This window comes from Lysinibacillus sp. BPa_S21, assembly GCF_023337795.1.
Taxonomy (GTDB): Bacteria; Bacillota; Bacilli; order Bacillales_A; family Planococcaceae; genus Lysinibacillus.
Genome location: NZ_JALIRS010000003.1, coordinates 1 through 230,686, shown reverse-complemented (window position 1 = coordinate 230,686; position 230,686 = coordinate 1). Strand labels below are relative to the sequence as shown.

At 38.1% G+C, this 230,686-nt stretch carries 215 protein-coding genes, 1 pseudogene and 1 other annotated feature (1 of these 217 cut by a window edge); of the genes and pseudogenes, 197 read left to right on the top strand and 19 right to left on the bottom strand.

Annotation, left to right across the window (positions count from 1 at the left end):
- From murD to ileS, 18 genes are all read left to right on the top strand, one after another.
- On the top strand, positions 1 to 1,257 hold the 3' portion of the coding sequence (murD, locus tag MOK21_RS07010) for a UDP-N-acetylmuramoyl-L-alanine--D-glutamate ligase (RefSeq protein WP_249073226.1). It extends 93 nt beyond the left edge of the window; 1,257 of the gene's 1,350 nt are visible here — the last part of the coding sequence; the start codon falls outside the window, past its left edge; the stop codon is at positions 1,255 to 1,257.
- A 40-nt stretch (positions 1,258 to 1,297) separates the two neighbouring features.
- Positions 1,298 to 2,377, top strand: a complete 1,080-nt coding sequence (ftsW, locus tag MOK21_RS07005; protein WP_249073225.1) for a putative lipid II flippase FtsW — start codon at positions 1,298 to 1,300, stop codon at positions 2,375 to 2,377.
- A gap of 21 nt (positions 2,378 to 2,398) precedes the next feature.
- On the top strand, positions 2,399 to 3,214 hold the full coding sequence (locus MOK21_RS07000) for a cell division protein FtsQ/DivIB (RefSeq protein ID WP_249073224.1): 816 nt from the start codon (positions 2,399 to 2,401) through the stop codon (positions 3,212 to 3,214).
- Positions 3,198 to 3,920, top strand: a complete 723-nt coding sequence (locus MOK21_RS06995) for a DUF881 domain-containing protein (protein WP_249073223.1) — start codon at positions 3,198 to 3,200, stop codon at positions 3,918 to 3,920. The genes MOK21_RS07000 and MOK21_RS06995 overlap by 17 nt, the downstream gene beginning before the upstream one ends.
- Before the next feature lie 114 nt (positions 3,921 to 4,034).
- Positions 4,035 to 4,754: a DUF881 domain-containing protein gene (locus tag MOK21_RS06990; protein WP_249073222.1), complete on the top strand. Its 720-nt coding sequence runs from the start codon at positions 4,035 to 4,037 to the stop codon at positions 4,752 to 4,754.
- A 3-nt stretch (positions 4,755 to 4,757) separates the two neighbouring features.
- Positions 4,758 to 5,129 carry a small basic family protein gene (locus tag MOK21_RS06985; RefSeq protein WP_249073221.1) on the top strand — a complete coding sequence of 124 codons (372 nt, stop codon included), beginning with the start codon at positions 4,758 to 4,760 and terminating at the stop codon, positions 5,127 to 5,129.
- A gap of 96 nt (positions 5,130 to 5,225) precedes the next feature.
- Positions 5,226 to 6,509 carry a cell division protein FtsA gene (ftsA, locus tag MOK21_RS06980; RefSeq protein WP_249073220.1) on the top strand — a complete coding sequence of 428 codons (1,284 nt, stop codon included), beginning with the start codon at positions 5,226 to 5,228 and terminating at the stop codon, positions 6,507 to 6,509.
- Positions 6,510 to 6,908: 399 nt separating this feature from the next.
- Positions 6,909 to 8,066, top strand: a complete 1,158-nt coding sequence (gene ftsZ, locus MOK21_RS06975; RefSeq protein WP_249073219.1) for a cell division protein FtsZ — start codon at positions 6,909 to 6,911, stop codon at positions 8,064 to 8,066.
- 516 nt (positions 8,067 to 8,582) lie between these two features.
- Positions 8,583 to 9,416, top strand: coding sequence for a sigma-E processing peptidase SpoIIGA (locus MOK21_RS06970; protein WP_249073218.1), 834 nt, complete (start codon positions 8,583 to 8,585; stop codon positions 9,414 to 9,416).
- A 13-nt stretch (positions 9,417 to 9,429) separates the two neighbouring features.
- Positions 9,430 to 10,137, top strand: coding sequence for an RNA polymerase sporulation sigma factor SigE (sigE, locus tag MOK21_RS06965; RefSeq protein ID WP_049668349.1), 708 nt, complete (start codon positions 9,430 to 9,432; stop codon positions 10,135 to 10,137).
- Positions 10,138 to 10,251: 114 nt separating this feature from the next.
- Positions 10,252 to 11,025 (top strand): RNA polymerase sporulation sigma factor SigG, encoded by a 774-nt coding sequence (gene sigG, locus MOK21_RS06960; protein WP_004227313.1) that lies wholly within the window; start codon positions 10,252 to 10,254, stop codon positions 11,023 to 11,025.
- A gap of 599 nt (positions 11,026 to 11,624) precedes the next feature.
- Complete coding sequence (locus MOK21_RS06955) at positions 11,625 to 11,861, top strand: YlmC/YmxH family sporulation protein (RefSeq protein WP_249073217.1); 237 nt, start codon at positions 11,625 to 11,627, stop codon at positions 11,859 to 11,861.
- Positions 11,862 to 11,998: 137 nt separating this feature from the next.
- The gene (locus tag MOK21_RS06950; RefSeq protein ID WP_283164639.1) at positions 11,999 to 12,703 is read left to right on the top strand and encodes a YggS family pyridoxal phosphate-dependent enzyme; all 705 of its coding nucleotides are present in this window, start codon (positions 11,999 to 12,001) and stop codon (positions 12,701 to 12,703) included.
- Positions 12,687 to 13,184: a cell division protein SepF gene (locus MOK21_RS06945; protein WP_249073215.1), complete on the top strand. Its 498-nt coding sequence runs from the start codon at positions 12,687 to 12,689 to the stop codon at positions 13,182 to 13,184. Before MOK21_RS06950 ends, MOK21_RS06945 begins: the two co-directional genes overlap by 17 nt.
- A gap of 20 nt (positions 13,185 to 13,204) precedes the next feature.
- Entirely contained in the window at positions 13,205 to 13,486 is a 282-nt protein-coding gene (locus MOK21_RS06940) for a YggT family protein (protein ID WP_249073214.1), read from the top strand.
- Positions 13,487 to 13,717: 231 nt separating this feature from the next.
- Positions 13,718 to 14,506: a YlmH family RNA-binding protein gene (locus tag MOK21_RS06935; protein WP_249073213.1), complete on the top strand. Its 789-nt coding sequence runs from the start codon at positions 13,718 to 13,720 to the stop codon at positions 14,504 to 14,506.
- 95 nt (positions 14,507 to 14,601) lie between these two features.
- A complete protein-coding gene (locus tag MOK21_RS06930) occupies positions 14,602 to 15,126 on the top strand; it encodes a DivIVA domain-containing protein (RefSeq protein ID WP_249073212.1) in 525 nt (174 codons plus the stop codon).
- 162 nt (positions 15,127 to 15,288) lie between these two features.
- Positions 15,289 to 15,508, top strand: a binding site (T-box leader).
- Positions 15,509 to 15,744: 236 nt separating this feature from the next.
- Positions 15,745 to 18,513, top strand: coding sequence for an isoleucine--tRNA ligase (gene ileS / locus MOK21_RS06925; protein ID WP_249073211.1), 2,769 nt, complete (start codon positions 15,745 to 15,747; stop codon positions 18,511 to 18,513).
- A 154-nt stretch (positions 18,514 to 18,667) separates the two neighbouring features.
- On the opposite strand, the gene MOK21_RS06920 is transcribed toward ileS, so the two are convergent.
- Positions 18,668 to 19,846 carry a helix-turn-helix transcriptional regulator gene (locus tag MOK21_RS06920; protein ID WP_249073210.1) on the bottom strand — a complete coding sequence of 393 codons (1,179 nt, stop codon included), beginning with the start codon at positions 19,844 to 19,846 and terminating at the stop codon, positions 18,668 to 18,670.
- 237 nt (positions 19,847 to 20,083) lie between these two features.
- On the opposite strand from MOK21_RS06920, the gene MOK21_RS06915 reads away from it, so the two are divergent.
- From MOK21_RS06915 to MOK21_RS06905, 3 genes are all read left to right on the top strand, one after another.
- Positions 20,084 to 20,419 carry a hypothetical protein gene (locus MOK21_RS06915; RefSeq protein ID WP_249073209.1) on the top strand — a complete coding sequence of 112 codons (336 nt, stop codon included), beginning with the start codon at positions 20,084 to 20,086 and terminating at the stop codon, positions 20,417 to 20,419.
- A gap of 26 nt (positions 20,420 to 20,445) precedes the next feature.
- Entirely contained in the window at positions 20,446 to 22,014 is a 1,569-nt protein-coding gene (locus MOK21_RS06910; protein ID WP_249073208.1) for a sodium/solute symporter, read from the top strand.
- An 85-nt stretch (positions 22,015 to 22,099) separates the two neighbouring features.
- On the top strand, positions 22,100 to 22,276 hold the full coding sequence (locus tag MOK21_RS06905; protein ID WP_249073207.1) for a hypothetical protein: 177 nt from the start codon (positions 22,100 to 22,102) through the stop codon (positions 22,274 to 22,276).
- 460 nt (positions 22,277 to 22,736) lie between these two features.
- On the opposite strand, the gene MOK21_RS06900 is transcribed toward MOK21_RS06905, so the two are convergent.
- Entirely contained in the window at positions 22,737 to 22,958 is a 222-nt protein-coding gene (locus MOK21_RS06900) for a hypothetical protein (RefSeq protein WP_249073206.1), read from the bottom strand.
- Positions 22,959 to 23,070: 112 nt separating this feature from the next.
- Here MOK21_RS06900 and lspA point away from each other — a divergent pair, with 112 nt between their 5' ends.
- The 13 genes from lspA to MOK21_RS06835 all read left to right on the top strand — a co-directional run bounded on the left by lspA (position 23,071) and on the right by MOK21_RS06835 (position 36,846).
- Positions 23,071 to 23,550 carry a signal peptidase II gene (gene lspA, locus MOK21_RS06895; RefSeq protein WP_249073205.1) on the top strand — a complete coding sequence of 160 codons (480 nt, stop codon included), beginning with the start codon at positions 23,071 to 23,073 and terminating at the stop codon, positions 23,548 to 23,550.
- Complete coding sequence (locus MOK21_RS06890) at positions 23,547 to 24,458, top strand: RluA family pseudouridine synthase (RefSeq protein WP_249073204.1); 912 nt, start codon at positions 23,547 to 23,549, stop codon at positions 24,456 to 24,458. Before lspA ends, MOK21_RS06890 begins: the two co-directional genes overlap by 4 nt.
- Positions 24,459 to 24,700: 242 nt before the next feature.
- Positions 24,701 to 25,243 carry a bifunctional pyr operon transcriptional regulator/uracil phosphoribosyltransferase PyrR gene (pyrR, locus tag MOK21_RS06885; RefSeq protein ID WP_249073203.1) on the top strand — a complete coding sequence of 181 codons (543 nt, stop codon included), beginning with the start codon at positions 24,701 to 24,703 and terminating at the stop codon, positions 25,241 to 25,243.
- A 20-nt stretch (positions 25,244 to 25,263) separates the two neighbouring features.
- On the top strand, positions 25,264 to 26,574 hold the full coding sequence (locus MOK21_RS06880) for a uracil-xanthine permease family protein (protein WP_249073202.1): 1,311 nt from the start codon (positions 25,264 to 25,266) through the stop codon (positions 26,572 to 26,574).
- Positions 26,575 to 26,779: 205 nt separating this feature from the next.
- On the top strand, positions 26,780 to 27,658 hold the full coding sequence (locus tag MOK21_RS06875) for an aspartate carbamoyltransferase catalytic subunit (RefSeq protein ID WP_249073201.1): 879 nt from the start codon (positions 26,780 to 26,782) through the stop codon (positions 27,656 to 27,658).
- Between the two features lies 1 nt (position 27,659).
- On the top strand, positions 27,660 to 28,937 hold the full coding sequence (locus tag MOK21_RS06870; RefSeq protein ID WP_249073200.1) for a dihydroorotase: 1,278 nt from the start codon (positions 27,660 to 27,662) through the stop codon (positions 28,935 to 28,937).
- Positions 28,937 to 30,037 (top strand): carbamoyl phosphate synthase small subunit, encoded by a 1,101-nt coding sequence (locus MOK21_RS06865; protein ID WP_249073199.1) that lies wholly within the window; start codon positions 28,937 to 28,939, stop codon positions 30,035 to 30,037. Before MOK21_RS06870 ends, MOK21_RS06865 begins: the two co-directional genes overlap by 1 nt.
- Positions 30,030 to 33,227, top strand: coding sequence for a carbamoyl-phosphate synthase large subunit (gene carB / locus MOK21_RS06860; protein ID WP_249073198.1), 3,198 nt, complete (start codon positions 30,030 to 30,032; stop codon positions 33,225 to 33,227). Before MOK21_RS06865 ends, carB begins: the two co-directional genes overlap by 8 nt.
- A gap of 1 nt (position 33,228) precedes the next feature.
- A complete protein-coding gene (locus MOK21_RS06855) occupies positions 33,229 to 34,002 on the top strand; it encodes a dihydroorotate dehydrogenase electron transfer subunit (RefSeq protein WP_249073197.1) in 774 nt (257 codons plus the stop codon).
- Positions 33,999 to 34,913 (top strand): dihydroorotate dehydrogenase, encoded by a 915-nt coding sequence (locus MOK21_RS06850; RefSeq protein ID WP_249073196.1) that lies wholly within the window; start codon positions 33,999 to 34,001, stop codon positions 34,911 to 34,913. Before MOK21_RS06855 ends, MOK21_RS06850 begins: the two co-directional genes overlap by 4 nt.
- Positions 34,910 to 35,614 carry an orotidine-5'-phosphate decarboxylase gene (gene pyrF, locus MOK21_RS06845; RefSeq protein WP_249073195.1) on the top strand — a complete coding sequence of 235 codons (705 nt, stop codon included), beginning with the start codon at positions 34,910 to 34,912 and terminating at the stop codon, positions 35,612 to 35,614. The genes MOK21_RS06850 and pyrF overlap by 4 nt, the downstream gene beginning before the upstream one ends.
- 2 nt (positions 35,615 to 35,616) lie before the next feature.
- Entirely contained in the window at positions 35,617 to 36,246 is a 630-nt protein-coding gene (pyrE, locus tag MOK21_RS06840; RefSeq protein ID WP_249073194.1) for an orotate phosphoribosyltransferase, read from the top strand.
- A 180-nt stretch (positions 36,247 to 36,426) separates the two neighbouring features.
- A complete protein-coding gene (locus MOK21_RS06835) occupies positions 36,427 to 36,846 on the top strand; it encodes a hypothetical protein (RefSeq protein WP_249073193.1) in 420 nt (139 codons plus the stop codon).
- Positions 36,847 to 36,948: 102 nt separating this feature from the next.
- On the opposite strand, the gene MOK21_RS06830 is transcribed toward MOK21_RS06835, so the two are convergent.
- Complete coding sequence (locus MOK21_RS06830) at positions 36,949 to 38,478, bottom strand: cardiolipin synthase (RefSeq protein ID WP_249073192.1); 1,530 nt, start codon at positions 38,476 to 38,478, stop codon at positions 36,949 to 36,951.
- Between the two features lie 866 nt (positions 38,479 to 39,344).
- On the opposite strand from MOK21_RS06830, the gene MOK21_RS06825 reads away from it, so the two are divergent.
- Genes MOK21_RS06825 through MOK21_RS06805 form a run of 5 tightly spaced genes read left to right on the top strand, consistent with a single transcriptional unit; the run spans position 39,345 to position 45,027 of the window.
- Complete coding sequence (locus MOK21_RS06825; protein ID WP_249073191.1) at positions 39,345 to 40,358, top strand: ABC transporter ATP-binding protein; 1,014 nt, start codon at positions 39,345 to 39,347, stop codon at positions 40,356 to 40,358.
- On the top strand, positions 40,355 to 41,302 hold the full coding sequence (locus tag MOK21_RS06820) for an ATP-binding cassette domain-containing protein (protein WP_249073190.1): 948 nt from the start codon (positions 40,355 to 40,357) through the stop codon (positions 41,300 to 41,302). Before MOK21_RS06825 ends, MOK21_RS06820 begins: the two co-directional genes overlap by 4 nt.
- Positions 41,303 to 42,265, top strand: a complete 963-nt coding sequence (gene opp4B, locus MOK21_RS06815; RefSeq protein WP_249073189.1) for an oligopeptide ABC transporter permease — start codon at positions 41,303 to 41,305, stop codon at positions 42,263 to 42,265.
- Between the two features lie 35 nt (positions 42,266 to 42,300).
- Positions 42,301 to 43,203 carry an ABC transporter permease gene (locus tag MOK21_RS06810; protein WP_283164638.1) on the top strand — a complete coding sequence of 301 codons (903 nt, stop codon included), beginning with the start codon at positions 42,301 to 42,303 and terminating at the stop codon, positions 43,201 to 43,203.
- Positions 43,204 to 43,218: 15 nt separating this feature from the next.
- Complete coding sequence (locus tag MOK21_RS06805) at positions 43,219 to 45,027, top strand: oligopeptide ABC transporter substrate-binding protein (protein ID WP_249073188.1); 1,809 nt, start codon at positions 43,219 to 43,221, stop codon at positions 45,025 to 45,027.
- 290 nt (positions 45,028 to 45,317) lie between these two features.
- On the opposite strand, the gene MOK21_RS06800 is transcribed toward MOK21_RS06805, so the two are convergent.
- The 6 genes from MOK21_RS06800 to MOK21_RS06775 all read right to left on the bottom strand — a co-directional run bounded on the left by MOK21_RS06800 (position 45,318) and on the right by MOK21_RS06775 (position 53,745).
- A complete protein-coding gene (locus tag MOK21_RS06800; protein ID WP_249073187.1) occupies positions 45,318 to 46,244 on the bottom strand; it encodes an ABC transporter ATP-binding protein in 927 nt (308 codons plus the stop codon).
- The gene (locus MOK21_RS06795) at positions 46,237 to 47,292 is read right to left on the bottom strand and encodes an ABC transporter ATP-binding protein (protein ID WP_249073186.1); all 1,056 of its coding nucleotides are present in this window, start codon (positions 47,290 to 47,292) and stop codon (positions 46,237 to 46,239) included. Before MOK21_RS06795 ends, MOK21_RS06800 begins: the two co-directional genes overlap by 8 nt.
- Before the next feature lie 14 nt (positions 47,293 to 47,306).
- Positions 47,307 to 48,227 carry an ABC transporter permease gene (locus MOK21_RS06790; protein WP_249073185.1) on the bottom strand — a complete coding sequence of 307 codons (921 nt, stop codon included), beginning with the start codon at positions 48,225 to 48,227 and terminating at the stop codon, positions 47,307 to 47,309.
- The gene (locus MOK21_RS06785) at positions 48,227 to 49,156 is read right to left on the bottom strand and encodes an ABC transporter permease (protein ID WP_249073184.1); all 930 of its coding nucleotides are present in this window, start codon (positions 49,154 to 49,156) and stop codon (positions 48,227 to 48,229) included. Before MOK21_RS06785 ends, MOK21_RS06790 begins: the two co-directional genes overlap by 1 nt.
- Positions 49,157 to 49,272: 116 nt before the next feature.
- Positions 49,273 to 50,925 (bottom strand): peptide ABC transporter substrate-binding protein, encoded by a 1,653-nt coding sequence (locus tag MOK21_RS06780; RefSeq protein WP_249073183.1) that lies wholly within the window; start codon positions 50,923 to 50,925, stop codon positions 49,273 to 49,275.
- Positions 50,926 to 52,047: 1,122 nt separating this feature from the next.
- Positions 52,048 to 53,745, bottom strand: coding sequence for an Rqc2 family fibronectin-binding protein (locus tag MOK21_RS06775; RefSeq protein WP_249073182.1), 1,698 nt, complete (start codon positions 53,743 to 53,745; stop codon positions 52,048 to 52,050).
- A gap of 820 nt (positions 53,746 to 54,565) precedes the next feature.
- On the opposite strand from MOK21_RS06775, the gene MOK21_RS06770 reads away from it, so the two are divergent.
- The 15 genes from MOK21_RS06770 to spoVM all read left to right on the top strand — a co-directional run bounded on the left by MOK21_RS06770 (position 54,566) and on the right by spoVM (position 69,353).
- A complete protein-coding gene (locus MOK21_RS06770) occupies positions 54,566 to 55,441 on the top strand; it encodes a YicC/YloC family endoribonuclease (protein WP_249073181.1) in 876 nt (291 codons plus the stop codon).
- Between the two features lie 43 nt (positions 55,442 to 55,484).
- Positions 55,485 to 56,102 carry a guanylate kinase gene (gmk, locus tag MOK21_RS06765; protein WP_132357484.1) on the top strand — a complete coding sequence of 206 codons (618 nt, stop codon included), beginning with the start codon at positions 55,485 to 55,487 and terminating at the stop codon, positions 56,100 to 56,102.
- A gap of 4 nt (positions 56,103 to 56,106) precedes the next feature.
- The gene (rpoZ, locus tag MOK21_RS06760) at positions 56,107 to 56,334 is read left to right on the top strand and encodes a DNA-directed RNA polymerase subunit omega (RefSeq protein ID WP_053483349.1); all 228 of its coding nucleotides are present in this window, start codon (positions 56,107 to 56,109) and stop codon (positions 56,332 to 56,334) included.
- Between the two features lie 127 nt (positions 56,335 to 56,461).
- Positions 56,462 to 57,472, top strand: a complete 1,011-nt coding sequence (gene coaBC / locus MOK21_RS06755; RefSeq protein WP_249073180.1) for a bifunctional phosphopantothenoylcysteine decarboxylase/phosphopantothenate--cysteine ligase CoaBC — start codon at positions 56,462 to 56,464, stop codon at positions 57,470 to 57,472.
- Positions 57,469 to 59,874 (top strand): primosomal protein N', encoded by a 2,406-nt coding sequence (priA, locus tag MOK21_RS06750; RefSeq protein ID WP_249073179.1) that lies wholly within the window; start codon positions 57,469 to 57,471, stop codon positions 59,872 to 59,874. The genes coaBC and priA overlap by 4 nt, the downstream gene beginning before the upstream one ends.
- Before the next feature lie 466 nt (positions 59,875 to 60,340).
- Positions 60,341 to 60,835 carry a peptide deformylase gene (gene def / locus MOK21_RS06745; protein WP_249073178.1) on the top strand — a complete coding sequence of 165 codons (495 nt, stop codon included), beginning with the start codon at positions 60,341 to 60,343 and terminating at the stop codon, positions 60,833 to 60,835.
- A 1-nt stretch (position 60,836) separates the two neighbouring features.
- Entirely contained in the window at positions 60,837 to 61,778 is a 942-nt protein-coding gene (gene fmt, locus MOK21_RS06740) for a methionyl-tRNA formyltransferase (RefSeq protein WP_249073177.1), read from the top strand.
- Positions 61,775 to 63,136: a 16S rRNA (cytosine(967)-C(5))-methyltransferase RsmB gene (gene rsmB / locus MOK21_RS06735; RefSeq protein ID WP_249073176.1), complete on the top strand. Its 1,362-nt coding sequence runs from the start codon at positions 61,775 to 61,777 to the stop codon at positions 63,134 to 63,136. Before fmt ends, rsmB begins: the two co-directional genes overlap by 4 nt.
- Positions 63,136 to 64,278 carry a dual-specificity RNA methyltransferase RlmN gene (rlmN, locus tag MOK21_RS06730; protein WP_249073175.1) on the top strand — a complete coding sequence of 381 codons (1,143 nt, stop codon included), beginning with the start codon at positions 63,136 to 63,138 and terminating at the stop codon, positions 64,276 to 64,278. The genes rsmB and rlmN overlap by 1 nt, the downstream gene beginning before the upstream one ends.
- A 6-nt stretch (positions 64,279 to 64,284) precedes the next feature.
- Positions 64,285 to 65,034 (top strand): Stp1/IreP family PP2C-type Ser/Thr phosphatase, encoded by a 750-nt coding sequence (locus MOK21_RS06725; protein WP_249073497.1) that lies wholly within the window; start codon positions 64,285 to 64,287, stop codon positions 65,032 to 65,034.
- 2 nt (positions 65,035 to 65,036) lie between these two features.
- Positions 65,037 to 67,016 carry a Stk1 family PASTA domain-containing Ser/Thr kinase gene (gene pknB / locus MOK21_RS06720; RefSeq protein ID WP_249073174.1) on the top strand — a complete coding sequence of 660 codons (1,980 nt, stop codon included), beginning with the start codon at positions 65,037 to 65,039 and terminating at the stop codon, positions 67,014 to 67,016.
- Between the two features lie 11 nt (positions 67,017 to 67,027).
- Complete coding sequence (gene rsgA, locus MOK21_RS06715) at positions 67,028 to 67,912, top strand: ribosome small subunit-dependent GTPase A (RefSeq protein ID WP_249073173.1); 885 nt, start codon at positions 67,028 to 67,030, stop codon at positions 67,910 to 67,912.
- Between the two features lie 2 nt (positions 67,913 to 67,914).
- Positions 67,915 to 68,583 carry a ribulose-phosphate 3-epimerase gene (gene rpe, locus MOK21_RS06710; RefSeq protein WP_249073172.1) on the top strand — a complete coding sequence of 223 codons (669 nt, stop codon included), beginning with the start codon at positions 67,915 to 67,917 and terminating at the stop codon, positions 68,581 to 68,583.
- Positions 68,580 to 69,233, top strand: coding sequence for a thiamine diphosphokinase (locus MOK21_RS06705; RefSeq protein ID WP_249073171.1), 654 nt, complete (start codon positions 68,580 to 68,582; stop codon positions 69,231 to 69,233). The genes rpe and MOK21_RS06705 overlap by 4 nt, the downstream gene beginning before the upstream one ends.
- An 18-nt stretch (positions 69,234 to 69,251) precedes the next feature.
- Positions 69,252 to 69,353 (top strand): stage V sporulation protein SpoVM, encoded by a 102-nt coding sequence (gene spoVM, locus MOK21_RS06700; protein WP_139376952.1) that lies wholly within the window; start codon positions 69,252 to 69,254, stop codon positions 69,351 to 69,353.
- A gap of 212 nt (positions 69,354 to 69,565) precedes the next feature.
- Here spoVM and rpmB read toward each other — a convergent pair whose 3' ends face one another.
- Both rpmB and MOK21_RS06690 read right to left on the bottom strand, forming a co-directional pair.
- Positions 69,566 to 69,754, bottom strand: a complete 189-nt coding sequence (rpmB, locus tag MOK21_RS06695; RefSeq protein WP_079560418.1) for a 50S ribosomal protein L28 — start codon at positions 69,752 to 69,754, stop codon at positions 69,566 to 69,568.
- Between the two features lie 284 nt (positions 69,755 to 70,038).
- A complete protein-coding gene (locus MOK21_RS06690) occupies positions 70,039 to 70,776 on the bottom strand; it encodes an IclR family transcriptional regulator (RefSeq protein ID WP_249073170.1) in 738 nt (245 codons plus the stop codon).
- Positions 70,777 to 70,999: 223 nt separating this feature from the next.
- On the opposite strand from MOK21_RS06690, the gene MOK21_RS06685 reads away from it, so the two are divergent.
- The 9 genes and pseudogenes from MOK21_RS06685 to sdaAA all read left to right on the top strand — a co-directional run bounded on the left by MOK21_RS06685 (position 71,000) and on the right by sdaAA (position 81,606).
- The gene (locus MOK21_RS06685; protein WP_249073169.1) at positions 71,000 to 71,872 is read left to right on the top strand and encodes a dimethylarginine dimethylaminohydrolase family protein; all 873 of its coding nucleotides are present in this window, start codon (positions 71,000 to 71,002) and stop codon (positions 71,870 to 71,872) included.
- 16 nt (positions 71,873 to 71,888) lie between these two features.
- Positions 71,889 to 72,650 (top strand): dimethylarginine dimethylaminohydrolase family protein, encoded by a 762-nt coding sequence (locus MOK21_RS06680; protein ID WP_249073168.1) that lies wholly within the window; start codon positions 71,889 to 71,891, stop codon positions 72,648 to 72,650.
- A 305-nt stretch (positions 72,651 to 72,955) separates the two neighbouring features.
- Entirely contained in the window at positions 72,956 to 74,389 is a 1,434-nt protein-coding gene (locus MOK21_RS06675) for an amino acid permease (protein WP_249073167.1), read from the top strand.
- 41 nt (positions 74,390 to 74,430) lie between these two features.
- Positions 74,431 to 76,035, top strand: a complete 1,605-nt coding sequence (locus tag MOK21_RS06670; protein WP_249073166.1) for a M20/M25/M40 family metallo-hydrolase — start codon at positions 74,431 to 74,433, stop codon at positions 76,033 to 76,035.
- Between the two features lie 285 nt (positions 76,036 to 76,320).
- Positions 76,321 to 77,514 (top strand): annotated as a pseudogene (locus tag MOK21_RS23875) (GGDEF domain-containing protein).
- 120 nt (positions 77,515 to 77,634) lie between these two features.
- Positions 77,635 to 77,997 (top strand): Asp23/Gls24 family envelope stress response protein, encoded by a 363-nt coding sequence (locus MOK21_RS06660; RefSeq protein ID WP_249073165.1) that lies wholly within the window; start codon positions 77,635 to 77,637, stop codon positions 77,995 to 77,997.
- Positions 77,998 to 78,015: 18 nt separating this feature from the next.
- Complete coding sequence (locus MOK21_RS06655; RefSeq protein ID WP_249073164.1) at positions 78,016 to 79,665, top strand: DAK2 domain-containing protein; 1,650 nt, start codon at positions 78,016 to 78,018, stop codon at positions 79,663 to 79,665.
- Positions 79,666 to 80,017: 352 nt separating this feature from the next.
- Positions 80,018 to 80,680, top strand: coding sequence for an L-serine ammonia-lyase, iron-sulfur-dependent subunit beta (gene sdaAB, locus MOK21_RS06650; protein ID WP_079560428.1), 663 nt, complete (start codon positions 80,018 to 80,020; stop codon positions 80,678 to 80,680).
- A 14-nt stretch (positions 80,681 to 80,694) separates the two neighbouring features.
- Positions 80,695 to 81,606: an L-serine ammonia-lyase, iron-sulfur-dependent, subunit alpha gene (sdaAA, locus tag MOK21_RS06645; protein ID WP_249073163.1), complete on the top strand. Its 912-nt coding sequence runs from the start codon at positions 80,695 to 80,697 to the stop codon at positions 81,604 to 81,606.
- 175 nt (positions 81,607 to 81,781) lie between these two features.
- On the opposite strand, the gene MOK21_RS06640 is transcribed toward sdaAA, so the two are convergent.
- Complete coding sequence (locus tag MOK21_RS06640; RefSeq protein WP_249073162.1) at positions 81,782 to 82,072, bottom strand: hypothetical protein; 291 nt, start codon at positions 82,070 to 82,072, stop codon at positions 81,782 to 81,784.
- Positions 82,073 to 82,517: 445 nt separating this feature from the next.
- On the opposite strand from MOK21_RS06640, the gene recG reads away from it, so the two are divergent.
- The 19 genes from recG (at position 82,518) to MOK21_RS06545 (ending at position 102,446) form a co-directional block, all read left to right on the top strand.
- Positions 82,518 to 84,563, top strand: a complete 2,046-nt coding sequence (recG, locus tag MOK21_RS06635) for an ATP-dependent DNA helicase RecG (protein WP_249073161.1) — start codon at positions 82,518 to 82,520, stop codon at positions 84,561 to 84,563.
- A gap of 128 nt (positions 84,564 to 84,691) precedes the next feature.
- Positions 84,692 to 85,270: a transcription factor FapR gene (gene fapR / locus MOK21_RS06630; protein WP_049668746.1), complete on the top strand. Its 579-nt coding sequence runs from the start codon at positions 84,692 to 84,694 to the stop codon at positions 85,268 to 85,270.
- Positions 85,267 to 86,259, top strand: a complete 993-nt coding sequence (gene plsX / locus MOK21_RS06625; protein ID WP_249073160.1) for a phosphate acyltransferase PlsX — start codon at positions 85,267 to 85,269, stop codon at positions 86,257 to 86,259. Before fapR ends, plsX begins: the two co-directional genes overlap by 4 nt.
- A 134-nt stretch (positions 86,260 to 86,393) precedes the next feature.
- Entirely contained in the window at positions 86,394 to 87,347 is a 954-nt protein-coding gene (fabD, locus tag MOK21_RS06620) for an ACP S-malonyltransferase (RefSeq protein ID WP_249073159.1), read from the top strand.
- Positions 87,340 to 88,086: a 3-oxoacyl-[acyl-carrier-protein] reductase gene (gene fabG / locus MOK21_RS06615; protein ID WP_249073158.1), complete on the top strand. Its 747-nt coding sequence runs from the start codon at positions 87,340 to 87,342 to the stop codon at positions 88,084 to 88,086. The genes fabD and fabG overlap by 8 nt, the downstream gene beginning before the upstream one ends.
- Positions 88,087 to 88,144: 58 nt before the next feature.
- The gene (gene acpP / locus MOK21_RS06610) at positions 88,145 to 88,381 is read left to right on the top strand and encodes an acyl carrier protein (protein ID WP_036124798.1); all 237 of its coding nucleotides are present in this window, start codon (positions 88,145 to 88,147) and stop codon (positions 88,379 to 88,381) included.
- A gap of 316 nt (positions 88,382 to 88,697) precedes the next feature.
- Positions 88,698 to 89,462 (top strand): ribonuclease III, encoded by a 765-nt coding sequence (rnc, locus tag MOK21_RS06605; RefSeq protein WP_283164636.1) that lies wholly within the window; start codon positions 88,698 to 88,700, stop codon positions 89,460 to 89,462.
- 3 nt (positions 89,463 to 89,465) lie between these two features.
- Positions 89,466 to 93,047, top strand: coding sequence for a chromosome segregation protein SMC (gene smc, locus MOK21_RS06600; RefSeq protein ID WP_249073157.1), 3,582 nt, complete (start codon positions 89,466 to 89,468; stop codon positions 93,045 to 93,047).
- Positions 93,044 to 94,261, top strand: coding sequence for a signal recognition particle-docking protein FtsY (gene ftsY / locus MOK21_RS06595; RefSeq protein WP_249073156.1), 1,218 nt, complete (start codon positions 93,044 to 93,046; stop codon positions 94,259 to 94,261). Before smc ends, ftsY begins: the two co-directional genes overlap by 4 nt.
- Positions 94,262 to 94,743: 482 nt before the next feature.
- Positions 94,744 to 95,079 (top strand): putative DNA-binding protein, encoded by a 336-nt coding sequence (locus MOK21_RS06590; RefSeq protein ID WP_249073155.1) that lies wholly within the window; start codon positions 94,744 to 94,746, stop codon positions 95,077 to 95,079.
- Positions 95,080 to 95,091: 12 nt separating this feature from the next.
- Positions 95,092 to 96,450 (top strand): signal recognition particle protein, encoded by a 1,359-nt coding sequence (ffh, locus tag MOK21_RS06585; protein ID WP_249073154.1) that lies wholly within the window; start codon positions 95,092 to 95,094, stop codon positions 96,448 to 96,450.
- A gap of 94 nt (positions 96,451 to 96,544) precedes the next feature.
- Complete coding sequence (gene rpsP, locus MOK21_RS06580; RefSeq protein WP_049668417.1) at positions 96,545 to 96,817, top strand: 30S ribosomal protein S16; 273 nt, start codon at positions 96,545 to 96,547, stop codon at positions 96,815 to 96,817.
- Positions 96,818 to 96,832: 15 nt separating this feature from the next.
- Positions 96,833 to 97,066, top strand: a complete 234-nt coding sequence (locus MOK21_RS06575; protein WP_004269410.1) for a KH domain-containing protein — start codon at positions 96,833 to 96,835, stop codon at positions 97,064 to 97,066.
- 812 nt (positions 97,067 to 97,878) lie between these two features.
- The gene (gene rimM, locus MOK21_RS06570) at positions 97,879 to 98,394 is read left to right on the top strand and encodes a ribosome maturation factor RimM (RefSeq protein ID WP_249073153.1); all 516 of its coding nucleotides are present in this window, start codon (positions 97,879 to 97,881) and stop codon (positions 98,392 to 98,394) included.
- Positions 98,394 to 99,131, top strand: coding sequence for a tRNA (guanosine(37)-N1)-methyltransferase TrmD (gene trmD / locus MOK21_RS06565; protein WP_249073495.1), 738 nt, complete (start codon positions 98,394 to 98,396; stop codon positions 99,129 to 99,131). Before rimM ends, trmD begins: the two co-directional genes overlap by 1 nt.
- 117 nt (positions 99,132 to 99,248) lie before the next feature.
- Complete coding sequence (gene rplS / locus MOK21_RS06560; protein WP_010858422.1) at positions 99,249 to 99,593, top strand: 50S ribosomal protein L19; 345 nt, start codon at positions 99,249 to 99,251, stop codon at positions 99,591 to 99,593.
- Positions 99,594 to 99,699: 106 nt separating this feature from the next.
- Positions 99,700 to 100,269, top strand: a complete 570-nt coding sequence (lepB, locus tag MOK21_RS06555; RefSeq protein WP_249073152.1) for a signal peptidase I — start codon at positions 99,700 to 99,702, stop codon at positions 100,267 to 100,269.
- 251 nt (positions 100,270 to 100,520) lie between these two features.
- Positions 100,521 to 101,396 (top strand): ribosome biogenesis GTPase YlqF, encoded by an 876-nt coding sequence (gene ylqF / locus MOK21_RS06550; protein ID WP_249073151.1) that lies wholly within the window; start codon positions 100,521 to 100,523, stop codon positions 101,394 to 101,396.
- 291 nt (positions 101,397 to 101,687) lie between these two features.
- Positions 101,688 to 102,446: a ribonuclease HII gene (locus MOK21_RS06545; RefSeq protein WP_249073150.1), complete on the top strand. Its 759-nt coding sequence runs from the start codon at positions 101,688 to 101,690 to the stop codon at positions 102,444 to 102,446.
- A gap of 57 nt (positions 102,447 to 102,503) precedes the next feature.
- Here MOK21_RS06545 and MOK21_RS06540 read toward each other — a convergent pair whose 3' ends face one another.
- Positions 102,504 to 102,719, bottom strand: a complete 216-nt coding sequence (locus MOK21_RS06540; RefSeq protein WP_249073149.1) for a hypothetical protein — start codon at positions 102,717 to 102,719, stop codon at positions 102,504 to 102,506.
- A gap of 165 nt (positions 102,720 to 102,884) precedes the next feature.
- On the opposite strand from MOK21_RS06540, the gene MOK21_RS06535 reads away from it, so the two are divergent.
- The 53 genes from MOK21_RS06535 to dxr all read left to right on the top strand — a co-directional run bounded on the left by MOK21_RS06535 (position 102,885) and on the right by dxr (position 153,392).
- The gene (locus tag MOK21_RS06535; protein ID WP_249073148.1) at positions 102,885 to 104,780 is read left to right on the top strand and encodes a hypothetical protein; all 1,896 of its coding nucleotides are present in this window, start codon (positions 102,885 to 102,887) and stop codon (positions 104,778 to 104,780) included.
- Entirely contained in the window at positions 104,777 to 105,073 is a 297-nt protein-coding gene (locus tag MOK21_RS06530; protein ID WP_249073147.1) for an EscU/YscU/HrcU family type III secretion system export apparatus switch protein, read from the top strand. Before MOK21_RS06535 ends, MOK21_RS06530 begins: the two co-directional genes overlap by 4 nt.
- Positions 105,074 to 105,239: 166 nt before the next feature.
- Positions 105,240 to 106,400 carry an ADP-forming succinate--CoA ligase subunit beta gene (gene sucC / locus MOK21_RS06525; protein ID WP_249073146.1) on the top strand — a complete coding sequence of 387 codons (1,161 nt, stop codon included), beginning with the start codon at positions 105,240 to 105,242 and terminating at the stop codon, positions 106,398 to 106,400.
- Between the two features lie 17 nt (positions 106,401 to 106,417).
- Positions 106,418 to 107,320 (top strand): succinate--CoA ligase subunit alpha, encoded by a 903-nt coding sequence (sucD, locus tag MOK21_RS06520; RefSeq protein ID WP_249073145.1) that lies wholly within the window; start codon positions 106,418 to 106,420, stop codon positions 107,318 to 107,320.
- Positions 107,321 to 107,644: 324 nt separating this feature from the next.
- Positions 107,645 to 108,541: a DNA-processing protein DprA gene (dprA, locus tag MOK21_RS06515; RefSeq protein ID WP_249073144.1), complete on the top strand. Its 897-nt coding sequence runs from the start codon at positions 107,645 to 107,647 to the stop codon at positions 108,539 to 108,541.
- Between the two features lie 92 nt (positions 108,542 to 108,633).
- Entirely contained in the window at positions 108,634 to 110,712 is a 2,079-nt protein-coding gene (topA, locus tag MOK21_RS06510; protein WP_249073143.1) for a type I DNA topoisomerase, read from the top strand.
- A gap of 18 nt (positions 110,713 to 110,730) precedes the next feature.
- On the top strand, positions 110,731 to 112,044 hold the full coding sequence (gene trmFO, locus MOK21_RS06505) for an FADH(2)-oxidizing methylenetetrahydrofolate--tRNA-(uracil(54)-C(5))-methyltransferase TrmFO (protein ID WP_249073142.1): 1,314 nt from the start codon (positions 110,731 to 110,733) through the stop codon (positions 112,042 to 112,044).
- 347 nt (positions 112,045 to 112,391) lie between these two features.
- Positions 112,392 to 113,291, top strand: coding sequence for a tyrosine recombinase XerC (gene xerC, locus MOK21_RS06500; protein WP_249073141.1), 900 nt, complete (start codon positions 112,392 to 112,394; stop codon positions 113,289 to 113,291).
- A gap of 20 nt (positions 113,292 to 113,311) precedes the next feature.
- Positions 113,312 to 113,857, top strand: a complete 546-nt coding sequence (gene hslV / locus MOK21_RS06495; RefSeq protein ID WP_249073140.1) for an ATP-dependent protease subunit HslV — start codon at positions 113,312 to 113,314, stop codon at positions 113,855 to 113,857.
- On the top strand, positions 113,857 to 115,254 hold the full coding sequence (gene hslU / locus MOK21_RS06490; RefSeq protein WP_249073139.1) for an ATP-dependent protease ATPase subunit HslU: 1,398 nt from the start codon (positions 113,857 to 113,859) through the stop codon (positions 115,252 to 115,254). The genes hslV and hslU overlap by 1 nt, the downstream gene beginning before the upstream one ends.
- 87 nt (positions 115,255 to 115,341) lie before the next feature.
- Positions 115,342 to 116,121: a GTP-sensing pleiotropic transcriptional regulator CodY gene (gene codY, locus MOK21_RS06485; RefSeq protein ID WP_249073138.1), complete on the top strand. Its 780-nt coding sequence runs from the start codon at positions 115,342 to 115,344 to the stop codon at positions 116,119 to 116,121.
- Between the two features lie 1,142 nt (positions 116,122 to 117,263).
- Positions 117,264 to 117,656: a flagellar basal body rod protein FlgB gene (gene flgB, locus MOK21_RS06480; protein WP_249073137.1), complete on the top strand. Its 393-nt coding sequence runs from the start codon at positions 117,264 to 117,266 to the stop codon at positions 117,654 to 117,656.
- 3 nt (positions 117,657 to 117,659) lie between these two features.
- Positions 117,660 to 118,121 carry a flagellar basal body rod protein FlgC gene (flgC, locus tag MOK21_RS06475; protein ID WP_249073136.1) on the top strand — a complete coding sequence of 154 codons (462 nt, stop codon included), beginning with the start codon at positions 117,660 to 117,662 and terminating at the stop codon, positions 118,119 to 118,121.
- Between the two features lie 23 nt (positions 118,122 to 118,144).
- On the top strand, positions 118,145 to 118,450 hold the full coding sequence (gene fliE, locus MOK21_RS06470) for a flagellar hook-basal body complex protein FliE (protein WP_481817343.1): 306 nt from the start codon (positions 118,145 to 118,147) through the stop codon (positions 118,448 to 118,450).
- A 254-nt stretch (positions 118,451 to 118,704) separates the two neighbouring features.
- The gene (gene fliF, locus MOK21_RS06465; protein ID WP_249073135.1) at positions 118,705 to 120,297 is read left to right on the top strand and encodes a flagellar basal-body MS-ring/collar protein FliF; all 1,593 of its coding nucleotides are present in this window, start codon (positions 118,705 to 118,707) and stop codon (positions 120,295 to 120,297) included.
- Between the two features lie 15 nt (positions 120,298 to 120,312).
- A complete protein-coding gene (fliG, locus tag MOK21_RS06460; RefSeq protein ID WP_249073134.1) occupies positions 120,313 to 121,326 on the top strand; it encodes a flagellar motor switch protein FliG in 1,014 nt (337 codons plus the stop codon).
- On the top strand, positions 121,319 to 122,107 hold the full coding sequence (gene fliH / locus MOK21_RS06455; protein ID WP_249073133.1) for a flagellar assembly protein FliH: 789 nt from the start codon (positions 121,319 to 121,321) through the stop codon (positions 122,105 to 122,107). The genes fliG and fliH overlap by 8 nt, the downstream gene beginning before the upstream one ends.
- A 5-nt stretch (positions 122,108 to 122,112) precedes the next feature.
- Positions 122,113 to 123,438, top strand: a complete 1,326-nt coding sequence (gene fliI / locus MOK21_RS06450) for a flagellar protein export ATPase FliI (RefSeq protein ID WP_249073132.1) — start codon at positions 122,113 to 122,115, stop codon at positions 123,436 to 123,438.
- A gap of 1 nt (position 123,439) precedes the next feature.
- Positions 123,440 to 123,889, top strand: coding sequence for a flagellar export protein FliJ (fliJ, locus tag MOK21_RS06445; protein ID WP_249073131.1), 450 nt, complete (start codon positions 123,440 to 123,442; stop codon positions 123,887 to 123,889).
- A 4-nt stretch (positions 123,890 to 123,893) separates the two neighbouring features.
- Positions 123,894 to 124,499: a MotE family protein gene (locus MOK21_RS06440; protein ID WP_481817345.1), complete on the top strand. Its 606-nt coding sequence runs from the start codon at positions 123,894 to 123,896 to the stop codon at positions 124,497 to 124,499.
- A 24-nt stretch (positions 124,500 to 124,523) separates the two neighbouring features.
- Positions 124,524 to 125,804, top strand: coding sequence for a flagellar hook-length control protein FliK (locus MOK21_RS06435; protein ID WP_249073129.1), 1,281 nt, complete (start codon positions 124,524 to 124,526; stop codon positions 125,802 to 125,804).
- A 2-nt stretch (positions 125,805 to 125,806) separates the two neighbouring features.
- Positions 125,807 to 126,484, top strand: coding sequence for a flagellar hook assembly protein FlgD (gene flgD, locus MOK21_RS06430; RefSeq protein ID WP_249073128.1), 678 nt, complete (start codon positions 125,807 to 125,809; stop codon positions 126,482 to 126,484).
- A gap of 15 nt (positions 126,485 to 126,499) precedes the next feature.
- Positions 126,500 to 126,874, top strand: a complete 375-nt coding sequence (locus MOK21_RS06425; RefSeq protein WP_249073127.1) for a TIGR02530 family flagellar biosynthesis protein — start codon at positions 126,500 to 126,502, stop codon at positions 126,872 to 126,874.
- A gap of 79 nt (positions 126,875 to 126,953) precedes the next feature.
- Positions 126,954 to 127,916, top strand: a complete 963-nt coding sequence (locus MOK21_RS06420) for a flagellar hook-basal body complex protein (protein WP_249073126.1) — start codon at positions 126,954 to 126,956, stop codon at positions 127,914 to 127,916.
- 152 nt (positions 127,917 to 128,068) lie between these two features.
- On the top strand, positions 128,069 to 128,290 hold the full coding sequence (locus MOK21_RS06415; protein WP_249073125.1) for a flagellar FlbD family protein: 222 nt from the start codon (positions 128,069 to 128,071) through the stop codon (positions 128,288 to 128,290).
- Entirely contained in the window at positions 128,280 to 128,711 is a 432-nt protein-coding gene (gene fliL, locus MOK21_RS06410; protein ID WP_249073124.1) for a flagellar basal body-associated protein FliL, read from the top strand. Before MOK21_RS06415 ends, fliL begins: the two co-directional genes overlap by 11 nt.
- 31 nt (positions 128,712 to 128,742) lie before the next feature.
- On the top strand, positions 128,743 to 129,738 hold the full coding sequence (gene fliM / locus MOK21_RS06405) for a flagellar motor switch protein FliM (protein ID WP_249073123.1): 996 nt from the start codon (positions 128,743 to 128,745) through the stop codon (positions 129,736 to 129,738).
- Positions 129,731 to 131,005, top strand: coding sequence for a flagellar motor switch phosphatase FliY (fliY, locus tag MOK21_RS06400; protein ID WP_249073122.1), 1,275 nt, complete (start codon positions 129,731 to 129,733; stop codon positions 131,003 to 131,005). The genes fliM and fliY overlap by 8 nt, the downstream gene beginning before the upstream one ends.
- A gap of 22 nt (positions 131,006 to 131,027) precedes the next feature.
- The gene (locus MOK21_RS06395) at positions 131,028 to 131,390 is read left to right on the top strand and encodes a response regulator (protein ID WP_049668450.1); all 363 of its coding nucleotides are present in this window, start codon (positions 131,028 to 131,030) and stop codon (positions 131,388 to 131,390) included.
- Between the two features lie 10 nt (positions 131,391 to 131,400).
- Positions 131,401 to 132,066, top strand: coding sequence for a flagellar biosynthetic protein FliO (locus tag MOK21_RS06390; RefSeq protein ID WP_249073121.1), 666 nt, complete (start codon positions 131,401 to 131,403; stop codon positions 132,064 to 132,066).
- Positions 132,063 to 132,728, top strand: coding sequence for a flagellar type III secretion system pore protein FliP (gene fliP / locus MOK21_RS06385; protein ID WP_249073120.1), 666 nt, complete (start codon positions 132,063 to 132,065; stop codon positions 132,726 to 132,728). Before MOK21_RS06390 ends, fliP begins: the two co-directional genes overlap by 4 nt.
- A 13-nt stretch (positions 132,729 to 132,741) precedes the next feature.
- Positions 132,742 to 133,011: a flagellar biosynthesis protein FliQ gene (gene fliQ / locus MOK21_RS06380; protein ID WP_053483288.1), complete on the top strand. Its 270-nt coding sequence runs from the start codon at positions 132,742 to 132,744 to the stop codon at positions 133,009 to 133,011.
- A gap of 4 nt (positions 133,012 to 133,015) precedes the next feature.
- Positions 133,016 to 133,792, top strand: coding sequence for a flagellar biosynthetic protein FliR (gene fliR, locus MOK21_RS06375; RefSeq protein ID WP_249073119.1), 777 nt, complete (start codon positions 133,016 to 133,018; stop codon positions 133,790 to 133,792).
- A gap of 1 nt (position 133,793) precedes the next feature.
- The gene (flhB, locus tag MOK21_RS06370; RefSeq protein ID WP_249073118.1) at positions 133,794 to 134,882 is read left to right on the top strand and encodes a flagellar biosynthesis protein FlhB; all 1,089 of its coding nucleotides are present in this window, start codon (positions 133,794 to 133,796) and stop codon (positions 134,880 to 134,882) included.
- Between the two features lie 23 nt (positions 134,883 to 134,905).
- On the top strand, positions 134,906 to 136,939 hold the full coding sequence (gene flhA, locus MOK21_RS06365) for a flagellar biosynthesis protein FlhA (protein WP_249073117.1): 2,034 nt from the start codon (positions 134,906 to 134,908) through the stop codon (positions 136,937 to 136,939).
- Entirely contained in the window at positions 136,936 to 138,129 is a 1,194-nt protein-coding gene (gene flhF / locus MOK21_RS06360) for a flagellar biosynthesis GTPase FlhF (protein WP_249073116.1), read from the top strand. The genes flhA and flhF overlap by 4 nt, the downstream gene beginning before the upstream one ends.
- Positions 138,126 to 139,001 carry a MinD/ParA family protein gene (locus MOK21_RS06355; RefSeq protein ID WP_249073115.1) on the top strand — a complete coding sequence of 292 codons (876 nt, stop codon included), beginning with the start codon at positions 138,126 to 138,128 and terminating at the stop codon, positions 138,999 to 139,001. Before flhF ends, MOK21_RS06355 begins: the two co-directional genes overlap by 4 nt.
- Positions 139,002 to 140,156, top strand: coding sequence for a protein-glutamate methylesterase/protein-glutamine glutaminase (locus tag MOK21_RS06350; protein ID WP_283164635.1), 1,155 nt, complete (start codon positions 139,002 to 139,004; stop codon positions 140,154 to 140,156).
- A gap of 14 nt (positions 140,157 to 140,170) precedes the next feature.
- Positions 140,171 to 142,237, top strand: a complete 2,067-nt coding sequence (locus tag MOK21_RS06345) for a chemotaxis protein CheA (protein ID WP_249073114.1) — start codon at positions 140,171 to 140,173, stop codon at positions 142,235 to 142,237.
- A gap of 27 nt (positions 142,238 to 142,264) precedes the next feature.
- Entirely contained in the window at positions 142,265 to 142,711 is a 447-nt protein-coding gene (locus MOK21_RS06340; RefSeq protein ID WP_249073113.1) for a chemotaxis protein CheW, read from the top strand.
- 8 nt (positions 142,712 to 142,719) lie between these two features.
- Positions 142,720 to 143,352, top strand: a complete 633-nt coding sequence (locus MOK21_RS06335) for a chemotaxis protein CheC (protein WP_249073112.1) — start codon at positions 142,720 to 142,722, stop codon at positions 143,350 to 143,352.
- The gene (locus MOK21_RS06330; protein ID WP_249073111.1) at positions 143,353 to 143,853 is read left to right on the top strand and encodes a chemotaxis protein CheD; all 501 of its coding nucleotides are present in this window, start codon (positions 143,353 to 143,355) and stop codon (positions 143,851 to 143,853) included.
- Positions 143,853 to 144,227: a hypothetical protein gene (locus MOK21_RS06325; RefSeq protein WP_249073110.1), complete on the top strand. Its 375-nt coding sequence runs from the start codon at positions 143,853 to 143,855 to the stop codon at positions 144,225 to 144,227. Before MOK21_RS06330 ends, MOK21_RS06325 begins: the two co-directional genes overlap by 1 nt.
- 528 nt (positions 144,228 to 144,755) lie before the next feature.
- Complete coding sequence (locus MOK21_RS06320) at positions 144,756 to 145,526, top strand: FliA/WhiG family RNA polymerase sigma factor (RefSeq protein ID WP_249073109.1); 771 nt, start codon at positions 144,756 to 144,758, stop codon at positions 145,524 to 145,526.
- Between the two features lie 36 nt (positions 145,527 to 145,562).
- Positions 145,563 to 145,871, top strand: coding sequence for an RNA polymerase subunit sigma (locus MOK21_RS06315; RefSeq protein ID WP_249073108.1), 309 nt, complete (start codon positions 145,563 to 145,565; stop codon positions 145,869 to 145,871).
- Positions 145,872 to 145,880: 9 nt separating this feature from the next.
- The gene (locus tag MOK21_RS06310; RefSeq protein ID WP_249073107.1) at positions 145,881 to 146,474 is read left to right on the top strand and encodes a hypothetical protein; all 594 of its coding nucleotides are present in this window, start codon (positions 145,881 to 145,883) and stop codon (positions 146,472 to 146,474) included.
- A gap of 157 nt (positions 146,475 to 146,631) precedes the next feature.
- The gene (rpsB, locus tag MOK21_RS06305) at positions 146,632 to 147,351 is read left to right on the top strand and encodes a 30S ribosomal protein S2 (protein ID WP_249073106.1); all 720 of its coding nucleotides are present in this window, start codon (positions 146,632 to 146,634) and stop codon (positions 147,349 to 147,351) included.
- Between the two features lie 101 nt (positions 147,352 to 147,452).
- Positions 147,453 to 148,340, top strand: coding sequence for a translation elongation factor Ts (gene tsf / locus MOK21_RS06300; protein WP_249073105.1), 888 nt, complete (start codon positions 147,453 to 147,455; stop codon positions 148,338 to 148,340).
- 317 nt (positions 148,341 to 148,657) lie between these two features.
- Complete coding sequence (pyrH, locus tag MOK21_RS06295) at positions 148,658 to 149,383, top strand: UMP kinase (protein ID WP_249073104.1); 726 nt, start codon at positions 148,658 to 148,660, stop codon at positions 149,381 to 149,383.
- Positions 149,383 to 149,940 (top strand): ribosome recycling factor, encoded by a 558-nt coding sequence (gene frr, locus MOK21_RS06290; RefSeq protein WP_249073103.1) that lies wholly within the window; start codon positions 149,383 to 149,385, stop codon positions 149,938 to 149,940. The genes pyrH and frr overlap by 1 nt, the downstream gene beginning before the upstream one ends.
- A 548-nt stretch (positions 149,941 to 150,488) precedes the next feature.
- Positions 150,489 to 151,283 carry an undecaprenyl pyrophosphate synthase gene (locus tag MOK21_RS06285; protein ID WP_249073102.1) on the top strand — a complete coding sequence of 265 codons (795 nt, stop codon included), beginning with the start codon at positions 150,489 to 150,491 and terminating at the stop codon, positions 151,281 to 151,283.
- Positions 151,280 to 152,080 carry a phosphatidate cytidylyltransferase gene (locus MOK21_RS06280; protein WP_249073101.1) on the top strand — a complete coding sequence of 267 codons (801 nt, stop codon included), beginning with the start codon at positions 151,280 to 151,282 and terminating at the stop codon, positions 152,078 to 152,080. Before MOK21_RS06285 ends, MOK21_RS06280 begins: the two co-directional genes overlap by 4 nt.
- A 166-nt stretch (positions 152,081 to 152,246) precedes the next feature.
- A complete protein-coding gene (gene dxr, locus MOK21_RS06275; protein ID WP_249073100.1) occupies positions 152,247 to 153,392 on the top strand; it encodes a 1-deoxy-D-xylulose-5-phosphate reductoisomerase in 1,146 nt (381 codons plus the stop codon).
- Between the two features lie 6 nt (positions 153,393 to 153,398).
- Here the strand turns inward: dxr and MOK21_RS06270 are convergent, their stop codons facing one another.
- Complete coding sequence (locus MOK21_RS06270; RefSeq protein WP_249073099.1) at positions 153,399 to 153,656, bottom strand: hypothetical protein; 258 nt, start codon at positions 153,654 to 153,656, stop codon at positions 153,399 to 153,401.
- Positions 153,657 to 153,875: 219 nt separating this feature from the next.
- Between MOK21_RS06270 and rseP the strand changes: the two genes are divergently transcribed.
- The 17 genes from rseP (at position 153,876) to MOK21_RS06185 (ending at position 175,088) form a co-directional block, all read left to right on the top strand.
- Complete coding sequence (gene rseP / locus MOK21_RS06265) at positions 153,876 to 155,138, top strand: RIP metalloprotease RseP (RefSeq protein WP_249073098.1); 1,263 nt, start codon at positions 153,876 to 153,878, stop codon at positions 155,136 to 155,138.
- Positions 155,139 to 155,349: 211 nt separating this feature from the next.
- A complete protein-coding gene (locus MOK21_RS06260; protein WP_249073097.1) occupies positions 155,350 to 157,056 on the top strand; it encodes a proline--tRNA ligase in 1,707 nt (568 codons plus the stop codon).
- A 209-nt stretch (positions 157,057 to 157,265) separates the two neighbouring features.
- Positions 157,266 to 161,597 (top strand): PolC-type DNA polymerase III, encoded by a 4,332-nt coding sequence (locus MOK21_RS06255; protein ID WP_249073096.1) that lies wholly within the window; start codon positions 157,266 to 157,268, stop codon positions 161,595 to 161,597.
- 944 nt (positions 161,598 to 162,541) lie between these two features.
- Positions 162,542 to 163,012 carry a ribosome maturation factor RimP gene (gene rimP, locus MOK21_RS06250; RefSeq protein ID WP_249073095.1) on the top strand — a complete coding sequence of 157 codons (471 nt, stop codon included), beginning with the start codon at positions 162,542 to 162,544 and terminating at the stop codon, positions 163,010 to 163,012.
- 31 nt (positions 163,013 to 163,043) lie between these two features.
- The gene (gene nusA / locus MOK21_RS06245) at positions 163,044 to 164,183 is read left to right on the top strand and encodes a transcription termination factor NusA (protein ID WP_249073094.1); all 1,140 of its coding nucleotides are present in this window, start codon (positions 163,044 to 163,046) and stop codon (positions 164,181 to 164,183) included.
- Between the two features lie 175 nt (positions 164,184 to 164,358).
- A complete protein-coding gene (gene rnpM / locus MOK21_RS06240; protein ID WP_068983119.1) occupies positions 164,359 to 164,637 on the top strand; it encodes an RNase P modulator RnpM in 279 nt (92 codons plus the stop codon).
- The gene (locus tag MOK21_RS06235; RefSeq protein WP_249073093.1) at positions 164,634 to 164,942 is read left to right on the top strand and encodes a YlxQ family RNA-binding protein; all 309 of its coding nucleotides are present in this window, start codon (positions 164,634 to 164,636) and stop codon (positions 164,940 to 164,942) included. The genes rnpM and MOK21_RS06235 overlap by 4 nt, the downstream gene beginning before the upstream one ends.
- A gap of 14 nt (positions 164,943 to 164,956) precedes the next feature.
- Entirely contained in the window at positions 164,957 to 167,212 is a 2,256-nt protein-coding gene (gene infB / locus MOK21_RS06230) for a translation initiation factor IF-2 (protein WP_249073092.1), read from the top strand.
- Entirely contained in the window at positions 167,212 to 167,490 is a 279-nt protein-coding gene (locus MOK21_RS06225; protein WP_249073091.1) for a DUF503 domain-containing protein, read from the top strand. The genes infB and MOK21_RS06225 overlap by 1 nt, the downstream gene beginning before the upstream one ends.
- Positions 167,491 to 167,589: 99 nt before the next feature.
- The gene (rbfA, locus tag MOK21_RS06220) at positions 167,590 to 167,931 is read left to right on the top strand and encodes a 30S ribosome-binding factor RbfA (protein ID WP_100543905.1); all 342 of its coding nucleotides are present in this window, start codon (positions 167,590 to 167,592) and stop codon (positions 167,929 to 167,931) included.
- 465 nt (positions 167,932 to 168,396) lie between these two features.
- Positions 168,397 to 168,576: a hypothetical protein gene (locus MOK21_RS06215; protein WP_249073090.1), complete on the top strand. Its 180-nt coding sequence runs from the start codon at positions 168,397 to 168,399 to the stop codon at positions 168,574 to 168,576.
- On the top strand, positions 168,573 to 169,484 hold the full coding sequence (truB, locus tag MOK21_RS06210) for a tRNA pseudouridine(55) synthase TruB (RefSeq protein ID WP_249073089.1): 912 nt from the start codon (positions 168,573 to 168,575) through the stop codon (positions 169,482 to 169,484). Before MOK21_RS06215 ends, truB begins: the two co-directional genes overlap by 4 nt.
- A 13-nt stretch (positions 169,485 to 169,497) precedes the next feature.
- Positions 169,498 to 170,454 (top strand): riboflavin biosynthesis protein RibF, encoded by a 957-nt coding sequence (gene ribF / locus MOK21_RS06205; RefSeq protein WP_249073088.1) that lies wholly within the window; start codon positions 169,498 to 169,500, stop codon positions 170,452 to 170,454.
- A 291-nt stretch (positions 170,455 to 170,745) separates the two neighbouring features.
- On the top strand, positions 170,746 to 171,015 hold the full coding sequence (gene rpsO / locus MOK21_RS06200) for a 30S ribosomal protein S15 (protein WP_249073087.1): 270 nt from the start codon (positions 170,746 to 170,748) through the stop codon (positions 171,013 to 171,015).
- A 267-nt stretch (positions 171,016 to 171,282) separates the two neighbouring features.
- Complete coding sequence (pnp, locus tag MOK21_RS06195) at positions 171,283 to 173,397, top strand: polyribonucleotide nucleotidyltransferase (protein ID WP_249073086.1); 2,115 nt, start codon at positions 171,283 to 171,285, stop codon at positions 173,395 to 173,397.
- A 269-nt stretch (positions 173,398 to 173,666) separates the two neighbouring features.
- On the top strand, positions 173,667 to 173,810 hold the full coding sequence (locus tag MOK21_RS06190) for a hypothetical protein (protein ID WP_249073085.1): 144 nt from the start codon (positions 173,667 to 173,669) through the stop codon (positions 173,808 to 173,810).
- Between the two features lie 54 nt (positions 173,811 to 173,864).
- Entirely contained in the window at positions 173,865 to 175,088 is a 1,224-nt protein-coding gene (locus MOK21_RS06185) for a M16 family metallopeptidase (RefSeq protein WP_249073084.1), read from the top strand.
- Between the two features lie 257 nt (positions 175,089 to 175,345).
- Here MOK21_RS06185 and MOK21_RS06180 read toward each other — a convergent pair whose 3' ends face one another.
- From MOK21_RS06180 to MOK21_RS06160, 5 genes are all read right to left on the bottom strand, one after another.
- On the bottom strand, positions 175,346 to 175,753 hold the full coding sequence (locus MOK21_RS06180; protein ID WP_249073083.1) for a hypothetical protein: 408 nt from the start codon (positions 175,751 to 175,753) through the stop codon (positions 175,346 to 175,348).
- Between the two features lie 169 nt (positions 175,754 to 175,922).
- Positions 175,923 to 176,537 (bottom strand): ABC-2 transporter permease, encoded by a 615-nt coding sequence (locus tag MOK21_RS06175; RefSeq protein WP_249073082.1) that lies wholly within the window; start codon positions 176,535 to 176,537, stop codon positions 175,923 to 175,925.
- Positions 176,538 to 176,552: 15 nt separating this feature from the next.
- Positions 176,553 to 177,176, bottom strand: a complete 624-nt coding sequence (locus MOK21_RS06170; RefSeq protein ID WP_249073081.1) for an ABC-2 transporter permease — start codon at positions 177,174 to 177,176, stop codon at positions 176,553 to 176,555.
- A gap of 2 nt (positions 177,177 to 177,178) precedes the next feature.
- Positions 177,179 to 178,021, bottom strand: a complete 843-nt coding sequence (locus MOK21_RS06165; protein ID WP_249073080.1) for an ABC transporter ATP-binding protein — start codon at positions 178,019 to 178,021, stop codon at positions 177,179 to 177,181.
- Complete coding sequence (locus MOK21_RS06160) at positions 178,022 to 178,399, bottom strand: GntR family transcriptional regulator (protein ID WP_249073079.1); 378 nt, start codon at positions 178,397 to 178,399, stop codon at positions 178,022 to 178,024. It abuts the gene before it with no gap.
- A 140-nt stretch (positions 178,400 to 178,539) separates the two neighbouring features.
- On the opposite strand from MOK21_RS06160, the gene MOK21_RS06155 reads away from it, so the two are divergent.
- From MOK21_RS06155 to MOK21_RS05935, 45 genes are all read left to right on the top strand, one after another.
- Entirely contained in the window at positions 178,540 to 178,803 is a 264-nt protein-coding gene (locus MOK21_RS06155) for a YlmC/YmxH family sporulation protein (protein WP_053594254.1), read from the top strand.
- A gap of 9 nt (positions 178,804 to 178,812) precedes the next feature.
- The gene (locus MOK21_RS06150) at positions 178,813 to 179,592 is read left to right on the top strand and encodes a dipicolinate synthase (protein ID WP_249073078.1); all 780 of its coding nucleotides are present in this window, start codon (positions 178,813 to 178,815) and stop codon (positions 179,590 to 179,592) included.
- A complete protein-coding gene (locus MOK21_RS06145) occupies positions 179,586 to 180,176 on the top strand; it encodes a dipicolinate synthase subunit B (protein ID WP_249073077.1) in 591 nt (196 codons plus the stop codon). Before MOK21_RS06150 ends, MOK21_RS06145 begins: the two co-directional genes overlap by 7 nt.
- A gap of 82 nt (positions 180,177 to 180,258) precedes the next feature.
- Positions 180,259 to 181,296 (top strand): aspartate-semialdehyde dehydrogenase, encoded by a 1,038-nt coding sequence (locus MOK21_RS06140; protein WP_249073076.1) that lies wholly within the window; start codon positions 180,259 to 180,261, stop codon positions 181,294 to 181,296.
- A gap of 13 nt (positions 181,297 to 181,309) precedes the next feature.
- Positions 181,310 to 182,227 (top strand): 4-hydroxy-tetrahydrodipicolinate synthase, encoded by a 918-nt coding sequence (gene dapA, locus MOK21_RS06135; protein WP_249073075.1) that lies wholly within the window; start codon positions 181,310 to 181,312, stop codon positions 182,225 to 182,227.
- Positions 182,228 to 182,721: 494 nt separating this feature from the next.
- Positions 182,722 to 184,389 carry a ribonuclease J gene (locus MOK21_RS06130; RefSeq protein ID WP_249073074.1) on the top strand — a complete coding sequence of 556 codons (1,668 nt, stop codon included), beginning with the start codon at positions 182,722 to 182,724 and terminating at the stop codon, positions 184,387 to 184,389.
- 309 nt (positions 184,390 to 184,698) lie between these two features.
- Positions 184,699 to 186,987 (top strand): FtsK/SpoIIIE family DNA translocase, encoded by a 2,289-nt coding sequence (locus MOK21_RS06125; RefSeq protein ID WP_249073073.1) that lies wholly within the window; start codon positions 184,699 to 184,701, stop codon positions 186,985 to 186,987.
- Positions 186,988 to 187,174: 187 nt separating this feature from the next.
- Complete coding sequence (locus MOK21_RS06120) at positions 187,175 to 187,903, top strand: GntR family transcriptional regulator (RefSeq protein ID WP_249073072.1); 729 nt, start codon at positions 187,175 to 187,177, stop codon at positions 187,901 to 187,903.
- Positions 187,904 to 187,957: 54 nt separating this feature from the next.
- Positions 187,958 to 189,049 (top strand): BMP family lipoprotein, encoded by a 1,092-nt coding sequence (locus MOK21_RS06115; protein WP_249073071.1) that lies wholly within the window; start codon positions 187,958 to 187,960, stop codon positions 189,047 to 189,049.
- Positions 189,050 to 189,587: 538 nt separating this feature from the next.
- Positions 189,588 to 191,135 (top strand): ABC transporter ATP-binding protein, encoded by a 1,548-nt coding sequence (locus tag MOK21_RS06110; protein WP_249073070.1) that lies wholly within the window; start codon positions 189,588 to 189,590, stop codon positions 191,133 to 191,135.
- Positions 191,135 to 192,181 carry an ABC transporter permease gene (locus MOK21_RS06105; protein WP_249073069.1) on the top strand — a complete coding sequence of 349 codons (1,047 nt, stop codon included), beginning with the start codon at positions 191,135 to 191,137 and terminating at the stop codon, positions 192,179 to 192,181. Before MOK21_RS06110 ends, MOK21_RS06105 begins: the two co-directional genes overlap by 1 nt.
- A 1-nt stretch (position 192,182) precedes the next feature.
- Positions 192,183 to 193,142, top strand: a complete 960-nt coding sequence (locus tag MOK21_RS06100; RefSeq protein ID WP_249073068.1) for an ABC transporter permease — start codon at positions 192,183 to 192,185, stop codon at positions 193,140 to 193,142.
- Positions 193,143 to 193,401: 259 nt separating this feature from the next.
- Positions 193,402 to 194,673 carry an EF-P 5-aminopentanol modification-associated protein YfmF gene (yfmF, locus tag MOK21_RS06095; RefSeq protein ID WP_249073067.1) on the top strand — a complete coding sequence of 424 codons (1,272 nt, stop codon included), beginning with the start codon at positions 193,402 to 193,404 and terminating at the stop codon, positions 194,671 to 194,673.
- Positions 194,670 to 195,971 carry an EF-P 5-aminopentanol modification-associated protein YfmH gene (yfmH, locus tag MOK21_RS06090; protein WP_249073066.1) on the top strand — a complete coding sequence of 434 codons (1,302 nt, stop codon included), beginning with the start codon at positions 194,670 to 194,672 and terminating at the stop codon, positions 195,969 to 195,971. Before yfmF ends, yfmH begins: the two co-directional genes overlap by 4 nt.
- Positions 195,968 to 196,696, top strand: a complete 729-nt coding sequence (ymfI, locus tag MOK21_RS06085; RefSeq protein ID WP_249073065.1) for an elongation factor P 5-aminopentanone reductase — start codon at positions 195,968 to 195,970, stop codon at positions 196,694 to 196,696. The genes yfmH and ymfI overlap by 4 nt, the downstream gene beginning before the upstream one ends.
- A 44-nt stretch (positions 196,697 to 196,740) precedes the next feature.
- Positions 196,741 to 196,998, top strand: coding sequence for a DUF3243 domain-containing protein (locus MOK21_RS06080; RefSeq protein ID WP_249073064.1), 258 nt, complete (start codon positions 196,741 to 196,743; stop codon positions 196,996 to 196,998).
- Positions 196,999 to 197,225: 227 nt separating this feature from the next.
- Positions 197,226 to 198,014: a DUF3388 domain-containing protein gene (locus MOK21_RS06075; protein WP_249073063.1), complete on the top strand. Its 789-nt coding sequence runs from the start codon at positions 197,226 to 197,228 to the stop codon at positions 198,012 to 198,014.
- Positions 198,015 to 198,030: 16 nt separating this feature from the next.
- The gene (locus MOK21_RS06070; RefSeq protein ID WP_249073062.1) at positions 198,031 to 198,951 is read left to right on the top strand and encodes a helix-turn-helix domain-containing protein; all 921 of its coding nucleotides are present in this window, start codon (positions 198,031 to 198,033) and stop codon (positions 198,949 to 198,951) included.
- A 50-nt stretch (positions 198,952 to 199,001) separates the two neighbouring features.
- Positions 199,002 to 199,580 carry a CDP-diacylglycerol--glycerol-3-phosphate 3-phosphatidyltransferase gene (pgsA, locus tag MOK21_RS06065; RefSeq protein ID WP_249073061.1) on the top strand — a complete coding sequence of 193 codons (579 nt, stop codon included), beginning with the start codon at positions 199,002 to 199,004 and terminating at the stop codon, positions 199,578 to 199,580.
- Between the two features lie 17 nt (positions 199,581 to 199,597).
- Complete coding sequence (locus MOK21_RS06060) at positions 199,598 to 200,854, top strand: competence/damage-inducible protein A (protein WP_249073060.1); 1,257 nt, start codon at positions 199,598 to 199,600, stop codon at positions 200,852 to 200,854.
- A gap of 387 nt (positions 200,855 to 201,241) precedes the next feature.
- Positions 201,242 to 202,306, top strand: a complete 1,065-nt coding sequence (gene recA / locus MOK21_RS06055) for a recombinase RecA (RefSeq protein WP_249073059.1) — start codon at positions 201,242 to 201,244, stop codon at positions 202,304 to 202,306.
- Between the two features lie 561 nt (positions 202,307 to 202,867).
- Positions 202,868 to 204,427 (top strand): ribonuclease Y, encoded by a 1,560-nt coding sequence (rny, locus tag MOK21_RS06050; protein WP_249073058.1) that lies wholly within the window; start codon positions 202,868 to 202,870, stop codon positions 204,425 to 204,427.
- 326 nt (positions 204,428 to 204,753) lie between these two features.
- Positions 204,754 to 205,524 (top strand): tyrosine-protein phosphatase, encoded by a 771-nt coding sequence (locus tag MOK21_RS06045; RefSeq protein WP_249073057.1) that lies wholly within the window; start codon positions 204,754 to 204,756, stop codon positions 205,522 to 205,524.
- Between the two features lie 185 nt (positions 205,525 to 205,709).
- On the top strand, positions 205,710 to 207,416 hold the full coding sequence (locus MOK21_RS06040; protein ID WP_249073056.1) for a phospho-sugar mutase: 1,707 nt from the start codon (positions 205,710 to 205,712) through the stop codon (positions 207,414 to 207,416).
- A gap of 178 nt (positions 207,417 to 207,594) precedes the next feature.
- Positions 207,595 to 208,578: an ATP-grasp domain-containing protein gene (locus MOK21_RS06035; RefSeq protein ID WP_249073055.1), complete on the top strand. Its 984-nt coding sequence runs from the start codon at positions 207,595 to 207,597 to the stop codon at positions 208,576 to 208,578.
- A 334-nt stretch (positions 208,579 to 208,912) separates the two neighbouring features.
- Positions 208,913 to 209,887: a glycosyltransferase gene (locus tag MOK21_RS06030; protein ID WP_249073054.1), complete on the top strand. Its 975-nt coding sequence runs from the start codon at positions 208,913 to 208,915 to the stop codon at positions 209,885 to 209,887.
- Positions 209,872 to 211,359 carry a lipopolysaccharide biosynthesis protein gene (locus MOK21_RS06025; RefSeq protein ID WP_249073053.1) on the top strand — a complete coding sequence of 496 codons (1,488 nt, stop codon included), beginning with the start codon at positions 209,872 to 209,874 and terminating at the stop codon, positions 211,357 to 211,359. Before MOK21_RS06030 ends, MOK21_RS06025 begins: the two co-directional genes overlap by 16 nt.
- Positions 211,356 to 212,597, top strand: coding sequence for an ATP-grasp domain-containing protein (locus MOK21_RS06020; RefSeq protein WP_249073052.1), 1,242 nt, complete (start codon positions 211,356 to 211,358; stop codon positions 212,595 to 212,597). Before MOK21_RS06025 ends, MOK21_RS06020 begins: the two co-directional genes overlap by 4 nt.
- Complete coding sequence (locus MOK21_RS06015) at positions 212,594 to 213,685, top strand: DegT/DnrJ/EryC1/StrS family aminotransferase (protein ID WP_249073051.1); 1,092 nt, start codon at positions 212,594 to 212,596, stop codon at positions 213,683 to 213,685. Before MOK21_RS06020 ends, MOK21_RS06015 begins: the two co-directional genes overlap by 4 nt.
- A gap of 213 nt (positions 213,686 to 213,898) precedes the next feature.
- Positions 213,899 to 214,606 (top strand): WbqC family protein, encoded by a 708-nt coding sequence (locus tag MOK21_RS06010; protein ID WP_249073050.1) that lies wholly within the window; start codon positions 213,899 to 213,901, stop codon positions 214,604 to 214,606.
- A 53-nt stretch (positions 214,607 to 214,659) separates the two neighbouring features.
- Positions 214,660 to 215,553 carry a glucose-1-phosphate thymidylyltransferase RfbA gene (gene rfbA / locus MOK21_RS06005; protein WP_249073492.1) on the top strand — a complete coding sequence of 298 codons (894 nt, stop codon included), beginning with the start codon at positions 214,660 to 214,662 and terminating at the stop codon, positions 215,551 to 215,553.
- An 11-nt stretch (positions 215,554 to 215,564) separates the two neighbouring features.
- Positions 215,565 to 216,584, top strand: coding sequence for a dTDP-glucose 4,6-dehydratase (rfbB, locus tag MOK21_RS06000; protein WP_249073491.1), 1,020 nt, complete (start codon positions 215,565 to 215,567; stop codon positions 216,582 to 216,584).
- A 564-nt stretch (positions 216,585 to 217,148) separates the two neighbouring features.
- Positions 217,149 to 218,378, top strand: coding sequence for an O-antigen ligase family protein (locus MOK21_RS23870; protein WP_249073049.1), 1,230 nt, complete (start codon positions 217,149 to 217,151; stop codon positions 218,376 to 218,378).
- Positions 218,379 to 218,407: 29 nt separating this feature from the next.
- Positions 218,408 to 219,445 carry a glycosyltransferase family 2 protein gene (locus MOK21_RS05990; protein WP_249073048.1) on the top strand — a complete coding sequence of 346 codons (1,038 nt, stop codon included), beginning with the start codon at positions 218,408 to 218,410 and terminating at the stop codon, positions 219,443 to 219,445.
- A 9-nt stretch (positions 219,446 to 219,454) separates the two neighbouring features.
- Complete coding sequence (locus MOK21_RS05985; RefSeq protein ID WP_249073047.1) at positions 219,455 to 220,228, top strand: glycosyltransferase family 2 protein; 774 nt, start codon at positions 219,455 to 219,457, stop codon at positions 220,226 to 220,228.
- A gap of 336 nt (positions 220,229 to 220,564) precedes the next feature.
- Positions 220,565 to 221,461 (top strand): UTP--glucose-1-phosphate uridylyltransferase GalU, encoded by an 897-nt coding sequence (gene galU, locus MOK21_RS05980; protein WP_249073046.1) that lies wholly within the window; start codon positions 220,565 to 220,567, stop codon positions 221,459 to 221,461.
- A gap of 50 nt (positions 221,462 to 221,511) precedes the next feature.
- Positions 221,512 to 222,810, top strand: a complete 1,299-nt coding sequence (locus MOK21_RS05975) for a glucose-6-phosphate isomerase (RefSeq protein WP_249073045.1) — start codon at positions 221,512 to 221,514, stop codon at positions 222,808 to 222,810.
- A gap of 293 nt (positions 222,811 to 223,103) precedes the next feature.
- Complete coding sequence (locus MOK21_RS23865; protein WP_249073044.1) at positions 223,104 to 223,817, top strand: YveK family protein; 714 nt, start codon at positions 223,104 to 223,106, stop codon at positions 223,815 to 223,817.
- Positions 223,818 to 223,819: 2 nt separating this feature from the next.
- Positions 223,820 to 224,527 (top strand): CpsD/CapB family tyrosine-protein kinase, encoded by a 708-nt coding sequence (locus MOK21_RS05965; RefSeq protein ID WP_249073043.1) that lies wholly within the window; start codon positions 223,820 to 223,822, stop codon positions 224,525 to 224,527.
- Between the two features lie 117 nt (positions 224,528 to 224,644).
- Positions 224,645 to 225,442: a TIGR00282 family metallophosphoesterase gene (locus MOK21_RS05960; RefSeq protein ID WP_249073042.1), complete on the top strand. Its 798-nt coding sequence runs from the start codon at positions 224,645 to 224,647 to the stop codon at positions 225,440 to 225,442.
- 720 nt (positions 225,443 to 226,162) lie between these two features.
- Positions 226,163 to 226,429 (top strand): stage V sporulation protein S, encoded by a 267-nt coding sequence (locus tag MOK21_RS05955; RefSeq protein ID WP_004224903.1) that lies wholly within the window; start codon positions 226,163 to 226,165, stop codon positions 226,427 to 226,429.
- A gap of 230 nt (positions 226,430 to 226,659) precedes the next feature.
- Positions 226,660 to 226,824, top strand: a complete 165-nt coding sequence (locus tag MOK21_RS05950) for a hypothetical protein (RefSeq protein WP_249073041.1) — start codon at positions 226,660 to 226,662, stop codon at positions 226,822 to 226,824.
- 64 nt (positions 226,825 to 226,888) lie between these two features.
- Entirely contained in the window at positions 226,889 to 227,503 is a 615-nt protein-coding gene (locus MOK21_RS05945; RefSeq protein ID WP_249073040.1) for a cysteine peptidase family C39 domain-containing protein, read from the top strand.
- Positions 227,504 to 227,906: 403 nt separating this feature from the next.
- Positions 227,907 to 229,646, top strand: a complete 1,740-nt coding sequence (locus MOK21_RS05940) for a 2-oxoacid:acceptor oxidoreductase subunit alpha (protein WP_249073039.1) — start codon at positions 227,907 to 227,909, stop codon at positions 229,644 to 229,646.
- Positions 229,646 to 230,512, top strand: coding sequence for a 2-oxoacid:ferredoxin oxidoreductase subunit beta (locus MOK21_RS05935; protein WP_249073038.1), 867 nt, complete (start codon positions 229,646 to 229,648; stop codon positions 230,510 to 230,512). The genes MOK21_RS05940 and MOK21_RS05935 overlap by 1 nt, the downstream gene beginning before the upstream one ends.
- Positions 230,513 to 230,686: the final 174 nt, after the last annotated feature.

Below are 230,686 nucleotides of genomic sequence, written 5' to 3'. Positions count from 1 at the left end.
GGTGCCTTTGTGACTGTGAATGATTCAAAACCATTTGATGAAAGCCCTGATGCGCAAGGTTTATTGCAAAAAGGAATTACGGTTATTTGTGGACGTCACCCAGAGGATTTACTCGATGAGGGCTTTGAATTAGTAGTGAAAAATCCAGGGATTCCTTATAGCAATAAAATAGTAGCGGATGCAATAAGCCGTGGAATCCCCGTTTGGACAGAAATTGAACTTGCTTATTTAATTAGTGAAGCGCCGTTTATCGGTATTACGGGGTCAAACGGTAAAACAACTACGACAACATTAATTTTCGACATGCTTAATAACGGTAGTTTGGAACCTTTAATTGCAGGGAATATAGGAACTGTTGCATGCGGTGTTGCAAGGGAAGCACAAAAGGATAATGTAATTGTTACCGAATTATCATCTTTTCAATTAATGGGTACAGAATCATTCAAACCGAAAATTGCTATATTAACAAATCTTTTTGATGCGCATCTTGATTATCATGGGACGTTTGACAACTATGCTGAGGCAAAATTTGGTGTTACACGTAATCAAGATGAAAGCGATTATTTTATCTACAATGCTGATCAGCCGATAGTTGTTGACTATGCAACGAAATCAAAAGCTAAAAAGGTACCATTTAGTTCTAACGGACGTACGGATGAAGGAATTAGTGCTGATGACACAACAATTTATTGGCAAGGTGAGCCGTATCTAAATCGAGCAAATATCGCTTTGCCTGGTAAGCATAACTTAGAAAATATTTTAGCAGCTGTCGCAGCTTGTATTTTAGTTGGCTGTGACAAAGCTAAAATGGAAGAAGTTTTAGCGAAGTTTGGAGGAGTTCGCCACCGTACTCAGTTCGTGCGTGAATGGAACGGACGCAAGATTTACAATGACTCAAAAGCAACAAACTGCTTAGCTACAAAAAGTGCGTTAGATGCATTCCAAGCACCTGTTATTTTACTTGCAGGTGGTTTAGATCGAGGACATTCGTTTGAAGAATTACGTCCGAGTATGGGACATGTAAAAGGTGTTGTTGCCTTTGGAGAAACAGGACTACGCTTTGTTGAATTTGCGAAGTCGTGCGGTGTACAACAAACTGTCATTGCTCAAAATGTTGAGGATGCAGTACATTATGCGGCGCCGATGTCAGCAGAAGGTGATGTCATTCTATTATCTCCAGCATGTGCAAGCTGGGATCAATATGACAGCTTTGAAATACGAGGCGATGTTTTTATTGATGCTGTAATGAAGCTGTAATGAGCCTGTAACTATTTTAGAATATACTTGACTTGGAAGGATGGCATTACTGAGAGGAAAAGAAAGCTATTTATTGCTCGTCACAACTTTGATGCTCACTATAATCGGCATTATTTTCGTCTATTCTGCAGGTACCTATTGGAGTGCCGTTCATTATAGTGGAAAGATGCCGTTTTATATGAAGCAAAGTCTATACTTTGCCGTAGCCATTGTAGTTTTTTTAATCACTACGCGATTAACTATTTTGAAAGAGCAGTCCTTTTGGAAAATGGCCTATATATTTTCGTTAGTTTTACTAGTCCTTGTCCTTATACCAGGAATTGGACTTGTGCGAAATGGTTCTCAAAGCTGGATTGGTGTAGGCCCTTTAACAATTCAGCCAGCAGAGCTAACGAAAATTACAGTCATTGTATACATGAGCCATATTTTAGCGCAGCATAAAACAGGTACGTCAATTATTAACTGGCGGCATGGATTGATTTTAATATTGCCTGTTGTACTTATTATGCTACAGCCTGATTTTGGTTCAGTTTTTATTCTCGTTGTTTCTGTGTTTTTATTGTTTTTTGTGGCAGGGTATCCTTTAAAACTGTATGCAATTTTTTTGATTGCTGGGGTTGCTGGGTTAGTGGGCTTGATTGTCACAGCGCCATACAGACTAAAGCGGATTGAGGCATTTATTGATCCGTGGGTCGATCCTTTAGGAAGTGGGTTTCAGGCTGTACAATCGCTAATGGCTATCGGACCTGCTGGAATTTTCGGCCATGGATTTGGACAAAGTAGGCAAAAGTTTTTATATTTACCTGAACCACAAAATGACTTTATTTACGCAATCATTCTTGAAGAGGTTGGATTGCTTGGTGGACTTGTTATTTTAGCACTTTTTGTACTGGTGATTTATGCAGGCTATAAATTTGCCGTGCGGGCTAAAACGAGAACATCCTATTACGCGATCATTGGACTCGTAACAATGCTGACCGTACAAGCATTTCTAAATATAGCAGTAGTAATTGGCTTAGTTCCTGTAACAGGCGTCACATTGCCTTTTATCAGCTATGGAGGAACATCTTTAGTAACAATGTGGCTAATAATAGGTATTATTTATCAATTAGCGAAATAAATATAAAGGAGGAGTACTTTTTTGGAGAAAGTAATCGACATAGAAGATCGCATACCTACGCTAAAAAAGCGACGAAAAAAGCGTACAAACCGGAAATTTATAGTGCTAATATTACTTTTCTTTATCGTGTTAGCAGTACTCCTTTATTTTCAATCTCCTTACAGTAAAATCAACAACATAACGGTCAACGGTGCTCGATTAGCAGAAGAACAATATTATTTGAAGGCAAGCTCTCTTGCAACTGGGAAGTCGATGTGGGGATTTAAAGCAGAAGACGTAGAGAAATTATTACTAAAGGATAAATGGGTGAAAGAAGCACATGTTAAACGTAATTGGCTTCGAGGCGTGACAATAGAAATTAAAGAATGGAAAAAGGTTGCGTATATAGCTGGTGACGGTACTTATTATCCATTGCTTGAAAATGGTAAGCGCTTTGAACAAGCCGGAGATGATATTCCGATTGATGCACCTGTATTTATCGGCATAACTGGCGAAAAGACAATTAAAAAGCTTGTAAAGCAATTAGCACAATTAAAACCAGAAGTACTAGCATTAATTTCTCAAGTCAATACTAACAGTAATGAAACAAATCCTAATGCAATCCAGCTTTATATGAACGATGGCTATGAAGTTCGAGCTGTTATTCAAACTTTAGCAGAAAAGCTAAATCTTTACCCTTCACTTGTGGCCCAAATTTCAAATTTGGAGAAAGGGGTTATCGATTTAGAGGTCGGCTCGTATTATCGTCCTTTCAATAATGAGTATAACCATGCAAAAATTGATTTAGATAAAGATGCGGCCAACCAGGAAGTGAAAAAAGATGAAGAAAAAGAATAGCAAAGAAAATTTCTTTTCAAGAAAACAATTTCAGTTGCTAATTGTTTGTGTCGTTATGGGATTTATCATCGGTTATTCATACAACCTGGCAAAAGATAATCGAGAAGCAGGTTCGGCGAATAAGGAGCTTTTCGAGCAAGAAGAAACTTATCGTGAGGAGTTAATTGCACAGCAAGAACGTAATAAAGAATTAACTGATGAGGCGAATGCTTTGCAAGAAAAAATTCGCAAGTATGAAAAATCGTTTGTCGCTAGTAAAAAGGATTATACAAAGCTTGTTGAAGAAGCAGAGGATTTACGCTTGTTGTTAGGCGATTTAAATTCGGAAGGAAAAGGGATACGCATTACCCTTCAAGACGGTGATTACGATCCAAAATCCGCAAATCCAAATGATTATATCGTGCATGAAAGCCATGTTTTTAAAATGCTCAATGAGCTTAAAATTTCTGGTGCGCAAGCAATTGCTATTAATGGGCAACGTGTATTGGCGAATTCTTATATCCGTTGTAATGGGCCAGTCATTACTATAGATGGCAAGCAACATCCAGCTCCATTCGTCATAGAAGCTGTGGGAGATTCAGCCACATTAATAGCTTCCTTAAACTTAAATGGTGGCGTTGTGGATCAATTATTAAACGACAATATTGTTGTATCTTTAGAAGAAAATCAAAAGCTTTCCATGCCGAAAGTAAAGGTAGAAAGTTAAAGTCAATATTTACAGATTAAATTTGATTATAGCCTTTAGGTAGGTTATAGATGATGATTCAAGATCTAAGGCGTAAATCTGTGAGGGGTTACGATACGTCTAGGAGGGGCTATTTTGAAAAAAAATATGTTTACCCGAATAACGATCGTGCTATTTATTATCGGTTTGATGATAGCGGTACAATACAATACCATAAAGCAACCAGCTGAGCGAGATACACGAGATATTTGGGCCATAAGAGAGGAATTAGCAGAAGAGAAGCAAAGGCATTCCGCATTATTAGCAGAAATTCGTTCACTTAATGAAGTAGTGGGTCGCTATGAGCAATCTGAGAAAGCAAATTTACAGTCAGCATTAAATGAAACGTTGAATCGTTTAAAGCTACAGGCCGGGCTAACGGAAATCACAGGTCCAGGAGTTATACTTCGTGTTGAACCAGCACCCGAATTAGTTGAAATGGGTTATGAGATTAAAGAAATATCCCCTGATTTACTAACTCAATTACTAAATGCTCTGTTTAAAAACAATGCAGCGAGTGTCTCGATAGATGGAAATCGTGTTGTTCAGACGACAGCTATTCGAGACATAAATGGAAAAACAACAGTGAACAGTGTACCACTGTCCTCACCACCCTTTGAAATTTATGTTGGGACAAGCTCTTTTAAGGAAGCTCAAAAAATGTACAACTCGTTACAAGCTTCTACATTTATTGATTCCTTTTATTTGGACAACTTCAATTTAATGATAGAAGAACCAACTGAGCATTTAACACTCCCAGCATTTGATCAGCCATTGACAAATGATTATTTAACAGAGGTGGAAAAAGGAGAATAATATATGTGGCTACCATTTTTAGGTTTGATATTTGGACTTGCCCTAGGCTTGTTAACAAATATACAAATACCCTCTATATATGAAAATTATCTGTCAATAGCTGTTTTAGCAGCCTTAGATACTTTATTTGGCGGTATTCGTGCTCAATTACAGCAAGTTTATGACGATAAAGTATTTGTATCAGGCTTCTTTTTTAATATAGCTTTGGCAGCGGGATTAGCCTTTTTAGGTGTGTATTTAGGGATTGATTTGTATTTAGCTGCTATTTTCGCTTTTGGAGTACGTTTGTTCCAAAATATAGCAATAATTAGGCGTATTTTACTAACTCGAATAGATGAGAAACGTCATAAAAGGAACAAAAATTCCATAGAATGAGAGAAAAATTGAGCAAAATACTCGATTTGCTTAGACATTAGGCCGAATTTACAATAGAATGAGAATAAGAGCATTTTTTCAAGGAGGTGCAGCTAATTGAATCAGCAAGATTTATATATTTCTCTTGATATTGGGTCATCCTCTATCAAGGTATTAATAGGTGAAATGAGCGACGGTCAATTACATGTAATTGGAGTCGGAAATGTAAAATCGAATGGAGTTCGAAAAGGTGCGATTGTTGATATTGATGCAACAGTCCAATCGATTCGAAAAGCAATAGATCAAGCTGAGCGAATGACAGGATATCAAATTAATGAAGTCGTTTTAGGTGTTCCTGCTAACCAGACGATGTTACAGCTAGTTAAAGGTGTTGTCGCTGTAAATAGCGAAAATAGAGAAATTACAGATGATGATTTAGATAGAGTAGTAGAATCTGCACAAGTCATGTCAATACCTCCTGAACGTGAATTAGTAAATATTATTCCAAGACAATTTATTGTGGATAATCTAGACGAAATCAAAGATCCACGAGGTATGATTGGTATTCGTTTAGAAATGGATGCCACAATGATCACAACTTCCAAAACACTTTTACACAATGTTCTACGTTGTGTAGAACGTGCAGGTCTAAGTATTCGGGAAATCTATTTACAACCATTAGCAGCAGGTTTTTTTGCATTAACCGAGGATGAAAAAAACCAAGGTACCGCTTTCATTGATTTAGGAGGCGGTTCAACTACTATCACAGTATTCGAAGAGGGACTGTTGACACATACGGGTGTCATTCCAGTTGGTGGCGATCATATCACGAAAGATATTTCAATCGTCTTAAAAACACCAACAGAACAGGCAGAACAGATTAAACATCAATTTGGACATGCCTATTATGATGATGCATCAGATGATGAACTCTTCGAAGTACCGGTTGTAGGGACAGATTCAACAGATCAGTACAGCCAGCGCTTTATATCAGAAATAATTGGCGCTCGTTTGGAAGAATTATTTGAGTTAGTCATCGACGAGTTAGCCCGTCTAGGAGTTAGAGATTTACCGGGCGGTGTTGTTTTGACAGGCGGCGTTGCAAAGCTTGAAGGTATTGCTCAGCTGGCACGCCAGATTCTGCAAACTCGTGTTAGAATATATACACCCGACTATATTGGCGTTAGAGAGCCTTCATTTACGACGGCAGTTGGACTTATTCGTTACGCCTATTTAGAAGATGATTTTTATGGAAAAAGTACTAATACGCAGCCTATTGAATATGCAGTTGTAGGATCTCCTGCAGCCACACCTAAAAAGCAAGAATATGCTGCACCTTCAGAATCAAAAGGAAGCGTAATCGGAAGAGCAAAAAAATTATTTGATAAATTTTTTGATTAACTTCTTTCAGCAAATGTCCTTTGTACCGAAAGCGTAGCGACAGGTACAGCACTCACCACCTCTTTAGGTGGTGAAATGAATGCGGATTTGAGCTACTTTTCAGCAGATGTCCAAAAACCTGCTGAAAGAAGTTAATGCCTCCGGCGGATGTCACGGAATCGGAAAGGAGTTCTTAGGGGATGTTAGCCTAAAACAATCGCATCCATGCGATAACGGCTAACTGACCTGCATCGGTAAAAACGCCACGTCCTGTGGCATTACCGAAATGACCGACATCGTGTCGGCCCTCGTGCAGGCCTAAGCACAAAGCCGATTCCGGACGCAATTATACCGAGGCATAATTGATCTTGAATGCGTAATGAATGATACAGAGTCGAGTTACCGTGGGAGGAAAAAGAAATGTTAGAATTTGATACAAGTGTTGATCAACTTGCAGTAATAAAAGTTATTGGTGTTGGTGGCGGCGGTAACAACGCTGTCAATCGAATGATAGAACATGGTGTTCAAGGTGTTGACTTTATCGCAGTTAATACGGATGCACAGGCACTAAATTTATCGAAGGCAGAAATAAAGCTACAAATTGGTACGAAACTTACACGTGGATTAGGTGCAGGTGCAAATCCGGAAGTAGGGAAAAAAGCTGCAGAAGAGAGCCGTGAACAATTAGAAGAGGTTCTACGTGGTGCAGATATGGTATTCGTTACAGCTGGAATGGGTGGAGGAACTGGTACTGGTGCTGCACCAGTAATCGCACAAATAGCTCGCGATTTAGGATCTCTTACAGTCGGTGTTGTAACGCGTCCATTTACGTTTGAAGGTCGCAAACGACAAACACAAGCTATCGGCGGTATTGGTGGCATGAAGGAGTCTGTTGATACTTTAATCGTTATTCCAAACGACAAGCTATTACAAATTGTCGATAAATCTACGCCAATGCTAGAAGCATTCCGTGAAGCAGATAATGTTTTACGACAAGGTGTACAAGGTATTTCAGATTTAATTGCAACGCCAGGTCTTATTAACTTAGACTTTGCAGACGTAAAAACAATTATGTCTAATAAAGGTTCAGCGTTAATGGGTATTGGTATTGCTACAGGTGAAAACCGCGCTGCCGAAGCAGCTAAAAAAGCTATTTCAAGTCCACTGCTTGAATCATCAATTGATGGTGCTAAAGGTGTCCTTATGAATATTACTGGTGGCTCAAATCTTAGCTTGTTTGAAGTACAAGAGGCTGCGGATATTGTAGCATCAGCATCAGATGAAGAAGTAAATATGATTTTCGGTTCTGTTATTAACGAAAATCTAAAAGATGAAATTATTGTGACAGTAATTGCGACTGGTTTCTCAGAGGAAGCTCTACAGCAACAGCGTAATACTTCACGTCCGACGTTAAATACAAATAGACAAGCTTCACAGCAACAACAAGCTCCAATTCGTGAGCAACGTCAAGATGTGCATGTACAGCAAGAACAACCACGTCAAAATCAACAAAATTATGTACAGGATGATATGCTTGAGGTACCAGCATTTTTACGTAACCGTAAAAATCGCGGATAAGTCAACATCTAACCTTCTAAAAAGCTCGTATTTTACATTATGTGAAATACGAGCTTTTTATGTTGTTGAAAACTGCTCTTAGCCTTCGTTCCCCTATCGCTAATCCCCGAGGAGTCGCCCAGTCTCCACTCCAATCAACCACTTTACATAGAATGTATCTTCGGGCAGGGCACTCTCTAATTTAAAGTGATAAGTGATAAAAAGAAACTTCAACAACAAATGTTTTCTGTGCGAAAGTGAAGTGTTAATGAAGCGACAGCAACAACACAATGGAAGAAGCGGTTCGATGCTCGCTCACCCAGGAAAACGAGTAGTCTGGAGCAGAAAGCATCTTCATTAAAGCGCTGTAACATTCATAAAAATTCCTTTGATTATTTTCAGCGTCTTAAAAATTTATTATGTTCAAATGTGTAAGGAAAGGATGTATTTTGTCAAAACATTTTAATAAAATGATGCGATTGTTTGACAATATTTGTGGGAGTTACATGCTAACTTTGTAAGTAGGAGGCGGCTGTTATGTATGGAGAATGGCTGGTGCTCATTAATACACTTTTCAATCTAGCGATACTCACGTTTACGGCAAAAGTAACAGGGGTTTTAGTAAAGAACACTAGATTATTAATGAGTTCTATTTGTAGTAGTTTTGTAGCTGTAATTGGTGATCAAATGCTGTTGACGACGCTACTGAGTTTTATCTTCTTAATCGGGTTAGCTTTTCGCTTCAAGATTCGGAGCTTTCAAAAGCAAGGACCGATTGCTTTAACAGCAACAATCGTTATTGGAGGATTGTTAACAGCATTACAACCGTCTTTAAAAAATCTTTCTGTTATCCATTTTATAATTATTTGCCTACTACTAGCTGTTGGTAATCTTCTTGTTTTTTATAAGCAATGGGGATTTGTAAAGCTTGAGCGTTTAAGTGGCCAGTTTGTGTTTGATACAACGCTAAAAATTTTTGATGTAAAGATACCGCTTTCTGCATTCGTAGATACGGGGAATCAAGCGATTGAGCCACTATCAGGAAAACCTGTTCACTTTGTCTCTTATGCAGCATTGCGTTCGCATTTACCGGCAGCATTTTGCAAATCATTATTAGAATGGCAAGAAACTGATCCGTATAATGTATCCATGTTTTCAGAAGATTATCAGCGTTACATTCGATTTATTCATGTCAATACAGTGCAACAGCAATCGGTTGTACTAGGTTTCCGCTTTGATGAGTGGCATATAAAAGGGGAGCACTCACAAGTGAAAACGAATGAATATATCGTTTTAACAAAAAAGGCTAAAAATTTTCCGCATAGCACAGCAGCAATTTTACATTTTTCAGCGCTTTCAAATAACTCATAGAGGGGGAGAACTATTGCTTCTTAGGCTACTTGCTAGCTTGAAAAAATTTTGGAGTAAGTTTCGGAGTCGTGAAACGTACTATATAGGGGGAAATGATTCATTGCCAGTGCCACTAAGTCGAGAAGAAGAAGTTACAGTCATTGCATCCTTTATGAATGGTGATTTACGAGCTAGAGATACACTCATTGAACGTAATTTGCGTCTTGTTGTTTATATTGCTAGACGTTTTGATAATACGGGTACGCCGATTGAGGATTTAATCAGTATTGGCTCTATCGGTTTAATAAAGGCGATTGAAACGTTCAATACAGATAAAAATATTAAACTTGCCACATATGCATCACGTTGTATTGAAAATGAAATTTTGATGCATTTACGTAAAACAAGTCGCATGAAGGGTGAAGTTTCATTAGATGAACCATTAAACTCCGATGCAGATGGAAATGAATTGTTATTGTCTGATATTTTAGGAACGGAAGAGCATATTATTTTGGACAATGTAGAAAAGAAAATCGAGCGTCAACATATGTTTCATGCCATCAATTTACTAGGTGCGCGTGAACGATATATTATGGAATGTCGCTTTGGTCTCAATGGAAAAATAGAAATGACTCAAAAAGAAGTTGCTGACCATTTAGGCATTTCGCAATCATATATTTCCCGATTAGAGAAGAAAATTATTCAAGATTTACGTGAAAATCTAAATCAGCCAATATCTTAGAGAGGGAAATTTAACCTGCCTAAAATTGGTCGTAGCTTTTGTGCATATTCTCGTTTCTCTCGGACAAACTGATGTAACGGTTTAGTCAGAGAATAACATCCGGAGGAATCGAATATGCGAACTAAAGTAGATCTTTGCGGCTTAGATACATCGACTTTGCCAATTTTAAAGCACGAGGAAATGAAGGAACTATTCATTCGTTTACAAGCTGGAGAAACTGAGATTAGGGAAGAGCTTGTCATGTGCAATTTAAGGTTAGTGCTTAGTATTGTCGGTAGATTTGCCTACAGGGGTGAACAGGCAGATGATTTATTTCAGGTAGGCTGTATTGGCCTCATGAAAGCCATTGATCATTTTGATTTAAAGCATAATGTACGATTTTCAACATATGCTGTACCGATGATCATTGGTGAAATTCGTCGCCATCTGCGTGATCATCATGCATTGCGTGTTTCTCGTTCTCTAAGAGATATTGCCTATAAAGCGATGCAGGCAAAGGAGCAATGGATAACCGATAATTTACGAGAACCAACGATTGAAGAAATTGCTGAAATGATTGACATGAAAAAGGAAGATGTTTTATTTGCTTTAGATGCCATTCAAGACCCAGTTTCCTTACAGGAGCCCATTTATTCAGACGGCGGTGACGCTGTTTATATGATGGACCAATTACGTGATGATGATGTATCGGAAGATCAATGGGTTGCCTACGTGTCAGTAAAGGAAAGTTTGCAAAAGTTAGATGAACGTCAACAAATGATTGTTGCAAAGCGTTTTTATTACGGTGAGACACAAACAGAAATTGCGAAAGAGTTGGGGATTTCTCAAGCGCAAATTTCACGTCTAGAAAAAAACGCTATTGAAACAATGCAGAAAGATTATAAGTAAAAAACATGCGCATCCGAATTCTGGGGTGCGCATTTTATTTATAACAAAATGACTGCTTTCCTGTGGGCGAGCGTCAAGCAGCCTTCCACTTCAATTTGTGCAATTAGAATGAACACTATTTGATAAAGTAAAGGGGTTCACGCACAATTTTGTGTGTGAATCCTTTTTGCTCTTCGGAAGGTGGATGTCGATAAAAATTAAAAGTTAGGTGATAAAACGTGAAAGTTGGTCGATAAAATTCAGAAGTTGGTAGATAAAACGTAAAAGTTGGTAGATAAAAATTAAAAGTTGGGCGATAACTCCTGAAAAGGTCCCGCTCAAATTAAAAAATTGGATGTCCTGTTGTTAAAACGTATGTCATGCGGATAAGTTGAGTGGAGTGGAGGTTAGGCGACTCCTCGAGGATTTGCGATAGAGGAACGAGAAATCAACCACACGTTTTGCCAAAGAGCCAAATTAAATTTAACTATGACAGTTTTACAACATTGACTTGATCATTTCATTTTCATTTAAACCACCATAAACACATAAATATAAAGAGAGAACATAGTTTGTTGAGATAAAACGATGTTGAGAGTAATTGATTTAGGAGGGATAAAATGCGTTTCTCAATGTTACAACAAAAAGAAGTGATTGAAGCAGGTAATGGACGCTTTTTAGGATTTGTGGTAGATGCAGAGGTATCCAATGAAACAGGCTATGTAACGGCTTTTATGATTGCGGAGCCTCGTAAATATCTAGGCTTTTTTCGCGGAGAAGAATCTGTTAGGAAAGTGTATATGAAGGATGTACTTGTAGTTGGAAAAGATGTCATTTTAGTAAAAGCACTATCTTAAAGAGGGAAATTTTTATGTATTAGTTTAAAGCATTGGTAAGGTGAAATGTACTTTCACATAGGTCAGGCTATTCATTGATAATTCAAGCATTGCTTGTTACAATAAAAGAAACTATTGTTGTAAAGTTGGGAAAAACATTGACAAAAATCTTAACAAATTTAAAGAAAATTAATGATCTTATACAAACAGCAAAAAAACGAGCAAATCGTGAAACAGAAAAAATCCAAATTATTGCAGTGACAAAAGAAGTTTCTGTAGAAAGAACACAAGAAGCAATTGATGCAGGGCTTATGCATTTAGGGGAAAACCGCCCTGAAGGTTTAAATCGTAAAGTAGAGGCGATTCAAGCTGATGTTCATTGGCATTATATCGGATCTTTACAAACACGCAAGGTAAAACAAGTTATTAACAGTATCGATTATTTACATTCATTAGATCGTTTAAGTTTAGCACAAGAAATTGAAAAAAGAGCAGACAAACCTGTTAAATGTTTTGTACAAGTTAATGTATCAGGTGAAGACTCCAAACATGGTTTATCGATTGAGGAAGTTCTGCCATTTATTGAATCATTAAAGAATTTTACAAAAATTCAAGTTGTTGGTTTAATGACAATGGCACCAAATACAGATGAGGATACAATTATTCGTTCTGTTTTTAAGCAATTAAAACAATGTCAACAGCAAATAGCCGAGCAAGGATTCGCACACGCACCTTGTACCGAGTTATCAATGGGCATGTCTAATGACTTTGAAATTGCGGTCGAAGAAGGGGCTACGTTTGTTCGAGTTGGAACGGCTCTTGTTGGAATTGAAAGAGGGGAATTGGATGAGCATGAAAAATAAAATTAAAAATTTCTTTTATCTTGAGGAAGAAATAGAAGAAGAAATCACGCAAGCTCCTATTCAACAGCAACAACCCGTACAACAACAGCAACAGATTCAATCTGTGAAGCCAAAAAAAGTTGTAAAGGAGCGCAAGGCTCCAGTTCAGGAAATTTTTCCACAGAGTACAGCACCTACAAACAACATTGTAAGCCTGCAGGCAGCAATGAATTCTAAAGGCGCAAAAGTTGTATTAGTTGAGCCAAGAGTATATGCCGAAGCACAGGATATTGCAGAACACTTAAAAAATAAGCGCGCTACGATCGTCAATTTACAACGTATTGATCGAGAGCAAGGTGTAAGAATTATTGATTTTTTGAGTGGTACAGTCTATGCACTTGGCGGAGATATTCAAAGAATTGGTAAAGACATTTTCCTATGCACACCTGATAATGTAGAAGTGTCTGGAGAAATTTCGAATTTTATTTTAGACGATAATTAATAGCGAGGATTGTAGTTTATATGACTTTTTATTTAATCTTGAAGTATGTGTCAATAGCATTTTATGTTTACTCACTAATGTTAGTCGCATATGTTTTAATGTCTTGGGTACCTGCTATCCAAAATTCATCAGTTGGACGAATGTTAGCAAAAGTTTGCGAACCTTATCTCGGGATTTTCAGAAAATTTATTCCGCCAATCGGCATGATTGATATTTCACCTATCGTAGCAATATTTCTCCTTAATTATATTCAAAAAGGGTTATTTATTGTTATTTTAAAAATATACGAGATGTTGCTTTAAAAGAAATCCTCACGAACGGTGGGGATTTTTTATTTATCGGGAATACTAAATTTAGCGTGAATAGGGAAAGGTAAAGCAAATCCAACTTTGGCATGAATGCATATGGAGCGAGTGAAGCGGCTCATCAGCGCCCAGCCAGAATGGAAATCTACCCTACGAGCCTATTTTGAATAATCCTTAAAATACCAATGAAATTGAACTAGTAAAAGAGAGATAATAGAGGTGAATGAAATGGAGCATTTAATACAGCATTTTAGAAAAGACGAGCAGCCTTTTATCGAACAGGTTGTGGGCTGGCAGCATGAGGTAGAGGATCGATATGCTCCTAAGCTTACTGATTTTTTAGACCCTCGACAGCGCTTTATTGTTGCATCAATAATCGGACAGAATGACACATTGAAAACGGCTAGTGCTGGGCTCTTTGATGAGGCAGAAAGACAACGTGTGCTTATTTATCCAACCTATTTTGAGCCTGTGGAGGAAGACTTTCAGCTTACAGTATTTACAATTCAATATCCTGTGAAATTTGTCCAATTACGACATCCAGATGTCCTTGGAGCTTTATTATCTTTAGGGTTGGATCGTGGGAAATTCGGTGATATTCGTGTAAATGACCATTTAGTACAATTTGTAGTAGCGAATGAGGTAGCGGAATATGTACGCTTACATTTAACAGGCATAGGCAAAGTAAAAGTACATGTAGAATCGATTAAAGAGACGGAGCCTTTGCTACAAAACGAGGAAGAGTGGCTAGAAGAGTCTCATACTGTTACTTCTATGCGTTTAGATGTTATTATTTCCACGGTTTTAAAAATTTCTCGTCAGAAAGCGCAAGCATTCATTACAGGTAAAAAGGTACGTGTCAATTGGACTGAACGGGATGCAGTCGCTTTTGAATTACAAGAAGGCGATATTTTATCTGTACGCGGAAGCGGTCGCATAAAAATCATACTGACTGAAGGCCGTACAAAAAAAGATAAAATTCGTTTACAAATCGGTCGATTGACCCAAAAAAGCTAAAAATCAAGTATATTTCATTAATTTTTACTGCTAAGTTCTTGGAATGATTGTATAATAAAAATTACGAATGTACATGTAAAGGAGAGAAGGATCGTATGCCGTTATCACCTATTGATATACATAATAAGGAGTTTACTAAATCTTTCAGAGGTTATGCTGAAGATGAAGTCAACGAATTTTTAGATCAAATTATAAAAGACTATGAAATTTTGTTACGTGAAAAAAAGGAAGTAGACAAACAACTAGAAATGTCCTTAGAACAAGCGAGACATTTTAACTCATTAGAGGAAACGTTACAAAAATCAATTGTTGTTGCACAAGAGGCAGCTGACGAAGTACGAAGAAATTCTCAAAAAGAGGCTAAACTCATTGTAAAGGAAGCAGAAAAAAATGCTGACCGTATTATCAATGAAGCTTTAACAAAGGCTCGAAAAGTAACAATTGAAATTGATGAGCTGAAAAAGCAATCAAAGGTATTCCGTAATCGTTTTAAAATGCTTGTAGAGGCACAACTGGATTTACTAAATGCAGACGATTGGGATCATTTGCTACAATACGATATTGACCTTACTGAAATTCAAGCATCAGTTGAAGAAGCACAAGAAGCCGATCAAGTGTAATTTCTTTCAGCGAATAAGTAGCGTCAGGTTTGGTGCAAGTACAATGCTGATTTCATTATGCGGAGGCATGATTGATTCACTATATGTGTAAACATCGAAACTTGACGTGATTGTTTGATTTTCATATACTATTGAAATAGTAATTAATTTGAACAGATATGCAAACAGGCAGAGACGAAGACAGTATTTGTTAGGCGTAGTTAAGCGATTTGGGGATAGTGCGAGCCCAAACAAGCAAATAACAATGAACATCACTTCTGAGCTAAATAACTGAATGTAGTAAGTTATTTCGTGATGCACAACGTTAACGTGCTTTAAGTGGTAGTGCAATTTTGTGCTACAATTAGGGTGGTACCGCGAGTATAAGCTTCTCGTCCCTTTGAGGGATTGAGAGGCTTTTTTATGTTCTCCAATATTTGAACGTATACTTCCGTTGTTAAAACTTGTTGATTTTGCCGATAACTAGAACTTAACGATGACATTTCACAAAACGAATGCCATGTATATAAGTTGATTTCCGTTCCGGCTGGGCGATTCCTTGAGATACTGTCGATTGTGTATGAGCGCCCATGTGCTGCATTTGTTCTTTGTTTGTAAACATAAAGGAGGAATTGAAAAATGGTTGAGTACAAAGATACTTTATTAATGCCTAAAACAGATTTCCCAATGCGTGGAAACTTACCGGCGAATGAACCGAAGATGCAAGAAAAATGGAATGAAATGGACATTAATAAATTACAGATGGAGCGTACAGAAGGACGCCCCGAGTATGTATTACACGATGGACCTCCATATGCAAATGGTGATATCCATATCGGTCATGCTTTAAATAAAGTGCTGAAAGATATGATTACGCGTCATCGCTCTATGACGGGCTACCATGTAAACTATATTCCAGGCTGGGATACACATGGTTTACCAATTGAGCAAGCACTTACGAACAAAGGCGTAAAGCGCAAAGAAATGTCTGTTGCCGAATTCCGTAAATTATGTGAAGAATATGCTTACGAGCAAATTGACAACCAACGTACACAATTCCGCCGTTTAGGTGTTCGTGGTGATTGGGAAAATCCATATATTACATTAAAGCCTGAATTTGAAGCACGTCAAATTGAAGTATTCGGAAAGATGGCAGAAAAAGGCTATATTTATAAAGGTTTAAAACCAGTTTATTGGTCTCCATCATCTGAATCTGCACTTGCAGAAGCTGAGATTGAATATAAAGATGTTAAATCGGCTTCTATTTATGTAAGCTTTGCACTAAAAGATGCTAAAGGTGTTGTCCCAGCAGACGCTAAAATGATCATTTGGACAACAACACCTTGGACGATCCCAGCAAACTTAGGGATTTCTGTAAACCCTGAATTTATCTATGTCGTTGTGGCAGTTGCCGATAAAAAATTCATCATCGCGAAAGAATTATTAGAAACAGTTGCTAACGAACTTGAATGGGAAGCGTATGAAGTTATTCAAGAAGTTAAAGGTGAAGCATTAGACCGAGTTGTTGCACAGCATCCATTCTATGACCGTGAATCTCTTGTAATGATTGGAGAACACGTAACTGCCGAAGCGGGTACTGGCTGTGTGCATACAGCACCAGGTCACGGGGAAGACGATTATTATATTAGTAAACAATATGGCCTACCAATTCTTAGCCCTGTTGATAATAGCGGCTGTTATACAGATGAAGCGCCTGGTTTTGAAGGTATATTCTACAATGATGCAAACAAATTGGTCACTGAAAAATTAAAAGAAGTAGGCGCTTTAGAAAAGCTTAACTTCTTTACACACTCGTATCCACATGACTGGCGTACGAAAAAACCAGTTATTTATCGTGCAACACCACAATGGTTTGCGTCAGTAGATGCATTCCGTGATGAGCTACTAGCGGCTGTAAAATCAACAACATTTACACCTGCTTGGGGTGAAACTCGTCTTTATAATATGATTCGTGACCGTGGAGACTGGGTAATTTCACGTCAGCGTGCATGGGGTGTGCCAATTCCAATTTTCTATGCTGAAAATGGTGAGCCAATTATTACACCAGAAACAATTGCCCATATCTCAGCTTTATTCCGTGAACATGGATCAAATATTTGGTTCCAAAAAACAGCTAAAGAATTATTACCTGAAGGCTTCACACACCCTGCTAGCCCGAACGGTGAATTTACAAAAGAAAACGATATTATGGACGTTTGGTTTGACTCAGGTTCTTCTCACCAAGGTGTGTTAGTAGAACGTGGTATGAAGTATCCAGCTGATCTATATTTAGAGGGTTCTGACCAACACCGTGGATGGTTTAACTCATCATTAATCACTTCTGTAGCTATTAATGGCTATGCACCATATAAAGGACTATTAACGCATGGTTTCGTTCTAGATGGTGAAGGGCGTAAAATGAGTAAATCTTTAGGGAATGTCATTATCCCGAAAAAGGTTATGGACCAATACGGAGCAGATATTCTTCGTTTATGGGTAGCTTCTGTAGATTATACAGCTGACGTTCGTATCTCAATGGATATGTTGAAGCAGGTATCTGAGGTTTATCGAAAAATCCGTAACACATTCCGTTTCTTACACGGAAATGTAGCTGATTTCGATGTAACGAAAGATCGTGTAGCCTACGAGGATCTTCGTGAAATGGATCAGTACGTTTATATGCGCTTGCAGGATGTTTTAAAAACTGTACGTGCCGCATATGATCGCTATGATTTTGCAGCTGTTTACCATGCTGTCAATAACTTTGTAGCAGTAGAACTATCTTCATTCTATTTAGATATTGCAAAAGATGTTGTGTACATCGAAGGTCATGACAATAAAGATCGCCGTGCAATGCAAACAGTTATTTATGACACATTGATGACATTAGTAAAAGTAATGTCACCTATTATCCCTCATACAAGCGACGAGATGTGGTCTTACTTACATGCTCAAGGTGTTGTAGAAGAGGTATCTGTACAATTAACAGACTTCCCAGAAGTAGATGAACACGAAAACTTCGAAAGTCTACGAGCAAAATGGGAGAAAATTATTGATGTTCGTGATGATATTTTAAAAGCATTAGAGGAAGCTCGTAATGCAAAAACAATCGGTAAATCACTTGAAGCAAAAGTGACAGTTTATGCAAAAGAAGATGTGGCAGCATTATTAAATGATGCAAGCATTGATTTTGCACAGCTTTCAATTGTTTCTGCCTTTGAAGTGGCTTCAATTGAAGCTGCACCTGCAGACGCATTAGTTCTAGAACATGCTTCGATTGTTGTCGAAAAAGCAACAGGTGAAAAATGTGAGCGTTGCTGGTCTATTTCTGAAACAGTCGGTTCAAATGAAGCACATGCAACAGTGTGTGCGCGTTGTGCAGAAGTTGTAGAAAAGTATTACGCTTAATATAGACAAACAGGTATAAAAATAAGAATCTGCATTCTATGTAATTAATAACGCAAGTCTCCTTGATGATGGGGGCTTGCGTTGTTTACTTTTCATCAGAGGTCTAGCAGATTCTTTTTTGTAATGGAGCAATTTCATCAGAAATTTGACGGCACTATTTAAATAATATTTCCCGCGTATTGCGGTAGTCAGTTGGAGATATACCGACATATTTCTTAAACGTAAGGCTGAAATAATTAGGTGTGTTGAAGCCGCAGATGAAGGAGATCTTTTCAATGGTGTAATCGTATTTTCGCAAATAAGGTAGTGATTTGATGATGCGTGTAAAGGCTACATAATCAACAAAATTGCGACCAATTTCTTTTTTAAACAATCTGCTAAAATGAGTAGCACTAAAATTGCTATATTTGGCAACGTCACGGATCGTAAGTTGTTCATTATAGTGCTCCTCGATATATTGGATAGCTTTCTGGAGCTGTTCTTGCTTTGTTAAATCCTCATAAAATCGTATATGGACATTATGAACAGGAGGTTTCCGCCGTGCCTTTCGAGCTTGGCTATAGGATTCCTTGACTTGCATAGCGTCCTGAAAAACGCCTCCAACCCCCATAAAAAGGTGGATGCAATAATCTTTTTTTAACGTTTCAATAACCTCAAGTAAACAAGTTACCCCCTCAGACCAATGCTTAAATGATGTGTATTCATTAGGAATGCGCATCAGCAACAGTAAATAACGTTCAAAATGTAAAAAAGAAATAGGTACTTTACTAGTAAAGTTTTGGTGAAACACATTTGTTATTACACTGCTTGCATCATGAGGGAAAGGTCGACCTTCATTCACATCTATATAGCCCTGGATTAAAAACACGATATTTGGGATACAATGCCTCGATAAAAAAGAGGAAGACTGGATGATTTCCTGCTCGCTTTCAACCTCTCCACGTATAAGTCGTTTTAAAAAAGCTTCTCGGAATGGCGAAGTATGATCTTGCGAAATTTGTTGTGATAACTCCAGCATTGTAAGAGTACTTGCTTGTTTTGCTTTATAGGAGGTATAAAGCTTTTTAACAATTCGTAGAAATTTCGCTTTCTGTAAAGGCTTTATAAGAAGTGCAGTTAAATTTAGTTCAATGGCGATACCAGTTGAGTAGGTAAGGTGTTCTGCAACAATAGGGACAATTATACTATTAGGATAATTTCTTTTTAACCGGTTTATCTTTACCCAGTCAAATAAACGGTTAATTTCATAGACAATGATGGCGGAAATCTCTGTTTGGGGTTCTTCGCAGGTATTAAAGGTATTAGGTAAGTATTCTTCTATCCAGTAGCCCATTTGTTGTTGTTCAGTTGAATTTTCAATGTACCAAACAATATTTAAAATGCTAACATCTCCTTTCTATGATAAATGGAAAATAATAAAAATAGTTTAACTTAAAATAGCATTTTTTTGTACTAATACAGCAATATTTTGTAACTATTTTATAGATTAAATAGAATAGAATGATTGTAGTGAATAATAATTTGAAATTTCAGACAATTATTTACGTATACAGGAAGGGGGAGTTGAAATATGGCAGAAGTAGGGAGTCATGATTATGAATACGTGGAAGCTGGAACTATCGATGTAAAGGATCTTCCACCACTAGATGCAACTACTAACAAAATTATGAAAGATGAGTTTACTACAGGTTTTAGTTTAACGGTATTTTATTTTATTTTAATTTTTAGCATTCCGGTTATGAACTGGTTCGCCCCAGAGCTTGCTTTCAAAAAAATTTTAGGTGGTATGACAGTGACATGGTTTGTGACAACAGTAGTGATGATGGTAATGGCTTTTATTATTGCCTATGTGCATACAGCATTGTACGAAAAGCGCCTTAAGAAATACGAAATACTTAATAAGTAGTTTTTAGCTAAGGGGGGATATGTAAAATGATGCAAGCTTTATTAGAACCAAAGATGTTATTGACTATTGCTTTAATGGGGACAATTGTATACATTACGTATTTAACGAAAAGAAATGCAACGGCATCCGATTTCTTTGTTGGGGGACGAAGTTTTGGATGGTTTACAAATGGTTCGGCAATTGGGGGAGACTATTTAAGTGCAGCAACATTTCTTGGGATAGCTGGTTTGACTTTTCAATTAGGGTATGACGGTGCTTACTATGCATTTTGCTTCTCTATTGGATTGACGTTACTAGCTATTTTTGTGGCAGGTCCGTTAAGACGTTTTGGAGCATTTACCGTTGCCGATTTTTTAGCTTATCGTTTTCATAGTAGACGAGCTCGGCTAGTAGCAGTAGCTGTAGTATTAGCGATCTCTGGTTTTTATGCAGCGCCACAATTATTAGGGGCGGCACAAATTTTAAGTATGTTTTTCGGGACTTCATATGAATTCGGGATTATCTTTACGTGTGTTGTAATGGTTTTCTATGTAGGAATAGGCGGTATGAAAGGAACGACAATCAACCAAGCTTTAGAGCTTTGGATTCGACTTGGAGCGTTTGTTGTTATGTTGATTGCAGCAATGTATAGTGGTTTGCATTACGATAAAATTTTAGCTGCTATTAATTCATTCAGTGGTCCTATTACAGGAACATCACCATATGCTTTAGATGGAAATAATGTTAATTTTGATGGTGCTGCTTGGACAGGAACTGGTTTTTATTTCCCAACATTTTGGCAAACTATCAGTATGACAATCGGTTTAGCATTAGGGACAATTGGTTTGCCACATATTTTACTAAGATTTTATACGAATCCAAGTGCGAAGGCGGCTCGAAAATCAGCATTAATGGCGATTGGGATTGCTAGTACGTTTTTCTTATTAGCTGTTTACTTAGGTGTTGTAGGCCGTTCTATTTTTATCTCGGGTACGGCAAGTGAGGAAGTCATGCGTGATTTAGTGCTTGGTGGGAACAATATGGTTATTCCTACAACAGCACTTGCACTAGGAGGGAAATGGCTACTTGGACTTGTCATAGCAGGTGCTTTTGCAGCCATATTCTCAAATTTATCGGGCTTATTTATTACAAGCTCAGGTGCATTAGCCCATGATTTATATGCAAGTGTTATGAAAAAGGATATTACAGAAAAACAACGAGTGATTGCAGGGAAAGTAGCCATTGTTTTATTAGGTATTTTATATGGAGCGTTGGGCTTATTAGTTAAAGATGCATCCATCGGTCATTTAGTGGCACTTGCCTTTACTGTAGCGGCGAGTACATTTACACCAATATTTATTTTAGGTATTTGGTGGAGAGGAATGACAGAAAAAGGAGCAATTGCAGGTTTACTCATTGGTCTAGGTGTATCGATGTGGATGATCTTTCTACCAGGAACATTACCAAGCTTCTTACAATTTAAAATCCCTGGCATCGTCACAGTACCTGTAGGCTTCTTATCCGTTGTTATTGTTTCATTATTAGATCGGAAAGTACCAGCTGATGTCAATGATTTCATGAAGCGTGTACATTCAAAAGAGTCTGAAACAGCCTAAAACGGTATAATAATGAATAAAAAATGAAAAGCTATTGCCATTCCTTATGAAGTGAGTGGCAATAGCTTTTTTAATTGAAGGGAAGTTGACGGCAGGAAAAAGAGCGGGGCGACGGAAAGAAGAGTCGAAGCGATGGATAGAAAAGCCAAGGCGACGGAAAGAAGTCAAAGCGACGGATAGAAAGATCAAAGCGACGGAAAGAAGAGTCGAAGCGACGAAAAGAAAAGCCAAGGTGACGGATAGAAGACAAAGCGAAGGATAGAAAGGTCAAAGCGACGGAAAGAAGAGGCAAGATGACGGATAGAAAGGCCAAAGCGACGGATAGAAGACAAAGCGATGGAAAGAAGAGTCGAAGCGACGGAAAGAAAAGCCAAGGCGACGGATAGAAGCCAAAGCGACGGAAAGAAGAGGCAAGGCGACGGATTGAAAGTTCAAAGCGACGGATAGAATTGTCAAAGTCGTGGATAGAACAGCCAAAATCGTGGATAGCCCTGGTAGATTGACGGATAGAAGCCAAAGCGACGGATAGAAGAGTCGAAGTGACGGATAGGAAGGTCGAAGCGACGGAAAGAAGTCAAAGCGACGGAAAGAAAGACTAAAGCGAAGGAAAGAAGAGCCGAAGCAGACGGATAGAAAGGTCAAAGCGACGGAAAGAAGAGTCGAAGTGACGGATAGAATTGTCAAAGTCGTGGATAGAGCAGTTGACGTCGTGGATAGAATCGTCAAAGTCGTGGATAGCCCCGATAGATTGACGGATAGAAGACAAAGCGACGGAAAGAAGAACCGAAGTGATGGATAGAAGAGCCAAAGCGACGGAAAGAAGAGGCAAGGTGACGGATAGAATTGTCAAAGTCGTGGATACAGCAGTTGAAGTCGTGGATAGAATCGTTAAAGTCGTCGATAGAACAGCCAAAATCGTGGATAGCCCCGGTAAATTGAAGCAAAAAATCAACTCTACAATATGGTATTGATCCATATTTTCATGCTATATTAGTTATTCTGTGATGGGCTGTTATGGTAGAATAGGTTAGATGTTGAGCGAACGGAGGAGTGTCTGTGTATAAATATTATGGATTGGCCGTATTCGTAGTTATTTTAGATCAATGGACAAAATGGCTAATTGTGAAAAATATGGAGTTTGGTGAACGAATTTCAGTATGGGATCCGTGGTTTGGGATATTGTCTCATCGAAATAGAGGAGCAGCATGGGGAATGCTAGAAGGCCAAATGTGGTTATTTAGCATTATCACGATAGGCGTTATTTGTGCAATCCTATATTTTTATCATAAAGAAGCTAAGGGTAAACCTATTTTTCAAGTAGGCTTGATGCTTTTATTAGGCGGAGCTGTAGGTAATTTTATTGACCGTATATTTAGAGGCGAAGTGGTCGATTTTGTAAGTGTCTTAATTCCAGTCATTAATTATGATTTCCCAATCTTTAATATTGCGGATTCTGCTTTAACAATGGCTGTAGTGATATTAATGATTGGCTTAATCATTGAAGAGAAAAAAGGAAAGAAACAGGTGAAACAATGACGCAAGTATCATATACAATGGAAGAACAACAACAGGGAGAGCGCATTGATAAGGCGCTTTCGGGTGTGCAATCAGAGTGGTCACGAACACAGATCGGGAATTGGATTACTGAGGGGATTATTAAAGTAAATGGAGAGACTGTCAAGGCGAAGTATAAGGTAAAAGTAGGGGATATTGTAGAAATTGATGTACCCGAAGCAGAGCCATTAGATGTTATTGCTGAAAACTTAGATCTTGATATTGTTTATGAAGATGAAGATGTTCTTGTTGTGAATAAGCCAAAGGGCATGGTTGTCCATCCGGCACCTGGGCATATGACGGGTACACTTGTCAATGGCTTAATGTATCATTGTAAGGATTTATCAGGCATTAATGGTGTTATGCGACCAGGAATAGTTCACCGTATCGATAAAGATACATCAGGGTTATTAATGGTTGCTAAAAATGATGCAGCGCATGAATCGTTAGTGAATCAGCTAGTCAATAAAACAGTGACTCGTAAATATACTGCACTAGTTCATGGGCATATTGCACATGATAAGGGTACAATTGATGCACCAATTGGTCGAGATCAAAAAGATCGTCAAAAACAAGCAGTTGTCGACAAAGGTAAGCATGCAGTAACCCATTTCCAAGTGATCGAACGCTTTGGTGATTATACGCTAGTAGAGTGTCGTTTAGAAACAGGCCGAACTCACCAAATTCGTGTCCATATGAATTATATTGGATTCCCACTTGTGGGTGACCCAAAATATGGACCAAAAAAGACAATAGACTTTGGTGGACAAGTATTACACGCGGGTATATTAGGCTTTGATCATCCTACATCAGGTGAATATTTGCAGTTTGAAGCGCCAATTCCTGCTGATTATGAACAATTATTACTTGATTTAAAAAATAGGCATTGACGTATAGGAAAAGAAGGTCTATACTAACGAAAGTGAATGAACAACTTAACTAAATATTCACCTTTAATGGCAGTCCAGAGAGGCTGAGAAGGTACATGTGAATGTGTTGCTAAAAAATTTGTGCTGCAAATTTTTTCAACATACTATTTAAACACGTATTCAACCCTCTCAGGCTATTCGCCTCGAGAGGTTTTTTTATGGACACATGGCCAACAATAGATAGAAGAGAGGAGGAAACTTACATGGCACAAAATGAGCTATTAGATGGACCGTCTATGGCAAGAGCGTTAACACGTATTGCACATGAAATTATTGAACGCAATAAAGGAATCGATGAATGTATTTTAGTGGGCATTAAAACGCGAGGTGCATTTCTTGCAAAACGCCTAGCTGAACGAATTGAAAAAATTGAAGGCAAACCAATCCGTACAGGGGAGCTAGACATCACCCTCTACCGAGATGATTTAACAACAAAGCATGATAATGAACAAGCACATGTTGAGCAAGTAGATATTGATGATGTAGTTGTAAATCAAAAAATTATTTTAGTCGATGATGTACTATACACAGGGCGTACAGTCCGCGCAGCGCTAGATGCAATAATGGATTTAGGGCGACCTGCACAAATTCAACTTGCGGTCCTGATCGATAGAGGTCACAGGGAACTACCGATAAGAGCTGATTATGTCGGTAAAAATGTTCCGACATCTGGAGCTGAGCGTATTGTCGTCAATTTACAAGAAGTAGACGGAGAAGATTGCGTCATCATTTTTAAAGAAGATTAACAAAAAAGTGGGGAAGCACTATGTCAAATGCAGTATTAGATATTAAGGATAAACCGACCCCAGTCCAACTAGTGACATTAAGTTTCCAGCACATGTTTGCAATGTTTGGCTCAACGATCTTAGTTCCTCAGTTGGTTGGTCTTAGTCCAGCGATTGCCCTTTTAACAAGTGGGATTGCTACACTGTTTTTCTTATTAATTACGAAATTTCAAGTTCCAGCTTATTTAGGATCATCATTTGCTTTTATCGCACCGATTTTACTAGCGGCAGGTGGTTTAAATAAAGACGGCTCTAGTGTAAATCCAGGTCATGCAATGATTGGTGCTATGGCAGTCGGAATAACATATGGTATTGTATCCCTAATCATCTGGAAAAGCGGCTATAAATGGATCATGAAAATTTTGCCACCGATTGTGGTTGGACCTGTCATTATGGTCATTGGACTTGGGTTATCAGGTACAGCAGTCAATATGGCGATGAATGTAGATGGCAAATATAGCTTTTTACACTTCTCAGCAGCGTTAGTAACATTATTTACAGCCATTATTTTCACGATTGCCTTTAAAGGCATTTTAAGTACAATGCCAATCTTAATTGGCTTAATTGTAGGATATATTTACTCAATGATTATCGGTATTGTTGATTATTCACCAATTGCCAAAGCAGACTTCTTTGCACTACCTGACTTCTTAATCCCAGGCATTCACTACGATTTTGAAATCACAACAAAGATACTCCTAACAATGGTACCAATCGTGATTGTAACGATTTCAGAGCATATTGGTCACCAGTTAGTGTTAGGGAAAGTTGTTGATCGAGATTACATTAAAGAACCAGGCTTACACCGTTCACTTTTAGGGGATGGAATTGGAACATTTATTAGTGCATTAATCGGTGGTCCACCGAAAACAACTTACGGTGAAAATATCGGCGTTCTTGCTATCACTCGTGTTTACAGTGTATACGTTATCGCAGGAGCAGCGGTCGTGGCAATTTTACTATCATTCTTCGGGCAAGCAATGGCAGTTATTGCAACAATTCCAACAGCTGTACTTGGTGGGGTTTCTATCCTGCTCTTCGGTATCATTGCGGCAAGTGGATTACGAATGTTAGTCGATAATCATATCGACTTTGGTAATAGTCGTAACTTGGTCATTGCCTCTGTTATTCTAGTCATTGGTATCGGCGGTGCGAAGTTCGTTGTTTCAGAATCACTTAGTGTCGAAGGTATGGCATTAGCAGCGATTATCGGTGTTCTTTTAAATGCCATCCTACCAGGAAAAAAAGAAGCAGAAAAACCAGTACTGCACAATCAAAATAAAAATTCATAGAAGTACCTTTTAATGAATTGTCCAGAGAGGCAAAAAAAGGGAAGTTGTAGACAGTCTAAAAGTAGGAATGTATCCTGCTGTAGTTTGTCGCGCCTCCTTATGCCTCGTTGATGACATCAACGGGGCTTTTATTATATTCAGCTTACTGAATGCAGAACGTTTATACATAGACGTTCATGAAACACAATCTAATGGAGGTTACATGATGAAGAACTTATTATCGATGGAACATTTAACAACTGAAGAAATTAACAACATCTTAGATCGAGCGCAAGCTTTTGAAAATGGTGAAACATCATCGTTATCTCGCCCATACAACGTTGCAAATTTATTTTTTGAACCAAGTACGCGCACGAAAACAAGCTTTGAAATGGCAGAGCGCAAAGTTGGCTGTATCGTTATCCCGTTTGATGGTAGCTTTTCAAGCGTCACTAAAGGTGAGACATTATACGATACAGTAAAGACGTTAGAAATGATTGGTATGGATGCCGTAGTCATTCGTGCAAAGGAAGATGCGTATTACAATGAACTACTTGAAGGCATCGATGTATCCATTATTAATGGAGGTGACGGCACTGGTCAGCATCCGTCTCAATCACTATTAGATCTTTATACAATCAAAAAAGAGTTTGGTTCTTTTGAAGGGTTAAATGTAACAATCGCTGGAGATATATCCCATAGTCGTGTAGCGAAATCGAATGCGTTAGCGTTACAGCGCTTAGGGGCAAATGTTCATTTCCTTTGTCCGGAAGAGTGGGCAGGTAATTTCGACGCACATCATTCTTGGGATGACTTAATCGAAATTAGCGATGTGATTATGTTACTTCGTGTGCAGCATGAACGTCATAAGGTTAATAAAAGCTTCTCAAAAGAGAGCTATCATAATGAGTACGGTTTAACAATTGAACGTGAGAAACAAATGAAGGACAAGGCAATTATCATGCATCCAGCACCGGTCAATCGTGATGTAGAAATTGCTTCAGAGTTAGTAGAATGCGAACGTTCTAGAATTTTCGAGCAGGTTCGAAATGGTGTATATACACGAATGGCTATAATGGAAACAATTTTAAAGGGGAGAGAGTAACATGACAAAAGTTCTTCAACATGTACAAATGGTAAATGAACAAGGCGAGCTACATACAGTAAATATCGCTATGGCAGATGGTAAAATTACGGCAATAGGTCCAAACGTAGAAGTAGCAGGCGCAGAAATAATCGAAGGAAATGGTTTAGTTGTTGCACCAGGCTTTGTCGATGTACATACACATTTACGCGAGCCAGGCTTTGAACATAAAGAAACAATTGCTACAGGTTCGGCATCAGCAGCAAAAGGTGGCTTCACAACAATTTGTGCGATGCCAAATACAAAACCAGTGCCAGATTCAGTAGAAAATATGCAGTTGATTAACGGTCTTATTAAAGAAAGTGCAGTGATTCGAGTACTGCCATACGGTTCATTAACAAAGGATATCTCAGGTGAGGTTCGCACAGACATTGCAGAATTAAAAGAACATGGGGCTGTCGCATTTTCAGATGATGGTGTTGGTATCCAGCTTGCATCAACTATGTATGAGCAAATGAAGGATGCAGCACAGCACGATATGGTAGTTGTTGCACACTGCGAGGATAACTCATTAATTTACGACGGTGTTATGCACGAAGGGAAGCGTAATAAAGAGCTTGATTTACCAGGAATTCCATCGATTTGTGAATCCGTTCAAATTGCACGAGATGTTCTACTAGCAGAAGCAGCTGGAGCACGTTACCACGTATGTCACGTATCAACAAAGGAATCTGTACGTGCAGTACGAGACGCGAAAGCAGCAGGTATTCGTGTCACTGCAGAAGTTTGCCCACATCATTTATTACTTGAAGAAATGGATATCCCATCAGATGATGCAAATTGGAAGATGAATCCTCCGCTTCGTGGAGCAGATGACAAAGACTCACTCCATGCAGCTATGCTAGACGGCACAATCGATTGCATCGCTACAGATCATGCTCCACATACAGTAGAAGAAAAATGCTGTGGTATGGTTGGTGCTCCATTTGGCATTGTAGGCTTCGAAACAGCGTTCCCACTGCTTTACACACAATTTGTAGAAACAGGGAAATGGACGTTAAAGCAGTTGATTGATTGGATGACTGTAAAGGCTGCTCAAATTTTCGATTTACCATATGGCACATTAGAAGTGGGTGCTTCAGCAGATATGATTTTAATAGATTTAAATAAAGAACAAACAATTGATGCAGAAGGCTTTGTATCAAAAGGACGCAATACACCATTCAATGGCTGGGTTGCAAAAGGATGGCCAGTTCTTACAATTTTTGAAGGCAATATCGTATACCAGGAGGCAGAGTAATGAAAAAACGTTTACTTATTTTAGAAGATGGCACAGTATTTACAGGTACAGCGTTCGGTAGTGAGCGAGCTTCACAAGGTGAGGTCGTATTCACAACGGGGATGACAGGTTATCAGGAAACAATTTCAGATCCTTCATTCTACGGACAAATTGTAACGTTAACTTATCCTTTAATCGGTAATTACGGTATTAACCGTGATGATTTTGAATCGATCACACCTGCTATTCGAGGATTTGTAGTTCGTGAATTAGCAAAAACACCTTCAAACTTCCGCTGTGATTTAACGGTAGATGAATACTTAACTTCAAAGGATATCCCGGGCATTGAAGGAATCGATACACGAAAATTAACACGCATTATTCGTAGTAAAGGGTCAGTAAAGGCTATTTTAACAGCGGCTGATGAAGAAGTGAATATAGATGAAATCGTTGCAAAATTACAGGCAACACCAGCGATTACACATCATGTTCGTGAAGTATCGCCGAAAGCAGCCTACCCATCACCAGGTCGTGGCAAACGCGTCGTATTAATTGACTATGGTATGAAGCACGGTATCCTTCGTGAGTTAAACAAACGTGATTGCGATGTACTCGTTGTCCCTTACAATACTTCGGCAGAGGAAATTTTAGCATGGCATCCAGATGGAATTATGCTATCAAATGGTCCAGGTAACCCTGAAGACGTAGCAGAAGGCATTGAAACGGTACGAAATTTAATCGGAAAAGTGCCAATGTTCGGTATTTGCTTAGGTCACCAAATCTTCTCGCTAGCATGTGGTGCACGAAGCTTCAAATTACCATTCGGTCACCGAGGTGGTAACCATCCAGTAAAAGATTTACGCACGGGCCGTACAGATTTAACATCTCAAAACCATGGTTATGCAATCGACATCGATTCATTAAAAGATACAGATTTAGAAATAACACATATCGCATTAAATGATGGCACTTGTGAGGGTGTGCGTCACAAGAAATATCCAATCTTCACAGTGCAATATCACCCAGAAGCATCACCAGGTCCAGAGGATTCAAATCACTTATTTGATGAATTTATCGAAATGATGGAAGTAGAAGCAGGGAAGGGGAAACAACATGCCTAAACGTACAGATATTGAAACTATTTTAGTAATCGGATCAGGTCCAATCGTGATCGGACAAGCAGCAGAATTTGACTACGCAGGAACACAAGCTTGTCTTTCTTTAAAAGAAGAAGGCTATCGCGTTATCTTAATAAACTCAAATCCTGCGACAATTATGACAGATACAGAAATTGCAGATAAAGTGTATATTGAGCCAATTTCACTAGAATTTGTATCACGAATTTTACGTAAAGAACGTCCAGATGCCATCCTACCAACACTTGGTGGTCAAACAGGTTTAAACATGGCCATTGAATTAGATAAATCAGGAATTCTAGATGAGCTTAATATTGAAATTCTTGGAACAAAATTAGATGCGATCCATAAAGCTGAAGACCGTGATTTATTCCGTAATTTAATGTACGAGCTAGGTGCTCCAGTACCTGAATCAGATATTATTCATAACTTAGATGAAGCGAAAAACTTCGTAGCGAAAATCGGCTACCCGGTAATCGTTCGTCCTGCCTTCACACTTGGTGGTACAGGTGGCGGTATTTGCTACAACGATCAAGATCTAGAGGAAATCGTGACATCTGGTCTAAAATATTCACCAGTAACACAATGTTTACTAGAAAAATCAATCGCTGGTTATAAAGAAATAGAATATGAAGTAATGCGTGATGCTGTCGATAACGCGATCGTTGTATGTAACATGGAAAATGTTGACCCAGTTGGTATTCATACAGGTGACTCTATCGTAGTGGCGCCTACACAAACACTTTCAGATCGTGAAAACCAAATGCTACGTAATATTTCATTAGATATTATTCGCGCCCTAAAAATTGAGGGTGGCTGTAACGTACAGTTAGCACTTGATCCATATAGCTTCAATTACTATGTAATCGAAGTAAACCCACGTGTATCACGTTCATCAGCGTTAGCATCAAAAGCAACAGGCTATCCAATTGCCAAGCTAGCAGCAAAAATCGCAGTTGGTTTAACATTAGATGAAATCAAAAACCCAGTAACAGGTTCTACGTATGCTTGCTTCGAGCCAGCTTTAGACTACATCGTGGCGAAAATCCCACGCTGGCCGTTCGATAAGTTTGAATCAGCAAAGCGTAATCTAGGGACACAAATGAAGGCGACTGGTGAAGTGATGGCACTTGGTCGTACATTTGAGGAAGCTATGCTAAAAGCAGTGCGCTCTCTTGAAACAGGACAAGTTCACTTAGAGCTGAAACATGCAGAAGAAAACACGGATTCTTGGATTGAAAAACGTATCCGCAAAGCAGGTGATGAGCGTCTATTCTTCATCGGTGAAGCACTTCGTCGCGGTGTTACAATTGAGCAAATCCATGAATGGTCTGCCATTGACTTATTCTTCTTAAATAAATTCAAAAACATCGTAGATATGGAGCAAACACTTGCTGACCATAAAAACGATAAAGATGTGTTACGTACAGCAAAACGTCTAGGCTTTGCAGATAAGAAAATTGCCGAGCTTTGGGAAACAACTTCAGAAGAAGTATATGCGTATCGTAAAGAAAATGGCATTATTCCAGTATATAAAATGGTTGATACTTGTGCAGCGGAGTTTGAATCTGAGACACCATACTTCTATGGCACATATGAAGATGAAAATGAATCAATTAAATCCGATAAGCCATCAGTCGTGGTACTTGGTTCTGGTCCAATCCGCATTGGTCAAGGGGTAGAATTCGACTATGCTACAGTACACTCAGTATGGGCAATTCAAGAAGCAGGTTACGAAGCAATCATTATTAACTCGAATCCAGAGACCGTTTCAACTGACTTCTCGATTTCAGACAAATTATACTTTGAGCCATTAACAATTGAAGATGTTATGCATATTATCGACTTAGAGCAACCAATTGGCGTAGTTGTACAATTCGGTGGTCAAACAGCTATTAATCTGGCTGATAAATTAGCTGCCAATGGTGTGAAAATCTTAGGTACATCACTTGAAGATATCGACCGTGCGGAAAACCGAGACAAATTCGAGCAAGCATTACGCGACTTGGACATTCCACAGCCACAAGGTGAAACAGCTGTATCTACGGAGGAAGCTCTTGCTATAAGCGATCGTCTAGGCTTCCCTGTACTAGTTCGTCCTTCATACGTACTAGGTGGACGTGCGATGGAAATTGTCTACAACCGTGAGGAATTACAACATTATATGGAGAACGCAGTAGAAGCATCTCCAGATCACCCAGTATTAGTTGACCGCTACTTAACTGGTCAAGAAATTGAAGTTGATGCCATTTGTGACGGTGAAAATGTATTAATCCCAGGTATTATGGAGCATATCGAGCGTGCAGGGGTTCACTCTGGTGACTCTATCTCTGTATACCCACCACAAAAATTAACACAAGCGCAAAAAGATACGTTAGTGGATTATACAACTCGCCTTGCAAAAGGTCTTGGCATTATAGGCTTAATGAACATTCAATATGTCATTTCACAGGGCGAAGTATATGTCATCGAGGTTAACCCTCGTTCATCTCGTACAGTACCGTTCTTAAGTAAAATTACAAATATTCCGATGGCAAACATTGCAACGAAAGCGATTCTTGGTAAATCAATCGTAGAACAAGGCTACCCAACAGGTTTAGCGCCAGAGCAAAAAGGTGTCTTCGTGAAAGTACCAGTATTCTCATTCGCTAAATTACGTCGTGTTGACATTACACTAGGACCTGAAATGAAATCAACAGGCGAAGTAATGGGTAAAGATGCAACATTAGAAAAAGCACTTTACAAAGGCTTAGTTGCAGCAGGTATGGAAATTCGTACAGAAGGCACAGTATTGTTCACAGTTTCAGATAAAGATAAAGAGGAAGCCATTGCACTTGCAAAACGCTTCTCAACAGTAGGCTATCGTATTGTCGCTACTGAAGGTACAGCTCAAGCATTCGAAGCGGCTGGCGTACGCACAGATGTAGTTGGTAAAATCGGTGCAAAAGGTGAAACATTAATCGATTTAATTCAAAACGGTGAGGCACAGCTTGTGGTCAATACGTTAACGAAAGGTAAGCAGCCGGCACGTGATGGCTTCCGAATTCGCCGTGAGTCTGTAGAAAACGGTGTACCTTGCTTAACTTCATTAGACACAGCAGAAGCGATGGTCCGTGTTATTGAATCAATGACATTCACAGCAGAACAAATGCCAAAAGCGGAGGTAGTACATTAATATGATTCGTCAAGAGAAAATGACGGTCGTCTCTCAAAAGCAAATAGCGACAAATATTTTCGAATTGACACTTCGTGGAGAACTGGTTCAGGATATGACACCTGGCCAGTTTGTCCATGTAAAGGTGTCAGATTCATTGGAGCCGCTTTTACGTCGACCAATTAGTATTGCAAACATAGATAAAGACAACAACGAATTTACAATGATTTATCGTGCGGAGGGTCGTGGAACAAGCGTGTTAGCGACAAATCGTGAAGGGCAGCTTGTCAATGTCCTTGGTCCAATCGGTAATGGCTTCCCTGTAGAAGCAGTAAAAGAGGGAGGCACAGCCCTACTAGTTGGTGGGGGAATTGGGGTACCTCCATTACATGAGCTTTCTAAGCAATTGAACGCACGAGGTGTTAAAACAATTCATGTGCTAGGCTTCCAATCGGAAGATGTATGCTTCTATGAAGAAGAATTCAGCGCCCTTGGAGAAACACATTATGTAACGGTTGACGGCTCTAAAGGAACAAAAGGCTTTGTCACAAATGTTTTAGAGTCACGAGCACCCGAATTCGATGTCTTTTATTCTTGTGGTCCGCTACCGATGTTAAAAGCACTTGAAGGCTTTTATCCAGAAAAAGAAGGTTATTTATCATTTGAGGAGCGTATGGGCTGTGGTATTGGTGCTTGCTTTGCATGCGTATGTAAAACAACAGATCAAGTAGCAAAAGACTATGTCAAAGTATGCTCTGACGGTCCAGTTTTCCCGAAAGGTACGGTGGCATTATGAGTCGTTTAAACATTCAATTACCAGGCTTAGACTTGAAGAATCCAATAATGCCAGCATCCGGCTGCTTTGGCTTTGGACGTGAATACGCACAGCTTTATGATTTATCAAAGCTCGGCGCTATTATGATTAAAGCTACGACTGTAGAAACACGTCCCGGCAATCCAACTCCACGCGTCGCAGAAACAGCAGCAGGGATGTTGAATGCCATTGGTTTACAAAATCCCGGAATCGAAAAAGTAATGAATGAAGAATTAAAGTTTTTAGAAGCGTATGATGTGCCAATCATTGCAAATGTTGCGGGTACGGAGACAGCGGATTACGTAGAAGTAGCGCAACGCATTTCTACTGCACCAAATGTGAAAGCATTAGAGCTTAACATTTCTTGTCCGAACGTTAAATGTGGTGGTATTCAATTTGGTACAGATCCTGCAACTGCACGAGAGCTAGTGAAAGCTGTGAAAGCTGTTTCAGAAGTGCCTGTATACGTGAAATTATCGCCAAACGTTACGAATATCGTAGAAATTGCACAAGCTGTTGAAGCCGGTGGTGCAGATGGCATTACCATGATTAATACACTAATTGGCATGCGTTTAGACGAGCGTACAGGTAAGCCAGTGATTGCCAATGGTACAGGCGGCTTATCAGGTCCTGCCGTAAAGCCAGTTGCAATTCGTATGGTCTATGAGGTGTATAAGGCTGTCAATATTCCGATTATTGGTATGGGTGGGGTGACAGAAGCGCAGGACGTTATTGATTTTATGTCGGCTGGCGCATCTGCAGTTGCTGTTGGAACAGCAAACTTTGTCGATCACTTCGTTTGTCCAACTATTATTGATGAACTACCAGCAAAGCTCGATAAATTAGGCGTAGAGCATATTTCAGAAATTATCGGAAGGAGCCATCGTTCATGAATACAAAACCAATACTTGCACTAGATTTCCCTGGAGAAGCAGAAGTATTCAGCTTTCTAAAGCACTTTAATGAACCTCTTTTCGTGAAAATTGGTATGGAATTATATATGCAGGAAGGGCCAGATATTGTACGCAAGGTAAAGGATCTAGGTCATGATATTTTTCTAGATTTAAAATTACACGATATTCCTAATACAGTGGGCTCTGCTATGAAAGGCCTAGCAAAATTAGGCGTAGATTTAGTCAACGTTCACGCGGCGGGCGGTCGTCAAATGATGGAGGCAGCACTTGAAGGACTTGAAGCGGGTACTCCGGCAGGGCGTGAACGTGCGGCATTAATTGCCGTAACACAGCTAACTTCTACAACAGAAGAGCAAATGCAGGCGGAGCAAAAAATTGCGTTATCTTTACAAGAATCTGTATTACATTATGCAAGCTTAACAAAACAAGCTGGTTTAAACGGTGTAGTCTGCTCCGTACATGAAGCAAAAGCAATTGCTGAAGTGTGCGGTGAAGATTTCTTACGTGTGACACCTGGTATCCGATTAGCGGGTGGCGATGCACACGACCAAAAGCGCATTGCAACACCAGATGGCGCAAAACGTGACGGTTCTTCGTTAATCGTCGTTGGACGTGCCGTTACAGGTGCACAAGATCCAGTAGCAGCATATAAAATCGTAAGTGAATTATGGGAGGCATAACTATGACATTACAAAATGAAATCGCACACGCTATGTTAAAAGTAGGCGCAGTAGAATTAAATCCAACTGAACTATTCACATGGGCATCAGGCATTAAATCACCAATCTACTGTGATACACGTCTAACAATCTCTGACCCTGTAATTCGTAAGCAATTAGCAAACGGTCTAGCATCTCTTATTAAAGAACACTTTGGCGCAACAGAAATTGTAGCAGGTACTGCAACAGCGGGTATCCCACATGCAGCTTGGGTAAGTGATATTTTAGAGTTACCTATGGTTTACGTACGTTCAAAAGCAAAAGAGCATGGCCGTGGTAACCAAATCGAAGGGAAATACGCAGCAGGTCAAAAAGTCGTAGTCGTAGAAGACATCGTTTCTACAGGCGGCTCATCGATTACAGCTGTAGAAGCCTTACGTGCAGTAGGATGTGAAGTACTAGGCGTTGTGTGCGTCTACACATACAATCTTCCACGTGCTGAACAAGCATTTGATGAGGCGGGCATTAAATATGTATCTCTAACAAATTTCGATTATTTAATTGAAGCAGCAAATGAATCCGGTGCTATTAAAGAAGAAGATATTCCATTCTTAAAAGACTGGCATGGGAAGTTAAAAGCAGGAGAGCTTTAATTAAAAAGAGGGTGGTATGATAATTTTTCATACCACCCTTTCATTTATTGAAAAACTATTGTTTCAAAGAAATTAAGGTGTCCTATTAAATAAAGTGTAGTTCTTGTTCAAAACGAGGGGTTGATTTCCGTTCCGGCTGGCGCTTTGTAGCTGACGCTGCGCTTTCGCTACAGAAAACATTTGCCGCTGACGCTTCGCTTTCGCGCAGAGCAGAGCTTCCTGGGGGCGTCGGGGCAACACGATGTTGGTCACGAAGGCGTTATCACAGGACGTGATGTTCTTAGCCTTCGTTCCCCTCTTGCTTCACTCGCGATGCTCGCTCCAGGGTCTCGGGCCAACAGATGTCTTTTGCGCGAAAGCGAAGCGGCAGCAGCACCGATGTTGGTCACGAAGGCGTTATCACAGGATGTGATGGTTTTAGCCTTCGTTCCCCTATCGCTAATCCCCAAGGAGTCGCCAGCCTCCACTCCAATCAACAATTCACATGACATGCGTTTTTACAAAATGACATTCAACTTTTTAGTTTTTATCGAAACACTTTCAGGAGTTATCGCCCAACTTTCACGTTTTATCTACCAACTTTCACGTTTTATCACCTAACTTTTCATTTTTATCGACATCCACCTTCCAAAGGGCAAAAAAGGATTCATACACAAAACTGTGTGTGAATCCTTTTACTTTTACAGTCTTTTTTAATCATTTTTACAGCAAAGGAGAAATGAGTCGCGTAAGAGATTCAAGCATGCGTTTTTGAATACTCCGCTTTTGGAAGGACGCCCATGTAATTTCTATGGAGTCTTTAAAATCCTGTTCAAAATCATTTTTAATATTTAGAACCGTGTTAGATTCATAGAGGACCGCAATGATTTCATAATTAAGCTCAAAACTACGAATATCCATATTGGCTGTACCAATGGATGCAACTTCATCATCAACCAGTACAATCTTGGCGTGCATAAAAGCATCTTTTAAGCGGTAAATGGAGACACCCGCTTTTAAAAGTGGTGTAAAGTATGATTGGGATGCTTGATCACTAATGATACTATCGCCTTTTCCAGGATATAAAATACGGACATCTACCCCAGAAAGTGCACTCAAACGTAATAATGTTAATGTTTCCTGATCAGGAATAAAGTATGGCGTAGCAATCCAAATGGATTTTTTTGCGGAGCTCATCATTTTCAATAACGCATTGCGAATATTTGTATCATCTGAGCTAGGTCCACTTGCAACGATTTGTACGGCACCTTCAGCCTGATGGATTCCTTGGCTTGGAAAGTATGTGCTATCCATAAAATGATTCCAAGACTCAGTATTTAAACTACTAGTAGCATAGAGAAAATCTTCTAGGAAAATGGCCTGCAGTTTATATAATGCTTTTCCTTCTATTTTTAAATGACTATCTCGCCAAATAGGAAACTTCTTTGAACGACTAAGATATTCATCTCCAACATTGAGTCCGCCTGTAAACCCAATTGTCCCATCTACAATAACAATTTTACGGTGGTTACGATAATTGACGGTTTCTAATAGCCAAGGGGAAAGAATTGAATCAAACTCGACTACTTCAATTCCTACATCTTTCATTGGTTGTAAGAAACTTCTTCGTAATTTATTACTACCGAGTCCATCATAAAGAAAGCGGACGATAACCCCAGATTTTGCTTTCTTTATTAAGGCATCGCGAATTTCTGTACCGATTTCATCTGATCGATAGATATAGTACTGAATATGAATGTGATGTGTGGCATTTTCAATTGCTTGTATGATTTCAGTAAATGTTTCATCCCCGTTTGTTAAGAGCTTTGTTGCTGTTTCATTCGCAACAGGACCGCCGCCAAATTTTTGGATAACATGTGTTAAATAGGTGGATCGTTCATTTAAAGGAGAAGACATTTCCAAATGAAAACTTTTCCCTGCTAAAATTTCACGGAATAACATCCTTTGTTCTTCGGAACGGCGTAAATGTTTCTTTCTTCTCCAGCGACTTCTTCCAAATAGTAAGTACAGAAGTAAACCGATACCGGGGAGAATGGCTAATATTAAAAACCATGCTAATGTACTTTGTGGGGAACGATTTTCAATAAAAATAATGAAGGCAATCCCTATAATTGTGATAGGCATGATAAAGCCGATTAAAGTATAGAAGGAAATAACAGATTTATTTAAGACTATGAGTATAATTGCTGCAATTGAAATGACGAATAGCAACTGGGCAACGCGATTTTTCATATGTATACATTCACCTATTCTATAAGATTCTTGGGAGGAGACTATAATTTAATAGTTTTATGATAGATTGTTTTCTTCTTTTTTACAATATAGACATTTCTGCACACTTTTCCCGCGCTAAATACCAAAGTTTCTTCATTAATTTCTTCAGTAAATCAAGTTCTTGTTAAATACTCCCATATAAAATAGTGTTATTCCGTTTTAATAGTTTTTTATTTGAAAGTTTTAGAATATATCACCTTTGCTGTTGCATATACTTTTTATAAAGCTAATTTTTTTAGGAACAATATAATTAAGAGGTACGTAAAGGGTTAGGTAAATAAAAATGAAAAAATTAATTTTTTAGTATATTGAAATTTCCGTTTAATTTTTAACACTTTAAACGAAAAAACTATTTTTAAAAAATAAATAGTTTGGATTTCAATTTCCTTATTTTTAAAGAGAATTCATAATTATTAGCTGTTATATAAAACAAGATTATTATAAAAATATTATATTTTAAAAATAAAAATAGAAGAGTATAGATAGAAGGTTGAAAAAGGAACAAGCAATTAAGTAAAGAAAAAATTAAGTTTAAAAAATTATTTTGTAAAGATGTATGGAACTTATTTGTTTGTATCTTTGTAATATTCCGAAAAATTTGCTTGATTTAATGTATTATTTCCATATAAAATAATATCACAGTTAATTTTCAGACAATTCAATTAGCGATTGTAGTTGTATGAAAAAGTAAAAAAACAGTAAAGGTATCAATAAATATTATTGGAGGTGTAAATGAATCTTTCAATAAAATATAATTCTGAAATACATTTTAAAGTGAAGTACAATCATTTTTCAGAATATTGAATATAGGAGGGGGAGATTGTTTGGATACAGCAAATGACCTACTAACAATTAGAAATCTAACTACCAGTTTCCGCATTAAAGAAACTTACCACGCTGCTGTAGAGGATATCTCACTTTCGCTTAAAAAGAATGAAGTATTAGCAATCGTTGGGGAATCGGGTTGTGGTAAAAGTACGCTAGCAACTAGTATTGTAGGCTTGTACAATCCTGTAAATACAAAAGTTTCAGGCGAAATCTTTTATAATAATCAAAATTTAACGCAACTAAATGACGAACAATTTAATAGTTTGCGTGGCAATCATATTGGTTTTATTTTTCAGGATCCTCTGTCAGCTCTTAATCCATTAATGCGGATTGGAGAACAAATTGCAGAGGGGTTAATGTATCATACAAAGCTCTCAAAGCAACAGCGCGGTAAAAGGGTACTAGAATTATTGAATCAGGTGGGCATCGCTAAACCAGAGCGTGTGGCAAGACAATTCCCGCATCAATTGTCCGGAGGGATGAGACAGCGTGTTGTGATTGCCATTGCATTATCGTGTAAACCGTCTATTTTAATTGCGGATGAACCGACAACAGCTTTAGATGTAACGATCCAAGCTCAAATACTGGACCTACTAAAAGCACTACAGTCGGAAACCGAAACAGGCATTATTTTAATTACCCATGATTTAGGTGTCGTGGCAGAAATGGCTGATCGAGTTGCAGTCATGTATGCAGGTGAAGTAGTAGAAGAAGCACCTGTTCAAGAATTATTTACGAACGCTAAACATCCTTACACGCGTTCTTTATTGAATTCTATTCCACAAACACATAGTGAAAATGAACGACTTGAAGTGATTCAAGGTATGGTGCCATCGTTGATGAATTTGCCTCGGGAAGGCTGTAGATTTTCAGCACGAATACCCTGGATTGATGCAGCTGCACATGAAAGCAAACCACAATTACACGAAATTGCACCAGGTCATTTGGTTAGATGTACCTGCTGGAAACACTTTCATTTCGAAGGTGAAGAAGGAGGCGGGACTGTATGAGCTTTATGCAAATTAGCGATTTAAACGTTCATTACCCAATTCGAGGAGGCTTTTTTAATACTGTAGTCGATAAGGTATATGCGGTTGATGGTGTCTCAATGGAGTTTGAAAAAGGAAAAACATACGGTTTAGTAGGAGAATCAGGTTCTGGAAAATCAACAACAGGGAAGGCCATTATAGGTCTAGAGAAGATCACGTCGGGTCAAATTTTCTATGAAGGTGAGAATGTTACTAACCAACGCAGAAATCGTGATTCAGCTTATAACAAAGATATTCAAATGATTTTTCAAGATTCCCATTCAAGTATGAATCCTAGAAAACGTGTTTTAGACATTTTAGCAGAGCCTATTCGGAATTTTATGAAGCTTAGTGATCAAGAGGAACGTAAGCGCATTAAAGAGTTACTAGCGATAGTAGGTATGTCGGAAGATGTATTGTTAAAGTATCCACATGAATTTTCAGGTGGTCAAAAGCAACGTCTTGGGATCGCGCGTGCGGTTGCTTGTAATCCAAAAATGATTATTGCTGATGAACCTGTATCTGCACTAGATTTATCTGTACAAGCACAAGTGCTAAATTTTATGAAAGACATTCAGCGTGAATTTGGCCTTAGTTATTTATTTATTTCGCATGATCTTGGTGTCGTGAAGCATATGTGTGATCACATAGCTATCATGTACAAAGGACGCTTTGTTGAAACAGGTACTCGAAATGATATATACATGAATCCACAACATATTTATACAAAGCGCCTATTATCAGCTATTCCTAATATTGAGCCAGAAACACGTTTGGAGCGTAAAGTAATACGTCAAGATGTCGAAGCGAATTATCAAAAAGAGCAGCATAAATATTATGACGAGCATGGCAAAGTATACCCATTAAAATCCATCTCGGATACGCATAAAGTAGCGATGTCTGACATTGAACGGGGGGGTATATAAATGTGGAAAACAATAGTTAGACGTGTATTACTGATGATTCCTCAGCTTTTTATATTAAGTCTCTTTATCTTTATATTGGCAAAACAGATGCCGGGAGATCCATTTACAGGGCTTATTACACCAGAGACAGACCCTTCAAGGATTGAGGAACTCCGTATAAAAGCTGGTTTCTATGACCCTTGGTATGTTCAGTATTACCATTGGATTACAAACGCTTTTCAAGGTGATTTTGGACGAAGCTATACATATAAAATTGCAGTGTCCACACTTATTGGTGAGCGCGGATTAAATACATTTTGGCTTTCATTACTCAGTGCAATTTTTGTTTATTTGATTGCGATTCCACTTGGGGTGTTAGCAGGTCGTTATCAAGAATCATTTTTAGATAAATCTATCACCCTGTACAGTTTTATAAGTTATGCTATTCCAACTTTCGTATTATCACTAATATTCGTCTATATATTCGGATATAGACTCATGTGGTTCCCAACTAGTGGAACTGTTGATGTAGGTCTTGAATCAGGCACAATGGAATATTATTGGAATAAAATCCATCATTTACTACTACCTGCTATCACGTATGCTATTTTAGGCACAACCGCTATTATTCAGTATTTACGCTCAGAAATAATAGATGCAAAAACTCAGGATTATGTGAAAACGGCTCGAAGCAAAGGGATCCCAATGCGAAAAGTCTACACTAGACATATTTTCCGTAATTCTCTGCTACCAATCGCAGCCTTTTTAGGGTTTACAATAACAGGTTTATTAGGTGGCTCAATTTTCATTGAAACAATTTTTGGTTTCCCAGGAATGGGTCAGTTGTTTATCAATTCAATCATGAGTCGAGATTATAGTGTTATTACGGCACTAGTTATGCTTTATGGCTTCTTAACATTATTAGGTAGTCTACTGTCTGATATTATTATGAGCATTGTTGATCCACGTATCCGCATAGACTAATGACTAAAATAATGTTTAAGGAGAGGTGAATTCAAATGGAGCAACAAAATAACGAAATGGTCAAATTTGATAACTCTCCACCGACGGGGATACAAGTCGTTTTGCGAGAGTTTAAAAAAGATAAATTAGCGATGATTTCCTTTTTAGGGATAACTTTTCTTATCATTGGATTTCTAGTCGCTGCCATGCTTTTAAATCAAGATGAAGTGTTAAAGATTAAACTGTTGGAGCGTTACACGGAACCCGGTGTAAATGGTTATACACTTGGAACAGATGAAGCAGGTCGTGATATGCTGGGGCAACTAGTAATAGGGGCAAAAAACTCTATTTTAATAGCATTTGCCATTACGATTATTACTAGTATTGCAGGGATAGGTCTTGGTATTGTCATGGGTTATTATGGAGGATTTATTGATAATTTGTTTATGCGAATTACTGAATTCTTTATGACATTACCTAATCTAATGGTGATCATTGTTTTTGTTACTATCATTCCCAAATATGGCATACTTGAATTGATTTTGATCATCAGTTTATTTCAATGGATGAGCACCGCCCGCTTAGTCCGAAGTAAAGCACTATCGGAGGGGCGAAGGGATTATGTGAGTGCTTCTAAAACAATGGGGACAAGTGATTTCGCTATTATGTTTAAAGGCATTTTACCAAATTTAAGTTCTATTTTAATCGTTGAACTAACGTTGAACTTTGCTGGTAACGTTGGGATCGAAACAGGATTGTCCTTCTTAGGATTTGGTTTGCCGCCATCGACTCCGAGTTTAGGAACACTTGTAAACTATGCGAGAAATCCAATCGTTTTGTCAGAAAAATGGTGGGTATGGTTGCCCGCATCAATATTAATTTTAATCTTGATGCTTGGTATAAATTATGTCGGTCAAGCACTTCGTCGTGCAGCTGACGCAAAACAAAGAATGGGATAAAGGGGAGGATGTACTATGAAAAAAAATTGGTTATTACTATCCGTTATTTTTGCAGTGATGTTTGTCTTAGCAGCCTGCAATAACGAGGGTAAAGAGGCAGCTAAAACTGGGGATGGCAACAAAGAGAAACCGACACAAACTGAAACAGATGCAACTAAGTTTCCAATGGAAATAACAAATGAAGGGGACGCTATTAAAGGTGGTACATTAAAGGTAGCGCTTGTAACAGACACTCCTTTTAAAGGGGTTTTCATTCCGGAATTATCTGATGATGCCTACGATAGTACAATCTTGGATTACGCAAAAAATGAAATTTTTGAATTGGATGGGGATTTCCAAGTAAAAGATACAGGTATTGCAAAATTAGAGGTTGATAAGGACAATAAGAAAGCGAAGATTACTATTCAAGGTGACGTTAAGTGGTCTGATGGTCAACCTTTGACAGCTGAGGATTTAATTTATCCATACGAAATTATTGGTCATCCTGATTACGACGGAAAACGCTACGATGACGATTTCCAAAATATTGTTGGTGCAAAAGAATATCATGATGGAAAAGAGAAAACAATTTCTGGTATTAAAAAAATTGATGAAAAATCCATTGAAATTACGTTCAAAAAAGTATCACCAGCTATTTATTCAGTTGGGGATGGGTTATGGGGTTATGCAGCACCGAAGCATCAGCTAGAGTCAATCCCTGTTAAAGATGCCCTAATTGCTTCAGATGCAGTTCGTAAAAATCCTGTAACACTGGGTGCATTTAAAATTGATAAAATTGTAAATGGAGAGTCAGTTCAGCTTGTAGCAAATGAACATTATTTTAAAGGCAAGCCGAAATTAGATAAAGTGGTAATCGAAGTTGTTCCTTCAAGTTCAATCGGTGAAGCTTTGAAAACTGGGAAATATGATATTGCAGAACATTACCCAACAACTCAATTTGATAGCATCAAGGATTTATCCAATATAACAATTGCAAGCCGTCCAGAGATGTCATACTCTTATTTAGGGTTTAAAGTAGGGAAATATGATAAAGCAAATCGTATTAATATTTTTGATAAGAAGTCAAAAATGAATGATGTAAATTTACGTCAAGCGATTGGCTATGCGATGGATATTGAGTCTGTTACAGAAAAGTTCTATCAAGGTCTACGTGTAAGAGCAAATTCATTAATTCCACCAGTGTTTGCATCTTACTATGATGGTACATTAGAGGGTTATCACTATGATCCTGAAAAGGCTAAGGAATTACTAGATAAAGCTGGCTATAAAGATGTAGATGGGGACGGAATCCGTGAAGATAAAGACGGCAAGAAATTCACAATTCGTTTAGCATCTATGGCTGGTTCAGATACTGATGAAGCAATTGTTGAGTACTATCGTCAAAACTGGAAAGAAGTTGGATTAAATGTTGAACTGACTACTGGTCGTTTAATAGAATTCAACAGCTTCTATGATAAAGTTGAGGCTGATGATCCAGAAATCGATATGTATATGGCTGCATGGAAAACAGGTACGAATCCATCTCCGGTAGGTTTATATGGTGAAGGGGCAGAATTTAACATGAGTCGTTACGTTTCTGCTGATTTAACAAAAATGTTAAAAGACATTGATTCGGAAAAATCGATGGATCCAAAACATCGTGCAGAAGCATTCCGTAAATGGCAAGAATACATGAGCAAAACAGCAACGACAATGCCAATGTACTTCCGTACAGAGCTTTTCCCAGTCAACAAACGTGTGAAAAATTTCAATGTTGATTATGCAAATGAAACAAAATCAGAACTTCAAACTATTGAATTAACAGCAGATGCTCCAGTAAAATAAGCTAATCACTGACAAAACAGTCTTTCTTCATATAGGGGAAAGGCTGTTTTTCATAACTGATTTAGTTATACGTTCTGATATCGAATACCGTGATAGGGGGATTGGAGTGGAGGGACAAACTTGACGATTACCTTGTAGCGAGCAGAGGAAAGGGATCATATCGTGTGATAATGCCTTCTTGACCAATGATCAAAGTTTCTCATCGGATCCCAAGAAACACTCAGTGATGAGCTGTATTCATAGAAAAAATCCACCCACTGTAAAATAACAATGGATGGATGTATAAGTTATTATCGATTAGCAACCCAAGTTTTCGCAAGATCTGCAGTACCATAAACATAATGCTGATCGCCTACTTCATGGTATGTTGCGCTATCGTCAACTTCCGTATGCTTGTACGGAATACGTTGACGGTGTTTTTCTGACATTGGGTCAGGAAGTGGAATTGCTGATAATAATGATTTTGTATACGGATGAACAGGGTGATTGTAAATATCATCTGCTTTACCGATTTCCATAATTTTACCACGGTACATAACAGCGATACGGTCACTGATATACTTAACCATTGATAAGTCATGGGCAATGAAAAGATATGTTAAGCCTCGTTCTTTTTGCAGTTGTTTTAATAAGTTAACAACTTGCGCTTGAATCGATACGTCAAGTGCAGAAATCGGTTCATCGGCGATAATAAACTTAGGATCTAAGCTTAGCGCACGGGCGATTCCGATACGTTGACGTTGACCACCGGAAAATTCGTGTGCATATCGGTTTGCGTGCTCTTTGTTTAAGCCAACAGCCTCTAGTAGTTGATTAACTTTTTCACGACGCTCTTTTTTATCTTTGTAAAGACCGTGAATCGTAAAGCCTTCACTAATGATTTCTCCAGCTGTCATACGCGGATTTAATGAAGCATATGGATCTTGGAAAATCATTTGCATTTGACGATTAAATTTCTTTAAATCATTTTTAGATTTCTTCCCATGGACATTTTCACCATCGAAAATGATTTCACCATCTGTAATGTCGTACAGGCGGATAATGGAACGACCAGTTGTCGATTTACCACAGCCCGATTCTCCAACAAGACCAAGTGTCTCACCTTCGTATACATCGAAGCTAATACCGTCGACAGCTTTAATAGGGTTACCTGCTGAACCGAAATGCTGCTTTAAATTTTTAATTTCAAGAATTTTTTTTGCGCCCGATTTAGTCATTTGAATGTGCCTCCTTTGCTAAATATCCTTCAATACGTTTAGCAACCGCATCTGGAAGCGGAATTTTTGGCGCGTCAGGATGCATCAACCAAGTTTTTGCGTAGTGTGTTTCACTTACTTGGAACATCGGTGGCTCTTGCTCATAATCAATAGCCATTGCAAATTCATTACGAGCGGCAAACGCATCGCCCTTTGGAGGGTTAATAAGATCTGGTGGTGAACCAGGAATTGTGCGTAATAGCTCATCCGTATCGTTATCTAAGTCAGGCATTGAACCAAGCAGACCCCATGTATATGGATGCTTAGGATTATAGAAAATATCATTAACAGTACCGTATTCAACGATTTGTCCGGCATACATAACGGCAACTCGGTCAGCAATGTTTGCAACGACACCTAAATCGTGAGTAATGAAAATGATAGATGTTTTCGAATTTTTTTGGATTTCTTTCATTAGCTCTAAAATTTGCGCTTGAATGGTAACGTCTAATGCTGTTGTTGGTTCATCGGCAATTAGAAGCTTAGGATCAGCTGCCAGTGCAATGGCAATAACAACACGCTGACGCATACCGCCTGAAAATTCATGCGGGTATTGGTTATAACGTTTTTCAGGGAAGGGGATACCTACCTGCGTTAAAAGTTCGATTGCACGTTTTTTAGCATCGGCTTTTGATACTTTTTTATGTTGTAAAATCACTTCAGTTATTTGACGTCCGACCTTCATCGTCGGGTTTAAGCTTGTCATTGGATCTTGGAAAATCATTGCAATTTCATTTCCGCGTACTTTTGACATTTCTTTATCACTTAAAGGTACTAAATCACGGCCATTAAATAAAATTTGTCCTGACTCATAAATACCAGGTGGCTGTGGAATTAGTTTCATTAATGCGTTACTCGTAACACTCTTACCAGAACCGGATTCACCAACGATTGCGAGTGTTTCACCTTCTTTTAAGTCAAAGGTTACACCACGAACAGCATGAACAAGCCCTGCATAGGTTTTAAAATTTATTTTTAAATCTTTTACTTCTAAAATTGTTTTACTCATTTTCGGCCACCTCCTTATTTACGTAGTTTTGGATCTAATGCATCACGTAAGCCGTCACCAACTGCGTTAAACGCAAAGATTGTTAGTGAAATGAACAATGCTGGGAAAATTAAACGCCAAGGAGCATTTGTAATTGCACCATTACCTTCAGAAGCCATTGTTCCCCATGATGCAAGTGGAGCAGGAACTCCAAGACCTAAATAACTAAGGAAAGACTCTGTAAAAATAGCAGATGGCACTGTTAATGTCATGGTTACTAAAATTGCACCAAGTGCATTTGGCACTAAATGTTTTAGTATTAAATGTCCTGTTCTTGCACCTAAAGTACGCGCAGCCAAAACATATTCTTGATTTTTAATAGATAGTACTTCACCACGTACAATACGAGCCATATTAATCCAGCCTGTAATGGATAATGCGATAATCATTGGTACGATACCTTGTTCTAATACTACTAATAGCACGATTACAACTAAAAGGTAAGGTATAGCTGTTAGGACATCGGCAATACGCATCATAATATTGTCAACTCGACCGCCTGCTAAACCAGAGATACTTCCCCATAATACGCCAATGATTAAGTCAATGATGGCAGCAGCAAACCCGATGAATAAAGAAATACGAGCACCAGCCCATATTCGAACGAAAATATCCCGACCTAAATCATCTGTACCAAACCAAAATTCTGACGATGGTGGAGCGTTAAAAACACCTAATTGGTCTTTATAGTGGTATTGAGAAAACATCGGCACAAAGATAGCCATTAAAAAAATAGCAATTAAAGCAATTAAACCGAAAATCGCCATTTTATTATGGGAAAAACGCATAAATACTTCCTTCCAAAAGGAGACTGATGTATCAGCTAATTTTTCAGTTGCTTCATGATTTCCGCCAACGATTTTAAACTTATCTTTTTCGATTTGTTGCTGTGTCATTACTTTTTCGCTCCTTTCAGCTTAATTCGCGGGTCGATTACGCTATATAAAATATCTACGATGAAGACCGCAAATAAAAGAATGATTGAGAAGAACACAGTTGTTCCCATAACAACTGTATAGTCACGGTTCGTAATACTTTGCACAAAGTGTTTACCTAAACCAGGAACCGCAAAAATTTGCTCTACAATGAAGCTACCTGTAACAACCCCAGCTGATAATGGAGCTAAATAAGTAACGACTGGTAAAAGGGCGTTTCGTAAAGTATGGCGGAAAACGACTGTCCATTTGCCTAAACCTTTTGCTCGAGCCATTTTAACGTAATCACTATTATTTTGTTCAAGCATACTTGAACGTGTCAGTTTAGCAATAAAACCCATATGCGTTATTGCAATAGCTAAGGCTGGCAATATACTATAACTAAAGCCTTTCCATCCGCTAATTGGGAATAACTGAAGTTTATAGGCAATGAAATACTGCATGAGTCCAGCTAAAATAAAAGATGGAACGGAAATTCCGAGCACCGCAAAAGTCGTTGCCAAATAATCTGGGAATCTATTATGATAAAGCGCTGCCACTACACCGATTAATACTCCCAATCCAATCGCTAGTAGCATCGCTTCAATTCCTAATGTTAAAGATACAGGAAAGCCTTCTGCAATCATATCATTCGTAGAACGCGCTTTATACTTCATAGATTCACCGAAATCAAAAGTGGCCGCATCGATTAAATAATCTTTGTACTGAATATACCAAGGGTTATTTAATCCATACGTTTCGTTTAACTTTTCCTCTATTTGAGGAGGGAAATTACGCTCAGATGCAAATGGGTTACCAGGTGCAAGACGCAATAGGAAAAACGTAGCCGATACGATGACGAAAAGCGCGAGAAGTATATACATCAGCCTTTTCAAAATATAATTAATCACATAAAACTCCTCCTTCTACTTGTCAATTATCTGACAAATAAGTGCTTTCGTATTTTAAAAAGAGCTGACCCGCGCCGTGGCTACGAGGCAGCTCTTCGCTTTAGAGCTTTAAACAATTATTTCATTTTTACATATTTAAGGTGAATATCACCAGTATCGTTAGGATCTAAGTTTTCAATACCTTTTTTAACTACTGAAGGGTGTGTATAGTAGTAAATAGGCGCAACTGGGAATTCAGTCATAATGATTGATTCTGCTTTTTTTAGATACTCAAGACGTTTAGCTTCATCTGCTTCAGCAACAGCCTTATCTAAGAAGCCTTTGTATTCAGCGTTTTCCCAACCAGTATCGTTGTTACCGTTTTTAGCAGTATCGTACATTTCAAGGAATGTATATGCGTCTAGATAGTCTGCTACCCAACCATAACGACCAGCTTGGTAGTCACCAGTGTTTAGTTTGTCAAGATAAACTTGCCATTCTGAATTATCAAGCTTAACATTAATGCCTAGATCTTTGCTCCATTGTTCTTGAACAAATTGAGCGACTGCGGCATGTGCTTCAGAAGTATTAAATGAAATGTTAATTGTGATATCTTTAGGATCCTTAATGCCAAGTTCTTTCATACCAGCTTCAAGAGCAGCTTTTGCTCCTTCAACATCATTGTCCTTAAAGTAACCACGATCTTTTTCAAATCCAGGAACTACGATTGGAACCATACCTAGAGCTGGTTTTTGGTCCGCTTTCGTTACGTTGTCAACTAATTTTTGACGATCAATTGCTAGAGTTAGAGCTTTTCGAATATTTACATTAGCCATAAGTTTGTCTTTTTTTGTATTGAATTTATACATATAAACACTTGCTTGGTCCTTGTTACTTAAAGAACCATCTTTTTTGAATTCATCAAGAGCATTAAGGTCTACTGTTTGGAATGGCGCACCAATATAGTCAAGCTCGCCACCTTTAAACTTAGTAGCAACAGTTGCTTCTTTTTCAACCATAGAAATATTTACAGTTTTAACATCAACATTTGATGCATCCCAATAGTCTTCATTTTTTGTAAGAACGATAGAATCACTATGTTTCCAATCACTTAATTTATAAGCACCATTTGTTACGTAATTTTCGCCTGCGTCTGCATACCATTCTTTATTAGCTTCAGCCGCTTTTTTGTTAATTGGTAAATAAGTTTTGAATGCTGCTAATTCTAAGAAATAAGGTGTTGGGTTTTCTAAAGTTACGACTAAAGTTTTGTCATCTTCAGCTTTGATACCAACATCATCTACAGAACCCTTTCCATCGTTGTATGCTTGAGCACCTTTAATTGGGTAGAAAATTGAAGAATACTCTGAAAGGTTTTCTGGGTTTAACACCCATTTCCAAGCATATTCGAAGTCTCCTGCTACAACTGAATCGCCATTTGACCATTTTGCATCACGTAAGTGGAAAGTATAAGTCTTTTTATCATCACTTATATCCCACTTCTCAGCCATACCTTCAGTAAGGTTACCTTCATTATCTACAACTGTTAGACCTTCGAAAACGTTAAGTAAGATTGCACTAGATGTAGTATCTGTTGCAAGCCCTGGGTGTAAAGATGGTGGTTCTGAAGCGACTGCTAATCTAAGCTCTTTAGCTTTTGAACCAGAATCTTTTGCGCCGTCTGAAGATGAAGAATTATCAGAATCTTCACCACCGAAGCCACATGCAGCTAATACTAGTGAAAATACTGCAAGGACAGTTAATAATAAAAACTTTTTGTTTTTAATCATGTGAATCCCCCTTATACAATTTTAAGCCTTTTGTGAAGCTCTTATTTAATATACCAAAAAATCATTGTGTACAAAATAAAAAAGATTCAAATTTATATAGTATTATCTGACATTTAAGAGGATGATAATTTTTTTCGATTCATTACATTGAAGAGAGAAAGCGCTTTCGTAGTAAAAAAATGATGTTTATTTGTTCGTGATATCAAAAAAGAATTAAAAACAGAGAAATAACTCACTAGAATGAAAATTCGTATTCTTCAGATAATGATATTATTATCAGAAAAATGAGTCAAAGGTCCTTGAGGTGATGCTTGTAAGGGGTTTGTATAAATTTGTAGAAAATTGAGGTAAAACTGAGTGATTTATATTCTTGGGCGGGCATTTTTTTTTGTAATTTATAATCTCGAAGAATGATTGTTTGTATCTAATAATGATATATAAGAATCTTGTTTTGTATTTATTTATGATTACCGAGTATAAGAGAGAAAAAAGAAGAATTAGAGTAAAATGTGCCTTTCTTACAGAATAAATGCACAGCATTTAAGTAAAGTATATTTTTTTGAAATAATTTACACATTACTTGAATATACGATAATGTATAAAAAAATAGTACATATATGAGTTTGAAGTGAATGGAAGAAAATCTTATAGGTTGTTGTGATGTTGTTTAATGTAGAAATCCATTTGTATCTCTTAGGAGGAAAACTTCTACATATAATTACTAAAAAATAAGGAAGTCGAACTTGCTTCATTTCGTTGTGTGGTCAATTTTACCATATTTTTACGACCAAGTGGTAGTCTTCCTAAAAATAAACAGTAGTTAAAGATAAACATTTCCTAAGAAATGTGAAGGTATCGTGGTGCTATAAGATGTTTCTTTCTAATGCTACGTACCGTTGCACTGACGCTTTCACTATCAGGAATGATGAAAACATAAATAAAGCAGAGCATGTCGATATGCTCTGCTTGAATGTTTAAAGCTTGAATTGATTAATTTCAGTTTGTAAGTCCGAGGATTTTCCGCTTAAATCTGTAGCAACATGATTTACTTGTTGAGGACAGATTAGGTGGTAATCACCACAAAAAAAGGAATACGATATAGTTCATACCGTATTCCACTCTTTAAGACTGTTTTTTTAACTGTAAAATGACAGCCTCATCTGGATCCATATATAAAGTCTTTTGTTCGAAGTAAATAACAAAACCAGGTTTAGCGCCATTTGGTTTTTTTACCTGACGTATTTCTGTGTAATCTACTGGAACAGAGGAAGAGTCTCTTGCTTTAGAAAAATAGGCAGCAAGTGTTGCAGCTTCTCGTAATGTTGTTTCGTCAGGTTCACTTGTATGAATGACAACATGTGAGCCTGGAATATCTTTTGTATGCAGCCAAATATCTGTGCGTTTAGCCATTTTAAAGGTAAGCATGTCATTTTGTTTGTTGTTTTTCCCAACAGAGATTGCTACACCTGTAGAAGAGACATAACGTTCGGGCTCAGGCTTCGCTAGTTTTTTCTTTTTTCTTGAATGACGTAGTTTCAGATAACCTTGTTCTGCTAATTCTTCGCGAATTTCTTCTATATCTCCTGGTGCAGCCTGTTGTACCTGCTGAGCAAGCATTTCGAAATAGGCTATTTCTTCCTTCGTTTTTTCTAACTGTTCTTGAACCATAATTAGGGCATTTTTTGCTTTTGTGTATTTTGTGTAATAGCTTTGTGCATTTTCAATAGGTGTTTTACGTTCACTTACTGGAATGGTGATTTCTTCATCTCCTGTTTCGCTATAATAGTTCGTAACAGTTACTTCCTTTACACCTTTTTCAAACGCGTAAATATTCGCCATCAGCAACTCCCCATATAATTGGAACTGATCTAGCTTAGACGCACGTTCGTAGTCTTTATTTAACTTTTTAGTTTTTAATAGAAGTTTGTCAATTTCATTTTGCAGCCATCGTTCTAAATCACCTGCCTGCTGTTTGACACGATCACGCTCAGCTCGAGCAAAGAATACGCGGTCAAGTAGCTCGTGAACATTTGGATAAGTTGTTATATCCCCTTGTAAATGTGTTAGCTCGATTGGTGAGAAGTAAGTTTTATTATTTGCATTTACATACATCGGCTTTGTTCCACCGTTATTAAAGGAAGCTATAAAATCTTTAAAGCAACTAACACGATCAGCAGTGTTGGTTAATCGGAATAATAGTTCCTCGGCATGTATAGGTGAGAAACCAATAAATTGCGAAACAACTTCCTTAGCCGTTTTAGGTTCAGAGAAAAACAGTGCTATCTGTTCGTCCGTTACTGCTAGAGGGTGCCATTTATTCTGTGCGGGCGGTGCGATATAAGGCTGACCAGGTAAAACTGTACGGAAACTATTCACGGAAGGCGGCAAATGTTTTAAGCTGTCGACTATTTTTCCCTGTTCCTTATCTATTAACAACAGGTTACTGTGACGGCCCATAATTTCAGCATGTAACTCCCTTACAATAGGGTCCCCAATTTCATTTTTACTTTCGATTTCTACTATTATAATACGATCAAAATCGTGCTGTTTAATAGAAGAAATAAAACCACCCTCTATATGCTTTCTCAACAGCATACAAAACATCGGGGGTTCTGCTGGATTGTCAATTGAATGCTCAGTAAGGTGAACGCGTGCGTAAGAAGAATGAATCGAAAAAAGTAATTTATGATTGCTTCCGTTCGCACGGATATGTAGTACGACTTCCTGAGCGTTTGGTTGATGTATTTTAGTGATCCGACCTGATACTAATTGTTGTAGGTCGGCTGTCATTGAATAAGTAAATAAGCCGTCAAATGCCATATGAATCCCTCTTTCCAACGATATAAGCATCCTTGGTACTTTCGTATTTTTTATTTTAACAGGTGCATTGATTAACCGTTTTTATCTACACAAATTACATAGAAGGTGCAGATTTCCGTTACGGGCTACTTGCTTTGTTGCTGTCTCTACGCTTTCGCACAGAGCAAAGCTTCCTGCGGGCGAGCGTCGAGCCGCTTCCTCCGCTAAAGGAACGAAGGCTAAGTGCGTCACGTCCTGTGACAATGCCTTCGTGACCAACATCGTGTTGGCCTCAGGGTCTCGTCTGTCTCGCTTTCCCGCGGGAGTCAAGTAGCCCTTCACTACAATCAGCTGCAAAATAACAAAAAAAATCACTCGATAGCAAAACGAGGTTTTCTTAATCAACACACCTTATAGTTAAATCCATTTATATGCTCATCACAATAAAGTGTGGTTGATTCCGTTCCGACTGGGCGGTATGTGGGGAACTCCAATGTGCCGCTAATCCCAAGGAGTTACCTAGTCGTAACGAAAATCAACTTCTAGATAGGGCGTACATTTTAACAAACACCAACTATATCTTTTAGTAATGGGCTTTTCTTATGTTTATCATAGCATTTTTTAGGTGAATATTAAAATATAGCTTCTATTGTGGTAGAATTAGCTTTTGCTTTATCTTCATTCAGTGGATGTCGTGGATTTTGAAAGGAATGAATTGTGCGGGCACAAATCAAAATCCGGACGCAATTACACCAAGGCGAAATTGATCTATTTTTTACGTCATAAATGACAGAGCTTATGTTATAATAATCCCAGTATGCAAAGAAGGGTGTGACGAACCTTGGTGCGTAGTATGACTGGTTTTGGCAGAGGTGTCACAACAACAAGAGACTTTCAATTAACCGTAGAAATGCGCTCGGTCAACCATCGATTTTTAGAAATTAATGCAAAGTTCCCGAAAGAATGGCTTGAAGCAGAAATTTTTGCTAAAAAATTAATTTCGCAAGATTTGTCACGTGGCAAAATTGATGTGATGGTTTATGTTAAGGATTTAGAGAACGTCGAGCAATCTATTGAAATTAATTGGTCATTAATTGAAGCGTATCGTAAGGCAAAAGAGCAATTAGCAAATAAAGTACCATTAGAAGAAAAATGGACAATGCAAGAAGTACTATCGCTTGAACAAGCACTTGTACAGAAAAAGCCACAGCTTACACCTGAGGATTTACTCTATGCTGTTGAAAAGGCTATATCACAAGCACTTGAACAGCTAATACAAATGCGTGAGCGTGAAGGGCAAGAATTGCATGATGTTGTTGTACAATATAAAGAACAGTTAATAGAACAAGTGAACCAGATTCGTTCATGCGCTTCTCATGCTGTTGCAAAATATCGTACACGATTATCAGAAAGAATTACTGAAGTGGCGGATGGAGCGTTGTTAGAAGATCGTCTATTTGCTGAAGTAGCGATATTTGCTGAACGTGTGGACATCACTGAAGAATTAGATCGATTAGATAGTCACTTTCATCAACTGGAAGAAACATTACAAGAAACAATTTCAGTTGGCCGTAAATTAGACTTTTTAATGCAGGAAATACATCGCGAGATCAACACGATTGGTTCAAAAAATCAATCAACAGAGGCGTCCGTTGCAGTCGTTCAGGCGAAAACAATTTTAGAAAAGATGCGCGAGCAAGTTCAAAATATCGAATAGCTTGCTTGTATCTGTTATAAATTAAGGGAGATATAGAGAATAAATGATAAAAGAACGTGGATTATTAATTGTTCTGTCTGGCCCATCTGGTGTAGGTAAAGGGACAGTGCGAAAAGAATTATTTTCTCAGCCGAATACGAATTATGAGTATTCCATCTCGATGACAACACGAAATCCTCGCGAAGGTGAAGTAGATGGTGTAGACTATTTTTTCAAGACACGTGAAGAGTTTGAAGCGTTGATTGAACAGGGTGGCTTATTGGAGCATGCTGAATTTGTAGGGAATTATTACGGAACTCCGTTAGCCTACGTAAATGAAACACTTGATGCAGGACGTGATGTGTTTTTAGAAATCGAAGTGCAAGGTGCTGCGCAAATCCGCAAAAAGGCACCAGATGCATTATTTATTTTCTTAGCCCCACCAAGCTTAACGGAATTAAAAGATCGTTTAGTTGGTAGAGGGACGGAAACAGCAGACGTAATTGCGAAGCGTATTGCAACTGCAAGTGAGGAACTCGAAATGATGAGTCTTTATGATTACGTAGTTGAAAATGATGAAGTGACAAATGCTTGTGATCGTATCAATGCGATCATAAAAGCGGAGCATTGTCGTAGAGAACGTGTTGAAAAAAGATATTTGTCAATGTTGAGAGGAGAATAAACCTATGTTATACCCATCAGTAGATACATTAAAAAAAGAAATCGATTCAAAATACTCTTTAGTAAGCCTAGCATCTAAACGTGCTCGTCAAATGCAAGAGGAACAAGACACTGAACGCTTACACAAGTATGTTTCCCATAAATACGTAGGGAAAGCACTTGAAGAAGTAGCAGCAGGTGTACTTACGAAAGTGTCACAGGATGAGTCAACTGTGTACGAAGACGAAATCTAACATTGATATAAAGAAGCTTTTGCGAAATTAATGTTAACGTCTGCAGTGGATTTTTGATTATACAGAATGTCGAGAGCTCCCGAGGAATGTTCCTTTGGGAGCTTATCATTTGAAAGGACGATTGTGCATGAATAAAAATATTTTACTTTGTGTTTCAGGTGGTATAGCGGTTTATAAGGCCGTTGCTCTAGTTAGCAAGCTATCTCAGGCAGGAGCAAATGTAAAGGTTATCATGACAGCATCAGCAAGACAATTTGTGAATCCGCTGAGCTTTCAAGTTATGTCCAAAAATGATGTTTTTTTCGATACTTTTGATGAAAAGGATTCGAGTGTTATTGCCCATATTGAGTTGGCGGATTGGGCAGATTTAATTTTAGTTGCACCAGCTACAGCAAATATTATAGGAAAACTGGCGAATGGAATTGCAGACGATATGGTAACAACGACCTTGCTTGCAACAACAGCCCCTGTATGGCTTGCACCGGCGATGAATGTACATATGTATGACCATCCAGCGGTAAAACGAAATTTAGCACAGTTACAATCTGATGGCTATCAATTTATTGAGCCTTCGGAAGGATTTTTGGCATGTGGCTATGTTGGTAAAGGCCGTTTAGAGGAGCCAGAAAAAATAACGGCGATCGTGCAAGAATTTTTTTCAGAGAAGCTTAAGCCTTTAGCAGGTAAAACGGTAGTGATTACAGCTGGAGCGTATTATGTTCCATTGGACGAGCACCATGTGATTAGCACACAATCAAATAGTAGAATTGGTCAGGCAATAGCAGAGGAAGCAAAAACGCTTGGGGCAAATGTAGTCCTTATAGATAAGAATGAAACAAGCGTGTATAAGCTCTTTGATCAGCTTGCAGATTATAAAAAACAATATCCATCTGCATTTTTTATCCATGCAGCAAATACACCTACAATTGAAGGAGCACCAATATTATCCGTTGAAGGAATGACCTCAATCACTTTTGGGCAAAAAGTGATTGGTAAACCAATGCTAACAATCAAGTCTGACACGTGGATTGATTTTAGTGACACAGCGGAAGTAAAAGGTCAATTGTGGGATACGACAAATGCCATGCAGTTTGCGCAAGCATTTTGGACATATGTATTACAGGGTGAGAAGCAATGATTGCTGAGGTTATAGTGGATGTTTCAACTTACCATGTGGATCGTCCATTTGACTATGAAGTGCCTACAGAATGGACGCATATTATCGAAATGGGATGTCGCGTAAAAGTACCGTTTGGGCCAAGAAATGTTCTAGGATTTGTGGTTGGGTTAAAAAATGAAACAGATGTACCATCTAATAAATTAAAGTCGATCGCGCAAATTTTAGATATAGAGCCTGTATTAACAGAAGAAATGCTATTAATGGCAAAGTGGCTGAAAAACGAAACGATTTGCTATGAAATTGATGCCTTACAGGTCATGCTCCCATCAGCGCTTCGTGCGAAGTATGAGAAAATCATAACGCTACTAGTGGAGAAAGATGCTTTGCCAGATGAGGCTCAAGCTATTTTTGGGAAACGACAACAGGTTAATTTCAAAGAATTCGAGCGTGCTGAGTCACTTCCGTTATTAAAACAACTTATCACTAATAAAATTGTAAAAATCGAAAATGTTGTTAAGCAGCAAGGGAATGTGAAAGAAATACGGATGGTCAAAATTTCAGATAATCAGCAAGATATCGCTAAGGCTATGGAAGGTGCAGCGAGAGCAGCTAAACAACGCCAGCTGATTGAATGGATGGGCAGGCACCTAGGAGAGGTGCTATTGCCACAAAAAATCTATGAGGAAACAGGTGCATCCTCCGCGGTATTACAGTCAGTTATTGAAAAAGGAGCCGCCCATTTTATACAAGAAGAGGTGTATCGTGACCCCTTTACGAAGGAGGTTTCCCGAACTCAATCTTTACAATTGACGGATGAGCAGTACAATGCATTAAAGGCTATTACAAGTTCAATGGAAAATCAGACAGCGCAAACTTTTTTACTACACGGCGTCACGGGAAGTGGTAAAACTGAAGTGTATTTGCAAGCGATACAAAAGGTGTTAGATGAAGGTAAGGAAGCCATTATGTTGGTGCCTGAAATATCATTAACACCACAAATGACAGAACGTTTTCGTAGTCGTTTTGGTGAGATGGTTGCTGTAATGCATAGTGGTTTATCTGTCGGTGAAAAATATGATGAATGGCGTAAAATTCAGCAAGGAAAGGTGAGCGTCGTTGTTGGGGCACGCTCGGCAATTTTCGCACCTTTTACAAATATAGGTCTTATTATTTTAGATGAAGAACATGAATCGACATACAAGCAAGAAGATTCACCGCGTTATCACGCTAGAGATGTAGCGATATGGCGAAGTGAATTTTATAAATGTCCTGTTATTTTAGGTAGTGCAACGCCCGCGCTTGAGTCATTTGCGAGAGCAAAAAAGGACGTGTATAGTTTGCTATCGTTAAGGCAACGTGCTTTGCATCAACCATTGCCAACCGTTTTTATTGCTGATATGCGAGAAGAGCTTCAAAAAGGGAATCGTTCTATGTTTTCGGAGCAGCTTGTTGAGGCTATACGTGTAAGACTTGAGAAGAAAGAACAGATGGTGCTCTTTTTAAATCGTCGTGGCTATTCTTCTTTTGTGCTTTGTCGCGATTGTGGAACGGTTGTACAATGCCCGAACTGTGATATTTCGTTAACGTATCATCGAACAACAGAGAAATTAAAATGTCATTATTGCGGATATGAGGAGCATGTTCCTCAAATATGCCCACAATGCCAAAGTGAGCATATTCGTTATTTTGGTACAGGAACCCAAAAAGTCGAAGAAGAAATTTATAAGCTATTTCCTGAGGCAAGAGTTCTCCGAATGGATGTTGATACAACAAAGCACAAAGGTGCACATGAAGAAATTTTACAAGCATTTGGGGAAGGACAAGCAGATATTTTGCTAGGGACACAAATGATTGCTAAAGGTCTTGATTTTCCTAATATTACGCTTGTGGGTGTACTTAGTGCTGATACATCACTGCATTTACCAGATTACCGTGCAGCGGAGCGTACATTCCAATTATTAACGCAGGTTAGTGGTAGGGCTGGACGTCATGAAAAGCATGGTGAGGTGATTATTCAATCGTATACACCAGAGCATTATGCAATTGAATTGGCAAAAATACAAGATTATGAGCCATTTTACGAACGTGAAATGTTTTTACGCCGCCGTTCAAGCTACCCGCCGTATTATTATGTAGCACTTGTTCAACTATCTCATGAGGATGTTATGATGGCGGCAGAATATGCTGGACGTGCGGTGGATTGGCTAAGGGAAAACTTATCTAACCGGGTAGCAATTATTGGTCCAACAACCGCAAGCATTAGTCGTCTCCAAAATAGATATCGTTATCAATGTTTGATAAAATATAAAATTGAACCAAATCTCATTCCTGTATTACAGCGCCTTCTAGCGATGTATCGAGCGGAATGGATTAAACAGGGTATATTAATGACGGTAGATTTAGATCCGTCAACTATATAAAATAGTTCATCTCCATATTGGACATGACATTTTGTTAAAACGTATGCAATGTATAATAGTTGATTGGAGTGGAGGTTGGGCGACTCCTTGGGGATTAGCAATAGAGGAACGAAGGCTAAGAGCATCACATCCTGTGATACCGCCTTCGTGACCAACCTCGGTGCTGCTGCCGCTACGTTAGCACTACGCTTTCGCGCAAAAAACATCTGTTGGCCCGAGACCCTGCAGCGAAGCGAAGCGGCTCATCGTATGCCCCCAGGAAGCTTTGCTCTGTGCGAAAGCGAAGCGGCAGCAGCAAATGTTTTCTGTAGCGAAAGCGCAGCGTCAGCTACAAATGTTTTATCTGCGCGAAAGCGAAGCGGCAGCGGCAAAGCGCCCAGCCGGAACGGAAATCAGCCCCACATTATGACGTAGTGTTACAAATAGACAAGGTATAAGCCTTAAATATAGAAATGAGGAACATAATATGGCAATTAAAAAAGTTGTAGAACATCCAGCAAAGGTACTATCAACGCCGTGCGCGGAAGTAACAGAAATTAATGAAGAAATTATTACATTACTAGATGATTTATATGACACAATGGTTGAATACGATGGCGTTGGTATTGCAGCCCCACAAATAAATGTAGGATTACGAGTTGCAATCGTTGAGCTTGGCGAGGAACGCGATATTTTAGAAATGATTAATCCAACTGTTATTAAAACAGATGGTGCTGAAGTAGATATTGAAGGATGTTTAAGCTTTCCGGGATTATACGGTGAGGTTGAACGACCTGACTATGTGAAAATTGAAGCGTGTGACCGTGAAGGACGTGTATATGAGCTAGAAGCGGGAGGCTTTGATGCACGAGCAATTTTACACGAAATCGATCATTTAGATGGCGTTCTATTTGATTCAAAAATCAAACGTATTCTAACTGAAGAAGAGCTTGAAGCATTGTACGCTGAAGAGGAGGAATAATATGACTTCAATAATTTTTATGGGAACACCTGATTTCTCCGCACCAATTTTGCGTATGCTACATCATGAAGGTTATGACATTAAAGCTGTAGTTACACAACCAGATCGTCCAGTTGGGCGTAAGCGTGTGCTAACACCACCACCTGTGAAAGCAGCAGCGATGGAGTTAGGTTTACCTGTTATTCAGCCTGAAAAGCTACGTGGTTCTGAGGAATTACAGCAAATTATTGATTTACAGCCTGACCTAGTCGTAACGGCTGCTTTTGGACAAATTTTGCCGAAAGAATTGCTAGATGCACCACCTCTTGGTTGTATTAACGTCCATGCGTCACTTTTACCGAAGTATCGTGGTGGAGCACCTATTCATCAAGCAATTATTGATGGTGAAAAAGAGACTGGCGTAACGATTATGTACATGGCGCAAAAGCTTGATGCAGGTGATATTATTTCTCAAAAGGCTATTCCAATCGAAGAGGATGATCATACGGGTGGACTATTCGATAAGCTAAGTGTTGTAGGTTCTGATTTATTAAAAGCTACACTTCCTTCTATTATAAATGGAACAAATAATCGTACCGTGCAGGATGAAGCACAAGTAACATTTGCCAGCAATATTTCGCGTGAACAGGAACGTATTGATTGGACAAAGGATGCTACAACTTTATACAATCAAGTGCGTGGTCTTCACCCTTGGCCAGTAGCCTACACAACATTCGAAGATGGCAATTTTAAAATTTGGTGGGCACAGGTTGGCAACACGAAGCATGATGTTAAAACTGGTGAAGTTGTTGCGATTGCAAAGGATCATTTTGAAGTTGCAGCAGGAAATGGTACAACACTTGCCCTGTATGATGTACAACCAGCTGGTAAAAAACGCATGACAGCAGAGGAATATTTACGTGGTACAGGTTCTAAATTACAGATTGGGGACCAGTTTAAATGAGTAAAAAAAGCGTAGTAATTTGGGATGGAAATGTGCGTGATGCTGCACTTTCTATTCTGCTAGCAGTAGATAAAAATCAAGCCTATAGTAATTTACTTTTAAATGAAACGATCAAGCGACATAAAATTGAAGCGAAGGATCGTGCGCTTTTAACAGAAATTACGTATGGGACACTCCAATATAAAATGACGCTTGATTACTATTTAGAGCCATTTATTCGTGGTTCAGTGGATCATTGGGTGCGCTGGCTTTTACGTTTATCTTTATATCAAATGCATTATTTAACACGTATTCCACCACATGCAGCGGTAAATGAAGCTGTAGAAATTGCTAAGCGTCGGGGTCACCAAGGTATTGCCTCAATGGTAAACGGTATTTTACGATCTATTTTACGTCAGGGTGTACCTTCTACCGATGACATTAATGATCCAATCGAGCGCCTTGCTATTGAAACGAGTCATCCCGAGTGGTTAGTGCAACGCTTTGTCGATAACTATGGTATTGAAGTAGCTGCTGAAATGTTACATGAAAATAATGTGCCTCCCGTGCAAACTGTACGTGTCAATACAACGAAAGCAAGTGTTGATCAAGCGATTGCTAGTATAGAAGCGGAAGGTTTAACAGCGAAAAAAAGCGACCTAATGCCTGAATGCTTATATGTAACAAACGGTCAGCCCGCTCGGACAAAGGCATTCCAAGAAGGACTTATTACCATTCAGGATGAAAGCTCAATGATTCCTGCGAATGTTTTGCATCCATCTCCAGGTATGCGCGTCTTAGATATGTGTGCAGCTCCAGGTGGAAAGACAACACATATAGCTGAAATCATGAAAAATGAAGGTTCGATTTTAGCGACTGACCTTCACCCTCATAAATTAGATTTAATCGACCATAATACGGAACGTCTAGGGATTGATATAGTAGAGACTGCTCCGATTGACGGGCGTAAAGCTCCAGATTTTCTAAAAGCAGAATCATTCGACGCTATTTTAGTCGATGCGCCATGTAGTGGTTTAGGTGTTATGCGTCGTAAGCCGGATATTAAATATACAAAACGGGAGGAAGATTTAGCAAACCTCCAAAAAATACAATTGGCGCTATTAGATGCTGCAACAAAAGTATTGAAAATAGATGGCAAACTTGTGTACAGTACATGTACAGTCGATAAAAAAGAAAATGAAGGCACTGTAGAAGCCTTTTTATCAGCGCATCCAGAAATGGAAGCTATACAACTAGAATCTTTACCAACAAAATTAGCGGAAAAGCAAGCAAATGGCATGCTTCAAGTCTTTCCACAAGACTTTGGCAGTGACGGTTTCTTCGTTGCCGCCTTTCGTAAAAAAGGAGAATCCAACTAATGGTGGATCAAGAGAAATTTAATGAGCGTATAAACGACTTAGTTGACGAAGCAGAAGAAAAGCCAGTTCGACGTGCGAAAAAAGAAAAACCAAATTTAAAGGAATCGGTCTATTCATTACAGCCGAAACAGTTAGAAGAATGGTTAAAGGAAAATGATGAAAAACCGTTCCGAGCAGCTCAAATTTATGATTGGCTTTATAATAAACGTGTCAAAACATTTGCTGAAATGTCTAACCTTTCAAAAGGATTACGCGAAAAACTTGAAGCAAGTTTTTCATTAACGACATTATCAACAATTATTAAACAGGAATCTAAAGATGGTACGATCAAGTTTTTATTCCAGTTACAAGATGGCTATTCTATTGAAACTGTATTAATGCGACATGAATATGGGAACTCTGTTTGTGTAACGACACAGGTAGGCTGCCGAATTGGCTGTACGTTTTGTGCGTCAACTTTAGGTGGGTTAAAACGTCACTTACTAGCAGGGGAAATCGTGGAGCAAGTTGTTAAAGTGCAGCAAACTTTAGATGAAGTGGGCGAGCGTGTTTCACATATTGTCATTATGGGTATTGGAGAACCTTTCGATAATTATGATGCGATGATGAACTTCTTAAAAGTCATCAACAATGAAAAAGGATTAAATATTGGTGCGCGTCATATCACTGTATCAACATCAGGGATTGTTCCAAAAATTTATCAATTTGCAGATGAACAGCTCCAAATCAATTTTGCAGTATCTTTACATGCACCAAACCAAGAGGCTCGTCAAAAACTGATGCCTATTGCACGTGCTTACAAATTGGATGAATTAATGGAAGCTGTCCGTTACTATACTAAAAAAACTGGCCGACGTGTAACTTTTGAATATGGTTTAATGTCTGGCGAAAATGATTCAGTTGAAATTGCCGAAGAGTTATCGGCATTAATAAAAGGAATTAAATGTCACGTAAACTTAATTCCGGTAAACTACGTACCAGAACGTGATTATGTTCGCACATCCCGTAGTCAAATTTTTGCCTTTGAAAAAACTTTAAAGAAGAATGGTATTAACGTAACGATCCGCCGAGAGCAAGGTTCTGATATTGCTGCTGCGTGTGGACAATTACGTGCGCAAGAGAGATCTGAAGAGACGAGGTGACCAGTGTTGGAATACACAGTCGAAAGTGATATTGGGTTAAAACGAGCAATTAATGAAGACCGTGCGGCATTTTTTATTCGTCCAGACGGGCTTGCACTAGCACTTGTAGCAGACGGCATGGGTGGTCATAATGCTGGCGATGTAGCGAGTGATATGGCGATGAAACAGATAGAATCCGTTTTTTTACAGGCAGAGGCACATCATTTTGCATCAACAACATCAAAAAAAGAGTGGTTATTACAAGCAGTCAAGCAATTGAATAAAAGTATATACGACTATTCTTTATCACATGAAGACTGTAAAGGAATGGGCACGACGTTTATTGCAGTGTTAATTGAAAAGAATCATTGCTTTATCGCCCATGTTGGCGATAGTCGTGTGTATTATTTCTTTGAGGATGGTGCACAACAAATAACAAGAGATCACTCCTATGTAAATGTTCTGGTTGAAAATGGTGAAATTAGTGAAGAGGAAGCGCTGACACATCCGAAGAAAAATTTCATCTTAAAAGCAATTGGTACAGAAGAAACGATTGAACCAGACTTTTATGAAGTAGATTTAGCATCAGAATCGTATTTACTCATTTGCTCTGACGGTTTAAGCAATAAACTTACAGTATATGAAATGGCATCAATTATTACGTATCCAGATTCAGTAGAAGAAAAAGGACGAAAACTTGTGGAATTAGCAAATGCAAGCGGGGGAGAAGACAATATCTCCCTCGTGTTGCTCACAAGGCAAGATGAGGAGGTGTAAGTATGCTTGTAGGTAAACGAATTAGTGACCGCTATAAAATTATAGGGCTTATTGGTGGCGGTGGTATGTCTAATGTTTATTTAGCACATGACATGATTTTAAACCGTGATGTAGCGATCAAAATATTGCGCTATGATTTTACCAATGAGGATGAATTGTATCGCCGTTTTCAACGTGAAGCACTTTCAGCCACAAGCCTTACACACCCGAATATCGTTAGTGTTTATGATGTAGGTGATGATGGTGATCTACATTATATTGTGATGGAGTATGTCCAAGGAAAAACATTAAAGCAGTACATACAGGAATTTGCACCAATTTCCCCTGCCAGATGTGTGCATATTATGAAGCAGTTAACGTCAGCAATTGCCAATGCTCATGAAAATCATATTATCCATCGTGACATTAAGCCTCAAAATATTTTAATGGATGCAGAGGGCAATGTAAAAATAACTGATTTTGGTATCGCAATGACGCTAAGTGCAACATCATTTACACAAACGAACTCCGTGCTTGGAACGGTGCATTATTTATCGCCTGAGCAGGCTCGTGGTGGTACGGCAACAAACAAATCCGATATTTATGCACTTGGCATTGTTTTATATGAATTATTAACAGGGGAATTGCCATTTTCAGGCGATTCAGCTATTTCTATCGCACTTAAACATTTACAATCAGAGACGCCATCAGTTCGTGCCTTCGATGCTACAATTCCACAAAGTGTGGAAAATGTTGTGCTAAAAGCTACAGCCAAAGATGCTTCTCATCGTTATTCGACTGTAGAAGAAATGCAAGCAGATTTGGAAACAGTGTTATCACCAAATCGTATGAATGAACCGAAGTTTGTTATACCGGTAGATAATGATGTGACAAAGGCTATTCCGATTATAAAGGAACCAACTGTACGTCAAGATGAAGATTTAATGCAGACAAGAGCAATCGAACCAATTACACAATCAAAGCCGAAACCCGAAGCGAAGAAGCCTGTTGAAAAGACAGTGCCTGTAAAGAAAAAGAAAAAATGGCCAATAGTTGTTGCTGGACTAGTAATAGTAGCCATCGCCATTTTCCTATTTGTTTTTTTTGCTACAGAGCTTTTTAGCCCAAAAAAGATACCTGTACCTAGTGTGGCTAATTTGACAATTGAGGAAGCTACGAAGAAATTAGTGGCTGAAGGTTTTACTGTTAGTAAAGAACATCAGGAGCGCTATGATGAGGATGTTGAAAAGGATAAAGTCATTGAAACGGACCCTGCGGAGGGTACGGAACGTGTAAAAGGTACGGAAATAGACTTAATCGTTAGTCTTGGGATAGAAACGACGAAAGTGGAAGATTATAGAGGAAAGCAAATTAGCCAAGTCGAACCAATGATAGAAGGTAAATTTTCAAATATTGAAGTTAACCCTGTGCATTCAAAAGAACCTGAAGGAAAAATCATTGAGCAAGAGCCGAAACCTCAGGAAGAAGTAATTGCAAAAGATACAACGATGAAATTTACGGTAAGTGCAGGTGTACAAATGGTTACCGTAGATAATGTTGTGAATTACACAAAGGCTGAAATGGATGAGTATGTAAGAAGAAAAGGCTTAAATTGGCGTATTGTTCGTGAAGAACATAGTGATACAGTAGCTGCCGGAAGTGTTATTTCCCAATTGACAAGAGAAGGGGCTGAAGTTGAAGCAGGCTCTACAATAGCTGTTGTTATAAGTAAGGGACCAGCCGAAAAACCTGTGAAAACTTATTTGAGAACTGTGAAAATTCCATATGAACCATCAGAGGAAGGTATCGAACAAAAAATTCGAATTGAAGTTCAAGATAAAATCCATTCAATGGCAAAACCATATGATGAGTTTTCTATTACGAGTGATAGGGAATACAAAATACAATTTGTTGTTGAAGAAGGTCAACAAGTAGCCTATAAAATTTTACGTGATTCGCAAATCATTGATGAAGATAGTTTCAATTATGCTGATATTAAATAAGGGGGAATTGGATGGCTCAAGGCCAAATTCGTAAAGCATTAAGCGGTTATTATTATGTATATGATGGACATCAGCTTATACAATGTCGAGGACGTGGGGTATTTCGCAATCGCGGGGAATCCCCCCTCGTTGGCGACATTGTAGAATATACATTGGAAATAGAGGGATCTGACGGTACTATTCAAAAAATTATGGAACGTCAAAATGAATTAGTACGTCCTCCGATAGCCAATATTGATCAAGGAATTCTTGTATTTTCTGTAAAAGAACCTAATTTTAATACAATTTTGCTGGATCGTTTTCTAGTGGTTTTAGAGTCATTTCATGTGCATCCGATTATTTGTTTAACAAAGATGGATTTGCTAGAAGACGATGAACGTGAGGAATTGCAAGGTTATATAGCAGATTATGAACGTATGGGTTATACCGTGTTACAAACCTATAAGGATGAGGAAGAGTTAGTTGACCGTCTACAGCCTATTTTAAAGGATAAAACGTCAGTATTAGCTGGGCAATCTGGAGTTGGGAAATCTACACTATTGAATACATTGATTCCAGATTTAAATTTAAAAACGGGGATTATTTCACAAAGCTTAGGTCGTGGAAAACATACGACTCGCCATGTCGAATTAATAGAGGTATGTAACGGCTTATTAGCAGATACTCCAGGATTTAGTTCATTTGATTTTGATGAAATAGAAAAAGAAGAATTAGGCGCATGCTTCCCTGAAATGGCCCGTATCGCAGATGATTGTAAATTTAGAGGCTGTTTACACTTAAAGGAACCAAAATGTGCAGTAAAAGCAGCTGTTGAGACGGGAGAAATTCGTGATTACCGTTATAAACACTACGAACAATTTATGCAAGAAATTATGGATCGAAAGCCGAGGTATTAATGATGATACAAATAGCACCATCAATTTTAGCAGCTAACTTTGCTAAATTAGGAGAAGAAGTAAAGGAAGTAGAAAAGGCAGGGGCACAGCTTATTCATATCGATGTTATGGACGGTCATTTTGTGCCGAATATTTCATTTGGCTCGATTGTATTAGACGCCATTCGTCCTTTAACTGATTTACCGCTAGACGTTCATTTAATGATCGAAAATCCTGATCAGTATATTGAACAATTTGCCAAAGCAGGTGCAGATTATATTACCGTGCATGTAGAAGCTTGCCGTCATTTACACCGTACAATTCAATTAATTCGTTCATTTGGAGTTAAACCTGGTGTTGTTTTAAACCCACATACACCAATAGAATCTATTCAACACATTTTAGAAGATATTGATATGGTGTTGTTCATGACAGTGAATCCAGGTTTTGGTGGGCAAAAATTCATTCATTCTGTTGTGCCAAAAATTGAAGCATTAGCAACTATTATTAAAGAACGTAATCTCGATATTGCTATAGAGATCGACGGTGGCATTAATGCAGAGACTATTATTCCTTGTGCTAAAGCAGGAGCAACGATTTTTGTAGCTGGTTCTGCAATTTACAGTAAAGAAGATCGTTCCGCGGCCCTACAGGAAATTTTAGCTGCTGGTGAGGCTGCGGTTCAAGGATGACAGTAGTCGTTGTTTGTGCAGGAGGGCCGAGAGAGGAACTCTGTTCATTAAGTCCGTATAAAGAGCAAAATGATGTGTTATTTATCGGAGCAGACCGAGGAGCGCTATATTTAATCGAGCAAGGAATCACCCCACATGCCATAGTAGGAGATTTTGACTCACTATCGCAAGAGGAATATGAACTGGTGATGGCACATACAAATGATAGACAACGATTCCAGGAAGAAAAAGATGAAACAGATACGGATTTAGCGTTATTAAAAGCCTTGACCTTTACACCGCTAGAAATTGTCCTTACAGGTGTTACTGGAGGTCGTCTAGATCATTATGAGGCGGCGGTTCGTTCGATTTATCGTTTACAAAAAGAGCATCCGCAAGTAGTATTAAAGATTATTAATCATGCAAATATGTTGCAATTTTTAATGCCGGGCACACATATCATTGAAGCAAACGAACAATACCGTTATTTGTCTTTCTTTGCACATGAAGAGCCGATTAAAGATGTGACATTAAGGCAAGTAAAGTATGAAACAACAAATGAAGAAATCTCTCTCGGTACGTCTCGCTTTACAAGTAATGAAATAATAGGGCATTCAGGGTCTATATCTTTCACGCAAGGCATATGTTTAATGATAAGAAGCATAGATTAGCGTAAGGGGGAGAGAGTCCTGAAAGTATATACGTTCCAACTGCCGAAATTTGTAAGTAGTATTACGCGTACATGTATCAACATTTTTAAAAAAGACAAGAAAGTAAAAAAATCCGACTAAAACTAGTCGGATTTTTCTGTAGTGTTGAAAATATAGTTCTTCGTCAACGAAGAATGTAAAGAAAGCCGCAATCAATTACATTCCTTGCAATTGATTGCGGCTTAGTCATATTATATAAAAATTCACAAAGGCGGTTGGTAGTTTGCCCAGTTAATAAGACAGAAAAAAATCGATTTGCGCCAAATGCGAAATCGATTTTTTGGAAGCGACGATTAAACGCGCTCGATTTTACCTGATTTTAATGCACGAGCAGAAACCCATACACGTTTTGGTTTACCGTCTACTAAGATACGAACTTTTTGAAGGTTAGCACCCCAAGAACGTTTGCTAGCGTTCATAGCGTGGGAACGGTTGTTACCAGTACGAGCTTTACGCCCAGTGATTACACATTGTTTTGGCATGTTGTATTCCCTCCTTACTGTCAATGCTGAAAGATTATTATTTCAGTTCGGTATTTCACATACCATAATAATTTAACATACGATGACGTTCAGTGCAACAGTTTTCATATAACCTTTCAAGAAAAAAACCTTTACAGACGAAAATTACTTGTTAAATAATGGTTATTAATTCCTAGGTAATACAATTTTTGGTGTATAGTATTTTGCGATAAACCCGCATTAACGCCCAATTGAAGAAGACTAATAATCAGTGGGGATAAAGAGAAATGGATGGAAGCTTCAATTTATTTTCCTCGGTAGCCAAGCTTCGTAGAAACACGTTTACCAGTTGCCACTAAACGCTCTGTAAGGGTATTAATATGGTCCGCTGAAACATTAAAGCTAACAAATCCTATACTTACTGCACCTACTACTTCATTGAAGCCATTTAAAATAGAAACCGCAATGGAGGATGTTCCTGCTGTTCTTTCGCCATGACTAATGGCAAATCCTTGTAGTCTTATTTGCTCAAGCTGTGCCTCTAATTCAGCAATTTCTTCATGAGGCGTAAGCTGATCCATAATTTCCGTTGCTTGAGAAAACGGCATTGTGGCTAATATGGCCTTATTGGCAGCCCCAATGGGCATCGGTATACGAATTCCTAACTGATCGTAAATACGAATTGGATTAGCTGCACTGTCTATTCTTTCGATAATAATTGTATCTAAACCAGCAGGCTTACTTAAATAGACACTTTCCTCGACTTCTCTTGCTAATCGCTCTAACTCTGGCCTAATTTTACTAATATAGTCCATCGTATCATACACTTGTAAGCCAAGTTCCATCCATATTGTACCGAGCCGATATTGTTTAGTTTGATCGTCTTGTTCAATCATTCCTTCCTTAATCATCGCTTTTAAAATTCTATGTAATGTACTAAGTGGTAAATTGCATTTTACCGAAAGCTCTGAAATGGACAAGCTGTTGTCGCTTGCAGAAGCTAAAACTTTTGCAATTGTCATAGCTCGTTCTAATAATTGCATGGATGTCCCACCTCCCCTACATTTATTTTATTTTTAAACCTTGTCTACGTCTAGCTACATCATCGTGAAGCTCTATTTCATTACGCTTCCAACTTTGAAAAAGAGCGAATATAGTAATTTTTCAAAATATATTGACAGTATACCTTAAAACACATATATTTTTCATATAAACTTTCCTCTTAACGGAAACGTTTTCCACTATGCGGAAAAAGGGGTGAAAGGAATGCATTATTGTTCATCAATGTATGCACCTTTGAAACATGTAATAGTAAAACATCCAAAAGATGCTTTCCGAAGCCAAGCGTATCTTAGCGATGAATGGAAAACATTTAACTACTTATCAGAACCTAATTATAAGGAGGCTCTGAAAGAATATGCTGATTTTATGAGCATTCTAGAAAAGTATGTTGAGAAAATTGATTTTTTACCAGAATCAGATGAAATAGGGTTGGATTCGCTGTATGCACATGATCCTGTAAAATTCACACCAAATGGCGCCATTATATTGAAATCTGGCAAAAAATTAAGACAGCCAGAAGCAGCGGTTTATAAAGCTTTTTTAATGGAAAAGGATATTCCACTTATCGGAGAATTGACTGGAGAGGCTGTATCAGATGGTGGCGATATTGTTTGGCTTGATGATCGGACACTTGTTGTAGGTCGAGGTTATCGAACGAATGATGAAGCTATTCGACAGCTAAAAGACTTGACCAAGGATATTGTCGATGAATTCATTGTTGTACAGCTACCACATGATTTAGGGGAAGCAGAATGTTTACACTTAATGTCCTTCATTAGTATGGTGGACAAGGATTTAGCGGTTGTACATTCAAGATTAATGCCAGTTTTTTTCCGTCAGCTTTTAATCGAACGAGGTATTCAATTAATTGAAGTTCCGAAAGAAGAGTACGATGCGCTAGGTTGTAACGTGTTAGCTCTTGCACCTAGAGTATGTATTATTCCAAATGGAAATCCAATGACAAAGCAACAATTACTTAATGCAGGCGCAACGGTGTATGAATATGAAGGGAATGAGATTTCGATAAAAGGAACAGGTGGACCAACATGTCTAACTTGCCCAGTAGTAAGAGGATAAAAGGAGATGGAGTAAAATGTTTAAAAATGTTATTGTGAAAAATCCAGGAAATAGCTATTTAAATGGCTTAACGACTAGTGATTTAGGAAAACCAATTTTAGAAAAATTATTTGAGCAGCATGAAAAATATATAGAAGCTTTAAAGAAATGCGGCGTAGAGGTTACACTGCTCCCAGCGAACGAAGCCTTCCCAGATTCAACATTCGTAGAGGATACAGCTGTTTTAACACCTGAATTTGCTATTATTTCAAATCCAGGTGCAGAAGATCGTAATCGAGAGATTGAGGAAATCGAACCAGCAGTTAAAAAGTTCTATGAAAATATTTACTATATCAAAGGTCAAGGAACGCTTGATGGAGGAGATGTATTACAGGCAGAAAGGAAATTTTATGTCGGCATCTCTGACCGTACTAATGAAGAAGGAGCTCGACAATTTAAAGAAATCGTTGAAAAAGAGGGTTATGAGGCAACGATTATTCCGTTAAAGGAATTTTTCCATTTAAAAACGGGCATTGCATATGTTGGTGAAAATCGAATGGTGCTAGCTGGAGAGTTTATCGATCACCCCGCATTCGAATCCTATGAAAAAATTATTATTCCGAAAGAGGATGAGTATTCAGCAAACTGTATTCAAGTAAATGATTATGTCATTATTCCAGCGGGCTATCCAGAAACAAATCGTAAATTAAATGATTTAGGCTACCAAACAATTGAACTTGAAATGTCTGAATTTAGAAAACATGATGGTGGTCTAAGCTGTTTGTCATTACGTTTTTAACTTCTTTTAGCGGGTGTAAAAACATCCGTTGAAATAGAGGAACCCAGCCCAAGAACGCCACGTCCTGTGATAATTTATCTGTGCGACAGCGAAGCGACAGTAACAATAATAACAACAACACAAGGCTAAGTGACCTACATCACGTTGGCCCAAAGCCTCTAGGCGGATGTCATGGAATATGCCTAGGCATCATTGATTTCAATGTAAAAATACCCAATCAATTTATATGAGATAAATTGATTGGGTACTTTAGTAAATAAAATATCAGAATATTCCATATATTAACAATTAGAGAGTGGGGATGGATGTTGAGTAAAGGGGAACAACGGCAAGATCATCAATTAAACCGTTCAATGAAGAGTCGTCATTTATTAATGCTATCGCTTGGTGGCGTTATTGGAACAGGACTATTTTTAAATGTTGGCTATACAATTAATCAAGCAGGTCCTGGAGGCGCATTAATTGGTTATCTATTTGGTGGCTTAATATTGTACATGGTCATGAATTGTCTTGGAGAATTAGCTGTTTACATGCCTGTAACTGGTTCTTTCCAAACCTATGCAACACGTTTTATTAGTCCTTCGGCCGGATTTTCTTTAGGATGGATGTATTTTGTCGGGTCAGCTGCCACAGCGGGGGTAGAATTTACTGCAGCGGGAATTTTGATGCAACATTGGTTCCCACAAGTCCCTATTTGGATATGGTGCGCTGTATTTATGGTGCTGTTATTTACTTTAAATGCACTGACAACTAGAGGCTTTGCAGAAGCAGAGTTTTGGTTTGCCAGCATTAAAGTCATTGCGGTGATTGCATTTATCGTTATAGGAGTTGCAGCAATTTTTGGATTGATTCCGTTAGCTGATCGACCAACACCACATTTTACGAATTTAGCACCGTCTGGTTTATTCCCGGCCGGTATAACGATTATATTTGTCACAATGATGAATGTTATCTTTTCCTATCAAGGTTCTGAACTTGTCGGTATTGCAGCAGGAGAAACTGAAAATCCAGAGAAAAATATTCCTCGGGCAATAAGAACCATTCTATTTAGAATTATAGTCTTCTATATTGCTTCTATTATCGTTTTATCTGCAATATTCCCGTCAACGGAGCTAGGACTACTGGAAAGCCCTTTTGTCACATTGATGAATTTAGCTGGCGTTCCATATGCTGCTAGTATCATGAACTTTGTTATTTTAACGGCGATCCTATCAGTAGGCAACTCATGTCTATATGCTTCAACACGTTTATTATGGCCAATGTCAAAAGAGGGAATGGCTCCTAAATTATTTGGACGACTAACGAAAAATAAAGTGCCATTAAATGCACTCATTTTCACGATGCTTTTTTCGCTACTTTCTTTATTAACGAGCGTGATGGAAGCAGATGCAGTATTTGTTTTACTCATGTCTATTGCAGGAATTTCTGTAACCATCTCGTGGATGGGGATTTGCGCATCTCAATTGATGTTCCGACATCATTTTGTGAAAGCAGGTGGAGATGTAGCTAGCTTAAAATTTAAAACGCCATTTTATCCATTGATTCCAGTGTTCTGTATTAGTTTTTGCATGCTAATTCTTATCTTTTTAGCATTCGATGCAACACAAAGAGTTGGTTTACTTTATGGTATTGGATTCTTTATCGCTTGCATGATTTTTTATAAATTAAAATTGAGTAAAACAAATACAGTTTCTTCTGAGTTTAAAATGGAAAATGAGGAATCACTTGATATACATTGATATGTATTTGCGTTGAGAGGATCGGGTAAAGGAGAATTTTTATGAATGTTTATCTTTGGAATACATCTGAAAAGCTACGTGCATTATTATGTGAAATTGTCAGTTGGGAAAGCAGGACATTAACAAAAGGTGAACATGAATTTGCCTATAAATTAAAAAATAAATTACTAACGCTTTCTTATTTTCAGAAAAACCCAGAACTAATTGAATTACATGATGCCGGCCTTGAGCGTAATGCTGTGACTGCCTTGTATAAGCATCCATCTGCAACAGAAACGGTTGTGTTAATTAGTCATTTTGATACGGTCCATACTGAAGAATACGGTGAGCTAGAGCCATTAGCCTTCTATCCTGAAGAGCTGACAAAAAAGCTAATGGACCCTAAATACAAAAAGGATTTACCGGAAGCGGCAAGAATTGATTTGGAATCAGGTAATTATTTATTTGGTCGTGGGACGATGGATATGAAAATGGGGCTTGCTTTACATATGCAGTTGATTGAAAAGGCAAGTGTCGAAGAATGGCCCATCAATCTTGTTTTAACTGCTGTGCCAGATGAAGAAGTAAATTCTGCTGGTATGCGTGCAGTAGTTGTTGAGCTTGTCAGACTTCGTGAACAGCATGGACTTTCTTATAAACTATTTTTAAATAGTGAACCTTCTTTTTCACAAGGACCAGCTGATAACAACGAATATATTTATTCCGGAACGATCGGTAAAATTATGCCTGCTACCTTATTTTACGGAAAAGAGACACATGTGGGTGAGCCGTTAAAAGGAATGACAGCGAATTTTATTGCTTCATACATGACGCAGCATATGGAGTGGAATCCAATTTTCCGTGAAACAGATCTTGGTGAAAGTACCCCATTACCAGTATCCTTACAATTAAAAGATTTGAAAATGGAGTATTCTACACAAACACCCTATCGTGCAGCAGCACTTTACAATGTGTTTTTATTAAAGCGCACAGCGTCGGAAGTAATGGATATTTTTGAACAAGTGGCATTGGAAGCAATGACAGCTTGCAATGAACAATATAAACGAATTTGTGAGCGAGAAAAGGTAAATGGAGTAGGTGAAGTAAAAGTACTTCGTTTCGAGGCACTTTTAGAGTATGCGACCAAGAAATTGGGCGCTGAGGAGGTAAATAGAATAAAAAGTCATGTTCTTGAAAATAGTGCATGGGACGATCGTGAGAAATCTATTCGCATCGTAGATCAGCTAATGATTCGTTGCCAGGAACTTACACCAGCGACAGTGCTGTTATATGCACCACCTTACTATCCAGCGATTAATTCATCCGATCATCCCCTTGTCATTCAATCGATTGAATTAATGAAAAAAACAGCCAAAACATTTAATATTGAAGTGGAGCAAATTCACTATTTTAATGGTATTTGTGATTTGAGCTATGTCAATTATTCGGATGACTCAAACGAATGGACAGCATTCGAGCGTAACACACCGGTATGGGGGGACACGTATAGTATACCATTTGAAGCTATGTCCGCATTACAGGGGCCTGTTTTAAACGTTGGACCTTTTGGCAAGGATGCCCATCAAAAGACGGAAAGATTACATGTCGATAGCGCATTTAAAGAAATGCCTGTGATGCTTGATACACTTATTAAGAGCCTATTTTAATATAAGCTATTGGATAGATTCATATATTTGTTTTAAAAGTATTTGTTGTTGACGCTTTCCTTCCATAAATTAGAGATGAATGTACGGAACGGAAATCAATTCCTCGTTGAATAAGACTCCATTAACATAATAGTTTTTCAGACACATAAAAGCTGATACTTTTCATAGCATCAGCTTTTTTATCGTTCATTTTTCAACAATTTTGCAAAGGCTACTTGTATTTTAAATGATTTAGACGATAAAAATAGAACAAATTATTGCAAGATTGTTATTAGGAGCGAAGTTATGGGAAATCAAGAAAAGCTAACCCTCTCTATTCAAATAGAAATGCTTCAATTTAATGTAATGCGAATGCGAACGGTAGCGTGGACATTGATGTATGTATCAGCCATCATTACTATTATTCATTATGGTGAGCTCTTCTTTACAAAAACAGAAAGAGAGATGGTCCCAGCTTATATAGGCATTCACATTATATTGTTTTATATAGATTTAGCGGTGTTATTATTTGTGACGGAAAAGAGGATAAAGGTTACATCTCTTAATTTACGAAAATACGAAACGATCTTACTGGCTTATATTTATACAATATTATTATTAATCACTGTCATAACCTTAATGGATGTTCATTTCTTTAAACATGCGGCTCTTTATGAAGTGCTATTTTTAATGATTTGTACTTTTTTTTCCCTCCCTTTCAAGAAAATTTTTTGGATTATGTTATTAACATTACCATCCATATTGATAAGTGCTTATTTAAGTGTCGGGATATCTGGTGAAAGTATTAAAATATTTTTACCGATGTCCCTTATTATTCCGATGGGGATCATTATTCAGCGTCATAACTTTAAAATAAAAAGACAATTTACGAAGCAACATATTTTATTACAAGAAGAAATGACAAAATCCAAAAATTTGTCGAAATTATTAGCTGAAAAAAATAATGAACTGTCAGAGCAAGTACTTCGGGATACTTTGACAAATTTGCCTAATCGACGAGCTTTTAATAATAAATTAACACAAATAGGGCAACAACTTAGTAAACCAAAATCTTTATCTGTCATGATGATTGATATAGATTTCTTTAAAAATTTAAATGATTATTATGGTCATTGACAAGGTGATGAAGCATTGATCAAGGTAGCTGCTCTGTTAGATGAAATTGCAGAAAAGTATAATGCATTTGCGGCGCGGTGGGGAGGCGAAGAGTTCGTAATCGTTAGTCAGCATGCCGCAAAGTTTTCAGAGCATGTTTGTGAGGAAATTTTAGAGGAAGTACGCAACTTAAATATTCGTCATGAGCGTTCGGCAGTAGCTGATGTTGTAACAGTCAGCATCGGGTTGTGTCATGCTAAAATCTCGAATAGCGAGCAATTGAAAGCATGCTGTGTATTAGCCGATCAAGCATTATACACAGCAAAGCAAAACGGTCGTAACAACTTTTTCAGCAAAAATGGAAATTTCGATAATGACTTATGATAACTTTGATAATGTTAGAAAACGTTGATACAGTGCGCTTTCATGCCTTACAAGGTTGCTTAATGTATAACGAAAGTGTTACAATATAATTTAGTCAAAAAGAGCCAAGGGGGCATTTCTATGTCAATTGAATTAAACAATGAATTCGGCCAAATTGATATTTCAACAGATGTACTTGCACAAATAGCTGGTGGCGCTGCTATAGAGTGCTACGGTATTGTCGGCATGGCATCTAAACATCAAATTCGTGATGGTCTAACTGATATTTTACGTAAAGAAAATTTTGCTAAAGGTGTTGTCATTCGAAAACAGGACGACGATTTACATATTGATATGTACATTATTGTTAGTTACGGGACAAAAATTTCGGAAGTTGCTTATCAAGTACAATCGAAAGTGAAATATACAGTGGATAAAACATTAGGTATGAGCGTAAAATCTGTCAATATCTTTGTGCAGGGCGTTCGTGTAGCGAATGATTAAGAGGAGGAACTAAATCTAATGCAGTCTTTAGACGGAATAAAGTTTGCAGAAATGGTGCAAATGGGTGCCCATCACCTATTCCAAAATGCAAATTATGTTGATTCATTAAATGTATTTCCAGTACCAGATGGAGATACAGGAACGAATATGAACTTATCGATGACATCTGGGGCAAAGGAAACGGAGCTTAATGCTTCAGAACATATCGGCAAAACAGCTCAAGCTTTATCAAAAGGTTTACTTATGGGGGCACGCGGAAATTCTGGTGTTATTTTATCGCAGTTATTCCGTGGTTTTGGTAAATTTATTGAAAAAGAAGCGACAATTGATGCTAAGGGCTTTGCAGGTGCCTTCCAAGCAGGCGTAGAAACTGCCTACAAAGCAGTAATGAAGCCAGTTGAAGGAACAATTTTAACAGTTGCGCGTGAAGCGGCGAAAAAAGGTGTGGAAGTGGCAGAAACTGAAACTGACATCATTGCGGTGATGGAAGCATTTACTGCTGAAGCACAGGCTTCGTTAGCGCGTACACCTGAACTTCTACCTGTTCTTAAAGAAGTCGGTGTTGTAGATAGTGGCGGTCAGGGTCTTCTATTCGTATATGAAGGATTTTTAGCATCCTTAAAGGGCGAGCCTTTGCCAGTGAAAAATGAAGCAACTTTAGACGATTTAATTAATGCAGAACATCATAGAGCACAAGATTTTATGAATACTGTAGATATTGAATTTGGTTATTGTACTGAAATCATGGTACGTTTTGAAGAAGGAAAAGAGCCATTTAACGAAGAACAATTCCGCAATGAATTAAACCCGCTTGGTGATTCTTTACTCGTTATTTCAGATGAAGAGATTGCGAAAGTGCATATTCATTCTGAACAACCAGGCTCCGTTTTAGCAATGGGTCAAAAATATGGTAGTCTTATTAAAATTAAAGTTGACAATATGCGTGAACAGCATTCTGCTATTGTTGGTGAGGATCATAAAGCACCTTCTCCAGCTAAAAAAGCTGAAAAGCATCCATATGCAATTGTAACAATTGCAATGGGCGAGGGTGTTGCTGAATTACTTCGTTCAATTGGTGCCTCTTATGTTATTGAAGGTGGTCAAACAATGAACCCTTCAACAGAAGATATTGTGAAAGCAGTACAAGAAATTGGTGCTGAAAAAGTATTAATTTTACCAAATAACAAAAATATTGTGATGGCAGCAGAACAAGCAGTAGAGCTTTTAGATATAGAAGCTGCTGTAGTTCCAACGAAAACGATCCCTCAAGGTATGGCGGCGATTTTATCGTTTAATCCAGAGGCGGCAGTTGACATGAACCAAGCAACAATGACAGAAGCCTTTGCAAATGTTAAAACGGGCCAAGTAACTTATGCTGTGCGAGATACATCTATTGATGGTGTGGAAATTCATAAGGATGATTTCATGGCCCTTGCGGAAGGGAAAATTGTATTATCTACTCCAGCATTAAAAGATGCTGCTGAGAAGGTAATTACTGATTTAGTGGATGAGGATGCAGAAATTGTAACAGTCATCTACGGTGAGGATACAACGGAAGAAAACGCCTCAGAATTAGTGAAATTTATTGAAGAGAAATATCCAGAGGTCGAAGTAGAGTTATTTAATGGTAAACAAGGATTATATCCATATATTATTTCAGTAGAATAATTCAATGCTACTTTGCGTATAAGTAGACAAAGCAGTGCACAAGCCGTGTACTGCTTTTGTTTATGGTAAAAGGAGAGTAGGGGATTATAGGCGATATAATTCCGCTAAAAATGAATGATTCAGTGTATGTATCCAGTGGACAATAAACTTGAAAATGCTGTGGAACTAGCATTTTGAAATCATTGTATATATAGTGTGGACAATAGTTCATCTGTATTTCCATTGTGTAAATTATAGTCGTGTAAATTTTCTGAAAGTTGATAAAGAAGTGCTTTACTTTTATAGTAACTATCAAGCATGATATAAATAAAAAATCGATATTATTATTTAGATATGATAGAGGGGTGTTAGTATGAAGTTTACTTCAGTATTTGATATTATTGGACCAGTGATGATTGGGCCTTCTTCTTCACATACGGCAGGCGCTGCACGAATTGGACGCGTTGCCAGAGATTTATTTGGAAGACAACCAAAGTGGGCAAAAATTCACTTATATGGTTCTTTTGCTGAAACGTATAAAGGACATGGAACAGATGTAGCTTTGATAGGTGGCCTATTAAATTACGATACATTTGATGAGCGTATTAAAACAGCTTTTGCCGATGCAGAAAAGGCAGGCTTAGATTACGAATTTATCCCTGAAACAGCAAATATGGAGCATCCGAACACAGCTCGCCTTGTGATTGGTGATGACGAAGGGGAGATGTCTGTTGTTGGTATTTCAATCGGTGGCGGTAAAATTGAAGTCAGTGAAGTGAATGGCTTTAAGTTGCGCTTAACAGGTGGCATGCCAGCAATCCTTGTTGTCCACGATGATCGTGCTGGTTGTATTGCCAATGTGGCAAATTGCTTAGCGATGCATGCCGTCAACATTGGGCATATGGAGGTTTCTCGTATAGAACGTGGTTTAACGGCTCTTATGGTGATAGAAGTCGATCAAAACATCGAGGATAAAGTATTACAACAAATTTCTTTAATACCACATATTTCGAAGGTTTCTAAAATTAATAACTAAGGAGGTGTCTAAATATGGATGTATTGTTTCATAATGTTCGTGAACTAGTTGAACGAGCGGAACAAGAAGGAAAATTCATTTCTGAAATTATGATTGAGCAGGAAATGTTAATAACTGGACGTACAAGAGAAGAAATTATACAACAAATGGACAATAATTTAACGGTGATGGAGGAAGCTGTTGAAAGAGGCTTGAAGGGTGTGAAATCTGTAACAGGCTTAACAGGCGGTGATGCAGTATTGCTTCAAAATTACATTGCACAAGGAAATTCATTGTCAGGGGATTTGTTATTAGACGCAGTGAGTAAAGCGGTTGCTACAAATGAAGTGAATGCGGCTATGGGTACAATCTGTGCTACCCCAACTGCAGGCTCAGCTGGAGTAGTGCCGGGGACGCTGTTTGCAGTGAAAAACAAGCTGAATCCAACGCGTGAGCAAATGATTCGTTATTTATTCACGTCGGGTGCTTTCGGTTTCGTAGTTGCCAATAATGCGTCGATATCGGGTGCAGCTGGTGGGTGTCAAGCAGAGGTCGGCTCGGCTGCGGGTATGGCCGCAGCTGCGATTGTAGAGATGGCTGGTGGTACACCAAAGCAATGTGCAGAAGCATTTGCTATTACACTAAAAAATATGCTAGGGCTTGTATGTGACCCGGTAGCTGGGTTAGTAGAGGTTCCTTGTGTTAAGCGCAATGCGATGGGAGCTGCAAATTCCCTTGTGGCAGCGGATATGGCGCTTGCAGGGGTCACAAGTCGCATTCCGTGTGACGAGGTGATTGGTGCGATGTATCGAATTGGACAATCTATGAGTCCGAATCTAAAAGAAACTGCGCGCGGAGGCCTTGCGGCAACACCAACAGGTAGAGCGATTAGCAAAGCCATCTTTGATAATGGCAATTTAGAAAGTATCAAGTCACTCCAAAAATAACAATAGTAAACACGCTTTCCAAAGGGAGGCGTGTTTTTTTAGGTGAAAGTGAAAAGCATAATGGTGGTACAAGTGGATATTTGAGACAAAGAGTATAAATTCTCTTGGTGATACCCTGCATTCATTCCACCATTTATAAGGGTAAGAGATTTTTGTATCTGCCGTTTTACCTACGTTACATAATGCATATACCTATCGGATACGCTTTCGGTACAATATACATTCGCTGAAAGTAGCTAAAATGTATGCTATGTAGATATGTTGATTGGAGTGGAGACTGGGCGACTCCTTGGGGATTAGCGATAGGGGAACGAAGGCTAAGAACATCACATCCTGTGATAACGCCTTCGTGACCAACATCCTGCTGTTGCTGTCGCTGCGCTTTCGCACAAACAAAACCCTCTGCTGCCGCTGCGTTAACACTACGCTTTCGCGCAAAAAACACCTGTTGCCCCAAGCGGCTCATCGGACGCCCCCAGGAAGCTCTGCTCTGCGCGAAAGCGAAGCGTCAGCGGCAATGTTTTATCTGTAGCGAAAGCAAAGCGACAGCTACAATGTTTTATCTGCGCGAAAGCGAAGCGTCAGCGGCAAAGCGCCCAGTCGGAACGGAAATCAACCACGCGTTAGGGTGATGAAACCAGAATGAATAAGGAAATAGGATGAAAAAATGATGATTCATTCGATATAATTAACGATCAATCAATTATTAATGAATTGAATGGCTATCTTACTGAATGAAAAGTTATATAATAATATTGAGAATAATAATGCGAGCGTTGTTCAAAGGTGTTAAACGCTAAGAGTAATCGTATGAAGGGGGACAACTCATATGCTGAAAAATAGTATGGTTAAACGAATAACTGCAGGTAAAGTACTTGTGGTGAAAAATTTTGGAGGAGTTGTCGTGCAAGGTGACTGATTTAACGAATCCCGTTACTGATTTAAAGGGAATCGGGAAAGAAACAGCAGGACATTTAGAGGCATTGGGCATCGGGACGATAGAGGATTTGTTATGGACGTTTCCGCATCGACATGAGGATTTTCGTTTGAAGGATTTGGCGCAAACACCACACAATGAACGTGTCACTGTTGAGTGTAAAGTGGAACGTGAGCCGACCATATTGTTTTTAGGGCGCAACAAATCACGTTTACAAGTCACGGTGCTTGCAGGTAGGCATTTAGTGAAGGTAGTTTTTTTTAATCAAGGCTATTTGAAGCAAAAGCTTGTACCGGGAGCTATTATTACAGTAACAGGTAAATGGGATCGCGGCAGACAAGTTATTAATGGAACATCCGTTACATTTGGTCCTAAGACAGATCAGGTCGACTTTGAACCTGTTTATAGTTTAAAAGGGTTGATTCCACAAAAACGTTTCCGTAAATATATGCGCCAAGCATTAGATGAGTTTGGTACAGAAATACCAGATGCAGTTCCGCAACATTTACAGGCGGAGTATAAGCTTGCTTCAATGCGTGATGGGCTTGAGGGAATTCATTTCCCTATTGATGCAGGGCATGCCAAGCAGGCTAGAAGACGATTTGCCTATGAAGAGCTACTAAACTTTCAACTACGTATTCAAGCGTTGCGTAAAATTAGGAAAGATAGCGAGCAAGGAACCGTTATAAAGTTTGATTTGCAAAAGTTGCGTGTCTTCATTGCCTCATTACCTTATGAATTAACGGGTGCACAAAAACGCGTCGTCAATGAAATTTGTAAGGATTTGAAAGAGCCACATCGTATGAACCGCTTACTTCAAGGTGATGTAGGGTCGGGGAAAACTGTTGTTGCTGCAATATGTTTATACGCAGCTGTAACTGCTGGTTTTCAGGGAGCTTTAATGGCGCCGACGGAAATTTTAGCAGAACAGCATGCTGAAAGTTTGAAGGAATGGTTTGAGCCATTTGGCGTACGTGTAGCTTTACTATCTGGATCGACGAAAGCCAAGGAGCGTCGTTTGCTTTTAGAAGAATTAGAAAACGGAGACATAGATATTTTAATTGGTACACATGCGCTAATTCAGCCTGATGTCGTTTTTTATAAGCTTGGTTTTGTTATTACAGATGAACAGCATCGTTTTGGTGTAGAGCAACGTAGAATACTACGCGATAAAGGAGAAAATCCAGATGTGCTCTTTATGACTGCGACACCAATACCACGTACATTGGCGATCACAGCATTTGGAGAAATGGATGTTTCCATGATAGATGAAATGCCAGCGGGGCGTAAGCAAATTGAAACGCATTGGATGAAAAAAGAGCAATTTGGCTCTGTTATGTCAAAGTTAGAATTAGAGCTTGCTGCTGGTAGACAGGCTTATGCTATTTGCCCGTTGATTGAGGAATCAGATAAATTGGATGTACAAAATGCAGTAGAAATCTATGAACAGCTTGCCGCATATTTTAATGGACGTTACAATGTTGGTTTAATGCATGGTCGCCTATCCGCGGATGAAAAAGACGCTGTCATGCGTGCCTTTAGTGAGGGAACAATCCATGTGCTTGTATCTACAACCGTTGTTGAGGTTGGAGTGAACGTACCGAATGCAACTTTTATGATTATTTATGACGCTGAACGCTTCGGCTTAGCTCAGTTGCATCAGCTACGTGGGCGCGTAGGGCGAGGTGAACATCAGTCATATTGTGTGTTGTTAGCCGATCCTAAATCTGATGAAGGCAAAGAGCGAATGCAGTCGATGACGGAAACGAATGATGGCTTCCGTTTAGCGGAAAAGGATTTGGAACTACGTGGTCCAGGTGATTTCTTTGGGCGTAAACAAAGTGGTTTGCCTGATTTTAAAGTAGCGGATTTAGTACATGATTATCGAATACTTGAAACCGCAAGAAAAGATGCAACGGATATGATGGAGACTGATGCTTTTTGGCATGATGAAGAATACAAATGTTTACGTGAAATGCTTGAAAATTCAGGTGTTTTACAGGGAGAACGCTTTGATTAGCTGATTTTGATACCCAATTTGGAATGTAAGCACTTGTTTTGAAAACAAGTCTTGCATTCTTTTTTTATACTCTATATACTGATATTAGTACCAAGTGCTAATAACAACTAAAAAGGTGGCGAATGATGTTGAGACGAACGAAAAAAGAGCGACAGCGACTATTATCCGAAACGATAGCTGATAATCCATTCGTCACAGATGAACAGCTAGCAACACAGTTTCAGGTTAGTGTCCAAACTATTCGTTTAGATCGTATGGAATTAGCGATTCCAGAATTACGAGAACGAATTAAAGATGTTGCTTCGAAAACCTATGAAAATGAAGTGAAATCACTACCGATTGATGAAGTCATCGGAGAAATAATTGATATTGAATTGGATAATCGTGCATTATCTATTTTTGACGTAAAAGAAGAACATGTTTTTCAGCGCAATGGCATCGCGCGTGGACATCATTTATTTGCGCAAGCAAACTCATTAGCGGTTGCGGTTATTGACGACGAACTTGCATTAACAGTACATTCTAACATTACCTTTGTGAAACCTGTTAGAGCTGGAGATCGTGTTATTACAAAAGCAATCGTTATAGGACGTGATGAAAAAAGTCATCGTACAAAAGTTGAGTTAACATCCACTGTTAACGGTGAAACAGTTTTTGTTGGTGAATTTGATATGTACCGCACGAAAGGTAAAGGTGAACAACAATGAAATTAGCGCTTGATGGAATGGGTGGCGACAACGCACCAAAATCAGTTGTCGAAGGTGCTTTATTAGCATTAGAACAAATCCCGAATTTAGAAATTCAATTATATGGTCAGCAGCAAAAGCTCGAACCATTTTTAAAAATACATGATCGATTAACTGTAGTACATTGTGATGAAGTTGTTGAAGGAACAGACGATCCAGCACGCGCTGTTCGTCGTAAAAAGGATTCGTCCATGGCAAGAATGATGGATGCAGTTGAAGAAGGAAAGGCAGATGCTTGTCTTTCTGCAGGTAATACAGGTGCTTTAATGGCGGGAGGCTTATTTAAAGTAGGCCGGATTGAAGGGATTGCTAGACCTGCTCTAGCTACTACACTTCCTACTTTAGATGGTAAGGGCTTCTTAATGCTTGATTTAGGGGCAAATGCAGACGCGCGACCTGAGCATTTATTGCAATATGCGATTATGGGCGATATTTATGCGAAAAAGGTGGGTGGCTTACAAAAGCCACGTATCGGCTTGTTAAATATCGGTACTGAGGATAAAAAGGGCAATGAATTAACGAAGGCCGCTTTCGGATTATTGAAAGAAGCGGATTTAAACTTTATCGGCAACGTTGAAGCTCGAGATTTGCTTGAAGGGGTAGCGGACGTTGTTGTAACGGATGGTTTTACAGGTAATATGGTGCTGAAGTCAATCGAAGGTACAGCTGGTGCGTTATTTTCAATGTTAAAAGAGGCGTTTATGTCTTCAACGAAAACAAAAATTTCAGCAGCACTTATGAAAAATAATTTGCGTGATCTAAAAAATAAAATGGACTACACAGAGTACGGCGGTGCAGGCTTATTTGGTTTACAAGCACCTGTTATTAAGGCACATGGCTCATCTAATGCTAAAGCGATATACAGTGCAATTCGCCAAGCAAATACGATGGTTGAGCATACAGTCATTTCGACGATTACAGATACAGTACGTCACTTAGAAATGGATTAAATGTTTACTGTTGCAAAAGTAAAGCGACAGCAACATGGTTTTCTGTGCGAAAGCGATAACATTTCCGTACAAAAAACATTTGCTTACCTAAGCACAAATCCGATGCAAAATTGATCAAAGGGGATGAATGAAAAATGACGAAAATAGCATTTGTTTTTCCAGGCCAAGGTTCTCAAGTAGTTGGAATGGGGCAGGAGTTTATCGAGAATGCGGCAGAAAGTAAAGCATTTTACGAGCGTGCAAATCAATCACTTGGCTTTGAGTTATCTAAGCTTATGTTAGAGGGACCAGCCGAGGAACTTACATTGACTTACCATGCACAGCCGGCACTCTTAACTACTGGCGTAATGGTTGCAGAAAAATTACGTGCAGCAGGTATTAAGCCAAATTATGCAGCTGGACATTCACTTGGAGAATATAGCGCGTTAGTAATTGCGGGTGTGTTATCGTTTGAGGATGCAGTTTCAGTTGTGCATAAGCGTGGACTTTATATGAATGAAGCTGTACCTGCAGGGCTAGGTGCCATGGCAGCTATTTTAGGGATGGAGCTTGAGACGCTGCATGAAGTAACTGAACAAGTATCTGCGGCAGGTGATCCTGTTCAGGTAGCGAATGTAAACTGTCCGGGGCAAATCGTTATTTCTGGGACAAAGGAAGGCGTTGAAAAGGCTTCTCTAGCGGCAAAGGAAGCTGGTGCAAAACGAGCAATTCCTTTAGTTGTTAGTGGTCCGTTCCATTCAGAACTAATGCGACCTTCATCTGAAAAGTTAAAAGAAACGTTGGCGGATATATCGTTGTCAGCGCCGCAAATTCCTGTAATTGGTAATGTTATGGCGAAAGAATTAGAGGATGTTTCTGCTATTCAGCATGAGTTAGTAGAACAAGTATATAGCGCTGTACAATGGGAAGCATCTGTGCGTGAAATGATTGCACAAGGTGTGGACGTCTTTATTGAGTGTGGACCAGGCAAAGTATTAAGCGGATTAGTGAAAAAAATCGATCGATCTGTAACGACATACTGTGTTTATGATGAAGCATCATTAGAGGCTGTACTGGAAGCGGCGAAGGAGTGGACAATTAATGCGTAAATTAGAGGGTAAAGTAGCTGTTGTAACTGGTGCTTCACGTGGAATAGGGCGATCTATTGCATTAAAACTTGCGGATGAGGGTGCGAAGGTTGTCGTTAACTACAGCGGTTCACAGGCAAAGGCAGAGGAAGTAGTCGCTGCAATTCAAGAGAATGGTGGCGAAGCTATAGCTGTTCAAGCAAGTGTTTCGAAAACAGAGGAAGTTACAGCCTTAATGGAAGCAGCGGTGAAAACATTCGGCTCACTAGATATTTTAGTAAATAACGCGGGTATTACGCGTGATAACTTGATAATGCGTATGAAAGAAGACGAATGGGATGATGTGCTAGATACGAATCTAAAAGGCGTTTTCCTTTGTACAAAAGCAGTAACACGTCAAATGATGAAGCAACGTGCAGGCCGTATCATCAATATTTCATCGATTGTTGGAGTAGCAGGAAACGCAGGGCAAGCTAATTACGTAGCTGCTAAAGCAGGTGTTATAGGATTAACTAAAACGACTGCCAAGGAATTAGCATCACGTAATATTCTAGTAAATGCCATTGCACCTGGCTTTATAGAAACTGAAATGACGGAGCAACTACCAGAAGATCTTAAGCAAGGTATGCTTACGCAAATTCCTCTAGCAAAACTTGGGCAGCCTGAGGATATCGCAAAGGCAGTAGCTTTTCTAGCTTCAGATGATGCTAACTATATGACTGGTCAAACGTTACATATAGATGGCGGCATGGTAATGTAATTTCAATTAGTCATAGATAATGATTTTTTGTATAATCATTTGAGGGGAGGTGAATGTTTTGTCTACAGTATTAGAACGCGTAACAAAAGTAATCGTGGACCGTTTAGGTGTTGAAGAAAGTGAAGTTACTCTAGAAGCTTCTTTCCGTGATGATTTAGGTGCTGACTCATTAGACGTAGTTGAGCTTGTTATGGAGCTTGAAGACGAATTCGATATGGAAATTTCTGATGAAGATGCTGAAAAAATCTCAACAGTTGGTTCTGCAATTTCATACATCGAAAGTAAATTAAACTAATCGTTTAACTTTATTAAGCATAAATTAATCATCCCTATTGGTGCTGATATGAATGCGGTCATTATACAATAATTATGATTGAATAAAGTTAAAGGCTTTGGCAGAAATTGTCATGCTTTTCTGAGTGTGAAGATAGATATATGCTGAGGTATTAAAAGGGGCGAAATGGTTCGTTTGTGCGAACTATGAACGTCCCTTTTTTTATTTTGGAAAATAAATTTCCAAAACATTGTATTTAAGCTGAAATACTTTTGCATAAATGCCTTGAAAAAGGTACACTTAAACGGTAGAAACTATTAGGAAGGCAGATTGTTCAATGGCTATGAAAAGAAAAGGAACTATGCAGAAATCTGGCGTGCTTCCTGAAAAAGTGCGCAATCAATTCGAGCTGTTACAGCATGAATTAAATATCACATTTATTAATAAAAATTTATTGTACCAAGCATTCACGCATTCATCTTATGTGAATGAGCATCGCCGTAAATTGTTTACGGATAATGAGCGTCTTGAATTTTTAGGAGACGCAGTACTTGAACTGTCTGTTTCTAAATACCTTTTTGAGAAATACCCTAATATGAGTGAAGGTGAGTTGACGAAGCTACGAGCATCCATAGTATGTGAGCCGTCACTTGTTATCTTTGCAAATGAATTAGGATTTGGTCGCTTTGTATTACTTGGAAAAGGTGAAGAATTAACAGGTGGTCGGGAACGCCCAGCGTTACTTGCAGATGTATTTGAGTCATTTGTAGGTGCCCTTTATTTAGATCAAGGCTTACAAACGGTTGTGTGCTTTTTAGAACGAATCGTATTCCCGAAAGTAGAAGTCGGTGCTTTTTCGCATGTGATGGATTTTAAAAGTCAATTGCAAGAAATGGTACAGCAGACAAATAACGGCCTTCTTCATTATGAAATTATTGATGAAAAGGGACCTGCACATAACCGTACCTTTGTATCAAGCGTACTATTAAATGGACTAGAGCTTGGTATTGGGCGTGGGAAATCAAAAAAAGAAGCCGAGCAGCAAGCAGCGCAATGTGCAATGCGTACAATGCGAGAGCAAGCAGCAAAAGAGGAGGCTTAATAGATGTTCCTAAAACGACTCGAAGTGATTGGCTTTAAATCTTTTGCGGAGCGCATTGGAATTGATTTTGTACCCGGTGTTACAGCAGTGGTTGGACCAAATGGTAGTGGGAAAAGTAATGTCACTGATGCCATTCGTTGGGTGCTTGGGGAGCAATCGGCAAAGTCGTTACGTGGGGCAAAGATGGAAGATGTTATTTTTGCTGGTAGTGACTCACGTAAGCCGCTAAACTTTGCAGAGGTAACATTAATTTTAGATAATACAGATGAACAGCTTGCTTTTTCATATACGGAAGTCAGCGTAACAAGACGCGTATACCGTTCAGGTGATAGTGAATATTTACTCAATAACCAGCAGTGTCGCCTGAAGGATATTACGGACTTGTTTATGGACTCAGGACTTGGGAAAGAGGCCTTCTCCATTATTTCACAAGGTCGTGTCGATGAAATTTTAAATAGCCGACCTGATGATCGTCGCTCGATTTTTGAAGAGGCAGCTGGCGTGTTAAAGTATAAACTGAGAAAGAAAAAGGCAGAACATAAGCTTGTTGAAACAGACGAAAACTTGTATCGTGTTTTAGATATTTTACATGAGCTAGACAGTCGTCTAGAGCCGTTAGAAGTTCAGGCATCAAGTGCAAGAGATTATGTGCAAATGTCAACAGAGTTAAAGGATTTTGATATTGCTATCCTTGTGCACGATTTAAAAAATTGTGCACAATCTTTGCATGCTCTGAAAGCTGAATACACAGAGCTTTATGAAGCAGAGCAAAAACAAGCTCATCATATTTCTTCGATAGAAAAGCAAACTACAAGTGTTCGTAAACTTTTAAAAGAGCTAGATGATTATCTAGATACGACTCAGGCTGAGTTTGTTAATGCAACGATGGAAGTGGAACGTTGGGATGGTCGTAAAGCGTTAATGGCTGAAAAGCGACAAAATGCTTCTAATCAACTGCTTCAATTGAATACAGCATTACAAGAAGCAAAAGATGAGGTTGAAGCGCTTATAGCTCAAGAGCAAGAGAAAAAAGAATTGTTCACTGAAAAACAACAAGAGGTTTCTGAACTGAAACAAAGCATTAAGCAATTAGAACAATCTTTAAATCGCTCTGTTACTGAAATCGAACAAGAAATTGAAGAACAAAAAAATCGATATATCGACTCTTTAAACGAAGAAGCAACGGTTAAAAATGAATTAAAAAACATTGAACAACAATTAGTGCAGCAAAAAGCAATGGCGGCAAGAATGTCTGGCCAAACTGATGAAATCGGGCAAGAGCTTGCGCAAATTCTTGCGGAAAAAGAGAAGCTAGTTGTTGCTCATACTACAACAACTAACGAATTGCAGGGAAAACTAGAGCAATATGAAGCATTGCAAATACAGCTTAAAAACGTTAATGCATCATTCAATGAAAAGCAGGATATGCTGTATAAAGCTTATCAGCATCAGCAGCAACTAAAAGCTAGAAAAGATACGCTAGCTGAGCTTGAAGCGGATTTCTCTGGGTTCTTCCATGGTGTCAAAGAAATATTATTAGCACGTGATAAAGGTGAATTAGCTGGAATTGAAGGAGCCGTTGCCGAGTTAATTCAAGTGGATGGTAAGTATTCCCAAGCTATCGAAACAGCATTAGGGGCTGCCTCTCAGCATATTGTGACAACCAATGAACAATATGCTCAACAGGCAATTCGTTGGTTAAAACAAAAGCGAGCTGGACGCGCAACATTTTTACCTAAAACAGTTATCAAGTCACGGAAGATCAATCTATCTATGATTCAGCTAGCCACTGAGCACCCAGCATTTGTTCAAATGGCTGATGCACTTGTTACGTTCGATGAAAACAACCGCACAATTGTAGAAAACCTTCTTGGTAATGTTATCGTTGCATCAAGCTTAGAAGGTGCTAGCCAAATTGCTCGATTATGTGGATTTAGATATCGTGTTGTAACACTTGATGGTGATATCGTCAATGCAGGCGGTTCATTAACAGGTGGTGCAATGAAGCAACAATCTTCACTTTTTACAAGAAAAGCGGAATTAGATGGTTTAATCGTAAAGCTAGAATCATTGGAGGCATCTATTTATAGTGCTGAACAGGCTGTGTCAGCTGAAAAAGAGAAGCTTGCATCATTACGAGACAAAGTAGAACAATTAAAGCTTGACGGTGAGCAATTGAGAAAAGATGAAATACAACAGGCGAGTCGTATACGTGAGCTAGAGGTTACTGAAAAAAGCTTATCGGCACGTGTATCTTTTGCTTCTAATGAAACACAAGATGTAAAAACACGCGAAGAAGCATTGTTAGCACAAAAGGAAACGGCTACAGAGCGTTTAAATGCATTAGCAACAGAACTGTTAGAGATCAACGAAACAGTGGAACAACTAAGCAAGGTTAAGCTCCAAAGTGAGTCGGAGAAAGATGTACTTCGAGAGCAGTCAGCAGAAAAACGTTCGCAATTGGCGGTAATGCAGGAGCAAATGTCGCAAGTACAAATTGCTTCAGCAGAGATAGCACTACAATTAAACAAAGCTCGACAAAAAGTAGAAAATATTTCTCAGGAAATAATCTGGCTGCAATCTGATGAATCGACAAAAGTTTTAAGTGATGAAGAAGTGGATGAGCAGGTTGCTACATGGAAATCGAGAAGAGATTCTCTACAAGACACTATTTCTCAGAAAAAAGATGAAAAAGTAGCAAAACAACAAGAGCTTACTACTTTAGAAGAACAGCTAAAGGAGTTGCAACGTACACATAAAGGATACCTTGAAGCGATACGTGCAAATGAACTTAAGCGAAGTCGCGTAGAATTTGAAATCAATAATTTCAATGAACAGCTAGAAGAAAACTATCAGCTAACAATGGAAGAAGCCGAGGAGCTAGCCCTTGAAATTGAAGATGAAGAGCATATGCGACGTCGAGTGAAATTACTGAAGAAATCGATAGAGGAGCTAGGTCCTGTTAATTTGAGCGCTATTGAGGAATACGAACGCGTGCTTGAACGTCATTCATTTTTAACAGAGCAACGCGAGGATCTACTTGCTGCACAGGAAACATTGCATGAGGCTATTAAAGAAATGGATGAAGAAATGACGCTACGATTTAGTGAAACATTCTATGCCATTCGAGAGCAATTTAAACGCGTATTCCGTGAATTGTTTGGCGGAGGTCAGGCTGATTTGGTATTATTGGACCCTCAAAATCTGCTAGAAACAGGTATAGAAATTGTAGCACAACCACCAGGAAAAAAATTACAAAATCTGAGCTTGCTTTCGGGTGGAGAACGTGCATTAACTGCCATCGCTTTATTATTCTCTATCCTAAATATACGTCCTGTACCATTCTGTATTCTCGATGAGGTAGAGGCGGCTTTAGACGAGGCGAATGTTGTTCGATATAGCCAATATTTGAAAAAATTCAGCCGTCATACGCAGTTTATTGTGATTACACATCGTAAGGGAACGATGGAGGGCGCAGATGTGTTGTATGGTATTACAATGCAGGAATCTGGTGTTTCTAAACTTGTATCAGTAAAATTAGAAGATGAACCCGTACTTGCGGAGCAAAGGAGCGAACAAGCATGAGTTTTTTTAAACGTTTAAAAGATAAATTGGTAGGCAACCCCACCGAGGAAGAAAAAGTAGTAGCAATGAACGAAGAAGAAGCTACTGAACAGGAGCAAGACGACGTAACAGTGCCTGCTCAAATTGAAAAAGTAGAGGAAGTTTCTGTAACGGAAAGCCCAATTGAAACAGAAATTCCTGGAACAATAGAAGACCAAGAACAACAAGAAGTTGCGATTGTGGAAGAACCTGAAGTGGAGAAAAAACCTTCTGCATGGTCTATTACACAAAAGTTCAAGGCTGGACTAGAAAAAACGCGTAATTCCTTTACTTCTAAAGTAAACGACTTGGTTGCTCGTTATCGAAAAGTGGACGAAGATTTCTTTGAGGAATTAGAAGACTTATTATTACAGGCAGACGTTGGCTTTGAAACAGTAATGGAGCTAATGGACAAATTACGCTTCGAGGTTCAGCGTAAAAATATCAAAGATACAAATGGTATTCAGGCGATTATTTCTGAAAAACTTGTAGAAATTTATGAGCAAGGAGAAGAAGATTTAATCGAGCTTAATATGCAACCTAAAGATGAGCTTACTGTCATTTTATTCGTTGGGGTAAACGGTGTTGGGAAAACGACAACCATCGGTAAACTTGCCCATCGTTTAAAATCACAAGGTAAAACAGTTGTTTTAGCGGCAGGTGATACTTTCCGTGCTGGTGCCATTGATCAGTTACAAGTATGGGGAGACCGTGTCGGCTGTGAAGTGATTAAACAATCAGAAGGATCAGATCCAGCGGCGGTTATGTATGATGCAATTCGTGCGGCGAAAAATCGGAAAGCAGATGTGTTAATTTGTGATACAGCAGGCCGCCTGCAAAACAAAGTAAACTTAATGAATGAGCTTGAAAAAGTTCATCGAGTAATCTCTCGAGAGGTACCGAATGCTCCACATGAAGTACTGTTAGCATTAGATGCAACAACAGGTCAAAATGCACTTGTCCAAGCTCAAACATTTAAGGAAGCTACAAATGTGACAGGGATTGTTTTAACAAAACTTGATGGTACTGCAAAAGGCGGTATTGTTCTTGCTATTCGAAATAAATTACACATCCCTGTGAAGTTTGTAGGTCTTGGTGAACAAATGGATGATTTACAACCATTCGATGCAGAACGCTATGTGTATGGCTTATTTGCGGATGGTTTAGATAAAGAATTACAAAATAATGAGGATTAGGTTTCATCCCCAAAGGTTGTAGATGACTTTTATTAAAACGTATACTATGTAAATAAGTTGATTGGAGTGAAGGCTGGACGCCCCCAGGAAGCTCTGTGCGAAAGCGAAGCGACAGCAACAAATGTTTTATCTGTGCGAAAGCGAAGCGACAGCAACAAATGTTTTATCTGTGCGAAAGCGAAGCGACAGCAACAAATGTTTTCTGTAGCGAAAGCAAAGCGTCAGCTATAAAGCGCCCAGTCGGAACGGAAATCAACCACACGTTTTGGTGATAGTCCGAGGATCAACATTTGAGTAAGTAAATTTGTAATTGCGCTCGTCTGTGCAGGTGAATCGCATTGTTTAAAAGAGAAATACTAGCTATAGGTGAAAAACACCTAAAAAGCAGTTAATTAAGGCTTTTAGACAAGGAGATTACCTTGACACAGACGGGCGCTTTTCGTTATGATACAAGGGACTAATAACGGGAGGAGAAACATTCGATGCTACTTGAAAAAACAACACGCATGAACTTTCTCTTCGACTTTTATCAAGCATTATTAACAGATAAGCAACGAAGTTATATGGAACTATATTATTTAGATGATCACTCGCTTGGAGAAATCGCTGAATCGTATGGAGTTTCACGCCAAGCTGTTTATGATAATATTCGTCGAACAGAAGCGATGCTTGAAGAATATGAAGAAAAACTATGTTTATTGGAAAAATTCCAACAACGTACACAAATGCTTGCGCAGCTAACAACAGGGATTACTGAAAAAAGTATGACGGTTGAAGAGCAGCTGGCGCTTATAGAACAGTTGAAAGAATGGGATTAGGAGGCGAAAGCAATGGCTTTTGAAGGATTAGCGGAACGACTCCAAGGAACGATCCAAAAGATTAAAGGTAAAGGTAAAGTATCGGAACAAGACGTTAAAGAAATGATGCGAGAAGTCCGATTTGCTTTAATCGAGGCGGATGTTAACTTAAAAGTAGTCAAAGAATTCGTTAAAAAGGTCAGTGAACGTGCTGTCGGTGTGGATGTTATGCAAAGCTTAACACCAGGTCAGCAAGTTATTAAAATCGTACAAGACGAGTTAACAGAATTAATGGGTGGCGAGCAAAGCCCAATCAAATTTAATACTAAGCCACCAACTGTTATTATGATGGTCGGTTTACAAGGTGCCGGGAAAACAACAACTACTGGTAAATTAGCAAATGTATTACGTAAAAAATATAATCGTAAGCCATTACTAGTTGCTGCAGACGTGTATCGCCCAGCGGCTGTTCAACAGCTACAAACATTAGGAAAGCAGTTATCCCTACCTGTTTTTGCGTTAGGAACTGATGTATCTCCAGTAGAAATTGCACGACAGGCAATTGAGTTGGCCAAAGAAGAACATCATGATGTTGTGATCATCGATACAGCTGGGCGCTTGCATATCGATGAAGAATTAATGCAGGAATTAAAAGATATTCGTGCATTAAAAGAACCGGATGAAGTGTTCCTAGTTGTAGATGCTATGACAGGTCAGGATGCTGTAAACGTGGCAGAAAGTTTTAATGAAGCAATCGGCATTACAGGGGTTGTTTTAACAAAACTTGATGGTGATACACGTGGTGGTGCGGCGTTATCAATTCGTTCCGTTACACAGAAGCCGATTAAATTCGTCGGTATGGGTGAAAAGATGGATGCGCTCGAACCTTTCCATCCTGAGCGTATGGCGTCTCGTATATTAGGTATGGGTGACGTTTTATCGCTTATTGAAAAAGCTCAGGCAAATGTTGACGAAGCAAAGGCTAAAGAACTAGAAGAAAAATTTAAAACGCAGAGTTTTACGTTTGATGACTTTGTTGAACAATTGCAGCAAGTAAAGAAAATGGGTCCGCTTGACGAGATTTTGAAAATGATACCAGGTGCCGGCAAAATCAAAGGCTTAGACAATGTTAAAGTTGATGATAAGCAAATGGGCCGCGTAGAAGCGATTATTTATTCGATGACACCAGCTGAAAAGACGAATCCAGAAATCATTAATGGTAGCCGTAAAAAGCGCATAGCGAAGGGTTCAGGGACGTCAATTCAAGAGGTAAATCGATTAATAAAGCAATTTGATGAAATGAAAAAAATGATGAAGCAAATGACAGGCATGGCAAGTGGCAAAGGTAAGAAAAAGATGAAACTACCAGGCTTTGATTCATTGTTTAAATAATAATTTATAGGTGTTAAGAAAAAACACTTTACAAACAACCTAAACATTGATAATATACTATCTTGTGTGAAACTTATTCGGAGGTGCTATTAAAATGGCAGTTAAAATTCGCTTAAAACGTATGGGAGCTAAAAAATCTCCTTTCTATCGTATCGTAGTTGCAGACGCTCGTTCACCACGTGACGGTCGTTCAATCGAAACAGTTGGTACTTACAACCCACTAACTAAACCAGCTACTGTAAACATCGATGAAGAGAAAGCTCTTAAATGGTTAACTGACGGTGCAAAACCATCAGATACAGTACGTAACTTGTTCTCAGAACAAGGTATCATGGAAAAATTCCATAACCAAAAATTCAGTAAATAATCGGGGGCGACGTCTTTGAAGCAGCTGATTGAAGCAATCGTTTTACCGTTAGTCGATTATCCAGAAGAAGTTCGTATAGAGACGGATGAAAATGCAAATCGAATTGTTTATAAACTTTTTGTTCATCCAGAGGATCGAGGGAAAGTCATAGGCAAGCAAGGGCGAGTAGCGAAAGCGATTCGTACAATTGTTTATTCAGCGGCGGGTAGTCACCATCAAAAAAAGACCTACGTCGATATATTGGATTGATAGAAAAGATTTTCACGCTCTTTTACATGCGACAAGCACTGGAGAGTCCTAATAGGTATGTTTACATGCGGTTAGGAATTTAAAGTGGCCTTGAGGTAAAGCGTAAAATCTGGACTAAAAAGGAAGGAGCTTGCCAGTTCCTTCCTTTTTTCATTATCATAATTACATGGAGAGATTATTGAACATAATGACATTGAGGAAAACAAGTCAACGTCAAAGTTAAAACTCCATCCACCAAGAGTTAATCTGCTTTTGTAGGTGAAAGGTGAGAGAAAAGTCACTTTTTAATCGGTTAGCAAGTAGCTTGATGGGGATGAGATGTTTTAACATTTTTTATCTTCATTCAGTAAAAACTCCCGCCTCTTAAGGTGGTGAGATGAATAAGGTGTAATTCCTTTTCAGTGGATGTCAAGCACCTGCTGAAATAGAGGAACTTAGTCTAAGAACGCCACATCCTGTGGCATTTTATCTGTGCGAAAGCGAAGCGACAGCAACAACACGGTTTTTTCTGTGCGACAGCAACAAGGGTTTTTTCTGTGCGAAAGCGAAGCGACAGCAACAATGAATGATCGACCAACATCGTGTTGCTGCCGCTGCGTTAACACTACGCTTTCGTATAAAAAACATCTGTTGGCCCAAAGCCTCTGGCGGATGTCATGGATTTTGAACGGAATAGGTGTTAGGCTAAAATATTCGCATCTGCGAAAGCGGCTAACTGACCGACATCGTGTCGGTCATTGTGCAGGCCTGAGCACAATTCAAAATCTGGACGAAATTACGCCAAGGCGAAATTGATACGAGGTGAGATTTGAATGGAATGGTTTAATGTAGGTCGTATTGTCAATACACACGGTATTCGTGGTGAGGTACGTGTGTTATCAACAACAGATTTCGAAGATGAGCGCTTCGAAGTTGGAAATAAGCTTGCAGCATTTAAAAAAGACGATAAAAAACCAACGTGGGTAACAATTGAATCAATGCGTCGTCATAAAAATTTTATTTTATTGACTTTTGAAGGAATGAATAACATCAATCTTGTTGAGCATTTCAAAGAAGGAATGCTTAAAATTACAAAAGATCAAATGACAGAGGATTTATTAGAGGAAAATGAATTTTTCTACCATGAAATCATTGGCTGTACAGTTGTTTCTGAAGAAGGCGAAACAATCGGAGCGGTGATCGACATTCTTCAAACAGGTGCAAACGATGTATGGGTAGTCAAGGGCGCTAAAAAAGAGCACTACATCCCATATATCGAGGATATCGTCAAGGAAATTGACGTAGATGAGAAGAAAATAGTGATACACGTAATGGAAGGTCTGCTATGATGAATATTCATGTGTTAAGTTTATTTCCGGATATGTTTACAGGCGTCTTTGGTGCATCCATATTAAAGAAAGCGCAGGAAAAAGGTGCTGTAAATCTGGAAGTAACTGATATTCGTGGATTTTCGGGTAATAAGCATAATCAAGTAGACGATTATCCATATGGTGGTGGTGCGGGAATGGTGTTAAAACCAGAGCCGATGTTTAGCGCAGTAGAGGCCATCACTGAAGGAAAAAATCCTCGGATTATTTTGATGTGTCCACAAGGTGAGCGCTTTACGCAAAAAAAAGCAGAAGAGCTAGCTCAAGAAAAAGAACTAGTATTTTTATGTGGCCATTACGAAGGTTATGATGAACGCATTCGTCAGCATCTTGTTACAGATGAGATTTCAATTGGAGATTTCGTATTAACGGGTGGAGAGCTAGGGGCTATGACGGTTATAGATAGCGTTGTACGACTTCTACCGGGGGTTTTAGGACAAGCAGATTCCCACATACAAGATTCGTTCTCAACGGGCCTCCTAGAGCATCCACATTATACACGTCCTGCTGAGTTTCGCGGGATGAAAGTACCTGATGTTTTACTATCAGGTAATCATGCAAAGATTGAGCAATGGCGTGCGGAAGAATCTCTGAAACGAACATTCGAGCGTCGCCCGGATTTACTTGAGAATTATCCATTAACAGACAAGCAAAAATTGTATTTAGAAAAACTTAAAAACAATAATAAAGATGCTTGATTGCTATCTATATTTATGATAACATCTATTCTGTACTTCTATGTGAAGTACTGAATTACGGTGTTCCGCTGTGGCATAGATTGCGTGCAAGAGCATCTGTCTAAGGAGAGAAAAACAATGTCAAACATTATTACAGAGATTACAAAAGCTCAGCTTCGCACTGATCTACCAACTTTCCGTCCTGGTGATACTGTTAAGGTACACGTGAAAGTAGTAGAGGGTACTCGTGAACGTATCCAAGTATACGAAGGTGTAGTAATTAAACGTCGTGGTGGCGGTATTAGCGAAACTTTCACAGTTCGTAAAATTTCTTATGGTGTAGGTGTTGAACGTACATTCCCTGTACACACACCAAAAATCGCTAACTTAGAAGTTGTACGTCGTGGTAAAGTACGTCGTGCTAAACTTTACTACCTACGTAACCTACGTGGTAAAGCTGCTCGTATTAAAGAAATTCGATAATTATGACTTAAAAGTGAGGGGCTTGTGCAACAAGCCTCTTTTCTTTTTGCTTGTCATCTTAAATAGCTATCAACTAAAATGAGGATAGACAAGGGGGCAAATCTCAATGGAAAAACAAGTGAAGGAAAAGAATGAACTATGGGAATGGACAAAGGCGCTTCTAATTGCATTTGCGATTGCAGCAATTATTCGTTATTTTTTATTTACACCCATTGCAGTAGATGGCCAATCCATGATGCCAACCCTTGAAGATGGCGACCGTATGATTGTGAATAAAATTGGTTATAAAATAGGTGAACCAAAACGCTTTGATATTGTTGTATTCCATGCTCCTGAGAAGAAAAACTATATTAAACGTGTTATCGGGCTACCAGGAGAGACTTTGGAATATAAAAATGATCAATTATACATTAACGGTGAACCGATTGATGAACCGTATTTAGATGCCTACAAATCAGAAATTACAGAAGGTACTTTAACCGAGGATTTTACGTTAAAAGACATTGATGTAAACCTAAAAGATAATGTAATTCCGGAAGGCTATGTGTTCGTTATGGGAGATAATCGTCGATACAGTAAGGACAGTCGTATTATTGGAGTCGTCGATCAGAAAGAGATTATTGGTAATACAAGTCTGATTTTCTGGCCGTTTAGTGAAATTAAAATTGTAAAGTAATTCTTGAAAGGGAGAGATCAATTATGCCTTGGCATAATTGCGTCTGGAATCGGCTTTGTGCTTAGGCCTGCATGACGCAGGTCAGTTAGCCGTTATCGCATGGATGCGATGATTTTAGGCTAACATCCTCTGTGAACTCCTTTCCGATTCCATGACACCCGTCGGAGGCTTTAACTTCTTTCAGCAGGCGTTTGGACACCTGCTGAAAGAAGTTAAAACTCCCTTTTTCTTTTAGTTTAGGAGGTATAGATATGACTATACAATGGTTTCCAGGGCATATGGCAAAGGCTCGCAGGGAAGTAACAGAAAAATTAAAGCTAGTTGATATTATATTTGAATTAATAGATGCTCGTTTACCTCTATCTTCACGAAATCCGATGATAGATGAAGTGATTAATCAAAAACCGCGTCTCCTTATCTTAAATAAGTCAGATATGGCAGATGAACATGAAACACGTAAATGGGTTGAATACTTTGCACAAAAGGGTCATAAGGCAGTAGCAATCAATTCCCTTGAAGGTAAAGGATTACAGCAGGTTACAAAGGCTGCTCAAGAAATATTAAAAGAAAAATTTGAGCGTATGAAGTCACGTGGGATGAAGCCAAGAGCCATTCGTGCAATGATTGTTGGGATTCCTAACGTAGGGAAATCGACGCTAATTAATCGCCTAGCAAAGAAAAATATAGCAAAAACGGGGAATACCCCAGGGGTTACTAAGGCTCAGCAATGGATAAAGGTTGGTAAAGAGCTTGAGTTACTTGATACACCAGGTATTTTATGGCCGAAATTTGAAGATCAAGAAGTAGGTTTTAAATTAGCCTTGACTGGTGCTATAAAGGATACAATAACGAATATGGAAGATTTAGCTGTTTATGGTCTACGCTTTTTATCCACTCATTATCCGTCACGAATGGAAGAACGCTATGGCTTACAGTTTATCCATGAAGATTTAGTAGATACCTTCGATCATATTGGTAAACTTCGTCGTGTTTTCGGTCCTGGAGGAGAAATCGATTATGATCAAGTAGCTCAACTAATCGTACGTGATATTCGTGGGTTACAATTAGGCAAGCTAACATTTGACTTTGTTGACGAACAACTTGAAAAAGAAACAGAGCAGCAATAAAGAAAACTGTCATACTCACGCCAGAAATCGTGAGCATGACAGTTTTTCTTTTAGGAATACTTATTCTTGCCGATATAGGATATAGAACGAGAAAAAGAAGCAAAAATATTTTTGAATCAATAGGAGCTTTTCATTATAAAGTAGGATTACTTTCCGTTTCAACTGGGCGCTTGGTAGCTACCGCTTCGCTCTCGCTACAGCAAACATCCGTTGGACGAAAGCCTCTGGCGGATGTCACGGAAAAATTACCGAGGTATAATTGATCTGATGAACCAAAAAGGGAGTAAATAGATGAAAACGATTAAAGAAATTACTGCAGCATTGAAGGAAGCGGAGGGATGGCAGGACTGGATGACAGGGGTAGCAACTGATGAACGTACAGGTGTGCAAAAGGCTTGGCAAAGCTGGAATAAGCGCCAAGAGAAAAAACAACAGTTACTCCAGGATCATCAAGCGAAAGTCAATTTTGACCAAAGTTATGGCGGAGAAGATACCTTAATCGCAGGGGTAGATGAAGCAGGGCGTGGACCGTTAGCAGGGCCAGTAGTAACAGCCGCTGTTATTTTACCAACAAACTGTGAGGCTCTAGTCGGATTAAATGATTCAAAGCAATTATCAAAAGATAAACGCAATGCCTATGCGGCTTTAATAAAGGAACATGCATTAAGCTATTTTATCCATTTTCAATCGGCACAACAAATTGATAATTTGAATATTTACGAAGCGACGAAGCAGTCGATGAAGACAAGTGTAGAATCGTTATCTATTAAACCTAATTATGTATTAGTTGATGCTATGACGCTACCAATATCTATTCCACAGGATTCAATTATTAAAGGGGATGCGAAAAGCTTAGCTATTGCAGCTGCATCGATATTGGCGAAAACGGCTCGAGATGACTATATGGATCAATTAGATGAAGAATTTCCTATGTATGGTTTTGCTCAGCATGCAGGTTATGGAACAAAGCAGCATTTAATAGCACTTGAAGAGTTCGGACCAACTATTCATCATCGCAAGTCATTTGAACCGATAAAGTCAATGCTTTAAAGAATTTTGAAAACAGAATACGAAAAATAAGAGGCACATCACCTAAAGTTCAGCATGCTATTTGATAAAACGTATATCATGTGGATAAGTTGATTGGAGCGGAGACTGGGCGACTCCTTGGGGATCAGCGAGAGGGGAACGAAGGCTAAAACCATCACATCCTGTGATAACGCCTTCGTGACCAACATCCTGCTGTTGCTGTCGCTGCGCTTTCGCACAAGCAAAACCCTCTGCTGCCGCTGCGTTAACACTACGCTTTCGCGCAAAAAACATCTGTTGCCCCGACGCCCCCAGGAAGCTCTGCTCTGCGCGAAAGCGAAGCGTCAGCAACAAAGCGCCCAGTCGGAGCGGAAATCAACCCTATGCTATGGTGAGGAACATGAGCGAAAAATAAAAAGCCAATTACGCCAAGAAGTAATTGAGGAAAGGAGTATGTATATGACAGCCACATCTTTTAATCCGATTCAAATGCAACAAACTGCTTCAACCTCCGTTAATCAGCCACTCACTTTAAAACAAGGTCAAGTTTTTCAAGGAACCATCAAGCAATTATATCCAGATCAAATGGCAGAAATACAAGTTGGACACCAAAAGTTTGTTGCTAAACTTGAAGTCCCGCTAAAAGCAGGTGACAGCCATTTCTTTCAAGTAACGGGTACAAGCCCGCAAACAGAACTAAAAGTTGCTACAGGTCCTATGGCACAAACGGCTACCCAAGGTCAACAAATTAATCAGTTACTGGAGTCAATGAATTTACCAAAAACAGCGGAAATGCAGCAGCTTTTAGCTCATTTTATGAAAGCTCAGCTGCCAATTTCAAAAGAACAGCTAATGCAGGCAGAAGTTTGGTTAAAGGCTTTACCGGAGGGCGTTAATAAAATAGATGCCTTACAAGCCATTCAAAAAATGGTGGAGTTAAAAATGCCAATGACAAATGATGTTTTTCAAGCTCTTATTAGCGGACAAAAAACTGCTGGCATGGTTTCCGTAATGGAAAACTTTACACAACTTTTAACGAAGGATATAGCTTTACCAGAAATGCTAAAGCAAAATTTAATGCAGCAGGTACAGGCAATTGCGAAGCCTTTTGAAGTAGAAACAGGTGGTTTAGTACTTGCTAAATCCATCCAAATATTAACTAATAATACTGCTTCTATGAGTGAAAAGATTCAAGCCTTGAATATTTTAAAGGAGGCAGGGATACTTCCACAGCAGGCAACCTTGCAAAATTGGTCTAGCTTAAGCGATGTAAAGTCTATGCCGTCAAATCCGCTGCAACAGGCTGGACAAGTTATTCAAACAATTTTAACGACAAAATCTGACAATATCAATCATCTTGTAGACCAGCTTAAATCATGGACTGCGAATCAAAGCTTATTAACCAACGAACAAAAGCAGTCCGCCAATCAACTGATCGATCGCTTTAATCAGCTACCTGCAACTAAACAAACTCTAGAAATTTTTGCAAAACAAATGCAAGAACAACTTATAAAGGCGTTTGCAGAAAATTCCTCGGGGCGTTTATTTACACAAGATGCCAATGCTCTTTCGGTGAAAGACCATTTATTATCACTTATAAAGCATGAAGCAACCACTCCGCTACAAAACGAAGCATTCATGCGAAATCTTATGAGAAATAGTGTTGAATCACCGCAATCCATGATTCAGCAGATCGTTACTCAAGCAGATGCCCATGTACAAAATTCTATGGACAGTAAAGCAATGGAGCATGCACTTAAAACGGTTTTAAAAAACCTAGGAGTTAGCTATGAAGCGACACTTAGTGATAAGTCAACAGATATGCAGCAGATTGCACATCAATTAAAACCGCAGCTACATACATTATTGCAAGAAACACATATTGCTCCCCAGCTAAAGGAAGCAGCAGAAATGTTAATGACACGTATGAACGGTATGCAGTTAGCATCAGGCGAGAATGGTCATCAGCATCAGCTTATTATGCAAGTACCATTAGAATTCTTCGGCAAGAAAATGGATGCCACATTACAGTGGAATGGACGCATGAAGAAAGACGGTAAAATTGATGCGAATTACGCGCGGATATTATTTTATTTACAAATGGAATCTATGAAAGAAACGGTTATTGATATGCAGGTTCAAAATCGTGTAGTTTCTGTGACAGTTTTTAATGAAAATGATGATATCATTCCGCTTGCAGAACCACTAAAAGCAGCGTTAAAAATAGGTTTAGCTGAAAAAGAATATCAACTTTCAGGCGTTTTTATTAAGCAATTTGAAAAAGCCCAACCTGCAAAAACAACCCCTGTAGTAGAACAGCAGGAGGAACATAGTGGGGTGGATTTTCGCGTATGAGTGAAGAAAAATTTACTCGAAAAGAGGCTATTGCTCTCACTTATAAGTTAGGCAGTTTTGATAGTCCAACAGTAGTAGCGAAAGGAAAAGGCAAAATAGCAGAAAATATATTAGCGCGCGCGAATGAGCATGATGTCCCTATTTATGAGGATCCAAACCTTGTTCAATTACTTGGACAATTAGATTTAAATGAGTCAATCCCAGAAGAATTGTATGAAGCTGTTGCTGAAGTTTTTGCATTTATTTATCGATTAGATCAACAATATGCTCAAAAATATAGAAAAAACGAATAATTCTGATTATCATAAAACTCTGTTTTAGTACACAAAGCAGAAAAAAGCGTCATATTAATAGATAAAAAACGAATAAGAGACAAGGTATAGACTTTATCAGAATCTTTCGTTAGAATAGATTATGTTAGTAAAACAATTTTGCAAATGTTTGATGGGAGGATGTATTATGAATATCCATGAATATCAAGGGAAAGAGATTCTTAGAAAATATGGTGTAGCAGTACCAAACGGAAAAGTTGCTTTTTCCCCTGATGAAGCAGTGAAAGTAGCGAAAGAACTTGGCTCTAATGTGACTGTAGTCAAGGCGCAAATTCATGCAGGTGGGCGCGGAAAGGCAGGAGGCGTAAAAATCGCTAAAAACCTTGACGAGGTGCGTACATACGCAAAAGAATTACTAGGTAAAATTTTAGTAACTCATCAAACAGGTCCAGAGGGAAAAGAAGTAAAACGCTTATATATTGAAGAGGGTTCTGATATTCAAAAAGAATACTATTTAAGTTTAGTATTAGACCGTGCAACATCCCGGGTAACGATGATGGGGTCTGAAGAGGGTGGCATGGATATTGAAGAAGTAGCGGAATCAAATCCAGAAAAAATCTTCAAAGAAGTTGTGGATCCTGTTGTTGGATTAACAGGTTTCCAGGCACGTCGCATGGCGTTTAATATGAATATTCCGGCTAACCTAGTAGGGAAAGCTGTTAAATTAATGTTAGGCTTGTATCAAGCATTTATCGACAAAGATGCTTCTATTGTTGAAATTAATCCACTTGTTATAACTGGACAAGGTGAAGTCTTGGCATTAGATGCTAAATTTAATTTCGATGCAAATGCGTTGTATCGTCATAAAGATATTGTCGAATTGCGCGATTTTGATGAAGAAGATCCAAAGGAAATCGAAGCATCAAAATATGACCTTAGCTATATTTCTCTAGATGGCAACATTGGCTGTATGGTTAATGGAGCTGGTCTTGCAATGGCTACAATGGACACAATTAGTTATTATGGCGGAAGCCCTGCTAACTTCTTAGATGTAGGTGGCGGTGCAACGGCAGAAAAAGTAACAGAAGCTTTCAAAATTATTCTGTCTGATCCACATGTAAAAGGTATTTTCGTAAACATTTTTGGCGGAATTATGAAATGTAATATTATTGCCGAGGGTGTTGTGACAGCTGCCAAAGAAATTGGCTTAGCTGTACCGTTAGTTGTACGTTTAGAAGGTACAAATGTGGAACTTGGAAAAGAAATTTTAAATGCATCTGGTTTAAACATCGTTGCAGCTGATTCAATGGCTGACGGTGCACAAAAAATTGTGGGACTAGTAGGCTAAGGAAGGCAGGGAGAACAATGGCTGTATTTATTGATAAAGATACGAAGGTAATTGTACAAGGGATTACGGGCGAAACAGCGCTTTTCCATACGAAGCAAATGCTTGAGTATGGTACTAAAATTGTAGCTGGTGTAACACCAGGTAAAGGTGGTCTTGAAATCGAAGGAGTGCCTGTATTTAACACTGTAATGGAAGCTGTAGCTGCAACAGGCGCAACAACTTCAGTTATTTATGTACCTGCACCATTCGCGGCAGATGCTATTTTAGAGGCAGTTGATGCTGAATTAGAATTAACAATCTGTATTACTGAACATATTCCTGTCCTTGATATGGTTAAGGTTAAACGTTATATGGAAGGTAAAAAGACACGTCTAGTTGGTCCGAACTGCCCAGGTGTTATTACGGCAGATGAATGTAAAATTGGTATTATGCCTGGTTATATCCATACGAAAGGGCATGTAGGAGTTGTTTCTCGCTCTGGTACGTTAACATATGAAGCTGTACACCAATTGACACAAGCTGGTATTGGCCAAACTACAGCTGTAGGTATCGGTGGTGACCCTGTCAATGGTACGAACTTTATCGATGTTTTGGAAGCGTTTAACAACGATCCGGAAACATATGCAGTTGTTATGATCGGGGAAATTGGGGGTACAGCTGAAGAAGAAGCGGCTGACTGGATTAAAGCGAATATGACGAAACCTGTCGTTGGCTTTATCGGTGGACAAACAGCGCCTCCAGGAAAACGTATGGGTCACGCTGGTGCTATTATTTCAGGTGGTAAAGGGACAGCAGCAGAGAAAATTAAGGCCATGAATGCTGCTGGTATTGAAGTAGCAGAAACGCCATCTGTCATTGGTGAAACCCTTATTAAAGTCATTAAAGAAAAAGGGCTATACGAAAAATGTAAAACCCATTAAAATGGAAGATGTAGCACGTTGTGGCTACATCTTTTTCTTTAACTTCTTTCAGCGGGTGTGTGGACACCCGCTGAAAGAAGTTAAAGCCTCCGGCGGATGTTATGGAATCAGAAAAGAGTGCTTTGCAGGCAAAGTACAATGCAGATTCCAGAGAATTATGCCAGGGTATAATTACTTTAGACACGGCTTTCATATGCTTCTAACGGAATTGTGTTCAAGAGATGAAAAACTTCCTACTTACTTTTTAAAAGGACCTTTCCTAAAAAAGCTGTGTCATTAAAGATGCGGTCATTTAATTTCTTCTATATAAAAGGAGGTTTTTAAATGATTTTTTCAGTCGATACACAGAGATTACTAGCCTTACATTATATTTACCCATTACCACTTCAAAAACTTCAACAATTATTGTCCCCGGTGGATATACTAAGTTATTTTGAAGAAGCGCCCCCCTACGAGATTTCAAAAGCACTGCAAATTCCATCGCACAAAGCAATGGAAATATCCCAAAGGTTTCGACAAATTATGACAACGTCGTTTGAAGAAGCTTATGAGCGGGCAAATATTTTCCCTATACCTTTTCATCATCCTTTTTACCCGGCGCAATTATTTGAAATATCAAGTCCACCTACTGTATTGTATGTGAAAGGTCGGTATTCGCTAATAACGAAAGAAAAACAAGTAGCCATTATAGGTTCTAGAAAGGCTACCGTCTATACAAAGACTGCGATGGATCTAATCGTTCCACCTCTTATTGAACACGAATATACAGTTGTAAGCGGGCTAGCAAGAGGGGCTGATACGATAGCTCATGAAACAACGATAAAATTCGGTGGGTCCACAATTGCAGTACTTGGCCACGGGTTTAATTATATATATCCTAAGGAAAATGAGTCTCTCAATAAGCATATGGCGGAGCATCAGTTACTTATCACAGAGTATCCGCCATATATGAAACCTGAAAAATGGCATTTTCCAATGCGTAACCGAATCATTAGCGGATTGTCCAAAGCTTTGGTTGTAACAGAAGCGGCATTAAGAAGTGGTACGCTTATTACAACAGAATATGCATTAGAGCAGGGAAAAGATGTATTTGTAGTACCGGGTCCAATTAATGCAGAACAATCAAAAGGCACAAATAAACTACTATTAGAAGGAGCTATTCCAGTGTGCAATGGTCACGAAATCGTTGAAACACTTACGCTCTTTTCTAACAAAAATTGAAAAAAAGTTGCATTATCTTAAAATCTGTTATACATTTTGCAACAGGTAACTTAAAAAAATTAGCAATAAACCTCTCTAAGGGGGAGACATAGATGGCGGATTATTTAGTGATTGTAGAATCACCAGCAAAAGCAAAAACAATTGAACGATATTTAGGGAAAAAATATAAAGTGAAAGCGTCTATCGGGCATGTTCGTGATCTACCACGTAGCCAAATGGGTGTTGGTCCTGAAAATGATTTTGAACCTAAATATATTACTATTCGTGGTAAAGGTCCTGTTTTACAGGAATTAAAGTCTGCAGCTAAAAAAGTGAAGAAAGTCTTCCTAGCGGCCGATCCAGACCGCGAGGGAGAAGCGATTGCTTGGCACCTTGCGACTGCGTTAAATATTGATATCAATTCAGATTGTCGTGTGGTTTTTAATGAAATTACAAAGGATGCAATTGTAGAATCGTTTAAAAATCCACGTCCTATTAATATGGATTTAGTAGATGCACAGCAAACACGCCGTATTTTGGATAGACTTGTTGGTTATAACATTAGTCCGATCCTTTGGAAAAAGGTTAAAAAGGGATTATCAGCGGGACGAGTACAATCTGTAGCACTACGCATGATTATTGATCGTGAAAATGAAATTAAAAATTTCCAACCGGAAGAATATTGGACAATTGAAGGATCTTTTGAAAAAGGTAAGAAAACGTTCGATGCGCTTTATTATGGTAATGGCAAAGAAAAAATTAAATTAACAAATGAAGAACAAGTAAAATCTATTTTAAAAAATGTTAAAGGTACAAGTTTTGAAGTTGTCAATGTATCTAAAAAAGAACGTAAACGAAATGCAGCACCTGCTTTTACAACATCTTCTTTACAACAAGAGGCCGCACGTAAGTTAAATTTCCGTGCTAAGAAAACGATGATGCTTGCCCAACAATTATATGAAGGTATTGATGTTGGTAAAAAAGAGGGGACAGTCGGTTTAATTACTTATATGCGTACCGATTCTACACGTATTTCGGACACAGCAAAAACTGAGGCGATTGCCTACATTGAATCTAAGTACGGTAAAGAATTCATCTCCACGGAGTCGAAGCAAGCTAAAAAAGCATCCAATGCACAAGATGCCCATGAGGCCATTCGTCCAACTAGTACGATGCGAACTCCAGATGAATTAAAAACAGTGCTTAGTCGTGACCAATTGCGCTTATATCGTTTAATTTGGGAGCGCTTTATCGCTAGTCAGATGGCGCCGGCTATACTTGATACAGTTGCTGTTGATTTACAAAATGGGGATGTTTTATTCCGTGCAAACGGCTCACAAGTTAAATTTGCTGGCTTTATGAAGTTATATATTGAGGGTACAGATGATCAAACAGAAGAAACAACAAAGCTTCTACCTGTAATGGAAGTTGGCGATCAAGTAAAATCTCTTGAAATTGAGCCGAAGCAACATTTTACACAGCCACCACCACGCTATTCAGAGGCGCGTCTTGTAAAGACAATGGAAGAGTTAGGTATAGGGCGCCCGTCCACATATGCACCGACCCTCGATACAATACAGCGCCGTGGCTATGTCGTATTAGATGCAAAACGATTTATGCCGACTGAGCTAGGAGAAATCGTGCACCAACTCGTACTAGAGTTTTTCCCTGATGAAATAAATATCGAATTCACAGCACAAATGGAGCAAGATTTGGATGATATTGAAGAAGGTAGTCGTCAGTGGAAAGAAATTGTCCGTGAGTTTTATAAGGATTTTGAGGTCCATGTAAAGCATGCAGATGAGGCTATGGAAAAGGTTGTTATAAAAGATGAACCCGCTGGCGAGGATTGTGAGCTTTGTGGATCTCCAATGGTCTATAAGCTTGGGCGATATGGGAAATTTATGGCTTGTTCAAACTTCCCAGATTGCCGCAATACAAAAGCAATTATGAAACCTATTGGCGTAAAATGTCCTTCATGTGAAACAGGTGAAATTGTAGAACGAAAGAGTAAAACAAAGCGTTTATTCTATGGTTGCAATCAATACCCTGAGTGTGAATTTGTTTCTTGGGACAAGCCGATTAGTAGACCATGTCCGAAATGTAGTGCATTATTAGTAGAGAAAAAAATTAAAAAAGGTGTTCAAATTCAATGTACGAAATGTGACTATGAAGAGACACCTACTCAATGATAGAAAGATGGTAAGAAAATGACTGAACAAGTAGTAAATGTAATAGGCGCAGGTCTTGCAGGTAGTGAGGCTGCTTGGCAAATTGCTCAACGTGGTGTGAAAGTTAAACTTTATGAAATGCGTCCAGTAAAGCAAACACCAGCTCATCATACTGATAAATTTGCAGAGCTTGTTTGTTCAAATTCACTACGTGCAAATGGACTAACAAATGCCGTAGGTGTAATTAAAGAAGAAATGCGTATTTTAGATTCCGTAATTATGAAGGCAGCAGATGCATGTTCAGTACCAGCAGGCGGTGCCTTAGCGGTGGATCGTCATGAATTTGCGGGCTATGTGACAGACTCAGTGAAAAACCATCCTCTAGTGGAAGTCATTCATGAAGAAGTCACTGAAATTCCAGAAGGCATAACTGTTATTGCAACAGGACCCCTAACATCGAAAGCTTTAGCTGAAAAAATTCAAGGCTTAACAGGTTTAGATTATCTATATTTCTATGATGCTGCAGCACCAATTATTGAAAAAGACAGCATCGATATGGAAAAGGTTTATTTAAAATCTCGTTACGATAAAGGGGAAGCAGCTTATTTAAACTGTCCTATGACAAAGGAAGAATTTGATCGTTTCCGTCAAGCGTTAATCGAAGCAGAGGTTGTGCCATTAAAAGAATTTGAAAAGGAAATTTACTTTGAAGGCTGTATGCCGATTGAAGTAATGGCTGCTCGCGGGGAGAAAACAATGTTATTTGGACCGATGAAGCCGGTAGGTCTAGAAGATCCAAAAACAGGGAAACGACCTTATGCAGTTGTTCAATTACGTCAAGACGATGCTGCAGGAACTCTTTACAATATCGTTGGCTTCCAAACACATTTAAAATGGGGCCCACAGAAAGAAGTATTGCAGTTAATTCCGGGATTAGAGAATGTTGAAATCGTTCGTTATGGAGTTATGCATCGAAATACGTTCATTAATTCACCAAAGGTTCTAGAGAAAACTTATCAGCTTCGCGAACGAAAAAATATTTTCTTTGCAGGCCAAATGACAGGTGTCGAAGGATATGTTGAATCTGCTGGTAGCGGATTAATTGCTGGTATTAATGCAGCTCGATTAGCGCTGGGACAAGAACAAATTATCTTCCCATTCGAAACGGCATTAGGAAGTATGGCGCGTTATATAACAGAAGCACAATCGAAAAACTTCCAGCCGATGAACGTTAACTTCGGAATTTTCCCTGAATTACCACCGGGACGTCGTTCAAAACCAGAGCGTGCAGAGATGCATGCTACACGTGCAATAAGCACAATTCGTAATTTTGTGAATTCACAAACAATTTGATTGCAAAAAGCCTCTAAATGTTGATATACTCTTAGAGGCTTTTTCTTTTTGTAGACAAAATGCTGATTTACACGTATTTTATTATTTTGTATGGAGATTTTCTCAAAATATAAACATTTCCACTTGCTATATGATGAAGATAGGTATAGTGTCAATATGTATGTTTTCTACATTAACGATACCCAAAGTGACAACCTAAAGAGGATAAATGAAAATTGACATGCTTTTAATGGCAAGTGAAAGCAATTCAGGCTCATCAGCCAGTGGTGGCATTTGTAAAAAACCACGTTGGCGACGACCTGTAATTTGAGAAGGTTATCAATAATTCATTGGTGGTGAATCTTTTAATGTTAGTTTCGTCCCAAGATGCACTTGAGCAGTTTATGCTTTATATTCAAATTGAAAAAAACTTCTCTGTTCACACAGTGCGAGAATATGAATCGGACCTACTAGATTTTTTAGCGTTTTTGCAGGCAGAGGGCGTAAATGATTTAGCTAGTGTTGAGTATATACATGCACGTCTTTATGTAACGAAGTTGTACGATGAAAAGAGAGCAAGATCATCTGTATCAAGGAAGATCTCCTCAATACGCTCCTTCTTTCGCTTTCTAAATAGACAGCACGGATTAGACGATGGGGCCTTTCGATCACTATATCATCCCAAAAAAGAATCACGCTTACCAAGTTTTTTCTACGAAGAAGAATTGAAGCAGCTATTTGATGCGAATGTTGGCGATGATTTGAAATCATTAAGAAATACGGCTATATTAGAGCTGTTATATGCGACAGGTATTCGTGTAAGTGAGCTTACCTCGATTCAAGTAGAAGATGTTGATTTCCATTATTCAATTATTAGAGTAATGGGAAAAGGGCGAAAAGAACGTATTATTCCATTCGGGCAATTTGCGAGTTTAGCTATGCAGGATTACATAGAACAAGCTCGTCCACGATTGATGAAGAGCACAAATCATCAGCAATTGTTTGTCAACATGCGCGGTGGGGAACTTACTCCTCGAGGTGTACGTCATATTTTAACTGAAATGATTGACAAGGCCTCGCTCCATACGAAAATATATCCACATATGCTTCGCCATACTTTTGCTACACATTTATTGAATAATGGCGCAGATTTACGTACAGTGCAGGAGTTATTAGGCCACGCTCATTTAACTTCTACACAAGTTTACACACATGTAACAAAAGAGCATCTTCGTCAAACATATATGAATGCTCATCCAAGGGCATAATAAGCTAAGGAGGAAGGCAAATGGGACAATTACATGCGACAACGATATTTGCAGTTCATCATAATGGAGCTTGCGCTATGGCAGGTGATGGTCAAGTAACCCTAGGGAATGCGGTTGTAATGAAGGGTACAGCAAGGAAGGTCAGACGTCTGTTTAATGGGCAGGTACTTGCAGGATTTGCGGGATCGGTTGCCGATGCATTTACACTTTTTGAGATGTTTGAAGGAAAGTTAAATGAATACAATGGTAATTTGCAACGTGCGGCGGTTGAAGTGGCTAAGCAGTGGCGCGGTGATAAAATGTTACGTCAATTAGAGGCCATGCTACTTGTAATGGATAAAAGTACACTCCTTCTTGTTTCGGGTACTGGAGAAGTAATTGAACCGGATGACGGGGTTTTGGCAATTGGTTCTGGGGGTAACTATGCATTATCAGCAGGTCGTGCCCTGAAAAAATATGCGGGTGACACAATGTCTGCTCGTGAAATTGCAGAGGCAGCATTAGAAACCGCCGCTGAAATCTGTGTGTTTACAAATCATAATATTATCGTGGAGGCGCTTAACTAATGACAAAAAATAATTTAACGCCAAGACAAATTACTGAGCATTTGGATCGTTATATCGTTGGACAAAATGAAGCGAAGAGAGCGGTAGCGATTGCGCTACGTAACCGATATCGTCGCTCGCTATTAAGTGATGAGATGAAGGCTGAAGTAATTCCGAAAAATATTTTGATGATTGGACCTACAGGTGTCGGAAAAACAGAAATTGCCCGAAGAATTGCAAAGTTAACGAATGCACCATTTGTGAAAGTAGAAGCAACAAAGTTTACAGAAGTAGGGTACGTTGGACGCGACGTAGAGTCAATGGTACGCGATGTAGTAGAAGCTTCTTATCGTCTTGTAAAAGAAGAGATGATGGAGTCTGTGAAGGACCAAGCAGAAGAACTGGCAAACGAAGCTATCGTTAAGTTATTGGTTCCGTCCTTACGAAAAAAACAGTCCATGCAAAATCCATTTGAAATGTTATTTGGTGGGAAAGAACAGCAAACCAATGACGATTCCTCTGAAGAAACTGAAGTGCGCTCCAAACGTGCGCAAATCGCTATCGATTTACGTAATGGTAAATTAGAAAATGAATGGGTTACAGTTGAAGTAACTGAACAAAACCCTTCTATTTTTGATGCGTTACAAGGAACGGGCATGGATATGTCTGCAAACAGTGGCATGCAGGATATGCTATCTAGTTTGATGCCTAAAAAGCAGAAGAAACGTCGTGTACAAGTGAAAGACGCGCGCCGTATTTTAACAATTGAAGAAGCGAACAAGCTTATAGATGCAGATGAAGTTGCACAAGAAGCTATTTCAAGAGCTGAACAGTCAGGTATTATTTTTATTGATGAAATTGATAAAATTGCTAGTAAGGACAGTAACTCCTCTGCGAATGTATCACGTGAAGGTGTGCAACGTGATATTCTGCCAATCGTTGAAGGTTCTACTGTAACAACGAAGTACGGTGCTGTTAAAACAGACTTTATGCTGTTTATTGCTGCTGGAGCATTTCATATGTCAAAGCCATCTGATCTAATTCCTGAGTTGCAAGGTCGATTCCCGATTCGAGTAGAGCTTGAAAAACTTACAAAACAAGATTTTGTACGTATTTTGAAAGAGCCAGATCAATCACTTGTTTTGCAATATAAGGCGTTATTAGAGACAGAAGGCGTGGAAATAAACTTTACGGAAGATGCAATTGAACGGATTGCAGAGATTGCAACCGAGGTCAATCAGGAGACTGATAATATTGGAGCTCGCCGTTTACACACAATATTAGAACGTTTATTGGAAGAATTATCGTTTGAAGCTGCAGAAATTGCACCTGCAAATATTCCAATCAATGCTGCATATGTAGATCGAAAACTTGCGGGTATAGTAAAAAACAAAGATTTGTCACAGTTTATATTGTAAGAAAAGGCTGAATAGTTTCATTCAGTTGTAAAAAACTTTAGAATATTAAGTAAATACTCTTCGGATTATTTATAGGAGGAACATATAATGAATTTATTAGAAAAAACGCGTAAAATTAACTCAATGCTTCAAGCTTCTGCTGGTAAGCCAGTAAACTTTAAAGAAATGGCAGATACATTAGGAGATATTATTGACAGTAATGTTTATATTGTAAGCCGTAAAGGTAAACTTTTAGGCATTTCAATTCACCAACAAATTGAAAACGAACGTATGAAAAAGATGTTCGAAGAGCGTCAATTCCCAGAAGAATATACACATAGCTTGTTCACAATTTCTGAAACTTCTTCAAACTTAGATATTAATGACGAGCATACTGCTTTCCCAATTGAAAATAAAGAACTATTCCAAAATGCATTAACAACGATTGTGCCAATCGTTGGTGGTGGTGAGCGTCTTGGTACATTAATTCTTGCTCGTTTATCTTCACAATTTGAGGATGATGATTTAATTTTAGCTGAGTATGGTGCTACAGTAGTTGGTATGGAAATTTTACGTGAGAAATCTGAGGAAATTGAAGAGGAAGCTCGAAGCAAAGCTGTTGTACAAATGGCGATTAACTCTCTTTCATACAGTGAGTTAGAGGCTATTGAACATATCTTTGAAGAACTTGATGGACATGAAGGCTTACTTGTTGCTTCAAAAATTGCAGACCGAGTTGGCATCACACGTTCAGTAATCGTAAACGCATTACGTAAACTAGAATCTGCAGGTGTAATCGAATCTCGCTCTCTAGGTATGAAAGGTACTTACATTAAAGTACTTAACGATAAATTCTTAAATGCATTAGCTGAAATTAAAATGAAATAATAAAAACGTTCTCTGGGAACGTTGTAAGGCATGTGGAATAATTTTATTCCACATGCCTTTTTACTTTTTTATCAATGTTTTGTGTAGCGAAAGCGAAACAAAAACTCATTACGGAGTGATCAATAATATGTTGCTGCGCTACGTTTTTAAGACATTGGCCTAAAGCCTTTGGAAGGTGTTGCGGAATCGTAAAGCAGTTCTTACAGGTTCTTACAGGATGTTAGCCTAAAATTATAGCATTCATGCGATAAAGGCTATTGGGACCTGCAACGGTAAAACGTCGCGTCCGTTGGCATTACCGAAATGACCGCCATCGTGTTGGCCATCCTGTTTTGTTGATGTAGTTGCTTCGCTTTCGCACAGGCAAAACCAGGCTATTGTATACTGCCGCTACGTTAGTACTGTCCTTTCGAGCAAAAAAACATCTGCAGACTAAGCATAAAGCCGATTCCGGATGTAATATTCCGAGGTGCAATGACACAAAAATTTCATAAGTAACATGAAGGCGGCTGGAATATTTGTGAATCAGCTGCCTTTTCGTACTTTTCTATTATTCGACGAAATTTTTGGCTGTTTGACATTACTTCTAATTATGTCAAACTATGTTATAGTACTAAATGTGGGGGGAGAATCGTCTGTGTTTTAATCTTTTTCCTTAACTCCTGTAGGTAAGATTTTAACCATCGTATATGCTATTATTAAAGCTTTATCCCTAGGTTAAGTTTTTGGCATTCGCATTACTTATTGCATAAATACAAAAAGTGTATACTCCTATTGTTTTACTTATAAGACAGTATGGAACTACTATTCTGAATTTTTGAAATATTAATCTTTAACTCTTGGTAGTAAAAAGGAACTTTAATTTAGACACTGTGTCTACCGTTATTTTGTCAAAAAAAGGGAAAAAATCAATCATAAAACCGAAAACACTGCCTATATAGTGTAAATTAACTAGAAGTAGTTTGGGTGCCGTAAAGCTATGTGGCACAAGGGGTGCGGAAGTATTGTCCTGGTTATTTGTGTATAAAAATAGGTCTCGTGAACTAGTAAAAAGTGACAAAAGACAATAGACACTACGTATCATCTTAATTACAATTGTAGTATTGGATAAAAAAAGAAGTACATAAAATGAGGTGGATGTTTTGGATTTGTTTGGAGGAACTATTAGTAGCCTGGAGAATGGACTTTCCTATGCAACTTTGAATAATAAAACAATTGCTAATAACATTGCGAATGTCGATACGCCAAACTATAAGGCGAAAAATGTAAGTTTTAAAGATATGTTGGAGAAAGAAAAACAAACGTCGATTTCTGCGTATCGTACTGATCGTAGACATTATGATTTCGAGATTCGACAATCTACACCTGGTGTGAATAATGTTAATGGCTTACGTTATCGAAATAATGGTAATGCTGTGGATATGGATACGGAACAGACGAAGCTTGCGGAAAATCAAATTTATTACAACGCATTAATTGAACGCATGAACGGTAAGTTAAACACATTAAATACTGTTATTAAAGGAGGTAAGTAATAGATGTCAATTTTTCATGGAATGAATACCACTGCCTCGGCTTTAACAGCACAGCGTTTACGAATGGATGTTATCTCTTCAAATATGGCAAACATGGATACAATGCGTGCTAAACAAGTGAATGGGGAGTGGGAACCATACCGCCGAAAGTCTGTGACATTTACAGCGCAAGAGGGACAGTTTTCAAAGTTTTTTAATGTCGCACTCGGTAAAAATGCAAAAAGTGGTGTCGGTAACGGCGTAAAAGTAACGCAAATAAAAGAAGATAGAGAAACACCTTTCAAACTTGTGTATGATCCAACTCATCCAGATGCAAATGCAGATGGTTATGTAAATATGCCAAATGTAGATCCATTAAAAGAAATGGTAGATTTAATGTCAGCTACTCGTTCCTACGAGGCAAACGTAACTGTATTGAATGCAAATAAATCTATGCTGACAAAGGCTTTAGAGATTGGAAGATAAATAACAAGAAAGGAAGATACATAATGACAATTTCGTCCGTTTCACAAATGACACCTACGCAGGTTGTAAATGAAACAAATAAACTAAATACGACACCTTATGAAGCACAACAGAGCTTTGCGAACTCGTTAAAAGAAGCAATATCGAAAGTTAATGATCAACAAATTACTTCTGACAATCTAACCCAAAAGTTAATTAATGGTGAAAATGTAGAGTTGCACGAAGTGATGATAGCATCACAAAAAGCGAGCATTACATTAAATGCAACAATTGAAGTTCGCAATAAGGTGATTGAAGCTTACCAAGAAATAATGCGAATGAGTGTCTAACTTTATAAAACAAGTGATAAAGTCACTGTTAAATAAAGATATATCCTATAAATTAAACATTTTTTAAATGAGAAATTGAAAGGCTCATTACCAAAAGTTTGGGATAACATTTGTTACTTGATTGGAGTAAAGGCTGAACGCCCTAAGGACCAGTCAGAATGGAAATCAGCCTGTTATGATTGAATGTATGGGATATCACTGTTTTCGCGAATTATTAGATGGATAGGTTATTCACTATAACCGGAGGATTCATAATGAATGAACGATTGACGAAAATAAAAGACGACACCAGCAAATTTTGGACAAGTCGTAGTAAAAAACAAAAAATTGTAATGATAGGTTCTGTATTAGGCGTTATAGCACTTGCTATAGCTATTACAATCTTTGCTACAAAAACTACATATGTACCACTTTATAAAGATTTATCGACAAGAGAAATCGGACAAGTGAAGGAAGCGTTAGACACCCAAGGTGTAAAATACGAAATTGCACCGGGAGGGACTTCGATTTTAGTACCCGAAGAACAAGTAGATTCATTGTTAGTGCAGTTAGCATCTGAAGGATATCCGCAAACTGGATCAATTGACTATTCTTTTGCAAATAGCTCTGGATTCGGTATGACAGATAATGAGTTTAATCTATTAAAAAAAGCAGCAACTGAAACAGAAATTGCAAAGCTCATTAAAAATCTAGATGGTGTAAAAGACGCAAAGGTAATGATTAACCTTCCAGAAGAGGGAGTATTCTTAAAGGATGTTAAAGATGAAGCGACGGCATCTATTGTTTTGAATACAGACCCTGGTTATAAATTTACAGAGCAACAAATTGCTACTATGTACAATTTAGTAGCAAAAAGTGTTCCGAATTTAAATACGGATAATATTGTAATTTCTAACCAATTTTCTGATTACTTTGATCTGCATGCTGCGACGACTGATGGAATGTCGACAACGACAGCTGAAGGTCAGTTACAAGCGAAGAAATTAGTTGAGCGTGACCTACAGCGCCAAGTTCAAAATATGCTAGGTACGCTTATGGGGCAAGATAAAGTAATAGTTTCTGTGACAACAGACATTGATTTCAAAAAAGAAAATCGTGAAGAAAACCTTGTTACACCAGTCGACGAAGAGAATATGGAAGGCATCGCAATAAGTGCTCAACGTATTACCGAGCAATATTCTGGTACAGGGGCTGCAGCCACTGGTACACCTGAAGCTGAAACGACGACAGACAACTTTACAACTTATAACGAAGGTGCAAACGGTAATGGAGATTACGAGCGTACTGAAGAGACAATAAATAATGATGTAAACCGTATACGTAAAGATATCCAAGAGGCACCATATAAAATTCAAGATATTGGTATCCAAGTAATTGTTGAACCACCGACGGCAACTGATGCAGCAACATTACCAGATGGCGTTCAAGAGGATATCCAGAAAATTTTAAGTACTATAGTTCGTACGACGATTTCTAAAGATGTAGCAGCTGAACTTACTCAAGATCAAATCGATGAAAAAGTAGCTGTTTCGGTGCATCCATTGAATGGGAAAGCAACAGAGACGGCTAGTGAAAAATCTGTTATTCCATGGTGGATATGGGTAGTAGGTGGCATATTACTTGCTGTAATACTATTGCTTGCATTCTTTATTATTCGTTCACGTAAACGTGCGCAAGAAGAAGAAGAACTTAGTATCCTAGATGAACAAGAAGAACTAATTATTGAAGATATTAATGAAGAAATTGAAACGGAAGCTACAATGCGTCGTAAGCAGCTTGAAAAAATGGCTAAAGATAAGCCAGACGATTTTGCGAAGTTACTGCGTAGTTGGATTGCGGAAGACTAACTAGGAGGTTCGACTGTGTCCAAGAAAGAAAAGGAATTAACCGGAAAACAAAAGGCCGCTCTCTTATTAATTTCATTAGGGCCTGAGGTTTCAGCTTCTGTCTATAAACATTTAACAGAAGAAGAAATTGAACGTTTAACATTAGAGATTTCAAGTGTTAAAAAAGTAGAATCAGATGTTAAAGAGGAAATTATTGAAGAATTCCACAATATTGCACTTGCGCAAGATTATATTACACAGGGTGGTATTGGTTATGCGAAGACGGTATTGGAAAAAGCACTTGGTGTAGAACAGGCGCAAACAATCATTAATCGTCTAACATCTTCTTTACAAGTACGTCCCTTTGACTTTGCACGTAGAGCTGATCCAGCACAAATTTTTAACTTTATTCAAAATGAACATCCACAAACAATTGCCCTTATTCTATCTTATTTAGAGGCTGGGCAAGCGGGTGTTATTTTATCTTCATTGCCACAAGAAGTACAGGCTGATATCGCTAAACGTATTGCTGTGATGGAATCAACTTCACCAGAAGTTATTAGCGAAATTGAATCAGTTTTAGAACGTAAATTATCATCAACGGTTACACAAGATTACACGGAAACTGGTGGCATTGACGCAGTTGTTGAAGTATTAAACGGTGTAGATCGACAAACAGAAAAAACGATTCTCGATGCACTCGAAATTCAAGATCCAGAGCTTGCAGAAGAAATCAAAAAACGTATGTTTGTATTCGAGGATATTGTTACGCTTGACAACCGCTCGATTCAACGAGTTATTCGTGATTGTGAAAATGAAGACTTACTACTGTCTATGAAGGTTTCAAGTGAAGAAGTAAAAGATATTATTTTCCGTAATATGTCACAACGTATGGCTGAGACATTTAAGGAAGAAATGGAGATTATGGGACCTGTACGTTTACGCGATGTAGAGGAAGCGCAATCCCGAATTGTTGCAGTTATTCGTCGCTTAGAGGATGCTGGTGAGATTATTATTGCACGTGGTGGAGGAGATGACGTCATTGTCTAGAATCATCCGTTCTGTATACACACAGTCCAATGGCGATCATGTCAAAAAGATTCAAATCCGTGACATGTTTGAGATGCAAGAGGTAGAAGATGGAGACATTTTACCTCAAAAACAAATAACTATGGAAGAAGTGCTAGAAGAGCGGGAACGTTTACTGGCCGAGGCTAGAGCTACCTTACAGGCTGAACGTGAGGCTTTTGAACAAGAGAAGCAAAAGTTCTTTCAAGATCTTGAGCATTTAAAGCAAGGGTGGGAAGAAGAACGACCTAACCGAGTGCAAGAAGCTTATGATGAAGGATTCGGTCAAGGCTATGAGGATGGGATAAACAAAGCGAATGAAGCGATGGAACAATCTCTCCAAACGGCCAATGAAATAATCATTCATGCGAGGGATAATGCTCGAAAATATATTGAAGATCAAGAATCGATTATTTTAGAGTTAGGCTTAACGGCAGCAGAGCGAATTATTGATGCATCCTTAGAGCGAGACAACGAATTATTTGTTTCAATCGTTCGTAGAGGACTTAAAGAAGCACGGGAAATGAAAGAAATAAAAATTTATGTTTCACCTACCTACTATGCATTAATGACCGCTAATCGGGATGAACTGGCTGAAATGTTCCCAACTGACGTACCATTTATGATTTTTGTAAATGAGGAGTTAGAAAATGAAACAGATTGTTATATTGAAACAAATCATGGCCGTATTGTTGTAAGCATTGATGGGCAATTGAACGAACTAAGATTGAAGCTATATGAAATATTAGAAAGTAAGGAATGATCTAGATGAAAACGGCTCAATTAATCGAACAAATTCCTCAAATACCAACCTTTAAAAAGTTTGGTAGAGTAACTAGAGTTGTCGGCTTGATGATTGAGTCGCAAGGTCCAGATAGTTCCATTGGTGATGTCTGTAAAATTCATGTGGAAACTTCTAAAAATGGCCATCAAATTATCTTAGCAGAGGTTGTAGGCTTCAAAGATGAAATTGTCGTCTTAATGCCGTTTACTTCTCTTCGGGAAATATCGATTGGCTGCCTAGTCGAAGGTACGGGGGCACCACTTGAGGTAAAAGTGGGCCCTGAGCTAATCGGTAAGGTACTTGATTCAATGGGGAATCCGATAGATGGAACAGGATTACCGAAAGGATTAAAGACGGTTCCAACAGAGCAGGATCCACCCAATCCGCTAACACGCCCACCTATTAACGAGAGACTTGAAGTAGGTGTGAAAGCAATTGATGGCATGCTAACAGTGGGCAATGGTCAACGTGTTGGTATTTTCGCTGGTTCTGGGGTCGGGAAAAGTACATTGCTCGGTATGATTGCGCGCAATACCCAAGCGGATTTAAACGTAATTGCGCTAATTGGAGAGCGTGGTCGTGAGGTTCGTGAGTTTATAGAGCGTGACTTAGGGCCAGAGGGTTTAAGTCGATCAATAGTAGTAGCGGCTACTTCTGATCAGCCTGCACTAATGCGAATTAAAGGGGCCTTTACCGCAACAGCAATTGCCGAGTATTTTAGAAATCGCGGCTTAAATGTCATGTTGATGATGGACTCTGTGACTCGTGTTGCTATGGCACAGCGTGAAATCGGTCTTGCGACAGGTGAACCACCAGCTCAAAAAGGATATACGCCATCTGTGTTCGCAATTTTACCTAAACTATTAGAACGCACAGGGACTAATGAGAAAGGCTCTATCACTGCCTTTTATACAGTGTTAGTAGATGGTGATGATATGAATGAGCCAATAGCAGATACAGTACGGGGGATTTTAGATGGACATATAGTCCTTGATCGAAATCTTGCCAATAAAGGTCAATATCCAGCTATTAATGTATTAAAAAGTGTTAGCCGTTTGATGAATCATGTGGCAGAGCCAGAGCACAAAAAAGCTGCAGAGCGATTAAGAGAGCTCTATTATACATATGACAAGTCAGAGGATCTAATTAATATCGGTGCCTATAAGACAGGAACATCAAAGGAAATTGATGAAGCCATTTACTATGAACCTCTCATTACCGCTTATTTAAAGCAGGGCTATTTAGATAAAGTGACCCTAGAGGAAAGTAAGAATGAGTTAATTTCATTATCGAACGGTGGTGGAAAATAGGATGGTAAGCTATATATATCGTTTTGAAAAAGTGTTAACCATTCGAGAGCAGGAAAAAAATGAAACCGAAATTGCCTATAAAGAATCTGTACGTTCTTTTGAAGAAATTGCAACGAAGCTATATGAGTTGTTAAAAAAGAAAGAAGATTTAATAGAGTTTCAGCAGGAGCGTTTAGCTGTAGGTTCATCAATAGAGGAAGTTCATCACTACGCACGATTTATTGATAGTCTTGAAAAAACAATTGCTGATGTACAGCAGAAAGTTGTTCAAGCTCGTGCAAAAATGAATTGGCATGAAGAAAAATTATTAGAAAAAAACTTGGAAGTACGTAAATTTGAAAAAATGCGAGAGAAGGATTTTAACGTGTTTCAGCAGGAACAAGATCGTATTGAGGGCATTTTTTTAGATGAGATTTCATCGCTTACGTATAACAAGAGGGAAATCAGGTGATTTCATGGCGAAAACAGATAATCGACTTAAAACAGAATTAGTAGAACAACCGCCTAAACGTAAAGGAGGCTTTCGAAAGTTTTTTTTATGGTTTGTAATACCTATCATGTTTGTAGCGGCGGTTTTACTTGTTGTTGCAACCCTAATGAATACGAATGTCTTTGATTTAGGGAAGAAAGCATTTGAAAGCTTACCATTCGTTCCTTCAGAAGAACAACAAGCAAAAGATGCTGTAGTTAATAATGATTCAAAGGTTTTAAAATTACAGGCTGAAGTACAAGAAAAAGAAGCGGAAATCGTACAGCTACAAAAAAAGTTGGATACAGCTACCACTGAAAAAGAAAAGCTAACGACAGAAAATGAACAGCAGAAATTTGAAAATGAAAAATTAAATAGGGAGCAAAGTGACGTAAAGCGTGACTTTAATGATATTTTAAAAACATTTGATAAAATGTCCCCTAAAGCCGCAGCGCCGGTTCTTGTAAAAATGAGCGATACGGAAGCGCTACGAATTTTAACAAACTTAAAACCAGACAAATTGGCTGCGATTCTAGAAAAAATGAATCCACAAGATGCAGCGAAATATACAGAAATGATGGCTAAACAATAAGGAAATCTGAAGGGAGGTGAAATGATGAATGTAGCAATGATGCAAATGATGTCTAAGGCTATACCAACTAATACTGCAACTTCGAAGCCTTCAATGTCAGGCGATCCCAATGTAAAAGTAAATGGAACGTCGAACAAAGAAAATTTAGCAACATTTGGTTCTGTTTTTGGACAGATAGTTTCTTCTTCAAACAAAACACAGCAGCCTACACAGTCGGCAGATCAAATAGATACCTCTGAGTTAGCAGCTGTTTTAAATGCTGATTCTATAGAAGACGTACTAGATGTACTAGGAATTTCACATGACGATGGCCTGTTAATGCTTCAAATTGGTGAAGAAGGCAAAGCAGTCGCTATAGATGAAATGTTAAATCTTGATAACCTAATGGATGCATTGGGAATTGATGCCGAGCAACTTCAGAAATTAGTACAACAGTTGCTAGGAGAGGATAAAGAAGCAAAAGATGTATGGGAGCTTTTATCACTAGTAGATGCTCAAGCACCAATGCTTCAAACACAAATCGTAGCAGCTTTACAAGGTGAAGGACAAGTGACTCCGAAAGAAGTAACGCCATTGGTTCAAGTGTTAAAGTTAGCACAATTAGTTGGACAAAAAACGGACTTAACAGCTTCACAAGAAAACGTGCTAACGGACATAAAAAGTCTTTTGACTACGATGCAAACACAAGTAGAAACGACTCTATCTGAACAGCAAGTAACAACTAAAACAACGGTAACACTTCCGTTGCAGGGCTTCCAGAAAGTAGTTCAACAAGTTCAAGTGACAAAGCAGGCGGACACAAGTGCTAATGAAATGGTGACATCTAATACAGTTCAAACAAAAGCAGACACGTTCCAAGTAACACTGCCAGCTGCAAAACCAGCACAATCAGAGGCATTTTTGAAAGAGATGCAAGCTATTATCAATAGAGCTCAAATCTCGAATGCACAAGGCATTACACGCTTATCATTGAAATTGTATCCGGAAAATCTAGGAACAATACGTATCGAGCTTGTGCAAAATGACGGTGTCCTGACAGCCCGTCTACTCGCTTCAACTGCTCATGGACGTGAATTACTTGATAGTCAGGTCCATCAACTAAAGCAAGCCTTTGTACAGCAGAATATTCAAGTAGATCGTCTCGATATTGCTCAATCATTGCAAGACGCTGATCGCCAACAACGCGACCAAAACTTCTTCAATAATTTCTTTAGGCAACAACAGGAAGATGAGCAAGAGCAAAAAAGCGACGATGATGATGAAGGTAAATCGTTTAGTGAATATTTAATAAGTGAGGAGGTGTAAGAATGGCAGATGCAACGACAAATAAAATGAGTGGGAAAATTACAGATGACTTATACTATTCGAATTATAAAAAGCCAGTAAGGCAAACAGGTAGCAATGAACTTGGTAAGGATGCTTTTCTACAATTATTAATTAAGCAATTGCAACATCAGGATCCAACAAACCCTATGGACGACCGAGATTTTATTGCTCAAATGGCTCAATTTTCTTCATTAGAGCAGATGCAGAATATGTCAAAGGCAATGGAATCACTACTTGTTTCTCAGCAACAAACACAGATGATGAGTTATTCAACCTTTATTGGTAAGGAAGTAAAATGGCATGAGATAACAGATGAGAAGGATGATAAAGGTGATTTCATAGTTAACGAAGGAACTGGCATTATTGAGTCATTAAAATTTGTCGATGGCAGTGTAGAGTTCGTATTAACTGATGGTAAGAAAATAACACCTGGTAATATATCAGCAATTTTAGGTGGTTCAGGTGAAAATAATGCAGGAAAAGAGTCTCCTCTTGTACAAGCAAGCAAACTAATTGGCAAAAAAGTTACCTATAAAGACGGCGAGCAAGAGCTGCAAGGGCGTATCGTTTCTGTCTCGAATAAAGATGGCGTAATTCATTATGTCTTAGACAATGATAAAAAATTAACAGATAAAGAGTTTACCGTAATTAGCGAATAGAGGTGGAGAAGGATGATGGATCAGTTTTCAATACACCGTGTACCATTGCATCCATCTATTCGCCAGACACAACCAACGCCAATAAAAAACTCACAGCAATCGTTTAAAACTCATTTACAGAAGGCTACCAATCAGCAAGAATTAAAAGTGAGCAAGCATGCGAATGAACGTATTATCGAGCGTAAGATAGCGATATCTGAACAAGAATGGCAGGCTGTATCGGATAAGGTATTTGAAGCGCACTCGAAAGGTGTCAAACAACCATTAGTCTTGATGGATCAAGCAGCTTTAATTGTCAGTGCTAAAAACGCAACTGTCATTACCGCAATGGACCGCACGGAAGCAAAACAGCAAATATTTACAAATATTGATGGCACAATCGTGCTGTAAGGGCTGGACCTTTGATAGGAAGCCCCAGTGTGCTGATTGATAGAAGCACACAATTAAAAGACGAAGGGAGAACGACATTATGTTACGTTCTATGTATTCTGGTATTTCAGGTTTAAAAAACTTCCAAACGAAGCTAGATGTAATTGGGAATAATATTGCTAACGTTAATACTTACGGCTTTAAAAAAGGACGTGTAGTATTTAAAGATTTAATGTCTCAAACGTCAGCGGGTGCCTCTTCACCTACTCAAACTCGTGGTGGTGTTAACGCGAAACAAATCGGATTAGGCTCACAACTTGCTGCAATCGATACAATTCACGGTGCAGGTTCAATGCAAAATACTTTTCGCGAGTTAGACTTAGCTATAGCTGGTGATGGATTCTTCATGGTGGGTGATGCAAATGGTGCACCTGATGAGGATGGTGCACTTGATGCAGAAGGGTACAGCAATATTCTCTATACACGCGCCGGCAATTTCTATATGGATAGAAATGGATACCTAGTGAATGCCGATGGTAAATATTTAGTAGGTCACGCAAATGATGAGTTATCGATTTCTGCTGATGAGTCAATCGATGGTGCTGCAGCTGAGGAACACAAAGCAGGGAATGGACTAGCTGATATAGAAGGCAATATCGCAGAGGAAATGGATTTCGCATCAGAAATTTCACCAATTCGTATCCCTACAACAGCGCAATCAATGTCGATTGGCCAAGATGGTACAGTTACCTATACAGACTATAAAGGTGAACGACAATATGCAGGTCAACTTATATTAGCGAAGTTCCCAAATGCTGGTGGTCTTCAAAAGGTGGGGGGTAACTACTACCAACCTACAGCAAACTCTGGAGAACCATACGCCCAAGTTGGAACAGTCGGAGGGATTGGTGCCGTTGAAGCTGGCTTCCTAGAAATGTCCAACGTAGACCTTTCAGAGGAGTTTACTGAAATGATTGTAGCGCAACGTGGTTTCCAATCAAACACACGTATTATCACAACTTCTGATGAAATTCTGCAAGAGCTTGTAAATTTAAAACGCTAGGTTTTCATCAGTAGATTTTAGTATGAGAAATATACTTAATATGTAGGTAAAGAAAGTACCGGTTAAGATTACAAAGTGCTCAAAAACTAAAAACATAATTTCATATGAGGGAGGGTCGGGCCGGCTCTCGTGCTAGACCCGGCCCTATTTCAATGATTGAACTAACACGTTTAAATGGCAAAGCATTTACATTGAATGCTTTATACATAGAAACGGTCGAATCTTTTCCGGATACGACCATTACATTAACGACTGGAACCAAAATCATTGTTTTACAGAGTCAAGATGAGGTGCGACAAAAGGTAAATACCTTTTATAAAAATATACAAATACTATCAAACCCGCATCTACGAGGTGAAGAAGATGAAGAATAACAAAGTGTTAACGATAATTATCATCCTACTAGTAGCAATCATACTTATTGGGGGTATTGCGTTTGTTTTGTTTACCCAATTTAATAAGCCTGCTGGATCTCAAGAACCAACTATTGATGAAATCGTAAAAGCTTCTGTTGAAGTTCCGGAAATTACGACAAATCTGGCTGATAACAAAATTGTCCGCTTTTCATTAAAAATTCAAACATCAAATGAAGATGCTGCTGATGAATTAACGAAGCGTGATTTCCAAGTGAAAAATATTGTTATTCAAGAGCTTTCAGAACTGGAGCAAAAAGATTTAGAAGGTAAGCAAGGTAAACAAGTATTCCAAAAATCATTAAAAACTAAAATTAATGAATTGATGCAAGAGGGAGAAGTTCAGGAAGTTTATTTTACCTCCTTCATCACTACCCAATAATAAAGAAACTGCTTGAAATGGAGGTGGGCAAATGGCAGGAGATGTGTTATCTCAATCCGAGATAGATGCGCTGCTTTCCGCAATATCAACTGGGGAAATGTCAGCGGACGACATAAAAAAAGAGGATGAGGTGCGCAAGGTTAAAGTATATGACTTTAAACGAGCACTACGTTTCTCAAAAGATCAAATCCGAAGTTTGACCCGAATACATGAAAATTTTGCACGATTACTGACAACCTTCTTTTCTGCACAGCTAAGAAGCTATGTGCAGATTACTGTTGCATCAGTGGACCAAATACCATTTGAGGAGTTTGTACGTTCGATTCCGAATATGACACTCATTAATGTGTTTGAAGTGCCACCATTAGATGGTAATATTCTAATGGAAATAAACCCGAACATTGCCTACTCGATGCTAGATCGTTTAATGGGCGGTAGTGGGGCGAGTCATAGTAATGTAGATAACTTAACAGAAATTGAAACAAAAATTATGACAAACCTTTTTGAACGTTCATTCGACAATTTGCGCGAAGCGTGGGAAAATGTTGCGGAAATTGATCCAATTTTAGTAGAGCTTGAGGTTAACCCTCAATTTTTACAAATGATTTCACCAAATGAAACGGTTGTCGTTATTTCCTTAAATACGATTATCGGTGAGACAAGCGGTATGATTAATATTTGTATTCCGCATGTTGTATTGGAGCCAATTGTTCCAAATCTTTCTGTTCGCTACTGGATGCAGGCAAATACAAAAGAGATGTCTCCAGAGCAAACAAAAATGCTTGAAACACGTGTGAAACAAGCACAACTACCTGTTTCGGTTGAACTAGGTGTTACAGACATTACTATTGAGGATTTCCTCACAATGCAAGTTGGAGATGTTATTCAATTAGAGCAAAAAATTGAAGATCCACTACTATTAAAAGTAGGAACATTACCGAAATTTACAGTTCAACCAGGTAAGCAAGGCAAAAAATTAGCAATCCAGATTATCGACCCTTTGAAAGGAGGAGACGAAGATGAGTGATGAAATGCTCTCCCAAGAAGAAATTGAAGCGTTATTAAGGGGCGAGACGTTGGAAGATAAAAACAGCGACACTGAAGCTTCTACAAATGAGGAAATTAATGATTTAAGAGTAGAGGATTACCTCGATTCGTTTGCGCAAGATGCGTTAGGTGAGGTAGGGAATATATCTTTTGGTAGCTCTGCTACAGCGCTTTCAGCGTTACTAGGTCAAAAGGTTGATATTACTACTCCAAGTATTTCAATGATTAACCGTAATAAATTAGAAGAGGAATTTCCTCATCCTTATGTAGCCGTACAGGTTGAATATACAATCGGGTTAACAGGTATGAATTTACTTGTTATTAAGCAATCCGATGCAGCGATTATCGCTGATTTAATGTTAGGTGGAGATGGCTTAAACCCGAAACCTGATTTGGGAGAAATCCAGCTAAGTGCCGTGCAAGAAGCTATGAATCAAATGATGGGTTCAGCGGCTACGTCAATGTCGACAGTATTTAATAAAAAAGTGGATATTTCGCCACCTACTATTGATTTAATGAACATTTCCCAAAACGAAGGACGAGAAAATATCCCTGAAGATGATTTACTCGTAAAAGTATCCTTCAGATTGAGAATTGGTAATTTAATTGATTCGAATATAATGCAGTTATTACCGCTGAAATTTAGCCAAAACATTGTAAAATCTCTGCTAGGTGAAACAGAATCAGTCGAGGAACCTGTGGCTGCAACAATAGCACCTGAAGCGCCAGTAGCACAAGCGCCTGTACAACCACAAGCACCTGTGCAGCAACAAGCGCCTATGCAACAACAAGCGCCTATGCAACAACAAGCGCCTGTAACACCACCGCCTGCGCAGCCAGTATATCAACAGCAGGAAGTGCCTGTGCAGCAACCGATGTATCAAGAGCAACAACAGATTCCTCAAGCAACAAGACCTGTTCAACCGGTCAATGTACAACAAGCACAGTTTGCTAGTTTTGATTCAAATGTTATCTCGCAATCTGAAGCTAGAAATTTAAATATGCTACTTGATATTCCATTGCAAGTTACTGTAGAGTTAGGACGTACAAAGCGTTCTGTAAAAGAGATTTTAGAACTATCTAGTGGTGCGATTATTGAACTAGATAAATTAGCCGGCGAACCAGTTGATATTTTAGTTAATAGCCGTTTAATCGCTAAAGGTGAAGTCGTTGTTATTGATGAAAACTTCGGTGTCCGCATTACAGATGTTTTAAGTCAAGCAGAGCGTTTAAATAATTTAAGATAGTTTTCAATTGGAGGAGTTAACCATGTCTAAAAGAATTTTGATTGTAGACGATGCTGCATTCATGCGCATGATGATCAAGGATATTTTATCGAAAAATGGATTTGAAGTTGTTGGAGAGGCTGCAGATGGTTTACAGGCAGTTGAAAAGTACAACGAATTAAAACCAGATTTAGTAACAATGGATATTACGATGCCAGAGATGGACGGTATTGCTGCTCTTAAAGCAATTAAAGGTTCAGATCCAAATGCCACTGTAATTATGTGTTCAGCAATGGGACAACAAGCGATGGTAATCGATGCAATTCAAGCTGGTGCGAAAGACTTTATTGTTAAACCTTTCCAAGCTGATCGTGTAATTGAAGCGATCCAAAAAGCGCTAGGATGATTGAATGCAAATGTTAAAATCATTTCGTCTAACGATGATTTTCGCATTTCTTGTATCCTTTCTGTTTTTGTACCCTACCACGACGCCTGTGTATGCAGAATCTGACACAAATTTTGTAAACGACTGCATCAAAAAGGATTGTAAAGAAGATAAAACTCCAGCTGCTGAGAAAGAATCAGATGTACAAGCGGCTGGAGACATATCTGCGTGGGAATACATAAAAATGGTTTTGGCGCTTATTTTTGTTGTAGCTTTATTTTATGGATTAATGAAGTTTTTAAATAAAAGAAATTTAAACTTTCAACGTAATCAATTAGTACAAAATTTAGGCGGTTTATCGTTAGGTGCTCAAAAGTCGGTACAACTATTACAAGTAGGTAAAACACTCTATTTAGTTGGGGTCGGTGAGGATGTTCAGTTACTACGTGAAATTACTGATCCTGAAGAAGTTGCGGCACTTTTAGCACTATATAATGAACGACAAGAACTTGCAGCAACATCACCGTATATTGCAGAAGTATTATCTAAGTTTAAGAGAAAAAGTAATGTAAGTTCATCAGCACAGCAAAAACAAGACTCTTTTGGTGTGCTATTTGAAAAAAAGATATCCGAAATTAAACAGGAGCGCAGTGAAGAGCTGGAGAAATGGAAGCAAAAGGAGAATGATGATAAATGAATGATATAATCAGTGTTTTTTCCAACAGCGATCCGACAAATGTCTCTAGCGCTGTTAAACTTCTCTTGTTGTTAACAGTTCTTTCACTAGCACCGAGTATTTTAATTTTGATGACATCGTTTACACGAATAGTAATAGTATTATCGTTTGTTCGTACCGCTTTAGCGACACAGCAAATGCCACCGAACCAGGTCATTGTGGGCCTTGCTATGTTTTTAACATTCTTTATCATGGCCCCGACATTTCAAGAGGTCAATAAAGAGGCATTACAGCCGTTATTTTCTGAGAAAATTGGAATTGAAGAAGCGTATGATCGTGCCAGTGTGCCGTTTAAAGAGTTTATGAGTAAGCATACGAGGCAAAAAGATCTTGATTTGTTTTTAACTTATAATAAAGCAGAAAAGCCAGCTTCTGTAGAAGAAATTCCTCTTACAATGCTAGTGCCTGCTTTCGCATTGAGTGAGCTTAAAACTGCGTTTCAAATTGGCTTTATGATTTTTATTCCATTCCTAGTAATCGACATGATTGTGGCAAGTACCTTAATGTCGATGGGGATGATGATGTTACCACCGGTTATGATTTCATTGCCGTTTAAGATTTTATTATTTGTACTCGTGGATGGTTGGTATCTTGTGATGAAATCATTACTACAAAGTTTTTAGGGGATGATACAGTATGACAAGTGAATTGGTTATTTCCATTGCAGAGCGTGCCATTATGATTATCCTTCTAACAAGCGGTCCGCTATTATTAGTTGCTTTAATCACTGGTTTAGCGGTAAGTATTTTTCAGGCAACAACATCTATTCAAGAGCAAACTTTAGCATTCGTTCCCAAAATCATCGCTGTTTTAGCAGCCATCGTATTTTTCGGTCCTTGGATGTTATCACAAGTGACTAGCTATGCGAGAGATATTTTTGAGAATTTAACGCGTTATATAGGGTGAGTAGATGAATGAATTAATCCCGCATTTTACGGTTTTCTTATTAGTGCTTGTGCGCGTATCGGCATTTTTTGTCACTGTGCCTTTTTTCTCATACAGAACAATTCCGCCGCAAGTTAAAATAACTCTCGCATTAGTTTTAGCTTGGATGATGTATTACACAATTGACGTCGAACCATTTGTATTTAATGGTGATTACATACTTTTAGTGATGAAAGAAGGGCTTATTGGACTGTTGCTAGGTCTAGTTGCTTATGTCATCATGTCGGCAATTCAAATTGCCGGAAGCTTTATAGATTTTCAGATGGGTTTTGCCATTGCCAATATTATTGACCCGCAAACAGGTGCACAAAGTCCATTGATCGGACAATTTTTTAATACGCTAGCATTACTTTTCTTACTAGCTATAAATGGACATCATATGATTCTCGATGGAATTTATTATAGTTATCAATTCTTACCGATGGATCAAGGATTTCCTAATTTCGCAAAAGACAATTATATAGAGTTTATCATCACAACATTTACGGCTGTGTTTGCGATTGCCTTTCAAATGGCTGCGCCTGTTGTAGCAACTTTATTTTTAGTCGACTTGGCACTAGGAATTACAGCGAAGACTGTACCACAATTAAATATTTTTGTTGTTGGTTTTCCTATTAAAATAGGTGTTAGTTTTCTAGTGTTATTTACGATGATGGCTGTAATGGTTCAAGTTATACAAAAGCTGATTACAATTATGATTTATGCGATGCGTGATTTTATGGCTATTTTAGGTGGTGGGTAAAATGTTGCTACTGCTGGAACTAGATTTACAGTATTTTGCGGGAGAAAAAACGGAAAAGGCGACACCCAAAAAACGACAAGATGCACGAAAAAAAGGACAGGTTGTCAAAAGTCAGGATATTTCCAGTGCGATTGTCATGCTCATGGTATTTATCTTTTTATTCTTCTTTGCAGGTTCAATGCGTGACGATCTGTTAGCTTTTTTTAGGCAAACTTTTATTCATAACGTACGCGTAGAATCACTAACAATTGATAGTGTGATGCGCCTATTTACAGAAACATTAATACAAATGGCTTTTATTATTGTTCCAATTATGGGAATTGCATTTGTTGGAGCATTGGCAGGTAACTTTCTACAGTTCGGTTTTCTATTTACATTAGAACCGATGAAGTTTGATTTAAAAAAAATGGACCCGATAAAAGGGTTGAAAAAAATATTTTCAGTGAAAGCCATTATAGAGCTTCTAAAATCAGTATTAAAGATTAGCTTTATCGGTGGGGTTACAACTATTATCGTTTGGACGAATTTACCGGAAGTTTTGGCGTTATCCTTTAAAAGCCCCTGGATGACTCTTATTACAGTGGGTAAGCTTGTTGGTATCATGGGGATTGCTGCTTCTGTCGTCTTACTTTGTGTATCCCTTTTAGACTGGATGTATCAAAAACATGATTACGAAAAAAATCTTAAAATGTCTAAACAAGATATTAAAGATGAATATAAAAATAGTGAGGGCGATCCGCTGATAAAATCGAAAATAAAGCAACGCCAACGCGAAATGGCGATGCGTCGTATGATGTCAGAGATTCCAAACGCCGACGTTGTCATAACTAACCCAACTCACTATGCGATTGCTCTCAAATATGATGAGGAAAGTATGGATGCCCCACGCATTGTTGCTAAGGGTACAGACTTTGTCGCTCAAAAGATTAAACTGATTGCGAAAGAACATGATGTGATTATGGTTGAAAACAGGCCATTAGCACGAGCAATGTACGATCAAGTTGAAATCGGTGATCAAGTACCAGAAGAGTTTTTCAAAGCAATAGCAGAAGTGCTTGCTTATGTATATCGAATTAAGCGGAAAATTTAAAGCTTTTTGTAGGAGGGACACAAATGAAAGTTCGCGATATAGGGGTATTAGGTGCGGTTATTTTAATCGTTGCCATGCTCATCATCCCTCTTCCTCCGTGGATGTTAAGTTTCTTAATCGTCATTAATATTACATTAGGATTAATCGTATTGTTAACAGCAATGAGTATGAAGGAAGCGTTAGACTTTTCTATTTTTCCTTCAGTTATTTTATTGTTAACTTTGTTCCGACTCGGACTAAGCGTTTCTACAACACGTGCCATTTTAGCCAAGGGTGATGCTGGTGCTGTTGTCGAAACGTTTGGTGACTTTGTGGTCGGGGGAAATGTACTAGTTGGTTTAGTTGTATTCTTAATTCTTGTGTTAATTCAGTTTATCGTTATTACAAAAGGAGCGGAACGTGTAGCGGAAGTAGCAGCACGTTTCACACTTGATGCGATGCCAGGTAAACAAATGAGTATTGATGCTGACTTAAATGCGGGAGTTATTTCTGAACGGGAAGCACGTGAACGACGCGATAAAGTAGCGGGTGAAGCGGACTTCTACGGGGCGATGGATGGTGCCACGAAATTCGTAAAAGGGGATGCCATTGCCTCAATGGTCATGGTAATTATCAACTTATTATTTGGTATCATCATCGGTGTTGTGCAGATGGGTCTTTCATTTGCAGATGCAGCAAACCATTTTTCTAAGTTAACAGTTGGGGATGGTATTGTCTCACAAATTCCTGCGTTACTGATTTCTACAGCGACAGGGATTGTCGTAACACGTGCATCTTCTAAGGGAAGTCTTGGTGAAGATATTACTGGGCAGCTATTTGCACAGGCGAAACTGCTCTATGTAGCAGGTGGTACAATTGTTTTACTTGGATTATTTACACCAATACCTAATTTAATAACACTTCCAATTGGTATTTCACTAATTGCTGGTGCCTATATGATGGATCATAAGAAACCTGAGGATGAAGAAGAATTACTTGAAATTGAGGAAGAAGTGGCAACAGACGGCATGAAGAGCCCTGAGAATGTTGTGAATTTATTAAATGTGGACCCAATCGAGTTTGAGTTTGGCTATGGTTTAATACCATTAGTAGATGCTGCTCAAGGCGGAGACTTATTAGATCGTGTCATTATGATACGTCGACAGTTAGCATTAGAATTAGGGATTGTCATTCCGGTTGTCCGTATTCGCGATAATATTCAACTACAACCAAATGAATATCGAATTAAAATAAAGGGTAACGAAATGGCGCGTGGTGAACTTTTACTGGATCATTATTTAGCAATGAGTCCAGGAGATGATGATTCCATTGAAGGAATTGACACAGTTGAACCGTCATTTGGCCTACCTGCAAAATGGATTACGGAGCAAGTGAAAGAGGATGCTGAAATGTTCGGCTACACAGTTGTTGACCCACCAAGCGTAGTGTCGACTCATTTAACCGAAATGATTCGTGCAAATGCTTATGAATTACTCGGTCGTCAAGAGACGAAGCAGTTAATTGATCATTTACGTGAAACGCATCCAATTTTAGTAGAAGAGTTGACGCCTACACCGTTATCGACTGGGGAAATTCAAAAAGTACTAGGTAAACTTCTACGAGAAAATGTTTCAGTCCGAAACTTACCAATTATTTTTGAAACTCTAGCTGACTATGCAAAGTTAACGAGTGATACCGATATATTAACTGAGTATGTACGGCAATCATTGGCACGTCAGATTACTTCTCAATACGTAGGAGACAGCTCGTCATTAAAAGTTATAACGGTTTCGGGTAGAGTAGAGAAAATGATTGCAGATAGTATTCAACAAACTGATCACGGAAATTACTTAGCGATGGATCCACAAGATTCTCAAACTATTTTAGAAATTATTGCTGCCGAAGTAGAGCGCGTTTCCTTTATGGAACAATCTGCTATTATCTTATGCTCGCCAGCAGTTCGTATGTATTTACGTCAACTAACGGAGCGTTATTTCCCACAAATTCCAGTTCTATCATACAACGAACTTGATGCTTCGGTTGAAATTCAAAGTGTTGGGGTGGTGAATGTTGAATGAAAATGAAAAAATATTATGCATCTTCCATACCAGAAGCTATGAAGCTTGTGCGTGCTGAATTAGGTGAGGACGCTGTCATTTTGAATTCAAAAGTAGTAGTGACCAAAAAGTTTTTTGGAATCATTAAAAAGAAAAGTTTTGAGGTTGTTGCAGGGGTAGATTCAATGGGGCCGAGCAATTCGGCTCCAGCACCTGCGGCTTTACCTATAACAACAGCTAAAAAAGAACATGTAAGTTTACATGAGATGACGAAGGCTGTGCAAGCTAACATGCTCCAAGTACCGAAGAATGATGTGTCCTTACATGAGGAAACTGGCATCTCTGAAGATTTGAGGAAGGAAATTGCAGATTTAAAATCTTTAATGCATTCTATGCATAAGAAGACTATCCAAGATCAATATCCCGATGAACTCTTACCCTTCATTGAATACTTAAGACAGCAAGAGCTAAGTGAGGAGCTCATCACAACGATTGGTGATGAGCTTTTTACGCATTTCAAAGAAGCATCCGAAATCAATTTTTCTCAATGTAAGATGGTTACGAAAAATTTATTGCGCAAAGAGCTAGAAAATCTCCCGATTGGGGGCTTATCCTATGAAAAAAAATATATTAATGTTCTAGGTCCAACCGGTGTCGGAAAAACTACAACAATTGCTAAAATGGCAGCTAGAGCCGTTTTAGAAAAAAAGAAAAAAATAGGATTTATCACGACAGATACTTACCGTATTGCCGCAATTGAACAATTAAAAACGTATGCAGGATTGTTACAAGCTCCTGTCGAAATTGCCTATAATGCGACTGATTTTGAACAAGCAATCCATCGATTGTCTCATTTAGATTTAGTGTTTATAGATACAGCGGGCCGAAATTATAAAGAAGTAAAATATGTAGACGATTTACAGCGTCTCATAAAATTTGATGATCAAGCTGAGTCTTTCTTAGTACTTGCTATGACAACAAAAGAAAAGGATATGGCCAACATTGTAGAGCAATTTAAGCAATTACCAATTGAAAAATTTATTTTTACAAAGATTGATGAAACAAATTCTATTGGCACAATGGTTAATTTAATGATTAAATATAATAAGGGACTTGCTTACTATACTAATGGTCAAGAAGTACCAGAGGATATTGAAGAAGCTGATCTAGAAGCAGTACTAAATTTATTTTTCCAAGGTGAAGAAAAATGAGAGACCAAGCTGAAACATTACGCTTGAAAATGTTGAGACAGCAGGGCGAACTAGGAAGGGCAATTGCGGTTGTAAGCGGTAAAGGTGGGGTTGGTAAAAGTAACTTCACTATGAATTTTGCAACTACATTGGCCAATAAAGGGAAAAAAGTTGTCATCGTTGATATGGATATTGGCATGGGCAATATCAATATATTGATTGGAAAAAATGCATCTTATAGTTTAAAAGATTACTTAGAAGGAAATAAGTTACTAGATGAAGTAATATTTGCAGGTCCTTACGATTTAAAGTTTATTTCAGGTGGGTCTGGTATGTCGGGCGTCCTAGAATGGTCAGAGGTTTTGTTTGAACGACTCATTCAGGCTTTTGAGCAGCTTCAAAAAAGCTTTGATTACATCTTATTTGATATGGGCGCAGGAGCTACTAACTGGTCATTAGATTTACTAGCTTCTATAGATGAAATTATTGTTTTATCAACGGCAGAGCCAACATCTATAACAGATGCGTATTCAATGATGAAATATATTCATACGAGAGATGCAGACAAGCAATTTTATATACTCTGTAATCGAGCTCATAGTAAAGAAGAAGGACTGGAAACTAATGAACGACTAAAGCGTACGATGAAACGCTTTTTGGACAAAGAGGTGACGATATTAGGCGCATTACCTGAAGATTCTGTTGTGCGAAAGGCTGTGCGTGAGCAAGTGCCTTTTTCACTAGCTTTTCCAGATGCATTAATTACAAAGACACTTCATCTTATAGTGGCGCGTTTCATGGAACACCGCGCGGAGGAAGTTCATGCACATGATCAGTCAGCGGGTAAATTCTTAACTAAATTAAGAAGTATTTTTTCGAAAGGACGTGATTAATTGGACTTTTTACATAAAAGCAAACTATTAGTTGTGGATGATTCTGCTTTTATGAGAAAGCTAATTAGTGACTTTTTTGTTGGCAACTCGAAGGTTGAAGTAGTTGGAACAGCACGAAATGGGAAAGATGCGATAAAAAAGATTCAATCATTGCAGCCAACAGTTGTGACAATGGATATTGAGATGCCTGAAATGAATGGGCTTGAGGCTTTAAAAGAAATTATGACGATATGTCCAGTACCTGTTGTTATGCTCTCTAGTACAACTCAACGAGGAGCAGAAAATGCCTTATCAGCAATTGAACTTGGGGCAGTAGATTTTGTCGCTAAGCCGAGCGGAACAATTTCTCTTGATTTACATAAAATCCAAATCGAACTTGTCCACAAAGTTGAACAGGCATCATTGGTACCTATTTCAAAATTAAAGAAACCTTCTAGCAGTAAAAGACAACAAGAACAGCCATTTATAGCGAGTACCATTAGAAGAGAGTCATTTAGTGAAAGTAGGGTAACTCCTCCTGTCAATATTTCCTCGACAAGGGCAGAATTATCAAAGCCACATGTCGAATGGAATAAAGTAGGCCGGAAAATTGTACTGATTGGGACTTCTACTGGCGGACCTAGAGCATTACAAGAAGTTATAACAAGAATCCCAAAATCAATTCAAGCACCAATATTAATTGTCCAGCATATGCCAGCAGGGTTTACAAAATCTCTTGCTACCCGTTTAGATCAATTGAGTGAGATTACTGTAAAAGAAGCTGAGCAAGGAGATATTCTTCAAAATGGAGTGGCGTATGTTGCACCTGGTGGGTATCATTTAAAACTTAGAAAAATAGGTACCTCCTTTGGCATTGTCCTTGATAATAATGAACCGCCTAGATCTGGACATCGCCCTTCTGTAGATGTGATGTTTGAAGATGTAAGTCAATTTAAAGATTTTGATAAAGTGGCAGTTATTATGACAGGTATGGGCCATGACGGCTCTAATGGACTAAAAGCACTAAAAAGTACTGGAAATGTGATTGCAATCGCAGAGTCAGCTGAAACTTGTATAGTGTATGGTATGCCGAAAGCAGCAGTGGAAACGCAGCTTGTCGATGAAGTAGCAGATGTAGATGATATCGCACAAACAATAATGAAATATTTGCCTTAAAGGGGTGTCCTCTTATGGAAGTCAATCAATATTTAGAGATGTTTATTGAAGAAAGTAAAGACCATTTACAAGCGTGTAGTGAACATTTATTAGAACTAGAAAAAAACCCAAAAGATTTAGCGATTGTTGGGGAAATTTTCCGCTCTGCGCATACATTAAAAGGGATGTCTGCGACAATGGGCTTTGAAGATTTAGCGGATTTAACTCATAAAATGGAAAATGTGTTGGATGCGATCCGAAACGAGAAAATCCATGTATCTCCTGAAATTTTAGATGTTGTTTTCGAATCAGTAGACCATCTAGAAGAAATGGTAATGGATATTGCCAATGGCGGAGATGGAAAACGTGATGTATCTTCAACTGTTGCTCAATTAAAGCGTATTGAATTAGGTGAGGAAGCAATTCCTGAAGTGGTAGCCACTACTGAGACATCAGCAACTGCTACAGCAAGTACGTTAGAGTTTGACAGCTTTGAACAAACAGTTATTTCACAATCTGCCGAACAAGGTTTCAATGCATTTGAAATTTCAGTGAAATTACGTGAAGATTGTCTTTTAAAAGCAGCACGAGTATTTATGGTGTTTGAGATTTTAGAAAAAGATGGGGATGTTATTAAATCAAGTCCATCTGTAGAAAAGCTTGAAGACGAACAGTTCGATCAACAATTTTTTGTAGCGTTCGTCACAAAAGAATCTGCTGAAGATATGCAGAAAAAGATTATGAAAGTTTCAGAAGTCGAAGAAGTCATTGTCTCAACTATCGAAGAACAGCAATACGGTGAGAAAGAACAAGCAGTTCAAGAGGTAGCAGTAACAGCTACAGCAACGGTAGAAGCGGAGGTTCCACCTGCACCTGCAACAAATACTGCAGCTTCTACACCTGCAAAAGCAGCGACTCCTGCTAAGGCTGATAAAAGTCATGCGCCTGTTGGAAATAAAACAATTCGAGTAAATATCGAACGACTTGATATTTTAATGAACTTATTTGAAGAGCTTGTTATAGATCGAGGACGACTACAGTCTATTGCAACAGATGTTAATCATGGAGAGTTAAATGAAACAGTGGAACGTATGAGCCGCGTCATGGGTGATTTACAAACAATTATTTTAACGATGCGCATGGTTCCAGTTGAAACAGTATTCAATCGATTCCCTAAAATGATTCGTCAGCTATCCCGTGATCTAAACAAGAAAATTAACCTTGAAATCATTGGTGCAGAAACAGAACTAGATCGTACAGTAATCGATGAAATTGGTGATCCACTTGTTCATTTAATACGTAATTCTGTTGACCACGGTATTGAAAATCCGACAGCTCGTCTTGCAAAAGGTAAACCAGAAGAAGGAACTGTTGTACTGCGTGCTTATCATAGTGGTAACTATGTCTTTATCGAAATTGAAGATGATGGAGCCGGTATTAACCGTGAAAAAGTTCTGGCGAAAGCTATATCTAAAGGTATTGTTACCCAAGAACAATCATATTCAATGTCAGATAAGCAAATCAATGAGCTTATTTTGGCTTCTGGGTTCTCAACGGCAGATGTTATTTCTGACGTATCAGGCCGAGGCGTTGGATTAGACGTTGTTAAAACAACAATAGAATCATTGGGTGGAAATATTTCAATTGAATCTACTCAAGATGTAGGCTCAGTATTCTCGATTCAATTACCACTAACATTATCGATTATTTCTGTCATGTTAGTAGAAATCGAAAAAGAGATTTATGCAATTCCACTTTCATCAATTATTGAAACTTCAATTATCCGTTCATCTGAAATTATGAATGCGCATAATCAAAAAGTAATCGACTTCCGAGGAAAAGTAGTACCATTAGTATTCTTAGAGGAGATCTTTGAGGTACCTCGCAAAGAATCACAAGGTGACGAATTCCATTCAGTGGTTATCGTTCGAAAAGGTGAGAAGCTTGCTGGTTTAGTTGTGGATTCATTCATTGGCCAACAAGAAATTGTGCTGAAATCATTAGGAAACTACCTAACGAATATCTTTGCCATTTCAGGTGCAACTATTTTAGGTAACGGAAAAGTAGCCTTAATTGTGGATTGTAACGCACTTATTAAATAAGGTGAATGAATAAGAGAGGTGTAAACAATGACAAACGTAGTGGAACAAGAAAGTATAAAAGTAATTGTTTTTCAACTAGCAGATAAAGAATATGCGATTCCAGTGTCACATGTACAAGGGATTGAGAAACTAATGCATATTACACGCGTACCGAAAACGGCGAAATATGTAAAAGGTGTCATTAACCTACGGGGTGTCGTAACGCCAATTGTAGATTTACGTGAACGATTTGAATTACCTGCCTCTGAGCATGAAGAAACAACACGCATTATCATTATTTCATTAGAAGATATGGAAGTAGGTTTCGTTGTAGACTCTGCAAATGATGTGTTAGACATCCCTGCTGACTCAATTGAACCCCAACCCGAAGTAGTAGGTTCACTGGAAGAGGAATATATTTCAGGCGTGGCTAAAATTGATAAACGATTATTAATTTTATTGCATTTAGAGAAAGTACTAAATCCACTAAAGTAGGGGTCGATATGACATATAATCAAAAGATTACATCACTACATTTAGATGTTTTAAAGGAAATTGGCAATATAGGTGCTGCGCATGCAGCGACAGCACTTTCCAATTTACTTGGTAAAAAAATTGATATGCGGGTACCGAAGGTTGAAATGGTGTCATTTAATGACATGATGGAGCTTGCTGGAGGATCTGACAATGCCGTAGTTGGAATCTTTCTACGCATAGAAGGCGATGCTGAAGGTAGCATGTTCTTTATCCTGCCAATTGAGCAAGCAAATCGCTTTATTCGTCGTCTCATTTTTGATGATGCATTCGACTTCAAAAAACAACCTGTATCAGAGTTAGGTTTATCAGCTATGCAGGAAATGGGTAATATTTTATCTGGTTCTTATTTATCGGCGTTATCTGACTTTACGAATTTGAAAATTTATCCAACTGTACCGGGACTAAGTGTTGACATGTTTGGTGCTATTATTAGTATTGGTTTGATTGAACTATCACACGTTAGCGACAATGTTATCGTAATAAACACATCCATTTTTGAAGACGGTGTAGAGGATCAGGAAACGGTAAGAGGGCATTTCTTCTTATTGCCAGATCCAGACTCATTTGATGCTATTTTTAAAGCATTGGGAGTTTCATAGATGATTAGTAGTAATGGGCAAGTGATAAAAGTTGGAATTGCGCAAATGGATGTAGTAAAGTTACCAAATACGATTAGAACATCAGGTCTTGGATCTTGTGTGGGTGTTATTTTATACGATGAATCAAAAAAAATTGCTGGTTTAATTCATGTGATGTTGCCAGATTCGAGTTTAGGTAGACAAGAGTCAATAAATGTGGCTAAATTTGCTGACACAGGCATTGCGGCAATGATTGACTTATTAAAGTTAGAAGGCGTTCAAAAATTCAAACTAAAGGCAAAAATTGCGGGTGGTGCGCAAATGTTTCAATTCACTTCTGATAAAGATTCCATGCGCATCGGCCCACGTAATGTAGAAGCTGTAAAGCATGAGCTAAAGAGTCATGGAATTCGTTTAGTTGCCGAAGACACGGGCGGTAATAGTGGTAGAACAATTGAATTTAATCCTGCGACTTCAACATTACATATTCGAACGGTTAACCAAGGAGTGAGCGAAATATAATGTTCGGTTCTATTTTTTATAACCTATGGGGAGCGTTAATTGCCTTTTCTCTCTATTTCTTTATTACATTTCAAAAACCCTTTACACCACTACGTATTATCGTAGGATCATTTGTGGCAGGCATAATTGTGTTTTTCGTCATGTATATTGTAAGATTTTTAATCTCTTACGTTTTATTCACACCTGAGGGCGATGAAGAAGTCGTTGAAGGTGAGCATGAAGAAAATGAATCCGCCAATCACGAGGAAGACCATCAGGAAACACCGACAGCTAACTCAACAGTTGAGTTTCAAGATGAAGGCTCAGAAGAAATTGCTCAGGTTGTACGGACGATGATGAATCGTGAGGATGTCTCGCAAGTAAATAATGGTTAAAATAGGAGTCGCGAGCAGCGGCTCTTTTTTTATAAGGCGTATGGATTGGGAAAAAATAAGTTTATGATGGAGCGATAAAAGGATTTTTTTGTTGCCATGTTTACTGATTGTAGCGTAGGGCTACTCGGGGGTGCTCTGCCGTTTCACTTTCGTCGCAGTGCAAAGACGAGTAGACTGTAGCAAAAATCAGACTCCCTGAATTAATTTGCATGTATAAATATAGTTAATGCCACACCCGTTCTTACCTAGTTTTGGGTGTCTTAGTGAGATTGGACTAAATCCCAACAAAAAAATGCCCGACACATAAATTTCAAGAATCTGTGATAGCGTACGAGAAACAAATGAAATTATAGTCGATTCTTGTTATAATATAGGAAAGAATTACAATGGTTTTATCCTGGAAACTCTTCGGTGTTTTCAACTATTGAACTAAAATTTTCAGGAAGAAGCACACATAAAAATATCAAGGTAATGGTAGTCAGTGGCAAACAGGCGCGTAGATGCGTTTTTCTTAGAGAGGTGGATAACATGACACAACCAATTCTGAACGATGAACACAAGCTGTGGAACCGCTGGATAAATGAACGTGATCCAGATGCTGGTGATTTACTTATAAAAAAATATATTTCCCTAGTATCCTATCATGTACAACGCATTGGAGCGAGCTTACCAAAAAGTGTATCGCGAGATGATTTAACGAGTTTAGGTATGGTAGGTCTTTTTGATGCGTTAAATAAATTTGATATTAATAGAGACTTGAAATTTGATACATATGCTTCTTTTAGAGTAAGAGGAGCAATTATTGATGGTTTACGTAAGGAAGATTGGTTGCCGCGTTCCGCACGTGAGAAGGCAAAAAAGTTAGATGCACAGATTGAACAGTTAGAACAACAATATATGCGCCATGTAACACCTGAGGAACTTGCGGAACATATGGCGTTACCCGTTGAAGAAGTTTACCAAACTGTACAAGAGCATTTCTTTTCAAATGTTCTTTCCATAAATGAGCAGCAAGATCAAGATGAGACTGATGGAAAGTCATTTGTGATTCGTGATGATACAACTAAGACACCTGAGCAAGCTGTCGTTAAGTCAGAACTACTAGGGGATTTAGCGGAAAATATCCAAAAGCTCAATGATAAGGAGCAGCTAGTGCTTAGTTTATTTTATACAGAGGAATTAACATTAACAGAAATTGGGGAAATGCTTGAATTATCCACATCTCGCATTTCACAAATCCATTCTAAGGCGCTATTAAAGCTACGGAAATTATTATCCAATGAAATGATTAATGCATAATCATCCTTAAATACATATCGTTGAAGGAGGGGTCCTATGAGTTTAAAGGGTGTCGAACTACAAATAGCTATTCCAAAAACATTTGAAGCAGGAAAAATGGCAGATCAGGCACAGCAGCAAACTTTGGCTCAGCAAGCACATGCAAATGAAGCGTTAAAAAAAGAAATAGAACGCAAGCAAAAAGTTGTGAATACTTCAGAGGGTATGGATGAGATTAGTGAAGATGAAGAAGCAGGTGGCGAGTATATAAAAGGCACTCGAAAAAAGAAAAATAATGATAAAGAGAAGCGAGAAAAACATTCGCAGCATCCGTTTAAAGGAAATTTCGTGGATTTTAGTGGATAGGAGTTTACTATGACAACCATACTAATTGCGGTTCTTTTTATTTTACAGCTACTTTCATTTTATTTTCTTATCATATTAAATACGAAGCTAGCAAAATTTAAGGACTTAGAAAAAAAACAGGAGCGCTTAATGCGTGAAATGGATGATACAATCAGTGTCTATTTAGCTGATATGAAAGATGAAAATGATCGCTTAATCCAAGAGTTGCAAAGAGTTTCAAAGTCTGAAATTCAAAATGCTGTGAAACAAGGTAAGCAGATAGTGAGACAAAAAGAGCAGGAGCAACCTCCTGCTCTAACAAAGGACGAAAGTACAGAGGACGGTTCAAGTAGTCTTGATCATGAACCGCGTGTTTATGTGCCCAAAAATATCGTAGCCAATGCTTATTCCCGACAACAGCAAACTGGGGCTAAAACTGAGGCTAAGGTGGTACATTCAGCCCAGCAATCAACCGATGCAATCCAAAAGGAAAATGCGAAGCCATTAACACTAGAACAACAAGCAGTTGAATTAGCGAAACAAGGTAAAACCGCAGAAGAAATTGCCAAGCAGCTTCAAAAAGGAAAAACAGAAATCGAGCTTTTGTTGAAATTTCATAACTAAAACAGTTGCGAATGGGGTAAAGCTATGATATAGTTGCAAATGGTGTTATTAATACACACGCATTTTGATGTAGTAAGTGGTGCTCTAAGCTTAGGGTAGCTTGTTGCAAGTGATAAATGCGGAGGATAAAAACCAAACATACTAGGAGGAAATTCACATGTCAGTAATTTCTATGAAACAATTACTTGAAGCTGGTGTACATTTCGGTCACCAAACTCGTCGTTGGAACCCAAAAATGAAGAAATATATCTTCGTTGAGCGTAACGGGATCTACATCATCGACTTACAAAAAACTGTTAAAAAATTAGAGGAAGCTTATGACTTCATGCGTCAAGTTGGTCAAGACGGTGGTAAAGTTCTTTTCGTTGGTACGAAAAAACAAGCACAAGAAGCGATCAAAGATGAAGCTGAACGTTCAGGCAACTACTACATCAACCAACGTTGGTTAGGTGGTACTCTTACAAACTTCGGTACTATTCAAAAACGTGTTGCACGTATGAAAGCAATCGAAAAAATGGAAGAAGAAGGAACTTTCGAAGTTCTACCTAAAAAAGAAGTAATCCAACTTAAAAAAGAACACGAACGTCTAATCAAATTCTTAGGCGGTATCCGTGATATGCACGAACTTCCAGACGTTATGTTCGTGGTTGACCCACGTAAAGAACGTATTGCTGTTGCAGAAGCTCGTAAATTAAACATCCCTCTAGTAGGTATTGTTGATACAAACTGTGATCCAGATGAAATCGACTACGTAATCCCTGCTAATGATGATGCTATTCGCGCTGTTAAACTTTTAACTGCTAAAATGGCTGACGCTTTAATCGAGTCAAAACAAGGTGAAGAAGAAGCTCCAGCTGTAGAAGCTGCTGCTGAGTAATTCACGTTTACAAAAAGGTGATAAGTGGCTCAGAACCCTTATCACCTTTTTTAGAACCTATCACTAAAATTTGCACAACCAATTTGAGGAGGAAACACTAAATGGCAAACATTACTGCACAATTAGTAAAAGAATTACGCGAAAAAACTGGCGCTGGAATGATGGATTGTAAAAAAGCGTTAGTACAAACTGATGGCGATATAGATGCTGCAATCGATTTCCTACGTGAAAAAGGTCTTTCTTCAGCTGCTAAAAAAGCTGACCGCATCGCTGCAGAAGGTACAACTTTCATTTTAGAAAAAGGTAACGAAGCAATCATCCTTGAAGTAAACGCTGAAACTGACTTCGTTGCTAAAAACGAAAAATTCCAAGTATTAGTTGCTTCTTTAGCTGAGCAATTACTTGCTGCTAAACCTGCATCAGTTGAAGCTGCATTAGAGCTTTCAAATGCTGAAGGTGTGAAAATTGTTGACCAAATTTCAACTGCCGTTGCAACAATCGGTGAAAAAATCACTCTTCGTCGTTTCGAAGTAAAAGCAAAAACGGATGCAGATGCATTTGGTTCATACTTACACATGGGCGGTCGTATCGGTGTATTAGTTACTTTAGAAGGTTCTACTGATGCTTCAGCTGCAAAAGATGTTGCTATGCATATCGCAGCTATCAACCCTACTTACGTTTCTCGCGATGAGGTTTCTGCTGATGAAGTTGAACGTGAGCGTAAAGTATTAACTGAACAAGCTCTTAACGAAGGTAAACCAGAAAACATCGTAGCAAAAATGGTTGAAGGTCGTCTTGGTAAATACTTCGAAGATATTTGCTTACTTGACCAAACATTCGTTAAAAACTCAGATCAAAAAGTACGTGACTTCGTAGCTTCAACTGGCGGTTCTGTAAATGGATTCGTACGTTACGCTGTAGGTGAAGGTATCGAAAAACGTGAAGATAACTTTGCTGAAGAAGTAATGAGCCAAGTTAAAGGAAACTAATTTAGCTTTCGTTTGATTTTAATCAAATAATATCTAGATTTTCTAGACAAAAATGGGGAACACAACATAACGTGTTCCCTATTTTTCCGAAATGAGCGAAAAAAAGAGATATAATGGTCTCGTTACCAAAAGTTGTGGGGAACATTTGTTAAACGGTATGCTAAAGCGCCCAGCCGGAATGGAAATCAACCTCACTTATGGTGATGAGCCACATAATTTTCTATTTTGCCTTATTCATAACTAGAAATTATTGTTATATATACTATAATGGAAAAGGGAATAAGGATGTTTTAAATAAAGTCTGACGGAGGTTTACAATGAGTGTGCCACAATATAAACGAGTAGTTATAAAATTAAGTGGTGAAGCGTTAGCTGGGGAAGCGGGCTTCGGTTTATCACCAAAAATAATCAAGGCTGTTGCAGAAGAAGTTAAAGAAGTAGTAGATCTTGATGTAGAAGTTGCTGTTGTTGTAGGTGGCGGTAATATATGGCGTGGAAAAATCGGTAGCGAAATGGGAATGGATCGTGCGGCAGCTGATTATATGGGTATGCTAGCTACGGTTATGAACTCATTAGCGTTACAAGATGCACTAGAGAAATTAGGAATTGAAACACGAGTGCAATCTTCTATCGTTATGACACAAGTAGCAGAGCCATATATTCGCCGTAAAGCAGTTCGTCATCTAGAGAAAAAACGTGTAGTAATTTTTGCAGCAGGTACAGGTAACCCATTCTTCTCTACGGATACTACAGCTGCGTTACGTGCTGCTGAAATCGACGCAGATGCGATTTTAATGGCGAAAAATAATGTAGATGGTGTTTATTCTGCAGATCCGAAAGTAGATGCAACTGCCGTTAAATATGATACACTCACATACTTAGACGTTATTCAACAGGGCTTACAAGTAATGGATTCAACAGCTTCTACTTTATGTATGGATAACGATATTCCGTTAATTGTCTTCTCAATTACGGAACCAGGTAATATTAAACGTGCCGTACAAGGCGAGAAAATTGGAACAGTTGTTAGGAGGAATGCATAATGGCTAAACAAGTTTTAGAACAAGCTAAAGAAAAAATGAACAAAACAATTGCCGCTTTTTCACGTGAACTATCTTCAATCCGTGCAGGTCGTGCAAATGCTTCTCTATTAGATCGCATTACAGTTGATTACTATGGTGCACCAACACCGATTAATCAGCTTGGAGGTGTTTCGGTACCAGAAGCACGTTTATTAGTTATTACACCTTACGATAAAACAATTTTAGGTGAAATCGAAAAAGCGATTTTGAAATCAGATATTGGTATTACACCAACAAATGATGGTTCTGTCATTCGTTTAATGATTCCTGCTTTAACAGAAGAGCGTCGTAAAGAGCTTGTGAAGCAAGTGAAAAAAGAAGCAGAGGATGCAAAAATCGCTGTACGTAACGTTCGTCGTGATGCGAATGACGATCTAAAAAAACTTGAAAAAGCTGGCGAAATCACAGAAGATGATCTACGTGGCTACGGTGAAGATATTCAAAAATTAACGGATGAATTCATCGTTAAAGTAGATCAAGTGACGAAGGAAAAAGAAAAAGAAATTCTAGAAGTGTAAGCTATGCGCTTTGCATATCTATGATGGAACTTTTTGATGAGATGAAGGCGTCCTATACCTATAAAGGACGTCTTTTCTCTTTACTGTTAGAGTATCTTCATTCGGCGGGTGTCTAAACACTTACTGAGATTAAGAACTTTAATGGTTATCAGGATAATATCTTTCATCTATTTTTGCTTTCTTTTAAGATTAAGAAGAACTATTCTTTACGTGAACTGAAATACATTATTGAAAATGGAACAAAATAAGGCAACCTCCTTTTTAACCTTAAGTTAAGTAGGAGTAAAAACGCCTTTCTTTAATCACCAAAAGTTGGGATAACATTTTTGTAATGTTTAGCATGATATAAGTTGATTTGATTTCGTTCGACTGTATGTAGTCTTAATGATTATGAATTCAACATGATGGTGATCATTTTAAATTGTGTGTAGTTCTAAAATAAGGTAGTTCATACATAGTCAATTTAGAGGGAAAAAAAAGACAAATAGCGCTTTTGTTTGTTATGATAGGTTAGTATACGTCCGATTAGTTGTAGTGGGGGAGTTAGCATGTTTAAAAAGCTATTAGGTAAACAAATAAATATAGATTCACTATCATTGGAGGAACGTGTTGCCCTTGCTAAAAACGAGCCAATTCCTGCCCATGTAGCGATTATTATGGACGGAAATGGACGTTGGGCAAAGAAACGTGCCATGCCACGTGTTGCTGGGCACCATGAAGGTATGAAGACGGTACGAAAGGTGACGAGATTTGCGTCAGATCTAGGTATTAAAGTTTTAACGGTGTACGCGTTCTCTACAGAAAATTGGAAGCGACCAAAAACAGAGGTCGATTTCCTCATGCGTTTACCTGTAGAATTTTTAGGTTCCTTTTTACCTGAAATGATGGAACGCAATGTACGTGTTGAAATGATAGGAGATCCATCTTTATTACCTGCACATACGCAAAAAGCGTTGTTTGAGGCGATGGAGGAGACGAAGCATAATACAGGATTAATTCTAAATTTTGCTCTGAACTATGGAAGTCGTTCGGAAATGGTTAGCGCCATGAAAACAATGCTTCAAAAAGTGCAGGACGGTCAATTAACGATGCAAGACATAACAGAAGAATGCATGACAGCTCATTTAATGACGGCTCATCTGCCAGAGCCAGATTTATTAATTCGTACAAGCGGTGAAGTGCGATTAAGCAACTTTATGTTATGGCAGCTCGCCTATACAGAATTTTGGTTTACAGATACATTGTGGCCAGATTTTAGTGAGGAAAACTTACTGAAAGCGGTGGAAAACTACCAGAAACGTAATCGCCGTTACGGTGGGTTGAAGGGAGAAGAAACATCTTGAAACAACGAATTATTACGGCAATAATTGCAGCAGCACTATTTATTCCATTTGTTATTTATGGAAAAGTGCCATTTACAATACTTGTGCTTGCAATGGCTGTTGTCGGCTTTTATGAAATACTAAAAATGAAAGGTATTTCACTTTTTTCAGTACCTGGTTTTTTAGGGTTATTAACATTAATACTACTTGTTATACCAACGGACTGGTCAAGTAAGGTAGTAGATGCGATTGGCTATTCCTCTAATTTAATGGTTGTGTATGGTCTGATGATGCTATTGCTTATATACGTAGTCCTTGTGAAAAATAAAATTACATTCGATGAAGTTGCATTTATTTTATTAGGTGCGTTTTATGTCGGATTAGGGTTCCATTACTTAATCGAAACTCGAAGCTATGGTCTAGAGTTTGTCGTATATTGTTTACTTGTAGTTTGGACAACTGACTCAGGTGCATATTTTGTTGGAAGAAAACTAGGCAAAAATAAGTTATGGCCTGAAATTTCACCGAAGAAAACTGTGGAAGGCTTTGTAGGTGGTATTGTTATTGCTGTAATTTTTGCCGTTGGGATGCAGGCAATTTATCCATTTGCGAATGGTGGCTATGTCTCGCTTATTTTCATCACAATCTTGGCGTCAATTATTGGTCAAATGGGTGATTTAGTGGAATCGGCTATCAAGCGTCATTTTGGCGTAAAGGATTCAGGAAATATTTTACCTGGGCATGGCGGTATTTTAGACCGCTTCGATAGTCTACTATTCGTCGTGCCTTTACTACATTTTTTACACTTTTTTTGGTAACTAAAAACAACAGGTGCTCATCGGACGACTTTAAAAAGCGCCCAGTTAGAACCGATATCAACTCTACAATCTGATGATGAGCCATAATAATAGCATTTTCCTCTAAATAGAGTGGTAATAATCGTGCTATATCATTTGCTGAGATAGAAAAAGGGGACAATTTGTCGTGAAAAAAATTAGTTTACTTGGTGCAACTGGTTCAATCGGTTGGCAAACCTATGATATTTTAAAAGAACAACGCGATGCCTTTCATTTAGTAGCGTTTTCTTCAGGAAAAAATATCGAAAAAACGCGTGAAATGATTGAAACTTTAAAGCCAGAGCTTGTATCTGTTCAATTAGAAGAAGATGCAGTTATGCTCGCTAAAGAATATCCACAAGTACAATTTACGTTTGGTGCAAAAGGGCTTGTAGAGGTTGCTACACATCCTGATTCAACGGTGCTTGTAAACGCGGTTCTTGGAAGCGTTGGGCTAGAATCGACATTAGCAGCAATTCGCATGGGCAAAACAATTGCCATTGCCAATAAAGAAACACTGGTAACCGCTGGACATTTAGTGATGGCAGAAGCCAAGAAATACAATGCTGCCATTTTGCCGGTTGATAGTGAGCATTCAGCAATCTTCCAATCGATGAATGGTGAGAACCCCAAAAATATTGAACGTTTAATTATTACAGCTTCTGGTGGTAGCTTCCGTGATCAAACACGCGAGGAATTGAAACACGTAACGGTTGCAGATGCACTAAACCACCCGAACTGGTCGATGGGTGCGAAAATTACGATAGATTCTGCTACAATGATGAACAAAGGACTAGAAGTCATTGAAGCACATGTCTTATTTGATATGCCTTATGATAAAATTGATGTACTTTTGCATAGAGAAAGTATTATTCACTCCCTAGTTGAGTATCATGATACTAGTGTCATTGCGCAGCTAGGTACGCCGGACATGCGTGTACCTATTCAATATGCGTTAAGCTACCCAGGTCGTATGCCGTTGCATAACGGACAACGTCTTAACTTAGCACAAATTGGTCAGTTGCATTTTAAAGAAATGGATTTTGAACGTTATCCAGCATTGCGACTAGCATATGAGGCTGGACGCACAGGTGGTACAATTTTAACAGCTATGAATGCAGCGAATGAAGCGGCAGTTGCGGCATTTTTACAAGGAAAAATAACTTTCCTTGAAATTGACGAAACAATAGAACGTGTCATGCAAGCACATAACAACATATTAGTGCCAGATTTACAAACAATTTTGCATGTAGACAGTGAAACAAGAAAAACAGTGTTAAACATGGTAAAATAAGATTCATCACCAAAAGTAGTGGATGACTTTTGTTAAAACGTTTACTATGTAAATAAGTTGATTGGAGTGGAGTCTGGGCGACTCCTTGGGGATTAGCGATATAGAGGAACGAAGGCTAAAAGCATCACGTCCTGTGATAACGCCTTCGTGATCAACATCCTGCTGTTGCTGTCGCTGCGCTTTCGCACAAACAAAACCCTCTGCTGTTGCTGCGTTAACACTACGCTTTCGCGCAAAAAACATCTGTTGGCCCAAGCGGCTCATCGGACGCCCCCAGGAAGCTCTGCGCGAAAGCGAAGCGTCAGCGGCAATGTTTTATCTGTGCGAAAGCGAAGCGACAGCAACAAATGTTTTCTGTAGCGAAAGCAAAGCGGCAGCTACAAAGCGCCCAGTCGGAATGGAAATCAACCACACGTGTTGTTGATAATCCTAAAACAAAGAGAGAAGATATCGTTAACTATTCACTTTTAAAGGTGGGGTATTATGCAAACAGCTATTGCATTTATTTTAATATTTGGCCTACTTGTATCCTTCCATGAATTTGGTCACTTCTTGTTTGCGAAACGAGCAGGAATTATGGTTCGAGAATTTGCAATCGGTATGGGACCAAAAATTTATGGGAAAACACATGGTGAAACAATCTATACGATACGTTTATTGCCGATTGGTGGTTACGTTCGTATGGCTGGTGATGACATGGATGGCATCGAGTTACAGCCTGGCTATCGAGTAGGGCTCATTGTAAATGAAGATAACATTGTACAGAAAATTATCTTTAATCAAAATAATAAGCAATTACCAGATTTGTTATTTTTAGAAGTTGAGCGTGCCGATTTAGAAAAGGAATTGTTTGTAGAAGGCTATGATGAAGAAGAAAAATTAGTTCGTTATAATATTTCAAGAGATTGTATTCTCGTAGAAAACGGTAAAGAAACGTTAATTGCACCATATGATCGTCAATTTAACGCTAAAACAGTTGGTCAGCGAGCTATGACAATATTTGCAGGCCCATTATTTAACTTCATATTAGCTTTTGTTATTTATTTGCTGATTGGATTAATTCATGGTGTGCCTACGTATGAGCCGATCATCACAGAAGTAGTAGAAAATGATCCAGCAGCACAAGCAGGAATGCTTGCAGGCGATAGAGTAACTGCGATTGATGGACAAGCAGTAGATAAATGGCAAGATTTAGCTGCTATTGTACAAGATCACCCAGGTGAAGATATTGCTGTAATAGTTGATCGAAATGGTCAGCAAGTTACCTTAAAAATGAAGGTAAAAGAACAAGTAGAAAATGGCAAAAAATACGGTCAAATTGGCGTCAAGTATGAGAGCCCGCGTGAATTTAATCCATTAAAGGCTGTTGTTTATGGCGCTCAAGAAACGTATAATATGACCGCAAAAATATTTGAACTGCTTGGTATGTTAGTTACCGGTAAATTCACTATAGATGCTCTATCTGGTCCAGTAGGAATTTATAAAGCAACAGAGATGGTAGCTCAATATGGATTCATGAACTTAATGAATTGGGCTGCAATGTTAAGTATCAACCTTGGAATTATGAACTTACTACCGCTTCCAGCGCTTGACGGTGGACGACTATTGTTCTTTGGCTTCGAAGCCGTAAGAGGAAAACCAATTGATCGTCAAAAAGAGGGTCTTGTGCATTTTGTAGGTATCGTACTATTAATGATCTTAATGGTCGTAGTTACATGGAACGATATACAAAGATTTTTCTTTTAACTAAATGAAGTGAAGTTAAGTTTTTTCAAGTAAAACATCCGGCGTGTTGATTAGGAAAAATAGGTTTATGAAAGAGCGACAAAGAATTTTTTGTTGCTTTTGGAAAAACATAGCTTTGAACGCAATTTTTTTGAAACATTGCGTTCAAAGCTAAATTTGTTTATGCTAATTAGAGTATAAAAACTTATCTATTAAAAAGGTGGAACACTGAATGAAGCAAAGTAAAACATTTATCCCAACGCTACGTGAAGTACCTGCTGATGCAGAGGTAAAATCACATAAGCAATTACTACGTGCAGGATTTATTCGTCAAAATACAAGTGGGGTATATTCGTATTTACCGCTTGCAAAACGTGTGTTAACAAAAATAGAAACTATTATTCGTGAAGAAATGGAAGCCATCAATTCAATTGAGCTTTTAATGCCTTCATTACAATCTGCGGAACTTTGGCAGGAATCAGGCCGTTGGGAAAAATACGGTCCAGAATTAATGCGTTTAAAGGACCGTCATGATCGTGATTTCGCATTAGGTCCAACACATGAAGAAGTGATTACAACTTTAGTACGCGATGAAATTAAATCATATAAAAAATTACCGCTAACACTTTATCAAATTCAAACTAAATTCCGTGATGAAAAACGTCCTCGCTTTGGTTTACTACGAGGCAGAGAGTTTATTATGAAAGATGCATACTCTTTCCATGCATCACGTGAAAGTTTAGATGAAACATATGATGATATGTATCGTGCCTATTCAAATATTTTCTCTCGTCTTGGCCTAAACTATCGTGCAGTTATCGCAGATGCAGGCTCAATTGGTGGGAAAGGTACTCATGAATTTATGGTGCTTTCTGAAATTGGGGAAGATACAATTGCATACTCTGATACATCTGATTATGCTGCAAACATCGAAATGGCAGAAGTGCTTGTAGACTATCAACCATCAGATGAAGCAATAAAAGAGCTAGAAAAAGTGGCAACACCAGACCAAAAAACGATTGAAGAAGTATCAGCTTTCTTAAATGTTGAGCCTTCCAATGTCATTAAATCATTAGTATTTGATATTGATGGTGAATTAGTTGTTGTACTTGCTCGTGGAGACCACGAGATTAATGATATTAAACTTAAAAATGCGCTTGATGCTAGTTCTGTGGAACTTGCTAGTGAAGCAGCAATTCGTGAGTTATTAGGCTGTGGAGTTGGTTCAATCGGCCCTGTTAAATTACCAGTAGACATTAAAGTAGTAGCTGACAATGCTATTAAATCTATTCGTAACGGTATAGCTGGTGCAAATGAGGATGGCTTCCACTTAGTAAACGTTAATCTAGAGCGTGATTTTGCCGTGAATGAATACTTGGATATTCGTTTTATTCAAGAGGGAGACCCATCTCCAGATGGACAAGGTATTATCAAGTTTGCAGAAGGTATTGAAGTTGGTCATATTTTCAAATTAGGAACAACTTACTCTGAAAAAATGAATGGTACATTCTTAGATGAGCAAGGTAAATCACAACCATTTATTATGGGATGCTATGGTATTGGTGTATCACGTATATTAGCTGCTGTTGCAGAGCATTTCCAAGATGACAATGGATTTGTTTGGCCAACACAATTAGCGCCTTACGATATCCATGTTGTACCTGTTAATACTAAGGATGAAACACAAGTTGCCTTAGCTGATGAGTTATATGGCTTATTAAAATCATACCGTTATGACGTGTTATTAGATGATCGTGCTGAGCGCGCAGGGGTTAAATTCGCAGATGCTGACTTAATTGGCTTGCCTGTCCGCGTAACAGTAGGTAAAAAAGCAACTGAAGGTGTTGTTGAGGTTAAACTTCGTCAAACAGGTGAAACATTCGAGTGGAAAAAAGAAGAGGTCATTGATCGCTTAAATGAATTTTTCCGCAAACATTAATTTCCTTAAGAAGAACCTCTGTCCCAAAGGGTATTAAATAGATAATAAATTCGCGCCACTTCTCGGGGACAGCGAGCCAAGCATGAATTCATAGCGATTAGAATTTGTGAGGCTTGACGGTGCCCCCAGAAAGGGAGCGGATTTTTTTCTTTGATTCGTATAACAAGAGGCTTTAAAACTGCCTCTTTCTGAAAGTAGGTGTCAATAGATTGGAACAGCAACAAGAAGCAAGAACTAGGTTTCAAATGCTCTTGCAACAACTAGAGTTAACAGACGATGTGTATATGTCCTTTTTTGAGGACGGTGAATTATCACGGTTAACTGTCCATAAAAAGAACAGGCTATGGAATTTCTCCATTAAATTACGAGATGTCCTTCCTTTTCCGCTATTCCAACTTTTTCGTACTCGTTTGACTGAAAAGTTTTCAGCTATCGCTCAAATCCACACAACGTTTGATACGGTAGAGAAAAATGTTACAGAGGAACTTGTTCAACAATATTGGTTAACAGTAGTAGAGCAAATAGATGAGATGGCGCCAACTTTAAAACATTGCCTAGCCTCACAGATGCCTATGTGGAATGGGCAAAAAATCATTTTATCCTGCATGCAAGAAATGGAATTTATGATGCTGAAAACAAAGTATGCAGAAAAGCTTTCCGAAAGTTATAGTCAATTCGGCTTTCCACACGTTGTAATTGATTTCGTGCTTCAAGATCAAACAGAAGAAATGATTGCGGCACAGGAAGCTTTCATGGAACAAAAGCGTTTAGAGGAAGCGGCTTTAGCCCAGCAAGCGATACAAGATTACCAAAAACGTGAGCAGGAGAAGAAAGAAAATCCAGCTATTGCCAACCTGGGTGATCGACCATTCCAGCTTGGTATGTTAATTAAAGATGATGAAACAATGGAAATTAAACGCATTGTTGAGGAAGAGCGTCGTGTTATCATAGAAGGTTATGTTTTTGATACGGAAATTAGAGAGCTGAAAAGTGGACGCTCATTATTACAAATTAAAATTACCGATTATACAGACTCTATCGTAGTAAAAATGTTCTCACGCGATAATGATGATGCAGAGCTAATGCAGCATTTGAAAAAAGGCATGTGGGTTAAAGTACGTGGATCTGTGCAAACTGATACGTTTATCCGTGATTTAATCGTTATGGCAAATGATATCAACGAAATCAAAAAAGAAACACGACAAGATAAGGCTCCAGAGGGAGAAAAACGAGTTGAATTGCATTTGCATACACCAATGAGTCAAATGGACGCTGTGACACCAGTGGATCGACTTGTTGCGCAGGCTGCAAAGTGGGGGCATCCAGCCGTGGCTATTACCGACCATGCTGTTGTGCAATCTTTCCCAGAAGCTTATTCAGCAGGGAAAAAGCATGGGATTAAAGTTATTTATGGCTTGGAGGCTAATTTAGTAGATGATGGTGTACCGATTGCTTATGCACCAGAGAACCGATTATTAGCTGATGATACCTATGTCGTGTTTGACGTAGAGACGACAGGTTTATCTACTGCTTACGATACGATCATTGAGCTTGCCGCGGTGAAAATTAAAGATGGGCAAGTAATCGATAAGTACGAAAGCTTTGCCAATCCCCATCACCCACTTTCTGCGACGACTATTGAACTGACAGGCATTACAGATGATATGGTACGAAACGCACCAGAAGTAGAGCAAGTCATTCAGGAATTCCATGCGTTTATCGGAGATGGCATAGTAGTAGCGCATAATGCATCATTTGATATTGGCTTCCTATACACAGGCTATAAAAAATATGGGCTAGAGGGAACCGTTCATCCAGTTATTGATACGCTGGAGTTAGCTCGATTACTTTATCCAACGATGAAAAACCATCGTTTAAATACACTTTGTAAAAAATTCAATATCGAATTAACGCAACATCACCGAGCGATTTATGATACAGAAGCAACTGGCTTTTTACTTTTACAGCTATTAAAAGACGCAGATGAATTAGGTATCAAATATCACGATGACTTTAATAAGCATGTTGGTGGTGGAGATGCCTATAAAAAGGGACGACCAATGCACTGCACGATATTAGCAGTAGATAATGCTGGATTAAAAAATTTATTTAAAATAGTCACGCATTCACATACAAAAACGTTCTATCGTGTTCCTCGTGTCACACGAGCGGTCTTAGAGCAATATAGAGAAGGTTTACTAATCGGATCAGGTTGTAATAATGGTGAATTATTTGAGACGATGATGAATAAATCCCCAGAGGAAGCAGAGCAAGTTGCGAAATTCTATGATTATATCGAAGTTCAACCAAAGGCCGTGTATGCACCATTAATTGAGCGCAATGTCGTACGTGATGAATGGACACTTGAAGATATTATTCGTAAGCTCGTAAAGCTAGGCAAGAAAATCGATAAACCAGTTGTAGCTACTGGTAATGTCCATTACTTAGATCCGACAGATGGGATGTTCAGACAAATTCTCATTGGTTCTCAAGGCGGCGCCAATAGTTTAAATAGATCGAAGCTACCTGAAGTTCATTTTAGAACGACGGATGAAATGCTTAAAGAATTTGATTTTTTAGGACCAGATCTTGCGAAGGAAGTTGTTGTGACCAACACTCAAAAAGTTGCCAATATGATTGGTGATGTTAAGCCAATTAAAGATGATTTATATACACCAAAAATTGAAGGCTCTGATGATGAGGTAACAAATTTAACCTATGAAATGGCTCATCTTATATACGGAGAAGAGTTACCAGAAATCGTAAAGGCACGAATTGAAAAGGAATTAAAATCAATTTTAGGCCATGGTTTCGGCGTAATTTATTTAATTTCTGCGAAGCTTGTGAAAAAGTCATTAGCGGATGGCTATTTAGTAGGTTCCCGTGGATCTGTAGGATCTTCATTAGTCGCGACCTTTATGGAGATTACCGAAGTAAATCCACTTCCACCACATTATGTTTGTCCAAATTGTAAGCATTCCGAGTTTTTTGATGATGGGTCAGTAAGCTCTGGCTTTGACTTACCAAATAAAGATTGTACGGAATGTGGAACACCGTATAAAAAGGATGGGCAAGATATCCCATTCGAAACGTTCCTTGGCTTTAAAGGAGATAAGGTACCCGATATCGATTTGAATTTCTCTGGAGAATATCAACCACAGGCTCACAACTATACAAAGGTATTATTCGGTGAAGATTATGTATATCGTGCTGGAACAATTGGTACAGTTGCAGAGAAAACAGCTTACGGCTATGTAAAGGGCTATGCTAATGATAACAACTTGCATTTCCGCGGTGCCGAGGTAGATCGCTTAGTGCAAGGTTGTACAGGCGTAAAACGTACAACGGGACAACACCCTGGCGGAATTATCGTAGTACCGGATTATATGGATATTTTTGACTTCTCTCCAGTGCAATTCCCTGCGGATGCACAGGATTCAGAATGGCGTACAACGCACTTTGATTTCCATTCTATTCACGATAATATTTTAAAGCTTGATATTCTAGGTCACGATGATCCGACTGTGATTCGGATGTTGCAGGATTTATCAGGGATAGATCCAAAAACGATCCCAACAGATGATCCAGTCGTAATGAAAATCTTTAGTTCTCCAGAATCTTTAGGTGTAACAGAAAAGCAAATTGGTTGTAAGACAGGAACACTTGGTATTCCTGAGTTTGGTACCCGTTTTGTACGCCAAATGCTTGAAGATACAAAGCCATCAACTTTCTCAGAGCTTGTGCAAATTTCAGGACTTTCTCACGGAACTGACGTATGGCTTGGTAATGCACAAGAATTAATTCAGAATGGTACATGTGTGCTGAAAGAAGTAATTGGTTGTCGTGATGATATCATGGTGTATTTAATTTACCAAGGGCTAGAACCATCACTGGCATTTAAAATTATGGAGTCCGTGCGTAAAGGGAAAGGTTTATCTGAAGAGTTTGAGGCAGAAATGCTGGCAAATAAAGTACCAGGCTGGTATATCGAATCATGTAAAAAGATAAAATATATGTTCCCGAAAGCCCATGCGGCTGCTTACGTGTTAATGGCTGTTCGTATTGCATGGTTTAAGGTACATTTCCCGATTCTGTATTATGCCGCTTATTTCACAGTTCGTGCAGATGATTTCGATCTGATTGCCATGGTACAGGGCTCGCAAATGATTCGTGCAAAAATTGATGAAATCAATATAAAGGGTTTAGAGGCTTCAACAAAAGAAAAAAACCTATTAACGGTAATGGAATTAGCACTTGAAATGTGTGAACGTGGTATGAGCTTCCAGAAGGTGGATTTATATCGTTCGCAGGCTAGTGAATTCATCATTGATGGAAACTCTTTAATTCCACCATTCGATGCGATTCCTGGACTCGGTACGAACGTTGCCAAACAAATAGTGGCAGCACGTGAGGACGGAGAATTTTTATCGAAGGAAGATTTACAACAACGAGGGCGAGTATCCAAGACTTTAATAGAATACATGGATCAATTAGGTTGTTTAGAAGGAATGCCTGATGCCAATCAGTTATCACTTTTCTAAGAAGAGTAAATCTGAAGGCTTCATCATCAATAACGAATAACTTATAAGTCTTATGCTCAAATTAAGCCTTATAAAGTTGAGGGTTTACATTTTATTAAAATGATACAAATTATATAAGTTGATTGAAGTGGAGACTGGGCGACTCCTTGGGGATCAGCGATAGAGGAACGAAGGCTAAAATCATCACATCCTGTGATAACGCCTTCGTGACCAACATCGTGCTGTTGCTGTCGCTGCGCTTTCGCACAAACAAAACCCTCTGCTGTCGCTGCGTTAACACTACGCTTTCGCGCAAAAAACATCTGTTGGCCCGAGACCCTGGAGCGAGCAAATAGGGGAACGAAGGCTAAAATCATCACATCCTGTGATAACGCCTTCGTGACCAACATCGTGTTGGCCCAAGCGGCTCATCGGACGCCCCCAGGAAGCTCTGCTCTGTGCGAAAGCGAAGCGTCAGCTACAAATGTTTTATCTGTGCGAAAGCAAAGCGACAGCAACAAATGTTTTATCTGTGCGAAAGCAAAGCGACAGCAACAAATGTTTTATCTGTGCGAAAGCAAAGCGACAGCAACAAATGTTTTCTGTAGCGAAAGCAAAGCGACAGCAACAAAGCGCCCAGTCGGAACGGAAATCACCTTCACGTTATGGTGATGGGCCCCGATTTAATGCACAAATGTCAATTTCTAGACACAAATTTTGGCTTCACATAATAGATGTCTTTAAAAAGGAAATTTGCATTGTGCAGTAAACTATGCTATCCTTATGGTAATAATTTGTTGATATTTTTCCAGCAAAAGAGTGGGACCTTCCCGCTCTTTTCTGTTGTTATACCGTAGCAAAACAAATTTTTGACTAACAGCAGGTAAGACCGTTAAATTTCACCAAAGCTACTGGTGGAATTTCTGTTTTATTACGCCAGAATTTGATAGATACAGGAGGAAACAATGAGCAAAGTACCATCTTTAATTGAAGAGCTCGCTAAACCGATTGTTGAAGAGTTGAATCTTGAGCTTGTAGATGTCGAGTTCGTAAAAGAAGGACGTAACTGGTTTTTACGTGTTTATGTGGATACACCTGAAGGTGGAATTGACATTGAACAATGTGCCCAAGTTAGTGAACGACTAAGTTTGCTATTGGATGAAAATGATCCAATTACACAAAACTATTATTTAGAAGTTTCTTCACCTGGAGCAGAACGTCCATTAAAAAAGGATACTGATTTTGAAAATGCGATTGGCAAATTTATTTATGTTAAAACCTATGAGCCCATCAAGGACATGAAGGAATTCCAAGGCTACTTAACATCATATGATGAAAATACATTAGTGATGGAAGTACGCATTAAAACGCGTAAAATTACAGTAACAATTGAACAAGAAAAAATCGCATTGGCACGACTTGCCATCGACTTTTAAGCATAATGCATATTTAGGAGTGAAAACAAAAATGAGTAGTGATTTGTTAGATGCGCTAAATGCGCTAGAAGAACAAAAAGGAATTTCAAGAGATGTGTTAATTGAAGCAATAGAAGCGGCATTAGTTACAGCTTACAAACGCAACTTCAATCAAGCACAAAATGTTCGTGTTGACTTAAATTTAGATAAGGGCTCTATTCGTGTCTTTTCACGCAAAGATGTTGTTGAAGAAGTAGAAGATGACCGTTTACAAATTTCTGAAGAAGATGCCAAGGCTATCAACCCTGCGTACCAGTTAGAAGATGTGGTTGAGCAGGAAGTGACGCCTCGAAACTTTGGACGTATTGCTGCACAGACAGCGAAACAAGTTGTTACACAACGTGTGCGTGAGGCAGAACGCGGTCTAATTTACGAGCAATATGTGGACCGTGAAGATGATATCGTGACGGGTGTAGTTGAGCGTCTAGATGCTCGTAATATTTACGTAGGTCTAGGTAAAGTAGAAGCTGCATTACCACAAAACGAACAAATTCAAGGTGAATCATACCATCCACATGATCGCATCAAGGTTTACATTACAAAGGTTGAACGTACAACACGTGGACCACAAGTTATCGTTTCACGCACACATCCTGGTTTATTACGCCGCTTATTTGAAATGGAAGTACCTGAAATCTACGAAGGTATTGTAGAAATTAAATCAATTGCCCGTGAAGCAGGGGATCGTTCTAAAATCTCTGTTTATGCACATAACGAAGAGGTAGATCCAGTAGGTTCATGTGTAGGGGCAAAAGGTGCTCGTGTGCAAACAATTGTCAATGAGTTAAATGGTGAAAAAATCGATATCGTTGAATGGTCAGAAGACCCAGTTGTGTTTGTAGCAAATGCTCTTAGCCCATCTAAAGTTTTAGATGTTCAAGTCAATGAAGAAGAAAAATCTACTACTGTTGTTGTTCCAGACTATCAATTATCACTAGCAATTGGTAAACGTGGTCAAAATGCTCGTTTAGCTGCCAAGCTAACTGGCTGGAAAATTGATATTAAGAGTGAAACAGATGCTCGTGAGTTAGGTATTTATCCATCTGCTACAAGCACTTTCGTACCTGCTGAGGATGACGAAAGTGATTTCGATGATGTGACAGTTGACTTATATCAAGACGACGAAGAATAAGTAAGGAAGCCCGTGTGACTAGTTAGCTGCCATTATTCAGTGGGCGTTGGGCGACGTCGACTGAATAATGGCAGAGCCTACAACGGGAAATGAAATTTTATTTCAAATCCGACTTAATGTAGCGCATGGCTAGTCCACCTCTTACGACAAGCTTCAGAGAGGAAAGGTGATTCTTATGGCTATTAATAAAAAAGTACCTCTTCGAAAATGTGTAGCTACCGGTGAAATGCTACCAAAGAAAGAAATGATTCGTGTTGTTCGTTCGAAAGAGGGCGAAGTAAGTGTGGATGTCTCCGGGAAAAAACCCGGGCGTGGTGCCTATGTCTCTAAATCGGAGAAAGCGATTGAAATCGCCCGTAAGAAAAATGTTTTAGGGCACCAACTTGATGTAAAAATCCCTGAAGAAATCTACGATGAACTTATTTTGTTGATTCGTAGGGAGTCTATTATATGAGCAATCAAGCGATCTATAATTTGCTTGGGCTAGCGGCAAGAGCCCGTAAAGTGATTTCAGGAGAAGAGTTAGTAGTAAAGGAAGTCCGCAATGGTAATGCTAAGCTAGTACTACTTGCAAACGATGCTTCTAAAAACTCTAGCAAAAAAATTCAAGATAAATGCACGTATTACAACGTTGAGTATCATGTAATTGGTGATCGTTATGATCTAGGACATGCTACAGGTAAGGAGGCCCGAGTGGCTTTAGCTATTACCGATAAAGGTTTTGCAAGCAAATTGTCTAGTCTACTCAACGAAAAATAATCGGGGGTGAGCAGATGACCAAAATCAGAGTTCATGAATATGCGAAACAAGTGAATAAAACGAGTAAAGAGGTTATTGACGCACTAAATAAACTAAATGTTAGCGTTACAAACCATATGTCAATGTTAGAAAAAGACATAGTGGCAAAGTTAAACCAAACATTTAAAAATATAAAAGATGTGAAGCAACCTACTCCAAATGTATCGCAAAAATCACAGCAATCGGTGAAAAAGCAAGATGGGCAAAAGCAGCAATCTGCTACTTCTAAGCCTAAAGCCAATAATCAGCAACAAACGCATCAAAACTCAAATTCGTCTAACGAAAAATCTAAGAATATAAAAGGTAATCAAAATCGAAATATGACAAATAATAATAATAATAACAACAATAATAATAATCGTAGAGGTGGCGGAGGTTATAACCAACGTCCAAAACCAGGAATTCATGGCGGGAAACGTCGCCATCCAAAAACACATCAACCAAGTCAACCAGTGAAACAAAAGGAATTACCAGAAAAAATTACTTTTGTTGAATCTCTTTCTGTCGCGGAATTAGCAAAAAAATTACACCGCGAGCCATCAGAAATTATTAAAAAATTATTTATGCTTGGTGTAATGGCAACAATTAACCAAGAATTAGATAAGGATGCAATTGAATTAATTTGCGCAGACTATGGTGTAGAAGTGGAAGAAGAAATTCGTGTAGATATTACGGATTTAGAAACACACTTCGAACAAACAGAAGAAGTGAACGAGGCGGACTTATCAGAACGTCCTCCAGTAGTAACAATTATGGGTCACGTTGACCATGGTAAAACTACATTGTTAGACTCTATTCGCAATACTAAAGTAACAGCTGGAGAGGCTGGGGGTATTACTCAGCATATCGGTGCTTATCAAGTAACTGAAGGCGACAAAAAGATTTCGTTCCTAGATACACCAGGACACGCTGCGTTTACAACGATGCGTGCGCGCGGTGCCAAAGTAACGGACTTAACGATTTTAGTAGTAGCTGCGGATGATGGTGTAATGCCACAAACAGTTGAAGCGATTAACCACGCAAAAGCGGCAGAAGTCCCAATTATTGTTGCAGTCAATAAAATGGATAAACCTTCAGCTAATCCAGACCGTGTAATGCAAGAGTTAACAGAGCATGGCTTAGTTCCAGAAGCTTGGGGTGGCGAAACAATTTTCGTACCAATCTCTGCATTAAAAGGTGAAGGCATTGACACATTACTTGAAATGATTTTACTTGTCGCTGAAGTTGGAGAATTAAAAGCGAACCCTAATCGTTTAGCACTTGGTACAGTAATTGAAGCACAGCTAGATAAAGGTCGAGGCTCTGTTGCAACACTTTTAGTACAAGATGGAACATTAAAAGTTGGGGATCCGATTGTTGTCGGTCATACTTTTGGGCGAGTACGCGCAATGGTGAATGATAAAGGCCGTCGTGTGAAAGAAGCTGGACCATCAACGCCAGTAGAAATCACAGGTTTAAATGAAGTACCACAAGCTGGCGACCGTTTCGTTGTCTTTGAAGACGAAAAAACAGCACGCCAAGTTGGTGAAACTCGTGCAATGTCAGCAATTCAAGCACAACGTTCAGAAAAACAACGTGTAACGCTTGATAACTTATTCGAACAAATGAGTCAAGGTGAAATGAAAGAGCTTAACTTAATTGTGAAAGCTGACGTTCAAGGTACTGTAGAAGCAATGGCTGCATCATTAATGAAAATTGATGTAGAAGGCGTAAACGTGAAAATTATTCACACTGGCGCTGGAGCGATTACAGAATCAGATATTTCTCTTGCGGCTGCTTCAAATGCAATTGTTATTGGCTTCAACGTTCGCCCAGATATCAATGCAAAACGTGCAGCAGAAGAAGAAGGCGTAGATATTCGTCTACACCGCATTATTTATAAAGTAATCGAGGAAATTGAACAAGCAATGAAAGGTATGCTTGATCCAGAATTCGTGGAAAAAATTATTGGTCAAGCAGAAGTTCGCCAAACAATTAAAGTATCAAAAGTTGGTACAATTGCTGGTTCATACGTAACAGAAGGTAAAGTAACTCGTGATTCTGGCGTACGTGTAATTCGCGACAATGTAGTCATTTTTGAAGGTGAATTAGATACACTTAAACGTTTCAAAGATGAAGTGAAAGAAGTTGCTAAAGGTTACGAATGTGGTATTACAATTACAAACTTCAACGATATTAAAGAAGGCGACATTATTGAAGCCTATATTATGGAAGAAGTTAAACGCGTTTAATGATTGTGTATGCAGAAGTTGAATTCATGATTCAAACTGCCCATTCGTTGAAGGAAAAACGCGCTGTCCTACAGCGTATGCTTACACGCACTAAGCAAAAATTTAATGTATCCATTGCGGAAATTGATCATCAAAATGTATGGCAGCGTACAAAATTGGCGCTTGTTGCTGTTTCTTCGTCAAAAGAAGCAGCCGAGCGTGAAATTAATCACGCGCTACATTACTTACAGTCAAATCCATCTTGGGAACAGTTAAATGTGTGGCGAGACTATTTATAAGTAACAGTGGAAGTTGTGTATGATTTAGCCGTAACCTGTATGTAAAATGTTGCAGGTGAGAACACAACTTTCTGTACATCGAAATTGAGGTGACAAACTATGTCTCTACGCTCAAACCGTGTCGCTGAGCAAATGAAAAAAGAGCTTGGCGATATTATTGGACGTAAAATAAAAGATCCGCGTGTTGGTTTCGTTACTGTTACTGGTGTTGAGGTAACAGGTGATTTACAGCAAGCGACAATTTATATTACAACTCTAGGCAATGAACGTGAAAAAGAGGAAACTCTAAAAGCTCTATTAAAGGCTTCTGGTTTCATTCGTTCAGAAATTGGTTCACGAATCCGTTTACGTCGTACTCCAGAACTAATCTTTGAATTCGACTCATCGATTGAATATGGGAACCGTATTGATTCATTGCTACGTGGTTTACACGAAGAATAAGCTTAACTTAAAAAAAGTCTGCCATATGCATGTTCATGCAGGCAGACTTTTTACATTCACAAGAAATGCAACAGGACATTTTATGGCTCTATCATCTTTATTAAGCTTTCGTGCGGAGCTTACCTATATGTTTTGGCGACTGCCTGCCCGTTTTTTTGGTAGGCGTGTCAGACATTCACTTCTATCTTAAAAGTGGGTTCATCCCCAAATGTCGTGGATGACAATTGTTAAAACATATACTATGCAAATAAGTTGATTGGAGTGGAGATTGGGCGACTCCTTGGGAATTAGCGACAGGGGAACGAAGGCTAAAGGCATCACGTCCTGTGATAACGCCTTCGTGACTAACATCGGTGCTGTCGCTGCGCTTTCGCACAAACAAAACCCTCTGCTGCCGCTACGTTAACACTACGCTTTCGCGCAAAAGACATCTGTTGCCCCGACGCCCCCAGGAAGCTTTGCTCTGTGCGAAAGCAAAGCGGCAGCTACAAATGTTTTATCTGTGCGAAAGCAAAGCGACAGCAACAAAGCGCCCAGTCGGAACGGAAATCAACCACACGTTTTGGTGATGATCCTAAAAGAGATGAAAATGTAACGAACATCAAAATTGCTAAAAATGAATTGATTTTAGGAGGAAGTTTATGAACGGTATTTTACCGCTTTGGAAGGAACGTGGCATGACAAGTCATGACTGCGTCTTTAAATTACGAAAAATCTTGCGTACTAAAAAAGTCGGCCATACAGGCACACTGGATCCAGGTGTTGAAGGAGTTCTGCCCATCTGTATTGGACAAGCAACACGCATCGCAGAATACCTAACGGATGCAGGAAAAACCTATGAAGCAGTTATTTCAATTGGCCGTACAACGACAACTGAGGATGCAGAAGGAGAAACGGTTGAGCAAGATAGTGCGCATAAAAAATTCACACGTACTCAATTGCAAGAGGTTTTAGCCTCACTCACAGGTGTTATTGAACAAACACCACCGATGTTTTCGGCAGTCAAAGTAAATGGTAAACGTCTCTATGAATATGCTCGAAAAGGAGAAACTGTCGAAAGACCTACACGTCAAGTTACTATTTATGCACTAGAGCTACTAGATGATGTAGAACTATATGAAGGTCAAGAAATTACATTCCCTGTACGTATAGCATGTAGTAAAGGGACGTATATTCGAACACTAGCTGTTCAAATTGGAGCGGCACTTGGTTATCCAGCGCATATGCAAGAGCTTGTACGAACAGCCTCCGGGACGTTTACACAAGAAAATTGCTTTACATTGGCACAAGTTGCTGAACTGATGGAAGCAGAACAAATTAATACATGCATTTTACCAGTTGAGCATGCTTTAGCAGATTATCCATATATTGAAATTACTTCTGCTGTTGAAAAAGAAATTTTCAATGGACAAGTGCTTCCCGCAGATGCATTATTAAAGATACATGATAAAATTGTTTTTGGAATCAGTGGGAAAGCAATTGCGGTCTATCATGCCCATCCTACAAAGGAAGGGCTTATGAAGCCACATAAGATGTTTCCAACGATAGAGTAGGAGGATTTTTAGTATGGAGGTCATTCATTTAAAATACCCACACCAACTACAGCAACGAGAAAGCATGCAGCCATATTCATTGGCCCTTGGTTTTTTTGATGGTGTACATAAAGGGCATCAGGCAGTTATTAAGGCAGCAAAGGAAGAAGGAGACAAGCGCCAAATTCCGACGGCTGTTATGACATTCGATCCACATCCTTCTTTGGTACTTGGCGGTCGTAACGAAAAAGTATTTTATATTACGTTATTACAGCAAAAATTGCAGCTTTTTGAAGAACAGGGTGTTGATACAGCATTTGTTGTACATTTCACATCTGATTTTGCAAAGCTTTCACCTGATGAATTTATAGATACATTTATTCGCGGATTGAACATTCAACATGTGACGGCTGGCTTTGATTATTCTTTTGGTGCATTTGGTAAAGGAAAAATGGAAGATATGCGTGCATTGAGTAATGGAGATTACGGTGTAACGGTTGTTGAAAAGAAAACCGACGAAATCGAAAAAATTAGCTCTACACGTATCCGTAAGCTTTTGCAAGAGGGAGATATGGAAGAAGCAAGATTGCTCCTAGGGCGACCATTTGAAATTACAGGTATCGTTGTGCATGGTGATAAGCGAGGACGCACAATAGGTTTCCCGACTGCAAATGTCCGAGCATTAGAGGGGACTTATATTCCAGCAAGTGGTGTGTACGCGGTTCGATTACTTGTACAAAATAATTGGTATGATGGTGTTTGTAATGTAGGCTATAAACCAACATTTAAAGATCCAAATGACAAACAATTATCCATCGAAGTTCATATTTTAAACTTCGAAAAAAACATCTACGGTGAAGAAGTGCATGTCGCTTGGTATAAACGTATAAGAAGTGAACGAAAGTTCGATGGTATTGAAGCTCTGAAAGCACAAATCCAAAAGGATAAACAAGAAGCAATTGAATATTTTACAACTATCACCAAAGGTTAAAGTGTACGCCATGAGTTGATTGGAGTGGAGACAGCGAAGCGGATGTTTTCTGTGCGAAAGCGAAGCGGCAGCAACAAAGCGCCCAATCGGAACGGAAATTAACCCCACGTTATGAAGATGAGCTTAAATCTACTTTAGCCTATGAATAGGCTTAGTTATCGCTTGCTTGACCATTTGATTTATGGTAACATTCATAAGTGCATAATATGCTTAACCTTAGCTCGGTATATCGATGACTCCAACGTTTACTGTGCTAATGGGGATAAACAATTATTTAGGAGGTCCATTTAAATGGCTATTTCAAAAGAACGTAAAAACGAAATTATTGCTGAGTTCCGTACTCACGAAAGTGACACTGGTTCTCCAGAAGTACAAGTTGCAGTATTAACAGAGGAAATTAACGCTCTAAACTCTCACTTACGTACACACAAAAAAGATTTCCACTCTGAGCGTGGTCTTCTTAAAATGGTAGGTCGTCGTCGTCACTTATTAAAATATCTTCGTGAAACTGACGTACAACGTTACCGTGAACTAATCACTCGTTTAGGCTTACGTCGCTAATTGTCATCGAAAAGCGGGATTAATCCCGCTTTTTCTTTATGTTTAATGAATTTTACTACTGAAAAAAGCATATATGACATAAATTTTAAGTAAAAAGCCTTGTTTCCATTAAATATAGAAATAAATCCTAAATAAATTGGCAATAACTTAATTTAAATGAATGATTATTTGATGAAATATTTAGCATAGAACAAGCATTTTTGGTACACTTACTATTAGTACATACAGACGAAGTAAGTGTTTTTATAATAGAGAGGGGTTCATTGAATGAACGAAAAGAAAGTCTATTCCTATGAATGGGCTGGCCGTCCGCTAGTAATCGAGGTTGGACAGTTAGCAAAACAAGCAAATGGAGCCGTATTAGTACGCTATGGTGATACATCAGTACTTTCAACAGCAACAATGTCAAAATCACCGAAACCACTTGATTTCTTCCCATTAACAGTAAACTACGAAGAGCGTTTATACGCAGCAGGTAAAATTCCTGGTGGCTTTATTAAACGTGAAGGACGTCCATCTGAAAAAGCAATATTAGCAAGCCGTTTAATCGATCGTCCAATTCGTCCGATGTTCCCAGACGGATTCCGTAATGAAGTACAAGTGATTTCAATGGTTATGTCTAACGATTCAGATTGCACATCTGAAATGGCTGCAATGCTTGGTTCATCATTAGCGTTAGCTATTTCGGATATTCCATTCGACGGACCGATTGCAGGTGTACAAGTTGGATATATTGACGGTAAATTTATCGTGAACCCAACAGTGGAACAATCTAATCAATCAACAGTTCATTTATCTGTAGCAGGTAACAAAGATGCTATCAATATGGTTGAAGCAGGTGCATTAGAAGTACCAGAAGAAGTAATGCTAGAAGCTATTATGTTCGGTCATGAAGAAATCAAAAAAATTATTGCTTTCCAAGAGCAAATTGTTGCAGAAGTAGGGAAAGAAAAATTACCTGTCACATTATTTGAAATTGATGAAGCGATTCAAGCAGATATAAAAGCAGCTTGTGAGACTGACATGCATGATGCCATTCAAACTGCAGAAAAACATGCACGTGATGAGGCTATTCAAGCGGTAAAAGATCGTGTTATTGCTTCTTATGAAGAGCAAGAAGCGGATGAAGTAACAATGAAGCAAGTGTATACAATTTTAGATAAAATGGTTAAAGACGAAGTACGTCGTCAAATTACAGAAGATAAAGTTCGCCCAGATGGTCGTAAGTTAGACGAAATCCGTCCACTGTCTTCTGAAACAGGCTTATTACAACGTACGCACGGTTCAGCATTATTTACACGTGGACAAACACAAGCCCTTTCTATTTGTACTTTAGGTGCACTTGGTGATGTACAAATTATTGACGGTTTAGGTGTAGAAGAATCTAAACGCTTCATGCATCACTATAACTTCCCACAATTCTCAGTAGGGGAAACAGGCCCAATTCGTGGACCAGGTCGTCGTGAAATCGGTCATGGTGCACTAGGAGAACGTGCTCTTGACGCGGTTATTCCGGACGAATCGGTATTCCCATATACAATCCGTTGTGTATCGGAAGTACTTGAATCAAACGGTTCTACATCTCAAGCTTCTATCTGTGCTTCAACGTTAGCGATGATGGATGCTGGTGTTCCTTTAAAAGCACCTGTAGCAGGTATTGCAATGGGTCTTATTAAAAAAGGAGAACACTACTCTATTTTAACTGATATTCAAGGTATGGAAGACCACCTTGGAGATATGGACTTTAAAGTTGCAGGTACAGCTAAAGGTGTAACAGCACTTCAAATGGACATTAAAATTGATGGTTTATCACGAAATATTTTAGAAGAAGCATTAACACAAGCTAAAATTGGCCGTATGCACATTTTAGAATCGATGCTTGCTACTCTTGCAGAACCACGTGAAAAATTATCTGCATTTGCACCGAAAATCGTGATCGTGAAAATTAATCCTGATAAGATTCGCGATGTTATCGGACCTGGTGGTAAACAAATTAACAAAATTATTGAAGAAACTGGCGTAAAAATTGATACTGAGCAAGATGGTACAATTTACATCTCTTCTGCAGATGAAGAAATGAACGCTCGTGCAAAACAAATTATCGAAGACATCGTACGCGAAGCAAAAGTTGGCGAGTATTACTTATCAACAGTTAAACGTATTGAAAAATTCGGTGCGTTCTGTGAAATATTCCCAGGTAAAGATGGCTTACTTCACATCTCTGAAATTCAAGAGGAACGTACAAAACAAGTTGAAGATGTATTAAAACTTGGCGATCAGTTACTTGTAAAAGTTATTGAAATTGACAAGCAAGGTCGTGTGAATTTATCTCGTAAAGTAGTTATTCAAGAGGAAAAAGAACGCGCTGAGCAAGATAAATAATAATTGTAAAAAAGGCTGCGTATAATGCGCAGCCTTTTTTAAATAAAATATAAGTAAAATGGTTCAATAAGGGATACTTTGGGGGGAGCTTCACATTATGGTTCATCACCAAAAGTTGTGGATGACTTTTGTTAAAACGTCTACTATGTAAATAAGTTGATTGGAGTGGAGGCTGGGCGACTCCTCGGGGATCAGCGTCACAGATGAGACCCTGGAGCGAGCAACGCGAGTGAAGCAGCTCATCGGACGCCCCCAGGAAGCTCTGCTCTGTGCGAAAGCGAAGCGACAGCAACAAATGTTTTATCTGTGCGAAAGCGAAGCGACAGCAACAAATGTTTTATCTGTGCGAAAGCGAAGCGACAGCAACAACAAAGCGCCCAGTCGGAACGGAAATCAACCACACGTTTTGGTGATAATCCCTCATTATGCCTTTAATGTAGAACCAGAGATAAATTGGGGGAGATTTTTTGGTACAAGTACATACATGTCAGAATGGTGTGCGTATTGTGTCTGAGCAAATTGATCATGTAAGATCTGTTGCGCTAGGCATTTTTGTGAATGCAGGATCTCGTTATGAGCTGCCTGAGGAAAATGGCATTACGCATTTTATAGAGCATATGCTTTTTAAAGGGACAAAAACCCGATCAGCTCGCCAAATTGCAGAAGAATTTGATCGCATTGGTGGCGAGTTAAATGCTTTTACATCCAAGGAAAACACGTGTTATTATGCAAAGGTTTTAGACCATCATGCTGAACGTGCAGTGACAATTTTAGCGGATATGTTCTTTAATTCTACGTTTGCAGAAGAAGAGTTAGAGAAGGAAAGACAAGTTGTGCTTGAGGAAATATTAATGAGTGAAGACGCACCTGATGACGATGTTCATGAAAAACTATGGGAAGTCATGTATCCAAACGACGCACTTGGTCGCCCAATTCTAGGAACTGCGGCTACTTTAAAAACATTTACAGCAGATATGATCCGTCACTATATGGCAAAACATTATGGACCGGAATCCGTTGTTATTTCAATAGCAGGAAATATTTCTGCAAAACTTTTGCAAACAATTGAAGATTTATTTGGCCAATATGAGCCATCTCCATTGGCGGTGGAGCCGGTGCTTTCCAATCCTGATTTTAATCCAGGAGAGATTTCAAAAACTCGCGATACGGAGCAAGCGCATTTAGCTATTTCTTATCCTGCAATTGGCGTAAAGGATCCAGATATGTATAGCTTTATTGCACTTAATAACATTATTGGGGGTAATATGAGCTCTCGTTTGTTCCAAGAAGTACGTGAAGAACGTGGTTTAGCCTATTCAATATTTTCTTACCAATCTTGCTATGCGGATGTTGGGGCGTTTACGATTTATGGTAGTACAAGTCGTCAGCAACTATCACAGCTTCAACATACAATTGATGCGACATTACTTGATATTGTAGCAGGTGGCGTAACAGAGGAAGAACTTATGAATGCGAAGGAACAGCTGAAGGGAAGTTTTGTACTCGGTTTGGAGGGGACAGGCGCTCGTATGAATCGTAACGGTACAAGTGAAATCGTCCATCGCAAACATCGTTCAGTAGACGAAGTATTAGCGTCAATCGATGCTGTATCCATGGAATCAATTGACCGTTTAATTGCAAAAATCTTAAAAGCTGAGCCAGCCATTTCAATTATTGGCCCAGAAGCATAAAAATACTTCTACATTTGACGAAGCATCTATAAGAAGAATAGCAATTGAACAGCACCTTTCTAAAGGGGAATTTGTGAATAGATTAGCGGTCCAAACATACATTGCAGAAAATTAAGAACGATGGTAACTAATCCATTTGAGCAGTTCAAATAGAAAAATTAGCCTTATTAAATTACTTTAACAAGGCTAATTTAACTATTCTTCAAACTACATATGATCGTAATTATTTGGAGGTATTTTTATAAAATAATGATTTATTATTTTCTTTCTAAGATAATCTCCTCTTCATTATCATTCCAACTAATTGTGAAGACTGGTTTATCCTTTTTAGTTAAAGTTCCTTTCCATATTGCAGAACTAGAGCTTGTATATTGCCCGTTTTCATCTAATTCAATTGTACTTTCGCCCCATTTACCAAGATTAGTTTGTACTGCGAATTGAAATTCTCCAATACTGCTTAAATCTGAACCCTGATATTTTAAAAGAATAGAACGTTGCACTTCTTCTGTACCGATATTATTGAGTATATATTCAACTTCAACTTTCCAATTTTCATTTTCCCCTTCATAAGTGAGCTTTTCATCACTTCCACTTTGTCCAAAAAGAAAATAACTCCCAATGCCTAAAATTCCTGCGATCAATATTCCAACTAAAGTTTTTTTCATTTATTTAATCCCCTTACGCTCATTATACCGAAATAACCCAAACGCTTGATGAATTATTCTACACCGTTAGTTGAATCTGGGTAGAATCCGGGACGCAACCCCTCGTTTTAATCGAAAAGCCATCCTTTATTTAGGACATCTTCATTTCGTTGACATAATAGTTTTCCGATCAATTTACATCTTTTATTAAATATAAGGTAAGGCTTTGTCGGAAAATAAATAGACTAATGACGATACTGATAATTGTAGGGATCAAAATTATCGATAAATTTGCTACAACTTGTGATAAAAAATAATGAATAGGGAAGTTGATGATAAAAATAAGGAAGATGGCAGTCATCATTTTAAAATAACGCATCCCGTTTGCCTTGCCTAGATGATGGATATAAAACTGAACACAGATGAATAAAGAGGCACTGCTAATATATGCGAAATACATGGCAAAATGCTCTAAAAAGTTTTCGTCGGCTGCAGATTGTGAAAAATAAGCAGGGGCCATTAGCACAAAAAGAAGTGCCACCCAACCATAACTAAATAGGAAATCAGCCTGTAGCTGTGTTTTCTTCGTTAAAGGAAGACTATTAACGAACAATTCCCAATTCACTTTAAGATCGTCTTCATAAAACCCTCTTACGAATGAAGCGGAAAAAACAACAACAACCAACCCAATTGAGGGGCTATCTAAAAAAGGTATATCAATGTAATTAATGAGCATACATATGGCAATTGCAAAAAGGATGGACCATTTTTGCACTATTATTCTTTGCAAAAGTAAAGCCTGCATTATCTCTTTCCCTCCCTAGAATTCTTTATGTTTATAGATTGCGGTTGAAATGAGAGAGGACAGCCATAGGATGAAAAGACCACCAAAAGGTGCTAAAAATATATATTGCTTTATGTTTATTAAAACTAAGTGAATATCAGGCAATTGCTTGCTAATTAGGCCAGAAAAAAAGCCAGGTATGAAGCATATAGCAATAAGAACCATTCTTCCTTTTATGGAACCGAATTTAATATAGATCGGTAATAAAAGTGCTAGCATACACAGGGCTAATGTCACAAGAAGATTAAATGTTAGAAAAAACTCTGCTGAAGCCCAGTTATTAAAACGGTGAATAAAAAATACAATCGGTAATGCAAGGATAAGCCCAAAAAGCATAAGAAGGATACTAAGTATATATTTACTAAGTACTATGTCCCCTTTTGAAATGGGTAAAGTATTTGCATATTTATCCCAGCTGCTTTGTTCATCATAGGTAAGAGCAGTTATAGTTTGAAAGGTTACGATAAATATAATAATTGTAAAGAGTATTAAACTTTGTTGCATGAAAATTGATGTAATTAGGAAAAAGGTTAGCACGAAGGCCTGTGTTTTTATTTGACGTTTAATCGTCATTAAATCTTTTAAGATAAGACCTGTCATGTTCAAACACTACCTTTCACATAAAATAGCATAATATCTTCTATAGAAGGCTTTTCAAGAGAAAATACCTCATTTACTTCATTTTTCAGAACTAAGGCTTCTATGCCAAAGGCTCCATTACGTTTTCTAATAATGGCGTGTTCTGGTATGGCACTTATTTCCTCTTTATTACCTTTAAATATTCCGTATTCGTAGTGCAGTACGTCTTTATCTTCACTGAATAAAATTTCCCCATTATGAATGAATGTAATATAGTCAGCAATCTTCTCTAAATCACTTGTTATATGAGAAGAAAAAAGAATACTATGGGTTTCATCCTGCATAAACGTTAAAAATAAATCGAGAATTTCATCACGAATTATCGGATCTAGCCCACTCGTTGGTTCATCTAAAATTAATAGCTTTGGATGATGGGACAGGGCTAATGCAATGGACAGCTTCATCCTCATTCCACGGGAAAATTCTTTTACCTTCTTCCTCTGTGGAATTTTAAATTGTGCTAATCGCTCAAAATAATAGTTGGAATCCCATGTTTTAAACACTTTTTTCATAAATTTGTCGAGTTGCGTCGCATTGAGCGTTTCCGGTACATGTAAATCGTCAAAAACTACACCGATGTCGTTTTTTATCGCTAACTCATGTTCGACAATATCCTTGCCGAATAGCAAAATTTCGCCGTATTCTTTTTTTAGTAAGTTAAGTATGCATTTAATGGTAGTAGACTTCCCGGCACCGTTTTCTCCTACAAAACCCATGACAGTGCCTTGAGGTACTGAAAAACTAACATCATTAAGAGAAAATCCTGTAAAGCTTTTGCGTAAATCATGAATTTCAATAGCATTCATTTAGTTGTCCTCCTCCAAAATTAATGAAAGTAACTCCTGTAATTCCTCGTTTGCCAGCCCAGCCGTTTTGGCTGTTCTCACTGCTTTTTGTAAATGCTCTTCAACTTGACGCAATAATTCCTCACGTAGAAAATCTTGATTTCGTTCTGTAACAAAGCTTCCTTTTCCAGCGACCGTTTCGATAAATCCATCTCGCTCTAAATCAGCATAAGCACGCTTCGTTGTCATAACACTAATTTTTAAATCCTTTGCAAGTGCACGAATAGAAGGTAGTGCATCACCGGCCTGTAATTTATTGGCTAGTATCGCTTCCTTAAGCTGTACGGTTATTTGCTCATAGATGGGTTTATCGCTGGCGTTGCTTAAATGGATATGCATAATCTTTCACCTCACAACTGTATATACACACTATACACAGTCGCGAAGATAAATGCAACTTTTTCGTTCTTTGGGTAAGGGTCACGAATTGCAAAAACTCGGCATATATTGGGGTAACGGTTCAAGGAGGGAGATGAGGGATGCTACTATCAGAGATGGTGGATAAAGAGTTAATTCAAGTTGAAGGTGGCGTACACTTCGGCATATTGGCACATACGGAATGTCTATTAGATGTGCAAACAGGAAAGATTCATGGTTTTGAAATTGTTAAAGATAAATTACCATTCCAAAAAAAGAAAGTGAAAGTTAGTGAAATGATACCTTGGCACGAAATAATACTAATTGGTGAAGATCGGATTTTATTTAACAAAACAACTACGGTACAGTCAGAATTTTTACAGTGAGGTGAGCTTTTGGAAAATGAAAAATGGCTTGTTATCGGTGAGGATCTAAGGTTAAAGGAAATGGCTACAATGCTAAGAAGCCCATCGAGAACTGTATTTTATAAAAGAACATCAGTTTGGAATGAAGAGTTAAATAAGCTTGTATTAGAATACCAACCAAATAGAATTATTCTTCCTATTCTTCCACTAAAAATAGAAGTGGAACAGCTTTATGGGATATCTCAAGTTAAGTTTTATACAGGGCGTTTGACTATGCATTGGAAGCAATTACTTGAGAATAATGAAACAAATTGCTATTTACAACAAGAATCTTTTATTTGGCAAAACGCAAGATTAACAGCGGAGGGATTTATCGCCACGTTTTACGGACTCGAGCAAAAATGTATTTACGGACAAAACTTTACTATCGCAGGTTTTGGACGCACAGCCAAAATGCTCGCATCTTTACTCGTCAAGATGGGTGCTAATGTCCATATAGTAGCGCGTTCAGTTGTACAAGTGAGTGAAGCTAGGGCATATGGTTATAAAGCCACGGATTTAGATGATCGCCAATGGTCAATTCATGATGGGATTTTTATCAATACGATTCCAGCTAAGTGGATTACAGAATCATTCAAAGATCATGTCCCAGCTGTACTATATGATTTGGCTTCAGAGCCGGGCTGTTTAGATATAGACGCTGAGCAATTACAAACGTACGTGCTATTGCCATCATTACCTGGGAAATACTTTGCACATGATGCAGCTACGATATTGTGCAAGGCAATAGAGGAGGAAGAAAATTGTTAACGGGGAAACGAATAGGATTAGGTATTACAGCCTCGCACTGTACGTATGAGGATGTAATACCTAAAATTCAAAACTTTATCGATGCAGGAGCAACAGTGGTTCCAATCATTACACATTCCGTATTACATGCGGCTACACGTTTTGGTACCGGAGAGGAGTGGATTGCCAAAATAGAGGAATTGACTGGAGAGAAAGTGATCTCCTCTATTAAAGAGGCAGAACCATTCGGACCATCCAATCCATTGGATGCGATGGTTATAGCACCAATGACAGGTAATAGTATTAGTAAATTTGCTAATGCAGCAACTGATAGTCCAGTATTGATGGCTGCTAAAGCAACATTGCGAAACGGTTCGCCTGTCGTCTTAGGCATATCAACAAATGATGCGCTTGGCTTAAATGGTATGAATATTATGAGGCTGTTAAATGCAAAGAACATTTACTTTATTCCATTCGGGCAGGACTCACCACATTCAAAACCCAATTCCTTGATTGCTGATTTTGATCAAATGGTTGCAACTGTTCATGAAGCGATTACGGAGAAAAAGCAATTACAACCACTGTTTATACAATATTTCAAATAATTCGATGATTACACACAATTTTCAGTATTTTTGTGATACAATAGCACACATTATGGAACAAGTATTCAAGGAGAGATGACAGATGACAAAGCAGTTAACGGTTGCGGTTGTTGGAGCAACAGGAGCAGTAGGCACAAAAATGATGGAACAACTAATTAAACGGAATTTTCCAATCGGAGATATTAAGTTTTTGGCTTCTGCACGTTCAGCAGGGAAACCAATCGAGTTTAATGGTAAGACATATACTATTGAAGAAGCGACACCTGAAGCTTTTGAAGGCGTCAATGTCGCTTTATTCTCAGCTGGTGGTTCGGTTTCAGCGGTGCTAGCGCCAGAAGCGGCAAAACGTGGTGCAGTAGTGATCGATAACACGAGCCATTTCCGCATGGATCCAGACGTACCACTAGTTGTTCCAGAAGTAAATCGTGGCGATCTTGCTAAGCATAAAGGGATTATTGCGAATCCAAACTGCTCTACGATTCAAATGATGGCTGCACTTGAACCTATTCGTAAGGCATATGGCTTAACTAAAGTTATTGTATCGACATACCAAGCGGTTTCAGGTGCAGGTATTTCAGCTATTCAGGAATTAAAGGCACAAAGTGAAAACTGGGATGCAGGTAAGGATGTAGAAGCAAATATTTTACCTTCTGGTAGCGACAAACGTCATTATCCAATCGCTCGTAATGTCATTCCACAAATTGATAAATTTACAGACAATGGCTTTACATATGAAGAAATGAAAATGATTAATGAAACGAAAAAAATCATGCATGCACCAGAACTAAAAGTAGCTGCAACTTGTGTTCGTGTGCCAGTCGTTTCAGGACACTCTGAATCTGTTTATATTGAAGTAGAAAAAGAAGCAACGGTACAGGAAATTTTTGAAGTATTACGCAGTGCACCAGGTGTAGTATTACAAGATGATATCGCAACACAAACTTACCCAATGCCTATCTATGCAGAAGGGGAAGATGCTACTTTTGTAGGGCGTATCCGTCAAGATTTAGACAATAAAAAAGGGTTCCACCTATGGATCGTTTCTGACAATCTTTTAAAAGGCGCTGCATTAAACTCTATTCAAATTGCAGAAGCAATGCTGGAGGATAACTTACTATAAGAGGGGTGTAAGGATGAATTTAGGTCGAATTGGAACGGCGATGATTACGCCGTTCAAAGAAGATGGCACGATTAATTATCCAGAACTAGAACGTATTATTAATTATTTGATTGATAATGGTACAGATTGTATTGTCGCTTGTGGCACAACCTCTGAAAATCCAACTATGTCCACAGAAGAAAAAATTGAAGTTGTTCGCTTTACAGTAGAAAAAGCAGCAGGTCGTGTACCTGTAATTGCAGGTACAGGGGATAACGAAACGGCGTACTCTATTGCAATGACGCACAAGGCAGAAGAAAATGGTGCAAATGGTATCATGCTTGTAGCACCATATTATAATAAGCCAAATCAACGCGGTATTTTTGCGCATTTTGAAACAATTGCCAAAGAAACAAGTTTACCTGTCATGCTTTATAACGTGCCAGGACGCACAGGCATCAATGTTGCCTATGAAACTTCCGTTGCTTTAAGTAAAATTCCTAATATTTCATGGATTAAAGAAGCGAGCGGCAATCTAGATCAAATGGGCGATATTATTGAGAATGTTGATTCAGATGATAATTTCTTAGTTTATAGCGGAGATGATGGTTTAACACTCCCACTACTAGCAATCGGCGGAGCAGGTATTATTTCAGTTGCTGCTCATGTTGTAGGAAATGATATGCAATTAATGATTAAAGCGTTTGAAGAAGGAAATCACGAGCTAGCAGCCAAAATTCACCGAGCATTATTACCACTTGTACGTGCGCTATTCGCACAGCCAAACCCATCGCCTGTAAAATACGCGATGACCAAATTAGGCTTTGATACACTAAATGTTCGTCTGCCAATGATGGAAATGACAGATGAAGAGAAAGCAAACTTTGACCGAATTTGGGATACTTATCAAGAAAAAGCGAGAAGCTTTAGGCAAATAAGTACCTTCAGTTAAATACTCAGACCGTCAACAAACGTGAGATTTTTTGTTTGTTGACGGTCTTTTTTCTTTGTTAGAAATAAAGATTGCTTCGATGGGAGGCCCCTCATGGAAGATAGTATGGAGGGGAAACTGCTCAGGTCAGGCGGAGATCCGCTCGGGTAGGAGTGAAAATCGCTCAGGTTAGGAAGAGATCCGCTCGGGTAGGAATAAAAACAGCTCAGGTCAGGCAGAGATCCACTCAAGCGCTAGAATCCCCATACAAAGTATGGCTTACAAATAGCGATAGATCCCCATCTACAAAAGCTACGTCGTTAAAATAAAGACAAAAACTAGGCCTTTCACATTGCCACATCTCAATCTAGCTTTCCATCTATTAGAAATAAAATTAGCAATAAATTTCTGTTTCCAATATGAAAGTTGTATTTTTAATTTGTGCAAAAGCTTTGCAAACCGTATAATAAATCTTAAGTGGTTGCTGTTCGGGATATTTTTTAGGAGGAAATAAATTGACAAAAAAGAAAAATGAATTAATTCGCATCATTCCACTTGGTGGCGTGGGCGAAATTGGAAAAGCAATGTACGTAGTAGAAATTGACGAAGAGCTATTTGTAGTGGATAGCGGTTTAATGTTCCCTGAAGACGAAATGCTGGGCATTGATATCGTAATTCCAGATATTACGTATTTAGAAGAAAATAAAGATCGCGTGAAGGGGATTTTCTTAACACATGGTCACGAAGATGCAATTGGCTCGATTGCCTATGTTCTACAGAAAGTGAAAGCGCCAGTGTACGGATCAAAATTAACAATTGCACTTGCAAAGGAACATTTAAAGGAATTGCCTGCACCACATCAGGTAAAATTCTTTGAGGTTACGAACCGTAGTCGTATGAATTTTAACTCAACGTATGTGACATTCTTCCATACAACACATAGTATTCCCGATTCGTTAGGGGTAGTGTTCCATACATCTGAAGGAGCAATTGTTCATACAGGTGAGTTTAAATTCGATCAATCAGCGACAGGTAAATTTAAGCCTGATTTAGCAAAAATGGCTCAGTTAGGAGAAGAAGGCGTATTTATTCTGTTATCTGAGTCTAGTGAAGCTGAGCGACCAGGTTATACAACATCTGAGCTTGTGATTGAAGAGCAATTATCAAAAACATTCCATTCAGCACCAGGTCGTATTTTAGTTGCTGTTTATGCATCGAATTTTATTCGTATTCAACAAGTATTTACACAAGCTCAAAAGTCGTTCCGTAAAGTAGTCATTGTAGGAAAACCTTTAGAAAAAGCTGTGGATTTAGGTGTCCAGCTAGGTCATTTAACGGTTGAGGAAGATACAATCATCCCAATCTCAGAAATGCAAAAATATCAAGATGATGAGATTATTATCATTGCTACAGGTAATAAAGGGGAGCCACTTGATGCATTAGAAAAAATCGTCCGCAAACATCACCGAGACATTAAAATAAAGCAAAACGATACAGTATTAATTACGTTCACACCGTCTCCTAGTATGGAAGTACAAATGGCTAATACGATGAACTCTATCGCAAAAGCAGGTGCTGAGATTCTAACATCTAGTAAGAATGTACATGTGTCGGGTCACGGAAGCCAAGAGGACTTAAAATTAATGCTAAACTTAATGCAACCGAAGTACTTTATCCCTGTGCAAGGTGAGTACCGTATGCTTATTGCTCACTCTAAGCTTGCTCAACAACTAGGTATGCATAAATCTCAAATTTTTATCGCCGATAAAGGGGATATTGTAGAATATAAAAATGGTAAAATGCGAATGAGTGGCCGTGTACAAGCTGGTAATGTATTAATAGACGGTATTGGTGTTGGCGATGTAGGTAATATCGTACTGCGCGATCGTAAGTTATTATCGCAGGATGGTATTTTCATCGTTGTCGTAACATTAAACCGTGCTCAAAAGAAAATTGCATCTGGTCCAGAAATTTTATCGCGTGGATTCGTATATGTACGCGAATCAGAGGAATTAATGGTAGAAGCTTCTGATATTGCTAAAAATGTTATTGAAAAATACGTTGGTAAAGATACGTTTGAATGGACAAACATTAAACAAGAAATTAGAGATACACTGAATACGTATTTATTCCAAAAAACGAAGCGCCGCCCAATGATTATCCCAATCATTATGGAATATTAAAATTGAAAGATCATCGTTGAACGAAAAAGGATTTTCTAACCGAATGTAAACGGTGGAAAATCCTTTTTTGGCTCAAACCAAAGTTGAGAATGGGGTTTAATGAAATATATACCTTTTATGTAAGTTGATTGGAGTGGAGGCTGGGCGACTCCTTGGGGATCAGCGATAGGGGAACGAAGCGCCCAGCCGGAACGGAAATCAGCCACACGTTATGGTAATAAGTTTTTTGAAATAATCAAGTTTTACATGTTATTATCCATATTATTATTCGCTACGTAAAAGAATGGATTGTAAAAGAAGGTGAAATAGATGGCGACTAGGAAAAAAAGAAAAGTCACAAAAGGAAAAGCGACGACAGAAAAAAAAGAAATGCATCCGCTTATGTATGAAATTATAGGTCTGATCTTAATTGCATTGGCGGTCATTATGATTTTTGAATATGGCATGATCGGACGTATTCTACAGACAATCGCCATGTTTTTTTTAGGGAATTTACATTTTGCTGTGCCTTGTATGCTGATATATGTAGCGTTATTACTAATGATTGGGCGAAAAAAAGTAAGTATTTATAATCGTCTAATTTTAGGTATGCTCCTCATTGTTATGAGTTTAACAATTTTTAGTCACGGCATTCTCTTTGAACAATTATCAAAATCTGGTGGTTTATTATCAGACTCTGTGTTACGAGAATCTTGGCGAATTTTAATTAATTCAGAGGGCATTATCCATCGAAGTAATGCACTTGGCGGAGGTATGATTGGTGCACTGTTATTCAGTGCTCTACATGTATTATTTGAGGCAACAGGTGCGAAGGTCGTTGCATGGGTTATTTTCTTTATCGGCTTAATTTTAGTAACAGGAAAGGCACTTGTTCCATATTTAGCGGAAAAAATGCCCGCTCTTTTTGGTAAATGGCAAAAGAAACATCGCGAAAAGAAAAAAAGTGTGCCTAAAAAACCTACTAATCGCCGTTCAAAAGTAGAAAGTAAGGATGAAATTGCAGCTGTCGATCAGGAGCCTGAGGTACAAGAGGAAGAAGAGATTGCTCATGAACCAATCATCTCAGCCTTTACTCAGAATGTGTCACATGAACGAGAAGTATTTGCAACACCAGAAAATGAAGACCTTGAACATGGAGAGATTGTTGATGATGTCCATATTGAAGGTGCAGATGCTGTGGAAAATGCAGATTATCAACTTCCATCGTATAATCTATTACAATTACCGCCACAGCATGACCAAAGCGGCGAATATTCTGTCATACAGGCAAATGCGAAAAAACTTGAGCAAACTCTACAGAGCTTTGGTGTAAAGGCAAAAGTAACACAAGTTCATTTAGGTCCAGCTGTGACGAAATACGAAATATTACCAGATGTAGGTGTGAAAGTAAGTAAAATTGTAAACTTACAGGATGATCTTGCCTTAGCACTTGCTGCGAAGGACATCCGTATGGAAGCACCAATCCCTGGGAAGTCTGCGATTGGCATCGAAGTACCAAATAGTGAGGTAGCCATTGTTACACTTCGGGAAGTGTTAGAGTCTAAGGATGGTGCCAAGCCCGAGGCATTATTACAAGTGGCGTTCGGTCGTGATATTACTGGACAAGCAGTACTTGCTGAGCTCAATAAAATGCCACATTTACTTGTTGCAGGTTCAACCGGTAGTGGGAAAAGTGTGTGTATAAATGGTATTATCGTTTCAATCCTAATGCGTACAAAACCACATGAGGTAAAGCTCATGATGATTGACCCGAAAATGGTGGAGTTAAATGTTTATAATGGCATTCCACATCTCCTAGCACCCGTTGTTACAGATGCCCGTAAAGCATCTCAGGCGCTGAAGAAAGTTGTGGCTGAAATGGAGCGCCGCTATGATCTATTTTCTCATACTGGTACTCGTAATATCGAAGGCTACAATGGTCATGTACAAAAAGTGAATGAGCAAACGGATGAAAAACATCCGAAATTACCTTATATTGTGGTCATTGTTGACGAGTTAGCAGACTTAATGATGGTTGCCTCAAGTGATGTAGAGGATTCTATTACACGTTTAGCTCAAATGGCACGTGCAGCAGGGATTCATCTAATCATTGCAACCCAACGACCAAGTGTAGATGTATTGACAGGTGTTATTAAAGCAAATATCCCTTCTCGTATAGCCTTTGCAGTATCGTCAGCAATCGATTCTAGAACGATATTAGACATGGGCGGAGCGGAACGTTTACTCGGTCGTGGTGATATGTTGTTTTTACCTGCCGGTGCATCTAAACCAAAACGTGTGCAAGGTGCCTTCTTATCAGATCAAGAAGTTGAATCAATAGTTAGCTTTGTTATAGAACAGCAAAAAGCACAATATCAGGAGGAAATGATACCGACCGAAGAAGAGACAATTTTAGAGGAAACGGACGAATTATTTGATGAGGCTGTGCAGTTAGTTGTAAGTATGCAGACGGCTTCTGTTTCGATGTTGCAGCGCCGCTTCCGTATCGGCTATTCGAGAGCTGCTCGTATTGTCGATCAAATGGAGCAACGCGGTATTGTCGGGCCTTCAGAGGGTAGTAAACCTCGTCAAGTGCTCATTCATCAATACGATAATTAATGACGAAATAGCGACAAAAAGTTGAATAATGTTGGGTGCATGAAGTAGGCCCAAACGCATTTCAAAATTCGGACGTAATTACGCTAAGGTGCAATTGATTTCAATCTATAAAAATGTTATATTTATGAACGATTAGTAGGAATGTTGTACATCAGATGTCTGATCTCTGATTTTGGTGGTGATATATGTGACTATTAAAGCTGATCATCGTCATCTCTATCTCCAAGTAATTGATCGTTTAAAATCTGACATAGAAACAGGCGTTTTTAAAGAAAATGAAAAACTGCCTTCAGAGTTTGAATTATCGAAATCACTAGGAGTCAGTCGAGCAACACTTAGAGAAGCGCTACGACTGTTGGAAGAGGAAAATGTTATTGTGCGTCGACATGGGGTGGGGACTTTCGTAAACCCTAAGCCGTTGTTTACATCAGGTATCGAGCATTTATCAAGCATTTCTTCTATGATCGAGGCAGCAGGTATGGAACCCGGTTCTCGCTTTTTAAAGGCGACGGAAAGCATACCTTCTGAGGAAGATTTAAAACGCTTCCAAAGTGATGACGAAGATAAAATACTCACAATTGAACGTGTCAGAACAGCGGATGGCGAGCCGGTAGTATACTGCATAGACAGATTACCAGCAAGCTTCCTGCCAACTGACTTCGTAGAAAAAAAAGAAGTTTCACTTTTCTCTGCACTTGAACAATCCGGTAAAATTCATGTTGCCTATGCTGTTACATATATTGATCCAATAGGGTATCATGAGCAAGCTTCACCGATTTTAAATTGCGGACGTGAAACAGCTCTTTTAGTATTAAAGCAGTTACATTACGATGATCATGATCAAGTAGTGCTGTATTCAAAAAATTATTTCCGAGCTGATAAATTCAGCTTCCATGTAGTTCGTAAACGGGTGTAGAACATTTCTAAAACTTTTTCCTGCTAATTACAATACCTTTGGGGGGTTCATCAAATGAAAAAACGTAAATTTGGCTTAGTATTATCATCAGTTTTAGCTGCAAGTGCAATCCTAGGTGCATGTGGTACGAAAGACGAAGACAAACCTGCAAAAGAAAAAGAAAATGAAAACGCTTCATCAGGCGAAAGCAACAAAGAAGGTGCGTTCTCAGTAGCGATGGTCACTGACGTAGGTGGCGTTGATGATAAGTCATTCAACCAATCAGCTTGGGAAGGTGTTCAAGCTTACGGTAAAGAACATAACCTGGAAAAAAGTAAGGGCTTCGACTACTTACAATCAAAATCAGATGCAGACTATGATGCAAATTTAAACGCATTAGTACGTCGTGACTTTAACTTAATCTTCGGTATTGGTTACATGATGGAAGACGCTATGGCTGCAATAGCTGAAGAAAATCCAGATAACAAATTCGCAATCATTGATGCTACTGTTGAAGCGGACAACGTAGTTTCTGTACTGTTCAAAGAGCAAGAAGGTGCTTTCTTAGCAGGTGTAGCTGCTGCGAAAATGTCTAAAACAGGTACAATCGGTTTCGTAGGTGGCGTAGATATCCCAGTTATCAACCGCTTCGAGGCTGGATTCGTTGAAGGTGCAAAAGCTGTGAATCCAAAAATCGAAATTAAATCAAAATACACAGGTGCATTCGATAAGGCTGACCTTGGTAAAATTACAGCAAACAGCATGTACTCTGCAGGTGCAGATGTAATCTTCCACGCTGCTGGTGCAACTGGTAACGGTGTATTCTCTGAGGCAAAAGAGCGTAAGAAAAAAGACCCTAATGCAAATGTATGGGTAATTGGTGTAGATGCTGACCAATACGAAGAAGGTAAAATAGATGATAAAACAAATGTAACTTTAACTTCTATGTTAAAAGGTGTTAACACTGCAGTTGTAGATATTTCAAATAAAGCGAAAAACGGCGAATTCCCAGGTGGCAAAAAGCTTGTTTACGGTTTAGCTGAAGATGGCGTGAAACTTGCAGATTCTCGTGGTGCAATCCCAGAAGATGTACAAAAAGTCATTGACGAATATAAAGAAAAAATTGCTAATGGTGAAATTAAAGTTCCAGAAAAAGTGAAAAAATAATTCACCTTTTGATCATCATAAGGGACTTGAAGAAGGCCCTTATGATGATTTTTCAATCTATCGTTATATTTTGACTATTCGTAATACTCTCGTTGTTTACCATAGGGGTAGTAATTTTTCTATGAGTTTATCGTAAGAATAGTAACAAGTTAATAGAAGAAAGGTTTCTAACGATGACCTTTCCTGTATTAATTTATCTTCATTCAGAAGAATATCTACCTCTATTAGTGGAACTAGATATACTGATTTTTTGTTAATAGGGTACATAATGTCCACTGAACGAAGAGGGAACCTTTGGCTGAAGTCACGGCTAATTAATGTGTAAAATGTTGAACTAACAGTGACTATGGCTAGTATTATTAAGTTTTTTAAACAAATGTTTAGCCGTGCGACAGCGCAGTGAAACGAAGCGACAGCAACAAAATGTTTTACTGTGCGAAAGCGTAGCGAAACGCAAAGCAACAGCTACAATGTGGCGATAGCCGCAATTACGCCAAGGCGAAAATTGATAAAAGTGCCTATTAAGGGAGTGACAAATTTGGAATACGTGATAGAGATGCTAGGAATCCGAAAAGAATTCGGTAATTTCGTGGCGAATAATAACATCACCCTCCAACTGAAAAAAGGCGAAATCCATGCATTATTAGGCGAAAATGGTGCTGGTAAATCGACTTTAATGAACGTCCTTTTTGGTTTGTATCAACCAGAGGGCGGCGAAATTCGAGTTCGTGGGAAGGCTGTTAAAATTACAAACCCGAATGTGGCCAACGATTTAGGGATTGGGATGGTCCATCAACACTTTATGTTGGTTGAAAATTTTACAGTGACAGAGAACATTATTTTAGGTTCTGAGCCTACAAAAATGGGCATTGTTAACATCAAAGATGCGGCTAAGAAAGTACAAGCCCTTTCTGAACAATATGGTTTAGACGTTGATCCGTATGCCAAAATCGAGGATATTACTGTAGGGATGCAACAGCGTGTTGAAATTTTAAAAACACTATACCGTGGTGCAGAAATTTTAATCTTTGATGAACCTACTGCATCTTTAACACCGCAAGAAATTACAGAGCTTATTCAAATAATGCGCCGCTTAATTGCAGAGGGCAAATCCATTATTTTAATTACCCATAAACTTAAAGAAATTATGGAAGTCTCTGACCGCGTGACAATTATCCGAAAAGGTGAAGGGATTGGAACAGTTACAACTGCTGAAACAAATCCTAACCAATTAGCTGAAATGATGGTTGGTCGCCAAGTCGAATTTAAAACAGAAAAAACAGAAGCAAACCCAACGGATGAAGTACTTACAATCGAAAACTTGGTTGTTACAGACTACCGAAATATCGATAAAGTAAAAGGCCTAAACTTAAAAGTTCGCAAAGGTGAAATTGTTGGTATTGCAGGTATAGATGGTAATGGACAATCCGAATTAATTGAGGCTATTACTGGTCTACGTAAAATTAAAAATGGTCACGTGAAATTAAATGGTAAAGAAATTACAAATATGAAGCCTCGTAAAATTACGGAGGAAGGCGTTGGGCATATCCCACAAGATCGCCATAAGCACGGTTTAGTATTAGATTTCCCAATTGGCCATAATATCGTTCTGCAAACATATTATCAGTCTCCAATTGCTAAAGGCTTTGTTATGAACTACAAGAAGGTTTCCGAAAAAGCCCGTCACATTATCGAAGAATATGATGTTCGTACTGGTAATGGTGAAATGACGCCAGCACGTGCCCTTTCAGGTGGTAACCAGCAAAAAGCGATTATCGGTCGTGAAATTGACCGTAATCCGGACTTATTGATCGCTGCTTTACCAACTCGTGGTCTGGACGTAGGTGCTATTGAATTTATTCACTCTCGCCTGATTGAGCAACGTGATAAAGGAAAAGCAGTACTGTTAATTTCTTTTGAATTAGATGAGGTCATGAATGTCTCGGACCGTATCGCTGTTATTTATGAAGGTCAAATTGTGGATGAGTTAAATCCAAAAGAAACGACAGAACAAGAGCTTGGTCTATTAATGGCAGGACAAAATAGTAAAAATAATACGAATGGTGCGAAGGAGGGGAACGACTAATGTCAAATCGTGTCATTAATATTCTCGTTCCTATCATCTCTATCATTATCGGTTTAATTGTTGGTGCTATCGTGATGGTAGTTAGCGGCTATGACCCAGTACAAGGTTATAGTGCACTTTGGACAGGTATTTTTGGAGATTCATATTCTATAGGGAACACAATCCGTCAAATAACACCGTATATATTGGCGGGTCTTGCAGTAGCATTTGCCTTCCGTACAGGGTTATTTAATATTGGTGTTGAAGGTCAGTTAATTTTAGGTTGGCTAGCAGCAGCTTGGGTTGGCTATGCGTTTGATCTACCTAAAATCATTCACTTACCGTTAGCATTACTTGCGGCAGCAGCTGCAGGTGCATTTTGGGCCTTTATTGCAGGTTTCTTAAAAGCGAAATTTAAAGTTCACGAAGTTATAGCGACAATTATGTTAAACTACACTGCGCTTTATATTGCGAATGCAGTGATTAAAAAATTGTCTGACGGTAGCTTTAAAACAGAACGTGTTCATGCGTCAGCGTCTTTACGTTCTCCGTTTTTAAGAGAGCTTACAGACAATTCAAGTCTTCACTATGGCATCATTGTTGCACTGTTGATGGTAGTAGTTATGTGGTTCATTCTAGAAAAAACAACACGTGGGTATGAGCTAAAAGCGGTAGGCTTTAATAAGCACGCTGCAGACTATGCTGGTATGAGCGTGAACAAAAATATTATTTTAGCTATGACGATTTCAGGTATGTTCGCTGGTCTTGGTGGTGCTATGGAGGCACTAGGTACTTTCGGAAACGCCTCTATTAAACCAGGCTTTACTGGTATTGGTTTCGATGGGATCGCTGTTGCCTTACTTGGTGCAAACACGCCACTAGGGGTTGTATTTGGCGCTTCATTATTTGGCTCACTGAAATACGGAGCACTCAATATGCCGAATGCTGCAGGTATTCCAGAGGAAATCGTGTCTATTATTATCGCATTAATTATTTTCTTCGTAGCATCAGGCTATATTATTCGAGTAGCATTACAAAAGTTGAGCAAGAAAAAGGAGGGACAATAACATGGGCTTTTTAGAAATGTTATATTTCATCATCCCTTCAGCGATTCTTTATGCAACACCTTTAATTTTTACGGCAATCGGTGGTGTATTCTCTGAACGTTCTGGTGTTGTAAACATCGGACTAGAAGGTTTAATGATTGTCGGCGCATTCGTTGGTATTTATGTTAACTTAGAATATGCTTCAACATTTGGTGCAGCAACAATTTGGGTGGCAATGCTGGCAGCTATCATTATTGGGGGAATCTTCTCACTTCTCCATGCAGTTGCGTCTATTTCCTTCCGCGCCGATCAAACAGTATCGGGGGTTGCTATCAACTTATTAGGTTTAGCGGTATCCGTATTCTTGGTGAAAATGATTTATGATAAAGGTCAAACAGATATGATTACCCGATCAATAGACCGTTTTGGTATCCCGTATTTACAGGATATCCCGTTCTTTGGTCCATTATTATTCCGTGATGTCTATAGTACGTCAATTTTAGCTTTTGCAGTTGCTATTGGGGCATGGTTTATCATTTATAAAACACCATTTGGGTTACGTTTACGCGCTGTCGGTGAACATCCAATGGCTGCAGATACGATGGGCGTAAATGTTAATAGAATGCGCTATATTGCTGTTGTTATCTCTGGTGCATTAGGTGGTCTTGGTGGTGCAGTATACGCGCAATCAATTACACTTAATTTCTCACATGCAACAATTGCCGGCCAAGGTTTTATGGCTATTGCTGCAATGATTTTTGGGAAATGGCATCCAATCGGTGCATTAGGTGCAGCTTTATTCTTTGGTGTAGCTCAAACGTTAAGTGTTGCAGGAAGTGGAATGCCTTACATTCAAGACATCCCTGCTGTATATCTACAAATTTTACCGTACGTATTGACAATCCTTGCACTAGCAGGATTTATCGGTAAAGCAAATGCACCAAAAGCTAGTGGGCAGCCTTATATTAAGGGAAAACGCTAATAACAAACAGACAATGTTGATACGAAAGACTGAGCGAAAATGCTCAGTCTTTTTCCTTGTACATATCTCAAGTGTTTGGGAAAATAATGGTTGGAGACGGATCTTTATTGACAAGTATGAACAGGATAATTCAATCAACGAAATTAATTTCCATACTTTTCATATACATACTTTGGATTCTTTTTGCAATTATAGACAATAGACATGTATAGTATGTGTAGTACTTTGTTATATTAAGAAAGATAAGGAGGGTTCTAATATGTTTAAAACAATACCTTTTGCAAAAGGTGTCAATTTGCATATCCGACAAACGACCCAATTTAAAACCGTGAATTTTTCAATTAAATGGAGAAGAGCATTAACGGCCACAAATGCGTCTGAACGCACAGTGTTAACAAATGTATTGCAACATAGCAATGCTACCTATCAGACAACAGCTGCATTCCGCAGTTTTTTGGATGATTTGTATGGCACAGTGTTATATTTTGACACATCTAAACGTGGTAATGAACATACAGTACTGATGAATGTAGAAACTGTTAATGATCATTTTTTGGCAAATACAAGTGTTTTAAACGAGGTACTTGATTTATTGCACACAGCAATATTTGAACCGAATTTAGAAAACGGTGTATTTAAAGAATCGATTGTGGAACGTGAAAAGAAAACGGTTATTCAGCGTATTGAGTCCATTTTTGACGATAAATCACGTTTTGCGCAGCAACGTATTCAACAAATTTTACGTCCGAATGAACCAGCCTCTATTTCTGCTAACGGAACTGTCGAGGACATTCAAAAAATTACCCCTACGACATTGTTTGCAGCATATCAATCCATGCTTGCTGACGATAAAATAGATATTTATGTCGCAGGTGATATCAATGAAGACGAAATCGTAGCAAAACTACAAAAAGCGCTACCATTTAAAGATCGTACACCTGAGGAAATCCCTGCTGTTCTTCCGCAACAGCATCCACAAAATGATTATGTACGCGAGCAGCAGGATATGAAGCAAGGAAAGCTGCATATTGGCTTTAGTACACCTGTACGATTTGGCGATGCTGATTTCGCCAAGATGCAAATCTTTAACGGCGTGTTCGGTGGGTATCCTCATGCAAAATTATTTATGAATGTTCGTGAAAAGGAAAGTTTAGCCTACTATGCGTCAAGCTCATATGCATCACATTATGGCTTAGTCTTTGTTGTATCTGGGATAGAACCTAAAAATGAAGAAAAAGCACTATCATTAATTAAAGAACAACTTGCTGTTATGCAAGCAGGTGATATTACAGATTTGGAAATTGAGCAAACAAAGGCAATGCTAACGAATCAGCTAAAAGAAGCATTAGACTCTGCCCGTGGACAAATAGAAATTTTTGACCAATATAAAGATTTACCCGAAGAGTTCTCTGTTGAAGCTTGGGCAAATAAATGGAAAGCTGTGACAAAGGAAAATATTGTTGAAATGGCGAAGCAAGTACAGCTAGAGGCGGTCTATTTCTTATGTGGAAAGGAGCAAGCCGCGCAATGAAAACTATTGAATTCAAACAATTAGATGAAACATTGTATTACGAAAAATTAGAGAATGGCTTAGATGTCTATATTTTACCGAAAAAAGGTTTTTCTAAAACATTTGTAACGTTCACCACTAAGTATGGTTCTGTTGATCGTACATTTGTACCGCTTGGTGATACGGAAAGCATAACAGTGCCAGATGGTATTGCCCACTTTTTAGAACATAAAATGTTTGAAAAAGAAGATGGAGATGTCTTCCAAAAATTTAGTGAATTCGGCGCTTCAGCCAATGCCTTTACATCATTTACACGTACTGCATATTTATTTTCTTCGACGGACAATATTTATAACAGCACAGAAACATTATTAAATTTCGTTCAAGAGCCTTACTTTACAGAAGCTACAGTTAATAAGGAGAAGGGCATTATTGGTCAGGAAATTACGATGTACGACGATCAACCAGATTGGCGCCTATACTTTGGCACAATCGAAAATATGTATCATAATCACCCAGTAAAAATTGATATCGCTGGTACGATAGAATCGATTGATGGCATTACTGCGGACCATTTATATACGTGCTACAACACATTTTATCATCCGTCCAATATGTTATTGTTTGTCATTGGCGCAGTAGATCCTAATGAAATGATGACGTTTATTCGTGACAATCAAGGCAAAAAAGAATTCCCTGAACCAACGCCGATTCAACGCTTCTTCGAAAAAGAGCCGACAGATGTTGCTATCAAAGAACGTGAGTTGCATATGGATGTACAAAAGCCTAAGGTCTATATCGGCTTAAAAGCAAAAGAAACAAATCTTTCTGGTCGTGACATGTTAAAACATGAGCTATCTGTTCAAATTGCACTTGAACTTATTTTTGGACGTACATCTAAATTTTATGAGCATGTTTATGATGATGGCTTAATCGATGAAACGTATGCATTTGATTTCACGTTAGAAAATGGCTTTGGTTTTGCTATGATTGGCTCAGATTCTACAGATCCGGCTGCATTAGAGAAAGCTATTAAGGATGAATTAGCAAAGCATGATGGAAATGCACAATTTGAAAATGCTGATTTAGAACGAGTAAAACGTAAAAAAATTGGTTTCTTCCTACGTGCACTGAACTCTATTGAATTTATTGCCAACCAATTTACACGTTATTCGTTTAATGATATGAATTTGTTCGATGTTGTGCCTGTACTAGAAGAACTAACGATTGAAGATTTGAAAAAAGCATTTTCTTCTATTCAAGGTGAATCTCAACAAACAGTCTTTAAAATTTTACCTACAGAGAAGGGCGTACAGTGAAAAAGTTTGCCCTCGTGTTAGGTGCATCGGGTGAGATTGGTCGTGCTATTTGTCAAAGTCTGGCAGAAGACGGTTGGTCCATCTACATACACTATTCAAATAATGAAAAAGCAGCACAGACTTTATACTGCTCCCTTTCAGAAAGCTTCCCTGCACAGGAGTTTTTACTTGTACAGGGAGACTTTTCAAAATCGTCTGGGGCACAATTGCTAGCATCGCAAATTTTTAATGTACAAGCAATTGTCTTTGCCAATGGTCAAGCACATTATGCGCTGCTTGAAGATACTACGGTGGAGGATATGGATGCTTTATGGCGTGTCCATGTGCAAAATCCAATGCGTCTGACGGCATTACTGTCATCAAAGCTTCGCGCTCATGATGTTAGCTATGTGCTGTTTATCGGTTCGATTTGGGGTGAAGCTGGATCGGCTGGCGAAGCACTTTACGCCACTGTGAAGGGCGCCCAGCATGCTTTTGTAAAGTCCTATGCGAAAGAAGCAGCGCTGTCACGTATTCGTGTTAATGCCATTGCACCTGGCTTTATTAATACCTCGATGAACAGTCATCTGAGTGAAGAGGAGCTTGACTATATTTTAGAGGACATTCCGCTAGGTATCATTGGACAAACAACGGATGTTGCCGAAATGGTAAGTTTTTATCTTTCTGGAAAAGCAGATTATGTAACAGGACAAATTATTCGATTAAACGGTGGCTGGTACATATAAAATTCTTTTTTGCACATACTACATGTGTAAAGGAGGAGAAACATATGACTATTTTAGAAAACTGGCAAAAGTGGACATCATTTTTAGGTCAAAATGTTATGCGAGCAGAATCAAGCGGTATGCCAACGAAAATGATCCAAGAAGCTGCTGTACAAATTGGAGAATATTTGGCGACAAATGTCGATCCTAAAAATGAACAAGAGCGAGTTTTGTCGGATTTATGGAGCGTTGCCTCTGAAGAAGAAAAACATTCATTGGCGAATTGTGTCGTTAAACTTGTGCAAAATAAGCATGTACAGTAAAAAAAGAGGAGAACCTTTCTCCTCTTTTTTTCTGTATAAAAAATAATTTCCACGTTGAAAAGGGAACGTATGTAAGCCTATTTTGTACGTTCGAAAAAAAAATAGTAAGTTTTTAAAAATAACGCCATAATTCCATGTATTCTAACTTTCCATTACATAAAAAATCAGCTATGATGGAACTTATAAAGGATTTTTTACGTTAACTAATAGGAAGGGAACGAGTGTGTTTGAGCGATTGGTACTTTGAATATGAAATTCAGGTGAATCGCCCTGGATTATTAGGAGATATTGCTTCACTTTTAGGGATGCTTCGTGTCAATATTATTTCAATTAATGGTGTCGATGAGGATCGACGTGGTATGTTAGTGCATACAGACAACGATGAGACAATTGAGCGTTTTCGTACAATTGTTTCGACAATGGAACATATTAACGTGACCAAATTTCGACAACCTAAACTTCGTGATCGATTAGCCATTAGGCACGGTCGTTATATTCCTCGAGATGCAGATGAAAAAAATACCTTCCGCTTCGTACGAGATGAACTTGGTATTTTAGTTGATTTTATGGCTGAGCTATTTAAAAAAGAAGGGCATAAGCTCATTGGGATACGTGGAATGCCTCGTGTTGGAAAAACTGAATCGATTGTGGCGGCTAGTGTATGTGCCAATAAAAAATGGATTTTTTTATCATCTACAATGATTAAGCAGACTGTTCGCAATAAACTCGCTGGCGATGAATTCAGTGACAATAATATTTTTATATTAGATGGCATTGTGACACGTCGTTCATCAGATGAGCGACATTTGCAACTAGTACGTGAAATGATGAGTATGCCTTCCATTAAGGTCGTCGAGCATCCAGACATGTTTGTTCAGCATTCAGAATATAGGATAGAGGATTTTGATTATATCATTGAATTGCGTCATCACCCAGATGAAGAAATTACGTATGAAATAATAGAAAAAAACCATGTGATGTCAGAATCCAATTCATTTGGTGGATTTAATTTTTAATTTGATATTAAAGTAGGTGTTATTAGTGGCAGAATTAGGGACTCGACTGAAAGAAGCGAGACTGTCTAAAGGCTACAGCTTAGACGATTTACAAGAAATAACAAAGATTCAAAAGCGTTATTTAATAGGTATTGAAGAAGGTAACTATTCAATAATGCCTGGTTCATTTTATGTACGAGCTTTTATTAAACAATATGCCGACGCTGTTGGTTTGGACGCAGAGGAAATTTTAGAAACTTATAAAAATGAGCTACCAGGTACTCCAAACAATCAAGTAAGTCAATCGATGACGAATAGTCCAAGTAGAAGAAAAGTTTCAAAGGGCCCTTCAACTAGAATGATGGAGGCAATGCCGAAAATAATCGTTGGTTTATTTATCATTGTCATTATTGTGGTCATTTGGGTGCTTATGCAGAATAGAAATAGTGCAGGGCCAAATGATACAGACGGTACAAATCCATCAGAAATGCAATATGATACAAATATTAAACCAATAGATACAGAAAAAGAGAAAGAAAAAGAGCAAAAGAAAGCTCAAACAAATGACAAACAAAACTCAACAGATTCCAAAGATTCAGAAAAACCTGATGAAAAGCAAACTGATGAGGCTAAGCAATCCATTTCAGCTGGAGCTATTGAAGCGGATGGTGCTACAACTTCTTATACGTTAACAGGTACCGATACATTTAAAATACGTATTGAGGTTTCCGGTCCTACATTCATCGGTATTCGAAACCAGCAGCAACAAGAAGTACTACCAGATACTCGTGTATATAATGCAGGAGAAGTAGTAGAATTCGATGCAACCTCTCAAAATTACGCCCGTATCCGTTTAGGTGATTCATCGCAAGCTAAAGTATACATTAATGACGAGCCTTTAACGTATGCACAGCAAATTGTAACGCAAAACATCGTCATCAATTTCAATAAAGAGTAGTAGTCATCTAGTGATGACTACTTTCTTTCATCATGAAAGGTGTTAGAAAAATGAACATTCCAAATAAAATTACCATCTCTCGAATCTTACTTATTCCGTTCTTTGTCATTGTTATGATGTTTGATTTTGGCTGGGGAACAATGTCGCTATTCGGTGCGACGATGCCAGTTCATCATTTTGTAGGTGCACTTATTTTTATTATTGCCTCAACGACTGATTGGGTGGATGGTTTTTATGCACGTAAGTATAATCTTGTCACAACATTTGGTAAATTTTTAGATCCACTTGCTGACAAATTACTAGTTTCTGCAGCGTTTATTTTAATGGTACAGCTTGAAATGGCGCCTGCCTGGGTCATCATAATTATTATTAGCCGTGAGTTTGCAGTAACTGGCCTTCGTTTGATATTGGCAGGTGAAGGAGAAGTAGTTGCAGCCAACCAGCTTGGTAAAATTAAAACGTGGGCTCAAATTGTGGCGATCGGAGCCGCACTTTTACACAATACAATCTTTATACTTATTGGTATTCCATTTGATGCAATTATGCTTTATATTGCCTTGTTCTTTACACTATGGTCTGGATGGGATTATTTCTATCTAAATCGCCGTGTCTTACTTGAGTCTAAATAAGAGAGGTCTTGAGGAACATGAATGCTGAAATTCTTGCTGTTGGCTCAGAGTTATTGCTTGGTCAGATTTCGAACACAAATGCAAGATTTATTTCTAGTCAATTGTCCGAATTAGGGATAAACGTGTATTATCATACGGTTGTAGGAGATAATGCACAACGTTTAGAAGAGGCTATTTCCATTGCAGAGTCTCGTGCTGATTTAATCATTTTCTCTGGAGGGCTTGGTCCTACAAAGGATGATTTAACGAAGGAAACAATTGCGCGTCATCTTGACGTTACTCTCGATTTTGATGCTACCGCACTGTCTACTATTGAGCAGTTTTTTGCAAAACGAGGGCGTCCAATGACGGATAATAATCGTAAACAGGCTTTAATACTAGCAGGTAGTGAGGTGCTTGCAAACCATCACGGTATGGCACCTGGCATGATCGTAACAAAGGATGAGCGTACGTATATTTTGCTTCCAGGGCCACCAAAAGAGCTTGAGCCAATGTTCCAGTTTGAAGCAAAGCCAAAGCTTAGTGCGATGTTAAACGCTGGAGGGGTTATACAATCACATGTTATGCGTTTTTATGGTATTGGAGAGGCAGAGCTTGAAGTACGTGTTCAAAATATTTTAGATTCGCAAACTAACCCAACAGTTGCGCCACTTGCTTCTGACGGTGAGGTTACATTGCGTGTAACTGCCAAAGCAGAAACTGAGCAAGAAGCGCAGCAGCTTATAGCTGCAAAGGTAGCAGAGATCCAAGCGCTTGTAGGAGATTATCAATACGGTATGGATGATGATTCACTTGCCTCTAAAACAGTAGAAATGTTACTAGATAATAAGTTAACAATTTCTGCGGCTGAAAGTTTAACAGCGGGATTATTTCAGTCAGAACTTGCCGAAATACCTGGTGTAGGGGATGCCCTTGTGGGTGGCGTTGTGACGTATACAGAAGAGGCTAAGATAAAGCAGCTTGGTATTTCTAAAGAATTACTAACGACACATGGGATTGTCAGCAGTGAATGTGCAGCAGCTATGGCTAGTGCTGTACGTGAAAAGTTTGATACGAATATTGGTGTCGGATTAACAGGTGCTGCAGGTCCTACAGCCCATGATCATCAGCCAGTGGGGACGGTTTGGATTGGTATTGCCATTGGCGATGAGAAACCGATAACATATTTACTTCATTTATCGGGCATGCGTAATACCAATCGACTGCGCGCAGCTAAATTTACTTGTCATTATTTAATGCAGCTTTTGGCAGAAAGAGGCTTTAAAAAAAGTTAATCAATTCTGCCCTGGTATTGGTTCATCATCAAAAGATATGGATGACTTTTGTTAAAAGTCTACTTTTAAATAAGTTGATTGGAGTGGAGATTGGGCGACTCCTTGGGGATTAGCGTCACAGATGAGACCCTGGAGCGAGCAGCGCGAGTGAAGCGGCTCATCGGACGCCCCCAGGAAAGCGCCTAATCGGAACGGAAATCAACCACACGTTTTGTTGATGATCCATAATATAGTTAAAAATAGAAATTTGGGTAATGGAAAGTTACCCAAATTTTTATTTTTGAAGGAAAACGAATAAACGTTCGCTTTTTTCTTGCGTCTTCTCTTAAAAACAAGTATAGTAGAGATAGAGAAAAACAGTGAACAGTTTTCGAAGGAGGAAAATGAATGAGTGATCGTAAAGCTGCCTTAGAACAGGCGTTAAAACAAATTGAAAAGAATTTTGGTAAAGGTTCTATCATGAAACTTGGCGAAAAGACTGACTTAGAAATCGCTACATCTTCAAGTGGTTCGCTAGCACTTGATGCTGCATTAGGTGTTGGTGGTTACCCACGTGGACGTATTATTGAAGTATACGGCCCTGAATCATCAGGTAAAACAACTGTTGCTCTTCATGCCATTGCAGAGGTTCAGGCAAATGGTGGACAAGCAGCGTTTATCGATGCTGAGCATGCGTTAGATCCAATCTATGCACAAAAATTGGGCGTTAATATTGATGAGCTTCTATTATCTCAACCAGATACAGGGGAACAAGCGCTTGAAATTGCAGAAGCATTAGTACGTAGTGGTGCTATCGATATCATCGTTATCGACTCAGTAGCAGCATTAGTTCCGAAAGCGGAAATCGAGGGGGATATGGGTGATTCGCATGTTGGTTTACAAGCGCGTTTAATGTCGCAGGCGTTACGTAAACTTTCAGGTGCGATCAACAAATCAAAAACGATTGCTATTTTCATTAACCAAGTACGTGAGAAAATCGGTGTTATGTTCGGGAACCCAGAAACAACACCTGGTGGACGTGCGCTTAAATTCTACAGCTCCGTTCGTTTAGAAGTACGTCGTGCAGAAGCTATTAAACAAGGCAATGACATTATGGGTAACCGTACAAAAATTAAAATTGTGAAAAATAAAGTAGCACCACCATTCCGTACAGCTGAGGTGGATATTATGTACGGTGAAGGAATTTCAAAAGAGGGCGAAACAGTCGATTTAGGTGTTGAATTAGACATCGTTCAAAAAAGCGGTTCTTGGTATGCTTACGGTGATGAGCGCCTAGGTCAAGGTCGTGAAAATGCGAAACAGTATTTAAAAGAAAATCCAGCGGTACTGGATGACATCGCAAATAAAATCCGTGCTTCTTACGGCATTGCATCTTCATCATACACAATTGCTGCTCATGATGATGAGGAAGAAATGGATGATGAATTAAAGCTTCTTCTTGAGGATGAATAATATAAATGCATTGTTCCCACTCTTTATAGTGGGAGCAATGCATTTTTTTTATTTACACATACGGAAGAATGTGGTTTTATAATATTTGTTAGGATATCCATATATTTGGCTTAACCCCAAAAGCTATGGAAGACATTCAAGAAGGCATTTAAGCTCAAAAGTAATTCCTAAGTACTGTTTCTGCGCATTAAAGATAAAAGTTAAAATAAGCATTAGTGTAAAAAGTATTAGGTAATTAATTCTCTTAATGGATATGACTGACTTTTTTTCTTGAAAGGGCGAACAGATGCCCGACTATCCTTGACAGAGATTGAGGCTAGCTATACAATTAAATATGTATAATTTCTGAATTATGACTTTAAATAGGCAGTACATTCTGACTTCATTTTAGAGGGCGTTGAAGACCTATTAAAACGAAGATGAAGACTCTGGCAGATGTCAAGGATTTTGAAAGAAATGAATAATAAGATTTTACATTAGATCTTCGCATCATACCAAGTCGAAATTGATGTATGCGCCGACTGAAACTGTAATACCCAAATAGCAAGAGGAGGTGTTCATATGGATGGAATTACTATCATCTCCGCTTTGCTTGGACTCATCGTTGGTGCCGCTGTTAGCTATATCTACATGAAAAAAGTGAATGACTCAAAAATCACTGGTGCTAAACATGTCGCTGAAACAATCGTTGAAGAAGGAAAACGAGAAGCGGAGGCATTGAAGAAAGAAGCACTACTTGAAGCCAAAGATGAAACTCACAAATTTCGTACTGAAGCAGAAAATGACATTCGTGAACGTCGTTCAGAACTTCAGAAACAAGAGAACCGTTTATTGCAAAGAGAAGAGAATCTTGATCGCAAAGATGATGCTCTAAATAAGAGAGAAGCAAGCTTTGAGCGTAAAGAACAAGCTCTAAGCGAAAAACAACAGCATATTGAACAGATGGAAAGCAAAGTGGACGAGCTCGTTGCCTCGCAAAAAACGGAGTTAGAACGAATTTCCGCTTTAACTAGAGATGAAGCGAAAGCTATTATCTTAGGAGAAGTAGAAAAAGAGCTAGCAACTGATATTGCTGTGATGACGAAGGAAGCTGAGACACGTGCGAAAGAAGAATCAGATAAAAAAGCACGTGAAATTTTATCATTGGCATTGCAACGTTTTGCAGCGGATCACGTTGCAGAAACAACAGTATCTGTCGTGAACTTGCCTAATGATGAAATGAAAGGTCGTATTATTGGTCGTGAAGGTCGTAACATCCGAACTTTGGAAACGCTAACAGGTATAGATTTAATTATTGATGATACTCCAGAGGCGGTTATTTTATCAGGCTTTGATCCAATTCGTCGTGAAACGGCTCGACTTGCACTTGAAAAACTTGTACAGGATGGCCGAATCCACCCTGCTCGAATTGAGGAAATGGTGGAAAAATCTCGCCGTGAGGTGGATGAACAAATCCGCGAAACTGGTGAGCAAACAACATTTGAAATAGGCATTCATAACTTACATCCAGATTTAATGAAGATATTAGGCCGCATGAAATACCGTACAAGTTATGGACAAAACGTCCTAAAACATTCAATTGAGGTTGCATATTTAGCAGGCTTGCTCGCTGCTGAACTCGGTGAAGATGTAGCATTAGCTCGCCGTGCAGGCTTATTACATGATATTGGTAAGGCAATTGACCATGAAGTTGAAGGTAGCCATGTCGAAATCGGTGTGGAATTAGCAACAAAATACAAAGAACATCCGGTCGTTATTAACAGTATTGCTTCTCACCATGGTGATACAGAAGCAACATCTGTTATTGCCGTATTAGTTGCTGCAGCTGATGCGTTATCAGCAGCTCGTCCAGGTGCTCGAAGTGAGACGCTTGAAAACTATATCCGTAGACTTGAAAAGTTAGAGGAAATTTCCGAAAGCTATGATGGTGTAGAAAAATCCTTTGCGATTCAGGCTGGTCGTGAAATCCGTATAATTGTACAACCTGAAAAAATTGATGACTTAGCTTCACATCGCTTAGCGAGAGATATCCGTAAGCGTATCGAAGAAGAACTCGATTATCCAGGTCATATTAAAGTAACGGTTATTCGTGAAACACGTGCCGTGGAATATGCGAAATAAAATCATTAAAGATTTTATTTCAAAAGAAGAATAGAATTTTCGAGTCGATATAATAGGTGGATATTTGCACCAGATAATCACAGGAAACCTTGTCGCGGATTGCGGGCTCGAAATGTTTTTCTTATTTAATGAGGATACTGAAAACTTTAGCAATTAAAATTAAACACGAAAAAATAGGTAACTTCTTGTTCGGTTTCGAACAAAGAGTTGCCTTTTTATTTGCTCTTTAGTTATCCAATAACCACTTCCTTAATAGTACTCATAATATTTATAGACTGAGCATAATAAAAGTATTGGACCTTTTCTAATTAGAGAGGAGGATGTTAATGGTTGATATGCATAGTCATATCTTATGGAATGTAGATGATGGACCAAAAACGATGGCAGATACTATGCGATTGTTTGAACAAGCAGTTAAAGAAGGAATTAAAGAAATAATAGCCACTCCCCATTGCTATCACCCACTATATCATGCAAATTATAACGCAGTGAAAAATCAAATTCACTTATTACAATCTGAACTCACAAAAAAAAGTATTCCTCTAACCCTTTTTACCGGACATGAAGTACGATTATCAGAAAAAATCATTCCACTCTATAAAACAAATCAAATCCACACATTAGCATGCTCAAATTATATGCTTTTAGAATTACCATCCTATACTGTACCTGCTTATACAATAAGTATTATTCGTGCATTACTGTCTGAAGGAATTACCCCAATAATTGCGCATCCAGAACGAAATAAAGCCATTGTTGAAAGGCCTGTTAATTTAGAACGATTAATTTGTGAAGGAGCAAAAGCACAAATAACTGCTGGCAGCTTAGCTGGTTATTTTGGTCGTACAATACAAAAGCGCTCCCTTGAACTAGTAAGGGCTAATTTAGTTCATACGTATGGATCGGATGTTCACAATCAATCATCTCGACCATTTTTTTTTGATGCTGGGCTTTGTTATTTAGAAAAGAAAAAAGAGTTAGATTCCATCGATATATTACTCGAAAACAATGCAAGAATAATTGAAAACCAGCCTTTTATTATACAAGAACCTTGTAAAATCGAAGTGAGGAAATGGTGGAAGATTTTTAAGCATTAACAGAAGAAGTGAACTTATATTAAGAGATATGTAAGTAAAAAATACGGAAAGCTTTAATGTCATTATTGATATCGTGGATGGTATATAAAGTATTATGTAGCCCGATACAACTTGGGCCTAGGAATATAAACGTCTCTACAGATTTACATGCCATTGGAATTATTAAATGAACAGAAGGTGTCATATTGAGGAAAGTAGAAGATCATTACAGGCAATGGATAAAGGAAACTGTTCCTTCCCATTTAAAAAAAGAATTACTAGCCATTGTAAATGATGCAACACAAATTGAAGATCGATTTTATCAATACCTACAATTTGGTACAGCAGGTATGCGTGGTGTGTTAGGTGCAGGTACAAATCGGATGAATATCTACACAATTCGCAGAGCTGCATACGGGCTAGCGCAGTATATCACAGAAAATGGGGAAGTAGCCAAACGGCGTGGTGTTGTTATTGCTTATGATACACGGCATTTCTCAAAGGATTTTGCTATTGAAACAGCTCAAGTGCTGGGGGCATTAGGGGTGAAAGTATTCGTATTTCGCGATGCGCGCCCAACACCTGAATTATCTTTTGCAGTAAGGTATTTAAACGCTTTTGCAGGAGTTGTCATTACTGCTAGTCACAATCCAAAACAATATAATGGTTTTAAAGTTTATGGGGAGGACGGGGCACAACTGACGCCATCTGCCATTCAAACTATCGTTGAAAAATTCGATGATATCCAAAATATTTTTGACATTCCAACAACACCATGGCACATATTAGAACAGCATCGAACTGTAGAATGGGTGTTACTTAATATTGACCAAGCCTATCAAGAAAAATTACTCGCTTTAAAACAACGTACAAATATCGACTTCTCTATACCAATTGTTTACTCACCTTTACATGGTGCAGGGCTAATACCGGTACAACAAGGTTTACAAGCATTTGGTTTTACAAATGTCCATATTGTAGAACAGCAAGCCGTGCAAGATGGAGATTTTCCAACGGTTTCTTATCCAAACCCAGAGGAAGCAGCAGCCTTTATGTATGCAATACAAAAAGGTAACGAGACAGATGCACAAATACTATTAGCAACCGACCCAGATGCCGATCGATTAGGTGTGGCAGTGATAACAAAGCAAGGTTATCAATTATTAACAGGAAATCAGCTAGGTGCACTAATCTTACAGTATTTGCTTGAGGCGAAAAAAGAAAAAAATGCGCTACCTGAAAACGGCGTATTACTTAAAACAATTGTTACCTCTGAACTTGGTGCAGTAATTGCTCAACAATACGGAGTTGAAACTGTGAACACATTGACAGGTTTTAAATATATTGCAGAAAAGATTGCTGAGTATGATAAATCGGAGGAAAAAATATTCCTATTCGGCTATGAAGAAAGTTATGGCTACTTGGTTCAAAGCTTTGTACGTGATAAAGATGCTGTTCAAGTTGCGTTGGTAGTAGCAGAGATGGCAGCCTATTATGCAACAAAACAACAAACGTTACTAAATGTTTTGGACAGTTTATTTAATAAATATGGCTATTATCAAGAAGCATTACAGTCACAAATATTTGAAGGCATTTCTGGTCAAAAGGAAATGCAAGCTTTACTACAAAACTTTAGGGAAAATAGAATATTTGACATTGCAGGTCAAAAAGTAATGGTAATAGAAGATTACTTAACGCAACAAGCCATTCATCAAGGTGGCTTGATTTCTTCAATTAGATTACCTAAAGAAAATGTCTTAAAGTTTATATTAGAAGATCAATCATGGATAGCGATTCGCCCTTCCGGAACAGAGCCAAAATGTAAGTTTTACTTTGGTACAGTAGCTAGAACGAAGGAACAAGCACAACAAAAGTTAAAACAATTACAGATAAGCTTTATAACAAACAAGTAATTAACGATGAAGAAAGTCAAAAAAGCAATCATCCCAGCAACGGGTATTAGTTTTTGGCTTGATTCAAAAATATTTTTTTTACTATAAATCTGTACTTTTAACAAAAGAATATATAGATCCAAAGATAATAAAATGCCTTTTTTATAGGCCAAGATGAACTTAAAAGGAGAAATGGCGGATGAATATTCTTATTAGCTGTCCAGGAAGAAGAGTAGAAATGTTAGAAGTATTTAATCGTGAATTTGCGAAATTTAACATGGGGATAATAGCTACAGGAAATTCAAATATACTACCAGCCTTATATTCAGTGGAAAATTCATATATAGTACCATCACTAGAAGATGATAATTATGTTGAAGAACTTTTGGAAATTTGTAAAGAGAATGATGTTAAAGCAATTCTAACCATGTTAGATAAAGATATAATGGTTCTTTCTAAAAATATTGATAAATTTAAAGAAATTGGGGTTATCCCAATCTTACCTAATCTAAGTGCTGCAGAGATTTGCGATAACAAGTATTTAACGTATGAATTTTTGACAACAAATGGGATTCGTTGTGCAAAGTCATACAATGATTTAGAAACGTTTGAAGATGATTATAGTAAAAATAAAATATCATTCCCTGTAATAGTCAAACCAAATAGTGCTGATGGTAGTAGAGGAGTTATTAAATGTACTAATATGAAAGAACTAGAAAAGAGTTTTCATAATGGACATAAAAATATAATACAGGAGTTTTTAAATGGTACTGAGTATGATATAGATGCATATATTGATATTTATTCACAAAAAATGGTATCGATATTTGCAAAGGAAAAACTCTCAATGACTATAGGTGGCGCTGATAAAGTCATTTCTTATAAGGATCAGAAGTTATTTGACTTTATTGAAGATTTATCTAATAAACTCAATATTACTGGTCCTATTGATGTAGATGTGTTCAAGGTTAATGGAGAATATTATATAGGGGAAATTAATCCTAGGTTTGGTGCGAACTATATATGTGCTTACGGGTGCGGTGTAAACTTCCTTGAATTATTAGTAAACAATATAAATGGTAAAACGAATGTGAAGAAAATAGGCAACTACAGTGATGGTATTTTAATGATGAAATATGAAAGGATTATGTTTAAAGCACCAAACGAAATAATAGGTGTTTAGAATTAACAGAGAGGGAGCAGATGTTTTTGTGTAAACTTATCCATGCTTATGTCCTTTATTTTGGATTTGGATGATTTACTACCACCCAACCATTATAAAGGATTTTTTTATGTCTAGATAATATTGCAGAAAATTCGTTTCCAGAAACGCGTTGAATTATTTTAATGCGACGCTGGTGGAATAAAGTATAAACTAACTTCGTATATTAGGATAAAAATCAAATATACCTTCCTGTTTTGGTTTTAGTAACAATTAATCGCTATAAAGCGGAATTGATTAAATTTATTGATTGAGAAAAAAACAGTTAGTTCTACAATCAGGGGGAGAAAATCAGGTGGGAAAGATCTTGGTCAGTATTCACTGTCTCGCGTATAATCACGAACAATATATAGCGGATGCGATTGATAGTTTTTTAAAGCAAAAAACAAATTTCAAATTTGAAATATTAATACATGATGATGCCTCGACAGATAGAACTGCAGACATTATTAGAGAGTATGAAAAGAAATATCCTAATTTGATAAAGCCTATCTATCAAACAGAAAATCAGTATTCCAAAGGTGTTTCAGTAGATCATCTTAACATGATCCGAGCAAAGGGGAAATATATTGCAATTTGTGAGGGGGATGATTATTGGTTAGACCCTTATAAATTGCAAAAACAATTCGATTATATGGAGAAGCATCCTGAATGTAGCCTATGTGTTCATGGAGGAAATGTAGTAAATGCTTCTGATAAGAAATTTGAATTATATAACCGTCCGAATAAAGGAAATAAGGAATTCTCAGTTGAAGAAGTCATCGAAGGAGGAGGAGGCCTTTTTCTAACAAATTCTATGTTTTATCCTCTAAAGTTTAGAAAAGAGAGACCAGATTTTCTTGTAAATGCCCCTGTTGGCGATTACCCTTTAGTTATTTATTTATCATTGCTAGGTACGGTGTACTATATGGATGAGTTGATGTCTTCGTATCGAGTAGGGGATAGTACTTCTTGGACAGGTAGAACCTTTTCTGATATAGAAACAAAAAAGCAGCATTTTCGTGAAATAGAAGATATGTTGGATGAAATAAACCTATATACGAACTATAAATATGGAGATGTTATCGATAGGAAAAAGAAAAGTACCCAGTTGTTTCTTTTACTTGAGCAGGGAAAATTTAAAGAAGCAAAGACGGGAGAATATAGAGAGCTATATTTAAATTTAGGATTTAAGAAAAAATCAATACTATTTATAGATCAATATAGTCCAAGTATCTCAAAGTTTCTTAGATTTGTTAGAAGGAGGATCATAAATTGGACGATGATATAACAAAATCTAAAGTACTTTCCTCTCTATTATGGAAGCTATTAGAACGTGGAGGGACACAGGGAATTCAATTTATCGTGATGATTATATTAGCTCGTTTACTTCTTCCAGAGGACTTTGGGTTACTTGTTTTAGTAGCAATTTTCATAACATTAGCTGGTGTGATAGTGCAAAGTGGATTTAACACAGCATTGATTCAGAGAAAAAATGTAGATGAGGTGGATTATTCCTCTGTATTTTATTTAAACTTATTTGTTGCAACTAACCTGTATATCATCCTCTTTTTTACAGCCCCTTTCATAGCCTCATTTTTTGCAGAACCTCAACTAGTATCTGTCTTAAGAATTCTTTCCTTTACATTGTTTTTCGGTGCGTTTAATTCAATTCAACATGCAGTTATTGCACGAAATATGCAGTTTAAAAAACTGTTCTATAGCAGTTTGGGAGCCGTCATTATATCTGGTGTTGTTGGTATAACTATGGCCTATGCAGGATATAGTGTTTGGGCTTTAGTTGGACAACAAATTACAAACCAACTAATAGTAACGATCATTTTATGGTTTACGGTAAATTGGCGACCGAGATTTCTCTTTTCGATAGAAAGAATTAGGATCCTATTTACATTTGGTTGGAAGTTATTGGCTTCATCATTAATTGATACCCTTAGCTCGAATATTCGAAATCTGTTAATTGGTAAAATGTTTAGCCCTGCAATATTGGGTTTTTATAATCGGGGTGAGCAATTTCCTAGCGTAATTATTAACAATATTAATGGTTCCATACAATCTGTAATGCTTCCTACCTTATCCTTCCATCAAGATAATGCAGAAAGAGTAAAGGTTATGGTACGTCGTTCCATCGTTATGAGCTCGTTTGTAATTTTTCCGATGATGTTCGGACTGGCCGCTATTGCAGAGCCTTTAGTTAAAATTGTGTTAACAGAAAAATGGCTACCTTCCGTACCATTCTTACAAATTTTTTGTGTTAGTTATGCATTATGGCCTATACATACTGCAAATTTACAAGCAATTAACGCTTTAGGTCGTAGTGATATTTTTTTAAAACTAGAAATTGTGAAAACTATATTAGGATTGATTATTTTAGCTGTCAGTATTCCATTCGGTGTTCAAATGATGGCTTTAGGAGTGCTCGGAGTTGGAATTTTATCGGCTTTTATAAACGCATATCCAAATTTACTATTATTAAACTATAGCATTCAAGAACAGTGGAGAGATATAAAACCATCCTTGCTAACATCTTTAGTGATGGGGGCTATTGTTTTTCCAATCCACTTGATTGGGTTGACTGACAGTGTGACGCTCATTATTCAAATAATTGTAGGGATCGTTTTATATGTAGGGTTAGCAAAAGTATTTAATTTTGATGCCTTTACTTATTTACTATCGATTATAAAAGGTCTGTTTAGAAGGAATACAACTACTAAAATTATTGTAAATGAGGAGGCCACAGAATGAAAAAATTATTAATGCTTGGTGGTGCACATTCTCAAATTCCAGCAATAAAAAAAGCAAGAGAAATGGGCCACTATGTTATTACTTGTGATTATATAAAAGAAAATCCAGGGCATCAATATGCGCATGATTACTATAATGTCAGCACTACTGATAAGGAAGGTGTCTTATCATTAGCAAAATGGTTAAACATTGATGGCATAGTTAGTTATGCGTCTGATCCTGCAGCACCTACTGCGGCTTATGTTGCTGAAAGGCTAGGATTACCGTCACATCCTTATGAATCTGTAGAGATATTGTCAAATAAGGATTTGTTTCGGGAGTTTCAGAAGAATAATAATTTTAATGTTCCAAAAGCAAAGGGCTATCGAGCAGTGGAAGAAGCTAAAGCTGATTTTCATAATTTTAACATGCCTGTAATGATAAAACCTGTTGATTCTTCAGGCAGTAGAGGAGTCTCAAAAATAGATTCCATTGACATTTTGCAGGAAAAAATAGAGTACGCTTTAAGTTTTTCGAAAGTGAAACGTTTTATTGTGGAAGAGTATATAGAAAAGCATGGTTACCATGTTGGGGGGGATGGTTTTTCTGTAAATGGAAAGCTTGTTTTTCGTAGTTTTACGAATGAGCACTTTCCTACATTAGCATCACCAAATCCATTTGTCCCAGTTGGTTCAAGCTGGCCATGCACAATGTCTGAGCATATTCAACAAAAAATTCATAAAGAGATTCAAAGAGCGTTGACTTTACTCAATATGAAATCAGGTGCCTATAATTTTGATATTCGAGTGGACGAACAAGAAAATATTTATCTTATTGAGATAGCTGCCAGAAATGGTGGCGATTGGATTCCACAAGTAACAAAATATGCAACTGGTGTAGATATGATCGAATATACAATTAAGGCGGCTTTAGGTGAGGATTGTAATGATTTGACTATGGTTGAACCACAAGGATATTGGTCGGTGTATGTATTGAACAGTGAAACTAGCGGAGTATTTATAAATGTGGAAATGCATGATGAAATAGCAAATGGCATTGTTGAATATGAATTGCTAGTTAAATCAAAAAGACACATTAAAGCATTTTCAGGATCTAATGAAAAATTGGGCACTATGATACTACAATTTCCTTCAGAAAATGACATGTTAGAGAAAATGGAACATATCACAAACTTCGTGAAGGTAAATGTTGAGCATTCATTTGTGAAAATAAATAGCGTCAAGAAGGTGAATATATGAAGCCTATTCAAGTAACACAGACATCAATGCCAAGTTTTATAGAGTTCTCTGAAGAAATTAGAGATCTTTGGGATAGCCGCTGGTTGACCAATATGGGTGTAAAGCATAATGCTTTAGAAACTGAATTGAAACGATATTTGAACACAAAAAATATTACGCTATTTTCTAACGGGCACCTAGCATTAGAATACGCGATTGAAGCTTTTCAATTAACTGGCGAAGTCATCACCACACCTTTTACATTTGCATCGACAACGCATGCAATCGTACGAAAAGGTTTAACACCAGTTTTTGCGGACATTAATCTTAAAGATTACACCATAGAAACAGATAATATTGAAAGGTTAATAACGGATAAAACTTCCGCTATTATAGCCGTTCATGTGTACGGAAATATATGTAATATAAAAGAGATTGAAAGTATAGCAAGGAAATATAATCTAAAGGTCATATATGATGCTGCTCATGCCTTTGGGGTAAAAGTAGGTGGTGAAAGTGTTGCAAACTTTGGTGATGCTTCCATGTTTAGTTTCCATGCAACTAAAGTTTTTCACACTATTGAGGGTGGAGCGTTAACCATTAAAGATTCTAACATAAAAGACTTATTAAATATTTATAAAAATTTTGGTATTACTGGACCTGAAACAATTGAGTATACAGGTGGTAATGCTAAGATGAATGAATTTCAGGCAGCTATGGGTTTGTGTAATCTCCGAAATATAGATGTGGAAATAGGGAAGCGAAAGAAAGTATTTGAGAGATATGTTGAACATCTCTGTGATATCAAAGGTATTAAATTACTGTCCCCACCAAAAGATGTGTCGAGTAATTATGCATACCTTCCTGTAGTGTTTGATGGATTCCAACTTTCGCGGGATGAAGTGTATGAGAAATTAATGAAACATAATATTTATTCCCGAAAGTATTTTTATCCTTTAACGTATAGCTTTGAATGCTTCAAAGATAAGTTCAATGCTGAAGATACACCTGTGGCAAAATATATTGCAGAGAGAGTTTTAACATTACCATTGTATGGCGATCTCATGCTAGAAGATGTAGATAAAATTTGTATACTTTTGAAAGAATAGTGTACAAGTTATCTATAAAACAAAAGTTTGCAAGTCATAGGTTATATAGAAGCAGGATTTTTTAATTTAATTAATTATCTCATTGGAATGGAAGTGAACAAAGTCTTTACTTCGTTCCTCGAATTTCCAAAATTTGATCTTTATAAAATTAGTATTCAAGGATTATCAAGATACCTATTAGTAGTTTTATTAACGTAAGAAGGGACACTTAGAATGAAGATAGCCTTAATGCAACCTTATTTTTTTCCGTATCTAGGATATTTCCAACTGATACACTCAGTAGATGAATTTGTCATTTTTGATAATGCTCAATATACGAGAAGAAGTTGGATAAATAGGAACCGACTCTTGAGTGAGCATGGAAAAAGTATATATTTTAATGTTCCAGTATGTAAAGCTCCTAGAGAAACTAAAATTAAAGACATTATCATAAATAGTAATATAAATTGGCAAGAAAAGATTCTTAATCAATTAATATTTTATAAAAACGCGCCGTATTTTATGAATGTTATGGAATTCGTAACGGATTGTTTAACAAATAGTAACAGCAATTTAAGTCAATTCATTACTTTAATTCTAAGAAAGACTTGCGCATTATTAGGTATAGAAACGAGTATTACTATTCTGTCGCAAAAATTCCCTACTATTAAAGAGGCTAACGCAGCAGATGAATGGGGAATTAAAGTATCTAGGGCATTAAATGCGACTACCTATATTAATGCGATTGGTGGCAAGGATTTTTACAATCAGCAAAAATATATAGACAATGATTTGGAAATTCAATTTATTCAACCAATACTAACACCATACAAACAATACTCAAATGATTTTATGCCTGGCCTTTCAATAGTTGACGTCATGATGTTTAACGATATTAGTAAAATTAAAGAAATGTTAGATATTCATGAATTAGTTAGATGATAAAAACGAAAAATAACGATATTGAGCAATAAAAAAGAAAGAGGCGAAATTTGGTGAAAGGTATTATTTTAGCTGGGGGTTCAGGGACTCGACTTTATCCGTTAACAAAATCGATTTCAAAGCAAATGTTACCCGTATATGATAAACCGATGATTTATTACCCACTTTCGGTCTTAATGCTTGCGGGTATTAGAGAGATTTTAATAATATCTACACCTCGAGATCTTGAAGGATTTAAAGAGCTATTAGGTGATGGACGTCATTTAGGGATGCATTTCGAATATGCTGTTCAAGAATATCCCAACGGTCTTGCCGAAGCCTTTATTATTGGAGAAAAATTTATTGATAATTCCCCTGTCGTATTAATATTAGGGGATAATATTTTTTACGGCTCCGATTTGAGTAGTCGACTAAAAGATGCTGCAACCTTATCTACTGGGAGTATTATTTTTGGCTGTTATGTTAATGATCCGCGAGCATATGGAGTAATAGAGATTGACGGGCAGATGAATGCCATCTCAATTGAAGAAAAGCCGGAAAAACCCAAATCTTCTTACGCAGTGCCAGGCTTATACTTTTTTGATCATAAAGTCGTTGAGATTGCCAAAAATGTAATGCCATCAGTGCGCGGGGAAGTAGAAATCACCTCTATTCTTGAAGAATATTTACGAATGGGCGAATTAAAGGTCAAAATTGCGGGGCGTGGCTTAGCTTGGCTTGATACAGGAACACATGAGTCTTTACTTGAAGCTTCTAATTTTGTTGAGGCTATTCAAAAGAGGCAGGGGCTTTATATCGCATGCATTGAAGAAATTGCTTTTAGAAGCGGGTATATTACAAGTAAGCAATTGTTAGAGCTTGCTCAACCACTTATGAAAACAGAATATGGTAAGTATTTGCTGGAAATACCAAATGCCTTGGATCATTCACTTATAACAATACATTGAAAGAGGTAGGAATTGTGGTAAAAAAAATATTAGTTACAGGTGGTGCAGGATTTATAGGTGGTAATTTTATTCAATATTTAATTAGTAAGTATCCTGCCTATGAAATTTATAATTTAGATTTATTGACGTATGCAGGTGATCTAGGTAAACATCGGGCTTTCGAAACAAATGATAACTATACATTTGTAAAAGGGGATATTGTAGATCGTGAGTTAGTGATGGCTTTTTTTAAGAAGGAACAATTCGATTATGTAGTTCATTTTGCAGCAGAAAGTCATGTAGACCGCTCAATTACAGATCCATCGGTATTTGTTCGAACAAATGTATTAGGGACACAAGTATTATTAGAAGCAGCAAAACAAGTAGGCATTACAAAATTCGTCCATGTATCTACGGATGAAGTTTATGGGGAATTGGATTTTGAACCATCTACTTTTTTTACAGAGGAGACATCATTACTGCCAAATAGCCCATATAGTGCAAGTAAAGCTTCTTCTGATTGTTTAGTTCGTGCTTATTATAAAACATATGGATTACCAATGAATATTACGCGTTGTTCGAATAACTATGGACCATATCAGTTTCCAGAAAAATTAATTCCTTTAACTATTTCTCGTGTGTTAAAGGATGAAGTGATTCCTATATATGGTAATGGACAAAACATACGAGATTGGTTACATGTTTTTGATCATTGTACGGCCATTGATTTGGTGTTACATGAAGGTGTCAATGGAGAGATATATAATATTGGTGGGCATAATGAACGCACCAATTTAGAAGTTGTTCAAACGATTATCAAGACATTAGGGAAATCGGAAAAACTGATAAAGTATGTAACAGATCGTTTAGCTCATGATAAACGCTATGCCATTGACCCTACTAAAATAGAGAAATTAGGTTGGAAGCCCATATACACATTTGAAACTGGCATTGCTCAAACGATTCAATGGTATGTTGAAAACAACACATGGTGGGATCAAATTATAAGTGGACAATATCAACAGTATTTTGAAAAGCAATATTTAGGATGATAGAAGTTAGAAAAACGCAGACGAAAAAGGTCGTCATTTTGTAAAAGAGTTAGTAAAGTGGACAAATCATCGGGAGCAAATGATGAAAAGGCGTTTTGGAGCGTGTTTTTCCGCAATATTCCATTAAATCACTATTACACTTGGCTGCGAGTAGCCTAGTCGGTGAATATGTCGAAATCCGCAGAAAATACTTCAGCTAAAATGCATAGTGGAAATTATTGATGATGCTTGGATATAGACTAACAATCAAAGATATTGAACAGATTAAAACTTAATTTATGTGATTGACTAAAATATTCCTCGTTATTAAAAGTGCTGAATTTTACCTAAAATCAGGTGTAAAAGTTTAGCACTTTTATATTTTTCACCAAGTAGTCAATTTTTACTTTCTCTTTTGAATAACATTCTCACCATGTATAAAGAGAAATTCACCTTCATATAAGTAGTAAATAGCACAATGGTTTGTACAAACGAAGCTTATCGCAATGCAGTCATTCGCCAAGTTCTCTATTCAAATGGTTATCAATTGACATGCATATCATTTGAGTTAGTAGGTAGTAAGGGGTGAGAAAAATTATTTACGAAAAAAAAGGAATATCCAATAATTATCTTCTAATATTTATTTTAGTATTTAGTGTTTTTTTAGGTAACCTGAATGTAAACATTGGTTTTGCGTTAAAACCACATATGATATTGATGGTAATAATTTTTATGCTTACCCTTAGTAAATTTGTTTTTCATAAGCCTCAAAGTCATGAAACTTTTATGATTTTCTTCTATGTTTTCTACTGTCTTACTGGAGTATTTTCTACATATCCGATGGCAAGTCTTCGTTTGACTATTGCTATATTCATTGGTCTTTTTTCTTACTTTATATTTAAATTTCTATTTTCTACTATTACATTAAAAGAATTTGAGCGAATAATTGGGACAGTAGGAATATTATATAACGTAATTTCATTATTGTTTTATCTCTTTGGTTTAATCTCAAATAAGTATAATTTTTATGGGAATGGCATTAGAGTTTATGGCTTAATGCTAGATAGAAGTATGCCTCGATTAATCGGAATATTATCAGACCCTAATATATTTGTTGTATCCAACTCGTTCTTCTTGTTCTTTTTTCTAGCAAATATGAAAGACAAAAAAGGAAAGATTGGATTTGTTTTAGCCTTAATAACAACGATACTAACTTTTTCAAGGGGAGGGTTATTAGCAACCTTAGTAGGGATTGTTATTACTATCGCTTTTTTTAATGTGAAAACAAAAATAAGAATTTTTTTTATCGTACCTATAATGACATGGATAAGTTACTTTATCGTATTAAAAGTGATGCATATCGATATCTACCAGATGTTGATAAAAAGAATGGAATCTGTTAGTAAGGATGGTGGTAGTGGCAGAATTGAAATCTGGAACAATGGTTTGTCGCTCTTTTTAAACAACCCTGTACAAGGTATTGGTATATATAATTTTAGGGATTATAGTGCAGAATTTTTTGGTCAAGGAATTTATATGCACAATACTTTTTTAGAAATATTAGTTGAGTCGGGTGTAATTGGATCCGTATTATTCTTTATATTTTGGGCGCTATTATTTTTTAGAATAATGTCAATTGTATGGATGGATAAATCAAAGGCTTTTCTTCTAGGGACGTATGTTTCAATTTCAATTTCATTAATGTTCCTTTCGCTAATTGCGAGTGAATATTTATTTTTATTTCTAGCGCTTATTTGGCGATACAGTATGACAGAAAAAGAATATCTGTACCGTGAACAGATAAAGTTAGAGTGAAAATTATAAAATTTAAATTGGGGGAAACTATGAAGTTAGTCAGTGTCATTATTCCAATTTATAATGTTGAGCAATACTTACAAAAATGTGTACAATCAGTTCAAAATCAAACGTATACAAATCTAGAAATTTTTTTAGTCAATGATGGTTCTACAGATAAATGTGGAAAGATGGTGGATGAATTAGCTGTCCAAGATTCACGGATTCAAGTAATTCATAAGCAGAACGGTGGGCTGTCTTCTGCTAGAAATGCTGCATTAGATAAGGCCAGTGGAGCATATATACTATTCGTGGACGCCGATGATTGGATAGAGTTGAATATGATTGAATCCATGGTACATGAAATGGAACAGCACGAAGCACAATTAGTAGTATGTGATTATACGAAAGTGTACGACGATAAAATGGATAAGAATTTTTTGAAAATGAAGCAAGAGAAGATCGATATTGGAAAATTGGGATTAAAAGGATACCTTTATGAATACTTCTTTAACTACAAACATGGGGATGAAGTTTGTAATAAATTGTATAAAAATGTGATTATTAAAGAACACCATATACGATTTGAATCAAATAGTGAGATATTCTCAGAAGATAAGCTATTTAATCTATATTACTTAGTGCATATAAAAAAAATAATAAGTATCAATTCATCTTTTTATTTTTATTTGCAACGAAATGGTTCGCTCATGAAACAACCTAAACCTGAAATTATAGAACAGTATTTAAATTTGGCAGAAAAGTACATTGATTATTTGAAAAGAAATGATTCGAATATGACAAGTATATACGCTATCTTAGTATTTCATTTGTTTAATAGTTCTCTAAAAAACTATGTCAAATCGGGTGCAAGCATTTCACAAATAACAGCGGCTATTGATAAAACGCAGAATAGAGAGATAATGCAATTCATGGCTAGATTGAAGACAGATAAAGAAGTAATAGCATACTGTCAGAGTAATCGAACAAAAATATTGATACCTTTATTCGTTAAGGTCTATGCAGTTTGTTATACATTAAAATTTAATTTAATTCTTGCTTATACATTTAAAAATATTATGAAATAGGATGGTATATTGCATAAAAATAACTTTCTAGTATCAATTATTATGCCTGTTTACAATGCGGAAAAGTATGTTGGCCAATCCATTGAATCTGTTCTAAATCAAACGTACAAAAATTGGGAATTGATAATTATTAATGACAAGTCAACAGACAATAGTCACCAAATACTACTAGGATATAAGGATAGTCGAATAAAGATTATTAATTTGACACAAAACGGTGGTGTTTCGAATGCCAGAAATGCTGGAATTGAAAAGGCAAAAGGACAATTTTTAGCTTTTCTTGATAGTGATGATTTGTGGCATCCTGAAAAATTATCCAAACAACTCGATTTCATGCTGGAACTTGATGTAGCTTTTTCCTATACACAATATCAAGAAATAACAGAAAGTAATAAACGAACACGGAAAATCGTTAAGATATGTAAAAAACCAGTAAATTATAAAAAATTATTGCGTGCTAATTACTTTGGATGTTTAACAGTTGTATTAGATACACGTAAAATTGCTAAACCACTTTTCAAGAAGACTAAGCATGAAGATTATGCTCTTTGGCTAGATATTTTAAAAGATTATGAGATCAAGGCTTACGGAATGAAGGAAGTACTTGCCTATTATCGAATTACACCAGGTTCCATAAGCAGAAATAAATTCAAAGGTTTAACGTGGAACTGGAAAATTTATAAAAATCACCTTGGCATGACGCCAATTCAAGCTGTTTACCGGATGTGTATTTTCTTACTTAACATTTCGATAAAATACGTTTCAACTAGATTGACAAGTTAAGAATGGTGAAAAGGCTAACTTAAAAAATGAGACATAGAAAAACACCTTTCGTTGTAAAACAGGTATTGTACCTTATCAAATCAACGTGGAGGTGTTTTTCTATGAGAACAGGACAAGGTTAGCGGGGATTCCTATTAGTATGACATCATCTTGAACAGCCTGTAGGAATGAGAACGTAAAGTGAAAAGTGTTATCTTTCTATCTTGTTGGAAAAGATAATTATAAATTTGAATAAAAAGTAACCGTTATTAATATATTGAAAAGTAAAATAAACCCGCGAATGAATAATTAAACACATGCCGTAGAGGAGGACAGCCTTACATGAAGGGAGATTGCATGAAAAAAATACGTAAAGCCATAATACCTGCAGCAGGATTGGGCACGCGTTTTTTGCCAGCTACAAAGGCAATGCCGAAAGAAATGTTGCCGATTATCGATAAACCGACTATACAATTTATCGTTGAAGAGGCAGTTGCTTCAGGTATTGAGGATATCATTATTGTTACAGGTAAAAATAAAAGAGCAATTGAGGATCATTTTGATAATGCGTTTGAGCTCGAGGCAAATTTACTAAAAAAAGAGAAGTTCGATATGCTTGAGAAAGTAAAGGCCTCCTCTAAAGTAGATATTCACTATATCCGTCAGAAGGAACCTCTTGGCCTTGGTCATGCGATATGGTGTGCACGTAAGTTTATTGGGAATGAGCCTTTTGCGGTCCTTTTAGGTGATGATATTGTGAAAAATGAGATTCCGTGTCTGAAACAATTAATCGAACAATATGATCAAACGTATTCGAGCGTTATAGGCGTGCAAAAGGTTCCAGATGTTGATGTTCATCGTTATGGAATCATTGACCCGGCTTCAACAGAAAACCGTTTGATGGAAGTAAGGGAATTTATCGAGAAGCCTGCTTTTAGAGATGCCCCATCAAATTTTGCCATCATAGGAAGGTATATTTTAACTCCTGAAATTTTCACCTTTTTAGATGAACAAAAAAAAGGTAAGGGCGGTGAAATTCAATTAACAGATGCGATTGAAGCATTAAATAGTTGTCAGCGTGTATTTGCATTTGAAATAGAAGGAAACCGCTATGATATTGGAGAGCATATTGGCTTTATTAAGACAATTATTGATTTTGCGTTGGATCGTGATGAGTTACATGAAGCGGTTACCAATTTACTGTTAAATAAAGTGGAGCAACTTAGGAACTTAGGGAGAGTCACTTCGAATTAAAATAATTTACGCCAGTAGGAATTCCAAATTATAGGATTGGAAGAGATGATTTGACGATTCGTACTATTCAAATGAGCATTTTCAATTTTGAAATCACGAAGCAAGATTGGTCAATATATGAGGCGGAGGTAGAGTGGATTCACCGTCATTTAGCAGAGAGTAGAGAGATGTTAACGGGTTGGTTACAAGTGCCTCTTGAAAATCAGCGCGCTTTATTGCAGCGTATTGAAGATACTAAGCGAGAAATTCATGCGTATGCAGATGTACTTGTTGTTATTGGTGTGGGGGGATCATTTTTAGGGGCACGTGCCATCCAAGATGCGTTGTCACCTTATTTTACTTGTTCTACTGATGGTATTGAAGTGATGTATGTTGGACAAAATATGAGTGGTTCCTATATTAATAGTTTGCTTCAATATTTAGCGAATAAAAGTGTGTATGTGAACGTCATTTCGAAGTCTGGGGAAACGATGGAACCAGCACTCGCATTTCGTGTGTTGCGACAGTTTATGGAAAAACGTTATGGGGAAGAGGCTGTTGACAGAATCATTGTGACGACAGATGCCGAAAACGGACGTCTGAAGCAGATAGCAGATCGCACAGGTTATAGACAATTTAACATTCCAGCCGATATAGGTGGTCGCTATTCGGTGTTAACTCCGGTAGGGCTATTACCAGCAGCGGTTGCAGGTGTTGATATTCGGATGCTTATGGCAGGTGCTAGGGATGCTGCGTTAACATTGCAAGATACAGCGCTAGAGCGTAATGAAGCCTATCAATATGCAGTGTTCCGACATTTGATGTTTGAACGAGGGTATAAAGTGGAGTTGCTCGCTTCATTTGAACCTGCATTATGTAAATTCCATGAATGGTGGATGCAGTTGTTTGGTGAAAGTGAAGGGAAACAGCGAAAAGGTCTATTTCCTGCGACAGTTAATTATTCGACTGATTTACATGCTATAGGTCAGTTTATTCAAGAAGGAAGTCCGATCCTATTTGAAACATTACTGCATTTTAAGGAAATAGATAATGATTGTAAGGTGCCATATGATGTGCGAGATGAGGATGGTTTGAATTATCTATCGAAACGAACATTCAATGAAATTAATGGGCTTTCCATGAATGGAACAGCACTTGCTCATGCAGAGGGTGGTGTACCTGTCATTCAATTGATGCTCCCAAAACTGGATGCCTATCACATAGGTTATTTAATCTATTTCTTTATGAAGGCATGTGCAATGAGTGCAAGTTTACTAGGAGTTAATCCGTTCGATCAGCCAGGTGTAGAAGCGTATAAACAAAAGACGTTAGAACTATTACAAACGTTTAATAATTCCATCAACAAATGAATTTTTGAAATGAATGGTTCAACACCTAAATCTGTTTTTAACACAAAAAAGTACATGAGCGGAGGGTGGCGAGTATAGCTGTTCGGCTACGCTTTTTGCTACAGAGCAAAACTTCCAGCGGGGAAAGTAGCAATGTTTTTCCGTCAGTCATACAAGCTGAAAGCCCTGAAGAGAAGCGTAATATACGATCCAATATATGTTTTGGTGAAGAATCGAAGTAAATCGAACTAAAGTGCCGAATAATACGAAAGTTAAACATCAACGACAATGGTTTGACGAGGGAGGGAATTTAGGTGGAAGAAGTAATTGACTTAAAAAAAATATTTAAAATACTGTGTAAACGAATATACCTTATTCTAAGTCTTACTATTGTTGCGATTGGTATTACAACTGCTATAAGTTTCTTTGTAATTACGCCTATCTATCAAGCACAAACGCAATTTTTAGTGAATCAAAAAGTGAATGGTCAAGAAGCGTATGCCCAGGCACAACAGTTAGAGACGGATTTACAATTAATCAATACGTATAATGTCATCATTAAGAGTCCTGCTATTTTAAACAAAGTTATTGATAAGCTTGAGCTAAACATTACAACAGAAATGTTGGCTGAGCAAATAATCGTAACAAGCGAAAGTAACTCCAAAGTGGTTAATATTAAAGTTTTAAATACGGATTTAGAAAAAGCAGTTACCATCTCGAATACAGTTGCTACTGTATTTAAAGAAGAAATCCCGAAACTAATGAGTGTTGATAATATAAATATTTTATCGGAGGCAAAAATAAGTAAAGATTCTAGCCCTGTGAAACCAAATAAATTACTCAATATAGTCTTGGGTACCGTAATTGGGTTTGTAATTAGTGTAGGGTTTGCTCTATTGTTGGAGTTTTTAAATACAACAATAAAGACTGAGTCGGATATTGAAGATTTAGCATTGCCTGTTATGGGGTTGGTTGGTGCTTTTCCCACCGAAAAAAATTATAAATCCCGTAAAGCTAGGAGGACATAGAAATGCTTCGTTCCAAAAAGAAAAAGAACCAGAAACTATTAACAAAACCGCGTCAACTTATTACAGTTTTAGATGCAAAATCAATGATTTCTGAGCAATTTAAGACCATTCGTACGAATATTAAGTTTGCTATGCCAAAGCAAGGTCTTAAAACGATATTAGTTACGTCTTCTATACCAGGTGAAGGAAAGTCAACAAATGCTGCCAATCTTGGTGTTGTTTTTGCACAAGAAGGAAAACGGGTATTGCTCGTAGATGCTGATATGCGTAAACCGACATTGCATAATATATTTAATATTATCAATATATTTGGGTTATCATCACTATTAGAAAGAAAATGTCAGTATGATGAAGTATTACAGGGCACATCTGTGGAAGGGTTGTTTATCATTACAAGTGGACCAACCCCGACGAATCCAGCAGAATTACTGTTATCCTCTACTATGGATAGTTTTTTAGAAGCGGTGAATCATCAATTTGATCTTATCATTTTCGATACCCCCCCGCTATTACCTGTAGCCGATGCTCAAATTTTATCTAATAAATGCGATGGTTCGTTATTAATCGTTGGTGCGGGTGTTGTAGAAAAAGAGGATGTAAGAAAAGCGAAAACACTCTTAGAAGCTTCGAAAGCCAACATTATTGGTGTTGTGTTAAATAAATATAGCATGCCGAAAAGCCAATATTATTATCAATATACAGATAATTGAAATTTAATAATTTATCTTAGTCGCAAATCCAGGATGAGTTTGCGTTTTATTTTGCGATTTACTAGGAGTAGATGGTAAACTAAAAGGTGCTAATTAAAGAAAGAGTGGTCTTGTCAAATGAAAGTACTATTTATTGGAGATATCGTTGGTTCGATTGGCCGCGATGCAGTGGAAAAATATTTACCACGCTTAAAGAGAAAATATAACACAGACGTTGTTATTGCCAATGGTGAAAACGCAGCGGCAGGTCGTGGCATTACACGTAATATTTATAATGATTTGTTACAAATGGGTGTGGATGTTATTACGATGGGTAATCACACTTGGGATAATAAAGATATTTTTGATTTTATTGATGATGCAGAGTATTTAATACGCCCGGCGAACTTTTCAAATGAGGCACCAGGTAAAGGAATGGTACAAATTTCGAAAAACGGTGTGACATTATCTGTAATTAATCTACACGGTCGAGTATTTTTACCTCCTCATGAGGATCCATTTGCGATGGCTGAGAAATTAATCGAAGAAGCACATAAAACGTCACCACTTGTATTCGTGGATTTCCATGCAGAAGCGACAAGTGAAAAAATTGCTCTTGGATGGCACTTAGATGGAAAGGCTTCAGCAGTCGTTGGTACACATACACATGTGCAAACAGCCGATGCACGTATTTATCCAAATGGAACAGCCTATATTACGGATGTTGGTATGACAGGTCCATACGATGAAATCTTAGGGATGACGAAGGAAAGTGTCATTTATAAATTCCAAACAAACATGCCATCTCGTTTTGAAGTGCCTAAAAAAGGACGCGATGTGTTAAGTGGCTTCTTTGTAGAGATTGATGATAAAACAGGAAAAGCCCTACATTGTGAACGAGTATATATAAACGAAGATTATCCATTCCAAGCATAAAACGAGAAACTATTGTGTATGAAAACATGCACAATAGTTTTTTTTTGTTCAAAAATTGCCTCGAGGAGTCGCCTGGCCTCCACTTCAATCAACTTATCCGCATGACATACGTTTTAACAAAATGACATCCAACTTTTTTAGTTTGAGCGGGACCTTTTCAGGAGTTATCGCCCAACTTTTAAATTTTATCTACCAACTTGCACGTTTTATCTACCAACTTCTGAATTTTATCGACCAACTTTCGCGTTTTATCACCTAACTTTTAATTTTTATCGACGTCCACCTTCCGAAGAGCAAGAAGCGTTCATTCTTAATTGCACAAATTGGAGTCGAAGGCTACTCGGCGAGACCCTGAGGCCAACACGATGTTGGTGTCATAGGACGTGACGCACTCAGCCTTCGTTCTTTTAGCGGAGGAAGCGGCCCACAGGAAGCCTTGCTCTGCAAGAAAGCGAAGCGACAGCATCAACAAAGCGAGTAGCCTGGAACGAAAATCATCCGTGGTAGTGCCATGGAGTCTTAATTTATTTCATTGACAAAGTAATTCTTGGTATAAGTTTTCAGTCTTTTTAGATTGTTTCGATATATAAGAAATGAAAATAGTCTATTTTCTTCCTGCCGAGCATAAAATGACCTATCGACAATAACTTAAGGTCCAAAAAAAAGGGGGACATGAGTTGTTGAGCGTAAATAATATTCGCGAAACGGGGAGGAATAATTGTGGATTCATTAAAAGTATCATCACGCTCTAATCCAAATTCAGTTGCAGGTGCATTAGTCGCGGTAATCAGAGAAAAAGGGCAAGCAGAAATGCAGGCAGTTGGGGCAGGTGCACTTAACCAAGCCGTGAAAGCAGTAGCCATTGCACGCGGATTTGTAGCGCCAAGTGGCACAGATTTAATTTGCGCCCCGGCGTTTGCCGATATTTTAATTGCTGGTGAGGAACGTACAGCTTTAAAGCTCCTTGTGGAAAAACGTATTCGATAAAAAAGTAATGAAGTAAAATGCCTTGCACATAATAAGTTGCAAGGCATTTTTTTCGTTTAAATAGATTGCGTAGTTCATCTTTACATATTCACATGTTAAATGGCTCATAACCGAAGGGTTGTGGAATGGAGCAGAAAAGTTACAATTTTGAGAGAATTTTTACTATTAAACAGTTAAAATATGTATAATGAGTGTTAAATTGAGTAAAGCAAAAAGGGGGATGAGTGTTAATGGATTACTTTTCTTTGATAGCTATTATGTTTGTCGCACTTATTGGCTGTGCTATATATGATATAAAAAAGAAAAATGATGTAAAACTTGAACAAATCAAGTTAGAACGAGAAAAAGTAGCTTTGGAACAAAATAGATTGGAAATTGAGAAAAAAACGGATTAATTAATTAATGATTCATCTAAAGAATATTGTCTCGATATGGACGCAAAGAAATGGGGAAAGTAGTATGTTTATAGTTAGAACAGCTATTTTATGGATTATTATTTCAACTATCATTAATGCATATTTAATGACATTACCTAAACCTGTTTTACGAAAAAGAGATTATCCGGCTAACTATCTAATTAAACGAAATAATAGGATAGGTATACAAAACAGAAGGGAATGTGCAGCATTTTCAACAGCATATGTGTTGCGTCATTTTGGAATAGTGGCAGATGGTGAAGAGTTATATCCTAATTTCCCTAGTAAAACAAGAGCGGGCAATGTATATCCAAAGGGAATCCGTACGGTGTTAAGAGAAAAGGGATTTCAAACAAACTACTACAAAGGGAATATAAATACATTAAAGTACGAAGTTAGTAAAGGAACTCCCGTAATTGTTTTTATTAAAGTGCATCAGAATCGTAATAATTTACATTTTGTCCCTGTCGTAGGATATGACAAGGAGTATTTCTACCTTGCAGAATCATTAAGGCACCTGTTGAATTGTAATGATGAAAACAATAGCTACAATAGAAAAGTCCCTATTAATGAATTTAGGGAATTGTGGAATGTAAAAAATATTAATATGCTTTTTTATAGCAATACTTACATAACCGTAGACGCCACACAGAGCTAATATTAATGATGAAGAATTTTATTTGGATACACGGAGAAAAATACCGAAAATTGATCGAGCCTTATTAGTTTTTAATAATCAATTTTTGTTAAAAATATTTTTACTCTGGTTAGTTGTGCGATCGGGTGCTTTAGTTGTATAGAAGTTGTGAAGACTGATGATTCTTTGGAATTTTTTTATTGAGCCGATGCTTTTGTAGAGGAAGCAAAGCGTCAGCAACCATTACACTAAGGTGAAATTGCTGCTTGGCTGTTTTAAAATTACAACTTCTTGAACAAGATTTTCAGTCAAAGGTCTGATTTTCGTTTAAATCGGGGAATAACAATAGTGTAGTCTGTTTCTTCGTGTTAAACTTATGAAGGAAAAATAATAGTATACACATTGGATCTAAGGAGTTGTTGACATGTTACATCAGCTTTCATGGAAAGTCGGTGGGCAACAGGGTGAAGGGATTGAAAGTACAGGAGAAATTTTCTCAATGGCAATGAATCGTTTAGGTTATTTCCTATATGGTTATCGTCATTTCTCTTCTCGAATTAAAGGTGGCCATACGAATAATAAAATTACAGTTCGTCCAACAGAAGTGCGTTCAATTGCGGATGATTTAGATATTTTAGTGGCGTTCGACCAAGAAACAATCGACGTCAATTATAAAGAACTAACAGAAACAGGCATTATTTTAGCGGATTCAAAATTTACTCCAGTGCAGCCAGAAGATTCAAAAGCGCCATTATTTGCAGTACCTTTTACAGAGGTAGCCGCAGAGTTAGGCACTTCGTTGATGAAAAATATGGTGGCGATCGGAGCAACAGCTTCCTTGCTAAATTTAGAGGACGAAGTGTTCCAAAATGTTGTAGATGATATTTTTGGCAAAAAAGGCGAAGAAGTTGTTCAGAAAAATATGGAGGCCATTGCACGTGGTCATGAATTAATGAATGAGCTTTTAGGCGATCGCGTAGGTGAATGGGCTTTAGCACCAGCAGATGGTAAACGCCGTATGTTTATGATTGGGAACGATGCAATAGCTCTAGGTGCGCTTGCAGCTGGGACACGCTTTATGGCAGCCTACCCAATTACACCAGCTTCTGAGATTATGGAATACCTTATTAAAAAATTACCGAAATTCGGTGGTACGGTTATTCAAACAGAAGACGAAATTGCTGCAGCGACAATGGCAATTGGGGCAAACTTTGGTGGTGTTCGTTCCTTTACAGCTTCTGCTGGTCCTGGTCTTTCTTTAATGATGGAAGCACTTGGACTTTCAGGTATGACAGAGCAGCCACTAGTTGTTGTTGATACTCAACGTGGCGGTCCATCAACAGGATTACCAACAAAACAAGAGCAATCAGATTTAATGGCCATGTTATATGGTACGCATGGTGAGATTCCAAAAGTAGTGATTGCTCCTTCTACAATGGAAGAAGCATTCTTTGACACAATTCAAGCGTTTAACATTGCCGAGGAATTACAATTACCAGTTATTTTAATGACTGATTTGCAATTATCTCTTGGTAAACAATCTGTGGAACCATTCGATTACAGTAAAATTGAAATTCGTCGCGGTAAAATTGTTACAGACGACATTGAAGAAGCGGCTGATAAAGCATACTTCAAACGTTATGAAAATACGGAAGACGGTATTTCACCACGTGTGCTACCTGGTACGTTAAACGGTATTCACCATGTAACAGGGGTTGAGCACGATGAAACAGGTAAACCATCTGAAGCGACTGGTAACCGTCAAGTACAAATGGATAAACGTTTCCGTAAGCTAGCGGCCTTGAAATTTGAAAATCCAGTCTATTCAAATGTGCCACACGAAGAAGCTGACATTTTATTAGTAGGCTTTAACTCAACACGTGGAGCTATTGAAGAAGTACAAGAACGATTAAATGCTCAAGGGTTGAAGGTGAATCATGCACATATTCGTTTAATTCACCCATTCCCATCTGCTGAATTGGCACCGCTTGTAGCAAAAGCGAAAAAAGTAATCGTAGTGGAAAATAACTATACAGGTCAATTAGCTAATATTATGAAGATGAATATTGGTGGTCACGATAAAATCGAGACGATTACAAAATATAATGGTACACCATTCTTGCCAGGTGAATTAGAAAATCGTGTGAAGGAGTTGACTCGCTAATGGCAACATTTAAGGATTTTCGTAATACAGTGAAACCAAACTGGTGCCCAGGATGTGGGGACTTCTCTGTTCAAGCAGCGATTCAGCGCGCCGCGGCTAACGTTGGAATTGAACCAAACGAGCTAGCTGTGATCTCTGGGATTGGCTGTTCTGGTCGTATTTCAGGCTACATTAATTCGTACGGTTTCCATGGTATTCATGGTCGTGCATTACCAATTGCACAAGGCTTAAAAATGGCTAACCGTGACTTAAACGTTATCGCTTCTGGTGGTGACGGCGATGGTTTTGCAATTGGTATGGGTCATACTATCCATGCTATCCGTCGTAATATTGACATCACATACGTTGTTATGGATAACCAAATCTATGGTTTAACTAAGGGGCAAACTTCTCCGCGTTCTGCTGCAGGATTTATTACAAAATCTACGCCAGGTGGTGCGATTGAACCGTCATTAAAACCGTTAGAAGTCGCTTTAACAAGTGGAGCTACATTTGTGGCACAAGGTTTCTCAACAGATATTAAAGAATTAACAGCTTTAATTGAAGCAGGCATTAATCATAAAGGCTTCTCATTCATCAACGTATTCTCACCATGTGTTACGTATAACAAAGTGAACACGTACGATTGGTTCAAAGAAAACTTAACGAAGCTTGCTGATATCGAGGACTATGACAATTCTGACCGCGGTATGGCCATGCGTACAGTAATGGAGCATGAAGGTTTAGTAACAGGTATTATTTATCAAGATACTGAAACAGCTTCTTATCAAGAAAAAGTACCAGGCTATTCAGAGCTACCATTAACGGATATCGATATTAAAATGAGCGAAAATGATTTTAATGAGTTAGTAAAAGAATTTATGTAAATCAAATTTTATATTGCATGACAAAAAGCATTTGGGATACTTCCAAATGCTTTTTGTGTTTTCGAAAGACTGTTATGTCAATTGTTGCTGTCGCTCTGCTTTCGCACAGATAAAACATTTGTTGCTGTCGCTTCGCTTTCGCACAGATAAAACATTTGTTGCTGTCGCTTCGCT

Bases quoted from the DNA above. Each gene is read 5' to 3' on its own strand.
- nusA (WP_249073094.1), top strand. From the start codon at position 163,044: ATGAGTAGTGATTTGTTAGATGCGCTAAATGCGCTAGAAGAACAAAAA.
- MOK21_RS06795 (WP_249073186.1), bottom strand. From the start codon at position 47,292: ATGAGTAAAACAATTTTAGAAGTAAAAGATTTAAAAATAAATTTTAAA.
- MOK21_RS06415 (WP_249073125.1), top strand. From the start codon at position 128,069: ATGATTGAACTAACACGTTTAAATGGCAAAGCATTTACATTGAATGCT.
- MOK21_RS06865 (WP_249073199.1), top strand. From the start codon at position 28,937: ATGAAAAAACGTTTACTTATTTTAGAAGATGGCACAGTATTTACAGGT.
- MOK21_RS05935 (WP_249073038.1), top strand. From the start codon at position 229,646: ATGGCAACATTTAAGGATTTTCGTAATACAGTGAAACCAAACTGGTGC.
- MOK21_RS06995 (WP_249073223.1), top strand. From the start codon at position 3,198: ATGAAGAAAAAGAATAGCAAAGAAAATTTCTTTTCAAGAAAACAATTT.
- pnp (WP_249073086.1), top strand. From the start codon at position 171,283: ATGAACGAAAAGAAAGTCTATTCCTATGAATGGGCTGGCCGTCCGCTA.
- MOK21_RS06435 (WP_249073129.1), top strand. From the start codon at position 124,524: ATGAATGTAGCAATGATGCAAATGATGTCTAAGGCTATACCAACTAAT.
- MOK21_RS06850 (WP_249073196.1), top strand. From the start codon at position 33,999: ATGAGTCGTTTAAACATTCAATTACCAGGCTTAGACTTGAAGAATCCA.
- recA (WP_249073059.1), top strand. From the start codon at position 201,242: ATGAGTGATCGTAAAGCTGCCTTAGAACAGGCGTTAAAACAAATTGAA.
- MOK21_RS06325 (WP_249073110.1), top strand. From the start codon at position 143,853: ATGTTCGGTTCTATTTTTTATAACCTATGGGGAGCGTTAATTGCCTTT.
- frr (WP_249073103.1), top strand. From the start codon at position 149,383: ATGGCTAAACAAGTTTTAGAACAAGCTAAAGAAAAAATGAACAAAACA.
- flgD (WP_249073128.1), top strand. From the start codon at position 125,807: ATGGCAGATGCAACGACAAATAAAATGAGTGGGAAAATTACAGATGAC.
- MOK21_RS06310 (WP_249073107.1), top strand. From the start codon at position 145,881: ATGACAACCATACTAATTGCGGTTCTTTTTATTTTACAGCTACTTTCA.
- MOK21_RS06890 (WP_249073204.1), top strand. From the start codon at position 23,547: ATGACGCAAGTATCATATACAATGGAAGAACAACAACAGGGAGAGCGC.
- xerC (WP_249073141.1), top strand. From the start codon at position 112,392: ATGTTAGTTTCGTCCCAAGATGCACTTGAGCAGTTTATGCTTTATATT.
- MOK21_RS06180 (WP_249073083.1), bottom strand. From the start codon at position 175,753: ATGAAAAAAACTTTAGTTGGAATATTGATCGCAGGAATTTTAGGCATT.
- MOK21_RS06060 (WP_249073060.1), top strand. From the start codon at position 199,598: ATGAATGCTGAAATTCTTGCTGTTGGCTCAGAGTTATTGCTTGGTCAG.
- rpmB (WP_079560418.1), bottom strand. From the start codon at position 69,754: ATGCCAAAACAATGTGTAATCACTGGGCGTAAAGCTCGTACTGGTAAC.
- fliR (WP_249073119.1), top strand. From the start codon at position 133,016: ATGAATGAATTAATCCCGCATTTTACGGTTTTCTTATTAGTGCTTGTG.
- rnc (WP_283164636.1), top strand. From the start codon at position 88,698: ATGGCTATGAAAAGAAAAGGAACTATGCAGAAATCTGGCGTGCTTCCT.
- hslU (WP_249073139.1), top strand. From the start codon at position 113,857: ATGACAAAAAATAATTTAACGCCAAGACAAATTACTGAGCATTTGGAT.
- pyrE (WP_249073194.1), top strand. From the start codon at position 35,617: ATGACATTACAAAATGAAATCGCACACGCTATGTTAAAAGTAGGCGCA.
- MOK21_RS06335 (WP_249073112.1), top strand. From the start codon at position 142,720: ATGACATATAATCAAAAGATTACATCACTACATTTAGATGTTTTAAAG.
- rpe (WP_249073172.1), top strand. From the start codon at position 67,915: ATGATACAAATAGCACCATCAATTTTAGCAGCTAACTTTGCTAAATTA.
- fliQ (WP_053483288.1), top strand. From the start codon at position 132,742: ATGACAAGTGAATTGGTTATTTCCATTGCAGAGCGTGCCATTATGATT.
- rny (WP_249073058.1), top strand. From the start codon at position 202,868: ATGGATGGAATTACTATCATCTCCGCTTTGCTTGGACTCATCGTTGGT.
- MOK21_RS06805 (WP_249073188.1), top strand. From the start codon at position 43,219: ATGAAAAAAAATTGGTTATTACTATCCGTTATTTTTGCAGTGATGTTT.
- fliY (WP_249073122.1), top strand. From the start codon at position 129,731: ATGAGTGATGAAATGCTCTCCCAAGAAGAAATTGAAGCGTTATTAAGG.
- MOK21_RS05965 (WP_249073043.1), top strand. From the start codon at position 223,820: ATGCTTCGTTCCAAAAAGAAAAAGAACCAGAAACTATTAACAAAACCG.
- MOK21_RS06045 (WP_249073057.1), top strand. From the start codon at position 204,754: ATGGTTGATATGCATAGTCATATCTTATGGAATGTAGATGATGGACCA.
- MOK21_RS06320 (WP_249073109.1), top strand. From the start codon at position 144,756: ATGACACAACCAATTCTGAACGATGAACACAAGCTGTGGAACCGCTGG.
- fabD (WP_249073159.1), top strand. From the start codon at position 86,394: ATGACGAAAATAGCATTTGTTTTTCCAGGCCAAGGTTCTCAAGTAGTT.
- pknB (WP_249073174.1), top strand. From the start codon at position 65,037: ATGCTTGTAGGTAAACGAATTAGTGACCGCTATAAAATTATAGGGCTT.
- MOK21_RS06800 (WP_249073187.1), bottom strand. From the start codon at position 46,244: ATGACTAAATCGGGCGCAAAAAAAATTCTTGAAATTAAAAATTTAAAG.
- pyrH (WP_249073104.1), top strand. From the start codon at position 148,658: ATGAGTGTGCCACAATATAAACGAGTAGTTATAAAATTAAGTGGTGAA.
- MOK21_RS06170 (WP_249073081.1), bottom strand. From the start codon at position 177,176: ATGACAGGTCTTATCTTAAAAGATTTAATGACGATTAAACGTCAAATA.
- flgC (WP_249073136.1), top strand. From the start codon at position 117,660: ATGTCAATTTTTCATGGAATGAATACCACTGCCTCGGCTTTAACAGCA.
- rseP (WP_249073098.1), top strand. From the start codon at position 153,876: ATGCAAACAGCTATTGCATTTATTTTAATATTTGGCCTACTTGTATCC.
- rlmN (WP_249073175.1), top strand. From the start codon at position 63,136: ATGGTGGATCAAGAGAAATTTAATGAGCGTATAAACGACTTAGTTGAC.
- flhA (WP_249073117.1), top strand. From the start codon at position 134,906: ATGAAAGTTCGCGATATAGGGGTATTAGGTGCGGTTATTTTAATCGTT.
- hslV (WP_249073140.1), top strand. From the start codon at position 113,312: ATGGGACAATTACATGCGACAACGATATTTGCAGTTCATCATAATGGA.
- rimP (WP_249073095.1), top strand. From the start codon at position 162,542: ATGAGCAAAGTACCATCTTTAATTGAAGAGCTCGCTAAACCGATTGTT.
- MOK21_RS06125 (WP_249073073.1), top strand. From the start codon at position 184,699: ATGGCGACTAGGAAAAAAAGAAAAGTCACAAAAGGAAAAGCGACGACA.
- MOK21_RS06685 (WP_249073169.1), top strand. From the start codon at position 71,000: ATGCATTATTGTTCATCAATGTATGCACCTTTGAAACATGTAATAGTA.
- MOK21_RS06870 (WP_249073200.1), top strand. From the start codon at position 27,660: ATGACAAAAGTTCTTCAACATGTACAAATGGTAAATGAACAAGGCGAG.
- fabG (WP_249073158.1), top strand. From the start codon at position 87,340: ATGCGTAAATTAGAGGGTAAAGTAGCTGTTGTAACTGGTGCTTCACGT.
- galU (WP_249073046.1), top strand. From the start codon at position 220,565: ATGAAAAAAATACGTAAAGCCATAATACCTGCAGCAGGATTGGGCACG.
- MOK21_RS06355 (WP_249073115.1), top strand. From the start codon at position 138,126: ATGAGAGACCAAGCTGAAACATTACGCTTGAAAATGTTGAGACAGCAG.
- coaBC (WP_249073180.1), top strand. From the start codon at position 56,462: ATGAATAAAAATATTTTACTTTGTGTTTCAGGTGGTATAGCGGTTTAT.
- MOK21_RS06670 (WP_249073166.1), top strand. From the start codon at position 74,431: ATGAATGTTTATCTTTGGAATACATCTGAAAAGCTACGTGCATTATTA.
- fliI (WP_249073132.1), top strand. From the start codon at position 122,113: ATGAAAACGGCTCAATTAATCGAACAAATTCCTCAAATACCAACCTTT.
- MOK21_RS06390 (WP_249073121.1), top strand. From the start codon at position 131,401: ATGTTAAAATCATTTCGTCTAACGATGATTTTCGCATTTCTTGTATCC.
- dprA (WP_249073144.1), top strand. From the start codon at position 107,645: ATGATTTTTTCAGTCGATACACAGAGATTACTAGCCTTACATTATATT.
- fliM (WP_249073123.1), top strand. From the start codon at position 128,743: ATGGCAGGAGATGTGTTATCTCAATCCGAGATAGATGCGCTGCTTTCC.
- rbfA (WP_100543905.1), top strand. From the start codon at position 167,590: ATGTCTCTACGCTCAAACCGTGTCGCTGAGCAAATGAAAAAAGAGCTT.
- MOK21_RS06235 (WP_249073093.1), top strand. From the start codon at position 164,634: ATGAGCAATCAAGCGATCTATAATTTGCTTGGGCTAGCGGCAAGAGCC.
- trmD (WP_249073495.1), top strand. From the start codon at position 98,394: ATGAATATTCATGTGTTAAGTTTATTTCCGGATATGTTTACAGGCGTC.
- rpoZ (WP_053483349.1), top strand. From the start codon at position 56,107: ATGTTATACCCATCAGTAGATACATTAAAAAAAGAAATCGATTCAAAA.
- flhB (WP_249073118.1), top strand. From the start codon at position 133,794: ATGTTGCTACTGCTGGAACTAGATTTACAGTATTTTGCGGGAGAAAAA.
- MOK21_RS06530 (WP_249073147.1), top strand. From the start codon at position 104,777: ATGAGTGAAGAAAAATTTACTCGAAAAGAGGCTATTGCTCTCACTTAT.
- yfmH (WP_249073066.1), top strand. From the start codon at position 194,670: ATGAAAACTATTGAATTCAAACAATTAGATGAAACATTGTATTACGAA.
- MOK21_RS06260 (WP_249073097.1), top strand. From the start codon at position 155,350: ATGAAGCAAAGTAAAACATTTATCCCAACGCTACGTGAAGTACCTGCT.
- MOK21_RS06705 (WP_249073171.1), top strand. From the start codon at position 68,580: ATGACAGTAGTCGTTGTTTGTGCAGGAGGGCCGAGAGAGGAACTCTGT.
- sucC (WP_249073146.1), top strand. From the start codon at position 105,240: ATGAATATCCATGAATATCAAGGGAAAGAGATTCTTAGAAAATATGGT.
- infB (WP_249073092.1), top strand. From the start codon at position 164,957: ATGACCAAAATCAGAGTTCATGAATATGCGAAACAAGTGAATAAAACG.
- MOK21_RS06830 (WP_249073192.1), bottom strand. From the start codon at position 38,478: ATGAAAAATCGCGTTGCCCAGTTGCTATTCGTCATTTCAATTGCAGCA.
- MOK21_RS06660 (WP_249073165.1), top strand. From the start codon at position 77,635: ATGTCAATTGAATTAAACAATGAATTCGGCCAAATTGATATTTCAACA.
- MOK21_RS05960 (WP_249073042.1), top strand. From the start codon at position 224,645: ATGAAAGTACTATTTATTGGAGATATCGTTGGTTCGATTGGCCGCGAT.
- fliL (WP_249073124.1), top strand. From the start codon at position 128,280: ATGAAGAATAACAAAGTGTTAACGATAATTATCATCCTACTAGTAGCA.
- sdaAA (WP_249073163.1), top strand. From the start codon at position 80,695: ATGGATGTATTGTTTCATAATGTTCGTGAACTAGTTGAACGAGCGGAA.
- flhF (WP_249073116.1), top strand. From the start codon at position 136,936: ATGAAAATGAAAAAATATTATGCATCTTCCATACCAGAAGCTATGAAG.
- MOK21_RS05950 (WP_249073041.1), top strand. From the start codon at position 226,660: ATGGATTACTTTTCTTTGATAGCTATTATGTTTGTCGCACTTATTGGC.
- MOK21_RS06920 (WP_249073210.1), bottom strand. From the start codon at position 19,846: ATGGGCTACTGGATAGAAGAATACTTACCTAATACCTTTAATACCTGC.
- rimM (WP_249073153.1), top strand. From the start codon at position 97,879: ATGGAATGGTTTAATGTAGGTCGTATTGTCAATACACACGGTATTCGT.
- ylqF (WP_249073151.1), top strand. From the start codon at position 100,521: ATGACTATACAATGGTTTCCAGGGCATATGGCAAAGGCTCGCAGGGAA.
- carB (WP_249073198.1), top strand. From the start codon at position 30,030: ATGCCTAAACGTACAGATATTGAAACTATTTTAGTAATCGGATCAGGT.
- MOK21_RS06810 (WP_283164638.1), top strand. From the start codon at position 42,301: ATGGAGCAACAAAATAACGAAATGGTCAAATTTGATAACTCTCCACCG.
- MOK21_RS06910 (WP_249073208.1), top strand. From the start codon at position 20,446: ATGATGCAAGCTTTATTAGAACCAAAGATGTTATTGACTATTGCTTTA.
- MOK21_RS06855 (WP_249073197.1), top strand. From the start codon at position 33,229: ATGATTCGTCAAGAGAAAATGACGGTCGTCTCTCAAAAGCAAATAGCG.
- rsmB (WP_249073176.1), top strand. From the start codon at position 61,775: ATGAGTAAAAAAAGCGTAGTAATTTGGGATGGAAATGTGCGTGATGCT.
- MOK21_RS06985 (WP_249073221.1), top strand. From the start codon at position 4,758: ATGTGGCTACCATTTTTAGGTTTGATATTTGGACTTGCCCTAGGCTTG.
- sigG (WP_004227313.1), top strand. From the start codon at position 10,252: ATGCGAACTAAAGTAGATCTTTGCGGCTTAGATACATCGACTTTGCCA.
- rsgA (WP_249073173.1), top strand. From the start codon at position 67,028: ATGGCTCAAGGCCAAATTCGTAAAGCATTAAGCGGTTATTATTATGTA.
- MOK21_RS06175 (WP_249073082.1), bottom strand. From the start codon at position 176,537: ATGCAGGCTTTACTTTTGCAAAGAATAATAGTGCAAAAATGGTCCATC.
- fliF (WP_249073135.1), top strand. From the start codon at position 118,705: ATGAATGAACGATTGACGAAAATAAAAGACGACACCAGCAAATTTTGG.
- MOK21_RS06775 (WP_249073182.1), bottom strand. From the start codon at position 53,745: ATGGCATTTGACGGCTTATTTACTTATTCAATGACAGCCGACCTACAA.
- MOK21_RS06165 (WP_249073080.1), bottom strand. From the start codon at position 178,021: ATGAATGCTATTGAAATTCATGATTTACGCAAAAGCTTTACAGGATTT.
- ftsW (WP_249073225.1), top strand. From the start codon at position 1,298: ATGGCATTACTGAGAGGAAAAGAAAGCTATTTATTGCTCGTCACAACT.
- rplS (WP_010858422.1), top strand. From the start codon at position 99,249: ATGTCAAACATTATTACAGAGATTACAAAAGCTCAGCTTCGCACTGAT.
- rpsO (WP_249073087.1), top strand. From the start codon at position 170,746: ATGGCTATTTCAAAAGAACGTAAAAACGAAATTATTGCTGAGTTCCGT.
- MOK21_RS06100 (WP_249073068.1), top strand. From the start codon at position 192,183: ATGGGCTTTTTAGAAATGTTATATTTCATCATCCCTTCAGCGATTCTT.
- MOK21_RS05940 (WP_249073039.1), top strand. From the start codon at position 227,907: ATGTTACATCAGCTTTCATGGAAAGTCGGTGGGCAACAGGGTGAAGGG.
- lepB (WP_249073152.1), top strand. From the start codon at position 99,700: ATGGAAAAACAAGTGAAGGAAAAGAATGAACTATGGGAATGGACAAAG.
- MOK21_RS06345 (WP_249073114.1), top strand. From the start codon at position 140,171: ATGGAAGTCAATCAATATTTAGAGATGTTTATTGAAGAAAGTAAAGAC.
- fmt (WP_249073177.1), top strand. From the start codon at position 60,837: ATGACTTCAATAATTTTTATGGGAACACCTGATTTCTCCGCACCAATT.
- MOK21_RS06935 (WP_249073213.1), top strand. From the start codon at position 13,718: ATGGAGCATTTAATACAGCATTTTAGAAAAGACGAGCAGCCTTTTATC.
- MOK21_RS06545 (WP_249073150.1), top strand. From the start codon at position 101,688: ATGAAAACGATTAAAGAAATTACTGCAGCATTGAAGGAAGCGGAGGGA.
- dapA (WP_249073075.1), top strand. From the start codon at position 181,310: ATGAATTTAGGTCGAATTGGAACGGCGATGATTACGCCGTTCAAAGAA.
- fliE (WP_481817343.1), top strand. From the start codon at position 118,145: ATGACAATTTCGTCCGTTTCACAAATGACACCTACGCAGGTTGTAAAT.
- trmFO (WP_249073142.1), top strand. From the start codon at position 110,731: ATGACTGAACAAGTAGTAAATGTAATAGGCGCAGGTCTTGCAGGTAGT.
- MOK21_RS06285 (WP_249073102.1), top strand. From the start codon at position 150,489: ATGTTTAAAAAGCTATTAGGTAAACAAATAAATATAGATTCACTATCA.
- MOK21_RS06440 (WP_481817345.1), top strand. From the start codon at position 123,894: ATGGCGAAAACAGATAATCGACTTAAAACAGAATTAGTAGAACAACCG.
- ileS (WP_249073211.1), top strand. From the start codon at position 15,745: ATGGTTGAGTACAAAGATACTTTATTAATGCCTAAAACAGATTTCCCA.
- sdaAB (WP_079560428.1), top strand. From the start codon at position 80,018: ATGAAGTTTACTTCAGTATTTGATATTATTGGACCAGTGATGATTGGG.
- MOK21_RS06160 (WP_249073079.1), bottom strand. From the start codon at position 178,399: ATGCATATCCATTTAAGCAACGCCAGCGATAAACCCATCTATGAGCAA.
- topA (WP_249073143.1), top strand. From the start codon at position 108,634: ATGGCGGATTATTTAGTGATTGTAGAATCACCAGCAAAAGCAAAAACA.
- gmk (WP_132357484.1), top strand. From the start codon at position 55,485: ATGATAAAAGAACGTGGATTATTAATTGTTCTGTCTGGCCCATCTGGT.
- opp4B (WP_249073189.1), top strand. From the start codon at position 41,303: ATGTGGAAAACAATAGTTAGACGTGTATTACTGATGATTCCTCAGCTT.
- MOK21_RS06820 (WP_249073190.1), top strand. From the start codon at position 40,355: ATGAGCTTTATGCAAATTAGCGATTTAAACGTTCATTACCCAATTCGA.
- tsf (WP_249073105.1), top strand. From the start codon at position 147,453: ATGGCAAACATTACTGCACAATTAGTAAAAGAATTACGCGAAAAAACT.
- ftsZ (WP_249073219.1), top strand. From the start codon at position 6,909: ATGTTAGAATTTGATACAAGTGTTGATCAACTTGCAGTAATAAAAGTT.
- MOK21_RS05990 (WP_249073048.1), top strand. From the start codon at position 218,408: ATGAAGTTAGTCAGTGTCATTATTCCAATTTATAATGTTGAGCAATAC.
- MOK21_RS06945 (WP_249073215.1), top strand. From the start codon at position 12,687: ATGAGCATGAAAAATAAAATTAAAAATTTCTTTTATCTTGAGGAAGAA.
- pyrR (WP_249073203.1), top strand. From the start codon at position 24,701: ATGGCACAAAATGAGCTATTAGATGGACCGTCTATGGCAAGAGCGTTA.
- smc (WP_249073157.1), top strand. From the start codon at position 89,466: ATGTTCCTAAAACGACTCGAAGTGATTGGCTTTAAATCTTTTGCGGAG.
- MOK21_RS06420 (WP_249073126.1), top strand. From the start codon at position 126,954: ATGTTACGTTCTATGTATTCTGGTATTTCAGGTTTAAAAAACTTCCAA.
- ffh (WP_249073154.1), top strand. From the start codon at position 95,092: ATGGCTTTTGAAGGATTAGCGGAACGACTCCAAGGAACGATCCAAAAG.
- ribF (WP_249073088.1), top strand. From the start codon at position 169,498: ATGGAGGTCATTCATTTAAAATACCCACACCAACTACAGCAACGAGAA.
- MOK21_RS06535 (WP_249073148.1), top strand. From the start codon at position 102,885: ATGACAGCCACATCTTTTAATCCGATTCAAATGCAACAAACTGCTTCA.
- ftsY (WP_249073156.1), top strand. From the start codon at position 93,044: ATGAGTTTTTTTAAACGTTTAAAAGATAAATTGGTAGGCAACCCCACC.
- rnpM (WP_068983119.1), top strand. From the start codon at position 164,359: ATGGCTATTAATAAAAAAGTACCTCTTCGAAAATGTGTAGCTACCGGT.
- MOK21_RS06780 (WP_249073183.1), bottom strand. From the start codon at position 50,925: ATGATTAAAAACAAAAAGTTTTTATTATTAACTGTCCTTGCAGTATTT.
- MOK21_RS06140 (WP_249073076.1), top strand. From the start codon at position 180,259: ATGACAAAGCAGTTAACGGTTGCGGTTGTTGGAGCAACAGGAGCAGTA.
- MOK21_RS06930 (WP_249073212.1), top strand. From the start codon at position 14,602: ATGCCGTTATCACCTATTGATATACATAATAAGGAGTTTACTAAATCT.
- yfmF (WP_249073067.1), top strand. From the start codon at position 193,402: ATGTTTAAAACAATACCTTTTGCAAAAGGTGTCAATTTGCATATCCGA.
- MOK21_RS06270 (WP_249073099.1), bottom strand. From the start codon at position 153,656: ATGAGCCGCTTGGGCCAACAGATGTTTTTTGCGCGAAAGCGTAGTGTT.
- rpsB (WP_249073106.1), top strand. From the start codon at position 146,632: ATGTCAGTAATTTCTATGAAACAATTACTTGAAGCTGGTGTACATTTC.
- priA (WP_249073179.1), top strand. From the start codon at position 57,469: ATGATTGCTGAGGTTATAGTGGATGTTTCAACTTACCATGTGGATCGT.
- fliJ (WP_249073131.1), top strand. From the start codon at position 123,440: ATGGTAAGCTATATATATCGTTTTGAAAAAGTGTTAACCATTCGAGAG.
- MOK21_RS06010 (WP_249073050.1), top strand. From the start codon at position 213,899: ATGAAGATAGCCTTAATGCAACCTTATTTTTTTCCGTATCTAGGATAT.
- MOK21_RS06020 (WP_249073052.1), top strand. From the start codon at position 211,356: ATGAAAAAATTATTAATGCTTGGTGGTGCACATTCTCAAATTCCAGCA.
- MOK21_RS06680 (WP_249073168.1), top strand. From the start codon at position 71,889: ATGTTTAAAAATGTTATTGTGAAAAATCCAGGAAATAGCTATTTAAAT.
- MOK21_RS06015 (WP_249073051.1), top strand. From the start codon at position 212,594: ATGAAGCCTATTCAAGTAACACAGACATCAATGCCAAGTTTTATAGAG.
- MOK21_RS06640 (WP_249073162.1), bottom strand. From the start codon at position 82,072: ATGAGCCGCTTGGGGCAACAGGTGTTTTTTGCGCGAAAGCGTAGTGTT.
- fliP (WP_249073120.1), top strand. From the start codon at position 132,063: ATGAATGATATAATCAGTGTTTTTTCCAACAGCGATCCGACAAATGTC.
- MOK21_RS06790 (WP_249073185.1), bottom strand. From the start codon at position 48,227: ATGACACAGCAACAAATCGAAAAAGATAAGTTTAAAATCGTTGGCGGA.
- MOK21_RS06115 (WP_249073071.1), top strand. From the start codon at position 187,958: ATGAAAAAACGTAAATTTGGCTTAGTATTATCATCAGTTTTAGCTGCA.
- codY (WP_249073138.1), top strand. From the start codon at position 115,342: ATGAATTTATTAGAAAAAACGCGTAAAATTAACTCAATGCTTCAAGCT.
- MOK21_RS06035 (WP_249073055.1), top strand. From the start codon at position 207,595: ATGAATATTCTTATTAGCTGTCCAGGAAGAAGAGTAGAAATGTTAGAA.
- truB (WP_249073089.1), top strand. From the start codon at position 168,573: ATGAACGGTATTTTACCGCTTTGGAAGGAACGTGGCATGACAAGTCAT.
- MOK21_RS06655 (WP_249073164.1), top strand. From the start codon at position 78,016: ATGCAGTCTTTAGACGGAATAAAGTTTGCAGAAATGGTGCAAATGGGT.
- MOK21_RS06940 (WP_249073214.1), top strand. From the start codon at position 13,205: ATGACTTTTTATTTAATCTTGAAGTATGTGTCAATAGCATTTTATGTT.
- MOK21_RS06330 (WP_249073111.1), top strand. From the start codon at position 143,353: ATGATTAGTAGTAATGGGCAAGTGATAAAAGTTGGAATTGCGCAAATG.
- MOK21_RS06225 (WP_249073091.1), top strand. From the start codon at position 167,212: ATGATTGTGTATGCAGAAGTTGAATTCATGATTCAAACTGCCCATTCG.
- MOK21_RS06970 (WP_249073218.1), top strand. From the start codon at position 8,583: ATGTATGGAGAATGGCTGGTGCTCATTAATACACTTTTCAATCTAGCG.
- MOK21_RS05945 (WP_249073040.1), top strand. From the start codon at position 226,889: ATGTTTATAGTTAGAACAGCTATTTTATGGATTATTATTTCAACTATC.
- MOK21_RS06540 (WP_249073149.1), bottom strand. From the start codon at position 102,719: ATGTTTTTTGCGCGAAAGCGTAGTGTTAACGCAGCGGCAGCAGAGGGT.
- MOK21_RS06880 (WP_249073202.1), top strand. From the start codon at position 25,264: ATGTCAAATGCAGTATTAGATATTAAGGATAAACCGACCCCAGTCCAA.
- MOK21_RS06315 (WP_249073108.1), top strand. From the start codon at position 145,563: ATGAGTTTAAAGGGTGTCGAACTACAAATAGCTATTCCAAAAACATTT.
- MOK21_RS06875 (WP_249073201.1), top strand. From the start codon at position 26,780: ATGAAGAACTTATTATCGATGGAACATTTAACAACTGAAGAAATTAAC.
- pyrF (WP_249073195.1), top strand. From the start codon at position 34,910: ATGAATACAAAACCAATACTTGCACTAGATTTCCCTGGAGAAGCAGAA.
- def (WP_249073178.1), top strand. From the start codon at position 60,341: ATGGCAATTAAAAAAGTTGTAGAACATCCAGCAAAGGTACTATCAACG.
- MOK21_RS06395 (WP_049668450.1), top strand. From the start codon at position 131,028: ATGTCTAAAAGAATTTTGATTGTAGACGATGCTGCATTCATGCGCATG.
- pgsA (WP_249073061.1), top strand. From the start codon at position 199,002: ATGAACATTCCAAATAAAATTACCATCTCTCGAATCTTACTTATTCCG.
- MOK21_RS06155 (WP_053594254.1), top strand. From the start codon at position 178,540: ATGCTACTATCAGAGATGGTGGATAAAGAGTTAATTCAAGTTGAAGGT.
- rpsP (WP_049668417.1), top strand. From the start codon at position 96,545: ATGGCAGTTAAAATTCGCTTAAAACGTATGGGAGCTAAAAAATCTCCT.
- MOK21_RS06080 (WP_249073064.1), top strand. From the start codon at position 196,741: ATGACTATTTTAGAAAACTGGCAAAAGTGGACATCATTTTTAGGTCAA.
- MOK21_RS06425 (WP_249073127.1), top strand. From the start codon at position 126,500: ATGGATCAGTTTTCAATACACCGTGTACCATTGCATCCATCTATTCGC.
- MOK21_RS06915 (WP_249073209.1), top strand. From the start codon at position 20,084: ATGGCAGAAGTAGGGAGTCATGATTATGAATACGTGGAAGCTGGAACT.
- sucD (WP_249073145.1), top strand. From the start codon at position 106,418: ATGGCTGTATTTATTGATAAAGATACGAAGGTAATTGTACAAGGGATT.
- MOK21_RS06105 (WP_249073069.1), top strand. From the start codon at position 191,135: ATGTCAAATCGTGTCATTAATATTCTCGTTCCTATCATCTCTATCATT.
- MOK21_RS06340 (WP_249073113.1), top strand. From the start codon at position 142,265: ATGACAAACGTAGTGGAACAAGAAAGTATAAAAGTAATTGTTTTTCAA.
- MOK21_RS06590 (WP_249073155.1), top strand. From the start codon at position 94,744: ATGCTACTTGAAAAAACAACACGCATGAACTTTCTCTTCGACTTTTAT.
- MOK21_RS06955 (WP_249073217.1), top strand. From the start codon at position 11,625: ATGCGTTTCTCAATGTTACAACAAAAAGAAGTGATTGAAGCAGGTAAT.
- MOK21_RS06675 (WP_249073167.1), top strand. From the start codon at position 72,956: ATGTTGAGTAAAGGGGAACAACGGCAAGATCATCAATTAAACCGTTCA.
- MOK21_RS06690 (WP_249073170.1), bottom strand. From the start codon at position 70,776: ATGCAATTATTAGAACGAGCTATGACAATTGCAAAAGTTTTAGCTTCT.
- plsX (WP_249073160.1), top strand. From the start codon at position 85,267: ATGAAATTAGCGCTTGATGGAATGGGTGGCGACAACGCACCAAAATCA.